This is a genomic window from Sinorhizobium sp. Y406 (assembly GCF_058732025.1).
Genome location: NZ_CM178974.1, coordinates 3,159,289 through 3,347,500 on the forward strand (window position 1 = coordinate 3,159,289; position 188,212 = coordinate 3,347,500).

The window sequence follows — 188,212 nt, forward strand, 5'->3', positions numbered from 1 at the left end:
GATGCGCTGATCGGCGCGCAGCCGGGCACTTCGCCTTTTTATACGGCCGTCTACGAGATTCTCGACGGCAACGAGCAGAACCCGCGCATCAAGTTGTTCGAGACCTTCGGCGCCACCGTCCAGGCGCTCAAGGCCGGCGACGTCGATCTGGTGCTGACCGACAGCGTCGCCGCACAGGGTTACGTCGACGCGTCCGAAGGCAAGCTGAAGGTGGTCGGCGAGCCGCTTGGCACCGAGGACTTCGGTTTCATCTTCCCGAAGGGCTCCGATCTTGTCGCCCCGGTCAATGCCGCCATCAAGGCGCTCAAGGAGGACGGCACCTTCGAGGCGTTGAACAAGAAGTGGTTCCTCGACTACAAAATGGGTGGCTGATCGCTTGGCTCCAGTCAAATCATCCGGCACATCCGGGAAGGGCGACTATCCGTGGTGGCTGGTCGCCCTTCTCGCGATCGCCGCTCTTCTTGCTGCGGTCATCGTCACCAACGAGATATTTACACAGGTCTTCGGCGTCGTGCTCAAGGGCATAGGCGTGACCGTCTTCGTCACGCTTGCGGGCTTTGCGCTTGCGACCGTGCTGGGCCTTGGCATCGCCCTGATGGCCCTTTCCGAGCACGTGGCGCTCCGCCAGGTCGCGCGCTTCTATACGGAGGTCATCCGTGGCGTGCCGATCCTCGTCCTGCTCTTCTATATCGCCTTCGTCGGGGCGCCGGCGCTTGTGGTTGCGGCCAATTTCCTGGCGGCGCCGATCATTTCGGCAGGATGGATGGAGCCGCTGGTCGTTCGCGACATATCGCTGATGTGGCGGGCGATCATCGCGCTGATGATCGGCTATTCGGCCTTCATCGCCGAGGTCTTTCGCGCCGGCATCCAATCGGTCGACAAGGGGCAGGTCGAGGCCGCGATGGCGCTCGGGCTCTCGCGCTTTCAGCGCTTCCGCCTTGTGGTCTTTCCGCAGGCGATCCGCGTCATCCTGCCACCGCTCGGCAATGATTTCGTGGCAATGGTGAAGGATTCCTCGCTCGTTTCCGTGCTCGGCGTCGCCGACATCACGCAGATGGGAAAGATCTACGCCTCTGGCTCCTTCCGCTTCTTCGAGACCTATTCGATCGTCGCCTATGTCTACCTGATCCTGACGATCGGGCTGTCGCTCGCATTAAGGGCGCTCGAGCGGCGGCTGCGCCGGGCGCAGGCACGGTAGTGGAAGCGCCGCGCGTCTCTTCAGACGCGCAAAGCTTGCTGCAACTCTTTGAACCTGCGCAACGGCGCCCGAAAATCGGGTACGAATTTCGGGCCAATGCGCCAAGCTAATGCATGCCTGCGGTCAGCGCAGGCGCCCTGGCGGCGAGCGCCGCGCGCAGCTTTTCGAGCGCCCTCGTTTCGATCTGGCGCACGCGTTCCTTCGATATGCCGAGAGCGACCCCCAGTTCTTCGAGTGTCGCTCCGTCCTCCGACAGCCGCCGCGCACGGATGATCTTCATTTCGCGCTCGCTGAGTTCGCCGAGCGCGCTGTGCAGCCAGCGGCGCGCGCGTTCGCCGTCGATCGTCTCGCTGACCTGCTCGTCTGGCAGCGGCGCGTCGCTTGGAAGGAAATCGAGGCGCGCGCCGCCCTCCGCGTCGCCGTGCCCAACCGGCGCCTGCAACGACGCGTCGTTGCCGGAAAGGCGCGCATCCATGGTCTGGACGTCCGCGAGACTGACGCCGAGAGCGACGGCGATTTCCTCATGCATCGCCTGCGATGTAAGCTGCCGGTCCCCTTGGGCCAGCCGGGCTCTCAGCCGGCGCAAATTGAAGAACAGCGCCTTCTGCGCCGAACTGGTGCCGCCTCTGACGATCGACCAATTGCGCAAGACATAATCCTGCATCGAGGCCCGGATCCACCAGGTGGCATAGGTGGAGAAGCGTACCTCCCGGCTCGGCTCGAAACGCGCGGCCGCCTCCAGGAGGCCGATATGACCCTCCTGGACCAGGTCGCCCATGGGCAGACCGAAGCTGCGGAATTTCGCTGCCATTGCGACAACCAGACGCATATGCGACATGGCAATCTTGTTGCGGGCCTCCTGATCGTGGTCGTATCGCCAGGCTTCTGCCAGCGCATGCTCTTCGTCCCGCTCCAGATAGGGGGCATCCATGGCGATCTTGATCAAACGCCGGTCTGCTGTGAGAGTCTTCATCGATTGCTCCGTATTGGCGCCGAACGCCTCGCCGTGAATAGGGACCAAACGCCGCCGGCAGCGTTCGGCGATGACGGAAATGGGCACGACTTGACGAAATAAGAGAGCGCCCTAAATCGAAATACGAACCTGAAACGGTGAGAAGTCACAGAGCCAGATCGCCCGGGCGTAGAACCGTCCCGTTAACGTCAAACGTACGCGACAGCGAAAAGTTCCATCGGATGCACGATTTTTGATTGCAGCGGGCAAGGGCCTACACGGCGGTATTCTTGCTGTGGGCGCAACCACATCGACCTTTCAAATGTAATCGGACGCGCAACGGCCCCTTTTCTTTTCTTTGAATTGCTGCATGCCAAGAAATCGGATCCGATATTCGGGCCGATGCGACAAACCGAAGTCGATATGGAGACAGGCAGCGGGACCGGACCGCTGTTGCAGTGGAAAATAGAAAGCCCGGCACTGGGCCGGGCTTTCTGGTGTCTTGGTAAGTGCAGGTCGAGAAGTTTTGCCCGCGTCAAGGCGGATGCGCCGTTCCCAAGGAACCGTCGCCGATCCGGATGATTAAGCGGCCTCGTCCTGGGTATCGTCCTCTTCGACGGCCTTGCCGCGCTTCGGCCCCTTATTGAGGTTCGCTTCCACGAGGCGCACGGCTTCCGTTTCCGACATCCTGTTCACCGCCGCGATCTCGCGTGCCATGCGGTCCAGAGCGGCTTCATAGAGCTGGCGCTCGGAATAGGACTGTTCCGGCTGGTTCTCCGCGCGATAGAGGTCGCGCACCACTTCCGCAATGGATATCAGATCGCCGGAGTTGATCTTGGCGTCGTATTCCTGGGCGCGCCGCGACCACATGGTCCGCTTGACGCGAGCCTTGCCCTGCACAACCTTCAACGCGCGATCAACGAAATCGGTCTCGGACAACTTACGCATGCCGATGCTGACGGCTTTTGCCACCGGCACCTTGAGGCGCATCTTGTCCTTCTCGAAATCGATGACAAAAAGCTCGAGCTTCATGCCCGCAACTTCCTGCTCCTCGATCGCGACGATCTGGCCAACACCATGGGCCGGATACACAATCGATTCACCGGTCTTGAAGCCTTGGCGCGTTGAAGATTTTTTCTGCTGGGTCGTCATTCGTTTCAAACACTCCCTGTTGCGCACCGGCCTCAAGAGGCCGGGCCGGGTCGGTGAGGCCCGGATAGACGGGGATACCGCCGGGTGGGGTCCATCCTGCTCCGTCCGACGAAACACAAACAGCCACATACGCCGCAATCACAAGCAACGAAACGTTGCGTATTTGAAGAGTGCCGCGTCGTGGAGATCGTTTGCTTTCGTGCTGGTTTTCGGGCGCGCAAAAGCACCCTCTGTGGATCAGTGTGCGGAACCTATCACAAAAAACTGCCGAAATCAATAATTTGCTGCATGGCAACGATCAAGCAGCCACGCTCGCACCGGTCACGGGCCGGCGGGGATCTCCCCACATTTCGTCCCTGCATCTCTTAACCTTGGTCAGCCGCGACGAACGAAGCGGCCGCCAGCCTCAGTCGCCTTGCCCCGGCTCCGGGGAGAAATACTGTTCGTATTTCCCTTCGACGCCGTCCATCTCCTTGGCCTCGGGCATCGGCTCCCGCTTGACCGTGATGTTCGGCCACTTAGTGGAAAAATCAGCGTTCAATTTCAACCACATGTCCAGGCCAGGCTCGGTGTCCGGCTTGATCGCGCCAGCGGGACATTCCGGTTCGCACACGCCGCAGTCGATGCATTCATCAGGGTGGATGACGAGGAAGTTCTCGCCTTCGTAGAAGCAATCCACCGGGCAGACTTCCACACAGTCCGTATATTTGCAGCGAATGCAATTGTCGGTCACGACATACGTCATGAGGTACTCCAGCCAATGCTCACATTTGATGGCAGACGGCAATTGACGGTGATGCCCTGTCGTCCGCACATGCTAGGAATGTCCGGCGCGCATAGCTGCCGAAGCAGACCCGAATGCCACCCAACGTGGCTTGTGACGTAAAGGCTTTGGACGTCCTTTGCAAGAATTATCCATGCGCGATTTGCCGCGGAATGAGCAGACTTTTCCGCCGCCGCCACGCTTTCGGATCGCCACGCCCAAAACGCCATCTACCCCGGCAGGACCCAAACGGCCACCCCGGGTCGGGAGCGCGCCGGAGCTATTGCATCGGCCTGAATGTCGTACCCGACTTTTGGGAAGCTCAATGCACAGATTCAAAGGGTTGCGCGACCTTTGCGCGTCCGAAAAGACGTGCGGCGCTGCAGGTGCCGGCCCTAATCCCGGTCGTCGGAACCGGGCTTCAGGCGGTCCGTTTCGCGACGCTCCCTCTTGGTCGGTCGCCCGGCGCCGCGCTCGCGCGTCGCCTGCTCGAAGGGCGTCCGTTTCCGTGTGGCGACCGGCGGCGTCAGATCTTCGTAAAGCAGCCGGGCCTCTTCATAGGGCCCCCGCCGAGTTCCCGGCAAGAGCACCCGCACGACGAGATCGCGCTGCTCGAGCGACAGCTCCAGCATGTCGCCCGCCCTGACCTGGGCAGAGGATTGTATTTCCCGTGTGCCGTTCACCGCCACATGGCCGGCTTCGATCGCCTTCTGCGCAAGCGACCGCGACTTGAGGAGCCGGGCGAAGAACAGCCACTTGTCGAGCCGCTGGCGCATTGCGGGCGGGGACGTTGGCTGTTTCTCCATGACTTCGCCTATTTCTTCAGCTGCTCCTTGAGAGCGGCGAGCTTCGCGAAAGGCGAATCCGGATCGAGTGGCTTTTCCTTGCGCGGCGGGCGTCCCTCGAACTTGCCGCCGCGATCATGGCGATCCTGACGCTCCTTGCGCTGGCCACCCGGCTTGCCGTCCTGTGCCTTTCCACGCGCCGGTCCGCCGCTCTTGCGTCCGCCCTCGCGACCGTCAGCCTTACCATGGCGTTCGCCATGGCGCTGGCCGCCGCGGCGCTGGTCGCCCTGATGGCGTCCGCCCGCCCGTTGGTTGTCCTGGCGTGTGCCTGGACGCCACAGAAGCACCGGCTTCGGTTCCGCCGGGTCCTCCGCTTCGGCCGGCGCGACTGCGCCTTCGCCCGGGGTTTCCGCGGCCGGAGCATCCGCCGGCGCCTCGTCCAAGGCATCCGTCGCAACATCGATTTCGCTCTGCTCCGGAGCAGCTTCCGCGGCGGCAGCCGCGTCGGCTGTCGCACCGTCGTCGCCCGCAAGGAAACTTGCCGCCTCCTCCGCGGTGACCACGTCCGCGCGATAGCCGAGACCCTTCAGGATCTCCTCCATGTCGTCCGGCGTCGCGCCCAGGATTGAGAGCATAGAGGTCGTCGCCATGAAGCGGCGGCCGTCATAGGCGCCGTCCGGACGCGGCGTCGTCCCCGGCGCCCATTGCAGGAGCGGACGGATGAGGTCGGCAAGGCGCTCCAATATGTCGATCCGGACCGCGCGCTTGCCGAGATAGCGAAAGCCCGCGAGCTTGTAGAACGTCCGCTCGAAGGACGGGTCGGCGACAACCGAGGTGCGGCCGGCGGCGAGCATCGGGATCAGTTCGCCATAGCCGGGCTTGTCGAGTCCGTCGTTCTTCAACGCCCAGAGCAGCGTGATGAGCTCCGCCGGCGCCGGCTTCAGGAGCGCCGGCAGGAAGATGTGATAGGCGCCGAAGCGGACCCCGTATTTACGGATCGAGGCGCGGCTTTCCTGATCGAGCGACTTCACCTCATCCGCGACATCTCGGCGGAAGAGCACGCCGAGATTCTCGACGAGCTGGAAGGCAAGCCCCTTGGCGAGTCCTTCGAGATCCTCCGCGCGGGAAATATCGTCCAGCGGCTTGAGCACCGTGCTGATGTGATGATTGACGAAGCGTTCGATGCGGGCCAGCACATGCTCGCGGGCATTGGCGTGGAGCTGCTCGTCGGCGAGCAGGATAACGCGGGGACGCATGACGTGGTCGCTGGCGGTAAGCCGCGCGACGGGATCGCCGAGCCAGCGCACGAGGCCGTCCGAGGACAGCGCCAGATCGCCATTGCCGGCCGCGTAAAGACGAGCGGCACGCGCCTCGAATTCCAGCGCCAGCGCCTTCTGGGCGGCGCCCTGAACAGCTTTTGCATCCGCCCCTTCGCCGGCGGCCAGGGTGAACCGGAACCCGGTTAGCTGACCAACATGGTGCCCCTCGACGAAGACATCCCCATTCACACTGATTTCTGCTTCCAGCATCGCATTCTCTCTCAGGCGCTTCATGAGCACAGATGTCCTGCGATCAACAAAGCGTTTCGTCAACCTTTCATGCAACGCGTCGGACAATCGATCCTCGATTTCCCGCGTCTTTTCTTGCCAGTGTGTCGGATCGGCAAGCCACCCGGGCCGGTTGGACACATAGGTCCAGGTCCTGATCTGCGCAATTCGCGCCGAAAGTGTGTCGATCTCGCCGTCCGTGTGATCGGCGCGGCGAACCTGCTCGGCCATGAAGTCTTCATTGACCCGGCCGTCACGAACAAGGTCCGCATAGATCGTCGAGATCAGGTCGGCATGCTGCGCCGGCGTGATGCGACGATAATCGGGCAGCGCGCAGGCTTCCCACAGCTTCTCGACCCGCTCCGCCGTGGTTGCGACATCCGCCACCTCGGGATAGCGCGCCAGGTGCTCCAGCGCCTGCTGGTCGACGGCCGGAAGTGCGCGGGCAAGCCCGGAAACGGCAGGCGCCGCCTCGAGACTCATCTTCAGCGCCTTCAGCGAGGAGAAGTCGAGCGCCTTGGAACGCCATTGCAGCACCCGCACCGGGTCGAACTCATGTGATTCGATGCGATGGACGAGTTCGTCCTCGAACGGATCGACGCGTCCCGTCACGCCGAAGGACCCGTCGCGGACATGGCGGCCGGCGCGCCCCGCGACCTGGGCGAGTTCCGCCGGGTTGAGGTTGCGGTACTGGTATCCGTCGAACTTGCGATCCTGGGCAAAGGCGACGTGATCGACGTCGAGATTGAGACCCATGCCGATCGCGTCCGTCGCCACCAGATAGTCGACGTCCCCCTCCTGGTAGAGCGCGACCTGGGCATTGCGGGTACGCGGCGAAAGCGCGCCGAGGACCACGGCCGCACCGCCGCGCTGGCGCCGGATGAGTTCGGCGATCGCATAGACCTCATCGGCCGAAAAGGCGACGATCGCCGAGCGGTTCGGCAGCCGCGTGATCTTCTTGGAGCCGGCATAGAGCAGTTGCGACATGCGCGGCCGCTCGACGACGGTGATGCCGGGCAGGAGATGCTCCAGGATCGGCCGCATGGTCGCGGCACCGAGGAGCAGCGTCTCGCCTCGACCACGCAGATGCAGGAGCCGGTCGGTGAAGATATGGCCGCGTTCCAGGTCACCCGCGAGTTGCACCTCGTCGATCGCGACGAAGGAGGCTGTCGTCTCGCGCGGCATGGCTTCGACGGTGCAGACCGAATAGCGGGCCCGATGCGGCGAGATCTTTTCCTCGCCGGTGATCAGTGCGACATTGTGATGGCCGACCTTCTCGACGAGACGCGTATAGACTTCGCGCGCGAGCAATCGCAGCGGCAGCCCGATGACGCCGCTGTCATGCGCCACCATGCGCTCGATCGCGTAATGCGTCTTGCCGGTATTGGTGGGCCCGAGCACCGCGGTCACGCCGCGGCCGCTCAGGATCATGGATTGAAAGGACAAGGCATCGATCCCGGGCAGTCTCAACGAGCCGGCGCGCGCTCGCGCCCCGGCCGGAAACAGATGCCCATGCGCAGGGCCAAACGCAAGGGGCGCGAGCGATTAAATGCGACTGGCGCTGGCCCATATCTAGCGTCTCCATACCGTTCCGCAATGTTGACATTTGGAACAGCCGCGGAACGAATCGGCGACGAATCGCTATTCGCAATGATTCACTGTATGTTCACCGCTATATGTAGACCGTCCGTGGCGGATTCACACGAGATGCTGAATCTGTAACGACCATGTGGGCTCAGGGGCCCTTGACGGCAATTTCTTCGTCGCCGCGTCGGGACTCGGCGCAAAGGATTCGGAATCCAAGAGTCTGGAATACCTGAAAAATTTTTCACCTGATTCGGATCGAGACTCGGAAGATCGGGGAATGAGAATCGCCGCCGCAGCATCCCGGAATCGATCGGCGCATAAAGGGAGACTCGCCGATAGACAAATTTTCCGTTTTTGTTCCCTACAAGATATAGATGCACATTGCCCATGCGCGAGGTCTGAAATGCTTCGCGCTCAACGTATGCCGACCAAGGAGAGGCGCTTCCCTGGCTGATCCCGAAGCCCATACAAGGCATGAGGGCGCCAAGGCGCTAGCCAGGACGGAGTAAACCTCGACAGAACAGGTCGAGACCTTCCTTAAGGGCTCGATATTGGGCATCGGACGTGTCCGCGAAGGCCTCGTCGCGTGTCGACGCAACATCGTCGAACTGGATCGGCTCGTCGAACTGCGAGAGCGTCAGATCATGCCGCTCGCCGTCGATCCGATTGTAGAAGTGCATACCCGCGCCGGTGCGGGTCTTCAGGATTTCGCCGCCGAAAAGGTCCTGAACCACTACAGCGCCGCGCGTCTTCAGACGCGCAAAGGTCGCTGTAACTCTTTGAATCTGCGCATCGAGCTTTTCGAAAATCGGGTACGATTTTCGGGCCGATGCGCTATCGCGGTAACGCTGCATTGGCCGAGCGCAGGATTCTCGACCGAATATTTGCTGGAGCTCGTCGGCGACCAGACGTGCTCCAGCGCCTGCTTGAGAGCGGCGACGGTAGATCCCCGCCGCCCTCTCCGCTCGATCAGGCGAAGTACTGTCCGCCATTTGCCGAAATCGTCGAGCCTGTGATGAAGCCGGCATCGTCGGACGCCAGGAACACGACGCAGCGGGCGATCTCCTCCGGCTCGCCGAGGCGCCCGACGGGGATCTGCGGGATGATCCTTTCGTTGAGCACCTTTTCCGGAACCGCACGCACCATCTCGGTGCCGATATATCCCGGGCAAATCGCGTTGACGGTGATCCCTTTCGCGGCGCCCTCCTGCGCGAGCGCCTTGGTGAAGCCGAGGTCGCCGGCCTTGGCGGCCGAATAGTTCGCCTGGCCCATCTGTCCCTTCTGGCCGTTGATCGAAGAGATATTGACGATGCGACCGAACCCGCGGTCGCGCATGCCGGACCAGATCGGGTGCGTCATGTTGAAGAGGCCCGTGAGGTTGGTGTTGATCACCTCTCCCCATTGCTCAGGCGTCATCTTGTGGAACATCGCGTCGCGGGTGATCCCGGCATTGTTGACGAGGATATCGATCGGCCCGAGATCGGCCTCCACCTTGGCGATACCGTCGGCGCAGGCCTGATAGTTGGAAACATCCCATTTGTAGACCGGAATCCCGGTCTCCTGCTTAAAGGCCTGGGCCTTTTCGTCATTGCCGGCGTAGGTCGCGGCCACCTTATAGCCTGCCGCCTGCAGCGCGACCGAGATCGCAGCGCCGATGCCGCGGGACCCGCCCGTTACCAATGCTACTCTGCTCATCTTTCGCCTCCCTCGACTAATTCAGTTTTGCGAATGCATTTTTCATCATTTTCTCGCCCATCTGCTGACCGTAGAGCTTGGCTGCCGCCTGGAAGGCAGGGGTCGAGAGTGAGGATATGCCGACCTCGCACTTCGTCAGCGCGAGATCCATGATTCTGCTCGTCATCTGCACCAGGGACGACTTGACGCCGCCGTCGTCCTCGGTGAGGACCGCGATCATGAGCTTCTTGAAGACGGTTTCATGGTCCGCCGTCGAGTGGTCCATCATGCATTGGACCACTCGCGCCTCGTTGAACTCTGCAGCCGTCGTCGATGTGGGCGCCCGGCATGCGGCGGCCGCCTACATGCGTTCCACGCACATGGCAACGCCCATGCCGCCGCCGATGCAAAGCGTGGCGAGACCCTTGGAGACGCCGCGCCGCTTCATTTCGAAGAGCAGCGTGTTGAGGACGCGCGCGCCGGAGGCGCCGATAGGATGGCCGATCGCAATCGCGCCGCCATTGACGTTGACGATCGACGGATCCCAGCCGAGGTCCTTGTTGACGGCGCAGGCCTGCGCCGCAAAGGCCTCGTTCGCCTCGACGAGCTCGACGTCGCCGACCGACCAGCCGGCCTTTTCGAGCGCCTTGCGCGAGGCGGGGATCGGGCCGGTTCCCATGATCTGCGGATCGACGCCGGCCGTCGCCCAGGAGACGATGCGGGCAAGCGGCTGGACGCCGCGCCTTCCGGCCTCCGCTTCCGTCATCAAGAGCGTCGCGGCCGCGCCGTCATTGAGACCCGAGGCATTGCCGGCCGTGACCGTGCCGTCCTTGTCGAAGGCAGGCCTGAGCTTTGCAATGGAATCGAGCGTGGCGCCGTGGCGGATATATTCGTCCTGATCGACCGTGACGTCGCCCTTGCGGGTCTTGACGATGAAGGGGACGATTTCGTCGGCGAACCGGCCGGCCTTCTGGGCGTCCTCGGCCTTGTTCTGGGAGCGAAGCGCGAATTCGTCCTGCTCCTCGCGCGTCAGTTGCCATTTGCGCGCGACGTTCTCGGCCGTGATGCCCATGTGATAGCCATAGAAGGCGTCCGTCAGGCCGTCCTTGATCATCGTGTCGATCATCTTGAAGTCGCCCATTTTCACGCCGCCGCGAAGATGGGCGCAATGGGGTGCCATCGACATGGATTCCATGCCGCCGGCCACGATGATATTTGCATCGCCGGTCGCGATCTGCTGCATGCCGAGCGCCACGGCCCGGAGGCCGGAACCGCAAAGCTGGTTCATGCCCCAGGCGGTCTTCTCCTGCGGGAGACCGGCCTTCATCGCCGCCTGGCGGGCCGGATTCTGTCCTTCGCCCGCAGGCAGGACCTGACCGAGGATCACCTCGTCCACCTCCGCCGCCTCGACGCGGGCGCGCTCGAGCACCGCCTTGATGGCGGCTGCGCCGAGTTCATGGGCGGGCGTATTGCCGAAAGCGCCGTTGAAGGACCCGACGGCGGTACGGGCGGCACTGGCGATCACGATGGAGGGATTGCTCATGGGACGTTTCCTCTTCTTGCTTGGCCTCGCCGGCCAGACTGGCAAAGCCGCGCGCGCAAGTCAAACGCCTTGATGAAGCGATACAAAAGCTTCACGATTCGGCCGTTTCATCATATTTTTGCACCCGCGTCGCCGCATCGCACAAAGAGATTGTCAGCGGCGCTCTTTTGCGGATACTCTGAAAAACACAATAAAGACGGGACCATGGGTAAGAGGAGAGCCTGATGGCGAAGAGCGATGGCCAGATCGTTATCAAGAAATATGCCAACCGGCGCCTCTACAACACCGGGACGAGCACCTACGTAACCTTGGACGACCTGGCCGTGATGGTGAAGCGGGGCGAGGACTTCATCGTCCAAGATGCCAAGTCGGGCGAGGACATCACCCATTCCGTGCTGACGCAGATCATTTTCGAGCAGGAGTCGAAGACCGGTAACACGCTCCTGCCGGTCTCCTTTCTGCGCCAGCTGATCTCCTTCTACGGCGACCAGATGCAGATGGTCGTGCCAAGCTACCTCGAACACTCGATGCAGGCCTTCACCGAGCAGCAGGCGCAGATGCGCGAGCAGATCAACAAGGCCTTCGGCGACACGCCGCTCGGCAAGAACCTGCAGGTGCCGCTGCAACTCGTCGAGGAACAGGTCCGGCGCAACACCGAAATGTTCCATCAGGCAATGCAGATGTTCTCCCCTTTCATGGCCGCCGCCCCTCCAGCCAAGGAGACGAAGAAGCCCGAGGCCAAGGACATCGACGATCTCAAGGAGCAGCTGCGCGCGCTCCAGACGAAGCTCGATAACCTGGGCTGAACCCCTCCCCTAAGGGGAGGGGCTTTCGGGCGCGATCCGGTCCAATGCGACTACACCTGCCGCCAATAGAAAAAGGGCCGGCAATGCCGACCCCTTCCAATCTATCCGTAGTGGAAACGCTTATGCGTTTTCCTTCGGCGTCAGGACCTGGCGCCCGCGATACATGCCGGTCTTCAGATCGATGTGGTGCGGACGGCGAAGTTCACCGGAGTTCTTGTCTTCGATGTAGGTCGGAGCCTTGAGGGCGTCGGCGGAACGGCGCATGCCACGCTTGGACGGGCTCGTTTTTCTTTTCGGTACAGCCATTTCATTCTCCACTTATCGGGCAAAACACTGTTCAGCAGCCGAAAATGGCCGGGTCAAACAGATGTCGATCTCGGAAATTCCGCGCGCTTATACATGGCCGACCACCGTTTGACCAGTCCCCGCACGCAAATTTTCGACTTTGCGCCGGCGGCGGGGCCTCAGCCCAGCTTCGAGAGCATCATGCTTCGTCCTCGGGAACAATCCAGGGTTCGGCTCTCGCCGCCTCTTCCCACTTCCGGAAGGCCGGATGCGTCCTGACCGCCTCCATATAGGCAAGCGTCGATGGATCCGTCACGAGTTCGTAGATGTCGAAGCGATTGACGACCGGCGCGAACATCGCGTCGGCGGCGGTGAAACGGCCAAACAGGAACGGGCCGCCGGAGCGGGTGATCGCCTCGCGCCAGATCGCTTCGATCCGCGCGACGTCGGCCGCCACCCCGTCGGGAAGGGCGATCGCCTGGCGCGGCCTGCGGATGTTCATGGGGCAGGCGCCGCGCAGCGCCCGGAAACCGGAGAGCATCTCCATTGAATAGCTGCGCGCGCGGGCGCGATCCTCCAGCGCCTCCGGCCAGAGGCCCGCTTCGGGGTAGAGCTCCGCCACATATTCGATGATCGCCAGCGACTCCCAGACCCGCACATCGCCGTGGTGCAGCACCGGCACGCGGCCTGTCGGAGAAATCTCGCTGAAGCGCGGATTTCCGGCGGGAAAGTCGAAGGGGATGACCACATCTTCGAACGAGACGCCGCAGGCTTCGAGCGCCAGCCACGGCCTCAGCGACCAGGAGGAATAATTCTTGTTGCCGACGTAAAGCACGAGCTTGGCCATGATCCTGTCTCCGTTCATCTTTTCGGCAGCCAGCCTTGCCACATCAGCGGCGGGAGGACCAATGAATTGCCTTCATCTCAATCATAAAGACATGTGATGTAGTCGCGGGATTGGCTGGCGCGGCGCTCGATCACCGAGGCAAGCCGCCTGAGGCCTCGCCCGGGCTTGCCGGCATTGCGGTCGACCGGATTGGGCAGTGCGACGGCGAGCAGCGCCGCCTGACGGCGCGAGAGCTTTGCCGCCGGAACGCCGAAATAATGGCGCGCGGCCGCTTCGACGCCGTAGATCCCGTCGCCCCACTCGGCGACGTTCAGGTAGATCTCCATCATGCGCCGCTTGCTCCAGACGAAGTCGGCGGCGATCGCCAGCGGCACTTCCAGCGCCTTGCGGACGAAGGAGCGGCCGTTCCAGAGATAGAGATTCTTGACCGTCTGCATCGGAATGGTGCTGGCGCCGCGCGTCTGCGCGCCATCGAGCGCATCCGCGACCACACCGCGCATCTGTACCCAGTCCACGCCCGTGTGCGCGCAGAACTGACCATCCTCGGACATCATCACCGATTGCACGAGGACCGGCGCGATCTTCTCGAACTCGACCCATTGCCGGTCATAGCCGCGCAGCAACACGAGGTCGCGCAGCATCAAGGTCGAAACCGGATGAACGAACTCGGCGAGATAGAAGAAGACCAGGAGATAGGGCAGCAAGAGGAGAAAGACGGCGAGACGGAGGAGGCGCCGCCAGGCGCCGCGCAGGGCAGATCCTCGGCCGGCAGACATCTCGCCCCCCTCGCGTTTTTCCGAAATGATGTCCACGGCCTGGCTGTTCGACCCTCTGTCCATTTCCGCTTTCTTATTTCACGGAGGCCGAAAGTTGAACGGCCTTGTTGCAAAAGACAAGTCTTGGATGCGCTCATCCCCGGCGAATGCGACGCGAAAGCCCGTTGAAAGCCGCTTCGGCCCGTGCCAAAGAGCCTTTCATGACAGACGAGACACCATCCTTCGAGGCACGGCTGAAATGCGATGCGCAGGCGGTCGAGAGCCTGCTTGCGACACTTCTCGGGCCCGTCCCGCTCGAAAACGAAATCGCCCGCCCGGCGGTCCTGCTCGACGCCATGCGCCATGGCGTGCTCAATGGCGGAAAGCGGCTGCGCCCCTTCCTCGTTGCTGAAAGCACCGCCCTTCTCCACGGCGATGCCGGGGCGGCCTTGAGGGTTGGTGCGGCGCTGGAATGCGTGCACTGCTATTCCCTCGTCCATGACGACCTGCCGGCGATGGATGACGACGAGTTGCGTCGCGGGCAGCCGACGGTGCATATCGCCTTTGACGAAGCGACCGCCATCCTTGCGGGCGACAGTCTGCTGACCTACGCCTTCGACATTATTGCCGCACCGGAAACGCCGCTATCGGACCGGCAGAAGACAGGGCTCGTGCTTGCGCTTGCCCGGGCTTCCGGCCATGGCGGCATGGCCGGCGGCCAGGCGCTCGACCTTGCCGCCGAGAGGACGGCACCGGACGAGGCCGGCATCGTCACACTGCAGGCGATGAAGACCGGGGCGCTGATCCGCTTTGCCTGCGAGGCCGGGGCGATCATAGCCGATGCGAGCGTCGACGACCGCCGGCGGCTGCGCGCCTTCGGCGACAAGATCGGCCTTGCGTTCCAGCTTGCCGACGACCTGCTCGACCTGACGGCCGACGCCAAGGCAATGGGCAAGGCCACCGGCAAGGACGCCGCCCGCGGCAAGGGCACTCTGGTTGCGCTTCACGGTCAGTCCTGGGCCGAGCGCGAGCTCGAAAGACTGGTGGCCGAAGCGGAAGGCCTGCTCGCCCCCTATGGCGCCCGATCCACTATCCTTGCCGAAACCGCACGCTTCATCGCCAATCGCAGGAGCTGACCGCTCATGAGTAAATTCTGGTCGCCGATCGTATCCGAACTGAAGCCCTATGTGCCGGGCGAGCAGCCGCGCATCGCCAACCTCGTCAAGCTCAACACCAATGAAAGCCCCTATGGGCCCTCGGAAAAGGCGCTGGAAGCGATCCGAGCCGCGGCAAGCGAGGATATGCGGCTCTATCCGGATCCGGTCGCACAGGGCCTGAGGCAGGCGATCGCCGAACGGTACGGCGTCTCCGCCAACGAGGTCTTCGTCGGCAACGGCTCCGACGAAGTATTGGCGCACACCTTCGCCGCGCTTCTGAAACACGACCGGCCGCTGCTCTTTCCGGATATTTCCTACAGCTTCTATCCGACCTATGCCGGCCTCTTCGGTATCGAAGCGGTCGAGGTGCCGCTCAACGACGCTTTCCGTATCGATATTGCCGATTATCGCCGCCCCGCGGGCGCCATCATCCTTCCGAATCCCAATGCGCCGACCGGTATCGGCATGCCGCTTGCGGAGATCGAACGGCTGGTCGCCGAGCACCCGGAGCAGCCGGTGGTGATCGACGAGGCCTATGTCGACTTCGGCGGCGAGTCGGCGGTCGCGCTCGTGCCGAAATACGAGAACCTGCTCGTGGTGCAGACCTTCTCGAAATCGCGCGCTCTCGCGGGCTTGCGCGTCGGTTTCGCCATCGGCCAGCGACCGCTGGTCGACGCGCTCGAACGCGTCAAGGACAGCTTCAATTCCTACCCGCTCGGACGCGCCGCCCAGGCCGGCGCCATTGCCGCGATCAGGGATGAGGTTTGGTTCGACGAAACGCGCGGCAAGATCATCGCCACGAGGGCGGAACTCATCCGGGAACTGGAAGAGCGCGGATTCGAGGTCCTGCCGTCCCAGGCGAATTTCGTCTTCGCCCGACATCCGGACCATGCCGGCCGGACGCTCGCCGCCAAGCTGCGCGAACGCGCCGTGATCGTCCGCCATTTCGCCAAGCCGCGGATCGAGGATTTCCTGCGCATCACGATCGGAACGGACGCCGAATGTGCCATGCTGATTGCGGCGCTTGACGAGATTCTTTAGGCCGGTCTTTGCCCCGCAACTGGGGAGAGGACTTTGCGCCGGCGCTCGCCGCGAGTCCCCTTCGCCCCGCATGCGGGGAGAAGGTGGCCGATAGGCCGGATGAGGGGCAATCCGGACGGGTAAGTATTTGAGGAGATTAGCTCCTATATCTACTCCGCCGCCGCCTGGCCGCGGCCGAAGCGTTTCTCGATATAGTCGGAGACGAGCAACTGGAATTCCTCGGCGATCTTGGGACCGCGTAGCGTCATCGCCTTCTGGCCGTCGACGAAGACGGGCGCGGCCGGCGTCTCGCCGGTGCCGGGCAGCGAAATGCCGATGTCGGCGTGCTTGCTTTCGCCGGGACCGTTCACGATGCAGCCCATGACGGCGACCTTCAGCGCCTCGACACCCGGATATTTTTCGCGCCAGACCGGCATGCTGGCCCGGATGTCCTCCTCGATCTTCTGGGCTAGTTCCTGGAAGACGGTGGACGTCGTGCGGCCGCAGCCGGGGCAGGCGGCAACGACCGGGACGAACTGGCGGAACCCCATGACCTGCAGGAGCTCCTGCGCCACCTGCACCTCGCGGGTGCGGTCGCCACCGGGCTCCGGCGTCAGCGAGATCCGGATCGTATCGCCGATGCCCTGCTGCATTAGAATGCCGAGCGAGGCCGAGGAGGCGACGATCCCCTTGGTGCCCATGCCGGCCTCGGTCAAGCCCAGATGCAGCGCATGGTCGGAGCGCGAGGCGAGCATGGCATAGACGGCGATCAGATCCTGCACGCCCGAAACCTTGGCGGAGAGTATGATGCGGTTGCGCGGCAAGCCAAGCTCTTCGGCCAGTTCCGCCGAGATGAGAGCCGACTGCACGATCGTCTCTCGGGTCACCTGCTGCGCAGTCATGGGCGAGCCATCGGCCTTGTTATCGTCCATCAGCCGGGTCAGGAGTTCCTGGTCGAGCGAACCCCAGTTCACTCCGATGCGCACCGGCTTGTCGTAACGCATCGCCATTTCGATGATCTCGGCGAACTGCTTGTCCTTTTTGTCCTTGAAGCCGACATTGCCCGGATTGATGCGGTATTTTGCGAGCGCCTCGGCACAGGCCGGATGGTCGGCCAAGAGTTTGTGGCCGATATAGTGGAAGTCGCCGACGAGCGGCACATCCATGCCAAGGCGCAACAGCCGCTCGCGAATCTTCGGCACCGCGGCGGCACTCTCGTCCCGGTCGACCGTGATCCGCACCAGCTCCGAACCAGCCCTGTAAAGCGCCGCCACCTGAGCGACGGTCGCATCGACATCGGCCGTGTCCGTATTGGTCATCGATTGCACGGCGACCGGCGCGCCGCCGCCGACGATCACGCCGCCGACATCGACGGCGACCGAGGCACGGCGCGGCTTGGGCTCGAAGTCGAAGGCAGAAGACATGAAGGCCTCTTCTTGGTATTGCGCAATTCCGGCCGGAAAGCCGCGTCACATGCTTTCGCGTTTCAGGTGGCGAAGGAAAACCCGCTTGTCAACGCCCACAGCACGCGCTGACGGCGAATTGATGGCACGCCGCCGTCATTGTTCCCGGCCGTGGTCGGCGTGGGAAGCGTGCTGCGACAGCAGCAGCACGACGACGAAAAGGACCGGGATAAAGGTGAAGATCACGGCGAAACCGCTGTGCTCCGCTATGAAGCCGATCAGCGACGGGGCGAAGAGCATGCCGGAATAGCCCATGGTAGTCGCGACCGCGAGCCCGATTCCCGGCTGCAGGCCAGGCATGTTGCCGGCGGCGGAGAAGGCGATCGGCACCATGTTGGAAATGCCGATGCCGGCAATGGCGAAGCCGAGAATCGCCAGCGCCGCATTGGGCGCGAGTCCGGCAAGGACGAGGCCGACAAGCGCCGTCATCGTGCAGATGCGCAGCGTGCGTTTCGCGCCCAGCCGGTCGCGCACATGGTCGCCGGCAAAGCGCATGGTGGCCATCGTCGCCGAGAAGGCCGCGAAGCCGAAGCCGGAGAGCTCGATGGAGGCGCCGAGTTCGTTGCGGAGATAGAGCGCGCCCCAGTCAAGTACCGCGCCCTCCGGCACCATAGAGAACAGCGCCATGAGGCCGATCAGCCAGGGCAGCGGCGTCCTTGGCAGGCTGAGCTTCTGCCTCGCCGCCGTCGGATGCGGCTTGTCAGCGAGGACCATCGGCCAGGCGACGGCGAGGATTGCCAAACAGAGCAGGGTCACCGCGACCGCATGCGGCAGCACGCCCACGCGCGCCATCAGGAAGCCGCCGGTCCCGGCGCCGAGCAAGCCGCCGAGGCTCCAATAGGCGTGGCAGGAGGACATGATCGCCCGCCGCATCGACTTCTCGACCTCCACCGCATTGGCGTTCATTGCCACGTCCATGGCGCCGACAAAGCCCCCGAGCAGGAACATGCCGGTCGCGGCCGTCCAGACATTCGGCACCAGCGTCAGCAAAAGCAGCAGCGGCGAGAGAATGATCGCCGTGAGCTTCGCCACCTTTTCCGAACCGAAGCGGGCGATGAAGCCGCCGGCGATCGGCATCAGCACCAGCGAGCCGACACCAAACACCAGGATCAACAGGCCGAGCACGCTTTCGCCAATGCCGAGCCGATCCTTGAATTCCGGAATCTTGGGCGCCCAGCTGCCGGTGACGAAGCCATTCATCAGGAACAGGAGCGACACGGCAAGCCGGTTTCTCGTCATATAGCCCTGGCGGATGCCGGTCCGGGCACTGTCGGAATATTGGTCCATGGGATCAGCCTTCCTGCTGCTCAATTGCTATCGCCAGACCGTCGAACGACCCGCTCATCGGTTTGGTTGCCCGGCGAGAATGACGCCTATGCCGCGCGCCTTCAGGGCGGCGACGTCAGCCGCCGGCGCATCCGCCTCGAGCACCAGCGTCGAGACGGCTTCGACGGCGATAACGGCATGAGGGGCAGCGGTGCCGAGCTTCTCCGTGGTGACGGCGGCGAGCACCGAGCGGCTCTTGGATGCGACGAGCCGTTTGAATTCGGCGTCTTCGAAATGAACCGCCGTGAGCCCGGCCTCCGGGTCCGCGCCGCAGGCCCCGAGGATGCAGAGATCCGGCCGGAGCAGTTCCGCGTCGCGTCGCGCCCGCGCACCGACCGCGGCACCGACGGCGCGGTCCAGCGTGCCGCCGATCAGGATCAGATCGAGAGCCGGCTTCTCCATCAGGGCAGAAGCGATCAGCGGCGTGTTGGTGACGATGGTCGCGGCAACATCCGGAGCGATCGCTTGCGCGATCGCCAGATTAGTCGAGCCCGCATCGAGAAAGACGGTCATGCCGCGCTCGATATAGCCGACACATGCCTGCGCCAGCGCGGCCTTGCGCTCGGATGCGATCCGAGTACGTTCGCTCAAGGAGCGGCCCGCATCCGGCGCAAGGGGCAAGGCGCCGCCATAGACGCGCTCGCAAAGCCCGGCCGCCGCCATTTCGCGGAGATCCCGGCGTATCGTGTCCTCGGAAACCTTGAACTCACGCGCCAAGTCGCCCGCAAGGACGCGACCACGCGTCACCAGGCGTTCCCGGATCGCCGATTGTCTTTCCCGCAGCAGCAATTCTGTCGACATGAGTGACCGTGCATAAACGTGCATTAACAGGCAGGAACGTGACTACCACCTTCCGCTCGCGAATTCAACCTCCAAGCGTGGAACAGGGCCGAGGCCCGTCGGTTGTACCGGCAGCCGTTTCGAAGGTTTCCTGACCAAGTGGAAAAAATATTCATCGGAACAGCCGCGAATTGGTCTTTTATGCGCTCAGCCGCACCGGCTTTTGTGCGATGGTCGCCGCAATCCGGATGACGGGCCGGAGAACGACAAAATGGAACCAAGACGATGAAACTTCTTCCGACGCTTTTCGCTGCCGCCCTCCTGCAACTTGCCGCCTTCGCGCCGGCCGAGGCCGGCTCCAACCTCGACGAGATCAAGTCCGCCGGGGTGCTGAAGATCGGCACCGAAGGCACCTACGCTCCCTTCACCTATCACGACGCGAGCGGCGCGCTGGTCGGCTTCGACGTCGAGATCGGCCGGGAAGTCGCCAAGCGGCTCGGCGTTCAGCCCGAATTCCTCGAAGGCAAGTGGGATGGCCTGATCGCCGGCCTCGATGCCAATCGCTACGACGCGGTCATTAACCAGGTCGGCATTACTGAGGAACGCAAGAGGAAATACGACTTCTCCGACCCCTATATCGCCTCGAAGGCAGTCCTGATCGTGCGCGGCGACGACGAGGAGATCAAGGACTTCACCGATTTGAAGGGCAAGAAGGCCGCCCAGTCGCTGACTAGCAATTTTGGCAAGCTCGCCGAAGCATCGGGCGCCGAACTCGTCGGCACCGAAGGTTTCGACCAGTCGATCCAGCTCGTGCTGACCGGCCGCGCCGATGCGACAATCAACGATAGCCTCTCCTTCCTTGACTTCAGGAAGCAGAAGCCGGACGCCAATGTGAAGATCGCCGCCGAACAGGCGGATGCCGACTATTCCGGCATCATCATCCGCAAGGGCGAACCGGAACTGCTCGAGGCCATCAACAAGGCGCTGGAAGAGATCAAGGCGGACGGCACCTATGAGAAGATCTCGCAGAAATATTTCGGCGCCGACGTTTCCAAATAGTCACCGATCGGCTCCTTCCCGGCAGATTTTATGGACGGGGCCTCACGCCTTTTACGTTCTGACCTCATGAACTACGATCCGCTCCGCCCATCGTGATCTGGTGCGGATCGCATTTTATGAAAGGCCTTGCCTTGCCCGACTGGCTTCACCTCATGGCGCAATCGCTGCCGACCCTGCTCTGGGCCGGCCTCGTCTTCACGATTCCGCTCACGCTGCTTTCCTTCACACTGGGCCTCCTGCTCGGCCTGGTCACCGCGCTCGTCCGGCTCTTTGCGCCGGCTCCGCTCGTTGCCGTGGCGCGCTTCTATGTCTGGGTTATCCGCGGCACACCGCTGCTCGTCCAGCTCTTCGTCATTTTCTACGGACTGCCGAGCCTCGGCATCCTGCTCGACGCCTTTCCGGCGGCGCTGATCGGCTTCACGCTGAATATCGGCGCCTATTCGTCCGAGATCATTCGCGCGGTGATCTCGTCGGTCCCGCGGGGGCAATGGGAGGCGGCCTATTCGATCGGCATGAGTTGGCCCCAGGCAATGCGCCGCACCATCCTGCCGCAGGCCGGCCGCGTCGCCGTGCCGCCGCTCTCGAACACCTTCATCTCGCTGGTGAAGGACACCTCGCTCGCCGCCGCGATCACCGTGCCCGAACTCTTCCAGACGGCGCAGCGCATCGTCGCGACCACCTATGAGCCGCTGATCCTCTACATCGAGGCCGCCTTGATTTACCTCGTCATAAGTTCCGTGCTCTCGGCCCTGCAGGTGAAGTTGGAGAAGCGCTTCGCCCGCTATGGTGGCTTCCTGGAGGCGCGCGCATGATCGAGCTCTCACATATCGTCAAGCGTTTCGGCACGCACACGGTGCTGAACGATATCAGCGTGACGCTGGCGGAGGGCACGGTCACGGCCCTTGTCGGGCCTTCCGGCGGCGGAAAAAGCACGCTTCTGCGCTGCGTCAACCTTCTCGAGATCCCGACCAGCGGCACGATTCGCCTAGGCGATGAACGGCTGGAATTCGCGCCCGACCGCAAGGTCGGCTGGCAGGCGGTCCAGAAACTCCGCCGCCAGACCGGCATGGTGTTCCAGAACTTCCAACTGTTTCCACATCAGACGGCGATCGGCAATGTCATGGAAGGCCTCGTCACCGTTCTCAAATGGCCCGCCGATCGTGCCCGCGCCCGGGCGCTCGAACTCCTGGAAAAGGTCGGCATGGCCCACAAAGCCGACGCTTGGCCGGCAACGCTCTCCGGCGGCCAGCAACAGCGCGTCGCGATCGCCAGGGCGCTTGCTCCATCGCCGCGCGTGCTGCTTTGCGACGAACCGACCTCGGCCCTCGATCCGGAACTGGCGGAGGAGGTGGTGGAGGTGCTTAGCCGGCTTGCCCGCGAAGGCACGACGATGATCATGGCCACCCACGACCTGCGCCTTGCCTCCCGCGTTGCCGACCACGTCATCTTCCTCGACGCCGGCGTCGTCGTCGAAAGTGGACCGCCGCGCAAGATTTTTTCGACGCCGGAGCGGGAGCGAACGAAGCGGTTCATTGCTTCGCTCAGCGCGCCGATGAGCTTTGATATCTAAAGTTCAGCCTCGCAGGTGCCGGTGAACCACCGGCCGTACACGCGGGGCAAATAACGGCTGATCGCTGCCGGCCTTTACTTTCCACAAGCTGGTTTGGCGGGTTCACGGCCCTCATTCCAACGCGCAAATAGCGGCGCAAAATCTTCTGGGTTGCCCGGATATTGCAGGCACTCTTCACCTATTCGGCTCCAGCCCTGTGCGCTATCGAGCCAGATATGGGCGACCGGAGCCAGGGCCGAGGTGTCGTCGAGCGTGCCGGGTTTGATGCTGATCAAGTCTGTCCGGCCCTGCTGGCGGTGGAACAGGCGCGTGCCACATTCCGGGCAGAAGTCGCATATCATGCGCCTGCCCGTTGGCGTCTCGCGTGTCCAGGAAGACAGCTCGCCCAGACCAAGCTCGACTTGCGAAGGCGCGATCCAGAAAGCCATCCCAAAGGCGCTTCCGGACTGCTTCTGGCATTCGCGGCAATGGCACGCAAACAAGGCCAGCGATCTGCCCCCGATGCGGTAGCGGCAATGACCACATTGGCAACCGCCCTCAAACGTTTCACTCATTTGCAAAACGTCGCTAGCAAGATGGCGGCTCCCCAGCTGAGAAGCCGTGGCAACGTCGCGTCGGCCGCATCAGCCAAAGACGACCAGCAGGTCCTTGGCGTCGATCTGATCGCCAGCCCGGACCAGCACCTCGGCGATGACCCCGTCCCTCTCCGCATGCAGCGCCGTCTCCATCTTCATCGCCTCGATCGAGAGCAGCACGTCGCCGGCCTTGACCGGCTGGCCGGTGACGACGGCGACGGTCGAGATGACGCCTGGCATCGGCGCGCCGAGATGGGCGGCATTGCCGGCCTCGGCCTTGCGGCGGATGGCGGCGGAGGCGCCGTGCGCCCGGTCCGGGACCTTGATCGAGCGCGGCTGCCCGTTGAGTTCGAAGAACATCTTGACCATGCCCTTCTCGTCGATCTCGCCCTGGGCCTGGTTGAGGACGACCAGCGTCTTGCCCTTCTCCAGGTCGGCGAAGAGCTCCTCGCCCGGCGTCATGCCGTAGAAATAGGCAGGCGTCGGCAGGACGCTGACCGGTCCGTAGGTCTCGCAGGCGACCGCATAATCGGTGAAGACTTTCGGATACATCAGATAGGAGGCGAACTCGAAGTCGCTCACTTCGCGGCCGAGCTTCTCCTCGATGGTCTTGCGCTCGGCGTCGAGGTCGGCCGGCGGCAGCAGCGAGCCCGGCACCGCCGTATAGGGCTCTTCGCCCTTCAGCACCTTCTTCTGCAGCGCTTCCGGCCAACCGCCCGGCGGCTGGCCGAGGTCGCCCTTGAGCATCGAGACGACCGAGTCCGGGAAGGCGATGTCCTTCGTCGGGTTTTCGACATCGGCAACCGTAAGGTCCTGGCTGACCATCATCAAAGCCATGTCGCCGACGACCTTGGAGGAGGGCGTCACCTTGACGATGTCGCCGAACATCCGGTTGGCGTCGGCATAGGCCTGCGCCACCTCGTGCCAGCGGGTCTCCAGCCCGAGCGAGCGGGCCTGTTCCTTGAGATTGGTGAACTGGCCGCCCGGCATCTCATGCAGGTAGACTTCGGAAGCCGGTCCCTTGAGGTCGCTCTCGAAGGCCGCATATTGATGGCGCACCGCCTCCCAATAGAAGGAGATGCGGCGGATCCACTCGGGATTGAGACCCGGGTCGCGCTCCGAGCCGGACAGTGCCTCGACGATCGAGCCGAGGCAGGGCTGGGAGGTGTTGCCGGAGAGCGCATCCATCGCCGCATCGACGATGTCGACGCCGGATTCCACCGCGGCGAGCACCGTCGCCGCGGCAATGCCGGAGGTGTCGTGGGTGTGGAAATGGATCGGCAGGTCGGTCGCATCCTTCAGCGCCTTGAACAGCACCCGCGCCGCTTGCGGCTTCAGAAGCCCGGCCATGTCCTTGACGGCGATGATGTGGGCGCCGGCCTTTTCCAGCTCGGCGGCAAGCGCGGTGTAATATTTGAGATCGTATTTCGGTCGGGCGGAATTCAGAAGGTCGCCGGTGTAGCAGATCGCCGCCTCGCAGATCTTGTTCTCGGAAGCCACCGCGTCCATCGCGACGCGCATGTTCTCCACCCAATTGAGGCAGTCGAAGACGCGGAAGACGTCGATGCCGCCCCTGGCCGCCTGGGCGACGAAGTACTTCACCACATTATCGGGATAGTTCTTGTAGCCGACACCGTTGGCGCCGCGCAAAAGCATCTGCAGGAGCAGGTTCGGCGCGTCTTCGCGTACCATCGCCAGCCGCTCCCACGGGTCTTCCGTCAGGAAGCGCATCGAGACGTCGAAGGTGGCGCCACCCCAGCATTCGAGCGAGAAGAGGTTCGGCAGCGCCCGCGCATAGGTGCCGGCGATGCGGGCGATGTCGTAGGTGCGCATGCGGGTCGCAAGCAGCGACTGGTGCGCGTCGCGCATCGTCGTGTCGGTCAGGAGAACCTGCTTCTCAGCCTTCACCCATTCGGCGAACTTCTTCGGTCCGAGCTCGTCGAGGCGCTGTTTTGTGCCAGGCTTCACCCCGCCGTCGATGAAGGGCACGACGGGCGCGGCGATATCGTTCGACGGCTTCGGCCTTCCCTTCGCCTCGGGATGGCCGTTGACGGTGACGTCGGCGAGATAGGTGAGTAGCTTTGTGGCGCGGTCCTGACGCTTCACCTGCTGGAACAGTTCCGGCGTCGTGTCGATGAACCGGGTCGTGTAGCTGTTGTCGCGGAACTTCGGGTGACCGATGATCGCTTCGAGGAAGGTGAGGTTGGTGGCGACGCCGCGAATGCGGAATTCCCTGAGCGCCCGGTCCATGCGGCGGATCGCTTCTTCCGGATTCGGGGCCCAGGCGGTGACCTTCTCCAAGAGCGGATCGTAGTAGCGGGTGATGACCGCGCCGGAATAGGCGGTGCCGCCGTCGAGCCGGATGCCGAAGCCCGTGGCGCCGCGATAGGCGGTGATGCGGCCGTAGTCCGGAATGAAGTTCTGCTCCGGATCTTCCGTTGTGATGCGGCACTGCAGCGCGTGGCCGTTGAGGCGGATATCCTCCTGCCGCGGCACGCCGGATTCCGGCGTGCCGATGGCATGGCCGTCGAGGATATGGATCTGCGCCTTGACGATGTCGATGCCGGTCACCTCCTCGGTCACCGTATGCTCGACCTGGATGCGCGGATTGACCTCTATGAAGTAGAACTTGCCGGTGTCGGCATCCATCAGATACTCGACCGTGCCGGCGCCGATGTAATTGGTCGCGTGCGCAATCTTCAGCGAGTAGTCGGCGAGTTCCTGACGCTCGGCACCGGTGAGATAGGGCGCCGGTGCCCGTTCGACGACCTTCTGGTTGCGGCGCTGGATGGAGCAGTCGCGCTCGAAGAGGTGTACGACATTGCCGTGGGTGTCGCCGAGGACCTGGCTCTCGACGTGGCGGGCGCGCTCGACCAGCTTTTCCAGATAAACCTCGTCCTTACCGAAAGCTGCCTTGGCCTCGCGCTTGGCCTCGGTGACCTCACGGATCAGGTCCTTGGGATCGCGGATCGCCCGCATACCTCGGCCCCCGCCGCCCCAGGAGGCCTTCAGCATCACCGGATAGCCGATTTCATCGGCGAGCCGCGTGATCTCGGCCGGGTCGTCCGGCAGCGGATCCGTCGCCGGCACGACCGGCACGCCGATCGAGATCGCCAGGTTGCGGGCGGCCACCTTGTTGCCGAGCTGGCGCATCGTCTCCGGCTTCGGCCCGATGAAGGTGATGCCGTTCTCGGCACAGGCCTCGGCGAATTCCGGGCTTTCCGAGAGCAGGCCGTAACCGGGATGGATCGCGTCGGCGCCGGAAAGCTTGGCGACGCGGATCACCTCGTCGATTGAAAGATAGCTCTCGATCGGGCCGAGATCGCGTGGAAGGTGCGGGCCGCGGCCGACTTGATAACTCTCGTCCGCCTTGAAGCGGTGCAGCGCCAGCTTGTCCTCCTCCGCCCAGATCGCGACCGTTTTAAGCCCCAGCTCATTGGCCGCACGGAAGACGCGGATGGCGATTTCGGATCGGTTGGCAACAAGGATCTTTGAGATGGACAAGTCGGACTCCTCAATAGACTTGAATTCACGGGAATGCTGCACCCGCGAAATGAACTATTAGCGAGTCACGGAATGAAGTGCAATTTCAGATGCGACGCCAATAGGGTCCGTTTTCTCTAAGAGATCAGGCCGAGGCGGAAGGCGATAGCGACGGCGTGATGGCGGTTTTTCGCCTTCAGCTTTTCCTGAATGCCGTTCATGTACCAGTCGACCGTGTGGCTAGAAATATCGAGGACCTTGCCGATGTCGTTGGAGGTCATGCCGTCGGCGAGATAGTTCAGGGCCTCCATTTCGCGCCGTGTCATCTGCACGTCGACGCGCGAGACGAGCTCGGCCATGATCTCCGGGTCGGTAAGCTCCAGCAGCTTCCAGAACAGCCGTCTGGCGATCGAGTCGAAGAGGCTCAGCTCCACCGGCGTGAGATCGACCACACGGCCGCCGACCGTCAGGTTGCCCATGAGCCCGCGCCGCCCGTGCACCGGAAAGATATAGCCGTCGTAGAGGCCGTGATTGCGCGCCTCCACCATCATGCTTTCCATGCGCTTGCGATGCGGGTCCGAGCGGAAGGCTGCCAGCGTGTCACGCCAGCGAAATCCACGCTGGGCATGGCCGAGATAGCGGATGGTCGGATCGATGACGACATATTTTTTGCGGATGTAGATCTGCGGCCAATTCTCCGGCCAGCGTCCGGCGAGCAGCAGGCGCAGCGGATTTTCGTGAGGTTTCGGCTGACGCACGACGCCATAGAAGTCGAACCCGCAGCGATCGAGCAACCGCTCGAATTCCGGCAGAATCTCTTCGCGTGTCCTCATTTCTTCCAGAAGAGCCAGAAACTGTACGAGCAACGTGATATTCATGGAACACCTTCAGGTCGGAACAGGCTACAGCGCCCTGGAATTCCAACATGAATGCGCCGTTCAGAAGCCATTCATGTTGCAACCGCGATAATTCTTCTTACCACGCCCGGTCCTTAACGAAACCTGCAAAAAATCGGAGTCGGGGCAAGAGATAGCGAGCTGTGGATCGTCCCGCCAATCCTCCCATGGCGGCAGTCGGTCCGGCCTTCTGATCTGCCCCTTCCGCATTTCCAGCAGGTTTTTTCACGGGACCGCTTCCGCGCGGCTTTGTCGCGCCCCGCATGGCGAAACCGCCATGTCGCCGGGGCGGCGAAGACGCATCGCACAGGCCGCACCGCTCGGTTGCGGCGTCCAATCGATGCCCAGAAGGGGTGAGACAGTGTCTTTGTTACAGGTGTATGCAAGAGCGCTTCAGTACCTTGCTGTTCACAAATTCCGCGTCGGGGCGATTGTCATTGCCAATATCGTCCTCGCCGTCATCACGATTGCAGAACCGATCCTGTTCGGTCGCATCATCGACGCGATCTCAACGCAAAAGGAAGTCACTCCGATGCTGCTCATGTGGGCGGCCTTTGGGGTGTTCAACACCATCGCCTTCGTCCTCGTTTCCCGCGAGGCCGACCGGCTGGCGCATGGCCGGCGGGCGACACTCCTGACCCAGGCCTTCGGCCGGATCGTTTCCATGCCGCTCTCCTGGCACAGCCAGCGCGGCACGTCGAACGCGCTGCACACGCTTTTACGTGCCTGCGAAACCCTCTTCGGCCTCTGGCTCGAATTCATGCGGCAGCATCTTGCGACCGCCGTCGCGCTGGTGCTGCTCGTGCCGACTGCCTTCGCGATGGATCTCCGCCTGTCGCTCGTACTCGTCATCCTCGGCGCCGCCTATGTGGTGATCAGCAAGGTCGTGATGAACCGCACCAAAGAAGGTCAGGCCTCGGTCGAGAACCACTATCATACGGTTTTCTCCCACGTCTCGGACTCCATCAGCAATGTGTCGGTGGTTCACAGCTACAACCGCATCGAGGCGGAGACCCGCGAACTGAAGAAGTTCACCGAACGGCTGCTGTCCGCGCAATATCCGGTGCTCGACTGGTGGGCGATCGCAAGCGCGCTTAACCGCATGGCCTCGACCATATCGATGATGGCCATCCTCGTCATCGGCACCATTCTAGTGCAGCGCGGCGAGCTCGGAGTCGGCCAGGTCATCGCCTTCATCGGCTTCGCCAATCTGCTGATCGGCCGCCTCGACCAGATGAAGGCCTTCGCCACGCAGATCTTCGAGGCGCGCGCCAAGCTCGAGGACTTTTTCCAGCTCGAAGATTCGGTGCGTGACCGCGAGGAGCCGGCCGACGCCAAGGAACTGACCGGCGTCGTCGGAGAGGTGGAATTCCGCAACATCTCCTTTGATTTTGCGAATTCCGGCCAGGGCGTGCACAACGTCTCCTTCACGGCCAAGGCCGGCCAGACGATCGCCATCGTCGGCCCGACAGGCGCCGGCAAGACGACGCTCGTCAACCTCCTGCAGCGGGTCCATGATCCGAAGCACGGCCAGATACTGATCGACGGGGTCGACATCTCGACGGTTACGCGCAAGTCGCTACGCCGCTCGATCGCCACCGTTTTCCAGGATGCCGGCCTGATGAACCGGTCTATCGGCGACAACATCCGGCTTGGCCGCGAGGACGCCACGCTGGAAGAGATCGTGGCCGCGGCCGAGGCCGCCGCCGCGGGCGACTTCATCGAAGACCGCCTCAACGGCTACGACACGGTCGTCGGCGAGCGCGGCAACCGCCTCTCCGGCGGCGAACGCCAGCGCATCGCCATTGCCCGAGCCATCCTCAAGAATGCTCCGATCCTGGTGCTGGACGAGGCGACCAGTGCGCTCGACGTCGAGACCGAGGCCAGAGTCAAGGACGCGATCGATGCGCTTCGCAAGGATCGGACGACCTTCATCATCGCTCACCGCCTGTCGACGGTGCGTGAGGCCGACCTCGTCATCTTCATGGACCACGGCCGGATCGTCGAAATGGGCGGCTTCAACGAGCTCAGCCGCAGCAACGGCCGCTTCGCCGCCCTGCTGCGCGCCAGCGGCATCCTGACGGACGATGACGTCCGCCGGAGCCTCACCGCAGCCTGAATTGCGACCCCGACGGCGCCGGCTCCTTGGGCGCGGCGCCGTCCCGTTTCAACCTCTGCATGTCTCGTCGAATTGACTCGGCTCCGAAAAGACACGCAGCAACTCAAATTGCCGCAGCGGCCGTAGGCTTGCTGCAGGGTGGGGCGGGGCGTCAAACCCGGAACAGGATCGCATGCTGCAAAAGACCCTTCAGAGCACCAGACAGCAAATGGAAGCCGTGCGCCCCGGCGCGACGACCCGCGACACGCGCCTCGACGTCTTTCGGGCGCTCTGTCTGCTGACGATCTTCGTCAACCATGTGCCCGGCCAATATCTCGAATATATCACGCACAAGAACTTCGGTTTTTCCGATTCGGCGGAGGCTTTCGTGCTGATCTCCGGCCTTGCGGTCGGCGCTGCCTATGGCCGCAAATTCGTCGCCGGAGCACGTCTTGCATCGACGCTCAAGGCATGGCGGCGCGCCATGACACTCTATGTCGCCCACATCATGACGAGCATCGTGACGCTCGCGATCTTCGCCGGCGCCGCCCTCTATTTCGGCCGGCAGGAACTGATCGGCGAGATCAACATCCGTCCGATCGTCGAACAGACGGAACAGGGCATCGTTGCCATGGTGCTCCTTGGCCACCAGCTCGGCTACAACAATATCCTGTCGATGTATGCCGTGCTGCTCCTGATGCTGCCGGCCATGCTCTGGTTGAACGCCATCAGCCCCCGCTTGCTGTTTGCGGTCTCGGCAATCTTGTGGCTTGCCGCCGGCTGCTTCAAGCTGGTGCCATACAATTTCCTTGACGAGGGCTACTGGTTCCTCAATCCCTGGTCATGGCAGTTCCTCTTCGTGATCGGCATTCTGTGCATGAACCACGTGCGCGCCGGCGGCGACTTGCCGCGAAGCCCCTGGCTTATCGGGCTATCGGCCGCCTATGTCCTCATTTCGGCCTGCTGGGTGCTGTTCTCCTGGTGGCACATCGACATTTCCTTCGGCCTGCCGGCGGTGCTGACCGGCTTCGACAAGACCTTCCTGTCGCTGACGCGGCTGCTGCACGTGCTGGCGCTCGCCTATCTGATCGCGATCATTCCCGGCGTCAGCCAGCTGGCGCGGTTGCGCATCGATCATCCGCTGGTGATGATCGGCCGGCATTCGCTGCCGATCTTCATCTTCGGAACGATCCTCGCCATGGCGGGGCAGGTGTTTCTCTTCGTCACCGACAGGGACCCGATCGCCGGCTCGCTCTATGTCGTCGCCGGCATCGGCCTGCACTTCGTCTACGCCTATTATCTCGACTGGCTGAAGGAAATGGGAACGGCGAGGCCGCTCGCCGCGGCGTAGGAATCTCGACCGAATCGGCGTGGCTCGGATCGGCTCGTCAGCGATGCGTAGTTTCATAGAGTTGCAGCAACCGTTGCGCGTCTGAAATGACGCGCAAAGCTGTAAGATGCGTTCCGGTGTCTTTGTGATTCGCAGAGATTGGGGCGCATCATTGAAAGTGACAACAGCACAGATCCCCGTTTCGCCCGAGATTTCGGTCAACGCAACAGCGGTACGGAAAGCGATCAAGGACGCGGCCGATCAAGGCGCGAGATTGATCAACTTCTGTGAAGGTGCGCTGTCCGGCTACGGTAAGGCGCAGATCATCAGTCCCGAACGCTGGCAAGACTTCGATTGGGATCGACAGGAAGCCGAGCTTCGCTCGATAGCCGAAACTTGCCGGCACCTTCGCCTGTTCGCCGTGATCGGTGGTGCTCACCGCCTCTCAAAGGCTTATCCGCCCCATAACAGCCTCTATGTTTTCTCGGACAAGGGACATCTGCTGACTAGATACGACAAGAGATATTTGTCGCATGGCGAATTGGGCGGCTGGTACACGCCGGGAACGACGCCGATCACGTTCGAGGTCGATGGCTACCGGTTCGGCTGCGCCATATGCATCGAGTGCCAGTTCGCGGAGATATTCGCCGAGTACGAACGCCTCGGCGCGGATGCGGTTCTCTTCTCCTCCTACGGTATACCGACGCACTTCCAGATCGCACTCCAGGCACATGCAGCGCTGAACTGTGTCTGGATAGGTGCCGCGACGCCGGCACAAACCGCTGACAAGGGACCTGCAGGGGTGATCGGCCCGGATGGGCAATGGATCAGTCGATGCTCGATGCAAGGGGCGGGGCTGGCAACCGCAGTGCTCAACCGTGACGATCCGGCTTACGAAATCCCGCTTCATAAGGCTCGTCCGTGGCGCAGCAAGGCGAGGCAAGGAGATATCTACCGGGAAAAGATGGCGGACGATCCAAGAAGCCGCAACAGAGGCGGCTATTGAATCGCGCTCGGTGCGGATGGCCAAGCCATGTACGCGCACTCAAGCCAGATTGCTTTACCGCCAGCCGCCACCGTTCGAAAGCGATGCAAGGAAAGCCGGCTCATCTCCCGCTATCCTCACAGCTGACATCCGCCGACTCGCGAGTACAGGGAAGAGGGAGGCGGCTTCACCCCTCTCTGTCCTGCCGACAGAAGGGATGGTGGCCGCCATTCTACTCTCAACCCCACCTGCACCCGCGACCTATAGCAACACGCCCTCATGCGCGTCCTTGGTGACGCTGTCATTGATGCTGACGATCGGTTCGCCGGTCTTCGGATCGCGGCTGACGGAGATCCGGTGCGTGGCGCCGTTCACCCGGACCTTGGCGGTATAGCCGTCCCAATGGGCCGGCAGAACCGGCCGGACAGCCAGCCTCTTGCCCTTCTGGCCAATGCCGAGGATACCCTCGACGCCGGCGCGGTAGAGCCAGCCGGCCGAACCCGTATACCAGGTCCAGCCGCCGCGGCCGGCGAGCGCGCCTTCGCCGTAGATGTCGGCCGCGACCACATAGGGTTCGACCCGATAATGCTCCGCCTCTTCGCGGCTGCGAGCATGCGACACCGGGTTCAGCATCTGGAATGCGCGCCAGGCTTCCTCCGCACGCTCCTGGGCGGCAAAGGCCAGCGCGACCCAGGTGCCCGCATGGGTGTATTGGCCGCCATTCTCGCGCACGCCCGGCGGATAGGCCTTGATGTAGCCTGGATCCTGTTCGGTCCTTGCAAGCGGAGGCGTGAAGAGGCGGACGATGCGTTTCTCCGGATCGACCAGTTCCGCCATGACCGCATCCATTGCGCGCCTGGACCGCTCCGCGTCGCCCTCGCCCGACAGCGTGCTCCAGGACTGGGCAATGGAGTCGATCCGGCATTCCTCGGCCGTCGCCGAACCGAGCGGCGTGCCGTCGTCATAATAGCCGCGGCGATAGTAGTCGCCGTCCCAGCCGGCTTCCTCGAGAGCCTGCTTCACCATCTCGAGATGCGCTTCCCAAAGCGTCACCCGCTTCTGGTCCCTGCGCTCGCGGGCAAAGGGCAGGAAGGCGCGGAGCGTACCGGCGAGGAACCAGCCGAGCCACACGCTCGTCCCCTCGCCCGCTTCACCGACGCGGTTCATGCCGTCGTTCCAATCGCCGCCAAGGATCAGGGGCAGGCCGTTGGCGCCCGTCCGCTTGATCGCGAGATCGAGCGCGCGGGCGCAATGTTCGTAGACATCGCCGACCTCTTCCGCCAGTTCTGGCTTGAAGAAGTTATCATGCTGCCCCTCTTCCAGTGCCGGCCCGATCAGGAAGGCAAGCTCCTCATCGAGGATGTCTTTCGTGCCGGTGACGGCGCAATAATGAGCGACTGCATGGGCGAGCCATACGACGTCGTCGGAAATCATCGTGCGCACGCCCGCGCCCGTGCCGGGCAGCCACCAGTGCTGCACGTCACCCTCGACGAACTGCCGGGCAGCCGCGTTGAGGATCTGTGCGCGTGCAAGCTCCGGCTTGTGAATGAGGAAGGCCAGCGTATCCTGGAGCTGATCGCGGAAACCAAAGGCGCCGCTCGCCTGATAGAAAGCCGAGCGGGCCATGATCCGGCACCCGAGCGCCTGATAGGGCAGCCAGTGGTTGATCATGTGATCGAAGGCCCGATCCGGAGTCTTGACTTTTACCGTATCGGTGAAATCTGCCCAGAAGCCCTTTGCCGTCTCCACGACCGTATCGAAGGCGGACGCGCGCAGTTCCGCAAGAATCGCCTCCACCGCTTCGGCGTTGTCGGCATCGCCGAGGAAGAAGGTGATCTGCCGCTCCGCGCCCGGCTCGATGGTAAGATCGCTGGCAAGCGCCGCACAGGCGTCGCCATCGACCTCGGTTGCCCCGGTAAGGCCGGCCCCCGACAGCACCGCCTGTGGGGCGAAAATGCCGCCGGCCCGGCCGAGGAACTCGCGCCGGCTCGCCGTGTAGCTCGCAACGTCACCGTCGATCGCAAAGAACGCCGCCCGGCCCGCATAGTCGATGCTGAAGGGATTGGTCGCGAGCAGCGCGGCAGCCGCCTCCTGCCACTCTGTCACCACGAAGGGCGCCGTGCGGCCGCGATCGTTGCCGAGAACCCATTCGGCATAGCCGTAGAGCCGAAGCTTGCGCTTCGCGGAGCCGCGGTTGCGGATGGAAAGACGGACGAGCTTCGCCGGCAGGGTCGGGTGCACCGCATGCGCCGCCTCGATCTCCAAACCATCCTGTGCGCTTCTGAACAGAGAATAGCCGAGCCCGTGGCGCGCCTCGAAGACCACGGACTTGCGCCGCGACAGCGCCGCATAGGGCGTCATCACCGCGCCGCTCTTCAGGTCGCGGATGAAGATCGCCTCGCCCGGCGCATTGACGACCGTATCGTTGGTCCAGGGGGTCAGCTGGTAGTCGCGCGAGTTACGGCTCCAGGTGAAGGCCGCGCCCTCGGCCGCAACGTGGAAGCCGAAACTCTCGTTAGAGAGGACATTGATCCACGGCTGTGGCGTCGCCTCGCCGCCTCTGAGCCGCACCACATATTCACGACCGTCCTCGGCAAAGCCGCCGAAGCCGTTCCAGAATTCGAGATCGTCGCCGCTGATCGCGGCGGCCGGCCGTTCGGCCCCCGCCTGCATCACCGGCAGCAGCATCTGCGTCGTCTCTGCGCTGCTTTCCAGAGGCTTCGCGTAAAGCGCGCTGGCGCGTGCGATCTGATCGGAGATGGTGCCGTTGCGGGCGTGGAACACGGCGCGCGAGGCCGAGATCAGCGTCGACCACGTCTCCGGCTCCATCAGGTCGCGGCGGACCGCAAAGATGTGCTGGCGCGGACCGTCGGAAAGACCGCGCAGCCGCAAGTTCTCGCACATGGCGTCGAGCGTGTGCTGCAGGTTCTGCGCATAGGACGAGGCCCGTTCGTTGATCACCACCAGATCGGCGGTGATGCCGCGGGCCCTTAAATATTCTTGCGCGCGGAGCGCCTCACGGGCGATGCCGAGATCGCCCTCATCGTTGATCCTCAGGCAGAAGATCGGGAAATCACCCGATATCGCCAGCGGCCAAAGCGCCGCCTGCGTGGCAAGCCCCGCCTTCACCGTCGCCGTGTCGGCCCTGAGATGCATGTCCGGATAAACCAGGTAGCGGCCGAGCATCTGGAAGGACGCGGCCTCCTTGGAGGTGATGCCCACATGGCGCATCTGCACCTGGCTGCGCGTCCAGGCATGAATCAGCTCGTGATTGAAGGTTTCCGGGTGGCGATAGCGATCGATCGCGCGATCGATACCCTCGCGATCGGGGGCGGCGATCGTCCAGAAGATGACGCTTACCTTTTTGCCGGCCGGGACTCGCACGACGCGACGAAGCGCCATGATTGGATCGAGCGTGAAGCCGTCGGTGCCCGAGAGCTGAGCGCCGGGATCGAAAGCTGCCGCCTCGGATAGGGTGCGGCCCTGTCCGAGGAAGCGGCGCCGGTCGGTTTCCGCCTGGGTGTGGCGATCGCTGCCGGCATTGTCGGTGATGAGATGCGCGACCGCGATATCCGGGTCGCCCGGACTGCGCTTGTTGCGCGAGACGCGGATGACGTCGCCCTGGCCGCTAATCTCGGTACGGATGAACATCTTCGAGAATGCTGGGTGGGCGTTGTCGGCCTCCTCTAGGGAGAGCACCGGCTCGGCATAGGAAGTCACCTCGATGAAGCGGTCTTCCAGCCCCGTATTGAGCAGGATCACACGGCGGCCTTCCGCATCGTGTTCGCTCGCGACGATGCACTCGACCTCGCTCGTCAGATCGCCGACGACCTTGACGAACTCGGCCTTGTCGTCGCCGAAGCGCGTCAGCGACTTTTCGCCCGGGGCGCGCCGCGGCTCTGCCGTCGCCGACCACCATTCGCCGCTGACCGTGTCGCGTAGGAAGATGAAGGTTCCGGTCCTGTCTTCCACGGGATCCGGCTGCCAGCGGGTGACCGCCTGTCCGTTCCAGCGGGCATAACAGGCGCCAGTCGCCGTCAGCATGATCGAGTAATGGCCGTTCGACAGGAAGACGGTTTCGCGGTCCTGCATCAGCGGATCTTCGATGGCGCGGACCTCCGGACGCAGGAGGTCGGCCTGGCCCTTGCCGAGCGATTCCGGCTCGCGCTTGGCGGCCATCACCGGAATGTCGCGCGGCGCCTTCTCCTGCAGCAGGAGCTCGGCGGCCTCGATCACCGGATCGGCGTGGAACCACTCGCGCAGCTGTCCATTGAAGACGACGTTCGCGATCGCCGCGATCGACATGCCGTGATGGTGCGCATAATAGTTGCGCACCACGGCGCAAGTCTGGCCCTCGGGCACGCGGGTCGGCGTGAAATCGACGGCGTCGTGGTAGCCATAGGCACCGAGCGCGCCGAGCGCCCTCAGCCGCGCCAGGTTGGCAAGCGCCGCCTTCGGATCGTACATGCAGGCTAGAATCGACGCATAGGGCGCGATCACCGCATTCTGGCCGAGGCCGCGCTTGAGGCCCAGCGTCGGCACGCCGAAATTCGTATACTGATAGGTCAGCTCATGGTCACGCGCGTTGAACGCGGCCTCGGAGATGCCCCAGGGCGTTCCGAGGCGTCGGCCGTGATTGATCTGTTCCTGTACCACCAGATTGTTGGTCTGATTGAGAATGCCGCCCTGGCGCTCCTGCATGACGAGCGGCGGCATCAGATATTCGAACATCGAGCCGGACCAGGAGACGAGCGCGCCGCGCGCGCCGACCGGCACGACGGGACGGCCGAGCTTGTACCAGTGCTCGGTCGGCAGGTCGCCCTTGGCGATGGCGAAGAGGCTCGTCAGCCGCGCTTCCGATGCGAGCAGGTCGTAGCAGGCCTCGTCGAGTTCGTTGGCGTTCACCCGGTAGCCAATGGAGAGCAGCCGCCGCTCCGGCCGGAACAGGAAGCCGAAATCCATCGAGAAGGCGATGTCGCGGGCGCGCTCCTTGAGGACCAGCAGCCGCTGGCGTAGTGTCTCGATCGCTCCGAGGTCGAAGACGCCGTCGGCAATATGCGCCTCGCAGGTCGCCACCAGCGAACCCGCCCATTTCGCCACCTCGCCCGTCTGCTGCGTGCGCACCTCATGGTCGAGATTGACGGTCAGCTTGTGCATATCGCGCGCAAGCACGGCCAGGTTGATTACGCGGATGGAGGCGAATTCGTGCTCGCGCTTGACGGAGGCAAGCGCATTCTGGAAGCCGGCGATGCGCTCTTCGATCAGGCGCCGGAGCGGCCGCACGGTCTTGCGGTCGTCGGGCAGTTCCGACAGCATTTCCGCCAGGATGGCAGCGACATCGCCGAGCCCGTCGAGATTGCCCTGAACATGGGCGGAGGGCGCCTCTGCCCATTCGCGGCACATTGACGATACCGCGATCAGATGCCCGGCAAGATTGCCGCTGTCGACGGAGGAGACATAGCGTGGCTCCATGACGTCGAGCGTGCGGGTGCGGTACCAGTTGAAAAGATGCCCGCGATATTTCGGCATGCGGTCGATGGTAGCGATCGTCTGCTCGAGCCGCGTGATCGTCTCCTCGAAGCCGATCCAGCCGAAGGAACGCGCCGACATCACTGACAGCAGATAGACGCCGATATTCGTAGGCGAAGTGCGCTCGGCCAAGACCGGCTGCGGCGTTTCCTGGAAATTGTCCGGCGGCAGGAAATTGCCCTGGGCGGTGACGAAGGTTTCGAAATAGCGCCAGGTGCGCCGGGCGATCCTGCGCATATCGCCGATCGCCTCTTCGGAGACGACGAGTTGGTCCTCCGTCTCGGCCGACTGGCTGACCAACCATGCGACCGCCGGCGAGAAGGCCCAAAGCAGGGCGAAGGGAATGCCGATGAAGGGCAATCCGGTATCCGAGATCGCCGCAAGCGCCAGCGAGACCGCGGCAAGCGCCGGGGCAGCCCACATGGCGCGGAAATAATCGCTGATCGATCCGTGACCGGCGCTCTGCACCTGTGCCGCCGTGCGCCACTCGAGCATCAGCTTGCGGCTGACGAAGGTACGGTAGATCGAGCGGACGATCGCGTCCGCCATCATCGCCGCGTTATGGGCGATGAAGATGATGCGGAGCGCAACCTGCGCATTGGCCGCCTGGATCTCCGAGAACACCGCATGGATATGGGCTCTGGCGACGATGTCGCTCCGCCGCGGCATCAGCCCCGAAATCAGCGACAGGGTCGGCGCGACAAAAAGGCTGAAGATCAGCACGAGCTGCCAGATCAGCGCCTCCATCGGCTCCATGTAGTACCAGCCCATGACCGAGGCGACGAGCCAGGCGACCGGAATGAGCGACCGGCGCAGGTTGTCGTACATCTTCCAGCGCCCGAGCATGGAAAGCCCGTTCGACGGGTTGAAAATATAGGGCAGCAGCTGCCAGTCGCCGCGCGCCCAACGATGCTGGCGCGACATCTCCACCTCGTAGCGGATCGGGAAATCCTCGACGAGCTCGACATCCGTAACCAGCGCGCAGCGGGCATAGGAGCCTTCGAGCAGATCATGGCTGAGCACCGCGTTCTCCTCGACCCGGCCCTTCAGCGCCGCCTCGAAGGCATCGACATGATAGAGGCCCTTGCCGGTGAAGCTGCCTTCGCCAGTAATGTCCTGGTAGACGTCGGAAACCGTAAAGACGTAAGGATCGATGCCGCGACTGGCCGAAAAGATGCGCTGGAAGGCCGAGGCCTCGCTGCCGGTGGTAAGCGATGGCGTCACGCGCGGCTGCAGGAGACTGTAGCCGGTCGCCACGTCCTGCGTCGCCGGATTCACGACGGGCCTGTTGATCGGATGGTAGAGCTTGCCGACAAGCTTCGTCACCGCGTCGCGCATCAGGCGCGTGTCGGAATCGAGCGTCATCACATACTGCACGCCGCCCGGCACCGTGTTGGCGCCCTGCAGGAAGGAGGTATCGCGGTCGCCGCGCAAGAGCAGGTTCAGCTCATGCAGCTTGCCGCGCTTGCGCTCCCAGCCCATCCACACGCCCTCGGCCTCGTTGTAGAGGCGCCGGCGATGCAACAGAAAGAAGCGGGTCTTGCCGTCATAGGCGTAGCGGGCGGAAAGCGAGGCCACTTCGCGCTTGGCGTATTCGAGCACGTCGTGGTCCGCCGGCGTTTCCTCGACCTTGCTGTCGGCCCAGTCGCTCACCAGCGCGAAGTAGATTTCGCCACGCGGATTGGCGAGGTAATGCACCTCGAGATTGCGCACCAGTTCGTCTACGTGATCGCGCTTGGCGATGAGACAGGGAACCGCGACGAGCGTGCGAGCATCCTGCGGAATGCCGTCAAGGAACTCGTAGCCGACGAGCCGCGACGGTTTGACGATCAGGGTGACCAGCGTGTTGAACAGACCCATCGCGCCCTCGGAGGCCGGCAGCGCGAAGAGAAGCAGCATGATCAGCTTGGCGCCGCTCGGAATGTCCATCGGATCGACGAAGGCGTAGACAGCCACCATCGCCAGCAGCGTCAGGAGGATGTTGGGTCCGGCGATCGCGAACCAGTCGAGCTTCCTGACGACCCGGATGACGCGCTGGAGCGGCGACGGCGAATAGCCGATCCTTCGTTCCAGGTCATTGCGCCGCTCGCCGACGAGGAAAGCGCCGACATTGGGCTCCTGCAGCGGCGCCTCGACGGTGGCGGCTGCCCTGGCCTCCTCGACCATGTCGATCGCGATCTGGGTAACCTCGTGCTCGCTGTGGCCGGAACGACGGGCGAGCTTCTCGATCGTGTCGCGATACGTGTTGCGTGAACCGAAATCGAGCGCGGCATAATCGGAACCGGCGCGCAGCGTCGCATCGATCTTGCTGACGCTTTCGAACCAGACCGCCCAGTCCGTGTCGTCGATTTCGCGTAGGCTGCGGATGATGTTGCTCATCGTCGCATTGCCCGACGAAAGGCGGTTCTGCTCGGCTACGAGCGCCTCCTCGACGTCGGTGCCGCGGCGCTCGAGCCGCTCCTCGATCCAGCCGATCACGACGCCCGAGGTCTGCGACCCGTCGCGCAGGCGATAGAGGAGCTGGGCGATGAAGGTGTTGTCGGCGGCCAGCGCCTCGTATTCCGCGAGCAGCGCCCGGCATCCTTCCGGTTCGCTCAGGCGGACGATCTGGTCGGCGACGTCATTTGCCTTCAGGCGCATGGCGCGCGAGCGCTCGACGCGGATGGCGATGCGGCGGAGGTTTTCAATGAGGACGAAGCGCAGGATCGACGGCAGCGCCCACAACTCGCCGATACGGAAGGTTTCGTGTTCCTGGAAGCCCTCGACCATCGCGGTGATGCTTTCCCAGGAGACGGTGCTGTGGGTGTGAGCGACATAGAGCCAGGCGAGCGCCATTGCGCGCGGAAGGTCGACGCCGGCGACGGCAATCGTCGGCAATTGCCGGTAGAACCGGCGCGGAAAATCTCGCCGGACCTCCTGGATCGCATCCTCGACGACGTGGTGGTTGTCGAGCAGCCATTCGGCAGCCGGGGTGATCGCCGCGCCGGTCTCGACGTCCTGGGCGGTCACCCGGTAGATCCGGAAGATTTCCTTTTCGTTCTCCCGGTGCCGGGCGCGGAACTCGAAAGGGAAGAAGCCCGGCAGCGACGTAACGCCGACGCGTGCAAGATCGGCACCGCATGCCCTGAGGTCGTCTATCGAGAAATAGCTCGCGCGGATCGAATCGTTGTAGTCGATCTGCCTGGCTTCCGGCTCGCGCGGTGGACTGGAGGGCGTCGTGTTCTGGAGCATGGGTATGGATTCTGATTCCCACCGGGCTTCGTCGGTCCGGTTCTCGTTGTTTTGCCGCAGGGATTGCGGCCCTGAAGTTTCAAGTGCCGCCGGCACCTTTCTAGACACGGTCATGTCCCCCATCCGCCGTCATTGTCCCGGGCTGGAAGGCGTGCAAACGGGCGTCGGCAGGGCTTGGGGCAATGGTGGTCGCAAAGCCGACGGCACGTTGGCTGTCACGGGCCGGGTGATGCATGAAGATGGCATTTTTTAGCCGCAGTGTCAGCGTCTTGCAAGGATTGCGAGCGCCGGCGCGGGCGGATTGAGCAGGCTCTGGTTCGTGCGAAACCGCACTGTCCACCTGCGGCCTCGGCTCGATGAACGTCTCTCTCACGTCAGCCCCTTCCTGGTGCCTGGAGGTCCGAGGCTCCGGATGGCGAACGGCCGCCGAAATGGCCGGCCCGGACTTCTCCCGCCGTTATGGATCAGCCGACCTGCTCGCTGATCCACTCCTGGAAAGCGCGGCTGATCGGGTTCTCCAATTTTCCTTCCGGAACAACGAGATAATAGCTGTTCTCAGTCTGCATCGGTCGATCGAGAACGATCCGCAGCGTGCCTGCGGCAAGTTCCTGTTCGATGAGATAGCGGGGCAAAAGGGCAAAACCGAGACCTGCGGCCGCCGCTTCGATGACCATGGAAAACTGATCGAAGCGATTGCCGCGATAGGCGCCATCGCTGTCGACGCCGTTCGCCTCGAACCATTGCCCCCAGAGCTTCGGCCTGGTCGCCAGATGCAAGAGCGGACTGCCGCCGATATCCTCCGGCGTTTCGATCGGCCTTGCGGCGCCGAGCGCCGGGCTTGCGACCGGCACGATGACCTCGCTGCAGAGATAGCTGCAGGCGGCGCGCGCCCAGACGGGCTGACCGTAGTGAATGGCGAGGTCGAAATTCTGCTCCTCGAAATCGAAGGGGGCGGAGCGGGAGGCGATGTTGAGGACCGTGCCGGGATGTCGTCTCAGGAAATCAGGCAGCCGCGGCACCAACCAGCGGCTGCCGAAGGTCGGCAGCGATGCGATCGAGAGGCTCGTTTCGGCGCGGGCCGAGGCCATCGCGCGCACCATCAGTTCCTCGGTCTGGTTGAGCAGGCGACGGACCTCCGGCAGGAGTTTCTGCCCCGCATCCGAGAGGATGACGCGCTGGCGCACCCGCTCGAAGAGAAGCACGCCGAGCTGCGTTTCCAGATCCTTGATCTGGCGGCTGACGGCGCTCTGCGTCAGGTTGAGTTCGGCGGCGGCCTGGGTGAAGCTGCCGTGGCGCGCAGCGCATTCGAAAGCCTGCAGCGTCGTCACGTCGGGAACCAGTCGGCGGCTCAACTTCATTCCGGCCTCGCATTAACATAGTCGGATGCAGCGCGATACATGGCCGCAGCGTTCCGATATAATTAAAAATAAGAATGATCTTGTCCTTCACCCTTAGCGCCAGGCGAGTCCCAGTGAAAGAGAATAGTTACGTTTCGGCCGACGATATCCGATCGGCCTTTTCCGCCGCGATGTCCGTCATGTACCGGGAAGAGGTTCCCGCCTACGGGACGCTGATGGAACTGGTCGAAACGGTGAATGCGGAGACGCTGTCCGCCGACGCGCAATTGAAGGAGCGCCTCACGGCGACCGATTCTCTCGAGCGCATCTCCGAGGAGCGGCACGGGGCGATCCGTCTCGGCACGCCCGCGGAGCTTTCGATGATGCGCCGTGTCTTTGCGGTGATGGGCATGTATCCGGTCGGCTACTACGATCTTTCGACGGCGGGCGTGCCGGTGCATTCCACCGCCTTCCGCCCTGTCGGCGAGGCCTCGCTGAAGCGCAACCCCTTCCGCGTCTTCACCTCGCTCCTGAGACTCGACCTGATCGCCGACGAGACCTTGCGCGCCGAGGCCGAGGCGAATCTCAAGGCGCGCCGCATATTCACGGAGGGAGCGGTCGAACTCACCGAAAAAGCCGAGTATGATGGCGGGCTGGACGAGGTGGACGCGAAACGCTTCGTCGCCGAAGTGCTCGAGACCTTCCGCTGGCACGACCGGGCCAATGTCTGCGCCGATCTTTACAAGCGGCTGCACGACGCCCACCGGTTGATCGCCGACGTCGTCTCCTTCAAGGGGCCGCACATCAACCACCTGACGCCGCGCACGCTCGACATCGACAAGGTGCAGGCGCTGATGCCGGACCATGGCATTGCGCCCAAGGCGGTGGTCGAAGGCCCGCCGACGCGCCGGTGCCCGATCCTGCTGCGCCAGACCTCCTTCAAGGCGCTCGAAGAGGCCGTGTCGTTCCGCGACGGCGATGGCTGGAAGGCCGGTTCCCACACGGCCCGCTTCGGCGAGATCGAACAGCGCGGCATTGCGCTGACGCCAAAGGGCCGCGGTCTTTACGATCGGCTGCTCGACCAATCGCGCAAAGTCGTTCGCCCCACGGCCGACGGTTCCAATGCCCGGGAGTACGAGGCAGCGCTTGCCGAAGTCTTCGCCGCCTTCCCCGATAGTTGGGCCGACATTCGCGAGGCGGGCCTCGGCTATTTCAGCTATTCTCTGACGGAGAAGGGCCGCCGGACGAAGCTTCCCGGCCGCCGTGACCTTGAGTCGCTGATCGCGGAGGGCCTCGTCCGGTTCGACCCGATCGTCTACGAAGACTTCCTTCCGGTCAGCGCCGCCGGTATCTTCCAGTCGAACCTCGGCGACGGCGCCCAGCAGGAATTCGTCGCAAGTCCGAACCAGCAACGCTTTGAGGCCGACCTTGGCGCCGCCGTGCTTAACGAATTCGATCACTATGCCGGCATCGAAAAGGCATCGATCGAAAGCTGCCTCACGGCGCTGACCACGGCAGTCGCAGCGGAATGATACGCCAACGATGATTGACGAGCACCATATCGACGCGCTGAAGGCCCTTCTTGGCGACAAGGGCGTCGTCACGCGTCAGAAGGACATGGAAGCCTACGAGACGGGCGCCCGCTACGACCGCGGGCGGGCCAGTGCCGTCCTGCGACCGGCGACGACGGCGGAGACGTCCGCGGCCGTCGGCTATTGCGTGCGCAATGGCCTCGCCCTCATTCCGCAATCCGGCAATACCGGCCTCGTTTCCGGCTCGACCCCGGATGAGACCGGCAGCGAGGTGATCCTCAGCCTCGATCGGCTGACCCGCCAGTTCGAAATCGACACGGACGACCGCTCGGTTCGCCTCGATGCGGGCTTTCACCTGTCGGATCTCAACCGGAGGCTAGAGGATCACGACCTGTTCTTCCCGATCGACCTCGGCGCCGATCCGCGGATCGGCGGGATGATTGCCACCAACACGGGTGGATCGCGCTTCCTGAAATATGGCGACGTCCGCCGCAACACGCTGGGGCTCAAAATAGTTCTTGCCGACGAGGCGGGGACCGTGCTCGACCTCGGTTGCAGCCTGCGCAAGAACAATACCGGCGTCGATTGGAAGCAGATATTCATCGGCACGTCCGGCGCCTTTGGCATCGTCACCGAATGCGTGCTCAATCTCGAACGCCTGCCGAAACAGACGGCGACGGCTTTCCTGGTGCCCTCGGGTGGCGCTCAAGTGCTGCCGCTGCTCAAGGCCATGGAGGAAAGGCTCGGCGCCTATCTCTCGGCCTTCGAAGGCATGTCGAAGAATGCGATCGCCGCGGCTTTCGCCCATGTACCGTCGCTGAAGAATCCCTTCCAGGGCGGAAACATCCCGGACTATGTGATCCTCGCCGAGATCTCCCGCACCTGGGCGCCGCGCGAGGGCGAGCAATCGCTCGACGCGGTGCTGGAAAGCGTTCTTGCGGAGATCTGGGAAATGGAGGACGCGCCGCTCGCCGACGCCTTCATCGGTCCGCCGCACGAGACCTGGGCGCTGCGCCATGCACTTTCGGAAGGGGTGAAACATCTCGGCAAGCTGATCGCCTTCGACCTTTCCTTCCGTCGGGGTGACATCATGGTCTTCTGCGACCATATGAAGGCGGAAATGCCGGCGCAATTTCCAGGCGTCATCATCTGCGATTTCGGCCATATCGGCGATGGCGGGGTGCACTTCAATCTGGTCGTGGAGAAGAATAGCCCGCTATTGGCCGAACCGGGTTTCGAGCAGCGCCTGCGCGAATGGGTCTTCGCCGTCGCGGTCGAGCAATACGGCGGCAGTTTCAGTGCGGAGCATGCGATCGGCCGCCGCAACCAGGCCTGGTACGATTTCTACACGCCGGAAAAACTGAAGCAAATGGCGGCCGGTCTCAAGCCGATCACCTCGCCGGGAAAGCTCGGCAGTGTGCGGTTCGGCTAGCGCACCAGCCCAAACGACAGGATCAAACGGGAGTCAGCACATGAATATTGCAGCCACGAAGCTCGACGTCGCCAAGGAGGCAGCCGCCCTCCTCGAAAAGTTGGGCGTTTCCAAGGAAGCTTACAGCGGCGGCGACATGCCGTCCTTCAGCCCGGTCACCGGCGAACAGATCGCAAGCCTCAAGACCGACTCGGCCGACGAAGCCGCGAAGAAGATCGAAAAGGCCGACGAAGCCTTCCGCGCCTGGCGCCTGGTGCCGGCGCCGAAGCGTGGCGAGCTCGTGCGCCTGCTCGGCGAAGAACTGCGCGCCTTCAAGGCCGACCTCGGCCGCCTTGTCTCGATCGAGGCCGGCAAGATCCCGTCCGAAGGTCTCGGCGAAGTGCAGGAGATGATCGATATCTGCGATTTCGCGGTTGGGCTCTCCCGCCAGCTATACGGGCTGACGATCGCCACGGAACGTCCCGGTCACCGCATGATGGAGACCTGGCATCCGCTCGGCGTCGTCGGCATCATCTCCGCCTTCAACTTCCCGGTCGCCGTCTGGTCGTGGAATGCGGCGCTGGCGCTCGTCTGCGGCGACGCCGTCGTCTGGAAACCGTCGGAGAAGACGCCGCTCACCGCGCTTGCCTGCCAGGCCATCCTGGAGCGCGCCTTCGCCCGCTTCGGCGATGCGCCGAAGGGTCTGTCACAGGTCCTGATCGGCGATCGGTCGATCGGCGAGGTGCTCGTCGACCATCCGAAGGTGCCGCTCGTCTCGGCGACCGGCTCCACCCGCATGGGGCGCGAGGTCGGTCCGCGGCTCGCCAAGCGCTTCGCCCGGGCGATCCTCGAACTCGGCGGCAACAATGCCGGCATCGTCTGCCCGACCGCCGATCTCGACATGGCGCTGCGCGCCATCGCCTTCGGTGCCATGGGCACCGCCGGTCAGCGCTGCACGACACTGCGCCGTCTGTTCGTGCATGAAAGCGTCTACGATCAGCTCGTGCCGCGGCTGAAGAAGGCCTACCAGTCTGTCTCTGTCGGCAATCCGCTGGAAAGCTCGGCCCTCGTGGGCCCTCTCGTCGACAAGGCCGCCTTCGACAGCATGCAGAAGGCAATCACGGAAGCGAAAGCCCATGGCGGCGGCGTCACCGGCGGCGAACGCGTCGATCTCGGCCATGAGAACAGCTACTATGTGAAGCCGGCCGTGGTCGAGATGCCGAAGCAGGAGGGTCCGGTTCTCGAAGAGACCTTCGCGCCGATCCTCTATGTCATGAAATATAGCGACTTCGATGCGGTGCTCGCCGAGCACAATGCCGTCGCGGCCGGACTTTCCTCATCGATCTTTACCCGCGACATGCAGGAGTCGGAGCGCTTCCTGGCGGCCGACGGCTCGGATTGCGGCATCGCCAACGTCAATATCGGCACCTCCGGTGCGGAAATCGGCGGCGCCTTCGGCGGCGAGAAGGAGACCGGCGGCGGCCGCGAATCCGGCTCCGACGCCTGGAAGGCCTATATGCGCAGGGCCACCAACACGGTGAACTATTCGAAGGCTCTGCCGTTGGCGCAAGGCGTCTCCTTCGATATCGAATAATTGGCTACATCGAATGATTGGCGAATAGGATCGGCCATGACCATCAATGCAACGGTCAAGGGGGCGGGATTTCGGCCCGCCTCGCGGATTTCCTCGATCGGTGTTTCAGAAATCCTGAAGATCGGCGCCCGCGCGGGTGCCATGAAGCGCGAAGGCAAGCCGGTGATCATCCTCGGCGCCGGCGAGCCGGATTTCGACACGCCGGACCACATCAAACAGGCCGCCTGGGAAGCGATCCAGCGCGGCGAGACGAAATACACGGCGCTCGACGGCACGCCGGAGCTCAAAGCGGCAATCCGCGAGAAATTCGAGCGCGAGAACGGCCTCGCCTATGGGCTGGACGAGATCACGGTTGGCACGGGCGCCAAGCAGATCCTGTTCAACGCCATGATGGCGACAGTCGATTCCGGCGACGAGGTGATCATCCCGACGCCCTACTGGACCTCCTATTCGGACATTGTTCAGATTTCGGGGGGCAGGCCGGTCCTGATCGCCTGCGATGCATCCTCGGGATTCCGGCTTACCGCCGAAAGGCTCGAGGCGGCGATCACGCCCCGGACGCGCTGGGTGCTCTTGAACTCGCCTTCCAATCCCTCGGGGGCAGCCTACGGCGCCGAGGACTACCGGCCGCTTCTCGACGTGCTGCTCAGGCACCCGCATGTCTGGCTGCTGGTCGATGACATGTACGAGCATATCGTCTATGACGACTTCCGTTTCGTGACACCCGCTCAGCTCGAGCCAAGGCTGAACGACCGCACGCTGACCGTCAACGGCGTATCGAAGGCCTATGCGATGACCGGCTGGCGGATTGGCTATGCCGGCGGCCCACGCGAGCTGATCAAGGCCATGGCGGTGGTGCAGAGCCAGTCGACCTCCTGCCCCTCCTCCGTCAGCCAGGCCGCCTCGGTCGCGGCGCTCAATGGCCCGCAGGACTTCCTGAAGGACCGCGCCGACAGCTTCAAGCGCCGCCGGGATCTCGTCGTCGCCGGCCTGAATGCAATCGACGGCCTCGACTGCCGCATCCCGGAAGGCGCCTTCTATACCTTCTCCGGCTGCGCCGGGATGCTCGGCAAGGTGACGCCCAATGGCAAGACGATCGAGACGGATGCGGATTTCTGCGCCTACCTGCTCGATGACGCGCATGTCGCCGTCGTCCCCGGCTCTGCATTCGGCCTCTCGCCGTTCTTCCGCATCTCCTATGCGACCTCGGAGGCAGAACTGAAGGAAGCGCTCACCCGCATCGCCGCCGCCTGCGGACGGCTTTCGTGATGGCGTAGTTTGCCCCTCTCCTCGGGTTTAACCCGAGGACTAGCCCTCTCCTCCGCGCGCCGGGAGCGGGGACCCCTCGCTGGTGTACAGACTCGGGATGAGGCGAGACAGTGCGGCAAGCCCCTTCTCCCCGCCTGCGGGAGAAGGTCGCGGCAGCGGGATGACGGGCTTTCCGTGCACCTCAAAAAGTCGGCGGCGTGCAGGCGCTGATCACCTCGCAGGGCACCGGCCCGACGCAGCGGAAGCGGTGCGGCCGGCGGCTTTCGAAATAATAGGCGTCGCCCGGCCCGAGAATGCGCCTTTCCCCGTCTACGGTCACCTCCAGCCGGCCCGAGAGCACGATGCCGCCCTCCTCGCCCTCGTGCACCAGCGGCACCTTGCCGGTATCCGCCCCCGGCTGATAGCACTCCTTCAGGATTTGCAGGCTGCGGCCGAAGAGATTGTCGCCGATCTGGCGGTAGGAAATCGGTCCCTTTCCGATCTCCACCAGTTCCTCGGCCGCGTAGAAGGCTTGGCGCGGCTTTTCCGGCTCGAAGGAGAAGAACTGCCGTCGAGAATGCGCTTCAAGGCGCCGACCGACGGGTTGGAGGCGTTAGACTCGATCAGCGAGATGGTGGAATTGGTGACGCCCGCGCGCTTGGCAAGTTCGCGTTGAGAGAGATTGTGCATGAGCCGCACATGGCGCAGGCGGTTGCCGATATCGACGCTCATTGCAAATCCCGTGTTGATCTTGTTTGAAATACCGAAACCCTACCATCACAGCATGAAGAAAAACAATAAGTTAGATCATCGAAGAAAAGGACTTGTTCGAGTATTCAAATCATGGCGTCAATCGCGCGACCACAGGAGGATGCCATGACCGCCCACATCAAGCCCAATGCTCCGGTTCTCGACAGCTACTGGATGCCCTTCACCGCCAACCGCCAGTTCAAGGCGGGACCCCGCCTGCTCGCATCGGCCGAAGGCATGCATTATACCAGCGTCGATGGCCGCAGGATCCTCGACGGTACTGCCGGCCTCTGGTGCGTCAATGCCGGCCACAGTCGTCGCCAGATCGCCGCGGCCGTCGAGCGCCAGCTGACGACGATGGACTATGCCCCCTCCTTCCAGATGGGCCATCCGATCGCCTTCGACTTTGCCGAGCGTCTCGCCGAAATTGCCCCGGGCGGTCCCGATGCCAGGCTAGACCGGATATTCTTCACCGGCTCAGGCTCGGAATCCGTGGACACGGCCTTGAAGATCGCGCTCGCCTATCAGCGCTCGATCGGCCAGGGCACGCGCACACGATTGATCGGCCGCGAGCGCGGCTATCACGGCGTCGGCTTCGGCGGCATTTCCGTCGGCGGCATCGTCAACAATCGCCGGGTCTTCCCGCAGCTTCCCGGTTCCGGTCATCTGCGTCACACCCATGATCCTGCCAGGAATGCCTTCGTCAAGGGCCAGCCGGAGCATGGCGCCGAACTCGCCGACGATCTCGAAAGGCTGGTGGCGCTGCATGGCGCCGAGACGATCGCCGCCTGCATCGTCGAGCCCGTCGCCGGTTCGACCGGCGTGCTGATCCCGCCGAAGGGCTATCTCGAAAGGCTGCGGGCGATCTGCGACAAACACTGCATCCTGTTGATCTTCGACGAGGTGATCACCGGCTTCGGCCGCCTCGGTGCCGCCTTCGCAACCGATTATTTCGGCGTGACGCCGGATATCGTCACCACCGCCAAGGGCCTCACCAATGGCGCGATCCCGATGGGGGCCGTCTTCGCCAGCCGTAAGGTGCACGACGCGCTGATGCATGGGCCGAAAGGCCAGATCGAGCTCTTTCACGGCTACACCTATTCCGGCCATCCGGCCGCCTGCGCCGCCGGCATCGCCACGCTTGACATCTATCGCGACGAAGGCCTGATGACGCGCGCCGCGGAACTGCAGGAGGACTGGCATTCGGCCATCCATTCGCTGAAAGGCCTGCCGAACGTCATCGACATCCGCACCATCGGCCTGATCGCCGGCATCGAGCTCACACCGCGCGACGGCGCGCCCGGCGCCCGCGCCTATGACGTCTTCGTCGACTGCTTCGAGAAGGGGCTGATGATCCGCGTCACCGGCGACATCATCGCCTTCTCGCCGCCGCTGATCGCCGAGAAGAGCCATATCGGCGAGATCGTCTCGATCCTCGGTGAGGCGCTGAAGCGGGCGAAGTAGTAGGATGGGCGACTCGGGAATGATCGCTGCGGGCGCTTAACCCCTCCCACCTGTGAGAGGGGCATTCACGCCATGCCTGAAGCGGCTCACCGTACCAAAATCGCCCGGAAATCATTGACATTCGTGCCCGTCGGCCCGGGCACGAACAGGTCTCCGCTCACCGAAAAGGCGGACCAGGCGTCGTGGCCGGCGAGATGGGCACGCGGGTCGATGCCTGCCGCGCGCATGCGGGCGATGCTCGCCCCATCGACAAAGGCACCGGCATTGTCTTCCGAGCCGTCGATGCCGTCCGTGTCGGCGGCAAGCGCATCGATCCCGGCAACGCCGTCGATGTCCAGCGCCAGCGACAGCAGAAGCTCGCTGTTGCGCCCGCCCTTGCCGTAGAGGTCGCCGGAAATGGTGACCGTGGTCTCGCCGCCGGAAAGCAGCACGACGGGTTTTGTAAACGGACGGTTCCGTGCGACCACCTCGCGCGCCAGCGCCGCATGCATGCGGCCGATGTCGCGCGCCTCGCCCTCGATCGCGTCCGAGAGAATGACCGCCTCGATGCCCGCCTCGCGGGCGCGCGCCGCAGCCGCCTCGAGCGACACGGCCGCGGAGGCGATCACATGGACCTCGTTGCCGGCAAAGGCACGGTCATCCGGGCTCGGCGCGCGGGCGGCATCGGAGGCGAGGTGCGCCATCACCCTCTCCGGCAAGGTCAGGGCGTATCGGGCAACGATAGCGCGCGCTTCCTCGAGGCTCGACCGGTCCGGCACCGTCGGCCCGGAGGCGACGAAGGCCGGGTTGTCGCCGGGGACGTCGGAAACGACGAGGCTGACGACCCGTGCCGGCGATGCCGCCAGGGCGAGCCGTCCGCCCTTGATGCGGGAAATATGTTTGCGGACGACGTTCATCGCCGAAATCGGCGCCCCGGAGGCAAGCAGCGCCCGGTGGACGGCGATCTCGTCCTCAAGCGTCAGGCCCTCGGGCGGCGCCGGCAATAGCGCCGAACCGCCGCCGGAGATCAGCGCCACCACGAGATCGTCTTCGGCCAGCCCTTCCACCCGTTCGATGAGCGCCGAAGAGGCGACGAGCCCTGCCTCGTCCGGCACCGGATGCGCCGATTGCAGCACCTTGATGCGCTTGCATGCCTCGATCGGTCCGTGCCGGGCGACGACAACGCCCTCGAGCGGACCGTCCCAGAGCCGCTCGAAGGCCGCCGCCATCTGGCTTGCCGCCTTGCCGGCGCCGACAACGATCGTCCGCCCCCTTGGTCGCGCCGGCAGATGCGCGCGGATGGCGGCCTCGGGATCCGCCGCCGTGACGGCGGCTTGGAAGAGGGCGGTCAGAAAGGAACGCGGCTCGATCAACGTCATCAAATCAAATCCGGGTTGGTTACGGGATAATGTCTCAGATCCTATTCGATCTAAGGATGAATTCGGCAGCAAGTTAAAGCGCTGCAGCGACCTTCGCGCGTCTGAACGAGACATTACAGCGCCGCGCGTCTTATGAGACGTGCAAAGGTCGCTGTAGCAATTTGAATTGCTGCATGTCTTTGCCCTTTAATCGACGTCGATTAAAGGAGACATGCAGTAGGCGCCGTAGCCCGAAAATGGAGACGACTCCGTCGCCGCGGCCCCGCCGCCCTCAGCGCAATTCGGCGCGAGCGCGCGGCCTGGTGTCGTTGCGCTCGTGCTGGAATACCGCCGGCGGCAGCGGCGGCAGCCCGCGGATGATGTCTGCCCCCTTCTCGCCCACCATGATCGTCGGGCCGTTGGTGTTGCAGGAGGGCACCCGCGGCATGACCGAGCTGTCGCAGACGCGAAGCCCCTCGATCCCACGGACCCGGAGCTCGGGATCGACGACGGCCAGGGCATCGGTCCCCATCTTGCAGGTGCCGACCGGGTGATGGTCGGTCTTGGCGTTGGCGCAGCCATAATCGAAGAGCTGCTGTTCGGTCCCGATCTCCGGCCCCGGCAGCCGTTCGGCCAGGACGAAAGGCTTGAGTGCGGGCTGCTGCATGATCTCGCGTGCGATCCTGAGGCCCTCGAGGGACATTTCGCGGTCGTGCGGATCCTCCCAGTAGTTTGGGTCGATCAGCGGTGCCGCGTTCGGATCGGCGGAGGAAAGCCGCACAGTGCCGCGCGAGCGCGGATGCAGATAGGCGGAATTGAGGGTGACGCCGGCATTCCTGAGCCGGGCGACGCCCGCCTCAATGCCCGAGCCGAGGCCGAGATGAAACTGGATATCCGGCGAGCGGGCGTCCGGGTCCGCATACCAGAAGCCGCCGGTCTCGAAGAGCGAAGAGGCGACGGGACCGGTGCGGAACAGCACATATTGCAGCCCGGCCCAAAGAGTGCGGTGCAGCTTCGCCACACTGTCATAGGTGTGGTCGCCGGTGCATTCTGAGATGACGAACAGGTCGAGGTGGTCCTGGAGATTGCCGCCGACGCCGGGGAGATCGTGCCGCACCTCAACGCCGACCGAGCGCAGGTGATCGGCCGGGCCGATGCCGGATTGCAGAAGCAGCTTCGGCGATCCGATAGCGCCCGAGGTGACGAGCACCTCGCGCTCGGCCCGGATGGTTTCGATGCCCTTGTCCATCAGGACTTCGACGCCGACTGCGCGCCGGCCTTCGAGCAGAACGCGAGCGACCCGGGCACCCGTGCGCACCGTCAGGTTCTTCCGTTCCTTGATCGGCGCCAGGTAGGCGAGCGAAGCCGAGGAGCGCCGGCGATTACGCTGGGTCAGTTGGTAGAAGCCGATCCCCGCCTGCCGGCTGCCATTGAAATCAGGATTGTAGGGGATGCCGAGCTCCTGGCCGGCGCGGATATAGGCCTCGCAGATCGGCAGCGCCGAGACCGGCATCGACACGCCGAGCGGCCCGCCATAGGCATGGTAATCGTCGGCAAAGCGCTCATTGTCCTCGGCGCGCTTGAAATAGGGGAGCACGCTGCGATAGTCCCAGCCGCTGCAACCGTCCTCGCTTGCCCAGCGATCGTAGTCGACCGCGTTGCCGCGCGTATAGAGCTGCGCATTGATCGACGAGCCGCCACCGATCACTTTCGCCTGGGTGTAGCGCAGCACTCTGCCGTTCATGTGCTTTTGCGGCACCGTTTGCCAGCCCCAACTCGCCACGCCCTTGGTCATCTTCGCAAAGCCCGCCGGCATGTGGAACAGCGGGTTCCAGTCGCCGCCGCCGGCCTCGAGGAGCAGCACCTTGACCGTCGGATCCTCGCTCAAGCGGTTGGCCAGCACGCAGCCGGCAGGTCCGGCACCAGTGATGATGTAGTCGTAGCGCATTCAATTCGTCCTCAAGCTCCGCGCTTGCCGCGCGCGATCATTTAGGTTCATTGCAGCTTGGCCGCTTGGCTGCCCCTCACAGCCGTCCGATCGACAACCCGCCATCCGCCTGGATCACCGAGCCGGTGGCGAAGCCGAACCTGCCGCTTGCGAGCCCGGCAACGATATTGCCGATATCGTCCGGCTCGCCCCAGCGCCGCATCGGCACCAGGCCGCCGGCAATCAGGCCGTCGTATTTGGCGGAAACCGTTGCCGTCATGTCGGAGCGGATGATGCCGGGGCGGACCTCGAAGACGGCGATGCCGGTCTCGGCAAGCCGCAGCGCCAGCCCCTGGCTGAAGGCGGCGAGTCCCGCCTTGCTCATGCAATAGTCGAGCCGTTCCGGCGAGCTCATCGCCGCCGACACCGAGGTTATGTTGACGATCGAACGCGGCGCGACGGCTTGCGCGGCAAGCATCGCCTTCACGACCGCCTGGGTGAAGAAGACGGTGCCACGCAGATTGACGCCGATGATCGCGTCGAAATTCTCAGGCCTCAAGTCGAGGAAATCGCCGCGCACGACGGAGGCGATGCCGGCATTGTTGACGAGGCAATCGATCCGGCCGAACGCATCGACCACTGCGTCGACGGTCGCGTGATGGGTTCCGATATCGGCGAGATCCGCCCGCAGGAAGATCGCGCGCGCCCCGAGCGCCTCGAGATCGGCAATCGCCGGGTCGACCCCCTCCGCATCGCCGATGCCGGTAATGGCGATGTCGAAGCCGCTTGCCGCCAGCGCGCGGGCGATGCCGAGCCCTATGCCGCGCCGGCCGCCGGTGACGATCGCGATCGGACGTGCCGCTTCCGTCATGACCGGATCTCCTCCCTGGCGATATGATCGGCGACGCGCAACGCCTGGGCGGCGACCGTCAGCGCCGGATTGACAGCCGCTGAAGTCGGCAGGAAGCCGGCATCGACGACGAAAAGATTGGGATGATCGAAGGCGCGGCAGTAGGTGTCGAGCGGCGCCTTTTCCGGATCATTACCGATCCGGACCGTTCCGCATTGATGCGATGGCGTGCGCTTGTCGAAGGCGCGCGCCAGCACGACCGGAAAACCTGCCTGCCGGAGCACGGCCTTGAGCTTGGCGACGAGCTTCAGATGCGCCTGCCAGTTGGTGCGCACCCATTGCAGGACGATGCGCTCGCCATCGACCGTGACCCGGCTTTCCGGCGACGGCAGGTCCTCGCTCATGGCGTAGAAGTCGATGGCGCGGGCTGAAACCCGGTCCAGCAGCCATTCCGGCGTCGAACGCAAATTCGCCTTGAGGATTGCGCCGGAGACGCGGCCGAGAAGCTGGATATTGCCCAGCGGCGGCCCGCCGCCGCCGTCCGACAGATAGAAATCATTGAGCCCGAAGGTCTTCTGGTAGACGGAATCGTTGCGGTACCAGGGACTGACCGCAATGACCGCGCTCGAATTGTGGTTCATGAAATTGCGGCCGACCTGGTCGGAGCGGTTGGCGAGACCGGCGGGATTGCGCTCGTCGGCCGAGCGCAACAGGAGCACGGCCGACTGGACGGCGCCCGCCGAAAGGACGACGATTTTCGGCGTCACCCGTTGCTCCGTACCGCCCTCTAGATAGTGCACCGTCTCGATCGCCTTGCCGTCGGGCGCGGTGGAAAGTCGGGTCACGCGCGATCCGGTCTGCAGCCGCACATTCGGAAATTCGAGCGCCTTCGCCAGCGCCGCGGTTTCGGCGTCCATCTTTCCGTCGAAACTGTTCGGATGTGCGTCCCAGGGCGTTTTGCCCTTGGCGAGCCAACGATCGATGTCGACCCCGAGCGGCAACGAATAGGGATGCAGGCCGAGCCCCCGCAAGCGCTCGCGCACCTTGGCGATTGCCGGCTCGTCCGGCACCGGCCGATGTGGATAGTCGTTCGAGTGCGGGGGCTCGGTCGGATCCTCGCCGAGGCACCCGCGCACCTGGTATAGCTCTTCGGCCTTCGCATACCACGGCTCGAGTTCCTCATATCGAAAAGGCCACGCCGGCGAGATGCCATCAAGATGGATCATCTCCTCGAAATCCTCACGTCGGTAGCGGGTGAGTACCGCACCGTAGAACTTCGAATTGCCGCCGACATTGTAGTAGTTTCCGGGATTGAAGCCGGGGCCGCCCGCCTCGTACCAAGTCTCCTTCGGTCGGAATCGGCCGCGCTGGAAGATCGCCCGCTGATCGCGGTTTTCCGGCCGGTCCTCGATATGGCCACCCGCTTCCAGGATGAGGATTTCCGCACCCGAAGGGGCAAGACCCGCCGCGACGGTGGCGCCGCCGATACCCGAACCGATGATGACGACATCCGGCTCTCTCACCGCGGCCGCGCTCATGCGATGCGATTCTCGCTCTCGGGATCGAAGAAGACCGCCTTGTCGAGATTGAAGGCAAGGCGCGACGTCTGGCCGGGGGCGATGCGGGCATCGGCCCGGAGCCGGGCGATGATCTCCTTGCCGCCGAGCCGGGTGACGGCAAAGGTGTCGGAGCCGGCCGGCTCGACCACTTCAATCAGGCAGTCGCCTTCGGCGACGAACTTCGCATTGCGGTCGGCGCCGTCCGGATCGGTCAGCGCCTCCGGACGGATACCGAAGACGACCTGTCTGCCGGCATAAGCGGACAGCGCGCCGTCATGCGGCACGGGAAGCCTCAGTGGTTCGGCATTCGGCCGCTCCAGCGCCACGGCGACCTGGGCGCCCTGGGTCTCGACGCGGACGCTCAGCAGGTTCATCGCTGGCGAGCCCATGAAATCGGCGACGAACATGTTGGCCGGGTTATTGTAGATCTCCGCCGGCGTGCCGAACTGCTGCAGCACGCCGTCCTTGAGCACCGCGATCTTGGTCGCAAGCGTCATCGCCTCGATCTGGTCATGCGTCACATAGACGATCGTCGTCTTCATGCGGCCGTGCAGGCGCTTGATCTCGGTGCGCATGTCGACGCGCAGCTTGGCATCGAGGTTCGACAGCGGCTCGTCGAAAAGGAAGACCTGCGGTTCGCGCACGAGCGCCCGTCCCATGGCGACGCGCTGACGCTGGCCGCCGGAGAGCTGGCTCGGCTTGCGGTCGAGCAGGTGGCCGATCTGCAGCATGTCGGCGACCTGCTTAATGGCCTTGTCGCGTTCCTCCTTCGGCACGCCACGGATCTCCATGCCGAAGGCAATGTTGCCGGCGACCGTCATGTTCGGATAGAGCGCGTAGGACTGGAACACCATGGCGATGTCGCGCTTCGACGGGTGCAGGCCCGAGACCGAGCGGCCGTTGATGGCGATGTCGCCGGAGCTGATCGGCTCCAGCCCCGCAATCGTGTTCAGAAGGGTCGACTTGCCGCAGCCGGAGGGGCCGACGAGCACGAGGAAGCCGCCCTCCTCGATCTCGAGGCTGATGTCCTTCAGGATCTCGAGCGAGCCGTAGGACTTGCGCAGGTTGCTGATCTTCAGGAATGACATGGGCTTATCCTTTCACGGCGCCGGACATCAGCCCGCGAACGAAGTAGCGGCCCGACACGATATAGACGATGAGCGTTGGCAGGGCGGCGAGGATCGCGCCGGCGAAGTGGACGTTGTATTCCTTGACCCCGGTCGAGGAGCTGACGAGATTGTTGAGCGCGACCGTCATCGGGGTCGAGAAGGGGCCGGAGAAGGAAGCGCCGAACAGGAAGTCGTTCCAGATATTGGTGAACTGCCAGATGACCGAGACGACGATGATCGGTCCGGAGGACGGCAGCATGATGCGCCGGAAGATCTGGAAGAAGCCGGCGCCGTCGATCTGCGCCGCACGCACCAGTTCGGTCGGAAACGCCTCGTAGTAATTGCGGAAATAGAGCGTCGTGAAGCCGATGCCGTAGACCACATGGACGAGGATCAGCCCGGAGATCGAGCCGGCAAGGCCGAGAATGCCGAGAATCCGCGCCATAGGGATCAGCACGATCTGGAACGGGATGAAGCAGGAAAGCAGCAGCATGCCGAAGAAGATGTTCGCGCCGGGGAAGCGCCACTTGGTCAGCACATAGCCGTTTAGCGCACCAATGATGGTCGAGATCGCCACGGCCGGAACGACCATCAGGATCGAGTTGATGAAGAACGGGCGAAGGCCGGTCGGCTGCACGCCGATCTGCGCCGTCGACCAGGCGGAAAGCCATGGCTCGATCGTCCAGGTCTCAGGCAGGTTCAGCATGCCGCCGCGGCGGATCTCGTCGAGCGGCTTCAGAGAGTTCACGACCATCACATAAAGCGGCAGCAGCGAGTAGAGCGCGAAGAGGACCAGCGCCAGGTATATCAGCGCCCGTGTCAGCCGGTTGTGCGAGATGACATTTTCTGGACTGGGAGCGCCCATCAGCGTTTTCCTCCCCGAACTTCGGAATAGAGATAGGGAATGATGATCGAGAAGATCATCACCATCATGATGATCGCCGACGAGGCGCCGATCGCCATCTGGTTGCGCGTGAAAGTGTAGGAATACATGAAGGTCGCCGGCAGTTCTGTCGCCTGGCCCGGCCCGCCGCCGGTGAGCGCTATGATGAGGTCGTAGGCCTTGATCGCGAGATGGGCGAGAACGACGAAGGCCGAGAGGAAGACCGGACGCATCAGCGGAATGATGATGCGCCGATAGATGGTCGGCGTCGTCGCCCCGTCGATCTGGGCGGCTTTGATGATCTCGTTGTCGACGCCGCGAAGGCCCGCCAGGAACATCGCCATGATGAAGCCGGTCGATTGCCAGACGGCGGCGATGACGACGCAATAGATCGCGAAGTTGCGGTCCTTGATCCAGTCGAATGAGAAACTCTCCCAGCCCCAGAGGTGCATGGTGTTCTCGAGCCCGATGCCGGGGTCGAGGAACCATTTCCAGGCCGTTCCCGTGACGATGAAGGAGAGCGCCATCGGGTAGAGATAGATCGGCCTGAGGAGCCCCTCCGCCCGGATCTTCTGGTCGAGCAGGATGGCGAGCGCCAGGCCCAGGATCGAGCAGATCGCGATGTAGAGGGTCGCGAAGATCGCCAGATTGCTGATCGCCCGCCACCAGTGTGGCAGGGCCCAGAGCCTCGAATAATTGCTCAAGCCGACGAAATCATAGGAGGGCAGCATGCGGCTGTTCGTCATCGACAGGAAGCCGGTATAGACGATGAAGCCGTAGACGAAGACCAGGACTATCAGAAAGCTGGGGGCAAGCACGAGCTTCGGCAGAAGCTCCTGCAGCCGGGCGCGGCTATCCATGTTCGTTACCACCGTTGACGCATTGTTTCGTTCAAACCGCCCGAATACCCCTCACCTGGCTCTCTCCTCCACTGTGCAGAGAGCACCGGGCATCAACCCGCGACCTGAGGGACACGAGGGCACTGGAGCTTGCCGCGGGTCCTTCTCCCCGCGCGCGGGGAGAAGGTGCCGGTCCACCCTCCGCAGCTGCTGCGGAGGACGGGCAGGCGGATGAGGGGCAGTGACCGCCCCTACTTCGCCGCCTCGACAGCCGAGACGAGCTCCTCGACCGCTTCCTCCGAGTTGATCTCGCCGTTGAAGTGACGGGTCACCACGTCATAGATGGCGTTCTTGACGGAGGCCGGATTGGCATGGCCATGCGCCATTGAGCCGTAAAGCGTGCCGTTCGCATTGGCCTCTGCAAGGTCCTTGATGCCTTTCTTGCCGCAGTCGTCGAAATCGGTGTCCGGAACGTCGGTGCGGGCTGGTACCGAACCCTTGACCACGTTGAAGGCTGACTGGAAGGTCGGGCTTTCGATCGCCGAGGCCATCGCCAGCTGCGCCGGGACCTTTTCTTCTGAGACCTTGAACATCGCGAACTGGTCGGAGTTGAAGGTGACCGAGCCTTGCGTTCCGGGGAAGCGGATGCAGACGAAGTCCTCGCCCGGCTTCTTGCCGGCCTTCAGGAACTCGCCCTTCGCCCAGTCGCCCATGAACTGCAGGCCGGCCTTGTCCTCGATCACCATCGACGAGGCGAGATTCCAGTCGCGGCCGGAGAAGTTGTCGTCCACATAGGAGCGGAGCTTCGTCATCCGGTCGAAAGCCTCCTTCATCTTGTCGCCGCCGAGTGCTGCCGGATCGAGGTCGATGAAGGCTTGCTTGTAGAAGTCGTTGCCGAGCGAGAGTACGACCGCGTCGAAGATCGTCGCGTCCTGCCAAGCCTGGCCGCCATGGGCAACGGGCGTGATGCCCTGCTCCTTGAAATTGTCGAGCAGTGCGATCAGCTCCTCCCAGGTCGTCGGCTCCTTGCCCCCGGCCTTGTCGAGCGCCGCCTTGTTGATCCACACCCAGTTGGTCGAATGGACGTTCACCGGAGCGGCGATCCAGTGGCCGTCATATTTCGAGAACTGCTGTAGCGCGCCCGGGATGACCTTCTCCCAGCCCTCCTTTGCGGCCACCTCGTCGAGATTGCCGAGCGCGCCTTCCTTGGCCCAGTCGAGAATGTCGAAGCCGAGCATCTGCACTGCCGTCGGCGCGTTTCCGGAGGTGACGCGCGCGCGCAATACCGTCATCGCCTCCGTGCCGCCGCCGCCGGCGACCGGCATGTCCGTCCAGCCGATGCCCTTGCTTTCCAGATCCTTCTTCAGAACGTCGAGTGCCGCCGCCTCGCCGCCGGACGTCCACCAGTGCAGCACTTCCACATTCTCGGCTGCACGCGCGGCGGTCGCCGCGAACATCAAAGCCGCAACCGCTGTCGTCGTCATCAACTTGCGCATCGTTTTCCTCCCGTTTGCAAGTTACCGAAGCGGGGAATCTCCGCCCGCCTACTCTTTCCTTGCCGCCCCCGCTCGTTTCCGGCGGGACGGCATCGCCCGCGGCTTCTGCCGCAAGCCTAATCAAGATGTTACACCCTTTCCCCGGTCAGGACGACTTCACCCTTAGCCGGACCATCTTCCAGCAGGCGTCTCCCCATCTAGCGCGGCATCCACCAGTTGGTACGCTCGCCGATATGCATGTTGAGCGTCTTCGTTTCCGTGTAGTCCTCGACCGCATGGCGCCCGAGTTCACGGCCGAGACCCGACTGCCGGTAGCCGCCGAAGGGCAGTTCCGCAGCGCCATCCATGAAGGTGTTCATCCAGACCGTACCGGCGCGCACCCGCCGCCCGACCGTCAGGCACGTATCGAAGCCACGGCTCCAGACAGCGGCCGAGAGCCCGTAATCGATCGAGTTGGCAATGCGGATCGCCTCTTCCATAGTCTCGAAAGTAAGCACCGAGAGGACCGGCCCGAAGACTTCCTCGCGCGCCACCGCCATGTCCGGCCGCACGGCCGAGAGGATGGTCGGCGCCATGAACTGCCCCATGCCGAGCTCGAGCGCCGCGCCGCCCCCGGCGACGGTGGCGCCATCATTCGCCGCGGCAGAAACATAGCCGGTAATCTTTTCCAGGTGTTCAGGCGTGATGATCGCTCCGACCTGAGTATCCGGGTCGAGGGGATCGCCGACCTTGACCTTGGCCGCGAGGCTGGCGATGCGTGCCGTCACCTCCTCGGCAATCTCGCGATGCAGGATCAGCCGCGAGCCGGCATTGCAGCATTCGCCTGCGTTGAAATAGGCGCCGAAAACGGCGGCATCGACGAATTCTTCGAGATTGGCGTCGGGGAAGACGATCTGCGGGTTCTTGCCGCCGAGCTCGAGCGAGACCTTCTTCAGCGTCTGGGCGGCATTGGCCATTGTGAGCCGGCCGACCCCCGTCGACCCGGTGAAGGAGACCATGTCGACTTCCGGATGGCTGGTGAGCGGCGCGCCCGCCTCCGGCCCGGTTCCGACGATGATGTTGACGACGCCGGCCGGCAAGCCGGCGGCCTCGAGGATTTCGCCGAGGACGAGCGTCGAGCCCGAGGTGAGTTCCGATGGCTTCACGACGGCGGTGCAGCCGGCCGCGAGCGCGAAGGGCAGTTTCTGGCTGACGATCAGGAAGGGGAAATTCCAGGGCGTGACGATCGAGACGACGCCGATTGCCTCGCGCAGCACGACGCCGAGCGTGCCGTCGCCGAGCGTGTTGTAGCTTTCGCCGGAAAGCTCGCGGGCGAGTGCCGCGGCATAGCGCCAGATGTCAGCCGCGCCCGCAAGCTCGCCCTTTGCCTGGCTGATCGGCTTGCCGGATTCGATCGCGTCGAGAAAGGCAAGCTCGTCTGCACGTGCGGCAATCATGTCGGCCGCACGCAGGAGGATCAGCGAACGCTCCGCCGCGGTCATGCGCGGCCAGGGACCGTCGTCGAAGGCGCGCCGTGCCGCGGCGATCGCCCGTTCCGCATCCGCCCGTGTCGCCGCCTGATAGCGGCTGACGACGACGCCGTGGCCGGGCGCGACGCGTTCAATCGTCCGGCCTTCGGCGCCCGCAACCCATTGGCCGTCGATCAGCATGCGGAATTCGCGCACCTTATAATCGCCGAGCCCCTTCGGCCGCACCAGAACCGTCATCACCATTCTCCCTTGAAACGGGCTTCGCGTTTCTCGCCGAAGGCGGCGATGCCTTCCTTGAGGTCGCCTGTCTTGGCGACGAGGATCGAGCCCAGCGCCTCGACCGCGGCGCCCTTGTCCTCGCCATTCGCCGAGGCAATCATCAGTTTCGACACTTCAAGCGCCGCGGGACCGCGGGAGGCCACACGCGCCCCATAGTCCCGCGCCTCCCGCATCACCGTTCCCGGTTCGACCACGAGATCGACCAGGCCCTCGGCCTTCGCCTCTTCGCCCGAGAACATCTCACCGCCGAGGACCATGCGCCGCACGATCTGCGCGCCAAATCGGGCGACGAGGCGCTGCGTGCCGGACCAGCCGGGCACCATTCCGAGGCTCGTCTCCGGCAGGCCGATCTTCACGTGTTTCTCGGCGATCCGGATATCCGCGGCCGCCGCGAGTTCCAGCCCGCCGCCGAGCGCATGGCCGTTGAGCGCCGCGATCACCGGCACGCGCAGCGTTGCCAGCCGCTCGAAGACCCGATGGCCAAAGCGTACCCAATCGTGGCCGAATGCCTGCGGCTCCATGGCGCCCCAGGCCTTTATGTCGCCGCCGGCAGAGAAGGCCTTGCCCTCGCCGGTCAAGATCGCGACGCGCACGGCACGATCCGCCTCGACCCTGTCGCAGGCGGCGGCGAGCGCCTTCAGCATGTCGAGGTCGAAGGCATTGAGCCTTTCCGGCCGCGCGATCGTCAGGATCGCAATCGCACCGTCGACTTCGACGCGAATCCGGTCGTCAGCCATCGGCGCCTCCCACAATCGTCCGCCGCGGCTTGGCCGGCAAGCTGAGCCCGATCGGCGCCTCCTGAAACAGCGCCGCATCCATAACCTTCAGCCCGTCGGAAACGAGAAGCGGAAATTCGGACTGCCCGAGAACATGCTCCTGAAGATCGACGCCCGGCGCAATCTCCGTGAGCATGATTCCTTCCGGCGTCAGCTTCATCACCGCGCGCTCGGTGACATAGGTCACGTCCTGCCCCTGCTCGATGGCCCGCCGGCCGGAGAAGGTGACATGCTCGACGCGATCGACGAGCTTCTTGAGCTTGCCTTCCTTCTCGATGACGAGCCGCCCGTCGGCGACCGCGAGCCGGGCGCCGGCATTGAACATGCCGGAAAAAACGATCTTTCTGGCACGCGCGGTGATGTCGACGAAGCCCCCTGCCCCCGCCGTCACATGCGGCCGGAAGCTGAGCTTCGAGACATTGACCGAGCCCGTTCGGTCGATTTCCAGGAAGGACAGCAGCGAAGCATCGAAGCCCGCCCCCTGGAAGTAGGTGAACTGATGCGGCGACGGCATGAACGCGTCGGCATTCGCGGCGCAGCCGAAGGCGAAATCGAGAAGCGGAACGCCGCCGACCGCGCCCTGCTCGATCACCCAGGTCACGGCCCCGTGCAACCCTTCTTCAAGGAGGATCCGCGGGACGTTGGCGGAGATGCCGAAGCCGAGATTGACGGCACTTCCGGCCTCGAGCTCCTGCGCGACGCGACGCGCGATCACCTTCTGAATGTTGAATTCCGGCAGGCGGAAGCTGTCGAGCGGGCGGAAGATCTCGCCGGAAATCGCCGGGTCGTAGAGCGTCTGCGTCGTCTGCTTCTGTTCGGGATCGACGACGATATAGTCGACGAGCACGCCGGGAACGCGCACGTCATGGGGCTTGAGCGAACCCTCCCTTGCGAGGCGCTTCACCTGGGCAATGACGATTCCACCATTGTTGCGGGCGGCAAGCGCCTGGTCGAGACCGCCGAGATAAGCGCCTTCATGTTCATAGGTGAGATTGCCGCGCTCGTCCGCCGTGGTCGCGCGGATGATCGCGACCTCAGGGGCGATCGCCTTGAAATAGAGCCAGTCCTCGCCCTCGAAGGAAATCTTCTTCACGACCGGCTCGGCGGCGGCCGCCGCATTCATGGCACAGCCTTCGCGCGACGGATCGACGAAGGTGTCGAGCCCGACCTTGGTCATCACCCCCGGTCGCCTGGCCGCCGCCTCGCGATGCATGTCGAAGAGGATGCCGGAGGGGATGTTATAGGCGGCGACGTCGTTGGCGCCGATCATCTGCCAGATCAGCGGCGGCTCCGCACTCGACGGCCCGGATGGGTAGGAGCCGCCAATGATCCGCTTGAGCAGATCCTTCCTGGCAATGTGGTCGACCCCCTTGATGCCGCTCATGTCGCCGGCGGCGATCGGATGCAGGGTTGTCAGATCCCGCGGGTGGCCGGTCGCGTCGAAGCGCTCGCCGATCGCCTTCAGCATCAGGTCCGGGCAGCCAAGCCCGCTCGAGGAGGAGACGGAAACGACCGCGCCGTCCGGAATGAGGGCCGCCGCTTCGGCCGGGCTGATGTGCTTGCTGGAAAGTGCTGGTGTCGACCGCATGCGCTCAAAGCCCCGTTTCGATCTGCACCGCCATGCCGCTGGCGGCGGACTTTGCAACCGCGAGGCCGGCCGCAAGCGACCAGACGCCGTCCTCGCCTGTCGCCGAAGGGCTGCCCTTCCCTTCGATGGCGGCATGAAAGGCCTGAAGCGCCGTCTCATAGAGATTGGAGTGGTCGAGCGGCAGGTCGAATTCACCGTCTTCATTGCGCAAAGTGACGGTGCCGACCGGGCGCTGCGTCATCACGTTGCGCCCGATGAGAGAGCCATCCGTGCCGTGGACCTCCAGGCCGGTCTCCGCATATTTCGTCGTGAAGGCGTCGTGGAACTGGGCGATGACGCCGGAGCGGAAGCGCAGGACGCCCATTACGCCGTCCTCGAGCCCCTCCTTGCTGAGACCAGCGCTGTGGCTGATCGCCACCGCCTCGATGGGGTCATCGTCGAGCACGAAGCGCAGCGTGTCGGCGTCATGGACGGTGATATCGAGGATGACGCCGCCGCCCGCCTCCGGTCTGTCGAGCCGCCAGCCCTGCAGATGTGGCGGCAGATAAACCGCGTGAAAGACGCGCGCCGCGATCGGCCTGCCGATCCGGCCGGCGGCGATCGCCTCGCGCATTGCGCGGTGGGTGGCCGCATTGCGCAGGTGGTGATTGGTGCCGAGCACGACGCCGGCCTCGCAGGCCTTCAGCACCATTTCGCAGGCGTCGTTGAGGGTGAGGGCCAGCGGCTTCTCGCAGAGCACGTGCTTGCCGGCTCGGATTGCTGCGAGCGCCTGCTCGCGATGCAATTCGTTGGTCGTCGAAATATAGACCGCCTGGATGTCCGGATCGCCGACCAGCTCATCGACGCTGGCGACCGACTTGGCGATGCCGTTTTCCTGGGCGTAAGTGGCGCCGCGTTCGGCGCTCGAACTCATCACCGAGACGACGTCGCCGCCGGCCGCACGGATGGCGCCGATCACCCACTCGCGCGCGATCGTGCTCGCGCCGATCAGTCCCCAGCCAATCATGGCGAAACCTCCTTTACCTTGTGGTCGATCGGCGCACCGCAGCTTTGGCGGACGACGAGCCGCACCGGACTGACGATCGCTTGCGCGTCCGCTTGGCCCGCACCGATCTGCTTCAACAGCAATTCCGCCGCACGCTCGCCCATGCCCTGCGGATCGACCGAGACCGTGGTCAGCGCCGGCACCGCCGTCTTCGCCTCGATGACGTCGTCGAAACCGATCACGGCGAAATCCGCGCCCGGCTCGAGCCGCCGCGCTCTGAGCCCGTCGCAGACGCCGAAGGCGACCGCGTCATTGAAGCAGAGTGCAGCCGTCGGCCGCTCCTTCAGCATCATCGCCTGTTCGATGGCGGTGACCCCGCCGGCGCGCGACGGCGCCGAACCGATGACGAGTTCCTCCGGCACATCCAATCCCGCCTCGCCAAGGGCATCGCGGTAGCCGCGCATGCGCGCCTCGAAGACGGCCGTATCGGCAAAGCCGCCGAGAAAGGCGATGCGGCGGTGACCGCGCTCGACCAGATGGCGGACTGCCGCAACGGCGCCAGCATGATTGTCGGAGGTCAGCGACGAAACCCCGGCGCCCGCAATGTCGCGAACGACGAGCACGACGGGAATGCCGCTGGCGACGAGCGGTGCGAGATCGGCGGCCGTCGTGCCTCGAGACGGCGAAATGATCAAACCGGAGACGCCATGCTCGCGCATCGAGGCGACGACCTCGCGTTGGCGTTCAATTTTCTCTCCAGTGTTGGCAAGGAACTGCACGAAGCCCGCGGACTGCACGACCGAATCGACTCCGACGGCAAGCTCCGCAAAGAAGCTGTTGGTGAGATCATTGACGACGATGCCGATGATCTTCGATTTCGCCTGGCGCAGATTGGCGGCGCTGCGATTGTAGACATAGCCGAGTTCGCGAATGGTGGCATTCACCTTCGCTCGCGTCACTTCATTGACGAGCGGGCTGCCCTGCAAGACGAGCGACACGGTCGACTTCGACACACCGGCGGCGCGCGCAATGTCGACGACCGTCACCCGCTCCCTTGCCATGAATGCCTCCTCACCAGTTTTTCATTTCTGGATGCTACATAATTGGATCGTTCCAATGTCGTCAAGGGGGATTCGTTCACATTTTTTTACCGGCGATGGAGTCGCTAAGGCGGTTGCGCCATGGGCTAAGGGGAAGGCATTGATCAATAAAGACTTGCAATTTCATAGGTTTGCTCTCTGGCCCAGCCGCGAAGCGCCGCCTGGGCCGGCACAAGAACCATGACGCGATCCCGCGCAGGCTCGAATTTTCTACCTTGTCTTTTGGAACGATCTAAATTACTCCTTCCGCAAACCTGAGGAGGATCAATGCCGATGACCAGCCTGCTGCTGCCGAACCGGGACGGCTCGCTTGAAGAATACCGGCTGCGCGGAACGCCGATCGCCCGACCCGCGGCGGCACCAAGCTTCAGCCGCATCGCCTATGCGGCCGCCCATGTCGTCTCCGATCCGCTCGCGGACGCCGATCCCTGGGGGCATCCGGCGATCGATTGGGAGGCGACCATGGCCTTCCGCCGTCACCTCTGGAGCCTCGGCTTCAAGATCGCCGAGGCGATGGATACCGCCCAGCGCGGCATGGGGCTTTCCTGGGCGGGCGCGCAGGAGCTGATCCGCCGTTCGCTTGCGGAGGCGCGCGGCGTCCCCGGCGCCGACCTTGCCTGCGGCGCCGGCACGGACCAGCTCTCCCCCGCGGAGGCGCGCTCCGTCGAGGACGTCATCGCGTCCTACGAGGAGCAGATCGGCTTCGTCGAGGCCGAGGGCGGGCGGGCGATCATGATGGCGAGCCGGGCGCTCGCCAGCGTCGCGCGCTCCGCAGACGACTACCGCCACGTCTACGGCCGCATCCTGTCCCAGGCGAGGGACAAGGTGGTGCTGCATTGGCTGGGCGACATGTTCGACCCGCAGCTCGAGGGCTATTGGGGCTCGACGAATTTCGAGGAGGCGCTGGAAACGGTGCTCTCCATCATTCGCGAGAACAGCGCCAAAGTCGAAGGAATCAAGATTTCGCTGCTCGACAATCGCAAGGAAGTAAAGCTTCGCAACGGCCTGCCGGAGGGCGTGCTCTGCTTCACCGGCGACGACTTCAATTATGCGGAACTGATCGAGGGTGACGGCGAGAAATGCAGCCACGCCCTGCTCGGCATCTTCGACGCCGTCGCGCCCTCGGCCTCAAAGGCCCTTGCAGCGCTTGCGGCCGGCGATCTCGCGACCTTCCGCGGCGTGATCGCGCCGACCGTACCGTTGTCGCGCAAGATCTTCGAGGCGCCGACGCAATATTACAAGGCCGGCGTCGTGTTTCTGGCCTGGCTCAACGGCCACCAGCGCCATTTCACCATGCCGGCCGGCCTGCAATCCGCCCGCGGTGTGCTGCACTATGCGGATATCTTCCGCCTCGCCGACCAGGCCAACGTGCTCGACCAGCCAGAACTCGCGGTGGGGAGAATGCGCCATCTGCTTGCGGTGCTGGGGGTGGAGCAGGGGGTATAGCGCGGGGGGGCCAGCGTATGGCCCTACACGCCGGCTCCTACAGTGGGATACACCCTCCCCAATTCTTCCCCTCAGGTGGGAGGGGCTTGGAGTCCGCGGCGATCGCCTGCGATCCCCATTACCCTTAGCGTCTGTCGCAACAGGCGAGATTTGGGGAAACGGTGCCGCCGAAAGAGCCCTTCCCACCTGTGGGGGGCTGTGGGGAGGGGTTGGGGAGGGGCAAGCGTTTGGCGCGTCCCGCCTCTTCAGAGTACCGGCGCCGCCAGTCCCCTCTTCGCCAGCATCGCGTCCGGACTCGGCAGCTTGCCACGGAAGGCCTTGTAGGCATCTTCCGGGTCGATCGCGCCGCCGATGGAATAGATGTGGGCCTTGAGTCTGGCCGCCATTTCCGGATCGAAGGGGTCGCCGGCTTCCTCGAAGGCGGCGAAGGCGTCGGCGTCGAGCACCTCCGACCACATGTAGGAATAGTAGCCGGCGGAATAGCCGTCGCCTGAAAAGACATGCAGGAAATGCGGGCTGCGATGGCGCATGACGATCGACGTCGGCATGCCGATCCTTTCGAGCGTCGCCGCCTCCAGCGCCAACGGGTCCGAGCCCGCCTCCGCCGTGTGATAGGCCATGTCCACGAGCGCCGACGAGGTGAATTCCACCGTCGCGAAGCCGGAATTGAAAGTCCGGGCGGCGAGTACTTTTTCGAGCAGCGCCTCGGGCATCGGCTCGCCGGTCCGGTAGTGCACGGCATAGGTTTTGAGGATGTCCGGCACGGTCAGCCAGTGCTCATAGAGCTGCGACGGCAATTCGACGAAATCGCGCGAAACGCCGGTGCCGGACACGGACGGATAGGTGACGTTGGAGAGCATGCCGTGCAACGCGTGCCCGAACTCGTGGAACAGCGTGCGGGCGTCGTCGAGCGAAAGCAGCGCCGGCTTGCCGTCGGCGGGCTTCGCGAAATTGCAGACATTGTAGATGATCGGGATTTCGCCGGTCGTGCCGTTCTTGAGCCGAAGCTTGTGCTGCGACTGGAACGAGCTCATCCAGGCGCCGGATCGCTTGGAGGAGCGGGCGAAATAGTCGCCAAGGAACAGCGCAACCAGCTTGCCCTGGACATCGCGGATCTCGAAAACGCGGACATCCGGGTGATAGGCGGCGAGGCCCTTCTTCTCCGTGGCCGTGATACCGAACAGGCGATGAGCGACGGCGAAACAGGCGTCGATGATCTTCTCGAGTTGCAGATAGGGCTTCAGTTCGCTTTCCGAGAAGCTGAATGTCCGGGCCCTCAGCTTTTCGGCATAGTGCCGCCAATCCCAGGGCATGACCTCGTGGTTTCGTCCTTCGGCGGCGATGAGCTTCGCAAGCTCCGCCTCTTCCTCGCGGGCGCGTGCGGCCGCCTTCTCCCAGACCTGCATCAGGAGGCCGTTCACCGTCTCGGGCGTCTTCGCCATGGTGTCGTCCAGCTTCAACGCCGCGTAATTCTCGTAGCCGAGCAGCCTCGCCTTTTCCGCCCGGAGTGACAGCGTCTCGGCGATTATGGCGCGGTTATCGGTATCGCCGCCATTTTCGCCGCGGGCGATCCAGGCCTTGAACGCCTGCTCGCGCAGGTCACGATTGTCCGAGAAGGTCAGGAAAGGCTCGATGATCGAGCGCGACAACGTCACCGCATATTTGCCGTCCTCTCCCCGGTCGCGCGCCGCCGCCGCCATGGCGTCCCGGAGGAAATCCGGCAGGCCCGCCAGTTCCTCCTCGCTCGCAAGCATCAGCGCCCACAGCTTCTCGTCCCCGAGCACGTTCTGGCCGAACCTCGCTCCGAGTCCGGCAAGCCTCTCGTTGATTGCGGCAAGGCGCTCCTGATCGGGCCTGTCGAGCTTCGCCCCGGATTTGACGAAACCCTTCCAGTGGCGCTCGAGGACACGCGTCGCCTCGAGGTCGAGCCCCAGTTGCTCGCGCCTCTCCCAGAGCGCATCGATGCGGGCGAAGAGCACGGGATTCGTGCCGATCTTCGAATAGTGCCGCGACATCTTCGGCGCGATTTCGCGCTCGAGCGCCTGGATCACGTCATTGGTGTGGGCGCCCGCCTTGTTCCAGAAGAGCGCCGAGACGCGCGAAAGTTCATCTCCGGCAATCTCCAGCGCGACGACGGTGTTCTCGAAGGTCGGCGGCTCCGGATTGTTGGCGATTGCTTCGATCTCCGCCTCGTGGCTCGCGAGCGCCGCATCGAAAGCGGGTCCGAAATCCTCGTCCATGATCGCCTCGAACCGTGGCAGGCCCTCGTGTCCGGTCCAGTTCACGAGGGCGGGATTGAGCGAAGCGTTGGCGGCCATGAAGATTCCTTTCACATGCGGGACCGGTGCGCCTCGGCGCTCAGCCGGCCGGCTGAGATGCTTGAAGTGGTTGATGGACGCCTGGTCGTCAAGGCCTCCGCACGCCGAAAAGGCCGGGCGCCGCGTGCCAGACCGCCTGCGCCGCGAAGGCGATGAAGACGAGGCCGGAAAGCCGGACGATCGTGAGCTCGTGACGGCGGTAGAAGCGGCGCACGACCGAAGCGCCGATGATCGCGATCAGGATTACATCGGCCAGGAGGAAGCCGATCAGCGACACGGCAAGCAGCATCGGCAGCGCATTGAATTCCAGCGCATTGGCGGATCCCGCGAGAAGCGCGGTGAAGGTCGCGAGCGCCACCGGATAGCCCTTGGGATTGGTGAGCCCGAAGACGAGCCCGCGCCTGAGCGGCCGCTCGACGGCCAGGAGCGCCCGGTCTTCGCCCGTCGGTTGGGCGTTGAGCGCGGTCCAGCCGATCCATGCGAGATAGGCTCCGCAGATGAGACCGAGGACGTCGAAGATCGTCGTGCCGATCGACCGGGCGCCGACGATGGCGACGAGCGCCATTGTCGACCAGAGAATGTCGCCGGCAAGGTGGCCGCCCATGAAGAGCGCGCCGGCCCTTCGGCCCTGGCCGGCGCCGATGCCGAGCAGCGCCAGGAAGGCGGGGCCGGGGATCAGCGTATAGGAAAGCGCTGCGAGAAAGGCACCAACAAGAAGCGTCTCGGACATTTCGGATATCCCCGTTCGCAATCATTCGAGCGGCGGCGCGCGATTTCGTCAAGCGGAAACGTCGGTTGGGGCAGGACCGACAGTCGACGGTGAGAAGGCGCGCACAAATCTTTCGCCGGCGCGATTTCCCTCGATACGAAGTTGCGCTAAGAACGCGGCCGAGTTCCCCCCCAAGAAGGACTATCCATGACTGTGCGCAATCTCTTCCTTCTGCCCGGCGACGGCATCGGCCCGGAAGCCATGGCGGAAGTCCGCAAAATCATCGACTACATGAACGCCGAGCTCGGCACCGGCTTCGTGACGGACGAGGGCCTTGTGGGCGGCTCCGCCTATGACGCCCATGGCGCGGCGATCTCGGAAGGGGACATGGCGAAGGCGCTTGCCGCCGATGCCGTACTCTTCGGCGCCGTCGGCGGACCGAAATGGGATGCGGTTCCCTATGAGGTGCGGCCGGAAGCGGGCCTGCTGCGTCTGCGCAAGGATCTCGAGCTCTTCGCCAACCTGCGCCCCGCGATCTGCTATCCCGCACTTGCCAGCGCATCCTCGCTGAAGCCGGAACTGGTCGAGGGCCTCGATATCCTCATCGTGCGCGAATTGACCGGCGGCGTCTATTTCGGCGAGCCGAAGGAGATCATCGACCTCGGCAACGGCCAGAAGCGCGGCATAGACACGCAGGTCTACGACACCTACGAGATCGAGCGCATTGCCGGCGTCGCCTTCGAGCTGGCGCGCACCCGCAAGAACCGCGTCTGCTCGATGGAAAAGCGCAACGTCATGAAGTCGGGCGTGCTCTGGAACCAGGTGGTCACCGAGACACACAAGGCGAGATATCCGGACGTCGAACTCGAGCACATGCTGGCTGATGCCGGCGGCATGCAGCTCGTGCGCCAGCCGAAGCAGTTCGATGTGATCGTCACCGACAACCTGTTCGGCGACATGCTGTCCGACGTCGCCGCCATGCTCACCGGTTCGCTCGGCATGCTGCCGTCGGCCTCGCTCGGCGCACCGGATGCCAAGACCGGCAAGCGCAAGGCGCTCTACGAGCCGGTGCACGGCTCGGCACCCGACATCGCCGGCAAGGGCATCGCCAACCCGATCGCCATGATCGCCTCCTTCGCCATGTGCCTGCGCTATTCCTTCAACCTCGTGAAGGAAGCCGACAACCTGGAAAAAGCGATTGCCAAGGTGCTAGACAAGGGCATCCGCACCGGCGACATCATGGCGGAAGGCTGCCGCAAGGTCGGCACCACCGAGATGGGCGATGCGATCCTGGCCGAATTCAGGGCGCTTGCGGCCTGAATTCGGAGAGAACGGCCCGAAGCCACTTCAACACCTCCGGTTTCGCCGGAGGTGTCTTGCATTCTTTAGCGCCGCACGTCTTCTCAAATGCACTCAGAGGCGCAAAGGCGCTGTAGCACTTTGAAATTGCGACAGGTTCCTTGATTTCGCCCTCTCCGCTTCCAAATCCATGGCAGCGAACGGAGAAGGAGTGACATGAGGCAACCGCTTTCCTCGACCGTCTGGATCCTGCTGACCACAATCGTTCTCATACTGGCGCTGGTACCCTTCGACGCGTATCTGTCCGAATGGGCAAAGGGCCTGCCGGAAGAAATCGTCGACTTCAACCGAATGATTACCGATTTCGGCACATTCGCCTGGATGGTTTACGCGTCCGCTCTCCTCTTTCTCGTCGCTTTCATCGCCAACAGCACCGCTAAGCGCGAGACGGTACGGCAGCAAGCGCGAACGGCGCGCAGCCTTTCCGCCTATTTCTTCCTGACGATCGGCACCGCCAGCGTTCTGGTTCACGGGCTGAAGTTTCTGATCGGCCGCGCCCGCCCGGAGCTTTTGCAAGACTATGGCGCCTACAGTCTGACACCTTTCGCCGGTGAGCGGGTGTTCGAGAGTTTCCCCTCCGGCCACTCGACCGCGGCCGGTGCCCTGTTCGGTGCCTTTGCGATGCTGATGCCGCGGTTCCGGCCGCTATTCTTCGTCTTCGCCGTGACGATCGGCGCCTCGCGCGTGATCGTCGGCGCCCACTACCCGAGCGATGTGGCCGCCGGCCTGCTGCTCGGTCTTTGGACAGCGGTGATGTTTGCCTTCCTCTTTGCTCGGCAGGGATGGCATTTCCGAAGGGGAGCCAATGGCTGGCCGGTGTCAGGGCCCGCGCAAACCGCTGCGCGGGACGAGCCGCAATAAAACGCCGGCGCGGCAGGCCGCGCCGGAAGTGGGAGAGTCTCTTACAAAGCCGCACGTCCGGTAAGACGCACGAGGCGGCAGTCTCGGACGAAGAGGATGCCAGAAGCGCGTCCAGCAAGGCAGGGATGCTTTCGTCCTATGACTTTCGTTTCGTCGAAAAGGGACGCGCGGGTTTTGGCATCGGCTCCGAGAATTGATGCCGGCTTGTCTGCGGCTTGACTCTTGCCGAAAAGCCGGTATGAGCAGCGGCGAACGAGGAAACCGCCATGGGACCGATTCTTGCGTCCATCGCTCAGCCGATCCTGCCGGCCCCTGCCGCCGGGCGGATTCGCCTTTTCTCGCTCGCTAGCAAAACAACGGCCAAAACGACGACAAAAACCGTCTGACGTCTCTGGCCCTCCGCTCTCTCCCCGGTAAGGCCGGGGACAGGAACCTCGCGGGCGAAAACCGCGCGGCTCCCCTCCACCCAACGAGGAGAGACAGAAAGAGAGCTTTGATCATGGGTTTCAAGATTGCAGTCGCAGGCGCCACCGGCAATGTCGGCCGGGAGATGCTGAATATCCTTTCAGAACGTGGGTTTCCTGCAGACGAGGTTGTGGCGCTCGCCTCCTCGCGTTCCGTCGGCACCGAGGTCTCCTACGGCGACAAGACGCTGAAGGTCTCCAATCTCGAAACCTATGATTTCTCCAATACGGACATCTGCCTGATGTCGGCCGGCGGTGCGGTTTCGCTGAAATATTCGCCGAAGATCGGTCAGCAGGGATGCGTCGTGATCGACAACTCCTCTGCCTGGCGCTACGACGCCGAGGTGCCGCTGATCGTGCCCGAGGTCAATCCGGATGCGATCTCCGGCTTCACCAAGAAGAACATCATCGCCAACCCGAATTGCTCGACGGCCCAGCTCGTCGTCGCGCTGAAGCCGCTGCACGAGCGCGCCACGATCAAGCGCGTGGTCGTCTCCACCTATCAGTCGGTGTCCGGTGCCGGCAAGGACGGCATGGACGAACTCTTCAACCAGACGCGTGCCGTCTTCGTGGCCGACCCGATCGAGAGCAAGAAATTCACCAAGCGAATCGCCTTCAACGTCATTCCGCATATCGACGTGTTCATGGAGGACGGCTACACCAAGGAAGAGTGGAAGGTGCTCGCCGAAACCAAGAAGATGCTTGACCCGAAGATCAAGCTGACCTGCACCGCCGTGCGCGTTCCGGTTTTCATCGGCCATTCGGAATCGGTCAATATCGAGTTCGAAAAGGAAATCACCGCCGACGAGGCACGCGAAATCCTGCGCGAGGCACCGGGTTGCCTGGTCGTCGACAAGCGCGAGAACGGCGGCTACGTGACGCCCTATGAATGCGCCGGCGAAGACGCGACCTACATCTCGCGCATCCGCGAAGACGCAACCGTCGAGAACGGCCTCAATCTGTGGGTCGTCTCCGACAACCTCCGCAAGGGTGCGGCACTCAATGCCGTCCAGATCGCCGAGCTTTTGGTTAACCGCGGCCTGATCAAGCCGCGCAGCCAAGCCGCCTGAGGCGGCGAGCGGTTGGCCGCCGGTTCGTCACGGTCCGGGCGCGCGCGAAGCGGCGGAGCGGGAAAAGAACGGCGGCTCTCCTCTCGCTCCGCCTTTCCACTGCATGTTTCCTTAAATCGACCTCGATTGGAGGGCAAGGAACGCAGCGGGGCAATGGCGGCCTTTGAGTGTCTGACGGGACGCGCGACGCCAAAGAACTGCGCCGGCCATGGATTCACGTGAAACCATGGCGGCCGGCCGGACGGCGGTTGACCGAGCCGGTATCAGCATTTTCTTGAACACAACAGACGGGCAATGACGGGGTATCTCATGTACAAGATGAAGCGCACAGCGGCGGGGCTCGCGGCCCTCATCTCAGTGGCGGTCGTTCCCACGGCCGCTTTCGCGGCACAATGCGGCAATGACGGCGGCCGGTTTTCGGCCTGGGTGCAAGAATTCAAGCGCGAGGCCGCCGGCAACGGCATCAGCCAGTCCGTGCTTGATCAGGCACTCGGCAGCGTTTCATACAGCCGGGCAACCATCCGTGCCGACCGCGGACAGAAGAGCTTCAAGCTCTCGCTCGACCAATTCATGCAGAAGCGGGGCGGCCAGGTGATCATTTCGCGCGGCAGCAAGATGCGCGCGCAGCATGCCAAGCTCTTCGCCTCGATCGAGCGGCGCTATGGCGTCCCGGCTGGTCCGCTGATCGCCATATGGGGCATGGAGACCGGCTTCGGTTCGTTTTTGGGCAAGGAACACACGCTGTCAGCCGTCGCCACCCTTGCCTATGACTGCCGCCGCTCCGCCTATTTCACCGAACAGCTCTACGCCGCCATCCAGCTTGTCGGCCGCGGTGATCTGAGCCCGTCTGCCCGCGGGGCCGCCCATGGAGAAATCGGCCAGACGCAGTTCCTGCCGCTGAACGTCCTGAAATATGGCGTCGACGGCGACGGCGACGGACACATCGACATGGTCCACTCAAAGGCGGATGCGCTGGCCTCGACCGCGAATTTCCTGCGCGGCCACGGTTGGCAGCCGGGCGCCGGCTACCGGCCCGGCGAGCCGAATTTCGTCGCCATCCAGGGCTGGAACGCCGCCAGCGTCTACCAGCAGGCAATCGCCATCATCGCCTCCGAGATCGACGGCGACTGAAGAGGAACGATCACACGCCGGTCATCCTCTCCCCACCCACCTGTGGGGAGGGGGTCTGGACGAAGGGCTACCGCCGCTTACAGCAGTACAGCGCCGCGCGTCTTTCAGACGCGCGGCGCTGTAACTCTTTGAATCTGCGTATCGTCTCATGTCCCGGGCCGGACGAAATCGCCGGTCTTCGCGTCCATGACCCAGAGCTCGCCGGTCGAGATATCGAACCAGGCGCCATGGAGCCGCAGCTTTCCCTTGGCCTCAAGCACCTGAACGCAAGGAAAGGTCCTCAGATTGGCCACCGAGTTGCGGATCGACACGCGCTCGAGCGCCCGCTGGCGTTCCGACTGGGTCATGTAGTCGTAGCTCTGTATCTGCTCCGCAGCAGGCTTCAGCAGGTGCATCCAGCGGCCGATGAAATCGCCGGGAGAAAGCGGCTCCGCATCCGGATCGAGCGCCGCCTTGATGCCGCCGCAGCGGCCGTGGCCCATGACCACGATATCGCTGACGCGCAGCGACTGGACCGCGAATTCCAGAGCGGCGGAGGTCGAGTGATAATGCCCGTCTGGCTCGTAGGGCGGCATCATATTGGCGACATTGCGAACGACGAAAAGCTCACCCGGGCCGCTGTCGAAGATCGTCTCCGGTGCGGCGCGCGAATCGCAGCAGGCGATCACCATCGTCGTCGGCTTTTGCCCGCTCTCGGCGAGCGTCCGGTAGCGTTGCTGCTGTTCGCTGAAACGGCCGCCCATGAAATTGCGGTAGCCGGCCAGGAGATTTTCCGGAAAGCTCTGCTTCTCCATCAGTTACCCCGTGTCATCCACTGCATCAAACACTGCTCTATGGCTACTCGGGTAGCATGGAGCGTCGAAGTGTTACAGCGAGCCTTGCGTGCCCGAAAGGATAAATTGCCTTCATCAGACATTTCTTTTGTGCCCGCCCCCGCCTATTTCCGTCGCATTTGGCCCGGATGCATGAGGCGGCGCATCTGCACCATGGCCATCGGCGTCGCGAGGCTTGAGGCGTCCTGTTCAAGCGTCAACTCGTCGGCGCCGCGCTTGGCGGTGCGTGCGATGACCTCGAATATGCTGGCGGTCGCCATTTGCAGCGCGCGCTCCTCGGAAAGACCCTGCAGGAGCCGCGCAAGAAAGACGGCCGACAGCAGGTCACCCGCGCCGTTCGGTGGATTCTCGACCAGCCGATGCTCGGCGAGCAGGGCATGGCGACCGGACAGATAGAGGTTGCCGGTGCCGCCGTTCATCATCGCGACCGCCGATGTGACGAGCACCCGCGGCGGCCCGAGGCCGAGTGCCGCCTCGAGGATCGCCGCGTTCGTGTCGAGTTCCGCACCCGCCAGCCAGGAAAGTTCAAAACGGTTCGGCGTTGCCAATGAAGCAAGCGGCAGCAGCCGGTCACGAATGGCGAAGGCACTCTCGGCCGGGATATAGAGTCCGTTCGAATCGCCGATCACCGGGTCGCAGGCGTAGAAAAGCTCGGGATTGCGGTGCTTCAGCGCCGTTACCAGCCGCGCGACTTCCTCGGCCTGGCCGGGTGTTCCGAGATAGCCGGAAAGCACCGCGCGCACTTCGCCGATCCACGGCGCATCGATAAGATCGTCGATGATCGACCGGAACTCCGCATCGGAGATCGTCACCCGCGTCGCACGGCCATGGCCGGGATGCCATGACAGGATGACCGTCGGCAACGCCCAGACGAGATGCCCGAGCGTCTCCAACGCGAATACCGCCGCGCGGTTGCCGACCGTGCCGCGAACCACGTGGCTGGAGATGACGATGACGGCGCCGGGCGCGGCAGGAATTTCAGACATCAGGCGATCCTTGGGCTCTGTTCCACTTCATGTCCCGAACTCGACCTCGATTAAAGGACATGTAGGATATCGAGGTGCTGCAGCGATCTTTGCGCTCGGAAAAGCCGCTCGACACTGCAAGCTGTGATCGCCGACTGCCGAAGCGGTGTCAACGGGATGTCGAGGGGCGACCGGGTCCGTGTTTCGGCGCCGTCCGGTGTTTTCGTTCGTTTGCGCCGTTTTTGGAGAGATTTCTGTAAAATCGCGCCTGGTTTAAATGGATTTAGGTCGATTCTACGTGAAATTCTCCAAGAACAGGCTCGATTTTGCCCAAATCCGTCATAAAACGATCGCCATTGGCCATGGTTCTGATAGGTTCGTCTATCATATTTGGGGAGCGACTTCATGGGCGTGAAATACAATCCGAAGCGAGATCGGCACATCGATGCCGCCCGGGCAGCGGTGGGCAAGATCGGCGTCGACACTCTGCCGCCGGAGATCCTCTTCGGAGGCGCGAGCAATGACGACCTCGACCTTTATTCGCCGGATATGCTGGCTCTGACCGCCGCGCACGCCCGCAAGGAACTGGCCCGCTGGGACGGCGGCAAGCCGCAGGTTTCGGTGGAAACGGTGCCCGGAGTGGCGCCAGGCGGGACCGAGGTTTCGATCATCGCCATCACCGAGCGCAACATGCCGTTCCTCTATGACTCGGTCATGGGCGAGGTAACGAGCACCCATCGCGACATTCACCTTGCCATCCACCCGATCCTCCTCATGCAACCGGGCAAGCCGGTCAAACTTTTCGATCCGGACGAGGAAAGCGATCCGGCGCACCGCGTCAGCCATATTCAGATCCACCTCGGCAAGCTGACGCCGATCGAGGAGCGCTCGCTCAGCAAACGCATCACTGACGTCCTGGAGCAGGTGCATCAGGCGGTGCACGACTGGCCGGCCATGACGGCGCTGCTCGACCAGGTCATGCGCGAGCTCGAGGATTACCACGCCTCGCGCAAAAAGAGCGACCGTGACGAGGCGCTCGCGTTCCTTCGCTGGCTAAGGGACAACAACTTCACCTTCCTCGGCATGCGCGAATACACCTATTCCGGTAAGGGCGAGAACGCGACGGTCGAACGCGGCAAGGGCAGGGGTCTCGGCATTCTCTCCAATCCCGAGGTACGCGTCCTTAGGCAAGGCAACGACGCCGTGTTCACGACGCCGGAGATCCTCGCCTTCCTCGAGGGTCCGGACTTCCTGATCGTCACCAAAGCGAATGTGAAGTCGGTCGTGCATCGCCGCGCCTATATGGATTACATTGGCGTCAAGCGCTTCGACACGTCCGGCAATGTCGTCGGCGAGTTGCGCATCGTCGGCCTCTTCACCTCGAGCGCCTACACCCGCCAGGCGGCGGAGATTCCGCTGCTTAGACACAAGATCGAGAAGATCATCGACCATTTCGGCTACGACCCGCAGAGCCATTCCGGCAAGACCCTGGCAAACACGTTGGAATCCTATCCGCGGGACGATCTGTTTCAAATCGATGTCGGGCTTCTCGCCGCCTTCTGCGAACAGATCAACGAGCTCGGCGACCGGCCGCGGGTGCGCGTTCTGCCGCGCATCGACCATTTCGACCGCTTCGTCTCCGTCATCATATACGTACCGCGCGAGCAATATGATTCCAGCGTCCGCGAGAAGATCGGCGATTACCTGAAAGCCGTCTATGACGGCCGGGTCTCCGCCTATTATCCGGCCTTCCCGGAAGGCGGGCTGGCGCGCGTGCACTTCATCATCGGCCGCTCGGGCGGCAAGACGCCGCGCGTCCCGCAGGCCAAGCTCGAGGATGCGGTGCGCACCATCGTCACGCGCTGGATCGACCGCTTCAACCTGCTCGCCCGCAACGAAGGCATCGAGCTTTCCGCGGGCGAGGCCTATCAGGCCGCGTTTACGCCTGCCGAAGCCTATGCTGACCTTGGCGACATGTCGGCCTGCAAGAGCGACGACCCGATCCGCATCTCCTTCTATCACCGCCATGGCGAAAGGCCGGACGCGCTGGAACTGAAGATCTTCCACGCAAACCACCCGGTCTCGCTCTCCCGCCGCGTGCCGCTGCTCGAAAACCTCGGCTTCCGCGTGATCAGCGAGCAGACTTACGATATCGGCGTGCGTGCCCATGCGCAGGAGCAGTGCAACGTCGTGCTGCACGACATGGAGCTCCTTCATCGTGACGGGCATACGGTCAACCTCGCCAAGGCCGGCATGGCGCTGGAGGAGGCGTTCCTCGCCGCCTGGGACGGCACGATTGAGGACGACAATTTCAATCGGCTGGTCCTTTTGGCGGGCCTGACCGCACGGGAAGTGACGGTGCTGCGCAGCTATGCGCGCTATTTGCGCCAGGCGGGCATCACCTATTCGCAGGGCTACATAGCCGACACGCTGAACAAGTATCCGGCGATTGCCGCCGACATCTTCCGCCTGTTCACCACGCGGCTCGATCCGAGGGTCGAGCCGAAGTCGCGCGTGAAGAAGACCAACGCCGTGCTGGCTGCGATCGAGGAGGCGCTCTCGGCCGTGCCGAGCCTCGACGAGGACCGCATCCTGCGCCGCTACGTCAATGCAGTTCAGGCGACGCTCAGGACCAACTATTTTCAGAAGGATGCGGAAGGCAGGCCGCGGCCCGTGCTCGCCTTCAAGCTCGATCCGAAGGCGCTCGAGGGCCTGCCGGAACCGCGCCCCTTCCGGGAGATTTTCGTCTACGGCACCGAGGTCGAGGGTGTGCACCTGCGCTTCGGCAAGGTGGCGCGCGGCGGGCTCCGCTGGTCCGACCGGGCGCAGGACTACCGCACCGAGGTGCTGGGTCTCGTCAAGGCGCAGCAGGTGAAGAACGCGGTCATCGTCCCCGTCGGCGCCAAGGGCGGCTTCTACCCGAAGCAGCTTCCCGCCGGCGGCACCCGCGATGACGTGTTCAGGGCCGGGACGGAAGCCTACAAGACCTTCATCCGCAGCCTTCTGTCGGTGACCGACAACATCGTCGGCCCGGATGTGGTTCCGCCTGAGGACACGGTGCGGCTTGACGGCGACGACCCCTATTTCGTCGTGGCCGCCGACAAGGGAACCGCAACCTTCTCGGACACGGCGAACGCGCTGGCGCAGGAGGCGGACTTCTGGCTCGACGACGCCTTCGCCTCCGGCGGCTCGGCCGGCTACGACCACAAGAAGATGGGAATTACCGCCCGCGGCGCCTGGGAGGCGGTCAAGCGGCACTTCCGCGAGATGGACATCGACATCCAGGCGACGCCCTTCACGGTTGCCGGCGTCGGCGACATGTCCGGCGACGTCTTCGGCAATGGCATGCTGCTTTCGGAAAAGATCCGGCTGATTGCCGCCTTCGATCACCGTGACATCTTCATAGATCCAAATCCGGATACCGATCTCTCCTTCGCCGAGCGCAAGCGCATGTTCGCCCTGCCGCGCTCGAGCTGGCAGGATTACGACCGCAAGTCGCTTTCGCCGGGCGGCATGATCATTTCCCGCGCCGACAAGCTGGTGACGCTGACGCCCGAAGCCATGGCGGCGATCGGCATCGACAGGCAGAAGGCGACTCCCTTCGAGATCATGAACGCCATTCTGAAGAGCTCGGTCGACCTTCTCTGGTTCGGCGGCATCGGCACCTATGTGCGGGGCAGCAACGAGACGGATGCCGAGGTCGGCGACCGCGCCAACGATCCGATCCGCGTCACGGCGGAAGAGGTGCGCGCCCGGGTGATCGGCGAAGGCGCCAATCTCGGCGTCACCCAGAAGGGCCGCATCGGCTATTCGCTCAATGGCGGGCGCTGCAATTCCGACGCGATCGACAATTCGGCTGGCGTGAATTCCTCAGACGTCGAGGTCAATATCAAGATCGCGCTTGCCTCGGCCATGCGCGACGGGCGCCTGACACGGCCCAAGCGCAACACGCTGCTTGCCGCCATGACCAGCGAGGTGGCCCATCTTGTGCTGCGCAACAACTATCAGCAATCGCTCGCAATCTCGCTGACGGAGATGCACGACCTTGGCAATCGCACGCCGCTGGCGCGGCTGATGGAGCGGCTCGAGGCCGACGGTCACCTCAACCGCAAGGTTGAGACGCTGCCATCGGACCAGGCCATGGCCGAGCGCTACCAGGCGGGCAAGCCGCTGACACGGCCCGAGATCGGCGTCCTGCTCTCCTACGCAAAGCTCGTGCTATTCGATGAACTGATCAAGAGCGATCTTCCGGACGACGTCTACTTCACCGCGACGCTCGAGCGCTACTTTCCGGCAAAAATGCGCAAAGCCTACGCGAGCGATATCCAGGGGCACCGGCTGCGCCGCGAGATCGTCGCGACGATGCTCGCGAACGAAGCGATCAACCGTGGCGGGCCGGCTTTCGTCTCGACGCTGACGGACGCGACCGGCTTCCTGCCTGCCGACGTCGTCAAGGCAGCCGTACTGGCGCTCGACGGCTTCGATCTGCCGCGAATCTACGGCGAGATCGACGCACTCGACAACAAGATCGGCGGCATCGTCCAGAACCGGCTCTATCAGGAAGTCGGGCGGATATTCGCGCTCGTCACCGAAAGGGCGCTGCGCACCCGCGCTGCGGAGGGACCGGTCACCGAGGCAGTTCAGCGCCTCAGGGACGGGCTCCAGAAGCTCCGCGCCACGACGCGCGCGGCAATCTCCAGCGAGAGCGCCGAGGAGGCACAGCTGAGATCGGCGGCCTACATCGAGAGCGGCGTGCCGGCCAAGCTCGCCACGGAGATCGCGGAACTGTCGCTGATGACCCTTGTGCCGGAGATCATGCAGATCGCTGCGGTGACCGGCGAACCGCTGAACCGCACGGCCCAGGGCTATTTCGCCGTCACGGAAAATCTCCGGATCAACCACCTGCTGGCCGCCGCCGACCGCGTACCCGCCGTAGAGCAATTCGAGGCGATGGCGCTCTCGCGCGCTGTTGCCGATATCGCCACCGCCCGCCGCGACATCACCATCGCCGCCCTCGTCGAGCACAAGGGCGATCGGAACCCTGTTCTGGCGTGGGAGGAGCAGGATCGCGAACGCGTTCTGAGCGTCCGCGACCAGCTGAGGCTGCTAACCGAAAAGGGCGAGACGACGCTCGCCAAGGTAGCGGTGGCCGCCGGCCTCCTCAGCGACCTTGCACGCGGCAGGGCGAAATGACACAGTCCCTCCGGGTTTTGCGGCCCGGAGGGACTTGGTTCCCGTTTCGGCTTGAAGCGCATTCGCGTTGCCCGTTCCGCCGCTGGCGTGATCGGGCTCTGCGGTGTAGTGCGTATTGCAGCGACGCGCGTCTTTGCAGACGCGCAAAGGTCGCTGTGGCGCTCGTGGATTGCCGGATGTCGCAGTCATGCTGGAGCGGGGAGGGCAAACTTGGAGATCGTGGCCACACAGGCAATGGAACGGCGCAGGGTCCCGCGGCTCGGCATTGCCGGTTGGATGCTCTTCGACTGGGCCGCGCAGCCCTTCTTCACCGTCGTCACGACCTTCATCTTCGCACCCTATTTCGTTTCCCGGCTCGCCGCCGATCCCGCCGAGGGGCAGGCGATCTGGGGCTATACGCTTACCGTTTCCGGCATCGTCATCGCCTTGCTCTCGCCGGTGCTCGGCGCCGTCGCTGACGCGACCGGACCCCGTAAGCCGTGGATCGGCGTCTTTGCCGCGATCAAGATCGCCGCGCTGGCGATGCTCTGGTTCGCCGTGCCCGGCTCGCCGCTTCTCTATCCGGCGATCTTCCTCGCGCTGGCGACCGTCGCCGCCGAATTCTCCATCGTCTTCAACGATTCGATGATGCCGCGTCTCGTCAGCGAGAAAGAGGTGGGGCGAATCTCCAACGTCGCCTGGGGGCTCGGCTATCTCGGCGGCATGATCGTGCTGATCGCGGTCGTCGCGTTCCTTGCCGGCAATCCGCAGACAGGCAAGACGGCGCTCGGCCTCGATCCCCTCTTCGGCCTCGATCCGGCGAAGGGCGAGGATGCCCGCATCACCGGCCCGATCGCGGCCGTCTGGTACCTGATCTTCATCCTGCCGATGTTCCTGTTCACCCCGGATGCAGGCAAGGCGACGAGCTCGCTTGCCAAGGCGACGGCGACGGGGCTCCGCGAGCTCAAGGGCACGCTCGCGGAGCTCAGGCAACGGGCAGGGATATTGCGCTTCCTGATCGGGCGCATGATCTACCAGGACGGTGTCAACGGTCTGATTGCGCTTGGCGGCGCCTTTGCCGCCGGCATGTTCGGCTGGCAGACGATGGAACTCGGCCTCTACGGCATTATCCTGAACGTGGTCGCCATCTTCGGCTGCCTCTATGCCAGCCGGCTCGACGTGCGGCTTGGCTCCAAGGCGATCGTCGTCGCCAGCCTCGTCTGCCTTACCATCGCCACGCTCGGCATCGTCTCGACCGGCCCCGGCTTCACGCTGTTCGGACTGGTGACGCTGCCGACCGACGATTCCGGCGGGCTCTTCGGCACGGCCGCCGAGAAGGCGTATATCCTCTACGGCCTGCTGGTCGGCATCGCCTTCGGCCCGGTGCAGGCCTCGTCACGCTCCTATCTCGCCCGCAGCGTCTCGCTCGACGAGGCCGGGCGCTATTTCGGACTTTATGCGCTGTCCGGGCGGGCCACCTCGTTCCTGGCACCCGCATCGGTGGCAACGATCACGATGATGACGGGTTCGGCACGGATCGGCATGATGGCGCTGGTCGCCTTCCTCGCCGGCGGTCTCGTTATTCTGCTGCGCACGCCCTATCCAGCCAACCGGCCGGAATAGGAACCCGCCGCTGCAGTGCCGCGGGTCTGAAAAGGTGCCGACACTGTAATGCGACGCCCTGTTGAGCGTCGCACCCCTCGGCGATATCAACGGCCCCCGTGTCAATGCCGGAAGTGCCGCATCCCCGTGAACACCATCGCCACATCGTGCTCGTTTGCCGCGGCGATCACCTCGTCATCGCGCATGGAGCCGCCCGGCTGGATGACTGCGGTGGCGCCGGCGGCAATCGCCGACAAAAGCCCGTCGGCGAAGGGCAGGAAGGCCTCGGAGGCGACGGCGGAGCCGCGCGTCAGCGGCGCGGCGAGACCCAGTGCCTTGGCTGCATCCTCCGCCTTGATGGCGGCGATACGGGCGGAGTCGACACGGCTCATCTGCCCTGCACCGATGCCGGCGGTCTGACCGTCCTTGGCGTAGACGACGGCATTCGACTTCACATGCTTCGCCACCTTGAAGGCGAACTTCATGTCCTCGAGCTCCTGCGCCGTCGGCGCACGCTCGGTCACCACCTTCAGCTCCAGATCCTCGACCATGCCGTGATCGCGCGTCTGCACGAGCAGACCGCCGGCGACCGTCTTGGCGGAAAGACCCGGCGCACGCGGATCCGGCAGGCCGCCGGCAGCCAGCAGCCTGAGGTTCGGCTTGCGGGCGATGATCAGGCGTGCTTCTTCGCTCACCGCCGGGGCGATGATGACCTCGGTGAAGAGCTTGACGATCTCTTCAGCCGTTTCCGCATCGAGCTCCTGGTTGACGGCGATGATGCCGCCAAAGGCCGAGGTGGAATCGCAGGCGAGCGCCCGGCGATAGGCCTCGGAAAGGGTCGGCGCCGTGGCGACGCCGCAGGGGTTGGCGTGCTTGATGATCGCGCAGGCCGGCGCCTTTTCCGGCAGGAATTCGGCGACCAGCTCGAAGGCCGCGTCCGTGTCATTGATATTGTTGTAGGAGAGCTGCTTGCCCTGCAGAAGGCTTGCGGTCGCGACCCCGGGGCGCTTGTCGCCCGTCACGTAGAAGCCGGCCTTCTGGTGCGGATTTTCGCCGTAGCGCATTTCTTGCTTGAGCACGCCGCCGATCACGCGGTGACGCGGCATGGGCGTATCCAGCGCCTCGGCGAACCAATTGGAGATCGCAGCATCGTAAGCGGCGGTGCGAGCATAGGCCTTCGCTGCCATCTTCTGGCGGAAGGCGTAGCGCGTGGTGCCGCTGGCAATCTCCTCGAGGAGCAGCGGATAGTCGGCCGGATCGGTGACGATCGTCACATAGGCATGGTTCTTGGCCGAAGCGCGGATCATGGCCGGGCCGCCAATGTCGATGTTCTCGACCGTCGTAGGATAGTCGCCGCCGGCAGCGCGCACCTCTTCGAAGGGATAGAGATTGATGACGGCAAGGTCGATGGCCGCAATGCCGTGTTCGTCCATTGCCGCCGTGTGCTCGGCGTCATCGCGAATGGCAAGCAGGCCGCCATGGACATTCGGGTGAAGCGTCTTGACGCGGCCGTCCATGATCTCCGGAAAGCCGGTCAGTTCCGAAACGTCGCTGACAGGAAGCCCGGCTGCGGAAATCGCCTTGTGCGTGCCGCCGGTCGAAATCAGCCGGATGCCCTTCTCGTGCAGAGCCTGGGCGAGCTCAATGACGCCGGTCTTGTCGGAGACGGAGAGGAGGGCGGTTTTGATCCGGACCTCGTCCGGGGCGGGGATTTTCTTGGAGGCGACAGCCATCAACCTTGCTCCTTTGGCAGCGCCGGACGCCTGCAGGGAACGGTTCCGGCGGTTGGGATGGCTGCCCGTTAGCACAGCTTCCCACGGGAAGAAACCGTCGCCGCGGCACGCAGGGGAAAATAGCGGGACGCCCCATGCCTACCCTTCGCAGATCAAGGTCCATTGAATTTCCGGCTGCGATTCTACAGTAAAGGTGACGGTGATCTGCGACGACGTCCGAATGCCGGATGGATCGGCGAAGAAGACGTCCTCCTCGATCGCCACTTCGCCGTCACGGCAGGCAAAGAGCCAACCCTCGCCATCAGGTGCCGTGAGATAGATCTCGCTGTCGCTGTGCCGGCGCATGCCGATCGATGGATGGACGTGAAAACGGGCAACGGCGAGTGCGGCATGGGCCGCATCCGGCTCACGCCCATCCTCCCGCGAAAGCCGGTCGCGGCCGCGGACAAGGCGGCCACCGTTCAAGATTCCGATGTCGCGTTCGTGGATCAGGCCGAACAAGGCGAGATAGCCGTCATGGCTTGCCCGGACGGCGTCGATCACGCCGGGCTCGTCCTTTCGTTCGACGACGACCCGTGGCAGCTCGCTCGTCACGACGGGACCGAGGAATTTCGATTTCGAGAAGCGCAGCGAAGAGGTGTCGTTGACGGTCACCGTCGAGTGGGCGGCAGTTGCGCGCGCCATCTGGCGGAATCGTTCGCCGGCGAATTTCGGTGCGCCGGAATTGATGATGAAACGGTTCCGCCCCGAAGACATCTCGAAAGAGAGGCAGCCCGCATGGGCCGTGCGCGACAGATCGACCGAAAGCGGGCGGCCCGTGTCCACGATGATGGCGGTATCGCCAAGCGAGAGCCGCTCGAAGTGGATGTGCGGCAACGAACGGAACGGCTCGCCCGCCGTTTCGTCATAGCGCAGCACCGAGGCGAGCTCGTGGGCGAGCACCGAGGTGGCGCCGTTGAAGAGCGCCAGCTCGCCGCTCTGGTGACGAAAGAACCGCAGCGCCGGATACATCCGGTCGATGCAGGGTATCAGCCGGGACGGCACGTCGTGGCCGAGATTGACATAGGTCTGGCGCAGCGGCAGCAGATCGAGCAGCAATTCGAGCCCGGCCCGCGGATTGCGGGAAAAATGGCCACCGTCGGGCAGAACCTGGCGGTCGAGCTCGAGATCGAGACGGCGCGATGCCTTGCGGATCACCGAGGCCGAGGCGGGCATGGACACGGAGGCGACCGCGAGCGCGATGCGGACCCGAAGCCGCGCCTCGCCATCAGGCAGGGTCTCGGCGATATGCCGGAGGTACCGCACCTGCAATGCCAGGCTTTTCAGAAAGCGTCGATAGAAACCGCGCTCGGCGTTGCGCAGCACCACCGGCGAGTGGGACAGCCAGGCGATGATGCGCTGCGCCACCACATCCGCCTCCCACGAGATGCCGCCCATGTTTCGCCCGTGGCTGGCGATCCAGTCATCGATGATCTGCCGGAGCTTGACGAATCCGGCTTCCTCGCGCACGGCGCGAAGATGGCGCAGCCAGGTAAAAGAATGCAACTTCATCGCAAAGGCACGTGACGGCAGGTCGATCTCGAAGGGCGAATCGCCCTCCGTGTCGAGCGCACGACCGCCAAGCGGGTACCGGCCCTGAAGAATCTCCTCCGCCACGAAGGGATCGATGGCTCTCAGATCCGTCGGAGCGACGATCAGGCGGTCAGGTGTCGAGCCGGCAAAACGGAGCGCCGCCATGCGCCCGAGCGAGAGTCCGCGCGAAAAGCGACGCCAGCCTTCGCGCAGATACAGGTAAAGGAGCCTTCGTTCACTGGAAAACAGCATCGGCGCCCGTCGGTTTCCTCGTTGATGCAACGGACCCTTTCGAAGCGCGCGAGCGGCACTCGCCCGGTTGCGCCGGATCCCTTCCTGGGTCGGATACGGCTTGGAAATGATTAAGATTCTATCAACCGATGTGCCATTGTTAGGCGCCTGCTCGCGGAGCGTCAATCGTCGCGGCGAAACAGCTGTCGACGGGGCAAATGGCCGTGCGGCCTCCTGAATGCACAAAACCTTTCAACCTGCGCATCTTTGCTTTGGAACATCGCACCCGATTTCCGAGCGCCTGAAGAGACGCGGCGCCGTAGCTTCCAGGCTCAGCCGAGGCTTCGACGTAGGACCGCGGCGTAGAACCCATCGAGCCCGCCGGCAAAGGGAGGGGCGAGCGGCAGCATCGCCGGTGTCGTACGGAACTCGCCAAGCGCGGTGACCGCCGTCTCGAGCCCCGGCCAGTCGGCGGCGGCGATCGGCAGCCGTTCGCACAGGCCGTCGGCGACGACGCGCTCGACCACCTCCTCGCCCTCGCGAGGATCGAGCGAGCAATTGGAAAAGACCACGGTTCCTCCGGGTTTGACGACGGTCAGCGCGTGCCGCAGCAGCTTCTCCTGCAGCCGCGCAAGCTTGTCGATGTCCTCCGGCCCCTTGGTCCAGAGCACGTCCGGGTGGCGCCGGGTCGTCCCGGTGGAGGAGCAGGGAGCATCGAGGAGCGCCGCATCGAACAGCTCTTCCGGCTGGAACTCGGCCATATCGATCTCTTTCGTCCGGGCCTCAAGCCCGAGCCGCGCAAGATTGCTCTCGAGCCGCCGCAGCCGGCTGGAGGAGTGGTCGAGCGCCGTCACGCTTGCCCCGGCAAGAACGAGCTGCGCCGTCTTGCCGCCCGGGGCGGCGCAGAGATCGAGCACGGCCTTGCCGGCAAGATCGCCGAAGAGCCGCGCCGGGATCGAAGCTGCCGCGTCCTGCACCCACCAGGCGCCCTCGGCAAAGCCCGGCAAGGACGGAATCGACCCGGAAAATTCCGGGAGCCGGATTGAGCCCGTCGGCAGGACCGTGCCGCCGAGGCGCTCGGCCCAGGACGCGTTGTCGGCCTTGACCGTGAGATCGATGGCGGCGGGAACAAGCTGCGCTTCCGATATCCTGTCCGCCTGTTCGCGGCCATAATACGCGACGAGCCGGTCGCGGAACCAGCCCGGCATTGCCGGAATGCTTTGCACCCGCGCGAGAACGTCCTCCTTTTCGCGCGACAGCCGCCGGAGCACCGCATTGACGAGGCTCGCGAAGCGACGGTTGCGCGGATCCGCTTGCGCCTGTTCGACCGCCAGATCGACGGCGGAATGATCGGGAACATCGAGATAGAGGATTTGCGCGGCGGCAACCGTCAGCACATGCTCGAGGGCGCGCGCGCCTTCCGGCAGGGACGTCTGCAGAAGCGAACCGATTGCCGCCCGGATCCGCGGCAGGTGCCTGAGCGCGGAATTGAGGATGGCACGCACGAGCGCCCGGTCGGCATCGTTCAGGGCCCGATAGGCGGGATTGCCGTGCTCCTGATCGAGCATGCCGTCGAGCGGCGTCTTGCGGTCGACGACGGCCGCCAGGATCTTGGCGGCGGCCTGGCGGCTCTGCAAGCCGGGCTTGCCGGCCGCGACAGAGCCGGATCGCACGCCGCCCCTGTGGAACGTCTTGCTTGATCGGGGTCGTTTCGGATGTGAATCGTTCTTGTTATCTTCAGGCATCAGGACCAGGGGCCTTTCGGCGGTTCGGAACCACCGCGACCCCAGCCGGTTCTCGGGACAGAGCGCGATTTGCGCGTTGCAATATCAGGGCCGCCCGCGCCCGTCGAGCCCGTCGACATCTCCCGCGCCATTCTCTCGAGCGCCGCGATACGGTTTTCCGTATTCGGATGGGTCGAAAAGAGGTTGTCCATCCGCTCGCCCGACAGCGGGTTGATGATAAACATGTGCGCCGTCGCCGGATTGCGTTCCGCATCGTCATTGTGGACGACATGGGCGGCCCGGGCGATCTTGCCGAGCGCCGAGGAGAGCCAGAGCGGATTGCCGCATATCTCGGCGCCCCGCCGGTCGGCGGAGTATTCGCGCGTGCGGCTGATCGCCATCTGCACCAGGGCGGCCGCGAGCGGCGCGACGATCATCGCGATCAACACGCCGATGAAGCCGAGAGGATTGTTGTTGTCGCGATTGCCGCCAAAGAAGAAGGCGAAATTGCCGAGCATGGAGATCGCCCCTGCAAGGGTCGCGGTCAGCGTCATCGTCAGCGTGTCGCGATTCTGGACATGCGCCAGCTCATGCGCCATCACACCGGCGACTTCCTGGTGAGACAGGGACTGCAAAAGGCCGGTGGACGCGGCGACCGCCGCATTCTCCGGATTACGGCCGGTGGCGAAAGCATTCGGCTGCGGGCTGTCGATGATATAGACGCGTGGCATCGGCAGGCCGGCATTCTTCGCGAGCTCACGGACGATGCCGTAATATTCCGGGGCGCGGCGCGCGTCGACCTCCTGGGCGCGATACATGCTCAAAACCATGCGGTCGGAATTCCAGTAGGAGAAGAAATTCATCGCCGCGGCGAGCACAAAGGCGATCATCATGCCGCCCCTGCCGCCGATGACAAAGCCGACGGCCATGAACAGGACGGTCATGAAGGCAAGCAGCATGGCGGTGCGAATGAGGTTCATGGATCGGCTCCAGGCGTTCCTTCTTCGTCGGGCGTATCGGGTGCGCGGCCCAAGCCAGCGCTCCGATGTGCTACGAACGTTTCACGTGAATCAGGGTTCCCGCGCAGGCGGGAACTCATTATATGATGGGGTCGAAACCTCGGCTCTTCAATATCGTCAGGGAATCCGACCGTCACATGCAGAACAGCAACGACAATTCGCCCGATCGACCGGTGCGGCCGCTACCGCCGGCAGCACTGCGCGCTCTCAGGGAAGCGGAAGAGAGACGGCAGGCTGTAGAACCGAAGGAGATCCCGAAGGAGCTCGGCGGCCGCGGCGGACTGGACCCGGCGCGCTTCGGCGACTGGGAGATCAAGGGCAGAGCGATCGATTTCTGACGGGTCGTTGCGCGCCCGAATCAATCGCCGGGACGTGGATCCCGGGAGGAATCCGGCTAATTTTCTCACCTGGGAATGTCCGGGCCCCTTCAGCGGCCCGGACATTTTATCACGCACGGTTCTGGCGATTGGCGATCAGGTCGTCCACCACCGTCGGATCGGCGAGTGTCGAGGTGTCGCCGAGCGAGCCGAAATCGTCCTCGGCGATCTTGCGCAGGATGCGCCGCATGATTTTGCCCGAGCGGGTCTTCGGCAGGCCCGGAGCGAACTGGATCTTGTCCGGCGTGGCGATCGGGCCGATCTCCGAGCGCACATGCTTGACGAGTTCCTGGCGTAGTTCGTCGCTGCCGGCTTCCCCCGCCATCAGCGAGACATAGCAATAGATGCCCTGCCCCTTGATCGAATGCGGATAACCGACCACCGCCGCCTCCGTAACGAGAGGATGGGAGACGAGCGCCGATTCCACCTCGGCCGTACCGAGGCGGTGGCCGGAGACGTTCAGAACGTCGTCGACGCGGCCGGTGATCCAGTAATAGCCGTCCTCATCGCGGCGGCAGCCGTCGCCGGTGAAGTACTTGCCCTTGTAGGTGGAGAAGTAGGTCTGCACGAAGCGCTCGTGGTCGCCATAGACCGTGCGCATCTGTCCCGGCCAGCTATCGGTAAGGCAAAGATTGCCGTCCGCAGCGCCTTCGAGCACATTGCCCTCGTTGTCGACGAGCTGCGGCTGTACGCCGAAGAAGGGCCGCGTCGCCGAACCGGGCTTGAGATCCGTCGCACCCGGCAGCGGCGTGATCAGAATGCCTCCGGTTTCCGTCTGCCACCAGGTGTCGACGATCGGGCAGCGTTCGTCACCGACCACATGGTAGTACCATTCCCAGGCTTCCGGGTTGATCGGTTCGCCGACCGTGCCGAGCAGCCGCAACGACGAGCGCGACGCGCGCTTCACGAAGTCGTCGCCGGCGCCCATCAGCGAGCGGATCGCCGTCGGCGCCGTGTAGAAGATATTGACCTTGTGCTTGTCGATGACTTCCCAGAAGCGGCCGGCGTCCGGGAAGGTCGGCACGCCTTCGAACATCAGCGTCGTCGCGGCGTTGGCGAGCGGGCCGTAGACGATGTAGGAATGGCCGGTCACCCAGCCGACATCCGCCGTGCACCAGTAGATGTCGCCGTCCTGGTAATCGAAGACATACTGATGCGTCATCGAGGCATAGACAAGGTAGCCGCCGGTCGTGTGCAGCACGCCCTTCGGCTTGCCCGTCGAGCCGGAGGTGTAGAGGATGAACAGCGGATCCTCCGCGCTCATCTTCTCCGGCGGGCAGTCCGGCTCGACCGTGGCGATCTCCTGGTGGAACCAGAGGTCACGGCCCGGCGCCCACGGAACCTTGCCGCCGGTGCGGCGCACGACCAGCACCTTGTTGACCATGACATATTGTTTGGCGGCGATGTCGATCGCCTTCTCCGTATTCTCCTTGAGCGGCACCGGCTTGCCGCCGCGCACGCCCTCGTCGCAGGTGATCACGAAAGTGGACTCGCAATCGACGATGCGGCCGGCCAGAGCCTCCGGCGAAAAGCCGCCGAAAACGACCGAGTGGATGGCGCCGATGCGGGCGCAGGCAAGCATCGCGTAAGCCGCTTCCGGGATCATCGGCATGTAGATGGTGACGCGATCACCCTTCTTGACGCCGTGCTTCTTGAGCACGTTCGCAAGGCGGCAGACTTTGTCGTAAAGCTCCTTGTAGGTGATCTTCTTGTCGACGTAGGGATTGTCTCCCTCCCAGATGATCGCCGTCTTGTCGCCATGCTCCTCAAGATGGCGGTCGATGCAGTTGTAGGAAACGTTCGTGAACCCGTCTTCGTACCATTTGATCGAGACATCGCCGTCGAAAGACGTGTTCTTGACCTTCGTATAGGGCTCGAACCAATCGATCCGCTTGCCGTGCTTGCCCCAGAAACCGGCCGGATCGGCGGCGCTTTCCTGATACCACTTCAGATAGGTGTCGTTGTCGAGCAGTGTCCGGCTCTTGGCCGATTCCAGGACCGGATAGGTCGTGACGGACATATTTTCCTCCCTGCGCATTTCGGTCGCTGTTACGGGGCGGAATGCATGCGGAAAATCCGGCATTCCGCTCCGGGGCGGCGTTCTTCGCCACCCGCTTGGACGATTCATAGCAGTTCGATGCTCTGCCGCAATTAGACAAAAGCACATTTGGAAGTGAAGAATTGCAATTTCGAGACAAGAACGATATAGAACGCTCAATTCCCGGAAATCAGTGGTAGACTCCACGGCCCGCGACACCGGCGCGGACGGACAAAAGGACTATATCCATGGCTCAGCAACTGCTTATGCCCAAGGCAACAGCCGTCTGGCTCGTTGACAACACCGCCCTCTCGTTCGACCAGATCGCGCAGTTCTGCAAGCTGCACCCGCTCGAAGTCAAGGCGATTGCCGACGGCGAATCGGCCCAGGGCATCAAGGGGCTCGATCCGATTGCCACCGGTCAACTTTCGCGCGACGAGATCGGCCGCGGCGAGGCTAATCCCAACCACAAGCTCAAGCTTTCCGAGCCCAAGGTCCGCGTTCCGGACTCGAAGCGCAAGGGCCCGCGCTACACGCCGGTGTCGAAGCGTCAGGACCGGCCGAACGCCATCCTGTGGCTTGTGCGCAATCATCCGGAACTGAAGGACGCCCAGATCTCGCGGCTCGTCGGCACGACGAAGTCGACGATCGAGCAGATTCGCGAGCGCACCCACTGGAATTCTGCCAACCTGACGCCGATGGATCCGGTGACACTCGGCCTCTGTTCGCAGATCGACCTCGATCTGGAAGTCGAGCGCGCCGCCAAGGGCCGGCCGCTGCCGACCGCCGCCGAGGCGGGTGCTACGCTCGAGGCCGCACAGGAAACGGAAAAGCTGAGTTACGATTTCGACCGCGAAGAGGAGAAGGAAATCGATGCCGATGCCGTCTTCGCCAAGCTGAAGTCGCTGAAGTCCGACCGCAAGGACGAGGAAGACGACGAGTATTGATCGCTTCGTCATCGCCGAGATGCAGAACCCCGGATCGAAACGTCCGGGGTTTTTTGTTGGCCGCCGCCTCGATTAAAGGTGCGGGCGTGTGATTCGCCCCTGACCCTGACCCTCTCCCCGCACGTGGGGAGAGGGGACTTGGACGGCGCGGCGTTTGTCGCGGCAGCGGGATGAGGGGCTGCCGCGCGGCACTTGACACCGCTAAACGCCAATGCCCTTGGCGTGCAGCACTTCGGCGATCTCGTCGAGGATTGCCGGATCGTCGATCGTCGCCGGCATTTTCCAGGGCTGGCGATCGGCGATCTTCTGGATCGTCGCGCGCAGGATCTTGCCCGACCGGGTCTTCGGCAACCGCTTGACGCAGATGGCGGTGCGGAAGGCGGCAACCGGTCCGATACGCTCGCGCACGAGGCCGACGACCTCCTTTTCGATCTCCGCCGGCTCACGGGAAACATTGGAGTTGATCACCAGAAAGCCGGCCGGCACCTGGCCCTTCAATGGATCCGCAATGCCGATGACGGCGCATTCGGCGACGTCCGGATGGCTGGCGCAGACCTCTTCCATCGCGCCCGTCGACAGACGATGGCCTGCGACATTGATGATGTCGTCGGTGCGGGCCATGATAAAGACATAGCCGTCCTCGTCGATATAGCCGGCATCCGCCGTCTTGTAGTATCCGGGAAATTCCTCGAGGTAGGCGGCGTGGAAGCGCCCATCGGCGTTCCAGAGCGTCGGCAGGCAACCCGGCGGCAGCGGCAGCTTGATCACCACGTTGCCGAGCGTGCCGGGCGTGACCGGATGACCGGCATCATCGAGGATCTGCACGTCATAGCCGGGCAAAGGCACGGCCGGGGAGCCGTATTTCACCGGCAGCAGGCCGAGCCCGACGGCATTGCCCGCGACGGGCCAGCCGGTCTCCGTCTGCCACCAGTGGTCGATGACCGGGACGCCGAGCGCCTGCTCGGCCCAGCGGATCGTATCGGGATCGGCCCGCTCGCCGGCCAGATACAAGGCACGAAAGCGCGACAGATCGTAGCGCGCCACATGAGACGCCGCAGGGTCCTCCTTACGGATCGCCCGCAGGGCCGTCGGTGCGGTGAACATTACGGTGACGCCATGTTCGGCGATGGCACGCCAATAGGTGCCCGGATCGGGCGTGCCGACCGGCTTGCCTTCGAATAGGATCGAGGTGCTGCCGTTGAGAAGCGGGCCATAGACGATGTAGGAGTGGCCGACCACCCAGCCGATATCCGAGGCCGCCCAGAAGACCTCCCCCGGGCGCACGCCGAAAAAATTCTCCATGGACCATTTGAGCGCGACCATATGGCCGCCGGTGTCGCGCACAACCCCCTTCGGTTGGCCGGTCGTTCCCGACGTGTAGAGCACGTACAGCGGATCGGTAGCGGCGACGGGAGCACAGGGCGCCTCTTCGCCCGCCGCCTTCGCCGCGGCGAGCACCTCTGAAAAGTCGATATCGCGGCCGGGCACCATGTTCGCGGCAAGCATGTCGCGCTGGAAGATCAGGCAATGGGCGGGCTTGTGCCGCGCCGCCTCGATCGCCTGATCGAGCAGCGGCTTATAGGCGACGGTGCGGCCGGGCTCGATGCCGCAGCTCGCCGAAACGACGAGTTTCGCTTTGCAATCATCGACGCGCACGGCGAGTTCGTTGGCGGCAAAGCCGCCGAAGACCACCGAATGAACGGCACCGATACGCGCCGCGGCGAGCATGGCGACGGCCGCCTCGGGGATCATCGGCATGTAGATGACGATCCGGTCGCCCTTTTCGACGCCGAGCTTGCGGTAGACCGCCGCAAGCGCTTTCACGTCGGAAAGCAGCCCCTCATAGCTGATCTTCTCGGACCGGCCGGTGACGGGACTGTCATATATGAAGGCCGCCTGTTCTCCGCCACCGGCCGCTATGTGGCGGTCGAGGCAATTGTAACAGGTATTGGTGAAACCATCGGGAAACCAGAGGCCGTAGGTCCCGCGCTCCGCATCGAAGATCCGCCGCGGCTTTTCGAACCAGTCGATCGCTTGCGCCGCCTTCGCCCAGAAGCCCTCGGGGTCGGCTTTCCATGCGGCATACACTTCGGAATAGCGGCTCGCCATCTCCGTTCTCCTCCACTCGCCTCCCGGACGTGGCGTCCGGCTCCTCGCTGCGAAGGATAGGCCCGCGGCGGGAAAGGTGAACCCCGACGAAAGGGGAATGCCCGGAAAAGAGGAAGAGCGAATGCGGTTTTCCGCCCGCGCCTTGCCTTGCGCTGGAATTGTTCAGCGCGCGCCGAAGATCGCCGAACCGACGCGCACGCTGGTGGCGCCGAAGGCGATCGCCGTTTCGAAATCGCCGGACATGCCCATGGAGAGCCGTTCAAGCCCGCATCGGCCGGCGATCTTGTGAAGCAGGGCGAAGTGCGGACCGGGATTTTCATCGACCGGCGGAATGCACATCAGCCCCTCGATCACCAGACCGAGCTCGGTGCGGCAGAAATCGACAAAGGCCCCGGTTTCCTTGGGCGCAATTCCCGCCTTCTGCCGCTCCAGACCGGTATTGACCTGCACGTAGAGCCGAGGCTTTCGCCCCTGGCGCGCCATTTCGGCGGCGACTGCGCGAGCGATTTTCTCCCGATCGATTGTTTCGATGACGTCGAAGAGCGCGACGGCGTCGGCCGCTTTGTTGGACTGCAGCGGACCAATCAGATGCAGTTCGAGGTCCGGGGTTTCCGCCCGAAGCGCGGGCCATTTGCCCTGCGCTTCCTGCACGCGATTTTCCCCGAATACCCGCTGGCCGGCTTCGATGACGGGACGGATCGCCTCGGCATCGAAGGTCTTGGAGACCGCGACAAGGATCACGGAGTGGTCGGGCCGGTTGGCCGCCTGTTCGCCCGCCCGAATCCGGCTCAGGACATCATCCAGCCGTTCCTGCACTTCCATCCTTGGCTCCTTCCGCTAAGAGGTGTCACTCACCGACTGAGCGGATTAGTGAAACTTACCGTGCTTGCCAAGCCCGGTGGCCGGGAAACCGTCCCCGAAAACCCTTCGAAACTTGACGCTAGGGCTGTTTCATGATGAAGGTCACGCCAGCTATCATGAGGGTGCTTTGAGCCCCGCAGACTTCCGGAACATCGACGAAAAATGGCGACCGAACGATACAATCCGCGTGATGCCGAGCCACGCTGGCAGCAGGAATGGGAAGCAGGCAAGGTCTTCGAGACCGCGAATGACGATCCGCGCGAGAAGTACTACGTACTGGAGATGTTTCCCTATCCGTCCGGACGGATTCATATGGGGCACGTGCGCAACTATACCATGGGCGACGTCGTCGCCCGCTACAAGCGCGCCCGCGGCTTTAACGTGCTGCATCCCATGGGCTGGGACGCCTTCGGCATGCCGGCGGAGAATGCCGCCATGGAGCGCGGCGTGCACCCGGCCGGCTGGACCTACCAGAACATCGCCTCGATGAAGGCGCAGCTGAAGGTCATGGGCTTGTCGCTCGACTGGAGCCGCGAATTCGCAACCTGCGATCCGGCCTATTACCAACGCCAGCAGCACCTTTTCCTCGATTTCCTGGAAAAGGGCCTCGTCTATCGCAAGCAATCGAAGGTCAATTGGGACCCGGTCGACAACACGGTGCTCGCCAATGAACAGGTGATCGACGGCCGCGGTTGGCGCTCGGGTGCACTGGTCGAGCAACGCGAGCTGACGCAATGGTTCTTCCGCATCACCGAGTTCAGCCAGGACCTGCTCGACGCGCTCGACACGCTCGAGCAATGGCCGGAAAAGGTGCGGCTGATGCAGAAGAACTGGATCGGCCGCTCTGAGGGCCTGTCGCTCAGATGGGAGCTCGACCCGGCGACCGTCCCCGGCGACACGACGGAACTGACCGTCTATACGACACGTCCCGACACGCTCTTCGGCGCGTCCTTCCTGGCGATCTCCGCCGACCATCCGCTTGCCAGGGAAGCGGCGGCCAAGAATGCCGTGATCGACGCCTTCTGCGAGGAGTGCCGCCGCGCCGGCACCTCGCTTGCCGCTCTCGAGACGGCCGAAAAAAAGGGCATCGACACTGGCATCCGCGCCAAACATCCGCTCGATCCGAGCTGGGAGCTGCCGGTCTATGTCGCCAATTTCGTGCTGATGGACTACGGCACGGGCGCCATCTTCGGCTGCCCCTCCGGCGACCAGCGCGACCTTGACTTCGCCCGCAAGTACGATCTGCCTGTCGTGCCTGTGGTGATGCCCGGGGATGCCGATGCCGAGACCTTCACGATCGGCGACGAAGCCTATGTCGGCGACGGCGTGATGATCAATTCGGGTTTCCTCGACGGTCTCTCGACCGAGGATGCCTTCGAGACGATTGCCTCGAAACTCGAGAAGGAAACGCTGAAAGGGGAACCGCGGGCAGAGCGCAAGGTCAATTACCGCCTGCGCGACTGGGGCATCTCCCGGCAGCGCTATTGGGGTTGCCCGATCCCGGTCATCCATTGCGACGATTGCGGCGTCGTGCCGGTGCCGAAGGCGGATCTGCCGGTGACGCTGCCGCCGGACGTTACCTTCGACAAGCCCGGCAACCCGCTGGATCGCCATCCGACCTGGCGCCGCGTCGCCTGCCCGCAATGCGGCAAGGACGCGCGCCGGGAAACCGACACGATGGACACTTTTGTCGATTCCTCCTGGTATTTCGCCCGCTTCACCGCCCCCTGGGAGGACACGCCGACCGATCCCAAGGCCGCCAACCATTGGCTACCCGTCGACCAATATATCGGGGGTATCGAGCATGCGATCCTGCACCTGCTCTATTCGCGCTTCTTCACCCGCGCGATGAGGGCAACCGGCCACGTGGCGCTGGACGAACCCTTCAAAGGCCTGTTTACCCAGGGCATGGTCGTGCACGAGACCTATAGCCGCGGCGAGGGTGCACAACGTGAATGGATCACCCCGGCCGAAGTCCGCATCGAAGAGATCGACGGGCGTCGGCGTGCCGTGCTGATCGAAACCGGCGAGGAGATCGCCATCGGCTCGATCGAGAAAATGTCGAAGTCGAAGAAGAACGTCGTCGACCCGGATGACATCATCGGCTCCTATGGTGCCGATACCGCGCGCTTCTTCGTGCTTTCCGACTCGCCGCCGGACCGCGACGTCATCTGGTCCGAGGCGGGCGTCGAAGGCGCCCACCGCTTCGTCCAGCGCGTCTGGCGGCTGGTGAGCGAAGCCGCGGACATGCTGCGCAGCGTCGATGCTTCGCCGGCGAAGGAAGGCGAGGGGCTCGCCATCTCGCAGGCCGCACACCGTACGCTCAAGGCCGTCGAGGCGGACTACGACAAGCTTGCCTTCAACAAGGCCGTCGCCCGGATCTACGAGCTCGTAAACCTGCTCGCTGCCCCGCTGACCCAGGTCGCTGGCGGCAGGGCCGAGACGACGGTGATTGCGGCGGTCAAGGACGCCACCGCGATCCTGATCGACCTGATCGCGCCGATGATGCCGCATCTTGCCGAAGAATGCTGGCGCGAAATCGGCGGCGAGGGGCTGATTGCCGAGAAATCCTGGCCGAGCTTCGACCCGGCCCTGGTCGTCGAGAACGAAATCACCCTGCCGGTGCAGATCAACGGAAAGAAGCGGGCCGATTTGACAATTGCGCGCGACGCAGATCAGAGTGCGATCGAAACTGCCGTGCTCGCCCTCGACGTCGTCAAGTCGGCGCTGAACGGCGTCTCTCCGAAGAAGATCATCGTCGTGCCGCAAAGGATCGTCAATGTCGTCGTCTGATGAATCTGGCTACCGATTTCGGTTCTCCGGCGCACTAGCCGGCGCGCTGCTGCTGACGGCGCTCGCCGGCTGCCAGGTGCGCCCGCTCTATTCCGAAGGTGCGACGGGTGCGACGGCGACTTCGTTGGCGTCTGTCGAGATTTCCGAAGCCGACGACCGCGTGGAGCAAGAGGTACGTAACGCCTTGATCTTCCTGGCCTCCGGCGGTAAGGGCGAACCGGTCAATCCGCAATATCACCTCGCCCTGAAAGTATCGCACCGGACGATGGGCGTGCTCTACGACCAGGCCCGCGACAGGGCGGGCGCGGGACGCATCGTCGTCAAGGCGGACTACAATCTGACGAGGACCGCGACGGGCGAGACCGTCGCATCGGGCAATCGCTCGGCCGTCGCGCTGGTGGACTTTCCCGAGCAGGAGTTCGCCAAGATCCGAGCGGCTCGCGACGGCGAGACTCGCGCCGCCAGAGAACTGGCGGAACTCATCAGCGCCGACATCGCCGCCGCCCTCGGACGCTGATCCGGTGGCCGGATGAGCGAGGTCAAGTCGCACGAGTTCGATAATTTCCTGCAGAAATCTGCGGCGGATTATCGGCTTTTCCTCGTTTATGGTCCCGATCGCGGCCTCGTTTCCGAACGGGCGGCCCAGCTCGCCGGTTGCTTCGGCATTCCCCTTGACGACCCCTTCGCCGTCGTCAAACTCGATGCAACAGAGTTGCAGCAGAGTGCGGGCCGCCTTCTCGACGAGGTCAATGCCATCGGACTATTCGGCGGTGAGAAGCTGGTCTGGATCAAGGGTGCTTCGGCGGAAAAGGGCCTCAGCGAAGCCCTGCAGGTTCTTGCCGCCGCGCCGCCGTCAGGCAGCTATCTGGTCATCGAGGCCGGAGACCTCAAGAAGGGCGCAGCACTGCGTAAAACGGCGGAGCCATCCCGCACCGTCGCCTCGATCGCCTGCTATAGCGACGATGCCCGTGCGCTCAATGCACTCGTCGATAGGGAACTGTCCGAGGCCGGCCTACGCATCAGCCCGGCAGCGCGCGAGCGGCTCCTGGAGGCCCTCGGCGGCGACCGCATCGCCTCGCGCAATGAGGTGAGAAAGCTCGCACTCTATTGCCGCGGCAGGGACATCATCAGCGAGGAAGACGTGCTCGCCGTTGTCGGCGACGCCAGCGCCATCTCAGTCGACGATGCCGTCGACGCGGTTCTGCAGGGCAATGTGGATGCGCTGATGCATGCGATGAAGAAGATCACCACGTCGAAGACGCCGGCTTTCCTGGTGCTCCAGTCCTGCCTCAGGCAGTTTCAGCAGTTGGACGTCATGCGGTCCGAAATGGACGCCAACCGCCAATCGGCGAGCCAGGTGATCGCCAGTCTCGGCCGCGGTCTGCATTTCCGCCGCAAGCCAATCGTCGAGGCGGCGCTTCGCCACTGGACCGCGCCGGCCATTCGCCGCGAATTGAACCGGCTGCAGACGACGATCTACCAGAGCCGCAGCCGCCAGAGCCTCGAGGAAAGCCTCGTGCTGCAGAACCTGCTGGCAATTGCGATTCAATCAGCGAAGCGCTGAGGGCGGCGACGACCGTGGAGTTGCCGCGGCTTCGCCTCAAGGAAGCGCAACTCCGTTGCCAGGCGGATATTCGCCATGCCGTGGCAAGCTCAACTCGGTCATATCGCCGCAAGGCAAGCGCCCCGTCGACAGACCATCCGGCCTGCCGGCGATTCGCACCCGACAGCGCGGCGAGAAAAGCCCGTTTCAGCGCCGCTCGAGGAGACGGCAGATCTCTTCAAGTTGATCAAGCGTCTTATAGGCAATCCGCAGGTGGCCGCCGGAGGCCTTGTGGTTGACGGTGACCTCGAGGCCAAGACTGTCCGACAATGTGCGCTCCAGCGCCAATGTGTCGGCATCCTTTTCCTCCCGGTGCCGGCCCTTGGCGAAGTTGGGATCGTTCTGCGCCTTGATGTCGTTCTGGGCGAGGCGCTCCGCTTCACGCACGGACAGTCCCTTGCCGACGACGGCCCGTGCTAGCGCCACCGGATCGGAAGTGGGGATCAGCGCGCGGGCGTGACCGGCCGAAAGGCTGCCGGCGGCGAGCATGTCCCGCACCGGCTCGGGCAGCTTCAGGAGCCGCAGGCTATTGGCCACATGACTGCGGCTCTTGCCGATGATGTCGCCGAGATCGTTTTGTGTGTAGCCATGTTCTGCGATCAGCTGCTCGTATCCGAGCGCTTCTTCGAGCGGATTGAGGTCGGAGCGCTGTACGTTTTCGACGATGGCGATCTCCAGCGCCGTGCGGTCGTCGACATCGCGCACGATCACGGGAATCTCGGTGAAGCCGGCCAGCTGGGCGGCGCGCCAGCGGCGTTCGCCGGCGATGATCTCGTACCGGTCCTCGCCCAGCGTGCGGACCACGACCGGCTGGACGATGCCGTGTTGGCGCACCGAACTTGCCAGATCCTGCAATTCCGCCTCATCGAAGTGACGGCGCGGGTTGCGCGGGTTGCGCGACACGAACTCGATCGGCACGCGGCGATCGGCACTGACGGGGCTGGCCGGTGCGGCGCCGCTCTGCAGGGGCTGGTCCATTTCGCCGATCAAGGCGGCCAGACCGCGGCCAAGCCGCCTTTTGGAGCTGTCATCGTTCATACGTCACCACTTAGATTTCGAAACCGAAACGATCAGGCAGCCGGACGCTGCCGTTCCCGCTGTATCACTTCCGAAGCCAATTGCAGATAGGCCTGGCTTCCGGCGCATTTCAGATCGTAGAGAATGGCTGGCTTGCCGTAGGAAGGCGCCTCGGAAACCCGCACATTTCGTGGTATTAAGGTATGATAAACCTTGTCGCCCAGATGCGTACGAACGTCACTGACGACCTGCTGCGCCAGATTGTTGCGCGAATCGAACATCGTCAGGACGATGCCTTGGATGTCGAGATTGGGATTGACCGTGCGCCGCACCTGATCGACCGTCTCCAGAAGTTGGCTCAATCCTTCGAGTGCGAAGAACTCGCATTGCAGCGGGACGAGCACAGAATGCGCCGCCGTCATGGCGTTCATCGTCAGGAGATTGAACGAGGGCGGACAATCGACGAGAATATAGGAAAACGCATGCGCCTCCGCAGAGGCGAGCGCCTTGCGCAGGCGAAAGACCCGATCGGAATGCTGGGCAATCTCCAACTCGATTCCAAGTAGGTCCATTGTCGAGGGGATGATCGCCAGGTTCGGGACCGCCGTCTCCCGGGCAATCTCGCCGATTGAATGCGTGCCCATGATCAGGTCATAGGAAGACAAGTTCCGGTCGCGACGCTGAATGCCAAGGCCGGTGCTGGCATTACCTTGCGGGTCGAGATCGACGATCAGCACCGTCTCGCCGATGGCGGCAAGTGCCGTTGCTAGATTGATGGCCGTCGTCGTCTTTCCGACGCCGCCCTTCTGATTGGCAATGGTGATAATCCGGTTCTTGGGGCCAAACATATTTCCGCTCGCCTGTCACTTCGTTCGACGTGAGAGATTTGCAATCTCGAGCACAACCGAATCCGGTTCGACAATACTTGCATGTTTTATCATGTCGAATTGAAAGCGGCTAACGGCTTTGTCGACTTCCTGCTGATAATCCCGCCCTTTATGGAAGAATGCGACGGTTTTCGAGTGCGCCTGCAACATCCAGGGCGCGGAATAATCGAGCAGTTGCGTGAGATCCGCCAAGGCGCGGGCGGAAATGGCGTCGCAGCGGGGAATCATCGATGGGGCCGATTCGATGCGAATCGGGTGCACGGACCCCCGTGCCCCGGTTTCCTGCAGAGCCACGCGCAAGAATGCAGCCTTTTTGTTGTTGCTCTCGACCAAATGGACCCAACCGTCCGAAAGACCGGAGAGGCAGATGGCGGTAATGACACCCGGAAAGCCGCCGCCACTGCCAAGATCCACCCAGGTCTTCGGGGATGGGGACAGATGGAAGATCTGCAAGCTGTCCAATACATGGCGCTGCCACAGATCATCAAGAGTGGAGGGCGCGACCAGGTTGATCGACTTCGCCCACTTCTGGAAAAGGCGGCCGAAGTGCTCCAGCTTGTCCTGCGTTTCACGTGAAACACGCAGACCGTTCAGTCTGCCAGCGGGACTCGTTTTCATTGTAGACTCTGCCCCGCCACACGCTTCGTCCCGCGGTCCTGTCGCCGAAGCCAAGACAAGATCAGTGACACCGCCGCCGGCGTCATCCCATCGACCTTGATGGCCTGCGCCAGATTGCGCGGCCGCTGCTGTGCCAGTTTCTGCTTTAATTCATTCGACAGGCCGGGCAACGTGCTGTAATCGAAGTCATCCGGGATCGTTGCACTCTCCTCCCGACGGATCCCCGCGATGTCCGCGGCTTGGCGATCCATGTAGACCGCATAGGCCGCGTCGATTTCCAGCGCTTCCACAACTCTGCCGTCAATGCCCGCGAGTTCGGGCCAGAGCGATTTCAGTCCAGCGATTGATTGCTCCGGGTAGGAAAGTATGTCGAAGGCCGATCGGCGCTGACCATCCTGATTGAGCTTCAGACCGTAAGATCTGCCCTGCGAAGGCGTGATCGACAGCGACTGCAGCAGAGTCCGGCCGGCGTCATAGGCGCGCCGCCAGGCCTCGAAACGGCTGCGGCGCGCGGCGCCCACGCAGCCCAGTTCGACACCCACCGGCGTCAGGCGCATATCCGCATTGTCCGCTCGCAGCGACAATCTGTATTCCGCCCGCGAGGTGAACATCCGGTAGGGCTCGGAAATGCCGCGCGAGGTCAGATCGTCGATCATCACGCCAATATAGGAATCGGTCCGGCTGAAGATGAATGGCTCGCGCCCGGCCGCCGCCAGTGCCGCATTCAGTCCCGCGACCAGCCCCTGCGCGCCGGCTTCCTCGTAACCCGTCGTGCCATTGATCTGCCCCGCCAGATACAGGCCGGGGATCTTCCGCACTGCCAATGTGAGCTGCAGCTCTCGCGGGTCGACATGATCATATTCGATTGCATAGCCGGGCTGGAGGATACTCACCTCTTCAAGACCAGGAATCGTACGAATGAATGCCTCCTGCACCTCCTCCGGAAGCGAGGTGGAGATTCCGTTCGGATAGACGGTGTCGTCGTCCAATCCCTCCGGCTCCAGGAAGATCTGGTGACCATCCCGTTCGCCAAAGCGGACGATCTTGTCTTCGATCGAGGGGCAATAGCGCGGACCGACACCTTCGATCTGGCCGGAATACATCGCCGATCGATGAATATTCTCTGCAATGATCCTGTGCGTCGAATCCGTCGTGCGCGTAACCCCGCACTCGATCTGGCGATTGACGATGCGATCGGTCATGAAGGAGAAGGGAACAGGGTCTTCGTCTGGACCCTGACGGCCGACCCGATCCCAATCGATGGTACGCCCGTCGAGGCGTGCCGGCGTCCCAGTCTTCAACCGGCCAAGCTGCAGACCGAAGCGTGCCAGCGTTGCGGAGAGACCGAGGGACGGCTCCTCTCCGACCCGACCCGCCGGAATCTTGCGATCGCCAATGTGGATCAAGCCCTTCAGGAAGGTTCCGGTGGTCAGCACCACGGCCCGGGCACGAAAGTGTCTTCCGTCTTTGGTGATCACGCCGCAGACCGTGCCGTCTTCGGTGAGCAGGTCGAAGGCATCCCCTTCGATCACAGAAAGCTTGCCGACCACATCGATTTCGCGCTGCATCGCCTGGCGATAGAGCTTTCGATCCGCCTGGGTCCGCGGGCCGCGCACGGCTGGACCCTTACGGCGATTCAGCAGGCGGAACTGGATACCGGCGGCATCGGCAACGCGCCCCATCAGCCCGTCCAATGCGTCGATCTCGCGCACCAAATGTCCCTTGCCCAAACCGCCGATCGCCGGATTGCAGGACATAACGCCGATGGTTTCCTTCTTATGAGTGATCAAGGCGGTGCGGGCGCCGAGTCGCGCCGACACCGCGGCTGCCTCACAGCCCGCATGGCCGCCACCGACCACAATGACATCAAAGCTTTCCATACACCTGCTCCTGTCTGCAGCGCCGTGCAGCCCCGTATCAGGCGCGTGAAGGTCGCTGTAGCATTGAACTGCACTATGTCTTCGTGCTTGTAGCGCCGCGCGTCATCGCGCAAAATCGCTGCACCTCTTGAATCCGCACATGGCATTCCGATACCGACTATTCGGCCGACGCGCGCGCGACACATGCAGTCGTCCGGCTGTTGATTCTTAATTTACAGCTCTCTGTCAAGGACGTTTCACGTGAAACGGGTTGCCTGACCCGTTCCCGTCGTGCCGACTCCGGCCCCTGCCTTTGGCCGTTGCAATTTTTATTTCCCGACGCAGAATTCGGAGAATATCACGTCGAGAAGATTCTCCACATCGACGCGCCCGGTGATCCGGCCAAGTGCATCGCTCGCCAGTCGCAATTGCTCCGCCTGAAGATCGAGCCCTTCCATGGCCAAACCGCGCTCCAACGCAGCACTGGCTTGCCGCAGGCAATCGACATGTCGCTTCCGCGACGGCATGGCAAAGGACGTCCGCCCCGCAAGGTCCGGCAGAAAAGCCGTCAATTCCTGGAGCAGGTCAGCAATGCCCGCACCGGTCTTTGTCGACAGAAAAACGTCGGCATCCGTCGGCTGCCAGGCCGTCTCACCGCGATCCAGTTTCGTTGCCACCCGGATCACCGGCACATCGTCCGTGATTGCCTCATCCAGATGGAATGCGCCCGGCTTTTCCGATAAAAGCAGGACCAAATCGGCATGTCCGATAATCTCACGCGCCCGGCGAATACCTTCGCGCTCGACCAGTTCCTCCGTCTCCCGCAATCCCGCCGTATCGAACAGCTTAACCGAGAATCCGGCTAAGGAAAGGTCTACGGAGAGAACGTCGCGGGTCGTGCCGGCGATCTCCGTGACGATGGCAATATCTCTCTTCGCAAGCGCATTGAGCAGGCTAGACTTACCGGCATTCGGCTCCCCGGCGATGACGATCTTCAAGCCATCGCGGATTATCTCGGCAAGACCTGCCTCATCGACATGCGTGTCGATTTCATTCCGTAAGGTCACGATGTCGGCCCAGATAGACGCGCTGACCGAGCCGGGAATGTCGTCCTCATCGGCAAAGTCGAGTTCGGCTTCGATCATCGCGCGGGCATGCGTCAGGCGCTGCGCCCATGCCTGATAGAGAGCCGAGTTGCCGCCGTGCGCCTGTTCGAGAGCAAGCCGGCGCTGCATCTCGGTCTCGGCTGCGATCAGATCGGCGAGGCCCTCGACCTCGACGAGATCCATCCTGCCGTTTTGAAAGGCGCGCCGAGAAAACTCGCCGGCTTCCGCATGGCGAAAGCCGGCGATCTGCGACAACTCGTCAAGGACAGCGTGCACGACCGCCCGCCCGCCATGTATCTGCAACTCGCAGCAATCTTCACCGGTAAACGATGACGGGCCCGGAAAAAAGAGCACTAGACCGTTGTCCAATGCTCCACCGTTTCGAGTCCGAATCGTTCTGAGGGCAGCAGTTCGGGCTCGAGGCAGCGCCCCGCAAAGCCGCACCAGCGCATCGGCCGCTCCAGGACCGCTGACGCGGATGATCGCAACACCCGCTGGCAGGGCACCGCTGGAAAGAGCGTATATCGTGTCGGTAAACTGCATCGAACTATGGGGACCCGGTAGGCGGGCCTCAGCCTCGCGCCGGCTTCGCTTTCTTCCGGTTTCACTTGGGACGCGGTACTTGGCTGCGGCGAGCATTGATCGCCCGGATTATGCCGGCCGCCCCCAACGCGGACGGCGCGAGACTTATGCACATGTCCTTGTCGGAAAATCAAGCGGCACCCGAAGCGGTAAGGGAAGTCAGGACGGCACGTTTCACGTGAATCATCGCGCCGCGCCTCCGGGTCCATTCCGAATCCGGCTATCAGCCTAGCATGAAGGAGGCCGGGATTGAGAATCCCGGCCCTTGCACCGCCGCGCGTCCATTCGGGCGCGGAAAGATCTGTAACGCTTTCAGTCTGCGCATCGAACTTTCCGAAAATCGGGTACGATTTCGCGCCGAGGGCCTAGCGTCGCAATTCGTCAAGCGTTCATGGAGTCGAAGAAATCCCCGTTGTTCTTCGTCTGCTTGAGTTTGTCGATGAGGAACTCGATCGCATCCGTCGTCCCCATCGGGGCGAGAATCCGGCGTAGCACGAAGATCTTCTGCAGTTCGTGCCGCGGCACCAGCAGGTCTTCCTTGCGCGTCCCCGACTTGAGGATATCCATTGCCGGGAAGATGCGCTTGTCGGCGACCTTCCGGTCGAGCACGATTTCGGAGTTGCCGGTACCCTTGAACTCTTCGAAGATGACCTCGTCCATGCGGCTGCCTGTATCGATCAGCGCGGTGGCGATGATGGTGAGAGAACCGCCTTCCTCGATGTTGCGGGCTGCGCCAAAGAAGCGCTTCGGCCGCTGCAAGGCATTGGCGTCGACGCCGCCGGTCAGAACCTTGCCGGAAGAGGGCACGACCGTGTTGTAGGCCCGGCCGAGGCGGGTGATCGAATCGAGAAGGATGACGACGTCGCGACCGTGCTCGACGAGGCGCTTGGCCTTCTCGATGACCATTTCGGCGACCTGCACGTGACGCGTCGCCGGCTCATCGAAGGTCGAGGACACCACTTCGCCCTTGACCGAGCGCTGCATGTCCGTGACTTCTTCCGGTCGCTCGTCGATCAGCAACACGATCAAATAGCATTCCGGGTGGTTGGCGGTGATCGAATGGGCGATGTTCTGCAAGAGCACCGTCTTACCGGTACGCGGCGGCGCCACAATCAGCCCGCGCTGCCCCTTGCCGAGCGGCGCCACCAGATCGATGACGCGGGCCGAAAGATCCTTCGAGGTCGGGACCTCAAGCTCCATCTTGAACCGCTCGTTCGGGTAAAGCGGCGTCAGGTTGTCGAAATGAACCTTGTGGCGGATCTTCTCCGGATCGTCGAAATTGATCGTGTTGACCTTGAGAAGCGCAAAGTAACGCTCGCCTTCCTTCGGCCCGCGGATCGGCCCTTCCACCGTGTCGCCGGTCTTCAGCGAAAAACGGCGGATCTGCGAGGGGGAGATGTAGATGTCGTCCGGACCCGGAAGGTAGTTTGCGTTCGCCGATCGCAGGAAGCCGAATCCGTCCTGAAGGACTTCCACGACGCCTTCTCCGATGATCTCGATGTCCTGCGTCGCCAGCATTTTGAGGATCGCAAACATCAGTTCCTGCTTGCGCATGGTGCTGGCGTTTTCCACCTCGAGTTCTTCGGCAAAGGCAAGGAGATCGGTCGGCGTCTTGTTCTTGAGTTCTTGTAGCTTCATTTCAGCCATGAAGAGTCCATGTGTGATAAGGGAATGGAAGGTGGGCGTGATTTTCGTAAGGGAGCTGCGAGGGGGGAGAGGCAGGCTCTAAACTTTGTCACGGGCCATGCAGGAGATGCACGAAAATAGCGATTCACGTGAAACGCCGCAAGGGGTCCTCGCAAATTAGCGACAACTATCGCAGCTGCGAATCGATTGAATTCAAAACGGTTTCACGACAACGAGGATGACGATGAGGATCATCAGCAGCGTCGGGACCTCGTTCATCAGCCTCCAATAGCGTGCGTTCCGGCGATTTTCGTCTCGCCCGAAGGCCGCAACCGCCCGGCTGTAGTGCACGTGTACGAGGGTCAAGAGCAGCACGGACAACAGTTTGGCGTGCAGCCATCCTCCACGAAACCCGTATACGTCCCAGGCAAGATAAAGACCGAGCCCCCAGGTGATCATCATCGCCGGGTTCATGATGACCTTCAGAAGCCGCTGTTCCATGATCTTGAAGGTCTCGGACTGCGGCGATCCGCGCGGTGCGTCCGTGTGATAGATGAAAAGCCGCGGCATGTAGAGAAGGGCCGCCATCCAGGAAATCACCGCAATGATATGGAGCGCCTTGACCCACAGATAGAGATCGTCGGGCCTTGCGGCGAAGAGGGCGCCCAACAGGGCCGCAAAGGCGGCAAGGGCGATCATTGCCCGAAGCCGCGCCCGCTTGCCTGGAGCGCTGTCGCTCTGCCTTTCGCCCATCATCGCTCCCCGCGGACGCGTGCCACGAGCGCGGCGACATGGTCCGGCCTGGCGTCAGGGGTGATGCCGTGGCCGAGATTGAAGATCAGCGGCCCGTTGCCGAGCACGTCGAGAATCCGGTCGATACCGCCCTCCATCGCCGCTCCGCCGGCGACCACGCGCAACGGATCGAGATTCCCTTGGACCGGCCCCTCCTTCTGCAATTCCGCCGCAAAGGAAAGGGGCAACGTCCAGTCGAGGCCGATGGCGTCCGCCCCGGTCGCTTGCCGATAGTTCCTGAGCTGCAGCCCGGCGCCTTTGGCAAAGGCGATCACTTTGGCAGACGGCCTGCGAGCGCGAACGGATGCAATCATCCGCCGGACGGGCTCGACGGCAAAGCGCGCAAACTCCTCCTCACCGAGCACGCCGGCCCAGGAGTCGAAGATCTGCACCGCATCCGCACCGGCATCGATCTGCGCCACGAGATAGTCGGCCGAAACGTCGGCCAGAAATGTCAGCAGCCGTTCGAAAGCCTCACGATAGCGATAGGCAAAGAGCCGAGCGGGCGCCTGGTCGGGTGTCCCGTGCCCGGCGATCATATAGGTCGCGACCGTCCACGGGGCGCCGCAGAAGCCGAGGAGCGTCGTTTCCACCGGCAATTCTCGCCGCAACCGCGACACCGTTTCGATGACCGGCGCGAGATGGCCGGATACGCCATCGGCGTTGAGCAGGGCAATGCCGTCGGCGTCGATCGGGTCCATGCGCGGTCCATGCCCCTCCTCGAAGCGAACATTGCGATGAAGCGCGTCGGGAATGACGAGGATGTCGGAAAAGAGAATCGCCGCATCAAAGCCGTAGCGGCGGATCGGCTGCAGCGTCACCTCGACGGCGAGATCGGGCGTATAACAGAGATCGAGAAAGCTCCCGGCCTTCGCCCGCGTCTGGCGATATTCCGGAAGATATCGGCCCGCCTGGCGCATCAGCCAAACCGGGGGCGGGGTGACGCATTTCCCGTCCAACACCTCCATCACCTTTCGATGTTTCTCGGCCACGGCTTCGTTCCCCAATCTAAAAACAAATCTATTTGAAATGGTTTCTATTTCTTAGAGTCGGTGACTATCAAGGATTAAAATCAATCCTCACTTCGTCCAGAAGGGCGGCAAAGCCCCGCGTCGCACGGGAGGGAAATCGCCTGACCGAGCCATGAAGTGAGGAAAGCTCAAAAAGCCGAGCTTCGTCAAAACCTTGGATGCCGTTGAGGAATGGCGCTACCTGTGGACAAGAAGTGGATCCGCGTGACAATTTGTCTTCCGCATGAGTCTTGTCCACAGCGGTGCGTCCGGGTTTTCCGCCCGGGTCTTCGATGTGAATAACCGGGCGCTTTTCCACTTGCCTGATCGCTGCCCGCGATTTTAGCTGTCTTTCGTCCCGACCTATCAACAGCCCCCGGAGAATTGCGTGGAGAATCCAAAAAACTATTTCCATCTCCACCTCGTCTCCGATTCGACCGGCGAGACGCTGATCGCCGCCGGCCGTGCGGCGGCGGCGCAGTTTCAGACCTCCCACGCACTGGAACATGTCTATCCGCTGATCCGCAACAAGAAGCAGCTGATGCAGGTTCTGGACGCGATCGACGGCGCACCGGGGATCGTGCTCTACACCATCGTCGACCGGGAACTCGCCGGCATCATCGACCAGCGCTGCCGCGAGATGGGCGTCCCCAGCGTCTCCGTGCTGGATCCGATCATCGAATTGTTTCAGTCCTATCTCGGTTCTCCGTCCCGCCGCCGCTCGGGCGCGCAACACGTGATGGACGCCGATTATTTCGCCCGCATCGAAGCGCTGAATTTCACGATGGACCATGATGACGGCCAGATGCCGGCCGATTTCAACGCGGCCGATGTCGTGCTGGTCGGCGTCAGCCGTACGTCGAAAACCCCGACGAGCATCTATCTCGCCAATCGCGGCATCAAGACTGCCAATATTCCGATCGTCCCGGGTGTGTCCTTGCCCGATTCACTGCTACAGGCGACGAATCCGCTGATCGTCGGTCTCATTGCCAGCGCCGACCGGCTGTCGCAGGTCCGCCAACACCGCCTGCTCGGCATGACGCATGGCTTTCATGGCGAGGAATATACGGACAGGGCGGCAATCGCCGAAGAGCTGAAATATGCGCGCATGCTTTGCGCCCGCAACAATTGGCCGGTGATCGACGTCACCCGCCGCTCGATCGAAGAAACCGCCGCCGCGATCGTTGCCCTTCGTCCGCGGCTCAGATAAGCGAAACGGAAGGCTGGACGGCGGCATGCAGGCGAGCCGCCAGCCAAAACCTTGGCGTAAGCCGCGCGATCGTCGGATCCGCTCGATCGCCGCGAAATCCATGCGGGATTGGAACAATGACATCCTCGCTCGTGCTGGCCTCGGCCAGTCCATTTCGTCGGGCCCTTCTCGAAAATGCAGGGCTGACATTCGATGCCCGCGCCGCCGAGATCGATGAGCGGGCGCTGGAGTGGCCGCTCGAACGCGCAGGTGCTTCGCCGGTCGATGTGGCACTGGCGCTGGCGGAGGCGAAGGCGCGGGACGTGGCCCGCCAGTTCCCTGGCGCGATCGTGATCGGCAGCGACCAGACGATGTCGCTCGGGCCGCGGGTCTATCACAAACCGAGGGACATGGCCGAAGCAGCCGACCATCTCCTGTCTCTGGCGGGCAAGACGCACAGCCTGAACAGCGCGATCACCCTCGTCCGCGCTGGCGACGTGCTCTGGCGCCACGTGTCCACCGCCCATATGACGGTCCGTCCCTTGAGCGCGGACTTTGTCGAGCGACACCTGGAACGCGTCGGCGTGAAGGCGCTGGCGAGCGTCGGTGCCTATCAACTCGAGGGCGAGGGCATCCAACTCTTCGAAAAGATCGAGGGCGATTATTTTACGATTCTCGGCCTGCCGATGCTGCCGCTTCTTTCCAAGCTTCGCGAACTGGGTTCGATCGATGGATGATTCACGTGAAACATTTGTTAAGCATGCCTTCGTCACCGGCTGTCCCGTCAGGCACTCGCGCTCGCCGCTGATCCACGGCTATTGGCTGAAGACCTTCGGCATTCCCGGCAGCTACGTGGCGCATGAGGTCACGCCGGAAGAGTTCCCCGGCTTCATGACCGCGCTGAAGGAGGGAACCGCCGGCTTCTGCGGCGGCAACGTCACCATCCCGCACAAGGAGGCGGCCTATCGACTTGCCGACAGGCCGGACGAACGCGCCGCCGAACTCGGCGCCGCCAACACGCTCTGGCTGCAGGAGGGATCGATCTGCGCCACCAATACAGACGGCCTCGGTTTCGTTGCCAATCTCGACCAGCGCGCCGTCGGCTGGGACCGGACAGCCAGCGCCGTCGTCCTCGGCGCCGGCGGCGCCAGCCGAGCCGTCATACAGGCGGTGCGCGACCGCGGCATCAAAACGATCCACGTCGTGAACCGCACCGAGGCTCGGGCGCGAGAGCTCGCCGACCGCTTCGGCCCCGCCGTTCACGCGCAGCCGATGGCGGCGCTTTCCGAAGTCATGACTGGTGCCGGACTGTTCGTGAATACGACGTCCCTCGGCATGGATGGCGAACCGGCGCCGGAGATTGACTTCTCGCCGATGGCCGCCGATGCCGTCGTCACCGACATTGTCTATGTACCGCTGAAGACGCCGCTCCTGAGGCAGGCGGAAGCGCGGGGCTTCCGTATCGTCGACGGACTTGGCATGCTGTTGCACCAGGCGGCGCCCGGATTCGAAAAATGGTTTGGCCGGCGACCCGCCGTGGATGAGAAGCTTCGGCAGATCATCATCGACGATATGGACGCGCGCGCATGATCATCGTCGGCCTCACGGGCTCCATCGGCATGGGAAAATCGACCACGGCCCAGATGTTTCGCGAGCTCGGCGTGCCGGTAAACGATGCGGACGAGGTCGTGCACGACCTCTACCGCGGGGAAGCGGTGGCGCCGGTCGAAGCGGCCTTCCCAGGCGTGGTCCGGGACGGCGTCATCGATCGGGCCGAACTCTCGAGGCAACTTCTCGACCGGCCCGACCGGCTCGGCGAATTGGAGCGGATCGTGCATCCGCTCGTGCGCGCGCGTGAGCAGGAGTTCATCGCGCGGAATCGGACGGCCGGTGCGCCCTTCGTGGTTCTCGACATTCCCCTGCTTTACGAGACCAAGGCGGAAACGCGCGTCGATCGCGTCGTCGTCGTCACCTGTGATCCCGAGACCCAGCGCCAGCGCGTCCTGAAGCGGCCGGGAATGACGGCGGAAAAATTTGCGATGATCCTCGCCCGCCAGGTTCCCGACAGCGAAAAGCGCGCGCGCGCCGACTACATAATCGACACGAGCCACAGCTTCGACGTGACCCGGAAGCAGGTCGGCGCCGTCGTCGACAGATTGCGGGTGGGGTAGGCGCATCGCGCCTTATCAACATCGGTTCCCGGCCGAGGCGCCAAGCGGACATTCACGGGTTTACCCACGATGATCCGCTCAGATTTCCTGGGTTTGCCGCAGGTGCTGGTCGCAAAGCCGTGGAACACCTTTGCGGAACCTGCTTAAAAGCGAAGACCGGTTCGCGAGTGATTCGCGTCGAACCATTGCTCCGGGGAAGTCCGCATGCGTGAAATCATCTTCGATACGGAAACGACCGGTCTCGACAATCGCGAGGACCGGGTGATCGAGATCGGCGGCGTCGAGCTCGAGAATCACTTTCCGACCGGGCGGAGCATTCACATCTACATCAATCCCGGAGACCGCAAGGTCCATCCCGACGCGCTGGCGGTGCATGGCATCACCGACGAGTTCCTGAGGGACAAGCCGCCCTTTGCCGATGTCGTCGAGGAAATCCTCGAGTTTTTCGGCGATGCCCGCTGGGTCGCGCACAATGCCGCCTTCGATATGGGCTTCGTCAATGCCGAGCTCGAACGGCTCGGACTGCCCCTCGTTGCTGGCGACCGGGTAACCGACACACTGGCGCTCGCCCGGCGCAAACACCCGATGGGCCCCAATTCGCTCGATGCCCTTTGCCGGCGGTACGGCATCGACAATTCCCACCGGACGAAGCACGGCGCGCTTCTCGATTCCGAGTTGCTTGCCGAAGTCTATATCGAGATGATCGGCGGTCGGCAGGCGGCGCTCGGCCTCGTGACGACTGAGCTCGGCGGCGTCGCAGCCGATGCCGATGACGCGCCTATCCTCCTAATCCAGCGGGAGCGGCGCCTGCAGGCCCGCTTGACCGAGGCCGATCTCGCCGCCCATGCGGCCCTGATTTCCAAGATCGGCGCCAAGGCCATCTGGGCAAAGTACGGCGGTTGAAGGCGCCTGCAGCGCAACGTGCAAACGCCACGCATACAGACGGCCAAACAAAAAACCCGGCTCGCGGAGCCGGGTTCGGGATCAGAGCTGAAAAAACTCTAATTGGCCGTGCTGTTGGTATTCGCGACCTGCGAGCGGACTTTTTCCTCTGCCATGCGCTGCGCGAACATCTGCGCGAAATCGATCGGGTCGATCATCAGCGGCGGGAAGCCGCCATTGCGGGTCGCGTCGGAGACGATCTGCCGGGCGAACGGGAAAAGGAGACGCGGGCACTCGATGAAGAGCAGTGGCAGCATATGCTCCTGAGGGAAACCGCTGACACGGAAAACGCCACCATAGGCCAATTCGACGTTGAACAGGACCTTGTCGCCGTCCTTTGCCTCGGCATTGAGCGACAGAACGACATCGAAATCGTTCTCCGCAAGCGGATTGGCGTTGACGTTGACGTTGATATTGATCGACGGAGCCCGTTCGCGCGCCTGCAGGGAACGCGGTGCGCCGGGGTTCTCGAAGGAGAGGTCCTTGACGTACTGGGCCAGGATGTTGAGCGACGGGGTTTGCTGGGCGCCGCCATTGCCGGTGGATGCGGTATCAGTCGTCATGAGAGTTTCCTCGGACTTCGAATTGCTGAGGCCATCTAGCATTTCGGACCTGGGCTTACAACCCTCGGCACCGGCGCTGGTTCCCTGGTGATTTCGGGCATGCTCATGGATCGTCATCGGCATCAATTCGGGGCAGTCGGTACTGGGCTCTTGATGCGTTTCACCCAATCTGTGCTGCGGTTTTGGACAACGACACGCGTAAGACCAGGGCCCAAAGCCCGTCGCACGAACAGGCTTGATCGCGACGCGCCGATTGGAGGAGTTGCGGCGCCGCAGCCGGCACGCCTTAGTCGGGAAGGCGGTTGGAGGGCGGCGCGGACTCGTTCTCGTCGTCATCGTCCCTCGAGAATTCGTCCGACTCGAGATCGATGACCCGGCCGGAGGGCTGGTCGCTCCTTGCGCCGCTCGTGTAAAAAAAATCAGTTCCGGTCGTCAGGATCGTCATGCGCGACTGGAGGAAGCGGGCGAGACCGCGCCGTATCGGGGGCAGGAACAGGAGAATACCCACCGCATCGCTGATGAAGCCGGGAATGATGAGCAGGATCGCGGCGATGAAGACCAGCGCACCGCCGACGACGTCAAGGCCCGGGTCGATGCCCTTCCGTGCCGATTCCTGCACGCGGCGGAGCACGCCGAAGCCCTGAATGCGCAAGAGCGCGACGCCGGCGACGGCACTCAGCAGCACGAGCAGCAGTGTTGCCGCGACGCCGACCGCGCGCCCGACCATGACGAAGCCGGCGATTTCCGCAAGCGGAAGTCCGAGAATTGTGAGAGGGATGATCAGGGAACGCATCAAGGGTGCTCACGAGAGTGGAATTGGCCGAACGACGGTTTATGGGTGCGACATCGCCATTTGAATGGTTTATCCTTGCGGACTATATGGAACAGTAACGTAAATTCTAACAGCGGTTCCGGGTGGAAATGGGCTCTTTCGACTTCATCACGTTTTTTTTCCTGATCGCGGCTGTGGTCATCTTCCTTCAATTGCGAAGCGTGCTCGGTCGCAGGACGGGAAGCGAACGCCCGCCGTTCGACCCCTATTCGCCGCGCGATATCGCCCAGGGCCCCGAGGCAAAGGACGGCGGCAAGGTCGTTCAACTGCCTCGCCGTGAGAGGAGCGAGGAAGACGAAAGCCGCTACGCGGCCATCGACTCCTACGCCAAGCCCGGCACGCCATTGAACGGCCAACTGCGAGCCATGAACGAAGCCGACCCCGAGTTCGAACCCGGCGAATTCCTTAATGGCGCAAAGATGGCCTACGAGATGATCGTCATGGCTTTTGCCGATGGCGACCGCAAGACGCTAAAAGGTCTTCTCTCCCGGGAGGTCTATGAGGGTTTCGAAGCCGCCATTGCCGAGCGTGAGGCCAAGGGCGAAGTGGTCAAGTCGACCTTCGTCGGTATCGAGAAGGCCGATATCGTCCATGCGGAACAGAAAGGCAGTGAGGCCAATGTCACGGTGCGGATCATCAGCCAGCTGATCTCCGCCACCTATGACAAGCAGGGAAAGCTTATCGATGGCGATGCCGACTCCGTGGCCGAGGTCAACGATCTGTGGACCTTCGCGCGCGACGTCCGCTCGCGTGATCCGAACTGGAAGCTGATCGCCACCGAGTCTGAAAACTGACCGCACGGGGCGACGATGGCCTTTGATCTCGAGCCGGTCGCTTTTTCCGACTTGCCCGGTTGGCAGGAGGACGATCCCGCACTGGTGATCGCCGCTCTCCGCCGTTGCCATCGTCACGTGACGATGGTGAAGCCGTATAGAACCGGCTCCCTCGGCATCACGGTCGGCGATCTGCTGCCCGCCTTCGAGGCGGCCGGTGCGCATCGTTTTGACGCAGGTCGGGCGCGCGCCTTCTTCGAGGAACACTTCGCGCCATTCCGAATCCGGCCAGACGGGAGACAGACGGGCTACGTGACGGCCTTCTACGAGCCGGAGCTCGAGGTGCGCGCGGCCGCAGACGATGATTTCCGCTTTCCCTTCTACCGCCGCCCGCCCGAGCTCGTCGACATCGACGAAAATAATCGGCCGGAGGGCATGGACCCCTATTTCGCCTTCGGCCGGCAATGCGACGGCTCGATCGAAGAATATCCGGACCGCCGGGAAATCGAGGAGGGGTTCCTTGCCGGCCGCGGTCTCGAAATCGCCTTTGCCCGCTCCAAGGTCGATGTGTTCTTCGCCCATGTTCAGGGGGCTGCCCGGCTGATCTATCCGGACGGCACGCGCCGTCGCATCACCTATGCGGCGAAGACGGGGCATCGTTTCTCCGCGATCGGCAAGCTGCTCGTCGAGCGCGGCGAGATCGATGCCGCGACCGTGTCGATGGCGAGCATACGGGGCTGGCTCGCGGCCCACCGGGGTCGCGTCGACGAAGTCCTGTGGCACAACCGTTCGTTCATCTTCTTCCGCGAGGCGCCGGTCGAAGATGAGGAACTCGGGCCGGTCGCCGCCGCCAAGGTTCCGCTCGAGCCGGGGCGCTCGCTCGCGGTCGACCGCCTCATCCACACCTTCGGCGTGCCGTTCTATGTCGCAAGCGAGAGCCTGACACATCTCGACGCGGGACGGCCTTTCGGGCGCCTGATGCTGGCGCTCGACACGGGCTCGGCGATTATCGGCCCGGCACGCGGCGACATCTTCACCGGCTCCGGCGAGGCCGCAGGCGATCTTGCCGGTTCGGTGCGCAACGATGCGGATTTCTTCATCTTCATACCGCGCGCGGCGGCGGCCAGATATCGCCCCGGATATCGCCATGGCTAAGGAAAAGAAGCTCTCGCCGGAGGACCGCATCCTGTGGGGCAAGGTCGCGCGCTCGACGCGGCCGATGCCCGGCCGGCTGGAGGAACTCACGGGCCTGCTCGAAGAGGAAGAGCAGCCGCCAGCCGCGCCGACGCCGGAGCAGCCGGGCACGCCACCCTCCGCGTCAAAAAAGGCGGAGCAGGGCTTCAGGCTGAGCGGCAGCGGCCCCGAGTACCATCACCACCCGCTCGAGCGGCCGGTGAAGCGCAAGCTCTCCAAGGGACGGCTGGCGCTTGAGGCGCGCATCGACCTGCACGGCATGATCCAGAGCGAGGCGCATGGGCTGCTCTTGCAGTTTCTCATCAAGGCGCATGAGCGGGGGCTCAGACATGTGCTTGTCATCACCGGCAAGGGTACCTCGCTCGGCAGCGACGGCGCCTTGAAACGGGCGGTGCCGCTCTGGTTTTCGCTGCCGGAATTCAGGCCGCTGATTTCCTCCTACGAGCCGGCGGCGAGGAATCATGGCGGCGAGGGCGCGCTTTATGTGCGCCTCGCGCGCGTCAAGGGTCATGCGTCTTGACCCCGTTCGGCGAGGCAATGCGTGAACTGCGCCGCCGCAAGGGCGTCTCGCAAAAGGAGATGGCGGCGGCGATCGGGGTATCCCCGGCCTATCTTTCGGCGCTCGAACACGGCAAGAGAGGCTCCCCGAGCTTTGACTTCCTGCAGCGCGTCGCCGGTTACTTCAACGTGATCTGGGACGAGGCGGACGAACTCTTCCAGGTGGCGCGGATTTCGGATCCCCGGGTGGTGCTCGACACCTCCGGCCTTCCGCCCGGCCACACGGCCTTTGCCAACCGCTTGAGCGAGCGTATTCGCGACCTGTCGGCAGAGACCATCGAGGCCATGGAAGATATTTTGGAAAAAGCCGCATTTCCTGATAATGACAGGGGATGAAGCCCGCCCCGGCCCCGCGATCCTGCAGGTCGGGATTTGGAACCCGTGGACAAATTTCCTATAGTCCGCGAGGCATCCCGCTCGTGATTCGGACCGAATCACGGCGTTCGAAAACCTGGAAAGACCTGAAGCCGAATGACCGATATCACTCAGACCGAAGCCGGCGCGACCGCCGAATATGGTGCCGATTCCATCAAGGTGCTGAAGGGCCTCGATGCCGTCCGCAAGCGCCCGGGCATGTATATCGGCGACACCGATGACGGCTCCGGCCTGCACCATATGGTCTACGAGGTCGTGGACAACGCGATCGATGAAGCGCTCGCCGGCCATGCGGATATCGTCACGGTCACACTCAATCCCGACGGCTCGGTCACCGTGACGGACAACGGCCGCGGCATCCCGACCGATATTCATCGGGAAGAGGGCGTCTCGGCGGCGGAAGTCATCATGACGCAGCTCCATGCCGGCGGCAAGTTCGACCAGAATTCCTACAAGGTTTCCGGCGGTCTGCACGGCGTCGGCGTCTCGGTCGTCAATGCGCTTTCCACCTCGCTCAAGCTCAAGATCCGCCGCGGCGGCAGGATACATGAAATGAGCTTTACCCATGGCGTTGCCGACGGGCCGCTGGCGGTGGTCGGCGACGCCGGCGGCGAGACCGGCACCGAGGTCACCTTCCTGCCGAGCGAACAGACCTTTTCGAATGTCGAATTCGACTATGCGACGCTCGAGCATCGCCTGCGCGAGCTCGCCTTCCTGAATTCCGGCGTCCGGATCGTGCTGACGGACAAGCGCCATTCGGACATTCGCCGCGAGGAGATGATGTATGACGGCGGCCTCGAGGCCTTCGTCGCCTATCTCGATCGGGCCAAGAAGCCGCTCGTGCACAAGCCCGTCTCGATCCGCGCCGAGAAGGACGGCATCACCGTCGAAGTGGCGATGTGGTGGAACGACAGCTATCACGAGAACGTGCTCTGCTTCACCAACAATATTCCGCAGCGCGACGGCGGCACGCATATGGCGGGCTTCCGCGGCGCGCTAACCCGCCAGATCACCTCCTATGCCGACACGTCCGGCATTACCAAGAAGGAGAAGGTGTCGCTGACCGGTGACGATTGCCGTGAGGGGCTGACCGCAGTGCTTTCGGTCAAGGTCCCGGACCCGAAATTCTCATCGCAGACCAAGGACAAGCTCGTCTCGTCCGAAGTGCGCCCCGTCGTGGAGAGTCTTGTCAACGAGGCGCTGAGCGTCTGGCTCGAGGAAAACCCCTCCGATGCCAAGATTCTCGTCGGCAAGGTCGTCGAGGCCGCCGCCGCCCGCGAGGCGGCCCGCAAGGCGCGTGAGCTCACCCGCCGCAAGGGCGCGCTCGATATCTCCTCGCTCCCCGGCAAGCTCGCCGACTGCTCCGAGCGCGATCCGGCAAAGTCGGAAGTGTTCCTGGTGGAGGGCGATTCGGCAGGCGGCTCGGCCAAGCAGGGGCGCTCGCGAGAGAACCAGGCGATCCTGCCGCTTCGGGGCAAGATCCTGAACGTGGAGCGCGCACGCTTCGACAAGATGCTGTCGAGCCAGGAAATCGGCACGCTGATCACCGCGCTCGGCACCTCGATCGGCAAGGACGAGTTCAACGCCGACAAGCTGCGCTACCACAAGATCATCATCATGACGGATGCCGACGTCGACGGCGCCCACATCCGTACGCTGCTGCTCACCTTCTTCTTCCGGCAGATGCCGGAGCTGATCGAGCGGGGCCACCTCTATATCGCCCAGCCGCCGCTCTACAAAGTCACGCGCGGCAAGTCGGTCCAATATCTGAAGGACGAGAAGGCGCTCGAAGACTACCTGATCAGCATGGGCCTCGAGGAGGCCTCCCTGGAACTCGCCTCCGGAGAGGTGCGCGCCGGACAGGATCTCCGCGAAGTCATCAACGATGCCTTGCGCCTTCGCTCGCTGATGGACGGTCTGCATTCCCGCTACAGCCGTTCGATCGTCGAACAGGCGGCGATCGCCGGCGCGCTCAATGTCGAACTCAATGCCAATCGCGACGAGTTCGAGAAGATTGCGGCGGAGGTTGCGCGGCGTCTCGACGTCGTCTCAGAGGAGACCGAGCGCGGCTGGGCCGGAATCGTGACGACGGAAGGCGGGTTGAAGCTCGAGCGGATGGTGCGCGGCGTCAAGGAAGTGGCCGTTCTCGACATGGCGCTGATCGGCTCGTCCGATGCTCGCCACATCGACCAACTGACGGGAAAATTGAAGGAAATCTATTCGGCGCCGCCGGTATTGCGCCGCCGCGACGGTACCCAGGAGATCAGTGGCCCGCGCGCGCTCCTGGATGCGATCTTCGCTGCCGGCCGTAAGGGGCTGACGATGCAGCGCTACAAAGGCCTCGGCGAGATGAATGCCGAACAGTTGTGGGAAACGACGCTTGATCCGAATGTTCGTTCGCTGCTCCAGGTCAAGATTTCCGATGCGACCGACGCCGACGGTCTGTTCTCACGTCTGATGGGCGACGAGGTGGAGCCGCGCCGTGATTTCATCCAGGAGAACGCGCTGAGCGTCGCCAATCTCGACATCTGACCTGCTCGTCCGGACTCTCTTGGGGGAAGGCAGCGCGGAGCGGCGACCGCTCCGCGCTCCTTTCATTTGAACGCTTCACTCGGTCCCGAAACGGCCCTCGAACACGAATTCGCCGATCGGCTTACGCTGGCTCGGCTTCTCGCGTTCGCGCAAGTCGTCCGGCAGGGTAGAGGGCTCGGCGAGCCTTCCGATCGCCACCGCGGCCTCGACGCGATGGTGTTCGGGCACTTCGAACACCTGCATCGCCTTCTCGCGATCGATCCCCGCCATCGCATGCGCATACCACCCGGCCAATTGCGTCTGCAGCGCAAGCGCGAACCAGGCGGCGCCGGTGTCGAAGGCATGCGTGAAGGCGGGGCGGATCTCACCGCTCGAAGTCACCCGGTGCGTCTTCGAAAGAATGATGACGAGCGCCGAGGCCTTTTTCGCCCAGCGCTGATTGCCCTCGTCAAGCGTGCCCAGCAGGCGCGCGAAGGAGTCTGTGCCGCGGCGGGCATAGACGAAGCGCCAGGGCTGGAGGTTGCTCGCCGAAGGTGCCCAGCGTGCGGCCTCGAACAGCGCCAGCAGTTCCTCTTTGCCAATGTCCTCTCCGGTGAAGGCACGCGGCGACCAGCGCTCCAGGAAGATCGAGTGGATCGGGTGGTCGGCTTTTCTCTGGTTGATCTCTGTCACGAAAAACGTCCTTGGTCTTGCTTCCGAATCCCTTGGGAGGCCCTATCTATCTGGAAAGGCAGCGGGGCCGGATCCGCGGAGCGACGCTACAGAAGATGGAGCGGTTTCGAAACATGCTCGCTCAAAAGTGATGACCTGCGGCGCCTCCACCGACTGCTCTTAAGGGGAGTGCCCCGGTCCACGTTCCGGTTACTCGGAGAGCCGGCCATGAAATTTCTCGACTCGCCGCCGGAGTGATTGTCGATTCGGAAAAAAGTTGTATAAGTTCTGTAGACTTTTCCGAGGAAGGACGCGCCATGAATCTGAAAGACCCGTCGCTGTTTCGCCAGGCCGCTCTCGTGGGCGAGAACTGGATCGAAGCCGACCCCAACAATGCAATCGAGGTGACGGACCCGGCGACGGGCGAGGTGATCGGTCGCGTGCCGAAGCTCGGTGCGGCGGAAACGCGCGCTGCGATCGAGACCGCGGTGCGGGTACAGAAAGACTGGGCGGCAAGGACCGCCAAGGAACGCGCCGTGGCGCTGCGCCGCTGGTTCGAGCTGATGATCGAGAACAAGGACGATCTCGGCCGGATTCTGACGACCGAGCAGGGCAAACCGCTCGCCGAGGCGACCGGCGAAATCGTCTATGGCGCAAGCTTCGTCGAATGGTTCGCGGAAGAAGCGCGACGCGTCTACGGCGACATCGTGCCCGGGCATCAGAAGGACAAGCGCATCCTGGTGATGAAACAGCCGATCGGTGTCGTTGCCGCGATCACGCCGTGGAACTTCCCGAACGCGATGATCACCCGCAAGGCTGGCCCCGCCTTTGCCGCCGGCTGCGCCATGGTGCTGAAGCCGGCCGCGCAGACTCCGTTTTCGGCGATCGCCATTGCCGTGCTCGCCGAGCGCGCCGGCATGCCGAAGGGACTTCTGTCGGTCATCACCGGTTCGGCCCGGGAGATCGGTGCCGAGATGACCTCGAACCCGACCGTGCGCAAGCTGACTTTTACCGGTTCCACGGAAGTCGGCGCCGAGCTCTACCGGCAGAGTGCCGCGACGATCAAGAAGCTTGGCCTCGAACTCGGCGGCAACGCGCCCTTCATCGTTTTCGACGACGCCGATCTCGATGCGGCGGTGGAAGGCGCCCTGATCGCAAAGTTCCGCAACAATGGCCAGACCTGCGTCTGCGCCAACCGGCTCTATGTCCAGGATGGCGTCTACGATGTCTTTGCGAAGAAGCTCGCCGCCGCCGTCGCCAACCTCAAGACCGGCAATGGCATGGAGGAGGGTGTCATCCTTGGGCCGCTGATCGACAAGCCGGCATTGGAAAAGGTTGAAGAGCATGTTGCCGACGCGCTTGCCAAGGGCGCCCGTGTCGTCCAGGGCGGCAAGCGCCATGCGCTTGGCGGCACTTTCTACGAGGCGACGGTGCTCGCCGACGTCACCCAGGCGATGGCTGTCGCGCGCGAGGAAACCTTTGGCCCGGTGGCGCCGCTCTTCCGCTTCAAGGACGAGGCGGATGTCGTCAAGCAGGCCAACGACACCGAATTCGGCCTTGCCTCCTATTTCTATGCCAAGGATCTCGCACGCGTGTTCCGCGTGGCCGAAGCGCTGGAATACGGCATGGTCGGCGTCAATACCGGTCTCATCTCCACAGCGGAAGCGCCTTTCGGCGGCGTAAAACTCTCCGGTCTCGGCCGCGAGGGTTCGAGATACGGGATCGAGGAATTTACCGAGATCAAATATGTCTGCCTCGGCGGCATCGCCTGACGCAATTCGGATCACGCAGGCCCGGCCGGAAAGTTCTGGCCGGTTTTTTCTTTTGCCGGTAAGAATTCGTCGATGATGGTTGCCAGCGCAACTGCCCCTCTCTCTGGGTTCACCCGAGAAGGGCAAACCGCATGGAATGGACGCCAAGGAGAGCGATGGATGCCGGCCCCAGGAAATCCCTTCAAAGCGGCGATTCGTGAGCGCCGCTTCCAGCTCGGCCTCTGGGTGGCGCTTGCCAGCCCTTATGCCGCCGAAGTCGTCGCCGGCAGCGGTTACGACTGGCTGCTGATTGATGGCGAGCATGCGCCGAACGACCTGCCGTTGCTTGCCGAGCAATATCGCGCGATCGCAGGGCGGGGCAGTCATCCGATCGTTCGCCTTCCCGTGGGCGATGCGGTCCTGATCAAGCAGGTCCTCGACACCGGCGTCCAGACGCTGCTGATCCCCATGGTCGACAGCGTCGAGCAGGCACGGCAGCTCGTGCGCGCCGTGCGCTATCCGCCGCAGGGCGTCCGCGGCGTCGGTGCGGCTTTGGGTCGAGCCACGAACTTCGGCCGGATCACCGACTATCTCGAAAACGCAAACCAGGAGATCTGCCTGCTGCTGCAGATCGAGAGCCTGGCGGGCCTGGCAGCGATCGATGAGATTGCGGCGCTCGACGGCGTCGACGGCCTGTTCATCGGCCCGTCGGATCTGGCGGCCGATATGGGCCATCTCGGAAATCCAAGCCATCCGGAGGTGCGCGCGGCAATCGTCAACGGCTTCAGCCGGATCAGCAGCGCCGGCAAGGCGCGCGGCATCCTCACCCTCGACCCTGTCCAGGCACGCGACTACCGCGAGCTCGGAGCCGATTTCATGGCGATCGGCACCGATGTGACGCTGCTCGTCAGCGCCAGCGAGCGGCTACGCCGGGAATTTCTTGGCGAGACCGAGCCGGCCAGGATCGAATCCGGCTACTGATCGGCTTGGGCGCGATTACGGAATCGACTGAAGCAGTGTTTCCCGCGCGGACTTCAAATGCCGGCGGCAGGCCTGCTCCACCTGTTTCGGCTCGCGCGACCGAAGCGCTGCGATATAGGCGAGATGCTCTTCGAGCGCGCGGGCGTTGCGTTCGCGCGCATTCGCCTTGTTCCACTGGTAATGATAGTGGAAGATGATCGCGATGATGTCGTAGAAATCGATGATGAAGCGGTTGCTGGACGATTTGTGCACCAGCAGGTGGAAGCGCTCGTCGAGCTCCGAAAATTCCTTGTAGCGGTTGTCGATGTCGGCAAGGATTTCCCGATGCACCGCCTCGATCTTCTTCAGTTCCTCCCAGGCGGGATGGTCCTCCGGCAAGGCGACGAAGCGGGCGGCAGAGCGAAGCTCGAACATTTCCCTGACCTCCGTCAGCTCGAGCGCGAAGTCGCGGGTAAATCCCTTGAGCACCCAATGGCTGTTCGGCCGTTTCTCGATCAGGCCGAAGCGGCTGAAGCGGATCAGGAATTCGCGCACGCTCGTCGTGCCGGTGCCGATCTCCCTGGCGAGCTCCAGCTCGTTGATCTGCATGCCGGGTTCGGCGCCGCCCGCTAGAATCCGCCGCATGAAGCTGCGCTCGATGATCTCGGCAAGTGAACTGGTCTCCTCCGATGGAAAATAGTCGGAGGCTTCCGGGCGGCGCAACACGGTCTTGCGGCGCTTGTCCCAGCTGATCAGCTTGAGATCCTCGCAGCGCGTGAGAATCGCGCGAACGGTCGTACGGCTGACGCCGAGGAGCTGCCCAAGCTCAGGCTCGGAGGGCAGTGCAGACGTCTCCGCCATCTGCGTGAGGCAGCGATTGAAGGCGTCCTTGAAGACGGTGTTTTGTTTCGCCATTGGTTCGGTCCGGCGGTTTGGATTCGATTGCGCTTCGACGGCGTTCGCTTTAGGCGGTTTGTCGGCTCTCAGCTAGCCCGACCTCAGGCGGCAACCAAAGTTTCGCATCGAAAATGCATTGCAGCCATATAATAGACATTGACGGCGATCTGTCTATTGTAGATAAAAAGACAAAAGCAAATGTTCCGGGGAGAGTCCAAAATTGTCTGCACCGTCGTCGATCCTGCTTTCGCCGGAGGACAATGTCGCCGTCGCCACGGCTGCGATCGAGCCGGGCGAAACCCTGCCCGGCGGCGCGCGGGCGGCGACGCGGATAGAGCCGGGGCATAAGGTCGCGATCCGGCCGATTTTGGCGGGCGAGCCGGTGATCAAATATGCCCAGGCGATCGGCCGCGCCACCTCTGACATCGCGGCGGGCGATCATGTGCATTCCCACAATCTCGCCTTCGACCAGGACAGGCTCGCGATCGGCGCCCCGGTTCCACCGGAAGCGGCAAGCGAGGCCGACAAAGTGCGCACCTTCCTCGGCTACCGCCGAGCGGATGGCCGGGCTGCGACGCGGAACTATATTGGCATCATCGCCAGCGTGAACTGTTCCACCACGGTCTGTCGCGCGATCGCCGACGAGGCCAACCGGCGCCTGTTGCCAAAATATGAGGGCATCGACGGCTTCGTGCCCATTGTTCACGATCAGGGCTGCGGCATGTCTTCGACCGGCGACGGCATGAAGAACCTGCACCGCACGCTCGCCGGCTATGCCCGCCACGCCAATTTCGGCGGCGTGCTGATGGTCGGCCTCGGCTGCGAGGTCAATCAGCTGACGCTTTACGGTCAGAGCGGCGCCGGCGCGGAAAAGCGACATTTCAACATTCAGGAGACCGGCGGATCGCGCCGGTCGGTCGAGCGCGCGCTCGGCGTACTTGAGGAGATCGCCAAGGAAGTCGCTCCCGCGCGGCGGGTGCCGATTCCGGTCAGCGAGATCATCGTCGGCCTGCAGTGCGGCGGCTCCGACGGCCTTTCCGGCGTCACCGCCAATCCGGCGCTTGGTGCCGCGGTCGATATTCTCGCCGGCGCCGGCGGTACGGCTATCCTCTCCGAGACCTCGGAAATCTACGGCGCCGAACATCTTCTGCGCAGCCGCGCCGTCAGCGACGGGGTGGCGGCGAAGCTAGACGATCTGATTTCCTGGTGGGAGAACTACGTCGCGCTGCATGGCGCTTCGCTCGACAATAATCCTTCGCCGGGTAATAAACGCGGCGGATTGACGACCATTCTGGAAAAATCGCTTGGTGCGGTCGCCAAGGGCGGGCGCTCGCCGCTGACCGCCGTCTACAATTATGCCGAACGCGTAACCGAGCACGGCCTGGTTTTCATGGACACGCCCGGCTACGACCCGGTCTCGGCCACGGGACAGGTGGCGGGCGGCGCCAATGTCATCGCCTTCACCACCGGCCGCGGCAGTTGCTTCGGCTGTCGGCCGGTGCCGTCGATCAAGCTCACCAGCAACACGGCGCTCTATCGGGCGATGGAAGAGGACATGGATATCGATTGCGGCGTGATCGCTTCCGGCGAGACGAGCATCGCCGAACTCGGTCGCGCAATCTTCGATCTGATCATCGACACGGCTTCGGGAAAAAAGACCAAGAGCGAACTTTTCGGCTACGGCGATAACGAGTTCGTCCCCTGGCACCTGGGGGCGACATTGTAGAGAGAGGACGGCTTCGGCGCTTTCCTCATGCCGGTGCCGTTGCGTGTCTGAAAAGACATGCGGCGCCATAAGTCGAGGGACACGCAATCCTTGCGAGGGAGGAGACAAGGAATGCAGACGAGAAGGATCGGTCGAACCGCTCTCGCGGTGACCGAATACAGCTTCGGCACGGCGGGGCTCGGGGGCCTCTATCGCGAATGCACGCGCGAGGCCGCGATGGCGACCCTCGACGCGGCCTGGGCCTCGGGCATGCGTTATTTCGACACGGCGCCCTATTACGGTCTCGGGCTTGCCGAGCGGCGCGTCGGGGATTTCCTGCGCGACAAGCCGCGCGACGATTTCGTGCTCTCGACCAAGGTTGGCCGGTTGTTGCATCCGGTGCCGGAGGACCAGGTTCCCGACTACTCCTACGTCAAGCCGCTGAACTTCGATGTCAGCTACGACTATGGCTATGACGCGATCATGCGTTCTGTGGAAATGAGCCATGCCCGCCTCGGGCTCAACCACATCGATATTCTCTATGTCCACGATATCGGCAGCTACACCCACGGTGCGAAGAAAAACGCGGTCTATCTGCGGCAATTGCTCGACTCCGGCCTGAAGGCCCTGGAGGAATTGAAGTCCGGCGGTGTCATTTCGGCCTATGGCCTCGGCGTCAACGAAGTACCGATCTGTCTCGACGTCCTCAGGCAGGCAGATATCGACTGCATCCTGCTCGCGGGCCGTTATACGCTGCTCGATCGCTCGGCCGCCGAAGAGCTCCTGCCGCTTTGCGACAAGAAGGGAACGTCGCTCGTCGTCGGCGGCGTCTTCAACTCCGGTATCCTTGCCACCGGCCCGGTGGCGGGCGCGCATTTCGACTATATGCCGGCGACGGAAGAGGTGAGGACGAAGGTCGCGGCGATGGAGACGATCGCCGCCGCGCGTGGCGTGCCGCTCGCTGCCGCCGCGCTCCAGTTCCCGCTCACCAATCCTTTGGTTGCCTCGGTTCTGATCGGCACCGCAAAGCCCGAGAGCCTCGAGCGGAACATGGAGCTTACGCGCCGGCGGGTCACACCGGATGAATTCGCGGCCTACGAGCCCCACACGCTCGTTGCACCGGAGCTTGGAGATGAGGCAGTCCGGGTCTGATCTGCTGAACCCGAACATGATGGCTGGCGAGACTTCTTGCGTTCGGACGAACGCAGTAGCGGGAGAATGCAAAGGGGCTTGCAAATTCGGATCGGCCGCATTAGCGTGCTGAAATGTTTTTTATCTATAAAAGACGGTCCGCGGGCACCTGGCGGATCGTTCTCGATAACGGAACAAGGTGTAGTTGAGAGGAGAAACCTGATGAGCATCGCAAAACGTATTCTTTCCCGTCGTGCCTTCAACGTGTTGGCCGGCGCCGCCTTCTTGGCCGCCACGGCGCCAGCGGCGTCGTTCGCACAGGACGTCACCATTCCGATCATCGTGAAGGACACCACATCCTTCTATTGGCAGATCGTGCTCGCGGGTGCGCGGCAGGCGGGCAAGGATCTCGGCGTCAACGTGCCGGAGCTCGGCGCGCAATCGGAATCGGACATCAACGGCCAGATCAGCATTCTTGAAAACGCCGTCGCCGGCGCGCCGGCAGCCGTCGTGATCGCGCCGACGGAGTTCAAGGCACTCGGAAAGCCGATCGATGAGGCCGCCAAGGCCGTGCCGATCATCGGCATCGACTCGGGTGCCGACTCAAAGGCCTTCACCTCATTCCTGACGACCGATAACGTCCAGGGCGGCCGCATCGCCGCGGACGGTCTTGCTGCGGCGATCAAGGAAGCGACCGGAAAGGAGGAAGGCGAAATTGCCATCATCACCAGCCTGCCCGGTGTCGGATCACTCGACCAGCGCCGCGAGGGTTTTCTCGATCAGGTCAAAACCAAGTATCCCGGTCTGAAGGTCGTGGCCGACAAATATGCCGATGGTCAGGCGACCACCGGTCTCAACATCATGACCGACCTGATCACCGCCAATCCCGACCTCGTCGGCGTCTTCGCCTCCAACCTGATCATGGCGCAGGGCGTCGGCCAAGCGATCGCGGAGAACAAGCTCGGCGAGAAGATCAAGGTGATCGGCTTCGACAGCGACGACAAGACGGTCAGCTTCCTCAAGGAAGGTGTACTCGCCGGCTTGGTCGTGCAGGATCCCTACCGCATGGGCTATGATGGCATCAAGACGGCCCTTGCCGCATCGAAGGGGGAGAAGGTCGACGCCAATGTCGACACCGGCGCCAACCTCGTCACCAAGGCAAACATGTCTGACCCGAAGATCGATGCCCTGCTGAACCCGAAGGTCAACTGACGCTGCGCGGGTCGCGGCGCTACCTGCGCCACGACCCGGACTGGCTTGTGGGGCAGGGGGAGGCGCCTTCCTCACGCGATGCGAAGAACGAAACTGACAGCGCGCCCGCGCGAAACTCAAGCACTCAAGCGCGGCGGCCCGGTGACGAGGAGCCGAGCCGTCGCAGCTCGAAACCGAGGAGGTGAACATGACTGGGCTTCAAGAGGTCAGCCACCGGCATGAGGGCGAGCTGGAAGCGGCCGTGCCGCGGGGGCAGCCGATCCTCGAATTAAGTGGTCTGCAGAAGAACTACGGCGCCGTCCAGGCGCTGAAGCCCGCGACCATCACATTCGTCTCCGGAGAGATCCATGCCATCGTCGGCGAGAACGGCGCCGGAAAGTCGACGCTGATCAAGCTTCTGACGGGCGTCATTCCGCGAACCGGCGGCGAGGTGCGCTGGTGCGGCGAGCCCGTGCAGCTTGCGAGCCCCAATGAGGCGATCGCGCGCGGCATCAACGCCGTCCACCAGGAGGTGGTGCTCTGCCCGCATCTGAGCGTCGCCGCCAACATGTTCCTCGGCGACGAGATCAACCGCACCGGTCTCATGCGCAAGCGCGCCATGACGGATGCGGCCCAGGGCGTTCTCGACGACCTCGGCTTCAACCTGCCGGCCGATGCCACGCTCGGCAGCCTGACGATCGGCCAGCAGCAGTTGGTCGCGACCGCGCGTGCGGCCATGCGCGGCACCCGCTTCCTGATCTTCGACGAGCCGACGGCCTATCTGACACGGCAGGAATCAGCACAGCTTTTCCGTCTTATCCGCCGGCTGCAGAACGACGGCGTTACCATCGTCTATATCAGCCACAGGCTGGAGGAAGTTTTCGAGCTCGCCGATCGCGTTTCGGTGCTGCGCGACGGCACGCATGTCGGCACGCGTCCCATTGGCGAGACGAATGAGGACGAGTTGATCGCCCTGATGATCAACCGCAGCATCGAGCAGATCTATCACAAGGAGCGTTTTCCCTTTGGCGACACGATTGTCGAGACGCGCGGTCTTTCAGGACCTGGCTTCAGCGACATATCGCTTTCGGTCAGGGCAGGCGAAATCGTCGGTCTCTATGGCCTGATCGGTGCAGGACGTAGCGAATTCGCTCTTGGGCTCTATGGTCGCCAACCAATCAGCGCCGGAGAAGTCCACTGGCAGGGCCGGAAAGTCGCGATTGACAACGAGCGCAAGGCCATGGAGCTCGGCATCGCGCTGGCTCCGGAGAGCCGCCGCGATCAGGGGCTCTGCCTCAATCTGCCGATCGGGCTCAACATCAATCTGCCGGTCTTTCGCAAACTGACACGCGGCATCACCATCAATCGCGCCGAGGAAGCGGCGAATGCCGATCGACAGATTCGCGACCTGCAGATCAAGACACCTTCGCGGCGGGTGCTCGCCTCAGCCATGTCCGGCGGTAACCAGCAGAAGATCGTGATCGGCAAATGGCTGAGCCATGGCGCCACGCTGTTCATCTTCGACGAGCCAACCGTCGGCGTCGATGTCGGCACCAAGGCGGAGATCTACCGTCTCTTCGCCCGGTTGCTCGAGCGCGGGGCAGGAATCATTCTGATCTCCTCCTACCTGCCGGAAGTCTACGAGCTTGCGGACCGGCTGCACGTCTTCCGGCAGGGCCGGCTGGTCGCCAGTCATGACTACCGGGCTGCCAGCCACGAGGAAGTCTTGGCACAGGCGATCAACGCGTGACGATCTATTGAAGTTTGCAAGGACTGCAGGGAGGGAACAATGAGTGTGGAAACGGTGGAAGGCAGTACGGCACCGACGCCGAAGAGGGGCGTCAGCATCCTGTTCGGGTTGACCCTTCTGGGTCTCCTGCTTGCACTCTGGCTGGCGCTCGGCCTGGCGACCAACGCCTTCTGGACGCCGAACAACATCAGCAATCTGCTTCGTCAGGGGGCGATGACGGCGATCCTCGCGGTCGGCCAGACCTTCGTTATTATCACTGCTGGCATCGATCTGTCGGTCGGGGCCGTCGTCGGTTTCGCGAGCGTCATCGTCGCCTGGCTGCTCGCCGCCGGCGTGCCCCTCTGGCTTGCGATCATTGCGACGCTGGCGATCGGCGTTCTGATTGGCCTGTTCCACGGCTTCGGCATCGTCCGGATGGGGCTACCGCCTTTCATCATCACGCTCGCGACGCTGACTTCGCTGCGCGGCATCGGCCTGCTCATCACCAACGGCTCGACGATTTCCATCACCAATGATGCTTTCACGAATTTCTCGCGCGCTGATTTTCTCGGTGTCCCGAGCCTTTTCTGGATGGTGATCGTCGTTGCCATACCTGCTTACGTCTTCCTGCACTTAAGCCGCTTCGGCCGCTATCTCTTCGCCGTTGGATCGAACAGGGAGGCAGCGCGCCTTTCCGGTGTCAACGTCGATCGGACGATTTACCTCGCTTACATCCTGTCCTCGACCTGCGCCGCCTTTGTTGGCCTGTTGCTCGCCTCGCGCATCGGCATCGGCAACGCCACCCAGGCGGAGGGCTGGGAGTTGCAGGCGATCGCCTCCTCGGTGATCGGCGGCACCAGCCTCTTCGGCGCCGTCGGCTCGGTCCATGGGCCGCTGCTCGGCGCCTTCATCCTGGCGACGATCAACAACGGGGCCAACCTCCTGAACGTCAACTCGTTCTGGCAGCGCATCGTCACCGGCCTGCTGATCATCGTCATCGTCTATTTCGACCAGCTCCGCCGCCGCGGATCGCGATGACCGGTGATTAATGGCAGGATCGATCAAATTTCGGAGCGCTCTATGAAAGCCGTCATCTGCCCGGAACCTGGCCGCCTGGAAGTCGTCGAACGCAGCCGTCCGGCGGCGCCCGGACCGGGCTGGGTGCGCCTCGCCGTCCGCCGCGTCGGCATCTGCGGCACCGACTACCACATCTTCGAGGGCAAGCATCCCTTTCTCGAATATCCGCGGGTCATGGGTCACGAGATCTCCGCAACGGTGATCGAGGCGGGTGCGGGTTCTGCGCTCGTCCCGGGGACACTGGTCGTCGTCAATCCCTACATCGCCTGCGGAAGCTGCATTGCCTGCCGCAAGGGCAAACCCAATTGCTGCGCTTCGATCCGAGTCCTCGGCGTCCATATCGATGGCGCCTTCTGCGAGGAGATCGTAGTGCCGGAAGAGAACCTTTATCCGGCGAACGAGCTCTCCGTGGAGGCGGCGGCGACCGTGGAGTTCCTGGCGATCGGCGCCCATGCCGTCAGGCGCTCGCGCACCGCAGCCGGTAGCCGCGCACTGGTGATCGGCGCCGGCCCGATCGGCCTCGGCACGGCAATTTTCTCGGGGATTGCCGGGCACGCAGTGACGCTCCTCGACACGAGCGCCGAACGCCTGGCCTTCGCCGCTGAAAGGCTCGGCCTTTCGCGGGGGATTCTCGCCAGCGAGGGATCGGAGAAGGCGATCGCGGAGGCGACGGACGACGAGGGCTTCGATGTCGTATTCGACGCCACGGGCAATGGCGCATCGATGATGCGGTCCTTCTCGTATGTCGCCCATGGCGGCACGCTTGTCTTCGTCAGCGTCGTCAAGGACGAGATCCGCTTTTCCGACCCGGAGTTCCACAAACGCGAAATGACCCTGGTGGCCAGTCGCAATGCGACGCGCGAGGATTTCGGCCACGTCGTCGCCTCGATCGGCAAGGGCCTCGTACCCGTTGAGGCGCTGATCACACACCGGACGACGCTCGCGGCGGCGGTCACCGACCTGCCGCGTTGGGCCCATGACAAGACCGGCCTGGTGAAGGCGGTGATCGCGGTCGCCCCATGAACTTCATCGACGCGCATCAGCATTATTGGACACTCGGCCTTGGCCACAATGACTGGCCGGGGCCGGATCTCGAACCGATCTACCGCGATTTCGGCCCGGATGACCTGAAGCCGCATCTGGCGGCGGCGGGCGTCACCCGCACGGTCCTCGTGCAGGCGGCGCCCAATGTCGCGGAAACCGAATTCCTGCTTGCGATTGCGGAGCGGGAAGAGACGGTCGCCGCCGTGGTTGGCTGGGTCGATCTCTTCGCCCCCGATGCCGTTTCCGAGGTCGAGCGGCTAAGGCGCCACAGCAAATTCAAAGGCATTCGGCCGATGCTGCAAAGCATTGCGGAAACGGCGTGGATCCTGCGGCCGGAGGTGATCGCGACCCTCGAAGCGCTGCCGCGGTTGGACGTCCGCTTCGACGCGCTCATTCAGCCGCGTCATCTGCCGGTGATCGCCGCGCTCGCCGACCGGCTGCCGGAACTCGCGATCGTCGTCGACCACGGTGCCAAGCCCTTCATTGCCGAGGGCAGGATCGAGCCGTGGCGTGCCGACATGGCGTCGCTCGCGCTTCGCCCCAACGTCAACGTCAAGCTCTCCGGACTGGTGACGGAAGCGGGCGGAGCCTGGTCCAGGGAGCGGCTCAGCCCCTATGCGTCGCATCTCCTCGACGTCTTCGGTGCCGATCGCGTCATGTTCGGCAGCGATTGGCCGGTGGTGCTGCTCGAGGCCGGCTATGCCGAGTGGTTTGCCGCCGCTCGAGCCCTGACCGCTGCGGGGACGGAGTCCGAGAGACAGGCGGTATTCGCCGGGACAGCCGCAAGATTCTATGGGATTACCACGCCCTGAGGTACGAACATCATGGTCGGGAAGTATCGACCATGCTATTTGAGCAAAGTCGGAATTACGGAGTGATTCGCCAATAGGAGCCCCCATAGGGAGAGGGGTGTTTTTGTTGCACTGCACAAAAATCGTGGTAGTCTGCAAGTCATTGCGGACACCAATGACCAACAATCGCAAGCTTGCGTCGGACTGGGAGCGGCGCCGTCATCGATTGATTAAAGGGGGTACGCGTTCCCATGTTCTATCAGCTTTACGAAATGAACCATGCCATGATGGCACCCTGGCGTACGGCGGCGGACGCCATGCGGCTGGCCTTCAAGAACCCGATGAACCCCGTCTCGCACACCTATTTCGGCCGTGCCGCGGCCGCGGGGCTGGAGGTTTTCGAACGGGCAACGCGCCGTTACGGCAAGCCGGAATTCGGCCTTCGGGAAACGATCGTGGACGGCCGGCCGGTGCCGGTCCGCGAAAAGATCGTCTGGCGCGCCCCCTTCTGTAACCTCATTCATTTTGAGCGTTCGCTGCCTGCCGGGCGTGAAGCGGATCCGAAGGTGCTGCTCGTCGCCCCCATGTCCGGCCACTATGCCACCTTGCTCCGTGGCACCGTCGAAGCGCTGTTGCCGAATTCGGATATTTACATTACCGACTGGATGGATGCCCGCATGGTGCCGCTCAGTGAGGGCACCTTCGACCTCGACGACTATATCGACTACATCATTCAGATCCTGCACTTCCTCGGACCGGATACGCATGTGGTCGGCGTCTGCCAGCCGGCAGTCCCGGTTCTGGCGGCGACTGCTCTGATGGAAGCGGAAAACGATCCGCTGTCGCCGGCATCGATGACGCTGATGGGCGGACCGATCGATACCCGCATCAATCCGACCGGCGTCAACCAACTGGCGGAACAGCGGTCGGTCGAGTGGTTCCGCGACAACGTCATCATGCCGGTGCCGTGGCCGCAGCCGGGCTTCATGCGCATGGTCTATCCCGGATTCCTGCAGCTTTCCGGCTTCATGTCGATGAATCTTGATCGGCACCTGGTCGCACACAAGGATTTTTTCGCCCATCTCGTCAAGAACGATGGCGATGCGGCCGACAAGCATCGCGAATTCTACGACGAATATCTGGCCGTCATGGACCTGACCGCCGAGTTCTACCTGCAGACCGTGCAGGTCGTCTTCATGCATCATGCGCTTCCCAAGGGTGAGATGGTCCATCGCGGCAAGCGCGTCGACCCGACGGCGATCCGCAAGGTGGCGTTGTTGACCGTCGAGGGAGAGAACGACGACATTTCCGGACTCGGTCAGACGCAGGCGGCGCAGACGATCTGCACCAACATCCCCGAACATATGCGTCAGCACTATATGCAGCCGGATGTCGGCCACTATGGCGTATTCAACGGCTCACGGTTCCGTCGCGAGATTGCGCCGCGCATCGTTGCCTTCCAGCGCGAGCATTCGCGCTACGCCAAGCCCGTCAAGCGCGTCATCAAGGGCGGCAAGTCGGCCTGACCTGTGGTCGAATCAGCGTCGCGGCGCCGCAGGCGCCTTCCGCGACCGTGCGGAGGGCGCGCGCCGTAATGATTTTGTGGCTTGGAGTCAAGGGCTTGACCGATTTCGAACGCCACGATCTTGCAGACCCAGACGGTCTTTCCCACATCGTTTTCATCGGGCCGCAACGGGCGGCCCGCTGATTGCGAGGTATGCTGAAGATGAACCAATCTGCATTGATCCGTCCGGATTGGACGCCTGCGACCATTGCATTGATGGTGCTCGGCTTCATTGTGTTCTGGCCGCTGGGATTGGCCATGCTCGCCTATATTCTCTTTGGCGACAAGCTGAAGGCTTTCAAGAAGGACGCCAACGATAGCGTCGACCGCATGTGCGCCGGCTTCCGTCGAAATCAGGGCCGTCACTGGGCCCATCACCGGACCGGAAACGTCGCCTTCGACGAATGGCGCGAGGCGGAACTTGCCCGGCTCGACGAAGAGCGCCGCAAGCTCGATGAGATGCGCGAGGAATTCGACTCCTATGTGCGCGAGCTCCGCCGTGCGAAGGACAAGGAAGAGTTCGACCGCTTCATGCGCGAGCGCCGGAACGGCTCAACGCCGGAAGCCACGGCCGGCTGATCCTGCCGGCTCTTGTCCGGCGTTTCACAGGAGACGCCGGAATATTTGCGCCTCGATCGCCGCGATTGCGGAAAGACCAGGCGGTCGTGCATGTAAACGGCGCCGCGAATCGGCTAAACAGCTTTCATGTTTGCTTCCTTCAAGCGGCGCCGCGGCGGTCAAACGCCGGCTCAAGTCACGCGGGAGATCGCGGTGGCCGGCAAAGTTTTGCCCTTGACCATCCGGCAGAATGCGCGCGCGACGCGGATGACGCTGCGCATCGAGCCGGGCGGCCGGGCCCTGAAGCTGACCGTACCCGAGGGTCTGCCGGAACGCGAAGTCAGCGCATTCCTCACCCGCCAGCAGGGCTGGCTGATGACCAGGCTCGCGCGCTTTTCCGGCGAGAGCGAGATCGGGCATGGCGGAATAATCTTCATTCGTGGGGTCGGCCACCGGATCGAGCGGACTGGCCGCATTCGCGGGCTGACGGAGGCGGTGACGCTCGGCGACGAGGCGATCTTAAGGGTCGGCGGGGCGGAAGAGCACCTGCGCCGGCGCATCGCCGATTTCCTAAAGAAGGAAGCGCGGCTGGAACTGGAGCGGCTCGTTGCCGTCTATTCCGGCAGGATCGGCCGCCCGGTGCGCTCGCTGAGCCTCAAGGACACCCGCAGCCGCTGGGGATCCTGTTCCGCCGAAGGAGACTTGAGCTTTTCCTGGCGTATCGCCATGGCGCCGCCGAAAGTGATCGCCTATCTCGCAGCCCATGAAGTCGCCCACCTCCAGGAGATGAATCACGGACCGGATTTCTGGGCGCTCTGCGAAAAATTGTGCCCGGATACCCGCGACGCCCGGCATTGGCTGAAGCGCAACGGCACCATGCTGCACGCGATCGATTTCGGTTAGACGAGGGCCTGGCCGAATTGTCCCGGCAATTAAGCGGATGCGGATAAGGGAAAAGTCGCCGCCGGCGGCACGGTTTCCTCGCAACCGGGTAAGATCCCGAAAGCGAAGATGCGCCCCGCGCAACGGCGCTCCCGATAGGCTCGGCAATAAAACGGTTTTTCTCGACTCGCGGCGCGTTTCGTGCAAGGTCGCATCCCATGAATACGCAAGTGAAGATCTGTGGATTGACGACCCCGGAAGCCGCGGAGCATGCGGTGGCTCTTGGCGCCTCGCATGCGGGCTTCATCTTCTTCCCCAAAAGCCCGCGCAACATCGAGCCCGACGATTCGGGGCGGCTGGCCGAGCGGATTCGCGACCGAGCGAAGATCGTCGCCGTCACCGTCAACGCGGAGAACGACGACCTCGACGAAATCGTCTCCGCGCTCGATCCGGATATCCTGCAACTTCATGGGCAGGAGAGCCCGGAGCGGGTGTTGTCCATCAAGGCGATCTACGGTCTCCCGGTAATGAAGGCCCTGTCGATCCGCGAGGCGTCCGATCTCGACCGGATCGATCCCTATCTCGGGATCGTCGATCGCTTCCTCTTCGACGCCAAGCCGCCGGCCGGGTCGGAATTGCCCGGCGGCAATGGCGTTTCTTTCGATTGGCGGCTGCTGGAGGCGCTTGACGAAAGCGTGGATTACATGCTTTCCGGTGGGCTGAATGCAACGAATATCGGCGAGGCCTTGGCGCTGACCGGCGCCCGTGCCGTCGATATTTCCTCCGGGGTCGAGAGCGCGCCGGGTGTCAAGGATTTGAAGCTTATGGATGCGTTTTTCGATGCGGTTCGCCGCGCCGAAGCCGAACGGCCACGATCAGGGAGCAAGACGTGAATCAGCCGCTTAAACCGAACTCCTTCAGAGCCGGACCCGACGAGGACGGCCGCTTCGGCATTTTCGGTGGTCGTTTCGTGGCAGAAACGCTGATGCCGCTGATCCTCGATCTCCAGGATGAATGGAACAAGGCGAAGAACGATCCCGCCTTCAAGGCGGAGCTTGAAGAACTCGGCGCCCATTATATCGGCCGCCCGAGCCCGCTTTATTTCGCCGAGCGGCTGACGGCCGAACTCGGGGGCGCCAAGATCTATTTCAAGCGCGAGGAACTGAACCACACCGGTTCGCACAAGATTAACAATTGCATCGGCCAGATCCTGCTTGCCAAGCGCATGGGCAAGACCCGCATCATCGCGGAGACCGGTGCGGGCCAGCATGGCGTGGCCTCCGCCACCGTCGCCGCGCGCTTCGGCCTGCCCTGCGTCGTCTATATGGGCGCCACCGACGTCGAGCGGCAGGCGCCGAACGTCTTCCGCATGAAGCTCCTCGGCGCCGAGGTGAAGCCGGTGACGGCCGGCCACGGTACGCTCAAGGACGCGATGAACGAGGCGCTGCGCGACTGGGTGACGAATGTCGACAGCACATACTACCTGATCGGCACCGCCGCCGGTCCGCACCCCTATCCGGAAATGGTTCGCGATTTCCAGGCGGTCATCGGCCAGGAGGCCAAGGAGCAGATCATCAAGGCCGAAGGCCGGCTGCCCGACCTCGTTGTCGCGGCCGTTGGCGGCGGCTCGAACGCGATCGGCATTTTCCACCCCTTCCTCGACGACGACGGCGTCCGCATTGTCGGCGTCGAAGCCGGCGGCAAGGGGCTCGGCGGCGATGAGCATTGCGCTTCGATCACGGCCGGCTCGCCGGGCGTGCTGCACGGCAACCGCACCTATCTGCTGCAGGACGGCGACGGACAGATCAAGGAGGGCCATTCGATCTCGGCGGGCCTCGACTATCCGGGCATCGGCCCGGAGCACGCATGGCTCAACGATATCGGCCGCGTCGAATATGTGCCGATCATGGACCATGAGGCGCTCGAGGCCTTCCAGACATTGACCCGCCTCGAAGGCATCATTCCGGCGCTCGAGCCGTCGCATGCGCTTGCCGAGGTCATCAAGCGGGCGCCGAAAATGGGCAAAGATGAGATCATCCTGATGAATCTCTCCGGTCGCGGCGACAAGGACATTTTTACCGTCGGCAAACTTCTGGGTATGGGGCAATAACGACATGACCGCACGCATGGAACAGAGGTTCGCCGACGTTGCGGCCGAGGGTCGCCCGGTGCTCGTCACCTATTTCATGGGCGGCGATCCGGATTTCGAAACGTCGCTGGCGATCATGAGGGCACTGCCGAAGGCGGGTGCCGATATCATCGAACTCGGCGTGCCCTTTTCCGATCCGATGGCCGACGGTCCGGCGATCCAGCTCGCCGGCCAGCGTGCCCTCAAGGGCGGTCAGACGCTTGCCAAGACGCTGGAGCTTGCCAGGCGCTTCCGGGTGGAAGATCAGGGCACCCCGATCGTGCTGATGGGCTATTACAACCCGATCTATATTTACGGCGTCGAGCGCTTCCTCGCCGATGCAGTCGCGGCCGGGGTCGACGGGCTGATCGTCGTCGACCTGCCGCCGGAAATGGATGACGAGCTCTGCATTCCGGCGCTCGCAAAGGGCATCAGCTTCATCCGCCTGGCGACGCCGACGACCGACGATCGCCGTCTGCCCAAGGTGCTCGAGAACACCTCCGGTTTCGTCTATTACGTCTCTATGACCGGCATCACCGGCTCGGCCCTGCCCGATCCGTCGCTGATCGCCGGGGCGGTCGGACGCATCAAGTCGCACACCGATCTGCCCGTCTGCGTCGGCTTTGGCGTCAAGACTGCCGAGCATGCGCGGGTGATCGGTGCATCGGCCGATGGCGTCGTGGTCGGCACGGCTATCGTCAACCAGATCGCCTCGAGCCTGACGGAAGACGGCCATGCGACCGAAGCGACGGTGCCGGGCGTCGAGGCGCTGGTGCGGGGGCTCTCGGCGGGCGTCCGGGCGGCAAGACTCGCGGCAGCCGAATAATCCGCCTATATTGGCGCGCAATTCGAAGGACATCTTCAGGAGTCAATAAGTGAACTGGATCACAAGCTACGTTCGGCCGAAGATCAATTCGATGCTGGGCCGCAGGGAAGTTCCGGAAAACCTCTGGATCAAATGCCCTGATACCGGCGAGATGGTGTTCCATCGCGATCTCGAAGAGAACAAGTGGGTCATCCCGCAATCCGGCCACCACATGAAGATGCCGGCCAAGGCACGTCTGAAGGACCTGTTCGACGGCGGCATCTATGAGGCTCTGCCGCAGCCGAAGGTGGCGCAGGATCCGCTGAAGTTTCGCGATTCGAAGAAATATATCGATCGCCTGCGCGACAGCCGTGCCAAGACCGAACTCGAAGACACGATCGTCGCCGGCCTCGGCCTCGTCCATGGCGTGAAGCTCGTCGCAGTCGTGCACGAGTTCAACTTCATCGGCGGCTCGCTCGGCATGGCGGCGGGCGAAGCGATCGTCAAGGCCTTCGAACGGGCGATCGCGGAGAAGTGCCCGCTGGTCATCTTTCCGGCTTCTGGCGGCGCCCGTATGCAGGAAGGCATCCTGTCGCTGATGCAACTGCCGCGCACCACGGTCGCCGTGAACATGCTCAAGGAAGCAGGCCTCCCCTATATAGTCGTGCTCACCAATCCGACGACCGGCGGTGTCACCGCCTCCTATGCGATGCTGGGTGACATCCACATGGCCGAGCCCGGCGCCGAAATCGGCTTTGCCGGCAAGCGGGTGATCGAGCAGACCCTGCGGGAGAAGCTGCCCGACGGCTTCCAGACCTCCGAATATCTCCTGGAGCACGGAATGGTGGACATGGTGGTCAGGCGCCACGACCTCCCGGAGACGCTGGCACGCGTCCTGAAGATCCTGATGAAGAAACCCGCGGAAGCCGCAAAGCGCGAAGAAACCGCCCAGGTGTCCGTGCTGCCGCTCGCGGCCAGGGCCTGAGCCGCAGTAGCACCTGAATTGCTGCATGTCTTTCCCCGGAGCAGACATGCGGCAGACGTGCAAGAGCGAGGCGGAGCGAACCCGCCTCGCATCTGTTCCGATCCCGCTGCAGCGGTCCTATTCTCGAGGCAAACATAATGACGGCGGCTGAGGTCAGCGAAGCGGCGCAGGAGATCGAGAAGCTTCTCGCGCTCCATCCAAAGGGGTTCGACCTGTCGCTGGACAGGATCACCCGCCTGCTTGCGGCGCTCGGAAACCCCGAGCGACGCTTGCCGCCGGTCATTCATGTTGCCGGTACGAACGGCAAAGGCTCCGCCACCGCCTTTTCACGGGCGATCCTCGAGGCGGCGGGCTACAGCGTGCACGTGCACACCTCGCCGCATCTCGTCAACTGGCACGAGCGCTATCGCCTCGGAGCGAGGGGCGGAAAGGGTAGGCTCGTCAGCGACCCGGTCCTTGCCGATGCGGTGCGCCGCGTTGCGGCGGCCAATGCCGGCCAGAAGGTGACTGTCTTCGAACTGCTGACAGCTGTCACCTTCCTGCTTTTCGCCGAGCATCCGGCCGATGTCGCGATCATCGAGGTCGGGCTTGGGGGCCGCTACGATGCGACGAATGTCATCGCCCGGCCGGCCTGCTCCGTCATCATGCCGATCTCGCTCGACCACCAGGCCTATCTCGGCGATCGGGTGGAACTGATCGCCGCCGAAAAGGCCGGCATCATGAAACGCGGCTGCCCCGTGGTGATCGGCCATCAGGAGGAGGACGGCGCGCGCGACGTGCTCGTCGAAACCGCCGAGCGGCTCGGCTGCCCGACGTCCGTCTACGGTCAGGACTTCATGGCGCATGAAGAGTACGGCAGGCTGATCTACCAGGACGAGGGCGGACTTGCGGACCTGCCGTTGCCGCGCCTGCCCGGCCGGCACCAATATGCAAATGCCGCCGCGGCTATCCGCGCCGTGCGGGCCGCCGGTTTCGAGGTGCCGGAGGCAGCGATCGAGAAGGGCCTCGCAAGCGTGGAATGGCCGGGCCGGCTGCAGCGCCTTGCCGGCGGCAAGCTGTCTCATCACGGACCGGCGGGAGCCGAGATCTGGATCGATGGCGGCCACAATCCCGGCGCCGGTCAAGTCATTGCCGAGGCGATGGCGGGCTTCGAGGAACGAGAGCCGCGACCGCTGTTCCTGATCATCGGCATGATCAACACCAAGGATCCGGTGGGTTATTTTCAGGCCTTCCTCGATCTCGCCGAGCAGGTCTTCACCGTACCGATCCACGGCTCCGATGCCGGGCTCGATCCCGTCGCTCTCGCTGCAGATGCGGCATCGGCGGGCTTCGAGACCAATGCGACGTCGTCAGTCGCAGAGGCGCTCGGCCTCATCGCCGAGCTCACGCAGGAGGATCCGGTGCCGCCGCGCATCCTGATCGGCGGTTCGCTGTATCTCGTGGGCAACGTGCTCGCCGAAAACGGCACCCCCCCGCAGTGAGGCGGGCGGAGCAACCCTGTTCAGGCGCATTGCATGGATTGCCGAATCACCGGGGCTGTCGTTCAGCCAAGGCCAGGAGGCAGCCATAGCTCTGACTGCCGGGCAAGAAAAAAGCCCGGGCAGGCCGGGCCTTTCAGGTTCAAATCTCTCGAACTCGCCGCTCAAGCGGCCGCATTGGAAATCCAGGAGCTCAGTGCCGTCTTGGGAGCAGCGCCGACCTTGATGTCGGCAACTTCGCCGGCCTTGAACACGGCGAGCGTGGGGATCGAGCGCACGCCGTACTGGGCGGCGAGTTCCGGGTTTTCGTCGATGTTGAGCTTGGCGACCTTGACCTTGCCCGCCAGCTCGGCGGCAATTTCCTCAAGGCTCGGCGCTATCATTTTGCACGGGCCGCACCACTCCGCCCAGAAATCCACGACGACCGGCTCAGCGGAATTCAGGACTTCTTTTTGAAAGTTGGACGCATCGACTTTTACGGTAGCCATCGGCTGCTCCTTGCGTTCGGAAATGGCATTGTCCAGATGTTGTGCCTGATGTGAGGCCTCGCCACCGGATTTTCAATAAGGGGTATCTCACTTTGTCGCGAGCTCTTCAAGGCTCCTGTCCAGCATCGTATCGGTCAGCACCCTGACGGCGGGACCCTCGGTGAAGATCAGCACGGAACGGAATTGCCTGCCGGGATAGAGCGGCTTCAGGAGTTCCCGATAGATGGCAAGCTGCGTCCGGTGAACAGGGGCAATCTCCTCGAGTGTTTCCGGCACCTGGCGATTGGTCTTGAAATCGGCGATGGTCACCGCGTCGTTGGAAGCAGCCAGGCGGTCGATTCGTCCGGAGACCGCGAACTCGCGCCCGCCAAGCTTCAGCGTTCCCATGACGGAGACTTCCGCGCGGCTTTGCCCGCCGAAAAGCGACGTGAGGTCGGGATGATCGAGCACGTCAATGACGGCGTCGATCAGCCGGCTCCGGTCCTTATCCGACCAGCGCGGCACGGACCGGCTGAGATAGCGTTCGGCCGCGGCGCGGCGTTCGGCGCCGTCGATCGCGGGCAGGACCTGCAGCAACCGGTGCAGGATCGCGCCGCGCAGCATCGAGAAGTTTGGCGCACCCTTTTCGGCAAAGAGAGCCGAACCGACGATCACCTCCCCATCCGGATCATCGATTGCGATCCTCGTGCCGGAGGGGGTGAGCGGCCGAGGCAGCCGGCGCTGCGGCGGCAGGGGCATCGAAAGGGCGGGCGGCAGGCCGGACGCCGCCGGTCCCGATTTCGCCGGAGTCGCGTCCGTCTCCTTCAGTGCCACGGGCACCTGCGTCTCGCGCCAGATATGTCCGGTCCATTCCTCGCCGCCGGCACGGAAGACCGCCGGTCTGGCACGGCCCTTCGGGTCATGGGCGAGCGTTCCCCGCACCATGGCATGCCATGTATCAGGCGTCTGTCGCTGACCGCGATAGCCGCAGACGACCAGGCGGTCCGCGGCACGCGTCATGCCGACATAGAGCAGGCGCCGATATTCCTCCTCGGCCAGTGTCTTCAGGCGCTCGTTATCCTCGGAGATCAGCGAATTGGATGGCGATCCAGGTGCCCGCCAGGCCGGAACGCCCAACAGTGAACGATCGGCCCGCCGTCTTTCGAGAAGGCGTAGGTCCGACACTTGCTGACGGACGAAGGCGGCGCCGCCGCCATCGACCAGGAAAACGACAGAGGCCTCGAGGCCCTTCGCCGCATGCACGGTCATGACACGCACCTCGTCGCGCTCCTTGTCCTGCTCGCGCTTCACCGTCGGCGCCTCGATCTCGAGCGTCGAGATGAAGGCCTGCAGGCCGGGCAGGCCGTTTCTTTCGTGGTCGAGGGCGAAGGTCAGGAACTCGTCGAGAATGTCGCCGACCTCGCTGCCGAGCCGCGCCAGAAAGGCGCGCCGGCCGCCCTGGGCGCCGAGCACGCGGGCATAGAAATCGTGCGGCGGCAGGGTGCGGGCGAGGCTTCGGAAGTCGGCGAGCCTCCTGGCGACCTCACCGAAGCGGCTGCTCTCTTCCGCCGCAAGCCGTTGCAACCGCAGCCAGAGGCTCTCGCCTTCCGCCCGGGGCGCCGCGAGCTCGAAGAGATCGTCTTCGCCAAGATTGAAGAGCGGGCTCTTGAGCAGCGCGGCAAGAGATAGATCGTCCTCCGACAGCAACACGAATCGGCCGAGCGCCATCAGGTCCTGCACGGCGATATGGCTGTTCAGCACCAGCCGGTCGGCGCCGGCGACGGGGATGTTGCCGCGGCGCTTGAGCGCCCGCGTCAGCGCGTTGACGAAGGCATCGCGCTTGCGCACGAGCACGATGACGTCGCCGGGGCGCATGGGTCGCCGCACGCCCTTCTCGATCACCGCTTCCTTGCCGATCCAGTCCTCGAGCACCGCTGCGATCCGCCGCGCAAGCGTGTTCACCGGCGCCCGTTCCGGCGTCGCATCGAAGGGCGCGGTCCACTCGTCCTCGGATGCGGTCGGCTCCGGTGCAATCACATCCCAGATGTCGACGGCGCCAGGATGGCCGATCCGGTTGGAGGCGTGCACGACCGCTTCGCTTCGGGCGCTAAGACCTTTCGCATTGGCCGGATTGGCAAAGACCGTATCGACCGCCGACAGCACGTCTACCGTCGAGCGGAAGGAAAGCTGCAGGCGGATCGGGCTGAAGTGCCGGTTTGCGGCGCGCACGCGCCGCTCGGTGAGGAGGCTCTCCTTTGAGAAGCGCTCCGGCCGCGCCCCTTGGAAGGAATAGATCGACTGCTTCTCGTCGCCGACGGCGAAGATTGTCCTGTCGTCGGCGCGCGCCGTCTCGCCGGCGAAGAAATCGGCCGCGAGCGCCTGGATGATCGTCCATTGCGCCGGGCTCGTGTCCTGCGCTTCGTCGACGAGGATGTGGTCGATGCCCTGGTCGAGCTTGTAATGCACCCAGGCACCGACGTCGCTGCGGGAAAGCAGCGCCGCCGTTCGGTTGATCAGGTCCTCGAAGTCGAGCTGGCTGCGTGCTTTCTTGATCTCCTCATAGTCGCGGTCGAGTCTTTCGGCGAGGATGAGAGCGGCGCGCGTCGCCTCGCACATCCGCACTATGCTCACCCGGTCGGCACAGGCCGCGATGTGATTGCGCGCCTCCTCGATCAATGGCGCAAGATGCGGCGCTCGTCCCAGCATCGCCTTGTTGAAGAAGGCGGAATCCGCCTTCGGCTTGCCGCCGCCGTTGAAGAACAGCTTCAGCAGTCGGGCGAAGCGCTCTTCCGCATCATCGAGCCCGCAAATGGCCTTCAACCCTTCGGCGATCTCGATGGCCTTGACGCCGCCAAACTCGAGCGCCAGCGCGACATACTGATCGAGTGTCGCGCCGTTGAGGCCGGCGAGCGGCCAGACTTTGGCCATGACGCTTCTGGTCGTCTCGCCCGGCGCAACCCCGAGGGCGCTGCGAAGAGCCGCTTCAATTCCGCCCTCATCGGAAGCGCGGTCGAGAAAGCCGCGGATCTGCGTGCGATTGGCAATGATCGCCTCGAGCAGCTTCTCAAGACCGGTATCGTCGGCAAGGTCGAGCGCGGTGGCGAAGGCCGCCGCGAGCGCCGCCTCGCCCGGCCTGGCGGTGGCCGTCAGAAGCGCGCGCCGCGCATCGGCAAGCAGGACCGCGGCGGCGCGCTCGTCGAGCACGGAAAAGTGCCCCGCGACGTTTGCCTCCAGCGGGAACTGGTGCAGCAGCGCCTCGCAGAACGCGTGGATCGTCTGGATCTTCAGGCCACCGGGCGTTTCCAATGCCTTGGCGAAGAGCCGCCGCGCCTCCTGCATTTTTGCGAGCGTCGGCCGCGTTCCCTCGATCGCCGCGATCCGCTGTTCCAGCGTTGCGTCGTCGAGCGTCGCCCATTCGGCAAGCCGCTCGAAGATGCGGTTCGACATTTCGGAAGCCGCCGCCTTCGTATAGGTGAGGCAGAGGATGGCGGAAGGCCGGCAGCCGGCAAGCAGGAGCCGGATGACGCGCTGCGTCAGGACATGCGTTTTGCCCGAACCGGCATTTGCGGAGACCCAGGCCGAGCGGACCGGGTCCGAGGCGAGCGCCTGCTGTCCGGTCGTCCAGTCGATCCACGCTTTGGGCGTCCCGTCGGCGGGTCCGAAACGGTCACTCCTCATCGTCGTCCTCGCCGTCCGCCGTCGCCCATTCGGCGACGCGCGCCAGATGGTCGTATTCGCCGCCGTAGTCCCGCTCCTTCTGCACGATCAGCCGCGAGGCAAAGCCGTATCGGCCGCTTAACAGCGCGCCGAGAAGCTTTCGCAGTTCGGCGAGCGATTCCTCTGCAAGCTGGTCGGCCGTCTTCGTGTCCCTCGCCTTGCTGCTCTCGTTGTTGACCGTATCGACTGCAAAGCGGCTGCCGGGCTTCAGCCGCACATAGCTTAACGAGTGGGGCGTTTCCGGACCGAGCGCTCCGAAAGCGCCAGCCTTGAGAGCGGCTGCTTCCAACGCCAATTGCGGGTCGAGGAGGGCTCGCGCTTCCTTCGCCGAGGGGCTGGAACCGGTCTTGTAATCGATGATGTCGACAGTGCCGTTTCTCAACCGGTCCAGCCGGTCGGCTATGCCCGTCAGCATTATGTCGGCAAGGCCGATATCCATTGCCGCCGCAACCTCGGTAAAAGACTTGGCGATGCCGGGGCGGCGCTCCCGCTCCCAGAACAGGAACGCCCGCGCGACCGCTTCGAAGCGCGGCCGCCAGACCGTATCAATATGGGCGGGCAGCCTTTCCTCGTCGAAAGCTTCCTTGATCAGGCGGGCCATCGCCTCTTCCCCCTGGGGGGAAGAGGCATCGAACCCGCCCTTCACGAATCGCTCGACGATCCGGTGATAGAGCGAGCCGCGTTCGGCCGCGTCCGGATCGCAGTTGAACGGATCTAGCGGCGTAAGCCGCAAAATGCGGCGGGCATAGATCGAATAGGGGTCGCGGCGCAGGCGCGACACTTCGCTGAAGGAGTATTTGCGCGGCTGCAGATCGGCCGGAGGCTTTGGCTGCGGCCGTTCGGCAAGCGGCTGGCGCGAGCCCTCGTCGAGCATGCGCATCCATTGCAGATAGCTGGCGCCATTCGCCCTGAGCCGGCTCGCCAGCGCCTCGCCGCCGAGCGCCTGCAGGCGCTGCAGCCATCTGGAGGCCACCGTCGGTGCCGCGCCTTGGCGCATCGCGCGGGAGAAGATCAGCCGGCGGGTGCCGCAGGCCATCTGGAAGTCATGGGCGAGTTGGCCGATCCGCCGTTCTGGGGGTTCCAGGCCGATGCCGGATTTCATCGTGCGCGACAGGAAGGGGTCGTTCGAGGTCTGGCCCGGCCAACTGCCCTCGTTCATGCCGCCGAGCACGACGAGATCGACGCTTTGCAGGCGGGATTCCAGGGCGCCGAAGATGAAGACACGGGGATTGCGCATCGACCGTGGCTTCACTGCTTCGCTTGCGGCAAGCGCTTCGACGATGTCGCACCATTGCGATCCGTCCGCCTCCATCTGTCCCTCAGTCCCAATGATGCCGCTCAACAGCGCTGCCAATGCTTCGCCGGCTTCCGGTCCCCAAAGTTCGGCCAGGCTGCCGCGTTCGTCGATGACGACGGCTTCGAGCGCCCGGCCCGTCCGCTCGGCCCAATCGGCCAATGTCAGCGTCATGGAGCGCGGTCGGCCCTCGACAGGACGCGAGGTCAATGCGCCCGTCAGTGGAGCGACGGCGGAGGCAATCCGTCGGGCGAGAGCGCGTGCCAGGGCGATTTCATCGCCGCCCATTCCCGCTCGCCAGGGCGGTGGATGACGGTCGACGGTGTGTTGCGCAAGCGCCTTGTCGAGCACTTCTTCCAGCGCTGAAATCTCGGCGACTGCGGTGCTGCCGCGCAGTGCCAGGAGTTCCAGAGTGTCGGCGGCGCGGCGCGCCTCCTCTACGGCGTAGCCGAAGCGCGCCAGCGGGTGCTTGAGAAGGCCGACGAGCGGCACGGGATCATTCGGCCTGAGCGTCGCCTCTATCAGCAGGCGGGTAAGCGTGCCCGCCTGGGTCGCCGAAAGCGGGACGCCGGCGGAATCGTCGGCTTCGATGCCGAAACGGGCAAGCTCTGCGCCCACACGGCGTGCCAACCCGCGGTCCGGCGTGATAAGCGCCGCCTGGCTGTCCTCGTCGCCTTCGAGCGCGAGCCTGAGCGCAATGGCGATTGCCGTTGCCTCCTCGCGCTCGTTCGCGGCCTCGATCAGCGCTACGTCGGCAAAGGCCGCAAGAAGCCTCTCGCGGTCGAACTCATCGCGCGTCTCAGTCCAGCTGTCGGTAGCCTTCGCCGGCAGCAGCGCCCGTGAGAGGATGGCACTGCGATCATCGAGATCGCGAGCGACGTTCCCGAGCACCGGCACCTGGCGGCGCTCTGTCGCCATGCGCTGCAAAAGGCGCTGCAGTCCGTATTGGGGATGGGTGCGGCTGGCCGGATCTGTCGTGATGGAGCGATCTCCGGCAATCAGCCCCCATTCCTCGTCGCTCATCGCCTGGTCGAGACCGGGAAGCACGATGGTGCCGTTCGGCAGCGCCTTGACGGCCGCAATCAAGGAGGCAGTCGCGGGAATGGAGCCGGTCGAGCCGGCGATGATGATCGGTCCGGTTACCATTCCGGCGGCCATGCGCTGCGTTTCGGCCTTAAGCACCGCATTCCTGTGGCGCGCCGGCGAGGAATGCTTGATCTCCGCAAGCCGGTCCGGCCAGTAGGTTCGGGCGATCTTCAGGAAGGCGAGCGTCAACTGCCACCAGAGCGCATGTTCGCCGGCGTCGAGCCCGTCCAGCGCCTCCCAGTCGAGCTCCTCCGTTTCGATCGAGTCGATCAGTTCGGCAAGGTTGCGCGCCAGCCAGATGGCGTCGGCAGGGCTTGCCGGCGCGATCAGCGGACTTTCTGCATGGATCTCGAGCACCACCTGGGGCAGGCGATTGCGCCAGGCAAGGATCAGCCGTCCGAGTTCGATCAGCCGCGCCGTGCCGGAGAGCGGCGGCGCAAGATCGAGGATCGCCGGCACGTCCGCGTCGAAGAAGCCGCTGTCGTCATCCGTTTCGCCGAGAGCACGGATCGTCGGCAGGATTGCAGAGCGGCCGCCGAGCAGGTCCACGAATTCCGAGCGCAGCACGCGTGCCGCGCGCCGGGTGGGCAGAAAGATCGTCACGCCGGCAAGGCCGAGCGGGTTTGCTGGATCATACGCGAAATCCGGCATGAGCGTGCCGTCCAGGAGCGTTTCCGCCAGCGTTTTCAGAAAGGGCAGTCCGGGAGGAATCGTGTAGACGTTTGGTTCGCGTCCGGACACCCTATCCTCCAGGATGGAAGCGCCGGACGAGCGCCTCGGCGTCCGCGATCGCCTCGGGCGTTCCGACGGTCATCCATTGGCCGTCGAGCATCAGACCGAAGAGGCGCCCCTTCGCGATGGCCCGGTCGAAATAGATGTTCAGGTTGAAGGCCTCTTCGGGCGCGTCGGCGAGTAGCCGCGAATCCATCGCGATCGCACCCGCGTAGATGACGGGCCGTTCCATGCCTTCCTCGTAACGCCTGAGCCTGCCCTCCGCGGTCAGCGAGAAATCCTTCTTGCCATTGTGGCCGGTCGTGTCCTCGATGCGCACACAGAGCAGCGCCATGTCCATGTGCTCCGGATCGTAGAATTCGGCGAGCCGCTGCAGGTTGCTCGGCCCCCCCGCTCTCTCGCCAACCCAGAAGAGATCGGCATTCATGACGAGGACCGGTCCGTCGTCGAGCAGCCTCAGCCCCTTGGCGAGCCCACCGCCGGAATTCATCAGCGCATCACGCTCGTCGGAAATCAGGATGCGCGGTATCGCCCGGCGCCTGAGATGCGCTTCCATCTGGTCGGCGAAGTGATGCACGTTCACCGCGGCCGTCGTGACGCCGGCGGCGGCGAGCAGGTCCAGCACGTAGTCGATCATCGGCTTGCCCGCGATCGGGACGAGTGGCTTCGGCAGCGCATTTGTGATCGGCCTGAGGCGTGTGCCCAGTCCGGCTGCAAGCACCATGGCATTGGTGATGGGCATCGTGTCCTAGTTGGCTGATTCGGGTGCCAGGATTCCAGCCTTAATGCACCATTCGCGCAAGGGTGTCAGCACCTCATGTCCGAGCGCCTGCTGTAGATAGGTGAAGGTGCGCGGCATGTGCTTCATATAGCCGGGCTTGCCGTCGCGCTGCATCAGCCGCACCCATATTCCCGCAAGCTTGCAATTGCGTTGCGCCGCCATCAGGTGCCAGTCGCGAAGGAACGCCGTTTCGTCGAAGGACCCGAGAACCTTGCGTTCGCTCATATAGCCGTCCATGAGGCGAGCGGCGAGATCGGTATCGATCGTCACGCGGGCATCCTGGACGAGCGAGGCGACGTCGTAGGCCGTCGGCCCGATCATCGCGTCCTGGAAGTCGATGAGGCCGATCCGGTCGAGTCCGCCGCGATCCCCCCGCCAGAGAACGTTCGGCGAGTGGAAATCGCGCAGCAGCAGGTTCTTCTCGCCGCCGCAAAGAATGTCGACGAGCTGGTCCCAGATGGCGAAATATTCACTGCGCTCTGTTTCGGATGCGGGCGCGCCGCGCTGCCACGGCAGATACCAGTCGATGAGCAGGCTCGTTTCGATCTTGATCGCCGTGCGGTCGAATTCGGGAATGTGATGGACGATGCCTTCCGCGATCGCAACCGCGCGCTCGGTCGGCTGCGCGTGAAGATGGGCGAGCAAGCGGGCGCTTTCGAGATAGCGCTCCGCGATCGGCCGGCCCTCGGCGTCGAGAATGCCTTCCGAACCCAGGTCTTCGATCAGGAGCAGGCCCTGGTCTAGATCGCGCGCAAAAATCGCCGGGGCGACGAACCCGCGCCGGCGCAGGAGCTCGGAAACGGCAACGAACGGAACCGCGTCCTCGGCGATATGGGCGAGCTGCTGGTAATATTTGCCGTCCTGGAGAATGGCCCCGGGCCTGTGCCTTGGCGCGTCCATCAGGATCGTTGTCGGCGCATTCTGCGCATGTATGCGCTCATAGGCCCGCACGGAAGCATCGCCGCTCAGGTGCCGCCGCCGCGCGTGCGGACGCCCGGCATCGGCCAGGAAGGCACGGATTGCGAGCGAGCGCGTGATCCGCTCGAAGGCCCCTGCGGGCGCCGATATCCGCACGCGGCGGCCGTCGCCCTCATGCGCGAGGGTCAGGGTTATGCGGTCGGCCGGCAGCGCACCCTCCGCCTTTTCGGGCCATTCGACGAGGCAAATACCCTCCGAGAGGGCCTCGTCGAATCCGAGCTCGGTGAGTTCGGAGGCATCGCCAAGTCGGTAGAGATCGAAATGGGCGACGGGAACACGAAGCTCGTAGCTCTGGACCAACGTGAAGGTCGGACTCGGCACCTCGAGTGCCGTGTCGTCCGCCATCGCCCTCAGGAAGGCGCGCGCAAAGGTCGATTTCCCGGCTCCGAGATCGCCCGAGAGGCCGACGCAGTCGCCGGCCTTCAGCGCCAGCGCCAGGTCTTCGCCGAGCTCGATCGTGGCCGCTTCGTCCTTCAGCAGGCGGTCGAGGGATCTCATCTATTCCGCCGCGATGATCTTCGGCATTTCGGCAGACGGAATGCGGCAGGTGACCTCCGTGCCTTCGCCCTCCTTGCTGCGAATGGAAACGGTGCCGTGATGCAGGCTGACGAAGCTTTCGACGATCGAGAGCCCGAGACCGGCGCCGCCGCGCTGGCCGTGGCTCTCGAAGCGGTTGAACACGGTGTTCAGAACGTCCTGAGGAATGCCGGGCCCGGTATCCGTGACCGAGAACATGAAGTCGCTGCCGTCGCGCCGGCATGTGAGGCCGACGACGCTCCCGTCGGGCGCGAAGTTGGCGGCATTGGTCAGAAGCTTGATGAAGATCTGCTTCAGCCGTTGCTGGTCGGCGACGATGCCGCCGAGATTGTCCGGCGCGTCGATCCGGAGCGTGATACCGCTTTCGACGAGGCGCTCGGCCATCTGCTGCGCCACGTCGTCGAGCAGGTCGAGTAGCTTCACCTCGGTGAGGTCCAGTTCGACGATGCCGGCGTCGACTGTCGCCAGGTCGAGGATGTCGTTGACGATCGTCAGGAGCAGCGACGAGGATGTGGCGATGTGGTCGACATATTCCGCCTGGCGCGAATTGAGCTCGCCGAAAGCCGGCGTCCTCAGGAGATCGGCGAAGCCGATGATGTTGGTCAGCGGCGAACGCAGCTCGTAGGAGACGTGGTGGACGAAGTCGTTCTTCAGCGCATCGGCCTTGCGCAAGGCGTCGTTTTTCTCCGTCAGCGCGCGTTCGACGCGTACGCTGTCGGTAATGTTGACGAAAGTCAGCATCGTCTGCGCGTTGGGAAGCGGAATCACCGCATAATCGAGGATGAGACCGGTACGCAGCTCCAGTATGCCTCGGCTTGACGGCCGCTCGTCGTCGAAGCTGGTGATGATGTGGGCGAAGCGCTTCCAGCCGTCCGGCTGGTCATAGGAGGGCAGGCATGCCTGCTCGACCGCGCGGATATGAGTGCCGGGCTTGGCCTCCGCTTCGCTGACGCCCCAGAGCGCCCGAAAGGCCGGATTGGACAGCCGGATGCGGCCATCCGGCCCGAACACGGCCACGCCTTCGGCGAGATGGTCGATGGTCTCGCCCTGGACCTGCACCAGCGTGTTGTAGCGGGTTTCGAGATCGACCTTTTCCGTAAGGTTCTCGAAGACCCAGGTCGCGCCGCCCTGCGGCCGTGCCGTGGCGAAGACGCGCAGCGTCTGGCCGTTTGGCAGGTGCCAAAGGTCGCTCTGGGTATCCGGCGCCTGGTAGACCGAAAGCGCATTGGCTTTCCATTGTTTCCAGTTGAGCTGTTCCGGCAGTTTCGCGCTGGCTCTCAGCCGGTCGAACAATTCGCCATTGTCGGGCTTGCGCTCCAGGAAGCCCATGTCGAGGTCCCAGAGGCGCTGGAAGGCCTGGTTGTAGAACTGCAGGCGCTGATGGCCGTCGAAGATCGCGACGGGCGTCGCCAGATGGTCGAGGGTTTCGGCGTGGCTCTTCAGCGTGCGTGCGAGTTCCTCGCGCACGGCCTCGATGCCGGAGACGTCGATCGCCATGCCCGCCGAGCCAGCAGGGCTGCGGGCGTCGACCACGTCGAAGAAGGTACGGTTGCCGCGCACCACGGTCGACACCTTGTCGCGGAACGGCGTGTCGAAGGTGGAGACGGAGCGGATCTTTTCGCGCGCCGCGGTCGCCAGCAGCTCGCGCCCTTCCGCCGTGGCCGCGGCGGGGCTGCGGGCCTCGACCGCCTCGGCATAGGCCTCGTTCACCCATTCGAGCTTGCCGTCGGGACTGCGCTGCCAGACGGGAAGATCGACCGCGTCAAGCAGGGTGCGGAAGGTGGAAAGCGAGGTATGCAGCCGGTCGCGTTCGAGCTTCAGCTCGGCAAGTTCGGCTCTCAGATTGTTGAGCGCGATGAAGCGCACGAAGGCCCGGCCGCCCGAAACGCGGCCCTGGGCTTCGAGGACCTCGTTGCGTTGCGTCTCGAGCACGAGATCGAAGCTTTGCGCATGCGCCCTTAGCATTTCGATCGCCTTTTCGAGATCGCTTGCCGATTGCGGCTTGATCCAGCGTCCGAAGGCAAGAAAATCGCGATCCTCCTGTGGCGCGCCGGTCTCGATGGGAAGCTGCCCAAGGAATTCCGGCCGTTCGGCAAGCCCGTCCCAGATGACGATGCGCCGGCTCTTGTCGGCAATCAGCGCCTGGAAACGGGAAATCCGCTGGTTGGCATCCGAGAGGTCCGACCGCAGCTGGCGGTTCTCCGCTTCGATATTCCCCCGCTGCCGGATAAGCCAGATCGCCGAAATCATCGCGGCGGAGATGACACCGATCAGCACGGAGAAGGTGACGACCTCGGACGAGCCGAAGATGGTTCTGGCCACCGGGGTCGACACCTCGGCCGCGGCATCGCTCGCCGCGAACAGCGCCGTGCAGGCGAGCAGCCGGAGCACCAGCCGCGGAGCCCCCTGCCACGCGGCTTTGGTCATGGATCGTTGCGTGATCATCGCGCCGCCGTCCTCAGGACGCCCGGCGAATTGGTTTTCAGCGCAATTGTGCGAAAAAGGGTTCGCGTCCGTTCCGTTTGCATCCCCGGTCTGTCTCCGTCTGTTTGCCGCATGTCCGACAAGACATCCCCACGCGCAACGCCGAGGACGGAACGGGAAGAAGTGCCATGCGGTCAAGTTTGACCGCCTTCACTTCTCGCGAACTCAGGCCGCACCAGCGTCACGAATCAATGAGTTAACCATACTTCTTTGACGATTCGGCGGAAAGTCTACGGTCCAAAAAAGCGGCCGCGATCTCTTGTCAAGATCGCGGCCACAAGATGTTGTGGATCGCCCGGGTAATGATTAGTACCGGTAGTGTTCGGCTTTGAACGGACCCTGGGACTTCACGCCGATATAGGCGGCCTGCTCCTCCGAGAGCTGGGTGAGCCTGGCGCCCAGCTTGGCGAGATGCAGGCGTGCGACCTTCTCGTCGAGCTGCTTCGGCAGCACGTAGACTTCGTTCTTGTAGTTCTCGCCCTTGGAGAAGAGCTCGATCTGTGCCAGGACCTGGTTGGAGAAGGAGGCGGACATCACGAAGGACGGATGGCCGGTGGCGTTGCCGAGGTTGAGCAGGCGGCCTTCCGAGAGCAGGATCATGCGATTGCCCTTCGGGAATTCGATCATGTCGACCTGCGGCTTGATGTTCGTCCACTTCAGGTTCCGAAGCGCGGAAACCTGGATCTCGTTGTCGAAGTGGCCGATATTGCCGACGATCGCCATGTCCTTCATCTCGCGCATGTGCTCGATGCGGATGACGTCCTTGTTGCCGGTCGTGGTGATGAAGATGTCGGCGGTGGAGACGACGTCTTCGAGTTGCACCACCTCGTAACCGTCCATGGCGGCCTGCAGGGCGCAGATCGGGTCGATTTCGGTTACCTTGACGCGGGCGCCGGCTCCCTTGAGCGAGGCGGCCGAGCCCTTGCCGACATCGCCATAGCCGCAAACGACAGCAACCTTGCCGGCCATCATTACGTCGGTGCCGCGGCGGATGCCGTCGACGAGCGACTCCTTGCAGCCATACTTGTTGTCGAATTTCGACTTGGTGACGCTGTCATTGACATTGATCGCCGGGAAGGGCAGCAGGCCTTTCGCCTGGAGCTGATAAAGCCGGTTGACGCCGGTGGTCGTCTCTTCCGTCACGCCCTTGATGGCATCGCGCTGCCTGGTGAACCAGCCGGGCGTTGCGGCAAGCCGCTTCCTGATCTGCGCGAAGAGGATTTCCTCCTCTTCCGAGCCGGGGTTCGACAGCACGTCCTCACCCGCTTCAGCGCGGGCCCCGAGCAGGATGTACATGGTCGCGTCGCCGCCATCGTCGAGAATCATGTTGGATACGCCGCCATCGGTCCACTGGAAGATCTTGTCCGTATAGGACCAGTAGTCCTCGAGCGTTTCGCCCTTGACCGCAAAGACCGGAATGCCGCGCGCGGCGATCGCAGCGGCGGCATGGTCCTGGGTCGAGAAGATATTGCAGGAGGCCCAACGCACTTCCGCGCCGAGCGCAACCAGCGTTTCGATCAGCACCGCGGTCTGGATCGTCATGTGCAGAGAGCCGGTGATGCGGGCGCCTTTGAGTGGCTGCGACGGACCGAACTCCTCGCGGCAGGCCATCAGACCCGGCATTTCCGTTTCGGCGATCGCAATTTCCTTGCGGCCGAAATCGGCAAGCCCGATGTCGGCGACGATATAGTCCTGAGTGGCGGTCATGGAGTTCTCCAGGCTGATCTTTTCGGCCGCACCGGCGGACGGGCCGTTTGGCGGCGTGGCATTGCGCCCCGCATTCAGGCGGGGAGCGTCCGTTTGGTCTATCAGGAATCGCCTGGCAGGGCAATGGTCATATAAAGAGGTCTTTATATGTTTATATCGGCGGCGGGCAGCATTCCAGAAGCCGAAGTCTTACATTTCCTCGCCGAACTTGTCGCGCACCAGCGCATCGAGGGCGTTGAGGGCCTCTTCCGCCTGCGAACCGCTGGCGCTGACGCAGACGCTGCAGCCGGTGCTCGCGGCAAGCATCATCAAACCCATGATCGACGTTCCGCCAACGGTCATGCCGTCTTTGGAAACGGTAATCTCGGCGTCATAGGCCTCGACCGTCTGGACGAACTTCGCCGAGGCGCGTGCATGCAGGCCGCGCTTGTTGATGATGAGCAGCTCGCGCGTCAATACCGTATCGGAAAGATGGTCCATCATTTTCCACTCAGCACGCGGCTGGCGACATTGATGTATTTTCGCCCCGCTTCCGAGGCTTCGACAAGAGCCTTGTCCATGTCGCTTTCGCCGCGCACGCCGGCGAGCTTGATCAGCATCGGCAGGTTGGCGCCGGCGATCACCTCGACGCTGCCGCTACGCATGACCGAAATGGCGAGATTGGAGGGCGTACCGCCGAACATGTCCGTCAGGATGATGACGCCGTCGCCCTCATTGGCGCTGTCGACGGCGTTGATGATGTCCTGACGCCGCTGGTCCATGTCGTCCTCGGGGCCGATGCACACCGTCTCGATTGCTTTTTGCGGACCGACGACATGTTCCAAGGCATGCCTAAACTCATCCGCCAGCTTGCCATGGGTGACAAGCACAAGTCCGATCATGGGTATCTTTGCTCCAACTGAATCCGCAACTCGTCGATGGGTGAGATATCGCAATGCAGCAATTTCGTCCACCTGTTGGGGCGGCCATCTTGGCAAGGAAAAGGCGAAGTGCAAGCCTAAAATGCCGAAAAAGCAGCCGTTTTGCTGTCGCATAGGGCTAAATGCCTAATTTTTCGGGCAGTATCGCGAGCAGCGCGTCGAGCGGCGAGAGAGGGCCTTCAACGGGAAGGCGTATCATTGGCAGGCCATTGCCAACTTGTAGATGCAATCGCTCCTGCTCCGGCGGCAGGCGGGGGTCATGCGGTGCCTTCACCGGCAGGATAGCCCAGTCGAGAATGCAGGCCGGGACGATGTCCACTGCGGCGATGCCGGCGCCGCGAATTTCGATCAGGCCGCGAATGGCGGCCGGGCAACGCGCCACGACGCGGCCGTTCTCCAGCGACAGGTCGACCCGGTCGTCGGCAACAAGTGCCGCAAAGCGCCCGCGGCGCCGCACCTGCGAAATCAAGGAGAGCGCCAGCGCCGACTTTCCCGAGCCGGAAGCGCCGGTCAAGAGAAAGCCGGTCGTGCCAAGCACGATCGCCGTCGCATGGATGTTGCAGCCGGCCGTCACGCGCTCTGCTCTGCAGGTAGCGACAAGACGAAGCGGGCACCAGTCACGCGACCGTCCTTGCCGACGATGTTCTCGGCCTTCAACGCGCCCCCGTGGGCCTCGGCAATCTGGCGCGAGATAGACAGGCCCAGGCCGGAGTTCTGGCCGAAATCCTCGCCCTCCGGCCGGTCGGTGTAGAATCGCTCGAAGATGCGGTCGATGTCCTCCGCCTGGATGCCGGGTCCGTTGTCCTCGACCGTGACGATGCAGCGCGACCGCGAGCGGCTCAGCCGCAGGATGATGCGACCGTTCGGCGTGGGCACGAAGGAGCGCGCATTCTCGATGAGATTGGTGATGATCTGGCTGATGCGCAGCTCATAGCCGCTGACGAAGAAATTCGCCTTCGGATTGTCCTTTCGGTCGATGACGAAGTCGAGCAGTACCGCTTTCTTGCTGCCGCGGACCTGCCGCGAGATGTCGACGAGGTCGCCGAGGAGTTTTTCCAGGTCGATCTTCTTCGCATCGCTCCGGGCAAGCTCGGCGTCGAGCCGGGAAGCGTCGGAAATGTCGCTGATCAGGCGGTCGAGGCGCCTGACATCGTGCTGGATGATGTCGAGCAGCCGCTTCTTGGAATCCTCGGTGCGCGCGAGCGGCAGGGTCTCCACCGCGCTACGCAGCGAGGTCAGCGGATTCTTCAGCTCATGGCTGACATCGGCGGCAAAATTCTCGATCGCGGCGATGCGGTCGTAAAGTGCCGTCGTCATTTCCCGCAGTGCAATCGAGAGATTGCCGATCTCGTCCTGGCGGGAGGAGAAGTCCGGGATTTCCTCGCGTTCCTTGGCGCCGCGGCGCACGCGGATGGCTGCCGCCGCCAGCCGTCGCAGCGGATTGGCGATGGTCGAAGAGAGGAGCAGCGAAAGGATGACGTTGACGAGTGCGGCAACGCCGAACACGCGGATGATCGCCAGGCGCTCGGCGTGCACGATCTTGTCGATGTCGCCCGCCTGGGTGGAGAGCAGCAGCACGCCGAGCACCGCACGGAAACGCTGCACCGGTACCGCCACGGATACGATCAGTTCGCCCTTTTCGGTGACGCGCACGACCGCGCCGCGCACGCCGGTCAGCGCGTTCATCACTTCCGGATAGACCGAGCCGTTGCCGCCGGGCGGCTCCTTGTAGAGCGGCAGGTTGCTCGGCTGCAAGAGCCGGTTGAACCAGGTACTGATTGTCTCCGTGATGCCGGGCGTTTCCGGATCGACGGGCGGCAGATCGAAGCGAAGCACCTGGCCACCGCTATAGAGATGGCGCGAGTCGAGTAGCAGATCGGCATCGGCGTCGAAGAGACGGGCGCGCGTGCGCGTCGGCGAGATGAGCCTTCGGAGAACCGGCGCGACCCGGTCCTGGATAATCGGGAATTCCAGGTCCTCGTCACTCGGCAGCGGCGTGATGCTCTCGCCGGCCTGAAGTTCCAGCAGCTTTTCCGGATCGATGGTGATCGAGTTCGTGTCGACCGATGCCGATGCGGAAATCGCGCCGGCGATGATTTCGCCCTGTGTCAGCAGGCTTTCCACGCGGGCGTCGATGAGCCCCTCGCGAAACTGGTTGAGATACATGATCCCGCCGACCAGCACGATGAGCGCGACGAGGTTGAAGAAGACGATTCGCCGCGTCAGACTCGAAAAGACGGCGTTGCCGAACAGGCGGCGGATCAGCGTGAAGGGGTGCGCCCAACGACGCTGTCCGCGCAACGCAGAGGGCCTCCCGTCCGAGTCGTCGATCTCGCCCCGCAAGACTTCTACCAAGCCTTCTGCTCCCGCGACGAAACCTTCGTCGCTTTTGTTCCTCTTCGCCGGCCAGTGGGCCACGATGTCGTTTGCGCGGTCCGACCTTCTCCAACAACCGCGGCGGCCGGATTTCTGCACATTTTCCGCGGGCCGAATCCGACCCGCGGCACGCCAGTGATTCAGGCGCTGTAGCGACCTTCGCTTGCGGCCGCAGGGGTCGGAGTGCGGCATGAACCGCTGACCTGCGCCTTTTGCCGCGCCCACGGCCCGGCGGCGGTTTCGCACGCGGCAATCTGCGCCCCGCCTCTCAATGCGCCACAATCGGTGTGATGGCAAGTCCTGCCTGGAGCGCGAGAACTCTTGGGGTCAGGCCGTCTCGCGGAAGCGGTAGCCGACGCCGTAGAGCGTTTCGATCATGTCGAACTCGTTGTCGACCATCTTGAACTTCTTGCGGAGCCGCTTGATATGGCTGTCGATCGTCCGATCGTCGACATAGACCTGCTCGTCATAGGCGGCGTCCATCAGCGCGTCGCGGCTTTTGACGACGCCAGGGCGCTGCGCCAGCGAGTGCAGGATCAGGAATTCCGTTACCGTCAGCGTCACTGGCTCGTTCTTCCAGGTGCAGGTGTGACGCTCCTGGTCCATGACGAGCTGACCGCGTTCCAGCGAGCGGGCGGGCGTGTCGCCGTTCTTCGGCGTGCCGGCGGCGCCGGCAGCCACGATCTCGCGGTTGGCCGCGCGACGCAGGATCGCTTTCACTCGCTCCACCAGCAGCCGCTGGGAAAAGGGCTTGGTGATGAAATCGTCCGCGCCCATCTTGAGTCCGAAGAGCTCGTCGATCTCCTCGTCCTTGGAGGTCAGGAAGATCACGGGCAGATCCGATTTCTGTCTCAGCCGGCGCAACAGCTCCATGCCGTCCATGCGCGGCATCTTGATGTCGAAGATCGCGAGCTGCGGCGGGCGTGCCAGCAGGCCCTCGAGCGCGGATGCGCCGTCGGTGTAGGTTTCGACCTTGTACCCCTCGGCTTCCAGCGCGATGGACACGGATGTCAGGATGTTGCGGTCGTCATCGACAAGCGCGATGGTCTGCATCGTATTCAACTCCGTCTTTTGATGTCCGGTGGCCGGAACCGCTCGAAACGGCGGCAACCGCGAGTCACGGTCGCGTTACATGAGTATAAAGGTGGAACAAATTGTGGCGAAGTGCAAAAGCCATTGCTCCGTCGCTCCCGCGGCGGGGCGGAAACACGACGCAGAATGGCGCGATTTAACCGATTAAAAAAACACAAAATTTCTTTAAATCGATTAATATACTGAAATCATTACTCTTTTCGGATAGGCTATCTTGTTTTCAGAATTCCGGATCAGTATGTTCCGGCCAAATTCAACGCCGTCGGCAAACACGAAGGAAGCTTGACCATGGAGCAGCTTGGCAGCCGCAACCCCTCGAACGGTCTCGAAACGATCGGCTTTTCCGACCTCGCGGTCGTTCGCTACAACTTCGAGGCAGCGGAGCTTTACGAAGAAGCCCTTCGCCGCGGCGAGGCGCAGCTGACGGCTGAGGGGGCGCTCTGCGCGCGCACCGGCCAACACACCGGCCGATCGCCGAAGGACAAGTACATCGTGCGCGATGCGGCGACCGCCGGTGAGATCTGGTGGGACAACAACAGCGCCATGACGCCGGAAAACTTCGATCGCCTGCACCAGGACATGCTGGCGCATGCCAAGGGCATGTCGCTCTATGTGCAGGATCTGATCGGCGGTGCCGATCCGGAGAACGAACTGCCGACGCGCGTCGTCACGGAATTCGCCTGGCACTCCCTGTTCATCCGCAACCTTCTGATCCGGCCCGAGCGCGAAGCGCTTGCGAGCTTTGCACCCCAGCTTACGATCATCGACCTGCCGAGCTTCAAGGCTGATCCGGAGCGCCACGGTTGCCGCAGCGAAACCATAATCGCCTGCGATTTCACCAAGGGTCTGGTGCTGATCGGTGGCACCTCCTATGCCGGCGAGATGAAGAAGTCGGTCTTTACCGTGCTCAACTACCTGCTGCCGAAGAAAGCGGTAATGCCGATGCACTGCTCGGCCAATGTCGGCCCCGACGGCGATACGGCCGTCTTCTTCGGCCTCTCCGGCACCGGCAAGACGACGCTGTCCGCCGATCAGAGCCGGACGCTGATTGGTGACGACGAGCACGGCTGGGGCGACAAGGGCGTCTTCAACTTCGAAGGCGGCTGCTACGCCAAGGCGATCCGCCTGTCGGAATCCGCCGAGCCTGAAATTTTCTCGACGACGAGGCGCTTCGGCACCGTCATGGAAAACGTCGTCCTTGACGCTCGGCGCATGCCGGATTTCGATGACGGCTCGCTGACGGAGAACACCCGCATCGCCTACCCGCTGCATTTCATTCCCAATGCGAGCAGGACCGGCACGGCGCCGCAGCCGCGCACCATCATCATGCTGACGGCGGACGCCTTCGGCGTGATGCCGCCGATTGCCAAGCTGACGCCGGAACAGGCAATGTACCACTTCCTCTCCGGATACACCGCCAAGGTTGCCGGTACGGAAAAGGGGGTGACGGAGCCGGAGGCGACTTTCTCGACCTGCTTCGGTGCACCCTTCATGCCGCGCCATCCGTCCGAATACGGCAATCTTCTCAAGGAGCTGATCGCCAAGAACGGCGTTACCTGCTGGCTCGTCAACACCGGCTGGACCGGCGGGGCCTACGGCACGGGCAGCCGCATGCCGATCAAGGTCACGCGTGCCCTTCTGGCGGCGGCGCTCGATGGCTCCTTGAACAGTGCCGCATTCCGCACCGATGCGAACTTCGGCTTCGCGGTACCGGTGTCGGTCCCGGGCGTCGACGACCGTATTCTCGATCCGCGCTCCACCTGGGCGGACGGCAAAGCCTATGACGTCCAGGCGCGGCGGCTGGTAGACATGTTCATCGCCAACTTTGGGAAGTTCGAGAGCCATGTCGACGGCAGCGTGCGCGACGCCGCCCCCGGCCCCCGGCTCGCTGCCGAATAGGTTCGAGCCCCTGATTCACGTGAAACCCGGCTCTACAGCGCCGCGCGTCTTACGAGACGCGCGGCGCTGTAGCACTTTGAAGTGCTGCATGTCTTTGTCCTTAAATCCAGGTCGATTAAAGGAGACATGCAGTAGCGGCCGGGTATTCCATGGCGCTGGGACGCCGCAAGCTCCCTCCTATCCGGTGCCGGCTTCCTGCCGCGCCCATCAGGTCGCAACGGCGAGAGGATGAATAGGCGAACGGAAAGTTGCTTCACACGTTTCCCTCCTTCGTGCGATAGGGGGCCATGGCAAGCGAACCGCTTTACATCAATGAGACGATCGTGATCGCCGGCTGGGAGCTGACGGAGCAATTCGTGCTGGCCGGCGGCCCGGGTGGTCAGAACGTCAACAAGGTGTCGTCGGCCGTTCAGTTGTTCTTCGACGTCGCGGCGTCCCCGTCGTTGCCGGAGCGCATCAAGACGAACGCGCTGAAGCTTGCCGGCCGCCGCGCCTCTAAAGACGGCGTGCTGATGATCGAGGCCAATCGCTTCCGCAGCCAGGAGCGCAATCGCGAGGATGCCCGCGAAAGGCTGAAGGAACTTATAACGAAGGCGGCCGAGCCGCCGCCTCCGCCGCGCAAGAAGACAAAGCCGACGCGCGGGTCAGTCGAGAGACGGCTGAAAGAGAAATCCGGCCGCGCCGAGATCAAGAGGCTGCGTACGCGGCCGGAAGGCGACTGAGGCGCCGATGCTGTTTCGGGTGGTCGCGCGCGGCGCCGGGCGCTACTCCCCTTGAATTGTTTCCACACTTCGTCGTCTTTTGTGTCGAAGACGCGCGACAATCCAGTGCGACCCCGGGGTCGGGGCAATGCGACACGGTTCGTGCAAGACGCGCGCGTTGGTCCAGGCCCACAGGAGAGACCCCGATGCAGGTGCTGCCGAATGGCGTCAGGCATATTCCCGGCTTTCTCGACCGGAGCCGGCAGGAGCAACTGGTCGAAGCGATTCGCGACGTCGTCGCCGAAGCGCCGCTTTATGTGCCGCAAATGCCAAGGACAGGTAAGCCCCTGTCGGTGCGGATGACCAATTGCGGTGCGCTCGGCTGGGTGACGGATCGCCAAGGCGGCTATCGCTATCAGGAGAGACATCCGCTGACCGGACGCCCTTGGCCACCGATGCCGGACCAGCTCCTGGAGATCTGGCGCGCAGTTTCGGCAAGCGACAAGGCGCCCGAAGCCTGCCTCGTCAACTTCTATTCGGCCGACGCCCGCATGGGCCTGCACCAGGATCGGGACGAACTCGACCTCGAGACTGCGGTCGTGTCGATCTCGCTCGGCGACAGCTGCATTTTCCGGGTGGGTGGGACGAGCCGTGGCGGCCAGACCATGTCCTTCAGGCTCGAAAGCGGCGATGTCGTCGTGCTCGGCGGCGATGGCCGGCTCGCCTTCCATGGCGTCGACCGCATCCATCCGAATACTTCGACCTTGCTCAGGGACGGCGGCCGGCTGAACCTGACGCTGCGGCGGGTCAATCCTTGAGAAGCGGACGCCAAGTCCGCTGCCGAGATCACGTTTTTGGACGACTCAGGCCCCTCCTCAACCCCTCCTCACAAGGGGGAGGGGCCTCCCCAAGCCGCACCGCGCGTGCCCCATCTTGTGCTTCAGCGAAAGGCATAAAGAATTGAAGTTGCAGACGATTACCGCGAGCGCCAAGCCCCTCACCATTGTGGGGAGGGTATTTTCCGCAACACGTGGGAGGATTACCTTCGGGCGGCTCAGAGCTTCCTCAGCGCCACCGTTTCAGTGAGGTGATTGGGGCCCTTCTGCAGGATGAGGTCGGCGCGCGGTCGCGTCGGAAGGATGTTCTGGTGAAGGTTCTTCAGGTTGATGTTGTGCCAGAGCCCTTCTGCGATCGCCAAGGCCGCCTGCTCGCTGATCGTCGCATAGCGGTGGAAGAAGGATTGCGGGTTCTGGAAGGCCGTTTCGCGCAGGCGCATGAAGCGGCTCACATACCAGCTGTGGATGAGGCTTTCCTCAGCGTCGATATAGATGGAAAAATCGAAGAAGTCGGAAACCATCGGCACGATCTTGCCGTCGGCGGGCAGGTCGCGCGACTGCAGCACGTTGATCCCCTCGAAGATCAGGATGTCCGGCCGGTCGATGATCTGGAACTGGTCGGGAATGACGTCATAGGTCAGATGCGAATAGGTCGGCGCCATGACGTTCGGCCGTCCGGCCTTGATCGCGGAGAGGAAGCGAAGTAGCGCTCCGATGTCGTAGCTCTCCGGGAAGCCCTTGCGGTCCATCAGGCTTTCCCGCTGCAGGATCGCGTTGGGGTAGAGAAAGCCGTCGGTGGTGATGAGATCGACCTTGGGGCTCGACGGCCAGCGGGCGAGCAGTTCGGCAAGAATGCGGGCGGTCGTCGATTTGCCGACGGCGACGGAACCGGCAATACCGATGACGAACGGGGTCTTCGTTTCGTCCGACATGCTGAGGAAGCGCTTGCGTTGCTGAAACAGGATCTGCGACGCCTCGACATGGGCGGAAAGAAGCCGCGACAGCGACAGATAGATGCGGCGCACTTCGCCGAGATCGACCGGATCGTTGAGCGAGCGCAGCCGCTGTACCTCGTCGGCCGTCAGCGTCAGGGGCGTATCGGCGCGAAAGCGCGACCATTCCTCGGCGGAGAAGACGTGATAGGGCGAATACTCGCCCCCCTGTAGAATGCCCGGAATTTCCGCCGGCTCGGTATCGTTCGCGGCGATGCTCATGGATTCTGCCGGTTTGCCTTTTCCTGCAAGCCGGATTGCCCGGTCCGGCGCGCAAGTTCACTCATCACATCCTGCAACGGGACGGCGGCGATATTCAATACGACCATAAGATGATAGAGGAGATCGGCACTCTCATCGACGAGATTCTTGCGGTCGTCGGTCAACGCCGCGATGACCGTTTCGACCGCTTCTTCCCCGAGCTTCTTTGCCGCCTTTTGCTGGCCGGCGGCGACCAGTTTGGCGGTCCAGGAGTCCTCCGGCGCCGCCCTGGCGCGGGTCGCGACGATCCGTTCGAGGTCGGAGAGCGTGAATTCGGTCATGACGGGCTCCCTCTGGCTTGGTCGAGCCGCATGGCGACGCCGTGTTCGGCCATATAGTGCTTGGCTTCGCCGATGCTGTAGGTACCGAAGTGAAAGATGGACGCCGCAAGCACGGCGGTCGCGTGGCCGTCTCGTATGCCTTCGACGAGATGGTCGAGCGTGCCGACGCCGCCCGAGGCGATGACCGGCGCACGCACGGCGTCCGCAATCGCCCGCGTCAGCGGGATGTCGTAACCGGCCTTCGTACCGTCGCGATCCATCGACGTCAGGAGGATTTCGCCGGCGCCGAGATCGACGACCCTGCGCGCGAATTCGATCGCGTCGATGCCCGTCGGCTGACGACCGCCATGGGTAAAGATTTCCCAACGATCTTCCTCGTTTGGCGCCGAGACCTTTTTTGCGTCGATGGCGACGACGATGCACTGGTTGCCGAACTTGTCGGCGGCCTCGGCGACGAAATCCGGATTCTTCACCGCCGCCGTGTTGATCGATACCTTGTCGGCGCCGGCAAGCAGCAGCTTGCGGATATCGGCCACCTGGCGCACGCCGCCGCCGACGGTGAGCGGCATGAAGCATTGCTCGGCAGTGCGGGCGACGACGTCGAAGATCGTCTCGCGATTGTCCGACGAGGCGGTGATGTCGAGGAAGCAGAGCTCGTCGGCACCGGCCGCATCATAGGCTCTCGCCGCCTCGACCGGATCGCCGGCATCGATGAGGTCGACGAAATTGACACCCTTGACGACGCGGCCGTCCTTGACGTCGAGGCAGGGAATTACGCGGGCTTTCAAGGTCATGGGTTCATCCCTCTTCGCGCTTTGCGGATCAAGGCCAGCGCCTCCTTCGGGTCGATCCGCCCGTCGTAGAGGGCCCGCCCGGTGATCGCCCCTTCGAGCTTGTGCGCATCCGGCTCCGTCATCCGACGGATGTCGTCCATCGAGGCAAGACCGCCGGAGGCAATGACCGGAATGGAAACGGCGTTGGCGAGCTTGAGGGTCGAGTCCCAGTTGATGCCGGTCAGGATGCCGTCGCGATCGATATCCGTATAGACGATCGCCGCAACGCCTGCCCCCTCGAACTTCTTCGCCAGCTCGATCACGCCGAGTTCGGAGGCCTCCGCCCAGCCCTCGACGGCCACCTTGCCGCCCTTGGCATCGATGCCGACCGCAACCCGGCCCGGGAACTTGTGGCAGGCCTCGATCACCAGCGCGGGGTTGCGAACGGCAATCGTGCCGAGGATGACGCGGGCGAGCCCCCGCGAGAGCCAGTTCTCGATGTGGCCGAGCGTGCGGATGCCGCCGCCGAGCTGCACCGGATTGTGCGTGGCCCCGAGGATGGCATCGACCGCAGCGCCGTTCATCGTTTCTCCGGCAAAGGCGCCGTTCAGGTCCACGACATGCAGCCATTCGAAGCCTTGCTCCTCGAAGGTGCGCGCCTGGGCGGCCGGATCGGTGTTGTAGACGGTCGCCTGGTCCATGTCGCCGAGCTTCAGACGCACGCATTGGCCGTCTTTGAGGTCGATGGCGGGAAAGAGAATCATGAATTCGTCCGATCAGAAGGGGCGCAGGCGAAGCGTCACGGCTTCCAGCGCAGGAAGTTCGAGATGAGGGAGAGGCCGAGCGCCTGGCTCTTTTCCGGATGGAATTGCGCGCCCGCCTTGTTGCCGTTGGCAACGAAGGCCGTTACCGGTCCGCCATAGTCCGTGACGGCAACCACATCCGCCCCGCGCGCGGCGGCCAGGTGGTAGGAATGCACGAAATAGGCATGCAGACCGTTTGCGCCGGTCGGAATGCCTTCGAAGAGGGCATGCGGCCGGGTAAGCTGCAACGTGTTCCAGCCAATCTGCGGGATCTTCAGTGACGGATCGCCGGGCTGCATTTCGACGACATCGCCCGGGATCCAGCCGAAGCCTTGGGTGATCGTCTTTTCGAGCCCGCGCGAGGACATGAGCTGCATGCCGACGCAGATGCCGAGGAAGGGCCGCCCGGCCGTCTCGACCGCCTGCGTCAAAGCCTCCTCCATGCCGGTGACGGCTGCGAGGCCCCGGCGGCAATCCGCATAGGCGCCGACGCCCGGCAGCACAATGCGATCGGCCGAGGCGACCCGTTCCGGCCGGTTCGTCATGTCGATCTCCGCGGCAATGCCGGCTTCCCGTGCAGCCCGCTCGAAGGCCTTGGTGGCCGAGCGCAGGTTGCCCGATCCATAGTCAATGATGGCGACCCGCATCAGCGCTCTCCATAGGATTCGAAGAAGTCGGGCCCGGTGGAATTCCCCGTCCGTCTCCTGCCGGACCACTCGACAGACTGCAACGGCGTTGCTTTTTCGGGTTGACCGGTCGCGCTCGAATAATAGATCCGCTCCGCCGTCTCGAGGTCTTGCGCAGGAACGATCCTGCGCAGCGTCCAGTCTTTGGCCGAGAGCAGCCAAGCTACAACAAGCGGGCCCTCGAGTGAGACCAGCAGGCTAAGCGCAAGGTGCATGAGGAACGCGGGGACGAAGCCGCCGGGGAAGGTCGAGAGGGAGATTAACAGAACTTGCAAGACAGCAACCGGAATTCCGAGGAGCCATGCCCGCTTGGCGAACAGCCAGAGCGCGGGAAAGAAGAAGGCGGTCCAGGAAAAGCCGTCCGCGACGAAACGCGCCCTTTCGTCGTCGGCGGCGGCACCCGGCGGGGTCATGATGAGATAGGAGGCCATGGGTCTTCAAGCCAGTATTTAGCCGGCTCAGGCGAGCGTCCCCTTGGTCGAGGGAACGCGTCCAGCCTGGCGCGGGTCGATTTCGGTTGCCGTGCGAAGCGCGCGGGCGACGGATTTGAAGCAGGTCTCGGCGACGTGGTGGTTGTTTGCGCCGTAGATGTTCTGCACATGCAGCGTGATGCCGGCATTCTGGGCAAGCGCCTGGAAGAACTCGCGTACGAGCTCCGTGTCGAAGGTGCCGATCTTCGGCGACGAGAAAGGGACGTTCCAGACGAGGAACGGCCGTCCCGAGACATCGACGGCGGCGCGCGTCATCGTCTCGTCCATGGCGAGGTCGATCGAGGCGTAGCGCGCAATGCCGCGACGGTCGCCGAGCGCCTTGGCAATCGCCTGGCCGATGGCAATGCCCGTATCCTCGACGGTGTGGTGGTCGTCGACATGCAGGTCGCCCTCTGTGCTGATTTCCATGTCGATCAGCGAATGGCGTGCGAGCTGATCCAGCATATGATCGAAGAAGCCGATCCCGGTGGCGATCTTCGATAGGCCAGTTCCGTCGATATTGACGGAGACGGAGACGTCCGTTTCGTTCGTCTTTCGCGAAACCTGGCCGGTTCGGCTGGGCATGACGTCTGCCATCAGGCTCTCCTGTCTGCGCGCGACCTCGGAACTGCACCGAGGCAAGGGAGCGCTATTCAATACTTGCGGGTCGGAAAGCGGGGGTAAAGCGCTTACATAGTGCCCGTTCCGTCTTCTGCATGTCTTCTTCGATCGATCTCGATTCAAGGAAGAAACATGCAGCCAATCAAAGTGCTACAGCGACCTTTGCGCGTCTGACGAGAGGCGCGGCGGCTATAAGAGCCGCTCCATATCAGGCGGGACGCGAAATATCCAGAACTGCAACGGAAATTCGCTCGGTCCGGCCGGCAAGCGAAGCCACGGAGGTGATGACGGCAGCGGCGCATTTGCAATTGTGGCGAGCCGACTTACATAGGCGCCAAGCAACCAGGCTCGTGTCGGGCCGCAACGCCTCGGATCCGCGGGGCCCACAGGTAGTTTCTCATGAGCGAACACAATCCCTACGGAACGATGCACGCGACCACCATCATCACGGTTCGCAAGGGCGGCAAGGTGGTGATGGCCGGCGACGGCCAGGTCAGCCTTGGCCAGACGATCATGAAGGGCAATGCGCGCAAGGTCCGGCGTCTGTCGAAGGGCGACGTGATCGCCGGCTTCGCCGGCGCAACGGCGGATGCCTTCACGCTTCTCGAACGCCTCGAAGCCAAGCTTGAACAATATCCCGACCAGCTGATGCGCGCGGCCGTGGAACTGGCGAAGGATTGGCGCACCAACAAGTATCTGCGCAACCTCGAGGCCATGATGCTGGTTGCCGACAGGACGGTGACGCTGGCGATCACCGGCAATGGCGATGTGCTCGAGCCGGAGCACGGGACGATCGCCATCGGTTCCGGCGGGAATTACGCGCTTGCGGCCGCGCGCGCCCTGATGGACAGTGACAAGTCCGCGGAAGAGGTTGCCCGGCGTGCGCTGGAAATCGCCGGCGACATCTGTGTCTATACCAACCACAGCATCGTTGTGGAGACACTGGATGCCGACTGACCTGGCAGAGTTGAGTTTCGAGCCGGTGGCCGAGCGCCACCTGCCGATGCTCCTTCCCTGGCTGTCGGAGCCGCATGTCCGCCAATGGTGGGGCAACCCGGATGTGGAACTCGGATCGATCCGCGACGGTTGCGAGAGTGGCGACATCGATGGTTTCATCTTCCATGTCGCAGGTGAGCCGGCCGGATACATCCAATCCTGGATGCCCTCGCAATATGACGAGGAACCCTGGGCAAAGGAATTGTCGGCCGACACGCCCGGCGTCGACATTCTCGTCGGCCCGCCCGAAATGACCGGCAAGGGCGTCGCAGCGCTCGCGCTCCGATCCTTCGCGGCAAGGCTGTTCGAGAAGGGTGCCAGGCGGATCGTCATCGATCCGGATGCCGGCAATCACCGCGCGGTCAGAGCCTATACGAAGGCTGGTTTCGTGCCCTTCGGCGAATGGATAGACGAGTCCGGCCGGACACTCCTGATGGAGCTGACGCGGACCGAGTTTGAGAGGAATTGATGACCAACTTTTCACCCAGAGAAATCGTGTCGGAGCTCGACCGCTACATCATCGGCCAGAAGGACGCGAAGCGCGCGGTGGCGATCGCCCTGCGCAACCGCTGGCGCCGTCAGCAGCTCAGCGATGAGCTGCGCGACGAAGTCATGCCGAAGAATATCCTGATGATCGGCCCGACCGGCGTCGGCAAGACGGAGATTTCCCGTCGCCTCGCCAAGCTCGCCGGCGCTCCTTTTATCAAGGTGGAGGCCACCAAGTTCACCGAAGTCGGTTATGTCGGTCGCGACGTCGAGCAGATCGTGCGCGATCTTGTGGAGGTCGGCATCGCGCTCGTGCGCGAGAAGAAGCGCGCCGAGGTGAAGACCAAGGCGCATCAGAATGCGGAAGAGCGGGTGCTGGATGCACTCGTCGGCGCGACGGCTTCTCCGGCAACGCGCGAGTCCTTCCGCAAGAAGCTGCGCGCCAACGAGCTCGACGACAAGGAGATCGAGATCGACATCGCCGAAGCGGGCATGCCGGGCACGTTGGAAATCCCGGGCATGCCGGGTGCCAATATCGGCGTATTGAACCTATCGGAAATGTTCGGCAAGGCGCTCGGCGGCAGGACGAAGAAGGTCAAGACGACGGTCAAGGAGTCCTACGGGATTCTGATCAACGACGAGTCCGACAAGCTGCTCGACAACGAACAGATTCAGCGCGAGGCGGTTGCCGCCGCCGAAAACGACGGCATCGTCTTCCTCGACGAGGTCGACAAGATCGCGGCCCGCGAGGGCGGCTTCGGCGCCGGCGTTTCACGCGAAGGGGTCCAGCGGGACCTGCTGCCGCTGGTCGAAGGCACGACGGTCGCGACGAAATACGGGCCGGTGAAGACGGACCATATCCTCTTCATCGCGTCCGGCGCCTTCCATGTGTCGAAACCGTCGGATCTGCTGCCTGAGCTGCAGGGCCGTCTGCCGATCCGGGTCGAACTGCGCGCTTTGACCAAGGAGGACTTCCGCCGCATCCTGACGGAGACAGAGGCCAGTCTCATCCGCCAGTACAAGGCGCTGCTCGAGACGGAGGGCGTGGTCCTGGACTTCACCGAGGATGCGATCGATGCGCTCGCGGAAGTCGCCGTCCAGCTGAACGCCAACGTCGAGAATATCGGCGCCCGGCGACTGCAGACGGTGATGGAGCGCGTCCTCGACGACATCTCCTTCGACGCGCCGGATCGCAGCGGGCATACGATGATGATCGATGCGGAATATGTCCGAAAACACGTGGGCGACCTTGCCGCCAATACCGACCTGTCGCGCTACATCCTGTGACCTTTCTGCCGGTTTTCAGGGAAAAGCCGCGCATCGCTCGATCGTACAGGCGCCCGTCACTCGACAGGCGCCTCCATTTTTTCTAGAGCGGAGGCGATCAGCTGAAACGGGCATGATTCCGACATGATTCTGCCTTACGGGCCCGCGCCGACCCGGATCGGGTCCGTCCGGGAAAGAAGTTCACAGGAATACAGATGGTGCGTCTCACCGCTTGTCTTTTCGTCATCGCCACGCTCTGCCTCGCCGTCGCCAGACCGGCTGCGGCCGAGATCCGCATGGTGCCCGAGGGCAACCGGCACGCCGAGCAGCCGAACGTTCCCGGCGCCTCCGTTCGCCGCACCAAGGCCGGCCGAACTTCTTTCGACGCAAAATACGAGAAGGTGCGCGATCTCCTCGCATCCGACCGCATCCTGATTGCCAAGATCAAACAGGTTTCGGCCGCCTACGGCATAGAGCCTATTCACATGATTGGTGCCATCGTCGGCGAGCACACTTATAATGTCGACGCCTATGATCGCCTCCAGGCCTACTACGTCAAGGCGGCCGCCTATGCCGGCAACAGCTTTCGCTTCGGCTACAACGACGAGTCGGTCGGGGAATTCGTCCAGCGCCCGCAATTCCATTCCTGCGCAGGCGAGAAGACGTCCTACGCTCTGTGGAACTGCCGCGAGCGGGTGTGGGAACGCGAGTTCCGTGGCCGCGTCGTCGGAGGCAAGGCCTTCCCGAACAATCGCTTCGGCGCGGTGTTCTTCCAGCCCTTCTTTGCCGGCCAGACCTTCGGCCTCGGTCAAATCAATCCGCTGACGGCGTTGATGATGACGGATATGGTGTCACGCATCTCCGGCTATTCCCGGCTCGACGAAAACAATGCGGCCGGCGTCTATGCAGCAATCATGGATCCCGACGTCTCGCTCGCCTACATGGCCGCGACCATCCGCCATTCCATCGACGCCTATCGCACCATCGCCGGCGTGGATATCTCCAACAATCCGGGGATCACGGCAACGCTCTACAATGTTGGCAATCCTGATCGGCGGGCCGCTGCGCTTGCGGCAAGGAATGCGGGCGGCGAGATCTACTGGCCGGAGGAAAACTACTACGGCTGGCTCGTCAACGACCGGCGCGCGGAGCTCGAAGCGCTGCTCTGAACCGGCCGGCGCGATCGGCGTGCTTCACGTGAAACCTGCCCTTGATTGCGCTGCCAAAAGCTGAAACGCTGTTGCATGAGATCAGCAAAGGCACCTCGTCATGGACACGCGACCGGAGCCCTTCGAACCGCCCGCGCCCGTCCCGCGGACCGGCATTCCTTCGCGGCTGCAGATCATCCGCACCGTGCTTCGAAACCCGCTCGAGCTCTGGGGCGAACCATCCTACACGCTGCCCTGGATCGAGACGAAATTCATTAATCAGCGCACGCTGATCGTCAACGATCCCGGCCTCATCCGCTATATCCTCGTCGAGAACGCCGCCAATTATGAAATGTCGGAAGTGCGGCGGCTGATCCTGCGGCCGATCCTGCGCGACGGGCTCCTGACGGCGGAAGGGGAGGTCTGGAGGCGGTCGCGCAAGGCCATGGCGCCGGTCTTCACGCCGCGCCACGCCAACGGCTTTGCCGGCCAGATGCTGCGGGTCTGCGATGCCTTCGTCGAGCGCTACCAGCGCGCCGCGTCGGAGCCCTTCGTCAGCAATATCGCCGTCGACATGACGGAGCTCACGTTCGAGATCCTCGCCGAGACACTTTTTTCCGGCGAGATCGCCGTCGCGAAGGAGGGTTTCGCCGCCAATGTCGAAGAATTGCTGCAGCGGATGGGCCGTGTCGATCCGATGGACCTCCTCGTTGCTCCTAAATGGGTGCCGCGGCTGACCCGGATCGGTGGGCGCAAGGTGCTCGACCGCTTCCGCGGCGTCGTCTCCGAAACGATGGCGCAGCGTCGGCGGCGGATGGCGGAGGAGCCGGAAAGGGTCCCGAACGATTTCCTGACGCTGCTTTTACAGCTCGAAGGTCCGGAAGGGCTTTCGACCGACGAGATCGAGGACAATATCCTGACCTTCATCGGCGCCGGCCATGAGACGACGGCTCGCGCGCTCGCCTGGTGTCTCTATTGCATCGCCAATACGCCGGACTATCGCGAGGTCATGGAGCGGGAGATCGATGCGGTGCTCGCAAGCGGAGCCGATCCCGTCGATTGGCTTGGGCGCATGCCGCACGTGCTCGCCGCCTTCGAGGAGGCGCTTAGGCTCTATCCGCCGGCACCGTCGATCAACCGCGCCGCAATCGAGGAGGACGAGTGGACCTCGCCCGAGGGCGAGCATGTAGCGATCCGCAAGGGCATCTCGGTGCTTATCATGCCCTGGACGCTGCACCGTCACGCGCTTTACTGGAAAAAGCCCCGCGCATTCATGCCCGAGCGCTTCCTTCCGGAAAATCGCGAGAAGATCAACCGCTTCCAATACCTGCCATTCGGAGCGGGACCGCGCGTCTGCATCGGTGCGACCTTCGCGCTGCAGGAGGCGATCATCGCCCTTGCCGTGCTCATGCGCCGCTTCCGCTTCGATCCGACCGCGGCGACCGATCCCTGGCCGGTGCAGCGGCTGACGACCCAGCCGAAAGGCGGCCTGCCGATGCAGGTGTCGCTTCGCGCGAGATAATCCCCGCGTACCTGCGACGGCGGATGTCCATCACGCGATGGCCAATTCCGGCAATTTGTCCTATCACCGGCGATCTCTTTACTTCCGGGAATGTCCCCGCTCTCAACATGGACTGAGCAGAAATTGACCGCGCATCTCCTTCTCGGCATCGACACCGGCGGCACCTATACCGATGCCGTTCTCTTCAGCGAAGCAACGGGCGTAATCGCCAAGGCCAAGGCGCTGACGACCCGGCATGATCTTTCCGTCGGCATATCCGGAGCGGTCGAGGCCGTTCTGCAAAAGGCGCAGGTGCCGGTTTCGGCGATCAGCCTCGTCTCGCTTTCGACGACGCTGGCAACCAACGCCCTGGTGGAGGGCCAAGGCGGCCGCGCCGGCCTCATCATGATCGGTTTCGGGCCGGAAGACCTGAAACGCGATGGCCTGATCGAGGCGCTCGGCTCGGATCCGGTTCTGTTTCTGCCGGGTGGTCACAATGTCCATGGCGGTGAGACGCCGCTCGACATGCGCGCACTTGACGAGGCGCTGCCGGAACTCGGGCGGCAGGTATCGTCCTTTGCGATCGCGGGCTATTTCGCCGTGCGCAACCCGGACCACGAGAAGCGGGTGCGCGAGCGCATCCGCGAGGTCTCGCACCTGCCGGTGACCTGCAGTCACGAACTGTCCTCGAAGCTCGGCGGCCCGCGCCGGGCGCTGACGACGCTGCTCAACGCGCGCCTCGTCTCGATGATCGATCGGCTGATCGGCTCCTGCGAGGATTTCCTGAAGGGCCGCGGCATCGACGTGCCGATGATGGTGGTGCGCGGCGATGGCGCCCTCATTTCCGCCGCCGAAGCGAGGCTGCGGCCGATCGAGACGATTCTCTCCGGCCCGGCGGCGAGCCTGGTCGGCGCCAGGCATTTGACCGGTCTCGAAAACGCCGTCGTTTCCGACATCGGCGGCACGACGACCGATGTCGCCGTTCTCGAGGGGGGCCGTCCGCGGCTCGATGCGGACGGTGCCGTCGTTGGCGGCTTCCGCACCATGGTCGAGGCGGTTGCCATGCGAACCTTCGGGCTCGGCGGCGATTCGGAAGTGCGAATCGACGATCGCGGCCTGAAAGCAAAATTCGAGCTTGGGCCCCGCCGTTTCCTGCCCTTGAGCCTCGCCGCCCATCTCCATGGCGAGGCGGTTCTCTCCGTGCTGGAGAAACAATTGCGCTCGCCCCATGCCGGCCGCCATGACGGCCGCTTTGCCGTGCGCACGGGCCTGCCCGATCATCTGGCAAGCGGCCTCCAGCCGCAGGAACAAGCGCTTTACGATCGGATCCGGCTGGTGCCGGTGGCGCTCGCCGACCTGCTCGTCACCACGGCGCAGCGGGCTACCCTTGACCGGCTTGTCGCACGCGGGCTGGTGCATATCTCCGGCCTGACGCCATCCGATGCCATGCATGTGCTCGGGCGCCAGTCGCAATGGAACGCCGAGGCCGCCCGTCTCGGTCTCGAGCTTGCCGCGCGCGGCAGGGACGGATCGGGCCAGCCGATCGCGACCTCGGCCAAGTTGCTCGCCGAAATGGTCGTGGACCGGCTGACGCGGCAGTCCTCGGAGGTGATCCTGCAGGCCTGTCTTCATGAGGACGGGGCCGGGGCGATTGATCCGGCCGCGTCGCTTGCCGTCGACCGGGCGTTGAAGCGCGAGCCGGGCATCGTCCGCTTCTCGATCGGCCTCGACCGGCCGCTTGTCGGGCTTGGCGCCTCGGCCCCCGTCTATTATCCGGTCATCGCCGACATGCTCGGCACCGCGGCCTCGATTCCGGGGGAGGCCGATGTGGCGAATGCGGTGGGCGCCGTGGTCGGCCAGGTGCGCGCCACCGTGACCGTCTTCGTCACGACACCGGAGGAAGGTATCTTCGTCGTCAACGGCGCGGGCATCAGCGAGCGATTCCTCAAACAGGAGCACGCGTTCGACGTTGCCCGCCTCCGCGCCGAGACGATGGCGCTGGAAACGGCGCGGGCAAACGGCGCAGAGCAGCCGGTGGCAACGCTGCATGAAGAAATCGATGCGCCCGAAATCGAGGGCGGACGCAAACTGATGGAGGCCCGATTCATCGCCTCCGCCAGCGGTCGGCCTCGAATCGCGCATTTCTGACTATTTCCGTTCGCGAAAAGTTAAGACCGCTGTAACTCTTTGACTCTGCGCACGGAGTTTCCGAAACCGAGCGCGATCTTCGGGTCGATGCGCTTGAACTTTTGCAGAATTGACAGCGGATGATTTGATGAGAGACTGCGCCCGCTTGCATGGCGGGTGTGCGCGGTCATTTTCCGCATGTATTCTGTTTCAAGATTCGAGCTTGGTGATTGAAATTCGGGAGTTGCGGCATGGATCGCGTTGAGAAATTTGGTTTGAACATCGATGCCGGACTGCACCGCTTTCTGGTCGAGGAGGCGATGCCGGGCACTGGCATCGAGGCCGAGCAGTTCTTTTCGGCCCTGTCGGCGCTCATGCACGATCTCGCGCCGAAGACCCGGGCGCTTCTCGCCCGGCGCGATGACCTGCAGGCAAGGCTCGATGCCTGGTATCGCGAGCACGGCGCTCCTGTCGACCTGGACGGTTATGAGGCCTTCCTCAGGGAGATCGGCTATCTCCTGCCCGAAGGACCGGATTTCTCCATCTCGACCGCCAATGTCGATCCCGAGATCGCAACCATCGCCGGGCCGCAACTCGTCGTGCCGGTGATGAACGCCCGCTACGCCCTGAACGCCGCCAATGCCCGGTGGGGCTCGCTCTACGACGCCCTCTACGGCACCGACGCGGTTCCCGAGACGAATGGCGCCGAGCGCGGCGAGAGCTACAATCCGGTCCGAGGCGAAAGGGTCATCGCCTGGGTTCGCGATTTTCTCGACGCCAGCGTTCCGCTGGCCGAGGGCCGTTGGAGCGGAGTGAGCGGGCTTGCAATCGAGGGCGCGGCGCTGGCGGTGACGCTGACGAACGGCACCAGAACCGTTCTCCGGAATCCGGCTCAATTCGCCGGTCATGCCGGCGCTGCGGATGCTCCGTCCGAGGTCGTGCTTTCCCGCAACAACCTGCACGTCGTAATCGTTCTCGATGAGAAGACGGCGATCGGCAAGGCGGATCCGGCGCGTATCTCGGATGTCGTTCTCGAATCGGCGATGACCGCGATCATGGATTGTGAGGATTCCGTTGCCGCCGTCGATGCCGAGGACAAGGTCGTCGTCTACCGCAACTGGCTCGGATTGATGAAGGGCGATCTCGAGGAAGAGGTCGCCAAGGGGGGGCGGATTTTCACGCGCAGGCTCAACCCCGATCGGGTCTATACGAGCCCGGACGGCGCGGCGCTGACGCTGCCTGGCCGGTCGCTGATGCTGGTGCGCAATGTCGGTCACCTGATGACCAACCCGGCAATCCTCGACCGCGACGGCCGCGAGGTCCCCGAGGGCCTCATGGACGCAATGATCACGGCGCTGATCGCACTGCACGACATCGGCCCTAACGGCCGTCGGGCGAATTCGCGTGCCGGGTCGATGTATGTCGTCAAGCCGAAGATGCACGGGCCGGACGAAGTGGCCTTCGCCTGCGAGATCTTCGCGCGCGTCGAGGCGGCGCTCGGGCTTGCGGCCAATACGATGAAGATGGGCATCATGGACGAGGAGCGGCGCACCACCGTCAATCTCAAGGAGTGCATCCGCGCGGCCCGCGGACGCGTCGTCTTCATCAATACGGGCTTCCTGGACCGCACCGGTGACGAGATCCATACCTCGATGGAAGCCGGGCCGATGATCCGCAAGGGGGACATGAAGCAAGCGGCCTGGATTGCCGCCTACGAGAACTGGAACGTCGACATCGGCCTTGAATGCGGACTGTCCGGACGCGCACAGATCGGCAAGGGCATGTGGGCCATGCCGGACCTGATGGCGGCGATGCTCGAACAGAAGATCGCCCATCCAAAGGCGGGCGCCAATACGGCCTGGGTCCCCTCTCCGACGGCTGCGACCCTGCATGCGACCCACTACCATCGCGTCGATGTCGCAGCGGTGCAGGCGGGCCTCAAGAGCCGACCGCGCGCCAAGCTCGCGGACATCCTTTCGGTGCCGGTGGCGGTGCGGCCGAACTGGACCGAGGAGGAGATCCAGCGCGAACTCGACAACAATGCGCAGGGTATCCTTGGCTATGTGGTTCGCTGGATCGATCAGGGCGTCGGCTGCTCGAAGGTGCCGGATATCAACGATATCGGCCTGATGGAGGATCGCGCGACCTTGCGCATTTCCTCCCAGCACATGGCGAACTGGCTGCGTCACGGCATCGTCAGCGAGACGCAGATCGTCGAAACGATGAAGCGCATGGCGGCGATCGTCGACCGGCAGAATGCCGGCGATCCGAGCTACCAGCCGATGGCCGGCCGCTTCGACGAATCGATCGCCTTCCAGGCGGCCCTCGACCTCGTGCTCAAGGGGTGTGAACAGCCGAACGGCTATACCGAACCGGTGCTCCACCGCCGGCGGCTGGAGTTGAAGGCGAAGCAGGCGGGGTGAGCGCCGCGTCCTACGCTTACGAGCAGGAGAAGACCCTTCCCAAACCCTTCCCACAAGAGGGAGGGGCTCGGCACTCGCGGCGCTCGCTTGCCCATTTCAGCCCTTCCGACTCACGCAAGGGTTGAGTACGTTGTAGTGAATGCATGGCTCGGTAAGCCCCTCCCCCCTTTGGGGAGGGGACTTCCGGCGCTATTCCACGCAAGCGAATGAAAAGGCCGCCGGCATCGACCAGCGGCCTCTTTCGATAGACGGATGTTCCAGCGTTACTGCTGCACGACGACGCGCGCGCCGCGGCCCGGGCGAACCCGTGCATAGAGATCGATGATGTCCTGGTTCATCAGCCGGATGCAGCCGGACGACGCAGCGGTACCGATCGAAGACCATTCCGGCGTGCCGTGCAGGCGGAAGAGCGTGTCGCGGCCTTCCTGATTGAAGAGATAGAGCGCTCGGGCGCCGAGCGGATTGCTGAGACCCGGGCCCATGCCTTCCTCGACATATTTGGCGACTTCCGGCTTGCGCTCGGCCATCTCCTTCGGCGGATGCCAGGTCGGCCATTCCTGCTTCCAGGCGACATAGGCCTCGCCTTCCCAGGCGAAGCCGGCCTTGCCGACGCCGATGCCGTAGCGCACCGCCTTGCCGCCCGGCAGTACGTAGTAGAGGAAGCGATTCGGCGTGTTGACGACGATGGTGCCGGGGCGCTCCTTCGTCTGGTACTCGACGATCTGACGATGGAAGCGCTTGTCCAGTCGGTCGATCGGGATTGCCGGCAAGGGATAGCCGTGGTCCTCAACCGCGCCGTAATTGGTCGTAAAGATTTGATTCGTCGCCAGCTTTTCGCCCTCGGTGGAGGAGTCGGCGGTGGACGTCGTTTGAGAGCAGCCGGCGATGAGGACCGTCGCAGTCAGACTGCACAGAAGGAGAGCGTTGCGGAAGCGCATGAGGGTCTCGTAAAAGGAAGGTGAGGAAGTGCGGGGGAGGGTGCCCGGCCGTCAGCTTATTTGCGATTGCATGGCGCTTAGCAAGGGACGGAGGTGCCGCAATTCGGCCGCGAAGTGTAAATTCCGCGACGATTGCTTTTTTGCAACAAGCGGCCGGAGCGGCGCCCTGCGCCGAAGTCGAACGATGACGATTCTATCGATCCATGGCGACAATCCGCTCGCCGACGGGCGCCAGTCGGAGCGGGCATTGAAAGTGCGCCGCGGCGTTCAGCGCCTGCTTGCCGAGATGCGCCATGCCGTGTTGCCGGAACTCACGCTTGCGAGCGGCCGGCGGGCGGACCTCATATCGCTGTCGGCGAAGGGCGAGATCTGGATCGTCGAGATCAAGACTTCGATCGAGGATTTTCGCGTCGACCGCAAATGGCCGGACTACCGGCTGCATTGCGACCGGTTGTTCTTTGCGACTCATGCAGAGGTGCCGCTCGACATCTTTCCGGAGGAATGCGGACTCATCCTTTCCGACGGCTACGAAGCGCATATGTTGCGCGACGCCCCGGAACATCGCATTGCCGCTGCAACGCGAAAATCGGTAGTCCAAGGCTTTGCCCGGGCGGCGGCACAGCGCCTGATGCTGGCCGAATGGGCGGCTGAGAGAAACGGCGAATTCGGCGAGTCGATAGGCGATATCCTCGCCGGCAGCCGTGATGCGGAGTCCTGATTACTTTGGCGCCCGCTTCGCCAGGATGCGCTGCAGCGTGCGGCGGTGCATGTTGAGCCGTCGCGCGGTTTCCGAGACATTGCGTTCGCACATCTCGTAGACCCGCTGGATGTGCTCCCAGCGCACACGGTCGGCGGACATCGGATTTTCCGGCGGCTCCACCCGTTCGCCGGAACGCTGCACAAGGGCGGCGAAGATGTCGTCGGCGTCGGCGGGCTTCGAGAGATAGTCGACCGCCCCGAGCTTCACCGCGTTCACCGCCGTGGCGATATTGCCGTAGCCGGTCAGCATGATCATTCGCGTGTCGTCGCGGCGTCCCCGGATCGCCTCGATCACGTCGAGTCCGCTGCCGTCGCCGAGCCTCAGGTCGATGACCGCATGTTTCGGCGGATGCGTCTTTGCCTTGGCGATGCCTTCGGCAACCGATTCGGCGATCTCGACCGTGAAGCCGCGCGCCTCCATGGCGCGCGCGAGTCGCCGCAGGAACGGCCCGTCGTCATCGACGATCAGGAGCGTCCTGTCGGGCCCGATCAGTTCGGCATCCGACTGCGTACTTTGTCCAGCCGCTGATTTATCCGTCATCCTTCAACCCTCGAGCCCTACAATTCCGTTGAAATTACGTGGGTTTTTCTCCGCTGTCTTCAATAATCCGCCACGATTCATTTCGCCAGTTTCGTATCCATCAATGCGCGCGGCCATTCGACGCTGACGCGGGCGCCCGGATTGCCGTTCTCGAATCGCAGCCGGGCGCCGGATCGCTCGAGCAGCGTCTTGGCGATGAAAAGCCCGAGCCCGAGCCCGCCGGCGCTGTCTTCCTTCTGTCGCCGGGTGACGTAGGGCTCGCCGATCCGTGCCAGGATGTCCGGTGCGAAACCATCGCCATCGTCCTCGATCGTCACCCTCACGCGCTCGGCCGTGTGCTCGACCGTAACGGTCACGGCCTTGCGAGCGTAATCGACGGCGTTTTCCAGAAGGTTTCCGAGACCATAGAGGATGCCTGCATTGCGGGTGCCTACGGGTTCGCCGGCACGGTCGCCCTTCTCAACGAGCTTGATTTCGATCCCGAATTCGCGGTGCGGCGCCATCACCTCCTCGATCAGCGAGGAGAGCGGCAGGAGCCGCATGTGCTCCTCGCTTTCGGACGAGAGCGTCGTCAGGCGCTTCAGGATATCGCGGCAGCGCTCGCTTTGGCTGCGCAGCAGATGGACGTCCTCGCCGAAACGCGGGTCGTCGCCAAGCTCCCGTTCCATTTCCTTGGCGACGACACTGATCGTCGCGAGCGGCGTCCCGAGCTCATGGGCGGCGGCGGCGGCGAGGCCGTCGAGCTGCGACAGGTGCTTTTCGCGCTGGAGCACGAGTTCGGTGGCCGTCAGCGCTTCGGATAGCTCGCTGGCCTCGAGCGAAACGCGATAGGTGTAAAAGGCGGCGAAGGCCGTCATCGAGACGATCGCGAACCAGATGCCGACCGTCAGCACGCTCGGCATCAGCAAAACGGTTCCGGGATACCACGGCAGTGGGAAGGGGGAAAAGGCAAGGGCCGTGATACCCATGACCGCAAAGCCCGCCAGTACGATACTGTGTGGCTTCGGCTGCGAGGCCGACGAGATGATCACCGGCACGCAAAGAAGCGGGGCGAAGGGATTGGCAAGTCCGCCGGTGATGAAGAGCAGCGCCGTCAGTTGCGCCAGGTCGAGGCCGAGCAGCACGAAGGCGGCCGGCGCCGTCAGCCGGTGCGTCGGCGGATAGCGCACCGTCAGAAACGCATTGAGCAGCGCCAGGCTTGCGATCAGAGCCGAACAGGAAACGAGCGGCAGCGGAAATTGCAGCCAGAGCGCCGTGACGATCACGGCCACGGATTGACCGCCAACCGCGAGCCACCGCAGCCGCACGAGCGTCTGCAGCCGCAGGCTGCGATTGCCGTTGAGATTGTCGAGTGCCATTGCCGCCATGCCGGTCCTTTCGCGCTGCGGCTCAAGTCTATCGCCAGATCGGCACGATAGACCAGCCCTCGCGCATCGGCCCGAAAACCGGAGCCGATTTTCGGAAAGCGCCATGCGCAGATTCAAGGAGTCAGCGAGCTTTGCGAGCACGGCGCTGTATAGCAGGTTCAGCAAACTGTCCCGTGAATATCCGCCCGGTAGCTGCTCTACGTCCCACGCGGTTTCGCCCGCGTCGTCGGCGCGGCATTGGCGGGATCTTCCGGCCAGGGGTGTTTTGGGTAGCGCCCACGCATGTCCGCGCGCACGTCCTTCCAGGAGCCGGCCCAGAAGCCCGGCAGGTCGCGGGTGGTCTGGATCGGGCGGTGGCCGGGTGAGACCAGCTCGAGAAGCAGCGGCAGCCGCCCGTCGCCGATCGTCGGATGCGTCTTTAGCCCAAAGAGCTCCTGCACGCGGATCGACAGGAGCGGCTCGTCTCCGTCGTAGCGGATGGGATGCCGCTGTCCCGTCGGCGCCTCGAAATGCGTCGGTGCGAACCGCGCGAGATCGCGCTGGAGATCGTAAGGAACGAGGGAGAGAAGGCCTTCGGCCAGATCGCCACCCCGGATGCCGTCGATGCCGCCGGCCTCCCCCTGATAGGGCGCAAACCACTCGTCGAGGCGCTCGAGGAGTGCCGTATCGGACATGTCGGGCCAAGGCTCGCCGAGCGAGCGATGCAGGAAGCCGATGCGGTGGCGCAGCTGCGCCACGTCCTTCGGAAAGGGTACCGCAGCGAGCCCCAATTGCCTTACGCCATCCGCGAGCGCCCTTGCGGCCGCCTCGCCGCTCGGCCGGGGCAGAGGTGTCTCCTCGAAGATGATGGCGCCCAGCCGCGTCACCCGGCGGGCCCGCACCTGCCGGCTCGTCCAGTCGAAGAAGCTCTGCTCCTCGCGGACGATTGCTCCGGGCATATGCGCCTCGACGTCCCCCCGGTTGATCTCCGCGGCAGCAAGGACGCGCTGCGCGCCCGCCCGTCCCGTCAGATCGGCGATAACCAGCATTTCGGCCGCTGCCAGTCTTTCGGTTGCCGGCACTTCTGCGCCCCGCCCATTGGCCATCACGAAGCGGCCGCGGCCGCCACGCTGAAGCGCAATGCGATCGGGAAAGGCGTGCATCAGCAGCGGCCCCGGCAGGGCACGCGAAGCATCGGTTCCTGCTCCGCAGAGATCCGCAGCCATACGTCTGGCGAGTCGGCGCGCGGCCTCGGCCCTTTCGCCGCGATCGCTTCGAAAGCGCCGCAGCCGCTCCTCGATGTCGAGACTGTTGCCGCCGAGGCCCTGCTCCGTCAGCATCACGGCGATGAGGCAGGCTTCCGATGCCTGGCCCTCCTCGGCGGCCGAGGCCGCCATGGCGGCGAGCCGCACGGGCAGGGCGAGGTCGCGGACCTTGCGGCCCCTCGGCGTCAGCGCGCCCTGGGCATCGAGCGCGCCGAGTTCGACCAGAAGGCTGCGTGCCTCGCGCAAGGTCGTCTCCGGCGGCGGGTCGATGAAGGAAAGCGACGAAGGATCGGCTACGCCCCAATGGGCGAGATCGAGCAGCAGGCCGGAAAGGTCGCTTGAGAGAATCTGCGGCGGCGTGAAGGCTGCGAGCGCTGCCGTCTGCCCGGCGTGCCACAGCCGGATCGCGATGCCCGGCTCGGTTCGCCCGGCGCGTCCGGCGCGCTGGTCGGCGGAGGCGCGCGAAACGCGAACGGTTTCCAGCCGCGTGATTCCCGTCGAGGCTTCGAATACGGGCAGCCGCTGCAAGCCGCTGTCTACGACGATGCGCACGCCGTCGATGGTGATCGAGGTCTCGGCAATCGATGTCGCGAGCACGATCTTACGGGTGCCCGGCAGTGCCGGCCGGATCGCCGCATCCTGTTCCTTCTGGCTGAGATTGCCGAAAAGCGGCACGACCAGGGTGTTCTCGCTGAAGCGCCCGGAAAGACGTTCCGCCGTGCGGGCAATCTCGGCCTGGCCGGGGAGAAAAGCGAGGATCGAACCGGCTTCGGCGCGGTGCGCCGTGGTGATCGTGCGCACCACTGTATCCTCGACGCTTTCGGACAGGTTCCTGGTTTCGTGGCGGATTTCCACCGGAAAGCTGCGGCCCTCGCTCTTGAGCACCGGGGCGTTGCCGAGCAGTTTCGAAACGCGCTCCACGTCAAGCGTCGCCGACATGACGATGATCCTCAGGTCGTCGCGCAAGGCCGACTGCACGTCGAGGGCCAAGGCGAGACCGAAGTCGGCGTCTAGCGATCGCTCATGGAATTCGTCGAAAAGAACGGCTGACACGCCGGAAAGCTCGGGGTCGTCCAGGATCATGCGGGTGAAGACGCCTTCGGTCACCACCTCGATCCGCGTTTTTGCGGAAATGCGGTTGTCGAGCCGCATGCGATAGCCGACGGTCTCGCCAGGCTTTTCGCCGAGGAGTTCGGCCATGCGGCTCGCCGCGGCCCGCGCCGCAAGGCGGCGGGGCTCGAGCAGGATGATCTTGCCGTTCTTCACCCCGGGCTGGTCAAGGAGGAAGAGCGGCACCAGGGTCGTCTTGCCGGCGCCGGGAGGCGCCGAGAGCACGGCCGAACCCGCCTGATCGAGCGCCTCGGCGAGCGCAGGCAGAATATCGAGAACCGGAAGGGGCGGAAGCGGTCGCATCAGCCGTCCACCTCGCGTCCGATCTCGATGACCGGTCCGCCGGCGGCCTCCGCGTCGGCACGGTCGTGGGTGACGAGAACGGCCGGCAAGCCGGAAGCGCGCGCCTTGGAAAAGACGAGGTCGCGGGTTTGCTGGCGAAGGGCCATGTCGAGTTTCGAGAAGGGCTCGTCGAGCAGCAGGAAACGCGGCGCCGAGATGAGCACGCGCTGCAGGGCAACGCGGGCCTTTTCGCCACCTGAGAGCGTTTCCGGATCGCGATCGAAGAAGCCGGAGAGCCCGACCTCGTCCAGTGCCTGCTCGGCCAGTTCTCGTCGTGCCCGGCGGCCTCTGATCGATTGCGGGATGGCGAAGAGGATGTTGCCGCCGACCGACAAGTGGGGAAAGAGCAGCGGATCCTGGAACAGGATGCCTGCATGGCGCCGGTCGGCCGCAAGCCTGGTCAGATCCTCGTCGCCGATAACGATCTGTCCGCTGGCCACGAATGCCGGATCGAGAAAACCGCCGGCAAAAGCCAGCAAAGTGGATTTGCCCGACCCGGAGGGGCCCATCACGGTCAGGATCTCGCCCGGCATCACCGTCGCTGAGAGCGCAAGCAGCGTCCGCCCTGCGAGCCGGATCCGAACATCCGACAGCATCAGCGATTTCGACCTGGTTGCCGGGATTGTGTTGGCGATGTCCTGCATTCACGTCCTCATGGCGCGCCGGTTGCGAAATAGCAACTGCGGCCCGAGCGACGCAACGAGAAATGCGAGGAAGGGCAGAAGCGCCTGGACAAGCGCATAGACGCCGATGACCCGCCGGTCGCCGCCGGAGGCCAGCGCGACCGACTCGGTCGCGATTGTCGTCAACCTTCCCGCGCCGATGAGCAGCGTCGGCAGATAAAGGCTGACCGATACCGAAAAGCCGACGGCAAAGGCCGTGAGGCAGGCCCGCAAGAGCATCGGCAGGCGGACCGTGATCAGGATCCGCAAGGGGGACTTGCCGAAGCCGGCGGCAATCCGCTCGAAGCGCGGGTCGAGTGCGCGCCACGGCGACGAGAGCGACAGCAGCACGTAAGGCAGCACGAACAGAAAGTGCGCCGCAAGCACCGTCGGGAAGACAGGCTTGAAGCCGGCGGCGACGATGAGAATTTGCAGGCCGAAGATGAAACTGATCTCCGGCAGCAGCAAGGGAAGGTAGAGCGATTTGTAGGCTATTGCTTTGCCGCCCCCTCCTGCGGTGCCGTTTCGGTTGAGAAGCATGATGGCAACGAGCAGCGCGAGCGAGGCCGCCGAGATCGCAAGCGCGAGCGTGGTGCGAAGCGGCGGCCCGAGTTGCGGCAGGCTGCGCACCCAGGTCTGGGGCGTGAAATGCGTCGGGAAACTATTTGGGAAGGGCCAGAGGCCCGCGATCGACCAGAGGCCGAGAGCAGCAAGCCCCAAAAAGATGAGAACGGCTGAGGCCGCCATTGCGATCGCCGACGCCAGCCGCAAAGGGGTATCGTTTCGAATACGTCGACCGGATGCGATCACCCGGGTAAGCGCGATCTTGCCGAACCGCTCGATCAGGAACCACGATGCGATCGCGACCGCAACGACGGCAAGCTGCAGCAGGGCGGCAGCCGAAGCGAGAAAGCGCGCGCTCAGCTCGTGATCAGCCGTCCAGAGGGCGATGCGCACCGGCAAGGTGGCCGGCAGTTGCGGCCCGAGAATGATGGCGACGTCTACCACCGAAACGGAATAGACGAGTACCGCAAACACGGCGAGCCGGATCTGCCGGTAGAGCGCGGGCCAGAGGGTGACGAAGAACCCGCTTACATGACCATGGCCTAGCGCCGCGGTCAGTTGCCGCGACTGGCGAAGCGGTAGCTGCGGCAGGGCAGCGAGTGCGACCAGAAAGAGAAAGGGAATTTCCTTCGCGACAAGCCCCGCGATCATCGAGAGCGCGAGCGGATCGTTCGGCACCAGCCATTGCGGCGGCCGGGCGAAGCCCGTCAGCTCTGGCGAGACCAGCCGGGGCAGAAGGCCCGAGGGCGCGATGAGGAAGGCAAGCGCAAAGGCGACGGCGGCGTGCGGAACCGCTAGCAGTGGCGAAACCAGGTGCTGGATGCGCGAAAAGGCCGGCGTGCCGGCGAAGCCGGCCAGGAAGGTCCCGACGATCGCAACCGAAATCGATGTCGTCGCCAGGCCGGCGGCAAGCCCCGTAAGCGTCGAGCGCAGGATATGCGGTTGCCTGGCTAGCTCGGCAAAATGGTCGAGCGTGAACCGGGATTCCCCGAGCGCAGGAAGATAGCCGAACGCTGGCAGTGCAATTCCCGCCATACCGGCAAGAACCGGTAGTCCGAGAATGAGGACGAGCAATCGGTTCGCGTTGAAGAGAGTGCGGGCACCCGTCTCAGTTGGCAGCGCCATAACGCCGGATCCATGCGGCCTCGATGTGCGTCATCCAGCTCGGATGCGGTTCGTCGAGCGCGGGTCCGAGCTCATTGGGCTTGAGCGTTGCCACGCCCAGATCGAGGCCTTCGAAGGCCGATCGGTCTCCTGCCGGAAGTTTATCCAGCGAAAGAACCGTCGGATCGCCCCAGACTTTCGGATCCTGCTTGCGCAATTGCGCCTCCGGCGAGAGCAGAAAATTCGCGAAAAGCAACGCGCCCGCCTTCGCCGTTGCATTGTAGGGAATAGCGAGGAAATGCGTATTGCCGAGCGTACCGC

149 protein-coding genes and 1 pseudogene (2 of these 150 running past the window's edge) are annotated in these 188,212 nt (G+C 63.7%); 66 read left to right on the forward strand and 84 right to left on the reverse strand.

What is annotated here, in order from left to right; all coding sequences use genetic code 11:
* Both AC4P1R_RS14980 and AC4P1R_RS14985 read left to right on the forward strand, forming a co-directional pair.
* Nucleotides 1–372 carry the 3' end of a basic amino acid ABC transporter substrate-binding protein gene (locus AC4P1R_RS14980; protein WP_069458812.1) on the forward strand. 438 nt of this gene lie to the left of the window's left edge, so the window shows 372 of its 810 coding nt (coding positions 439–810); the start codon falls outside the window, past its left edge; the stop codon is at nucleotides 370–372.
* Between the two features lie 4 nt (nucleotides 373–376).
* On the forward strand, nucleotides 377–1,198 hold the full coding sequence (locus tag AC4P1R_RS14985) for an amino acid ABC transporter permease (RefSeq protein ID WP_069458974.1): 822 nt from the start codon (nucleotides 377–379) through the stop codon (nucleotides 1,196–1,198).
* 106 nt (nucleotides 1,199–1,304) lie between these two features.
* Here the strand turns inward: AC4P1R_RS14985 and AC4P1R_RS14990 are convergent, their stop codons facing one another.
* From AC4P1R_RS14990 to AC4P1R_RS15035, 10 genes are all read right to left on the reverse strand, one after another.
* On the reverse strand, nucleotides 1,305–2,171 hold the full coding sequence (locus AC4P1R_RS14990; RefSeq protein WP_069458813.1) for an RNA polymerase factor sigma-32: 867 nt from the start codon (nucleotides 2,169–2,171) through the stop codon (nucleotides 1,305–1,307).
* A gap of 561 nt (nucleotides 2,172–2,732) precedes the next feature.
* A complete protein-coding gene (locus tag AC4P1R_RS14995) occupies nucleotides 2,733–3,302 on the reverse strand; it encodes a CarD family transcriptional regulator (RefSeq protein ID WP_069458814.1) in 570 nt (189 codons plus the stop codon).
* Between the two features lie 406 nt (nucleotides 3,303–3,708).
* Nucleotides 3,709–4,047 (reverse strand): ferredoxin FdxA, encoded by a 339-nt coding sequence (gene fdxA, locus AC4P1R_RS15000; protein WP_069458815.1) that lies wholly within the window; start codon nucleotides 4,045–4,047, stop codon nucleotides 3,709–3,711.
* A gap of 413 nt (nucleotides 4,048–4,460) precedes the next feature.
* Nucleotides 4,461–4,871 (reverse strand): RNA-binding S4 domain-containing protein, encoded by a 411-nt coding sequence (locus tag AC4P1R_RS15005; RefSeq protein ID WP_069458816.1) that lies wholly within the window; start codon nucleotides 4,869–4,871, stop codon nucleotides 4,461–4,463.
* Between the two features lie 8 nt (nucleotides 4,872–4,879).
* Nucleotides 4,880–7,828, reverse strand: coding sequence for a helicase-related protein (locus tag AC4P1R_RS15010; RefSeq protein ID WP_225192088.1), 2,949 nt, complete (start codon nucleotides 7,826–7,828; stop codon nucleotides 4,880–4,882).
* Nucleotides 7,829–8,475: 647 nt separating this feature from the next.
* Nucleotides 8,476–8,718 carry a YunG family protein gene (locus AC4P1R_RS15015; protein WP_131820482.1) on the reverse strand — a complete coding sequence of 81 codons (243 nt, stop codon included), beginning with the start codon at nucleotides 8,716–8,718 and terminating at the stop codon, nucleotides 8,476–8,478.
* A 17-nt stretch (nucleotides 8,719–8,735) separates the two neighbouring features.
* The gene (locus AC4P1R_RS15020) at nucleotides 8,736–9,038 is read right to left on the reverse strand and encodes a YunG family protein (protein WP_425353236.1); all 303 of its coding nucleotides are present in this window, start codon (nucleotides 9,036–9,038) and stop codon (nucleotides 8,736–8,738) included.
* On the reverse strand, nucleotides 8,954–9,679 hold the full coding sequence (locus AC4P1R_RS15025) for a beta-ketoacyl-ACP reductase (RefSeq protein ID WP_069458818.1): 726 nt from the start codon (nucleotides 9,677–9,679) through the stop codon (nucleotides 8,954–8,956). The genes AC4P1R_RS15020 and AC4P1R_RS15025 overlap by 85 nt, the downstream gene beginning before the upstream one ends.
* Nucleotides 9,680–9,695: 16 nt before the next feature.
* Nucleotides 9,696–9,959, reverse strand: a complete 264-nt coding sequence (locus AC4P1R_RS15030) for a hypothetical protein (protein ID WP_225192053.1) — start codon at nucleotides 9,957–9,959, stop codon at nucleotides 9,696–9,698.
* Nucleotides 9,960–10,019: 60 nt separating this feature from the next.
* Nucleotides 10,020–11,201 (reverse strand): acetyl-CoA C-acetyltransferase, encoded by a 1,182-nt coding sequence (locus tag AC4P1R_RS15035; protein WP_225192052.1) that lies wholly within the window; start codon nucleotides 11,199–11,201, stop codon nucleotides 10,020–10,022.
* A gap of 224 nt (nucleotides 11,202–11,425) precedes the next feature.
* Here AC4P1R_RS15035 and phaR point away from each other — a divergent pair, with 224 nt between their 5' ends.
* A complete protein-coding gene (gene phaR / locus AC4P1R_RS15040) occupies nucleotides 11,426–12,007 on the forward strand; it encodes a polyhydroxyalkanoate synthesis repressor PhaR (RefSeq protein WP_069458821.1) in 582 nt (193 codons plus the stop codon).
* Nucleotides 12,008–12,127: 120 nt separating this feature from the next.
* Here the strand turns inward: phaR and rpmF are convergent, their stop codons facing one another.
* The 3 genes from rpmF to mtgA all read right to left on the reverse strand — a co-directional run bounded on the left by rpmF (nucleotide 12,128) and on the right by mtgA (nucleotide 13,978).
* Nucleotides 12,128–12,313, reverse strand: coding sequence for a 50S ribosomal protein L32 (gene rpmF / locus AC4P1R_RS15045; RefSeq protein ID WP_003535764.1), 186 nt, complete (start codon nucleotides 12,311–12,313; stop codon nucleotides 12,128–12,130).
* 178 nt (nucleotides 12,314–12,491) lie between these two features.
* Complete coding sequence (locus AC4P1R_RS15050) at nucleotides 12,492–13,139, reverse strand: glutathione S-transferase family protein (RefSeq protein WP_069458975.1); 648 nt, start codon at nucleotides 13,137–13,139, stop codon at nucleotides 12,492–12,494.
* Nucleotides 13,140–13,216: 77 nt separating this feature from the next.
* The gene (gene mtgA / locus AC4P1R_RS15055) at nucleotides 13,217–13,978 is read right to left on the reverse strand and encodes a monofunctional biosynthetic peptidoglycan transglycosylase (protein WP_083265337.1); all 762 of its coding nucleotides are present in this window, start codon (nucleotides 13,976–13,978) and stop codon (nucleotides 13,217–13,219) included.
* A 137-nt stretch (nucleotides 13,979–14,115) separates the two neighbouring features.
* Here mtgA and AC4P1R_RS15060 point away from each other — a divergent pair, with 137 nt between their 5' ends.
* Nucleotides 14,116–15,030 (forward strand): polyprenyl synthetase family protein, encoded by a 915-nt coding sequence (locus AC4P1R_RS15060; protein WP_069458977.1) that lies wholly within the window; start codon nucleotides 14,116–14,118, stop codon nucleotides 15,028–15,030.
* A 6-nt stretch (nucleotides 15,031–15,036) separates the two neighbouring features.
* Entirely contained in the window at nucleotides 15,037–16,092 is a 1,056-nt protein-coding gene (gene hisC / locus AC4P1R_RS15065; protein WP_492177158.1) for a histidinol-phosphate transaminase, read from the forward strand.
* Nucleotides 16,093–16,241: 149 nt separating this feature from the next.
* Here the strand turns inward: hisC and ispG are convergent, their stop codons facing one another.
* The 3 genes from ispG to AC4P1R_RS15080 form a co-directional block, all read right to left on the reverse strand.
* Nucleotides 16,242–17,495 carry a flavodoxin-dependent (E)-4-hydroxy-3-methylbut-2-enyl-diphosphate synthase gene (gene ispG / locus AC4P1R_RS15070; RefSeq protein ID WP_069458823.1) on the reverse strand — a complete coding sequence of 418 codons (1,254 nt, stop codon included), beginning with the start codon at nucleotides 17,493–17,495 and terminating at the stop codon, nucleotides 16,242–16,244.
* A gap of 135 nt (nucleotides 17,496–17,630) precedes the next feature.
* Nucleotides 17,631–18,821, reverse strand: coding sequence for an MFS transporter (locus tag AC4P1R_RS15075; RefSeq protein ID WP_069458824.1), 1,191 nt, complete (start codon nucleotides 18,819–18,821; stop codon nucleotides 17,631–17,633).
* Between the two features lie 54 nt (nucleotides 18,822–18,875).
* Nucleotides 18,876–19,661 (reverse strand): DeoR/GlpR family DNA-binding transcription regulator, encoded by a 786-nt coding sequence (locus AC4P1R_RS15080; RefSeq protein ID WP_083265342.1) that lies wholly within the window; start codon nucleotides 19,659–19,661, stop codon nucleotides 18,876–18,878.
* A gap of 264 nt (nucleotides 19,662–19,925) precedes the next feature.
* On the opposite strand from AC4P1R_RS15080, the gene AC4P1R_RS15085 reads away from it, so the two are divergent.
* The 3 genes from AC4P1R_RS15085 to AC4P1R_RS15095 all read left to right on the forward strand — a co-directional run bounded on the left by AC4P1R_RS15085 (nucleotide 19,926) and on the right by AC4P1R_RS15095 (nucleotide 22,269).
* The gene (locus AC4P1R_RS15085; RefSeq protein ID WP_069458826.1) at nucleotides 19,926–20,699 is read left to right on the forward strand and encodes an amino acid ABC transporter substrate-binding protein; all 774 of its coding nucleotides are present in this window, start codon (nucleotides 19,926–19,928) and stop codon (nucleotides 20,697–20,699) included.
* 131 nt (nucleotides 20,700–20,830) lie between these two features.
* Entirely contained in the window at nucleotides 20,831–21,511 is a 681-nt protein-coding gene (locus AC4P1R_RS15090) for an ABC transporter permease subunit (RefSeq protein ID WP_069458978.1), read from the forward strand.
* Entirely contained in the window at nucleotides 21,508–22,269 is a 762-nt protein-coding gene (locus AC4P1R_RS15095; RefSeq protein ID WP_069458827.1) for an amino acid ABC transporter ATP-binding protein, read from the forward strand. The genes AC4P1R_RS15090 and AC4P1R_RS15095 overlap by 4 nt, the downstream gene beginning before the upstream one ends.
* 74 nt (nucleotides 22,270–22,343) lie before the next feature.
* On the opposite strand, the gene AC4P1R_RS15100 is transcribed toward AC4P1R_RS15095, so the two are convergent.
* The 3 genes from AC4P1R_RS15100 to AC4P1R_RS15110 form a co-directional block, all read right to left on the reverse strand.
* Nucleotides 22,344–22,823, reverse strand: a complete 480-nt coding sequence (locus tag AC4P1R_RS15100; protein WP_151611777.1) for a GFA family protein — start codon at nucleotides 22,821–22,823, stop codon at nucleotides 22,344–22,346.
* 69 nt (nucleotides 22,824–22,892) lie between these two features.
* Nucleotides 22,893–26,348 carry a pyruvate carboxylase gene (gene pyc, locus AC4P1R_RS15105; protein WP_069458829.1) on the reverse strand — a complete coding sequence of 1,152 codons (3,456 nt, stop codon included), beginning with the start codon at nucleotides 26,346–26,348 and terminating at the stop codon, nucleotides 22,893–22,895.
* 116 nt (nucleotides 26,349–26,464) lie between these two features.
* Nucleotides 26,465–27,205, reverse strand: coding sequence for a LuxR family transcriptional regulator (locus tag AC4P1R_RS15110; protein ID WP_069458830.1), 741 nt, complete (start codon nucleotides 27,203–27,205; stop codon nucleotides 26,465–26,467).
* A gap of 379 nt (nucleotides 27,206–27,584) precedes the next feature.
* On the opposite strand from AC4P1R_RS15110, the gene AC4P1R_RS15115 reads away from it, so the two are divergent.
* The 3 genes from AC4P1R_RS15115 (at nucleotide 27,585) to AC4P1R_RS15125 (ending at nucleotide 31,657) form a co-directional block, all read left to right on the forward strand.
* The gene (locus AC4P1R_RS15115) at nucleotides 27,585–29,342 is read left to right on the forward strand and encodes a glucan ABC transporter ATP-binding protein/ permease (RefSeq protein WP_069458979.1); all 1,758 of its coding nucleotides are present in this window, start codon (nucleotides 27,585–27,587) and stop codon (nucleotides 29,340–29,342) included.
* A 172-nt stretch (nucleotides 29,343–29,514) separates the two neighbouring features.
* Complete coding sequence (locus AC4P1R_RS15120) at nucleotides 29,515–30,672, forward strand: OpgC family protein (RefSeq protein ID WP_069458831.1); 1,158 nt, start codon at nucleotides 29,515–29,517, stop codon at nucleotides 30,670–30,672.
* Nucleotides 30,673–30,778: 106 nt separating this feature from the next.
* Nucleotides 30,779–31,657 carry a carbon-nitrogen hydrolase family protein gene (locus tag AC4P1R_RS15125; protein ID WP_151611778.1) on the forward strand — a complete coding sequence of 293 codons (879 nt, stop codon included), beginning with the start codon at nucleotides 30,779–30,781 and terminating at the stop codon, nucleotides 31,655–31,657.
* Between the two features lie 240 nt (nucleotides 31,658–31,897).
* Here the strand turns inward: AC4P1R_RS15125 and ndvB are convergent, their stop codons facing one another.
* A complete protein-coding gene (gene ndvB, locus AC4P1R_RS15130; protein ID WP_492177160.1) occupies nucleotides 31,898–40,510 on the reverse strand; it encodes a cyclic beta-(1,2)-glucan synthase in 8,613 nt (2,870 codons plus the stop codon).
* A gap of 350 nt (nucleotides 40,511–40,860) precedes the next feature.
* Nucleotides 40,861–41,754: a LysR family transcriptional regulator gene (locus tag AC4P1R_RS15135; protein ID WP_151611780.1), complete on the reverse strand. Its 894-nt coding sequence runs from the start codon at nucleotides 41,752–41,754 to the stop codon at nucleotides 40,861–40,863.
* Between the two features lie 113 nt (nucleotides 41,755–41,867).
* Here AC4P1R_RS15135 and hglS point away from each other — a divergent pair, with 113 nt between their 5' ends.
* From hglS to AC4P1R_RS15155, 4 genes are read left to right on the forward strand one after another with little or no spacing between them, the layout of a single operon-like run.
* Entirely contained in the window at nucleotides 41,868–43,265 is a 1,398-nt protein-coding gene (gene hglS, locus AC4P1R_RS15140) for a 2-oxoadipate dioxygenase/decarboxylase HglS (protein ID WP_492177162.1), read from the forward strand.
* Nucleotides 43,266–43,275: 10 nt separating this feature from the next.
* The gene (locus tag AC4P1R_RS15145; RefSeq protein WP_492177163.1) at nucleotides 43,276–44,697 is read left to right on the forward strand and encodes an FAD-binding oxidoreductase; all 1,422 of its coding nucleotides are present in this window, start codon (nucleotides 43,276–43,278) and stop codon (nucleotides 44,695–44,697) included.
* Nucleotides 44,698–44,737: 40 nt separating this feature from the next.
* Nucleotides 44,738–46,270: an L-piperidine-6-carboxylate dehydrogenase gene (gene amaB / locus AC4P1R_RS15150; RefSeq protein WP_492177164.1), complete on the forward strand. Its 1,533-nt coding sequence runs from the start codon at nucleotides 44,738–44,740 to the stop codon at nucleotides 46,268–46,270.
* Nucleotides 46,271–46,306: 36 nt separating this feature from the next.
* On the forward strand, nucleotides 46,307–47,539 hold the full coding sequence (locus tag AC4P1R_RS15155; protein WP_225192046.1) for a pyridoxal phosphate-dependent aminotransferase: 1,233 nt from the start codon (nucleotides 46,307–46,309) through the stop codon (nucleotides 47,537–47,539).
* 181 nt (nucleotides 47,540–47,720) lie between these two features.
* On the opposite strand, the pseudogene AC4P1R_RS15160 reads toward AC4P1R_RS15155, so the two are convergent.
* A pseudogene (locus AC4P1R_RS15160) lies at nucleotides 47,721–48,250 on the reverse strand (cupin domain-containing protein).
* 144 nt (nucleotides 48,251–48,394) lie between these two features.
* Here AC4P1R_RS15160 and aptA point away from each other — a divergent pair.
* Nucleotides 48,395–49,732 (forward strand): omega-aminotransferase AptA, encoded by a 1,338-nt coding sequence (gene aptA / locus AC4P1R_RS15165; protein WP_151611785.1) that lies wholly within the window; start codon nucleotides 48,395–48,397, stop codon nucleotides 49,730–49,732.
* A gap of 86 nt (nucleotides 49,733–49,818) precedes the next feature.
* On the opposite strand, the gene AC4P1R_RS15170 is transcribed toward aptA, so the two are convergent.
* The 13 genes from AC4P1R_RS15170 to AC4P1R_RS15230 form a co-directional block, all read right to left on the reverse strand.
* Nucleotides 49,819–51,090, reverse strand: coding sequence for a glycerate kinase type-2 family protein (locus AC4P1R_RS15170; RefSeq protein WP_069458840.1), 1,272 nt, complete (start codon nucleotides 51,088–51,090; stop codon nucleotides 49,819–49,821).
* Between the two features lie 271 nt (nucleotides 51,091–51,361).
* Nucleotides 51,362–53,017 carry a GMC family oxidoreductase gene (locus AC4P1R_RS15175; RefSeq protein WP_151611786.1) on the reverse strand — a complete coding sequence of 552 codons (1,656 nt, stop codon included), beginning with the start codon at nucleotides 53,015–53,017 and terminating at the stop codon, nucleotides 51,362–51,364.
* A gap of 76 nt (nucleotides 53,018–53,093) precedes the next feature.
* Entirely contained in the window at nucleotides 53,094–53,867 is a 774-nt protein-coding gene (locus AC4P1R_RS15180; RefSeq protein WP_069458842.1) for a 3-ketoacyl-ACP reductase, read from the reverse strand.
* Nucleotides 53,864–55,384: a GMC oxidoreductase gene (locus AC4P1R_RS15185; protein WP_151611787.1), complete on the reverse strand. Its 1,521-nt coding sequence runs from the start codon at nucleotides 55,382–55,384 to the stop codon at nucleotides 53,864–53,866. The genes AC4P1R_RS15180 and AC4P1R_RS15185 overlap by 4 nt, the downstream gene beginning before the upstream one ends.
* On the reverse strand, nucleotides 55,381–56,493 hold the full coding sequence (locus AC4P1R_RS15190; RefSeq protein ID WP_069458844.1) for an ABC transporter ATP-binding protein: 1,113 nt from the start codon (nucleotides 56,491–56,493) through the stop codon (nucleotides 55,381–55,383). The genes AC4P1R_RS15185 and AC4P1R_RS15190 overlap by 4 nt, the downstream gene beginning before the upstream one ends.
* A gap of 4 nt (nucleotides 56,494–56,497) precedes the next feature.
* Entirely contained in the window at nucleotides 56,498–57,379 is an 882-nt protein-coding gene (locus AC4P1R_RS15195; protein ID WP_151611788.1) for a carbohydrate ABC transporter permease, read from the reverse strand.
* Nucleotides 57,379–58,257: a carbohydrate ABC transporter permease gene (locus tag AC4P1R_RS15200; RefSeq protein ID WP_069458846.1), complete on the reverse strand. Its 879-nt coding sequence runs from the start codon at nucleotides 58,255–58,257 to the stop codon at nucleotides 57,379–57,381. Before AC4P1R_RS15200 ends, AC4P1R_RS15195 begins: the two co-directional genes overlap by 1 nt.
* 230 nt (nucleotides 58,258–58,487) lie before the next feature.
* Complete coding sequence (locus AC4P1R_RS15205) at nucleotides 58,488–59,732, reverse strand: ABC transporter substrate-binding protein (RefSeq protein WP_069458847.1); 1,245 nt, start codon at nucleotides 59,730–59,732, stop codon at nucleotides 58,488–58,490.
* Nucleotides 59,733–59,929: 197 nt separating this feature from the next.
* Nucleotides 59,930–61,438, reverse strand: a complete 1,509-nt coding sequence (locus AC4P1R_RS15210) for an aldehyde dehydrogenase family protein (RefSeq protein ID WP_151611789.1) — start codon at nucleotides 61,436–61,438, stop codon at nucleotides 59,930–59,932.
* Nucleotides 61,438–62,217: an enoyl-CoA hydratase/isomerase family protein gene (locus AC4P1R_RS15215; protein ID WP_069458849.1), complete on the reverse strand. Its 780-nt coding sequence runs from the start codon at nucleotides 62,215–62,217 to the stop codon at nucleotides 61,438–61,440. Before AC4P1R_RS15215 ends, AC4P1R_RS15210 begins: the two co-directional genes overlap by 1 nt.
* A complete protein-coding gene (locus AC4P1R_RS15220; RefSeq protein ID WP_069458850.1) occupies nucleotides 62,210–63,844 on the reverse strand; it encodes an acyl CoA:acetate/3-ketoacid CoA transferase in 1,635 nt (544 codons plus the stop codon). Before AC4P1R_RS15220 ends, AC4P1R_RS15215 begins: the two co-directional genes overlap by 8 nt.
* 4 nt (nucleotides 63,845–63,848) lie before the next feature.
* Nucleotides 63,849–64,850 carry a Gfo/Idh/MocA family protein gene (locus AC4P1R_RS15225; RefSeq protein ID WP_151611790.1) on the reverse strand — a complete coding sequence of 334 codons (1,002 nt, stop codon included), beginning with the start codon at nucleotides 64,848–64,850 and terminating at the stop codon, nucleotides 63,849–63,851.
* Complete coding sequence (locus AC4P1R_RS15230; protein WP_151611791.1) at nucleotides 64,847–65,890, reverse strand: LacI family DNA-binding transcriptional regulator; 1,044 nt, start codon at nucleotides 65,888–65,890, stop codon at nucleotides 64,847–64,849. The genes AC4P1R_RS15225 and AC4P1R_RS15230 overlap by 4 nt, the downstream gene beginning before the upstream one ends.
* A 312-nt stretch (nucleotides 65,891–66,202) precedes the next feature.
* Here AC4P1R_RS15230 and AC4P1R_RS15235 point away from each other — a divergent pair, with 312 nt between their 5' ends.
* Nucleotides 66,203–67,375: a dihydrodipicolinate synthase family protein gene (locus AC4P1R_RS15235; protein WP_069458981.1), complete on the forward strand. Its 1,173-nt coding sequence runs from the start codon at nucleotides 66,203–66,205 to the stop codon at nucleotides 67,373–67,375.
* A 245-nt stretch (nucleotides 67,376–67,620) separates the two neighbouring features.
* Here the strand turns inward: AC4P1R_RS15235 and AC4P1R_RS15240 are convergent, their stop codons facing one another.
* Both AC4P1R_RS15240 and AC4P1R_RS15245 read right to left on the reverse strand, forming a co-directional pair.
* Nucleotides 67,621–69,693 carry a M3 family metallopeptidase gene (locus AC4P1R_RS15240; RefSeq protein ID WP_151611792.1) on the reverse strand — a complete coding sequence of 691 codons (2,073 nt, stop codon included), beginning with the start codon at nucleotides 69,691–69,693 and terminating at the stop codon, nucleotides 67,621–67,623.
* Nucleotides 69,694–69,781: 88 nt separating this feature from the next.
* On the reverse strand, nucleotides 69,782–70,423 hold the full coding sequence (locus tag AC4P1R_RS15245; RefSeq protein WP_069458854.1) for a LysE family translocator: 642 nt from the start codon (nucleotides 70,421–70,423) through the stop codon (nucleotides 69,782–69,784).
* A gap of 186 nt (nucleotides 70,424–70,609) precedes the next feature.
* Here AC4P1R_RS15245 and leuB point away from each other — a divergent pair, with 186 nt between their 5' ends.
* The 4 genes from leuB (at nucleotide 70,610) to AC4P1R_RS15265 (ending at nucleotide 75,287) form a co-directional block, all read left to right on the forward strand.
* On the forward strand, nucleotides 70,610–71,722 hold the full coding sequence (gene leuB, locus AC4P1R_RS15250; protein WP_151611793.1) for a 3-isopropylmalate dehydrogenase: 1,113 nt from the start codon (nucleotides 70,610–70,612) through the stop codon (nucleotides 71,720–71,722).
* A gap of 195 nt (nucleotides 71,723–71,917) precedes the next feature.
* A complete protein-coding gene (locus AC4P1R_RS15255; RefSeq protein WP_069458856.1) occupies nucleotides 71,918–72,622 on the forward strand; it encodes a phosphatase PAP2 family protein in 705 nt (234 codons plus the stop codon).
* Between the two features lie 499 nt (nucleotides 72,623–73,121).
* Complete coding sequence (locus tag AC4P1R_RS15260; RefSeq protein WP_069458857.1) at nucleotides 73,122–74,156, forward strand: aspartate-semialdehyde dehydrogenase; 1,035 nt, start codon at nucleotides 73,122–73,124, stop codon at nucleotides 74,154–74,156.
* A 309-nt stretch (nucleotides 74,157–74,465) separates the two neighbouring features.
* Nucleotides 74,466–75,287 carry a lytic murein transglycosylase gene (locus AC4P1R_RS15265; protein WP_069458858.1) on the forward strand — a complete coding sequence of 274 codons (822 nt, stop codon included), beginning with the start codon at nucleotides 74,466–74,468 and terminating at the stop codon, nucleotides 75,285–75,287.
* 146 nt (nucleotides 75,288–75,433) lie between these two features.
* Here AC4P1R_RS15265 and AC4P1R_RS15270 read toward each other — a convergent pair whose 3' ends face one another.
* Both AC4P1R_RS15270 and pdxY read right to left on the reverse strand, forming a co-directional pair.
* Nucleotides 75,434–76,081 carry a carbonic anhydrase gene (locus AC4P1R_RS15270; protein ID WP_069458859.1) on the reverse strand — a complete coding sequence of 216 codons (648 nt, stop codon included), beginning with the start codon at nucleotides 76,079–76,081 and terminating at the stop codon, nucleotides 75,434–75,436.
* Between the two features lie 143 nt (nucleotides 76,082–76,224).
* Nucleotides 76,225–77,106, reverse strand: a complete 882-nt coding sequence (gene pdxY, locus AC4P1R_RS15275) for a pyridoxal kinase PdxY (RefSeq protein WP_069458860.1) — start codon at nucleotides 77,104–77,106, stop codon at nucleotides 76,225–76,227.
* A 384-nt stretch (nucleotides 77,107–77,490) separates the two neighbouring features.
* On the opposite strand from pdxY, the gene AC4P1R_RS15280 reads away from it, so the two are divergent.
* Together AC4P1R_RS15280 and AC4P1R_RS15285 are read left to right on the forward strand one after the other, a co-directional pair.
* Nucleotides 77,491–82,278 carry an NAD-glutamate dehydrogenase gene (locus AC4P1R_RS15280; protein ID WP_069458861.1) on the forward strand — a complete coding sequence of 1,596 codons (4,788 nt, stop codon included), beginning with the start codon at nucleotides 77,491–77,493 and terminating at the stop codon, nucleotides 82,276–82,278.
* 234 nt (nucleotides 82,279–82,512) lie between these two features.
* Nucleotides 82,513–83,880 carry an MFS transporter gene (locus AC4P1R_RS15285; RefSeq protein WP_069458862.1) on the forward strand — a complete coding sequence of 456 codons (1,368 nt, stop codon included), beginning with the start codon at nucleotides 82,513–82,515 and terminating at the stop codon, nucleotides 83,878–83,880.
* 101 nt (nucleotides 83,881–83,981) lie between these two features.
* Here AC4P1R_RS15285 and purH read toward each other — a convergent pair whose 3' ends face one another.
* From purH to htpX, 4 genes are all read right to left on the reverse strand, one after another.
* A complete protein-coding gene (purH, locus tag AC4P1R_RS15290) occupies nucleotides 83,982–85,592 on the reverse strand; it encodes a bifunctional phosphoribosylaminoimidazolecarboxamide formyltransferase/IMP cyclohydrolase (protein ID WP_069458863.1) in 1,611 nt (536 codons plus the stop codon).
* A gap of 138 nt (nucleotides 85,593–85,730) precedes the next feature.
* On the reverse strand, nucleotides 85,731–87,416 hold the full coding sequence (locus AC4P1R_RS15295) for a heparinase II/III family protein (protein ID WP_492177165.1): 1,686 nt from the start codon (nucleotides 87,414–87,416) through the stop codon (nucleotides 85,731–85,733).
* Nucleotides 87,417–87,727: 311 nt separating this feature from the next.
* Nucleotides 87,728–89,140 carry an RsmB/NOP family class I SAM-dependent RNA methyltransferase gene (locus AC4P1R_RS15300; RefSeq protein WP_069458865.1) on the reverse strand — a complete coding sequence of 471 codons (1,413 nt, stop codon included), beginning with the start codon at nucleotides 89,138–89,140 and terminating at the stop codon, nucleotides 87,728–87,730.
* The gene (gene htpX, locus AC4P1R_RS15305) at nucleotides 89,140–90,099 is read right to left on the reverse strand and encodes a zinc metalloprotease HtpX (RefSeq protein WP_069458866.1); all 960 of its coding nucleotides are present in this window, start codon (nucleotides 90,097–90,099) and stop codon (nucleotides 89,140–89,142) included. Before htpX ends, AC4P1R_RS15300 begins: the two co-directional genes overlap by 1 nt.
* A gap of 122 nt (nucleotides 90,100–90,221) precedes the next feature.
* Between htpX and AC4P1R_RS15310 the strand changes: the two genes are divergently transcribed.
* Nucleotides 90,222–90,476: a DUF1674 domain-containing protein gene (locus AC4P1R_RS15310; protein ID WP_069458867.1), complete on the forward strand. Its 255-nt coding sequence runs from the start codon at nucleotides 90,222–90,224 to the stop codon at nucleotides 90,474–90,476.
* A gap of 109 nt (nucleotides 90,477–90,585) precedes the next feature.
* On the opposite strand, the gene acs is transcribed toward AC4P1R_RS15310, so the two are convergent.
* Nucleotides 90,586–92,535, reverse strand: coding sequence for an acetate--CoA ligase (gene acs / locus AC4P1R_RS15315; RefSeq protein WP_069458868.1), 1,950 nt, complete (start codon nucleotides 92,533–92,535; stop codon nucleotides 90,586–90,588).
* Between the two features lie 266 nt (nucleotides 92,536–92,801).
* Between acs and AC4P1R_RS15320 the strand changes: the two genes are divergently transcribed.
* Entirely contained in the window at nucleotides 92,802–93,500 is a 699-nt protein-coding gene (locus tag AC4P1R_RS15320) for a DUF1013 domain-containing protein (protein WP_069458869.1), read from the forward strand.
* Between the two features lie 201 nt (nucleotides 93,501–93,701).
* Here the strand turns inward: AC4P1R_RS15320 and AC4P1R_RS15325 are convergent, their stop codons facing one another.
* Both AC4P1R_RS15325 and AC4P1R_RS15330 read right to left on the reverse strand, forming a co-directional pair.
* Nucleotides 93,702–95,609: an AMP-binding protein gene (locus tag AC4P1R_RS15325; RefSeq protein ID WP_069458870.1), complete on the reverse strand. Its 1,908-nt coding sequence runs from the start codon at nucleotides 95,607–95,609 to the stop codon at nucleotides 93,702–93,704.
* 162 nt (nucleotides 95,610–95,771) lie between these two features.
* Nucleotides 95,772–96,431 (reverse strand): YggS family pyridoxal phosphate-dependent enzyme, encoded by a 660-nt coding sequence (locus AC4P1R_RS15330; protein ID WP_492177166.1) that lies wholly within the window; start codon nucleotides 96,429–96,431, stop codon nucleotides 95,772–95,774.
* Nucleotides 96,432–96,632: 201 nt separating this feature from the next.
* On the opposite strand from AC4P1R_RS15330, the gene leuS reads away from it, so the two are divergent.
* The 3 genes from leuS to holA are packed head-to-tail and all read left to right on the forward strand — an operon-like array spanning nucleotide 96,633 to nucleotide 100,827.
* Entirely contained in the window at nucleotides 96,633–99,263 is a 2,631-nt protein-coding gene (gene leuS, locus AC4P1R_RS15335; protein WP_492177167.1) for a leucine--tRNA ligase, read from the forward strand.
* Nucleotides 99,250–99,780 carry a hypothetical protein gene (locus AC4P1R_RS15340; protein ID WP_492177168.1) on the forward strand — a complete coding sequence of 177 codons (531 nt, stop codon included), beginning with the start codon at nucleotides 99,250–99,252 and terminating at the stop codon, nucleotides 99,778–99,780. Before leuS ends, AC4P1R_RS15340 begins: the two co-directional genes overlap by 14 nt.
* Before the next feature lie 12 nt (nucleotides 99,781–99,792).
* A complete protein-coding gene (holA, locus tag AC4P1R_RS15345; protein WP_492177169.1) occupies nucleotides 99,793–100,827 on the forward strand; it encodes a DNA polymerase III subunit delta in 1,035 nt (344 codons plus the stop codon).
* A gap of 186 nt (nucleotides 100,828–101,013) precedes the next feature.
* On the opposite strand, the gene AC4P1R_RS15350 is transcribed toward holA, so the two are convergent.
* The 8 genes from AC4P1R_RS15350 to hemE all read right to left on the reverse strand — a co-directional run bounded on the left by AC4P1R_RS15350 (nucleotide 101,014) and on the right by hemE (nucleotide 110,345).
* Nucleotides 101,014–101,904: a ParB/RepB/Spo0J family partition protein gene (locus tag AC4P1R_RS15350; RefSeq protein WP_069458875.1), complete on the reverse strand. Its 891-nt coding sequence runs from the start codon at nucleotides 101,902–101,904 to the stop codon at nucleotides 101,014–101,016.
* 32 nt (nucleotides 101,905–101,936) lie between these two features.
* The gene (locus tag AC4P1R_RS15355) at nucleotides 101,937–102,731 is read right to left on the reverse strand and encodes a ParA family protein (protein ID WP_225192286.1); all 795 of its coding nucleotides are present in this window, start codon (nucleotides 102,729–102,731) and stop codon (nucleotides 101,937–101,939) included.
* A gap of 15 nt (nucleotides 102,732–102,746) precedes the next feature.
* Nucleotides 102,747–103,388, reverse strand: a complete 642-nt coding sequence (gene rsmG / locus AC4P1R_RS15360) for a 16S rRNA (guanine(527)-N(7))-methyltransferase RsmG (RefSeq protein WP_492177170.1) — start codon at nucleotides 103,386–103,388, stop codon at nucleotides 102,747–102,749.
* On the reverse strand, nucleotides 103,385–105,268 hold the full coding sequence (gene mnmG / locus AC4P1R_RS15365) for a tRNA uridine-5-carboxymethylaminomethyl(34) synthesis enzyme MnmG (RefSeq protein ID WP_492177171.1): 1,884 nt from the start codon (nucleotides 105,266–105,268) through the stop codon (nucleotides 103,385–103,387). The genes rsmG and mnmG overlap by 4 nt, the downstream gene beginning before the upstream one ends.
* A gap of 308 nt (nucleotides 105,269–105,576) precedes the next feature.
* Nucleotides 105,577–106,896: a tRNA uridine-5-carboxymethylaminomethyl(34) synthesis GTPase MnmE gene (mnmE, locus tag AC4P1R_RS15370; protein ID WP_069458879.1), complete on the reverse strand. Its 1,320-nt coding sequence runs from the start codon at nucleotides 106,894–106,896 to the stop codon at nucleotides 105,577–105,579.
* Between the two features lie 420 nt (nucleotides 106,897–107,316).
* Nucleotides 107,317–108,582 carry a transcription termination factor Rho gene (rho, locus tag AC4P1R_RS15375; RefSeq protein WP_106407847.1) on the reverse strand — a complete coding sequence of 422 codons (1,266 nt, stop codon included), beginning with the start codon at nucleotides 108,580–108,582 and terminating at the stop codon, nucleotides 107,317–107,319.
* 192 nt (nucleotides 108,583–108,774) lie between these two features.
* A complete protein-coding gene (hemJ, locus tag AC4P1R_RS15380) occupies nucleotides 108,775–109,317 on the reverse strand; it encodes a protoporphyrinogen oxidase HemJ (RefSeq protein ID WP_151611802.1) in 543 nt (180 codons plus the stop codon).
* Complete coding sequence (hemE, locus tag AC4P1R_RS15385; protein WP_069458881.1) at nucleotides 109,314–110,345, reverse strand: uroporphyrinogen decarboxylase; 1,032 nt, start codon at nucleotides 110,343–110,345, stop codon at nucleotides 109,314–109,316. The genes hemJ and hemE overlap by 4 nt, the downstream gene beginning before the upstream one ends.
* A gap of 406 nt (nucleotides 110,346–110,751) precedes the next feature.
* Between hemE and AC4P1R_RS15390 the strand changes: the two genes are divergently transcribed.
* From AC4P1R_RS15390 to dnaQ, 5 genes are all read left to right on the forward strand, one after another.
* Nucleotides 110,752–111,573: a pyruvate, water dikinase regulatory protein gene (locus AC4P1R_RS15390; RefSeq protein WP_069458882.1), complete on the forward strand. Its 822-nt coding sequence runs from the start codon at nucleotides 110,752–110,754 to the stop codon at nucleotides 111,571–111,573.
* Between the two features lie 116 nt (nucleotides 111,574–111,689).
* Nucleotides 111,690–112,289 carry a Maf-like protein gene (locus AC4P1R_RS15395; RefSeq protein WP_069458883.1) on the forward strand — a complete coding sequence of 200 codons (600 nt, stop codon included), beginning with the start codon at nucleotides 111,690–111,692 and terminating at the stop codon, nucleotides 112,287–112,289.
* Complete coding sequence (locus tag AC4P1R_RS15400) at nucleotides 112,282–113,142, forward strand: shikimate dehydrogenase (RefSeq protein ID WP_069458884.1); 861 nt, start codon at nucleotides 112,282–112,284, stop codon at nucleotides 113,140–113,142. The genes AC4P1R_RS15395 and AC4P1R_RS15400 overlap by 8 nt, the downstream gene beginning before the upstream one ends.
* Nucleotides 113,139–113,723, forward strand: a complete 585-nt coding sequence (coaE, locus tag AC4P1R_RS15405) for a dephospho-CoA kinase (RefSeq protein ID WP_069458885.1) — start codon at nucleotides 113,139–113,141, stop codon at nucleotides 113,721–113,723. The genes AC4P1R_RS15400 and coaE overlap by 4 nt, the downstream gene beginning before the upstream one ends.
* A gap of 204 nt (nucleotides 113,724–113,927) precedes the next feature.
* On the forward strand, nucleotides 113,928–114,626 hold the full coding sequence (dnaQ, locus tag AC4P1R_RS15410) for a DNA polymerase III subunit epsilon (RefSeq protein WP_069458886.1): 699 nt from the start codon (nucleotides 113,928–113,930) through the stop codon (nucleotides 114,624–114,626).
* 98 nt (nucleotides 114,627–114,724) lie between these two features.
* Here dnaQ and secB read toward each other — a convergent pair whose 3' ends face one another.
* Both secB and AC4P1R_RS15420 read right to left on the reverse strand, forming a co-directional pair.
* The gene (gene secB, locus AC4P1R_RS15415; RefSeq protein WP_069458887.1) at nucleotides 114,725–115,228 is read right to left on the reverse strand and encodes a protein-export chaperone SecB; all 504 of its coding nucleotides are present in this window, start codon (nucleotides 115,226–115,228) and stop codon (nucleotides 114,725–114,727) included.
* A 286-nt stretch (nucleotides 115,229–115,514) separates the two neighbouring features.
* The gene (locus tag AC4P1R_RS15420; protein ID WP_069458888.1) at nucleotides 115,515–116,021 is read right to left on the reverse strand and encodes an FxsA family protein; all 507 of its coding nucleotides are present in this window, start codon (nucleotides 116,019–116,021) and stop codon (nucleotides 115,515–115,517) included.
* 128 nt (nucleotides 116,022–116,149) lie between these two features.
* On the opposite strand from AC4P1R_RS15420, the gene AC4P1R_RS15425 reads away from it, so the two are divergent.
* The 5 genes from AC4P1R_RS15425 (at nucleotide 116,150) to gyrB (ending at nucleotide 121,492) form a co-directional block, all read left to right on the forward strand.
* A complete protein-coding gene (locus AC4P1R_RS15425) occupies nucleotides 116,150–116,854 on the forward strand; it encodes a Tim44/TimA family putative adaptor protein (RefSeq protein WP_069458983.1) in 705 nt (234 codons plus the stop codon).
* 15 nt (nucleotides 116,855–116,869) lie between these two features.
* Nucleotides 116,870–117,988 (forward strand): murein transglycosylase A, encoded by a 1,119-nt coding sequence (gene mltA / locus AC4P1R_RS15430; protein WP_225192293.1) that lies wholly within the window; start codon nucleotides 116,870–116,872, stop codon nucleotides 117,986–117,988.
* The gene (locus AC4P1R_RS15435; RefSeq protein WP_069458890.1) at nucleotides 117,981–118,547 is read left to right on the forward strand and encodes a Smr/MutS family protein; all 567 of its coding nucleotides are present in this window, start codon (nucleotides 117,981–117,983) and stop codon (nucleotides 118,545–118,547) included. Before mltA ends, AC4P1R_RS15435 begins: the two co-directional genes overlap by 8 nt.
* A complete protein-coding gene (locus AC4P1R_RS15440) occupies nucleotides 118,544–118,921 on the forward strand; it encodes a helix-turn-helix domain-containing protein (protein ID WP_069458891.1) in 378 nt (125 codons plus the stop codon). Before AC4P1R_RS15435 ends, AC4P1R_RS15440 begins: the two co-directional genes overlap by 4 nt.
* 135 nt (nucleotides 118,922–119,056) lie before the next feature.
* A complete protein-coding gene (gyrB, locus tag AC4P1R_RS15445) occupies nucleotides 119,057–121,492 on the forward strand; it encodes a DNA topoisomerase (ATP-hydrolyzing) subunit B (protein WP_069458892.1) in 2,436 nt (811 codons plus the stop codon).
* A gap of 75 nt (nucleotides 121,493–121,567) precedes the next feature.
* On the opposite strand, the gene AC4P1R_RS15450 is transcribed toward gyrB, so the two are convergent.
* Nucleotides 121,568–122,164, reverse strand: coding sequence for a nitroreductase family protein (locus AC4P1R_RS15450; protein WP_069458893.1), 597 nt, complete (start codon nucleotides 122,162–122,164; stop codon nucleotides 121,568–121,570).
* Nucleotides 122,165–122,460: 296 nt separating this feature from the next.
* Between AC4P1R_RS15450 and gabD the strand changes: the two genes are divergently transcribed.
* Together gabD and AC4P1R_RS15460 are read left to right on the forward strand one after the other, a co-directional pair.
* Nucleotides 122,461–123,915 carry an NADP-dependent succinate-semialdehyde dehydrogenase gene (gene gabD / locus AC4P1R_RS15455; protein WP_492177172.1) on the forward strand — a complete coding sequence of 485 codons (1,455 nt, stop codon included), beginning with the start codon at nucleotides 122,461–122,463 and terminating at the stop codon, nucleotides 123,913–123,915.
* Nucleotides 123,916–124,074: 159 nt separating this feature from the next.
* Complete coding sequence (locus AC4P1R_RS15460) at nucleotides 124,075–124,875, forward strand: aldolase/citrate lyase family protein (RefSeq protein ID WP_069458895.1); 801 nt, start codon at nucleotides 124,075–124,077, stop codon at nucleotides 124,873–124,875.
* Nucleotides 124,876–124,890: 15 nt separating this feature from the next.
* Here the strand turns inward: AC4P1R_RS15460 and AC4P1R_RS15465 are convergent, their stop codons facing one another.
* Nucleotides 124,891–125,769 carry a GntR family transcriptional regulator gene (locus AC4P1R_RS15465; protein WP_069458896.1) on the reverse strand — a complete coding sequence of 293 codons (879 nt, stop codon included), beginning with the start codon at nucleotides 125,767–125,769 and terminating at the stop codon, nucleotides 124,891–124,893.
* A 202-nt stretch (nucleotides 125,770–125,971) separates the two neighbouring features.
* Here AC4P1R_RS15465 and AC4P1R_RS15470 point away from each other — a divergent pair, with 202 nt between their 5' ends.
* The 15 genes from AC4P1R_RS15470 (at nucleotide 125,972) to AC4P1R_RS15540 (ending at nucleotide 142,822) form a co-directional block, all read left to right on the forward strand.
* Nucleotides 125,972–127,477: a UxaA family hydrolase gene (locus tag AC4P1R_RS15470; protein WP_069458897.1), complete on the forward strand. Its 1,506-nt coding sequence runs from the start codon at nucleotides 125,972–125,974 to the stop codon at nucleotides 127,475–127,477.
* A 111-nt stretch (nucleotides 127,478–127,588) separates the two neighbouring features.
* Nucleotides 127,589–128,608 (forward strand): aldo/keto reductase, encoded by a 1,020-nt coding sequence (locus AC4P1R_RS15475; RefSeq protein ID WP_069458898.1) that lies wholly within the window; start codon nucleotides 127,589–127,591, stop codon nucleotides 128,606–128,608.
* A 201-nt stretch (nucleotides 128,609–128,809) separates the two neighbouring features.
* Nucleotides 128,810–129,799, forward strand: coding sequence for an ABC transporter substrate-binding protein (locus AC4P1R_RS15480; protein ID WP_069458899.1), 990 nt, complete (start codon nucleotides 128,810–128,812; stop codon nucleotides 129,797–129,799).
* Between the two features lie 187 nt (nucleotides 129,800–129,986).
* Nucleotides 129,987–131,528 carry a sugar ABC transporter ATP-binding protein gene (locus tag AC4P1R_RS15485; protein WP_069458900.1) on the forward strand — a complete coding sequence of 514 codons (1,542 nt, stop codon included), beginning with the start codon at nucleotides 129,987–129,989 and terminating at the stop codon, nucleotides 131,526–131,528.
* Between the two features lie 39 nt (nucleotides 131,529–131,567).
* The gene (locus AC4P1R_RS15490; RefSeq protein WP_069458901.1) at nucleotides 131,568–132,545 is read left to right on the forward strand and encodes an ABC transporter permease; all 978 of its coding nucleotides are present in this window, start codon (nucleotides 131,568–131,570) and stop codon (nucleotides 132,543–132,545) included.
* 42 nt (nucleotides 132,546–132,587) lie between these two features.
* Nucleotides 132,588–133,607, forward strand: a complete 1,020-nt coding sequence (locus AC4P1R_RS15495) for a zinc-binding alcohol dehydrogenase family protein (RefSeq protein ID WP_069458902.1) — start codon at nucleotides 132,588–132,590, stop codon at nucleotides 133,605–133,607.
* Nucleotides 133,604–134,440 (forward strand): amidohydrolase family protein, encoded by an 837-nt coding sequence (locus tag AC4P1R_RS15500; RefSeq protein WP_069458903.1) that lies wholly within the window; start codon nucleotides 133,604–133,606, stop codon nucleotides 134,438–134,440. Before AC4P1R_RS15495 ends, AC4P1R_RS15500 begins: the two co-directional genes overlap by 4 nt.
* A 230-nt stretch (nucleotides 134,441–134,670) precedes the next feature.
* A complete protein-coding gene (gene phaZ / locus AC4P1R_RS15505) occupies nucleotides 134,671–135,945 on the forward strand; it encodes a polyhydroxyalkanoate depolymerase (protein ID WP_069458904.1) in 1,275 nt (424 codons plus the stop codon).
* A gap of 200 nt (nucleotides 135,946–136,145) precedes the next feature.
* A complete protein-coding gene (locus AC4P1R_RS15510; protein ID WP_069458984.1) occupies nucleotides 136,146–136,562 on the forward strand; it encodes a DUF2852 domain-containing protein in 417 nt (138 codons plus the stop codon).
* A 126-nt stretch (nucleotides 136,563–136,688) separates the two neighbouring features.
* Nucleotides 136,689–137,444 (forward strand): M48 family metallopeptidase, encoded by a 756-nt coding sequence (locus AC4P1R_RS15515; protein WP_069458905.1) that lies wholly within the window; start codon nucleotides 136,689–136,691, stop codon nucleotides 137,442–137,444.
* A gap of 197 nt (nucleotides 137,445–137,641) precedes the next feature.
* Nucleotides 137,642–138,316: a phosphoribosylanthranilate isomerase gene (locus tag AC4P1R_RS15520; protein ID WP_069458906.1), complete on the forward strand. Its 675-nt coding sequence runs from the start codon at nucleotides 137,642–137,644 to the stop codon at nucleotides 138,314–138,316.
* Complete coding sequence (gene trpB / locus AC4P1R_RS15525; RefSeq protein ID WP_069458907.1) at nucleotides 138,313–139,533, forward strand: tryptophan synthase subunit beta; 1,221 nt, start codon at nucleotides 138,313–138,315, stop codon at nucleotides 139,531–139,533. Before AC4P1R_RS15520 ends, trpB begins: the two co-directional genes overlap by 4 nt.
* Before the next feature lie 4 nt (nucleotides 139,534–139,537).
* Nucleotides 139,538–140,377, forward strand: coding sequence for a tryptophan synthase subunit alpha (gene trpA, locus AC4P1R_RS15530; protein WP_069458908.1), 840 nt, complete (start codon nucleotides 139,538–139,540; stop codon nucleotides 140,375–140,377).
* 49 nt (nucleotides 140,378–140,426) lie between these two features.
* A complete protein-coding gene (gene accD, locus AC4P1R_RS15535; protein WP_069458909.1) occupies nucleotides 140,427–141,341 on the forward strand; it encodes an acetyl-CoA carboxylase, carboxyltransferase subunit beta in 915 nt (304 codons plus the stop codon).
* A gap of 137 nt (nucleotides 141,342–141,478) precedes the next feature.
* Nucleotides 141,479–142,822 (forward strand): bifunctional folylpolyglutamate synthase/dihydrofolate synthase, encoded by a 1,344-nt coding sequence (locus AC4P1R_RS15540; protein WP_069458910.1) that lies wholly within the window; start codon nucleotides 141,479–141,481, stop codon nucleotides 142,820–142,822.
* A gap of 161 nt (nucleotides 142,823–142,983) precedes the next feature.
* On the opposite strand, the gene trxA is transcribed toward AC4P1R_RS15540, so the two are convergent.
* The 12 genes from trxA to chvI all read right to left on the reverse strand — a co-directional run bounded on the left by trxA (nucleotide 142,984) and on the right by chvI (nucleotide 160,951).
* Nucleotides 142,984–143,307 (reverse strand): thioredoxin, encoded by a 324-nt coding sequence (gene trxA / locus AC4P1R_RS15545; RefSeq protein ID WP_034852593.1) that lies wholly within the window; start codon nucleotides 143,305–143,307, stop codon nucleotides 142,984–142,986.
* An 87-nt stretch (nucleotides 143,308–143,394) separates the two neighbouring features.
* Nucleotides 143,395–146,964 (reverse strand): double-strand break repair helicase AddA, encoded by a 3,570-nt coding sequence (addA, locus tag AC4P1R_RS15550; RefSeq protein WP_069458911.1) that lies wholly within the window; start codon nucleotides 146,962–146,964, stop codon nucleotides 143,395–143,397.
* Nucleotides 146,954–150,124 carry a double-strand break repair protein AddB gene (addB, locus tag AC4P1R_RS15555; RefSeq protein ID WP_151611811.1) on the reverse strand — a complete coding sequence of 1,057 codons (3,171 nt, stop codon included), beginning with the start codon at nucleotides 150,122–150,124 and terminating at the stop codon, nucleotides 146,954–146,956. The genes addA and addB overlap by 11 nt, the downstream gene beginning before the upstream one ends.
* A 1-nt stretch (nucleotide 150,125) precedes the next feature.
* Entirely contained in the window at nucleotides 150,126–150,857 is a 732-nt protein-coding gene (locus AC4P1R_RS15560) for a nucleotidyltransferase family protein (RefSeq protein ID WP_492177175.1), read from the reverse strand.
* A 6-nt stretch (nucleotides 150,858–150,863) separates the two neighbouring features.
* Complete coding sequence (gene tsaE, locus AC4P1R_RS15565; protein WP_225192301.1) at nucleotides 150,864–152,372, reverse strand: tRNA (adenosine(37)-N6)-threonylcarbamoyltransferase complex ATPase subunit type 1 TsaE; 1,509 nt, start codon at nucleotides 152,370–152,372, stop codon at nucleotides 150,864–150,866.
* A complete protein-coding gene (locus AC4P1R_RS15570; protein WP_151611814.1) occupies nucleotides 152,373–154,856 on the reverse strand; it encodes a PAS domain-containing sensor histidine kinase in 2,484 nt (827 codons plus the stop codon). It lies immediately after the preceding gene.
* Between the two features lie 345 nt (nucleotides 154,857–155,201).
* Nucleotides 155,202–156,602 carry an adenosylhomocysteinase gene (ahcY, locus tag AC4P1R_RS15575; protein WP_151611815.1) on the reverse strand — a complete coding sequence of 467 codons (1,401 nt, stop codon included), beginning with the start codon at nucleotides 156,600–156,602 and terminating at the stop codon, nucleotides 155,202–155,204.
* A gap of 189 nt (nucleotides 156,603–156,791) precedes the next feature.
* Nucleotides 156,792–157,085, reverse strand: a complete 294-nt coding sequence (locus tag AC4P1R_RS15580; protein WP_069458917.1) for an HPr family phosphocarrier protein — start codon at nucleotides 157,083–157,085, stop codon at nucleotides 156,792–156,794.
* Nucleotides 157,082–157,483 (reverse strand): PTS sugar transporter subunit IIA, encoded by a 402-nt coding sequence (locus AC4P1R_RS15585; RefSeq protein WP_069458918.1) that lies wholly within the window; start codon nucleotides 157,481–157,483, stop codon nucleotides 157,082–157,084. The genes AC4P1R_RS15580 and AC4P1R_RS15585 overlap by 4 nt, the downstream gene beginning before the upstream one ends.
* A gap of 157 nt (nucleotides 157,484–157,640) precedes the next feature.
* A complete protein-coding gene (locus tag AC4P1R_RS15590; RefSeq protein ID WP_069458919.1) occupies nucleotides 157,641–158,096 on the reverse strand; it encodes an HPr kinase/phosphorylase in 456 nt (151 codons plus the stop codon).
* Entirely contained in the window at nucleotides 158,093–159,823 is a 1,731-nt protein-coding gene (locus AC4P1R_RS15595; protein ID WP_225192307.1) for a sensor histidine kinase, read from the reverse strand. The genes AC4P1R_RS15590 and AC4P1R_RS15595 overlap by 4 nt, the downstream gene beginning before the upstream one ends.
* Before the next feature lie 402 nt (nucleotides 159,824–160,225).
* On the reverse strand, nucleotides 160,226–160,951 hold the full coding sequence (gene chvI / locus AC4P1R_RS15600; RefSeq protein ID WP_069458920.1) for a two-component system response regulator ChvI: 726 nt from the start codon (nucleotides 160,949–160,951) through the stop codon (nucleotides 160,226–160,228).
* 327 nt (nucleotides 160,952–161,278) lie between these two features.
* On the opposite strand from chvI, the gene AC4P1R_RS15605 reads away from it, so the two are divergent.
* The 3 genes from AC4P1R_RS15605 to AC4P1R_RS15615 all read left to right on the forward strand — a co-directional run bounded on the left by AC4P1R_RS15605 (nucleotide 161,279) and on the right by AC4P1R_RS15615 (nucleotide 164,408).
* Nucleotides 161,279–162,889, forward strand: coding sequence for a phosphoenolpyruvate carboxykinase (locus AC4P1R_RS15605; protein ID WP_069458921.1), 1,611 nt, complete (start codon nucleotides 161,279–161,281; stop codon nucleotides 162,887–162,889).
* A 287-nt stretch (nucleotides 162,890–163,176) separates the two neighbouring features.
* Nucleotides 163,177–163,611: an alternative ribosome rescue aminoacyl-tRNA hydrolase ArfB gene (arfB, locus tag AC4P1R_RS15610; RefSeq protein ID WP_069458922.1), complete on the forward strand. Its 435-nt coding sequence runs from the start codon at nucleotides 163,177–163,179 to the stop codon at nucleotides 163,609–163,611.
* Nucleotides 163,612–163,796: 185 nt separating this feature from the next.
* Complete coding sequence (locus tag AC4P1R_RS15615) at nucleotides 163,797–164,408, forward strand: alpha-ketoglutarate-dependent dioxygenase AlkB (RefSeq protein WP_069458923.1); 612 nt, start codon at nucleotides 163,797–163,799, stop codon at nucleotides 164,406–164,408.
* Nucleotides 164,409–164,644: 236 nt separating this feature from the next.
* Here the strand turns inward: AC4P1R_RS15615 and coaA are convergent, their stop codons facing one another.
* From coaA to hisB, 7 genes are read right to left on the reverse strand one after another with little or no spacing between them, the layout of a single operon-like run.
* On the reverse strand, nucleotides 164,645–165,640 hold the full coding sequence (gene coaA / locus AC4P1R_RS15620) for a type I pantothenate kinase (RefSeq protein ID WP_069458924.1): 996 nt from the start codon (nucleotides 165,638–165,640) through the stop codon (nucleotides 164,645–164,647).
* On the reverse strand, nucleotides 165,637–165,960 hold the full coding sequence (locus AC4P1R_RS15625; protein WP_069458925.1) for a phosphoribosyl-ATP diphosphatase: 324 nt from the start codon (nucleotides 165,958–165,960) through the stop codon (nucleotides 165,637–165,639). Before AC4P1R_RS15625 ends, coaA begins: the two co-directional genes overlap by 4 nt.
* On the reverse strand, nucleotides 165,957–166,754 hold the full coding sequence (hisF, locus tag AC4P1R_RS15630) for an imidazole glycerol phosphate synthase subunit HisF (RefSeq protein ID WP_069458926.1): 798 nt from the start codon (nucleotides 166,752–166,754) through the stop codon (nucleotides 165,957–165,959). The genes AC4P1R_RS15625 and hisF overlap by 4 nt, the downstream gene beginning before the upstream one ends.
* Nucleotides 166,751–167,497, reverse strand: a complete 747-nt coding sequence (gene hisA / locus AC4P1R_RS15635; protein ID WP_069458927.1) for a 1-(5-phosphoribosyl)-5-[(5-phosphoribosylamino)methylideneamino]imidazole-4-carboxamide isomerase — start codon at nucleotides 167,495–167,497, stop codon at nucleotides 166,751–166,753. The genes hisF and hisA overlap by 4 nt, the downstream gene beginning before the upstream one ends.
* Nucleotides 167,498–167,532: 35 nt before the next feature.
* A complete protein-coding gene (gene hisH, locus AC4P1R_RS15640) occupies nucleotides 167,533–168,183 on the reverse strand; it encodes an imidazole glycerol phosphate synthase subunit HisH (protein WP_225192302.1) in 651 nt (216 codons plus the stop codon).
* On the reverse strand, nucleotides 168,183–168,653 hold the full coding sequence (locus AC4P1R_RS15645; protein ID WP_069458929.1) for a DUF2628 domain-containing protein: 471 nt from the start codon (nucleotides 168,651–168,653) through the stop codon (nucleotides 168,183–168,185). The genes hisH and AC4P1R_RS15645 overlap by 1 nt, the downstream gene beginning before the upstream one ends.
* 27 nt (nucleotides 168,654–168,680) lie before the next feature.
* Complete coding sequence (gene hisB / locus AC4P1R_RS15650) at nucleotides 168,681–169,289, reverse strand: imidazoleglycerol-phosphate dehydratase HisB (RefSeq protein WP_069458930.1); 609 nt, start codon at nucleotides 169,287–169,289, stop codon at nucleotides 168,681–168,683.
* Between the two features lie 423 nt (nucleotides 169,290–169,712).
* Between hisB and hslV the strand changes: the two genes are divergently transcribed.
* The 7 genes from hslV to AC4P1R_RS15685 all read left to right on the forward strand — a co-directional run bounded on the left by hslV (nucleotide 169,713) and on the right by AC4P1R_RS15685 (nucleotide 179,260).
* Nucleotides 169,713–170,270, forward strand: a complete 558-nt coding sequence (gene hslV / locus AC4P1R_RS15655) for an ATP-dependent protease subunit HslV (protein WP_069458931.1) — start codon at nucleotides 169,713–169,715, stop codon at nucleotides 170,268–170,270.
* On the forward strand, nucleotides 170,260–170,778 hold the full coding sequence (locus tag AC4P1R_RS15660) for a GNAT family N-acetyltransferase (protein WP_492177177.1): 519 nt from the start codon (nucleotides 170,260–170,262) through the stop codon (nucleotides 170,776–170,778). The genes hslV and AC4P1R_RS15660 overlap by 11 nt, the downstream gene beginning before the upstream one ends.
* Complete coding sequence (hslU, locus tag AC4P1R_RS15665) at nucleotides 170,778–172,082, forward strand: ATP-dependent protease ATPase subunit HslU (RefSeq protein ID WP_069458933.1); 1,305 nt, start codon at nucleotides 170,778–170,780, stop codon at nucleotides 172,080–172,082. Before AC4P1R_RS15660 ends, hslU begins: the two co-directional genes overlap by 1 nt.
* Before the next feature lie 197 nt (nucleotides 172,083–172,279).
* Nucleotides 172,280–173,230, forward strand: coding sequence for a DUF1402 family protein (locus AC4P1R_RS15670; protein WP_151612004.1), 951 nt, complete (start codon nucleotides 172,280–172,282; stop codon nucleotides 173,228–173,230).
* A gap of 100 nt (nucleotides 173,231–173,330) precedes the next feature.
* A complete protein-coding gene (locus tag AC4P1R_RS15675) occupies nucleotides 173,331–174,731 on the forward strand; it encodes a cytochrome P450 (RefSeq protein WP_069458935.1) in 1,401 nt (466 codons plus the stop codon).
* A 123-nt stretch (nucleotides 174,732–174,854) separates the two neighbouring features.
* On the forward strand, nucleotides 174,855–176,858 hold the full coding sequence (locus AC4P1R_RS15680; protein WP_069458936.1) for a hydantoinase/oxoprolinase N-terminal domain-containing protein: 2,004 nt from the start codon (nucleotides 174,855–174,857) through the stop codon (nucleotides 176,856–176,858).
* A 230-nt stretch (nucleotides 176,859–177,088) separates the two neighbouring features.
* Nucleotides 177,089–179,260 carry a malate synthase G gene (locus AC4P1R_RS15685; RefSeq protein ID WP_492177178.1) on the forward strand — a complete coding sequence of 724 codons (2,172 nt, stop codon included), beginning with the start codon at nucleotides 177,089–177,091 and terminating at the stop codon, nucleotides 179,258–179,260.
* A gap of 263 nt (nucleotides 179,261–179,523) precedes the next feature.
* On the opposite strand, the gene AC4P1R_RS15690 is transcribed toward AC4P1R_RS15685, so the two are convergent.
* On the reverse strand, nucleotides 179,524–180,198 hold the full coding sequence (locus tag AC4P1R_RS15690) for a L,D-transpeptidase (protein ID WP_069458938.1): 675 nt from the start codon (nucleotides 180,196–180,198) through the stop codon (nucleotides 179,524–179,526).
* A 184-nt stretch (nucleotides 180,199–180,382) separates the two neighbouring features.
* Here AC4P1R_RS15690 and AC4P1R_RS15695 point away from each other — a divergent pair, with 184 nt between their 5' ends.
* On the forward strand, nucleotides 180,383–180,916 hold the full coding sequence (locus AC4P1R_RS15695; protein ID WP_069458939.1) for an MmcB family DNA repair protein: 534 nt from the start codon (nucleotides 180,383–180,385) through the stop codon (nucleotides 180,914–180,916).
* Here the strand turns inward: AC4P1R_RS15695 and AC4P1R_RS15700 are convergent, their stop codons facing one another.
* The 6 genes from AC4P1R_RS15700 to AC4P1R_RS15725 form a co-directional block, all read right to left on the reverse strand.
* Complete coding sequence (locus AC4P1R_RS15700; RefSeq protein ID WP_069458940.1) at nucleotides 180,917–181,498, reverse strand: ActR/PrrA/RegA family redox response regulator transcription factor; 582 nt, start codon at nucleotides 181,496–181,498, stop codon at nucleotides 180,917–180,919.
* A 77-nt stretch (nucleotides 181,499–181,575) separates the two neighbouring features.
* The gene (locus AC4P1R_RS15705) at nucleotides 181,576–182,865 is read right to left on the reverse strand and encodes an ActS/PrrB/RegB family redox-sensitive histidine kinase (protein WP_069458941.1); all 1,290 of its coding nucleotides are present in this window, start codon (nucleotides 182,863–182,865) and stop codon (nucleotides 181,576–181,578) included.
* Nucleotides 182,866–183,062: 197 nt separating this feature from the next.
* Nucleotides 183,063–185,522, reverse strand: a complete 2,460-nt coding sequence (gene hrpB, locus AC4P1R_RS15710; protein ID WP_492177179.1) for an ATP-dependent helicase HrpB — start codon at nucleotides 185,520–185,522, stop codon at nucleotides 183,063–183,065.
* The gene (locus AC4P1R_RS15715; protein ID WP_069458943.1) at nucleotides 185,522–186,205 is read right to left on the reverse strand and encodes an ATP-binding cassette domain-containing protein; all 684 of its coding nucleotides are present in this window, start codon (nucleotides 186,203–186,205) and stop codon (nucleotides 185,522–185,524) included. Before AC4P1R_RS15715 ends, hrpB begins: the two co-directional genes overlap by 1 nt.
* Nucleotides 186,206–187,912, reverse strand: a complete 1,707-nt coding sequence (locus tag AC4P1R_RS15720; RefSeq protein ID WP_069458944.1) for an ABC transporter permease — start codon at nucleotides 187,910–187,912, stop codon at nucleotides 186,206–186,208.
* Nucleotides 187,896–188,212, reverse strand: partial view of an ABC transporter substrate-binding protein gene (locus tag AC4P1R_RS15725; RefSeq protein WP_492177180.1) — the final stretch only. Its footprint extends 910 nt past the window's final position; the window shows 317 of its 1,227 coding nt (coding positions 911–1,227); its start codon lies off the right edge, out of view — the gene reads right to left on this strand; its stop codon occupies nucleotides 187,896–187,898. The genes AC4P1R_RS15720 and AC4P1R_RS15725 overlap by 17 nt, the downstream gene beginning before the upstream one ends.

What these genes read in the sequence shown, in the direction of transcription:
- AC4P1R_RS14990 (WP_069458813.1), bottom strand. Translation starts at nt 2,171, where the DNA reads ATGAAGACTCTCACAGCAGACCGGCGTTTGATCAAGATCGCCATGGAT.
- AC4P1R_RS14995 (WP_069458814.1), bottom strand. Translation starts at nt 3,302, where the DNA reads ATGACGACCCAGCAGAAAAAATCTTCAACGCGCCAAGGCTTCAAGACC.
- fdxA (WP_069458815.1), bottom strand. Translation starts at nt 4,047, where the DNA reads ATGACGTATGTCGTGACCGACAATTGCATTCGCTGCAAATATACGGAC.
- AC4P1R_RS15005 (WP_069458816.1), bottom strand. Translation starts at nt 4,871, where the DNA reads ATGGAGAAACAGCCAACGTCCCCGCCCGCAATGCGCCAGCGGCTCGAC.
- AC4P1R_RS15010 (WP_225192088.1), bottom strand. Translation starts at nt 7,828, where the DNA reads ATGATCCTGAGCGGCCGCGGCGTGACCGCGGTGCTCGGGCCCACCAAT.
- AC4P1R_RS15025 (WP_069458818.1), bottom strand. Translation starts at nt 9,679, where the DNA reads ATGAGCAGAGTAGCATTGGTAACGGGCGGGTCCCGCGGCATCGGCGCT.
- AC4P1R_RS15035 (WP_225192052.1), bottom strand. Translation starts at nt 11,201, where the DNA reads ATGAGCAATCCCTCCATCGTGATCGCCAGTGCCGCCCGTACCGCCGTC.
- phaR (WP_069458821.1), top strand. Translation starts at nt 11,426, where the DNA reads ATGGCGAAGAGCGATGGCCAGATCGTTATCAAGAAATATGCCAACCGG.
- rpmF (WP_003535764.1), bottom strand. Translation starts at nt 12,313, where the DNA reads ATGGCTGTACCGAAAAGAAAAACGAGCCCGTCCAAGCGTGGCATGCGC.
- AC4P1R_RS15050 (WP_069458975.1), bottom strand. Translation starts at nt 13,139, where the DNA reads ATGGCCAAGCTCGTGCTTTACGTCGGCAACAAGAATTATTCCTCCTGG.
- mtgA (WP_083265337.1), bottom strand. Translation starts at nt 13,978, where the DNA reads ATGGACAGAGGGTCGAACAGCCAGGCCGTGGACATCATTTCGGAAAAA.
- AC4P1R_RS15060 (WP_069458977.1), top strand. Translation starts at nt 14,116, where the DNA reads ATGACAGACGAGACACCATCCTTCGAGGCACGGCTGAAATGCGATGCG.
- hisC (WP_492177158.1), top strand. Translation starts at nt 15,037, where the DNA reads ATGAGTAAATTCTGGTCGCCGATCGTATCCGAACTGAAGCCCTATGTG.
- ispG (WP_069458823.1), bottom strand. Translation starts at nt 17,495, where the DNA reads ATGTCTTCTGCCTTCGACTTCGAGCCCAAGCCGCGCCGTGCCTCGGTC.
- AC4P1R_RS15075 (WP_069458824.1), bottom strand. Translation starts at nt 18,821, where the DNA reads ATGGACCAATATTCCGACAGTGCCCGGACCGGCATCCGCCAGGGCTAT.
- AC4P1R_RS15080 (WP_083265342.1), bottom strand. Translation starts at nt 19,661, where the DNA reads ATGTCGACAGAATTGCTGCTGCGGGAAAGACAATCGGCGATCCGGGAA.
- AC4P1R_RS15085 (WP_069458826.1), top strand. Translation starts at nt 19,926, where the DNA reads ATGAAACTTCTTCCGACGCTTTTCGCTGCCGCCCTCCTGCAACTTGCC.
- AC4P1R_RS15095 (WP_069458827.1), top strand. Translation starts at nt 21,508, where the DNA reads ATGATCGAGCTCTCACATATCGTCAAGCGTTTCGGCACGCACACGGTG.
- AC4P1R_RS15100 (WP_151611777.1), bottom strand. Translation starts at nt 22,823, where the DNA reads ATGAGTGAAACGTTTGAGGGCGGTTGCCAATGTGGTCATTGCCGCTAC.
- AC4P1R_RS15110 (WP_069458830.1), bottom strand. Translation starts at nt 27,205, where the DNA reads ATGAATATCACGTTGCTCGTACAGTTTCTGGCTCTTCTGGAAGAAATG.
- AC4P1R_RS15120 (WP_069458831.1), top strand. Translation starts at nt 29,515, where the DNA reads ATGCTGCAAAAGACCCTTCAGAGCACCAGACAGCAAATGGAAGCCGTG.
- AC4P1R_RS15125 (WP_151611778.1), top strand. Translation starts at nt 30,779, where the DNA reads ATGCGTTCCGGTGTCTTTGTGATTCGCAGAGATTGGGGCGCATCATTG.
- ndvB (WP_492177160.1), bottom strand. Translation starts at nt 40,510, where the DNA reads ATGACCGTGTCTAGAAAGGTGCCGGCGGCACTTGAAACTTCAGGGCCG.
- AC4P1R_RS15135 (WP_151611780.1), bottom strand. Translation starts at nt 41,754, where the DNA reads ATGAAGTTGAGCCGCCGACTGGTTCCCGACGTGACGACGCTGCAGGCT.
- AC4P1R_RS15145 (WP_492177163.1), top strand. Translation starts at nt 43,276, where the DNA reads ATGATTGACGAGCACCATATCGACGCGCTGAAGGCCCTTCTTGGCGAC.
- amaB (WP_492177164.1), top strand. Translation starts at nt 44,738, where the DNA reads ATGAATATTGCAGCCACGAAGCTCGACGTCGCCAAGGAGGCAGCCGCC.
- AC4P1R_RS15155 (WP_225192046.1), top strand. Translation starts at nt 46,307, where the DNA reads ATGACCATCAATGCAACGGTCAAGGGGGCGGGATTTCGGCCCGCCTCG.
- aptA (WP_151611785.1), top strand. Translation starts at nt 48,395, where the DNA reads ATGACCGCCCACATCAAGCCCAATGCTCCGGTTCTCGACAGCTACTGG.
- AC4P1R_RS15170 (WP_069458840.1), bottom strand. Translation starts at nt 51,090, where the DNA reads ATGACGTTGATCGAGCCGCGTTCCTTTCTGACCGCCCTCTTCCAAGCC.
- AC4P1R_RS15175 (WP_151611786.1), bottom strand. Translation starts at nt 53,017, where the DNA reads ATGCGCTACGACTACATCATCACTGGTGCCGGACCTGCCGGCTGCGTG.
- AC4P1R_RS15180 (WP_069458842.1), bottom strand. Translation starts at nt 53,867, where the DNA reads ATGACGGAAGCGGCACGTCCGATCGCGATCGTCACCGGCGGCCGGCGC.
- AC4P1R_RS15185 (WP_151611787.1), bottom strand. Translation starts at nt 55,384, where the DNA reads ATGAGCGCGGCCGCGGTGAGAGAGCCGGATGTCGTCATCATCGGTTCG.
- AC4P1R_RS15190 (WP_069458844.1), bottom strand. Translation starts at nt 56,493, where the DNA reads ATGTCATTCCTGAAGATCAGCAACCTGCGCAAGTCCTACGGCTCGCTC.
- AC4P1R_RS15195 (WP_151611788.1), bottom strand. Translation starts at nt 57,379, where the DNA reads ATGGGCGCTCCCAGTCCAGAAAATGTCATCTCGCACAACCGGCTGACA.
- AC4P1R_RS15200 (WP_069458846.1), bottom strand. Translation starts at nt 58,257, where the DNA reads ATGGATAGCCGCGCCCGGCTGCAGGAGCTTCTGCCGAAGCTCGTGCTT.
- AC4P1R_RS15205 (WP_069458847.1), bottom strand. Translation starts at nt 59,732, where the DNA reads ATGCGCAAGTTGATGACGACGACAGCGGTTGCGGCTTTGATGTTCGCG.
- AC4P1R_RS15210 (WP_151611789.1), bottom strand. Translation starts at nt 61,438, where the DNA reads ATGACGGTTCTGGTGCGGCCGAAGGGGCTCGGCGATTATAAGGTGCGC.
- AC4P1R_RS15215 (WP_069458849.1), bottom strand. Translation starts at nt 62,217, where the DNA reads ATGGCTGACGACCGGATTCGCGTCGAAGTCGACGGTGCGATTGCGATC.
- AC4P1R_RS15220 (WP_069458850.1), bottom strand. Translation starts at nt 63,844, where the DNA reads ATGCGGTCGACACCAGCACTTTCCAGCAAGCACATCAGCCCGGCCGAA.
- AC4P1R_RS15225 (WP_151611790.1), bottom strand. Translation starts at nt 64,850, where the DNA reads ATGATTGGCTGGGGACTGATCGGCGCGAGCACGATCGCGCGCGAGTGG.
- AC4P1R_RS15230 (WP_151611791.1), bottom strand. Translation starts at nt 65,890, where the DNA reads ATGGCAAGGGAGCGGGTGACGGTCGTCGACATTGCGCGCGCCGCCGGT.
- AC4P1R_RS15235 (WP_069458981.1), top strand. Translation starts at nt 66,203, where the DNA reads ATGACCAGCCTGCTGCTGCCGAACCGGGACGGCTCGCTTGAAGAATAC.
- AC4P1R_RS15240 (WP_151611792.1), bottom strand. Translation starts at nt 69,693, where the DNA reads ATGGCCGCCAACGCTTCGCTCAATCCCGCCCTCGTGAACTGGACCGGA.
- AC4P1R_RS15245 (WP_069458854.1), bottom strand. Translation starts at nt 70,423, where the DNA reads ATGTCCGAGACGCTTCTTGTTGGTGCCTTTCTCGCAGCGCTTTCCTAT.
- leuB (WP_151611793.1), top strand. Translation starts at nt 70,610, where the DNA reads ATGACTGTGCGCAATCTCTTCCTTCTGCCCGGCGACGGCATCGGCCCG.
- AC4P1R_RS15255 (WP_069458856.1), top strand. Translation starts at nt 71,918, where the DNA reads ATGAGGCAACCGCTTTCCTCGACCGTCTGGATCCTGCTGACCACAATC.
- AC4P1R_RS15260 (WP_069458857.1), top strand. Translation starts at nt 73,122, where the DNA reads ATGGGTTTCAAGATTGCAGTCGCAGGCGCCACCGGCAATGTCGGCCGG.
- AC4P1R_RS15265 (WP_069458858.1), top strand. Translation starts at nt 74,466, where the DNA reads ATGTACAAGATGAAGCGCACAGCGGCGGGGCTCGCGGCCCTCATCTCA.
- AC4P1R_RS15270 (WP_069458859.1), bottom strand. Translation starts at nt 76,081, where the DNA reads ATGGAGAAGCAGAGCTTTCCGGAAAATCTCCTGGCCGGCTACCGCAAT.
- pdxY (WP_069458860.1), bottom strand. Translation starts at nt 77,106, where the DNA reads ATGTCTGAAATTCCTGCCGCGCCCGGCGCCGTCATCGTCATCTCCAGC.
- AC4P1R_RS15280 (WP_069458861.1), top strand. Translation starts at nt 77,491, where the DNA reads ATGGGCGTGAAATACAATCCGAAGCGAGATCGGCACATCGATGCCGCC.
- AC4P1R_RS15285 (WP_069458862.1), top strand. Translation starts at nt 82,513, where the DNA reads ATGGAACGGCGCAGGGTCCCGCGGCTCGGCATTGCCGGTTGGATGCTC.
- purH (WP_069458863.1), bottom strand. Translation starts at nt 85,592, where the DNA reads ATGGCTGTCGCCTCCAAGAAAATCCCCGCCCCGGACGAGGTCCGGATC.
- AC4P1R_RS15295 (WP_492177165.1), bottom strand. Translation starts at nt 87,416, where the DNA reads ATGCTGTTTTCCAGTGAACGAAGGCTCCTTTACCTGTATCTGCGCGAA.
- AC4P1R_RS15300 (WP_069458865.1), bottom strand. Translation starts at nt 89,140, where the DNA reads ATGCCTGAAGATAACAAGAACGATTCACATCCGAAACGACCCCGATCA.
- htpX (WP_069458866.1), bottom strand. Translation starts at nt 90,099, where the DNA reads ATGAACCTCATTCGCACCGCCATGCTGCTTGCCTTCATGACCGTCCTG.
- AC4P1R_RS15310 (WP_069458867.1), top strand. Translation starts at nt 90,222, where the DNA reads ATGATGGGGTCGAAACCTCGGCTCTTCAATATCGTCAGGGAATCCGAC.
- acs (WP_069458868.1), bottom strand. Translation starts at nt 92,535, where the DNA reads ATGTCCGTCACGACCTATCCGGTCCTGGAATCGGCCAAGAGCCGGACA.
- AC4P1R_RS15320 (WP_069458869.1), top strand. Translation starts at nt 92,802, where the DNA reads ATGGCTCAGCAACTGCTTATGCCCAAGGCAACAGCCGTCTGGCTCGTT.
- AC4P1R_RS15325 (WP_069458870.1), bottom strand. Translation starts at nt 95,609, where the DNA reads ATGGCGAGCCGCTATTCCGAAGTGTATGCCGCATGGAAAGCCGACCCC.
- AC4P1R_RS15330 (WP_492177166.1), bottom strand. Translation starts at nt 96,431, where the DNA reads ATGGAAGTGCAGGAACGGCTGGATGATGTCCTGAGCCGGATTCGGGCG.
- leuS (WP_492177167.1), top strand. Translation starts at nt 96,633, where the DNA reads ATGGCGACCGAACGATACAATCCGCGTGATGCCGAGCCACGCTGGCAG.
- AC4P1R_RS15340 (WP_492177168.1), top strand. Translation starts at nt 99,250, where the DNA reads ATGTCGTCGTCTGATGAATCTGGCTACCGATTTCGGTTCTCCGGCGCA.
- holA (WP_492177169.1), top strand. Translation starts at nt 99,793, where the DNA reads ATGAGCGAGGTCAAGTCGCACGAGTTCGATAATTTCCTGCAGAAATCT.
- AC4P1R_RS15350 (WP_069458875.1), bottom strand. Translation starts at nt 101,904, where the DNA reads ATGAACGATGACAGCTCCAAAAGGCGGCTTGGCCGCGGTCTGGCCGCC.
- AC4P1R_RS15355 (WP_225192286.1), bottom strand. Translation starts at nt 102,731, where the DNA reads ATGTTTGGCCCCAAGAACCGGATTATCACCATTGCCAATCAGAAGGGC.
- rsmG (WP_492177170.1), bottom strand. Translation starts at nt 103,388, where the DNA reads ATGAAAACGAGTCCCGCTGGCAGACTGAACGGTCTGCGTGTTTCACGT.
- mnmG (WP_492177171.1), bottom strand. Translation starts at nt 105,268, where the DNA reads ATGGAAAGCTTTGATGTCATTGTGGTCGGTGGCGGCCATGCGGGCTGT.
- mnmE (WP_069458879.1), bottom strand. Translation starts at nt 106,896, where the DNA reads ATGCAGTTTACCGACACGATATACGCTCTTTCCAGCGGTGCCCTGCCA.
- rho (WP_106407847.1), bottom strand. Translation starts at nt 108,582, where the DNA reads ATGGCTGAAATGAAGCTACAAGAACTCAAGAACAAGACGCCGACCGAT.
- hemJ (WP_151611802.1), bottom strand. Translation starts at nt 109,317, where the DNA reads ATGATGGGCGAAAGGCAGAGCGACAGCGCTCCAGGCAAGCGGGCGCGG.
- AC4P1R_RS15395 (WP_069458883.1), top strand. Translation starts at nt 111,690, where the DNA reads ATGACATCCTCGCTCGTGCTGGCCTCGGCCAGTCCATTTCGTCGGGCC.
- AC4P1R_RS15400 (WP_069458884.1), top strand. Translation starts at nt 112,282, where the DNA reads ATGGATGATTCACGTGAAACATTTGTTAAGCATGCCTTCGTCACCGGC.
- coaE (WP_069458885.1), top strand. Translation starts at nt 113,139, where the DNA reads ATGATCATCGTCGGCCTCACGGGCTCCATCGGCATGGGAAAATCGACC.
- dnaQ (WP_069458886.1), top strand. Translation starts at nt 113,928, where the DNA reads ATGCGTGAAATCATCTTCGATACGGAAACGACCGGTCTCGACAATCGC.
- secB (WP_069458887.1), bottom strand. Translation starts at nt 115,228, where the DNA reads ATGACGACTGATACCGCATCCACCGGCAATGGCGGCGCCCAGCAAACC.
- AC4P1R_RS15420 (WP_069458888.1), bottom strand. Translation starts at nt 116,021, where the DNA reads ATGCGTTCCCTGATCATCCCTCTCACAATTCTCGGACTTCCGCTTGCG.
- AC4P1R_RS15425 (WP_069458983.1), top strand. Translation starts at nt 116,150, where the DNA reads ATGGGCTCTTTCGACTTCATCACGTTTTTTTTCCTGATCGCGGCTGTG.
- mltA (WP_225192293.1), top strand. Translation starts at nt 116,870, where the DNA reads ATGGCCTTTGATCTCGAGCCGGTCGCTTTTTCCGACTTGCCCGGTTGG.
- AC4P1R_RS15435 (WP_069458890.1), top strand. Translation starts at nt 117,981, where the DNA reads ATGGCTAAGGAAAAGAAGCTCTCGCCGGAGGACCGCATCCTGTGGGGC.
- gyrB (WP_069458892.1), top strand. Translation starts at nt 119,057, where the DNA reads ATGACCGATATCACTCAGACCGAAGCCGGCGCGACCGCCGAATATGGT.
- gabD (WP_492177172.1), top strand. Translation starts at nt 122,461, where the DNA reads ATGAATCTGAAAGACCCGTCGCTGTTTCGCCAGGCCGCTCTCGTGGGC.
- AC4P1R_RS15460 (WP_069458895.1), top strand. Translation starts at nt 124,075, where the DNA reads ATGCCGGCCCCAGGAAATCCCTTCAAAGCGGCGATTCGTGAGCGCCGC.
- AC4P1R_RS15465 (WP_069458896.1), bottom strand. Translation starts at nt 125,769, where the DNA reads ATGGCGAAACAAAACACCGTCTTCAAGGACGCCTTCAATCGCTGCCTC.
- AC4P1R_RS15475 (WP_069458898.1), top strand. Translation starts at nt 127,589, where the DNA reads ATGCAGACGAGAAGGATCGGTCGAACCGCTCTCGCGGTGACCGAATAC.
- AC4P1R_RS15480 (WP_069458899.1), top strand. Translation starts at nt 128,810, where the DNA reads ATGAGCATCGCAAAACGTATTCTTTCCCGTCGTGCCTTCAACGTGTTG.
- AC4P1R_RS15485 (WP_069458900.1), top strand. Translation starts at nt 129,987, where the DNA reads ATGACTGGGCTTCAAGAGGTCAGCCACCGGCATGAGGGCGAGCTGGAA.
- AC4P1R_RS15490 (WP_069458901.1), top strand. Translation starts at nt 131,568, where the DNA reads ATGAGTGTGGAAACGGTGGAAGGCAGTACGGCACCGACGCCGAAGAGG.
- AC4P1R_RS15495 (WP_069458902.1), top strand. Translation starts at nt 132,588, where the DNA reads ATGAAAGCCGTCATCTGCCCGGAACCTGGCCGCCTGGAAGTCGTCGAA.
- AC4P1R_RS15500 (WP_069458903.1), top strand. Translation starts at nt 133,604, where the DNA reads ATGAACTTCATCGACGCGCATCAGCATTATTGGACACTCGGCCTTGGC.
- phaZ (WP_069458904.1), top strand. Translation starts at nt 134,671, where the DNA reads ATGTTCTATCAGCTTTACGAAATGAACCATGCCATGATGGCACCCTGG.
- AC4P1R_RS15510 (WP_069458984.1), top strand. Translation starts at nt 136,146, where the DNA reads ATGAACCAATCTGCATTGATCCGTCCGGATTGGACGCCTGCGACCATT.
- AC4P1R_RS15515 (WP_069458905.1), top strand. Translation starts at nt 136,689, where the DNA reads ATGTTTGCTTCCTTCAAGCGGCGCCGCGGCGGTCAAACGCCGGCTCAA.
- AC4P1R_RS15520 (WP_069458906.1), top strand. Translation starts at nt 137,642, where the DNA reads ATGAATACGCAAGTGAAGATCTGTGGATTGACGACCCCGGAAGCCGCG.
- trpA (WP_069458908.1), top strand. Translation starts at nt 139,538, where the DNA reads ATGACCGCACGCATGGAACAGAGGTTCGCCGACGTTGCGGCCGAGGGT.
- AC4P1R_RS15540 (WP_069458910.1), top strand. Translation starts at nt 141,479, where the DNA reads ATGACGGCGGCTGAGGTCAGCGAAGCGGCGCAGGAGATCGAGAAGCTT.
- trxA (WP_034852593.1), bottom strand. Translation starts at nt 143,307, where the DNA reads ATGGCTACCGTAAAAGTCGATGCGTCCAACTTTCAAAAAGAAGTCCTG.
- addA (WP_069458911.1), bottom strand. Translation starts at nt 146,964, where the DNA reads ATGAGGAGTGACCGTTTCGGACCCGCCGACGGGACGCCCAAAGCGTGG.
- AC4P1R_RS15560 (WP_492177175.1), bottom strand. Translation starts at nt 150,857, where the DNA reads ATGCCCATCACCAATGCCATGGTGCTTGCAGCCGGACTGGGCACACGC.
- tsaE (WP_225192301.1), bottom strand. Translation starts at nt 152,372, where the DNA reads ATGAGATCCCTCGACCGCCTGCTGAAGGACGAAGCGGCCACGATCGAG.
- AC4P1R_RS15570 (WP_151611814.1), bottom strand. Translation starts at nt 154,856, where the DNA reads ATGATCACGCAACGATCCATGACCAAAGCCGCGTGGCAGGGGGCTCCG.
- ahcY (WP_151611815.1), bottom strand. Translation starts at nt 156,602, where the DNA reads ATGACCGCCACTCAGGACTATATCGTCGCCGACATCGGGCTTGCCGAT.
- AC4P1R_RS15580 (WP_069458917.1), bottom strand. Translation starts at nt 157,085, where the DNA reads ATGATGGACCATCTTTCCGATACGGTATTGACGCGCGAGCTGCTCATC.
- AC4P1R_RS15585 (WP_069458918.1), bottom strand. Translation starts at nt 157,483, where the DNA reads ATGATCGGACTTGTGCTTGTCACCCATGGCAAGCTGGCGGATGAGTTT.
- chvI (WP_069458920.1), bottom strand. Translation starts at nt 160,951, where the DNA reads ATGCAGACCATCGCGCTTGTCGATGACGACCGCAACATCCTGACATCC.
- AC4P1R_RS15605 (WP_069458921.1), top strand. Translation starts at nt 161,279, where the DNA reads ATGGAGCAGCTTGGCAGCCGCAACCCCTCGAACGGTCTCGAAACGATC.
- arfB (WP_069458922.1), top strand. Translation starts at nt 163,177, where the DNA reads ATGGCAAGCGAACCGCTTTACATCAATGAGACGATCGTGATCGCCGGC.
- AC4P1R_RS15615 (WP_069458923.1), top strand. Translation starts at nt 163,797, where the DNA reads ATGCAGGTGCTGCCGAATGGCGTCAGGCATATTCCCGGCTTTCTCGAC.
- coaA (WP_069458924.1), bottom strand. Translation starts at nt 165,640, where the DNA reads ATGAGCATCGCCGCGAACGATACCGAGCCGGCGGAAATTCCGGGCATT.
- AC4P1R_RS15625 (WP_069458925.1), bottom strand. Translation starts at nt 165,960, where the DNA reads ATGACCGAATTCACGCTCTCCGACCTCGAACGGATCGTCGCGACCCGC.
- hisF (WP_069458926.1), bottom strand. Translation starts at nt 166,754, where the DNA reads ATGACCTTGAAAGCCCGCGTAATTCCCTGCCTCGACGTCAAGGACGGC.
- hisA (WP_069458927.1), bottom strand. Translation starts at nt 167,497, where the DNA reads ATGATTCTCTTTCCCGCCATCGACCTCAAAGACGGCCAATGCGTGCGT.
- hisH (WP_225192302.1), bottom strand. Translation starts at nt 168,183, where the DNA reads ATGCGGGTCGCCATCATTGACTATGGATCGGGCAACCTGCGCTCGGCC.
- AC4P1R_RS15645 (WP_069458929.1), bottom strand. Translation starts at nt 168,653, where the DNA reads ATGGCCTCCTATCTCATCATGACCCCGCCGGGTGCCGCCGCCGACGAC.
- hisB (WP_069458930.1), bottom strand. Translation starts at nt 169,289, where the DNA reads ATGGCAGACGTCATGCCCAGCCGAACCGGCCAGGTTTCGCGAAAGACG.
- hslV (WP_069458931.1), top strand. Translation starts at nt 169,713, where the DNA reads ATGAGCGAACACAATCCCTACGGAACGATGCACGCGACCACCATCATC.
- AC4P1R_RS15660 (WP_492177177.1), top strand. Translation starts at nt 170,260, where the DNA reads ATGCCGACTGACCTGGCAGAGTTGAGTTTCGAGCCGGTGGCCGAGCGC.
- hslU (WP_069458933.1), top strand. Translation starts at nt 170,778, where the DNA reads ATGACCAACTTTTCACCCAGAGAAATCGTGTCGGAGCTCGACCGCTAC.
- AC4P1R_RS15675 (WP_069458935.1), top strand. Translation starts at nt 173,331, where the DNA reads ATGGACACGCGACCGGAGCCCTTCGAACCGCCCGCGCCCGTCCCGCGG.
- AC4P1R_RS15685 (WP_492177178.1), top strand. Translation starts at nt 177,089, where the DNA reads ATGGATCGCGTTGAGAAATTTGGTTTGAACATCGATGCCGGACTGCAC.
- AC4P1R_RS15690 (WP_069458938.1), bottom strand. Translation starts at nt 180,198, where the DNA reads ATGCGCTTCCGCAACGCTCTCCTTCTGTGCAGTCTGACTGCGACGGTC.
- AC4P1R_RS15695 (WP_069458939.1), top strand. Translation starts at nt 180,383, where the DNA reads ATGACGATTCTATCGATCCATGGCGACAATCCGCTCGCCGACGGGCGC.
- AC4P1R_RS15700 (WP_069458940.1), bottom strand. Translation starts at nt 181,498, where the DNA reads ATGACGGATAAATCAGCGGCTGGACAAAGTACGCAGTCGGATGCCGAA.
- AC4P1R_RS15705 (WP_069458941.1), bottom strand. Translation starts at nt 182,865, where the DNA reads ATGGCGGCAATGGCACTCGACAATCTCAACGGCAATCGCAGCCTGCGG.
- hrpB (WP_492177179.1), bottom strand. Translation starts at nt 185,522, where the DNA reads ATGCGACCGCTTCCGCCCCTTCCGGTTCTCGATATTCTGCCTGCGCTC.
- AC4P1R_RS15715 (WP_069458943.1), bottom strand. Translation starts at nt 186,205, where the DNA reads ATGCAGGACATCGCCAACACAATCCCGGCAACCAGGTCGAAATCGCTG.
- AC4P1R_RS15720 (WP_069458944.1), bottom strand. Translation starts at nt 187,912, where the DNA reads ATGGCGCTGCCAACTGAGACGGGTGCCCGCACTCTCTTCAACGCGAAC.